This is a genomic window from Paracoccus everestensis (genome assembly GCF_021491915.1).
Lineage (GTDB): Bacteria > Pseudomonadota > Alphaproteobacteria > Rhodobacterales > Rhodobacteraceae > Paracoccus > Paracoccus everestensis.
On record NZ_CP090836.1, the window covers coordinates 1,132,037 to 1,357,112 of the forward strand.

Sequence of the window (225,076 nt, forward strand, 5' to 3'; positions counted from 1 at the left end):
ACCTGCATCTGCGCGAGGCGCCGACCGACCGGCTTGTCGATGAGCTGTGCCGGGGGCGGCTGGACGTGGCAGTCGTGGCGACCCCGCCCGACACGCCTGATCTGGTTGCCCTGCCGCTGTTCACCGATCCGTTCCTGCTGGCGGGAAGCCAGGACCGCATCGCCCGCATAGGTGCGCTGCGCCCGGAACCCCGTGACCTGGACCCGGGCCAGTTGCTGCTGCTGGACGAAGGCCATTGCCTGGGCGATCAGGCCTTGGAGGTGTGCGGCCTGAACCGCCGCAGCGCCCGGCTGGATCTGGGCGCGGCTTCCTTGGCAACCCTGTGCCGGTTGGCGGCGCAGGGGATGGGACTGACATTCCTGCCCCAGCTTGCCGCCCGCCAGGAATGCGCTGCAGCCCCGGGCTTGGCCGTCGTATCCTTTCCCGATCCGCAACCGGCCCGCGACGTGCTGCTGTTGCGTCGCGCCACGACCTCGGCAGGGGGATGGTTCGACGACCTGGGCGACCTTCTGAGAACCGCGGGCCAGTCCGTCATGAAGGCCTGAACGAAAATGGCCGCCCCAAGGGAACGGCCAATGCGTCAATGCGGGGGGATCAGACCGCCTCGGCCAAGCGTGCAGTTTGCAGCCAGCCCAGAACCGATTCGGGCGCGGTGGCGCCATAGGGATCCTCGGCGCAGTTGTCGCAGCGGCCCGGTTCCTCGAACCAGGCCTCGACCACGCCGTCGGTGACGACGGCGGCGTAACGCCAGCTCCGCGCGCCAAAGCCCAGGTTGTCCTTGCGCACCAGCATCCCGACCTTTTCGGTAAATTCGCCTGACCCGTCGGGGATCTCCGTCACGTTCCGAAGGTCTTGCGCCTTGGCCCACTGGTTCATGACAAAGCTGTCATTGACCGACAGGCAATAGATCGCGTCGATCCCTAGGTCGCGCATCCGCCCGAAGGCCTTTTCGAAGCCCGGCAACTGATAGGTCGAACAGGTCGGCGTAAACGCCCCCGGCAGCGAAAACAGCACGACGCGCTTGCCGGCAAAGTAATCCGCCGTGGTCACGTCCTGCCAGCGAAAGGGGTTGGGCCCGCCCAGGGATTCGTCACGCACACGGGTTCGGAAGGTCACGAAGGGCAGCTTGTCTCCGGCTTTCATCTTGATTCCTGTGATCTAGGCACAAGGATCGATCCCGTGCCCTTTTGTTGTCCCCCCATGCCTTGACAGCTATCGCTGCAACGCGGCAAAGGCAACGCTGCAAGGCAGCAATCGTGGAACTAGAACAGCTTTTGCGACTTTGCTAACCATCTCCCTCACATCAGGAATTTCCCATGCAGGACATCATCGCCCTTATGCAGCAGCCCGAGGCTTGGATTGCGCTTGCCACCCTTATGGTGATGGAAATCGTGCTGGGCATCGACAACCTGCTGTTCATCTCGATCCTGTCGAACAAGCTGCCCGAAGGTCAGCGCGAACGCGCCCGCAAGATCGGCATCGGCCTAGCACTGATCATGCGCCTTGGCCTGCTTGCGACGATCGCATGGATCGTGCAGCTGACGCAGCCGGTGGTCACGATCCTGGGGAACGAGTTTTCCTGGAAGGACATCATCCTCGTCGTGGGCGGGTTGTTCCTGGTCTGGAAGGCCACAAAGGAAATCCATCACCACGTGGATCCTGTCGATCACGAGGATACGATGATCGGAACGGCAGCCATCGGCTTCGGCAGCGCCATCGTGCAGATCCTGATTCTGGACCTGGTGTTTTCCATCGACAGCATCATCACCGCCGTGGGCATGACGCCCCATGTGGAAATCATGGTCGTCGCCGTTGTCACCGCTGTGACCGTGATGCTGCTGGCGGCCAATCCGCTGGCGAACTTCATCGGCAAGAACCCGACCATCGTGATGCTGGCCCTGTCCTTCCTTCTGCTGATCGGCACCACGCTGATCGCAGAAGGGTTTGGGGTCCATGTTCCGAAGGGCTATGTCTACGCCGCCATGGCCTTTTCCGCGACAGTCGAGGGCCTGAACATGTGGGCCAGGAACGCCCGACTGCGCAACAAAGGCGCAACGCGCTGACTGAACAGCGGGCCGCGTCAAGCGGCCCTTTTCATGTCAGGCAATAGGGAAAGGCTGGTACCCGAGGTCGGACTCGAACCGACATGCCTTGCGGCGGCGGATTTTGAATCCGCTACGTCTACCATTCCGTCACTCGGGCCTTCCGCGTTCCGAGTAAATCGGGATGCGCGCTTTTGCAAGAGGGGTCAGGCGCGGCCCAGCTTTTGCAGACGCGCCTGCCGCAGCCGGGCGAAATCGTCGCCCGCGTGATAGGACGACCGGGTCAAGGGTGTCGCCGACACCATCAGGAACCCCTTGCCGAAGGCGGCCTTTTCATAGCCCGCGAATTCTTCGGGCGTGACGAAGCGATCGACGCGGTGATGCTTGGGCGTCGGTTGCAGGTATTGGCCGATGGTCATGAAGTCGATATCGGCGGCGCGCATATCGTCCATGACTTGCAGGACGCTGCCCCGATCCTCGCCCAGGCCGACCATGATTCCCGATTTGGTGAACATCGCCGGATCCAGTTCCTTGACCTTCTGCAGCAGCCTCAGCGAATGGAAATAACGCGCGCCGGGTCGGACGGTCGGATACAGGGCGGGGACCGTTTCAAGGTTGTGGTTGAAGACATCGGGCCGCGCCTCGACCATGGTTTCCACCGATCCGGGCCTGGATTTCAGGAAATCGGGGACCAGAACCTCGATGGTGGAATCAGGGCTGCGGTGGCGGATGGCACGGATCGTCTGGGCGAAATGATCCGCCCCGCCGTCGTCCAGATCGTCGCGGTCCACGCTGGTGATCACGACGTGCTTCAGCCCCAGCTTGTGAACAGCATGGGCCACGCGGCCGGGTTCGAACACGTCAAGCGCGTTGGGCTTGCCGGTGGCGACGTTGCAAAAGGTGCAGCCGCGGGTGCAGATTTCCCCCATGATCATCATGGTGGCGTGACCCTGGGACCAGCATTCCCCCACGTTGGGGCAACCCGCTTCCTCGCAGACGGTGGACAGGCGGTTGTCCTTCATGATGTCGCGGGTGCGCTTGTAGCCGTCCGAGGTCGGAGCCTTGACGCGGATCCAGGCGGGTTTCTTGGGCTGCGCCTGATCGGGCCGGTGGGCCTTTTCCGGGTGTCGCTGGTCGGGAATCCGAAGATCGCGCAAGGCCATGTCCTTTCCGGTCGCGGTTCCCCAAGAAATAGCGGCTTCGCGTGGCAAGCGCAACGCATAGAGGCCATGAACCTTCAGACCCGCAAGGGCAGCCCGTTCCATGACCGACATTCTTGTGTTCGCGCGTCATGGAACAAGCGGGCGATCCGCGTGTTGGTTCGGGAATTCAATGCCTAAACACATCAGATGGAGGATTGCGATGAAGATCAAGACCCTTACTGCCCCGATCGCCCTGGCTGCCGTTCTTGGCTTTGGCCCTGCCGCCTTTGCCCAGAACATGGTCGGCACGCAACAGGTGACCGAGGCGGACATGGCTGCCGTGGCCGAACACTGCCGGACCCTGGCGATGGGGTCGGATGACCAGGCTGCAGGCGCGACCGTCGCCGGCGGCGATGCGGGCAACTCGGGCAATGCCGACAACGACTCGGTGTCGGGCACGGGGGGGCCTGACGCGGACGCTGGAACCATGGATGGCGCGCAGCCGACCACCGGCAACGAAGGCAACCAGGACGACGACGCGCCCAACCCGAACGCCATTGCATCCACCGCCGGTCCCGCCAGCGGCACGACTGGCGTGGAAGGCAATCAGGATGCGGACCAGTTCTCTGGTACCATCAACATGGAGGTCATCACCCTGGCCGACTGCCAGGCTGCCGGGATGTGAAGCAGACCTGCATCTGACGGTGAAAGGCAGCCTTTGGGGGCTGCCTTTTTCTTTGCCGTGATCGGTGTCTGCGTCAGCCTGTCGCAGGGATGGAATGCCTTGAATTGCGCAAGGCGGGTTGGCATATGATGCCTGTGACAGCCAAGGCTCGTGGCCCTTGCAAGGGGATGCGTCATTTTCTTTGGCCGTTGCACTTGCAACAACGGTTCTGGATCCGCCTAATCCGACACGGCGGGAACCGCGCGCCCGTTGACCCCGCTGGCCCGCGGGTCTAAACGGGCGCACAGCTAACCCGTCGCGGGCAGCCAACGCCTTTCCGCGGCCGACAAGGGAACTTGCCCGTGGAAACCCTGCTTCAGGATTACCTGCCGATCCTCGTCTTCGCCGCAATGGCCTCGGCCTTGGCCCTGATCCTGATCCTGGCCGCGGTGGTCGTCGCCGTGCGCAATCCCGATCCCGAAAAGGTCAGCGCCTATGAATGCGGCTTCAACGCCTTTGACGACGCGCGGATGAAATTCGACGTGCGATTCTATCTTGTGTCGATCCTGTTCATCATCTTCGACCTCGAAGTGGCCTTTCTGTTTCCCTGGGCGGTCAGCTTTGCGGGCCTGTCAGAGGTGGCCTTCTGGTCGATGATGGTGTTCCTGGGCGTTCTGACCGTGGGCTTTGCCTATGAATGGAAGAAAGGTGCGCTTGAATGGGCGTGATGACCGGAGCGAATACGGCTGGTCCCGACCGGGAGGTTGCGACCGCTACCCTTAATCGCGAATTGCAGGACAAGGGCTTCCTGCTGACCACGACCGAGGACATCATCAACTGGGCGCGCAACGGCTCGCTGCACTGGATGACATTCGGCCTGGCCTGTTGTGCGGTGGAAATGATGCAGGCGTCCATGCCGCGTTACGACATCGAACGCTTTGGCACGGCGCCCCGGGCATCGCCTCGCCAGTCCGACCTGATGATCGTCGCGGGCACCGTGACGAACAAGATGGCCCCGGCGGTGCGCAAGGTTTATGACCAGATGCCCGAGCCGCGCTATGTCATCAGCATGGGAAGCTGCGCCAACGGCGGCGGATATTACCATTACAGCTATTCGGTGCTTCGGGGCGTGGACCGGATCCTGCCTGTGGACATCTATGTCCCCGGCTGCCCCCCCACTGCCGAGGCGCTGCTGTACGGCATCCTGCAACTTCAGCGCCGCATCCGGCGCACCGGCACGCTGGTGAGGTGATACGATGCCCGTTTACCCTGATATCGATGCGTTGGACCAGCTTGCGGAACACATCAAGCTGCGGCGCGGGGACGAGATCCTTGAAACCCACGTTGCCTTTGGTGAACTGACGGTCACTGCAAGCCTGTCCGGCCTTGTGGATCTGATCGAGTTTCTGCGCAGCGACAACAGCTGCCGCTTTTCCACCCTGGTGGACATGACCGCTGTTGATTACCCCGAACGCGCGCAGCGGTTCGACGTGGTCTGGCATCTGCTGTCGATGTACCAGAACCACCGCATCCGGGTGAAGGTGGCGATCCGGGAAGACGAGATCGTGCCGTCCCTGGTGCGGATCTACCCTTGCGCCAACTGGTTCGAGCGCGAGGTCTTCGATATGTTCGGGATCCTGTTCTCGGGGCACCCGGACCTGCGCCGCATCCTGACCGATTACGGCTTCAGCGGCTTTCCCCTGCGCAAGGATTTCCCGACCACCGGCTATGTCGAGCTTCGCTATGACGAATCCGAAAAGCGGGTGATCTATGAACCCGTGCGGCTGACGCAGGAATATCGGCAGTTCGACTTCCTCTCGCCCTGGGAGGGCACGCAGTATGTGCTGCCGGGCGACGAAAAGACCAAGGGGCAAAGCTAATGGACGGCGATATCCGCACCAACAGCTATGACGACGGCTCGTCCGACATGCTGGTCGGCGAACAGAAGATCCGCAACTTCAACATCAACTTCGGTCCCCAGCACCCGGCGGCGCATGGCGTGCTGCGGATGGTGCTGGAACTGGATGGCGAGGTTGTCGAGCGCGCCGACCCCCATATCGGCCTGCTGCATCGCGGCACCGAAAAGCTGATGGAAAGCAGGACTTACCTGCAAAACCTGCCGTATTTCGACCGGCTGGACTATGTGTCCCCCATGAACCAGGAACACGCCTGGTGCCTGGCGATCGAACGGCTGACGGGCACCGTCGTGCCGCGTCGCGCCAGCCTGATCCGGGTGCTGTATTGCGAGATCGGCCGCATCCTCAACCACCTGCTGGGCCTGACCACCGGGGCCATGGACGTGGGCGCGCTCACTCCGCCCTTGTGGGGCTTCGAGGCGCGCGAGCAGTTGATGATCTTCTATGAGCGCGCGAGCGGATCGCGGCTGCACGCCAACTATTTCCGCCCCGGCGGGGTGCATCAGGATCTGCCGCCCAGCCTGCTAGACGATATCGAGGCCTGGTGCGAGACCTTCCCCAAGGTCGTGGACGATCTGGACACGCTGCTGACCGAAAACCGCATCTTCAAGCAGCGTCTGGTGGGCATCGGCATCGCCACTGAACAGGATGCGCTGGACTGGGGCTTTACCGGGGTGATGGCGCGCGGCTCGGGCCTGGCCTGGGATTTGCGGCGCTCGCAGCCCTATGAATGCTATGACGAATTCGACTTCAAGATTCCGATCGGACGCAACGGCGACAGCTATGACCGCTTCCTGCTAAGAATGCAGGAAATGCGCGAATCGACCCATATCATGAAACAGGCCGTCCAGAAGCTGCGGGCCGAACCTGCGGGCGACGTGCTGGCACGCGGCAAGCTGACCCCGCCGCGGCGGGGCGAGATGAAGCGCGACATGGAAAGCCTGATCCACCACTTCAAGCTGTATACCGAAGGCTTCCGCGTCCCGGCGGGCGAGGTTTATGCCGCGGTCGAGGCGCCCAAGGGCGAATTCGGCGTCTATCTGGTCAGTGACGGGACCAACAAACCCTATCGCGCCAAGCTGAAGGCCCCCGGCTTTCAGCATCTGCAGGCCATCGACTATCTGGCCAGGGGACATTTGCTGGCCGACGTGCCTGCCCTGATCGCTACCATTGACGTCGTCTTCGGAGAGGTTGACCGCTGATGCTTCGCCGTCTTTCGCCCGTCCAGCCGGACAGCTTCGCATTCACGCCCGGCAACCTGGAATGGGCCTATGCCCAAATCACCAAATACCCCGAAGGCCGCCAGCAATCCGCGATCATTCCGCTGCTGTGGCGTGCCCAGGAACAGGAAGGCTGGCTGTCGCGCCCGGCTATCGAATATTGCGCCAAGCTTCTGGACATGGCCTATATCCGTGCGCTCGAAGTCGCGACATTCTACTTTATGTTCCAGCTGCAACCTGTTGGTTCTGTTGCGAACATCCAGATTTGCGGCACCACCACCTGCATGATCTGCGGGGCCGAGGATCTGATTGCGGTCTGCAAGCGCAAGATCGCGCCCACCCCGCACACCTTGTCTGCCGATGGCAAGTTCAGCTGGGAAGAAGTTGAATGCCTGGGGGCTTGCTCCAACGCTCCCATGGCCCAGATCGGCAAGGATTATTACGAGGATCTGACCCCTGAGCGGCTGGAGGCCCTGATCGACGCCTTTTCCGCAGGCGAGGTGCCGCTGCCGGGTCCGCAGAATGGCCGGTTCTCCTCCGAGCCTCTGAGCGGGCCGGTCGCCCTGGCTAATCTGATGGGGCAGGGCGACGATCTCAACGCAAGCGCGGCGCTTGCGCGCGATATCGGAGAAACGGTCAAGCGCATCGACGGGACCGAGGTGCCGATCCTGGCCAAGTGGTTGCGCAATCCGCCAGCTGCATCGGACGACCGGACCGGCGTCGATACAGCGCCCGAAAACGAACCGCGACCTTCGGAAGGGGTGCCCGCAGATGCAACCGGGGTGACCGAGCAGGAAGCGCAGGCGGCATCGGCCGCGCGCCCCGTTTCGGATCGCAACCCCGCCGGCATCCGCACCATCGAGCAAGCGGAGCAAAAGGACGAGACGACGAACCGATAGGCAAAGGGCCAGGCAGATGCGCGGCGCCGGACAGGATCGCGATGCGCGCCAGATGCGTCTGGCGGCCCTGGTGATCGCAGGGGCCATGTGCCTGTGGCTGCTGGTTCAGGCGCTTGGCAGTTATTATGGCTGGGCCGGGGAATGGGCGTTTCTGGCGGATCTGGCCGCCATTGGTGCTTTTGTCTGGTCGCTGATCGTGACCTGGCGTATCTGGCGGCGCAGGAATGCCTGACGCCCGGATGAGAGGATTGAGAGCAGGATGCTGAAAGATCAGGATCGCATTTTCACCAACATCTATGGGATGGGTGACCGCAGCCTTGCGGGCGCGAAAAAGCGCGGCCATTGGGACGGCACGGCCGAGATCCTCGGACGCGGCCGCGACAAGATCGTGGAGCAGGTCAAGGCATCCGGGCTGCGCGGGCGCGGCGGCGCGGGCTTTCCGACGGGCCTGAAATGGTCCTTCATGCCCAAGGAATCCGACGGGCGCCCGTCCTATCTGGTGATCAACGCCGACGAATCCGAACCCGCGACCTGCAAGGACCGCGAGATCATGCGCCACGATCCGCACACGCTGATCGAAGGGGCGCTGATCGCCAGCTTCGCCATGGGCGCGCATTCGGCATACATCTATATCCGGGGCGAGTTCATCCGCGAGAAAGAGTCGCTGCAGGCGGCCATCGACGAATGCTATGACGCAGGCTTGCTGGGCGCCAATGCCGCCGGGTCCGGCTGGGATTTCGACCTGTATCTGCATCACGGCGCCGGCGCCTATATCTGCGGCGAGGAAACAGCGCTGCTGGAAAGCCTGGAAGGCAAGAAGGGGATGCCCCGGATGAAGCCGCCCTTCCCGGCGGGCGCGGGACTGTATGGCTGCCCGACCACGGTGAACAACGTCGAATCCATCGCGGTGGTCCCGACGGTGCTGCGGCGGGGGCCGGAATGGTTCGCGGGCTTTGGTCGCCCGAACAACGCGGGCGTCAAGCTGTTCGGACTGACCGGCCACCTCAACACGCCCTGCGTGGTCGAGGAAGCGATGTCGATCCCCATGAAGGAACTGATCGAAAAGCATGGCGGCGGCGTGCGCGGCGGCTGGAAGAACCTCAAGGCGGTGATCCCGGGCGGCGCCTCCTGTCCGGTGTTGACGGCGGAACAGTGCGAAAATGCCATTATGGACTATGACGGGATGCGCGAGTTGCGGTCGTCCTTCGGCACCGCCTGCATGATCGTGATGGACCAGCAGACCGACATCATCAAGGCGATCTGGCGGCTGTCCAAGTTCTTCAAGCATGAAAGCTGCGGGCAATGCACGCCCTGCCGCGAAGGCACCGGCTGGATGATGCGGGTCATGGAACGCCTTGTGCGCGGCGATGCCGAGGTCGAGGAAATCGATATGCTGCTGGACGTGACCAAGCAGGTCGAGGGCCACACCATCTGCGCGCTTGGCGATGCCGCCGCCTGGCCGATCCAGGGCCTGATCCGCAATTTCCGCGAGGAGATCGAGGACCGGATCAAGGCCAAGCGCACCGGCCGCATGGGGGCAATGGCTGCGGAATGATGCGTCTGACGGCACATAGGGCTGTTCTGGGCAGGGCGTTTGCGGTGCTTTTGGGCGCCGCGATGCTGGCTGCGCCTGCCTCTGCCTTGCCGCCGCTGTCGCAGAACACCCATATCAACAACAGCCTCGTGCAAGCGCGCGTGGCTGACCTGCTGCGCCGGGGTTGCCCCGATCTGGATGCGCGAATCATCAAGGCCTTTGGCGAGGCGCGCAAGCTGAAACGCTATGCGAAGGACCAGGGCTATAGCGACGCCCAGATCGACGCCTTTCTTGACAGCCGCGACGAACGCCGCCGCATCTACGCACAGGCTGACCGTTACATGGTCGCCAATGGGGTGGTGAATGGCCAACCCGAGACATTCTGCCGTCTGGGGCAGCAAGAGATAGCCCAAAAGACGATCGCCGGATCGCTTCTGGTTGCCAGGTAAGGAAAAAAGCCGATGGCCGACTTGCGCACGATCAAGATCGACGGGACCGAGATCGCGGTCGATCCCAACCTGACCCTGATCCAGGCCTGCGAACTGGCCGGGATCGAGATCCCGCGTTTCTGTTACCACGAACGGCTGTCCATCGCAGGAAACTGCCGGATGTGTCTGGTCGAGGTCGTGGGCGGGCCGCCCAAGCCCGCCGCATCCTGCGCCATGCAGGTCAAGGATCTGCGGCCCGGCCCCGATGGCGCGCCTTCGGAAATCCGAACCAACAGCCCGATGGTCAAGAAGGCCCGCGAGGGCGTCATGGAATTCCTGCTGATCAACCACCCGCTGGACTGCCCCATCTGCGACCAGGGCGGCGAATGCGATTTGCAAGACCAGGCAATGGCTTACGGCGTGGACTTCAGCCGCTATCGAGAGCCGAAGCGCGCCGCCGAGGAACTGAACCTGGGGCCGCTGGTCGAAACCCACATGACGCGCTGCATCAGTTGCACCCGCTGCGTGCGCTTCACGAGCGAGGTCGCGGGCATCAGCCAGATGGGCCAGACCGGCCGCGGCGAGGACAGCGAGATCACCAGCTATCTGAACGAGACGCTGGCCTCGAACCTGCAGGGCAACATCATCGATCTGTGCCCGGTGGGCGCGCTGGTCAGCCGGCCCTATGCCTTCAAGGCGCGCCCCTGGGAACTGCGCAAGACCGAGACCATCGACGTGATGGACGCGCTTGGCAGCAACATCCGCGTGGACGTGAAGGGGCGCGAAGTCATGCGCATCCTGCCGCGCAACCATGACGGCGTGAACGAGGAATGGATCAGCGACAAGACCCGCTTCGTATGGGACGGGCTGCGCCGCCAGCGGCTGGACAAGCCCTATATCCGCGAACACGGCAAGCTGCGCGTGGCGACATGGGCCGAGGCACTGGCCGCAACCGCCGCAGCCATGAAGGGCCGTAAGGTCGCCGGTCTGGTGGGCGATCTGGCCCCGGTCGAAGCTGCATTCAGCCTCAAGCACCTGATCGAGGGACTGGGCGGCAACGTGGAATGCCGCACCGATGGCGCACGCCTGCCGGCGGGTAACCGCTCGGCCTATGTGGGCAATGCGACGATTGCCGATATCGACTCGGCCAAGCGGATTCTTCTGATCGGCACCAACCCGCGCGACGAGGCTCCGGTGTTGAACGCGCGCATCCGCAAGGCCTGGATACATGGCGCACAGGTGGCCGTGGTGGGCGAGGCGGCGGATCTGACCTATGATTATCACCACCATGGCGCCGACCGCGCGGCGCTGTCCGAACTGGTCAAAGGCGATTTCCAGTCGAGCCAAGGCACGCCCGGCATCGTGATCGTGGGCCAGGGCGCGCTTCGCGAGGCGGATGGCGAGGCGGTTCTGGCCAATGCCATGCGCATCTGCGAACTGGACGACTGCAAGCTGCTGGTCCTGCACAGCGCGGCGTCCCGCGTTGGTGCGATGGATGTGGGCGCGGTAACCGAAGGCGGCATGAACGCTGCCATCGAGGGGGCCGAGGTGATCTTCAACCTTGGCGCGGACGAGGTGGACATCGCCCCGGGCGCCACGGTGATCTATCAGGGCAGCCACGGCGACCGTGGTGCGCACCGGGCCGACATCATCCTGCCCGCCGCCTGCTATACCGAGGAAACGGCCCTGTTCGTGAATACCGAAGGGCGTCCGCAACTGGCCCTGCGCGCGAACTTCGCGCCGGGCGAGGCCAAGGAGAACTGGGCGATCCTGCGGGCGCTGTCCGCCGAACTGGGTGCGACGCTGCCTTGGGACAGCCTGGCGCAACTGCGCCGTGCCCTGGTCGGTGCCGTGCCGCATCTGGCGCAGATCGACCAGGTGCCCGAGAACGAATGGCAAGCCTTGCAGCGGCTGGACATGGGCACCGCAAGCTTCCGCAACGGGATCAAGGATTTCTATCTGACGAATCCGATTGCGCGCTGTTCGCCCCTGATGGGGGAATTGTCGCGCATGGCAGCAGCGCGCGGCGCCGCCCCGGCCCTGGCGGCCGAGTGACAGCCATGCGGCAAGCCACCTGCCAGCCCCGGTTCATGATCGCAGCCCTTGCCGGTGCTGCGATCCTGTCGGGCTGCGCGGGGGATGCAGACGAGGCCCGGCCCAAGCCCAAGCCCGAGACGATGACCGCCAGGGTCGCCACGCCCGGCGCCGCCGACGGCAAGGCCCCCCTGACGCTGGCCCGGATTTCGACCAAATCGGGCGAGATCCTGATCCTGGAACCCGATGGCAGCGTCACGACCATGGCGCTTGACAGTCCCGAAGGGCAGGACGCATTCGCCGTGTCCGAGGCCGATCTGATGGCGCTGAACGCCAACCTGGATCTGAACCTGGGCGGGATGGTCGCGGCCGATCTGCCGCCTCGCCAGACCGCGCAGGACAAGGCGCTCGAGGAATTTGCCGCCCGCACCCAGCCCGCGCTGCCTGCCTGGGCCGAGGGAACCGAGATCGTCCCGGAGGATTTTCTAGGCACCAGGGTGGCGTCGCTGGATCCCAAGGGATCGTCCGATCTGGTGGAAGTCACGGCGAAGTTGCGCGAAGGGGTAGACGCCGATATCGCCTTCTCGTATGCCACCTGCGCATTGGCCGGCTGGGCCATGCAGAATGGCGAGGCATATGGCCGCCATGTGCGCACGCTGCAAGACACACGCGACGGCAAGCTGACGATCGGGGCCGCGTTCACGCTGTCGGATCAAAAGCCGATGGGCCTGCGGGTGATGGAAACGGAAGACACCTTGCGCGAATGCAAGGCACGCGGCATTCCCGCAGCGTGAAAAGGATAGGGACGGGCGCATGGCCGAATTCTGGGCTTCCTCTCTGGGCATAACCGTTATCCTGCTGGCGCAGGGTCTGGCGGTCATTGCCTTTGTCATGCTGTCGCTGATCTTTCTGGTCTATGGCGACCGCAAGATCTGGGCAGCCGTGCAGATGCGGCGCGGGCCGAACGTGGTCGGTCCCTGGGGCCTGCTGCAGACCTTTGCCGACGCGCTGAAATACGTCCTGAAGGAAATCGTCATTCCTGCCGGGGCGGACAAGTTCGTCTTCTTCCTGGCGCCGTTCCTGTCCATGACCCTGGCCCTGCTGGCCTTCGTGGCGATCCCCTTCGCGCCTGGCTGGGTGATGGCCGACATCAACGTGGGCATCCTGTTCATCTTCGCCGTCTCCTCGCTCGAGGTGTATGGCGTGATCATGGGCGGCTGGGCCTCGAACTCGAAATACCCGTTCCTGTCGTCCCTGCGCGCGGCCGCGCAGATGATCAGCTATGAAGTCAGCCTGGGCCTGATCATCATCGGCGTCATCATCTCGACGGGGTCGATGAACATCAGCGCCATTGTCGAGGCGCAATCGGGCGCGGGCCTGCTGTCCTGGTACTGGCTGCCGCATTTCCCGATGCTGGTGCTGTTCTTCATCAGCGCCCTGGCCGAAACGAACCGTCCGCCCTTCGACCTGGCCGAGGCTGAATCCGAACTGGTCGCGGGTTTCATGGTCGAATATTCCTCCACGCCCTATCTGCTGTTCATGGCGGGCGAATACATCGCCATCTGGCTGATGTGCGCGCTGATCAGCCTGCTGTTCTTCGGCGGCTGGCTGTCGCCCATCCCTGGCATTCCCGACGGCGCGATCTGGATGTTCCTGAAGATGGTCTTCTGGTTCTGGATGTTCGCCATGGTGAAGGCCATTGTCCCGCGGTATCGCTATGACCAGTTGATGCGCATCGGCTGGAAGGTGTTCCTGCCGCTGTCGCTGGGTTGGGTCGTGCTGATCGCCTTCCTGGCGCGCTATGAAGTGTTCGGTTCGTTCTGGGCACGCTGGGCGGGGGCATAAGGCATGGCTTATTCGAACAGGATCGCCGAAATGCTGGCAAATGCGTCGGAAACCGACAAGGTCGAGTTTGCGCATTTCCTGGCCAACAATCTGGATAGTGCCGAACAGTCCCGTGACGGCGCCAGGGTCCGCGAATACGTGGCGGCTTTCAACCGCTTCGCCGCGCCCAAGCAAGGGGAAGAATTCTGATGGCATTCGACATCGCCCGCGCCACCAAGTATTTTCTGATGGTGGATTTCCTGAAAGGCTTCGGCCTTGGGGTGAAGTATTTCTTCGCGCCCAAGCCGACCATCAACTATCCGCACGAAAAAGGCCCGCTGTCGCCACGCTTCCGTGGTGAACACGCCTTGCGCCGTTATCCCAATGGCGAGGAACGCTGCATCGCCTGCAAGCTGTGCGAGGCGATCTGCCCGGCCCAGGCCATCACCATCGACGCCGAACCGCGCGAGGACGGCAGCCGCCGCACGACGCGATACGACATCGACATGACCAAGTGCATCTACTGCGGCTTCTGCCAGGAAGCCTGTCCAGTCGATGCCATTGTCGAAGGACCGAACTTCGAATTCGCGACCGAAACGCGCGAGGAACTGTTCTACGACAAGCAGAAATTGCTGGACAACGGCGCCCGCTGGGAAGCCGAGATCGCCCGCAACCTGTCCATCGACGCGCCCTACAGATGAGCGACGCCTTCACCAAGCTGTTTCAGCAGATGATGCAGTCGGGCCAGGAAATGGCCCGTGCGTTCAATCCTGGCATCGAGAATTTCGATCCTCGCACCTTCGAGAAGATGATCCCGACCATGCCGGCAGATATGCTAGAGATGTGGTTTGGCCGCACCTTCAACCGCGACGGGCTGGATGCCAAGACGCGCTTGCTGGTGACGATCGCCGCGCTGACCGTTCAGGGCGCGCACGCCGAGCCGCAGCTGCGTCTGACCATCCGCCACGCCATCGAGGCAGGGGCGACCGTGCGCGAAGTGGCCGAGGTGATCTATCAGATGGGTATGTTCGGCGGCATCCCGGCGATGCAGAAGGCCTTGGAGATCGCCCAGGGCGTCTTCACCGAACATGAAGGGAAACAGACGGAATGATCACCTTCGCCTTTTATCTGTTTGCCATCTCGGTCTGCACGGCGGGCTTCATGGTGGTTCTGTCCCGCAACCCCGTTCACTCGGTCCTGTGGCTGATCCTGGCGTTCATCTCGGCCGCCGGTCTGTTCGTGCTGCAAGGCGCGGAATTCGTGGCCATGCTGCTGGTCATCGTCTATGTCGGCGCGGTGGCGGTGCTGTTCCTGTTCGTCGTGATGATGCTGGACGTGGATTTTGCGCAGTTGAAGGGCGAGTTCGCCCGATACCTGCCGCTTGCCGGACTGATCGCGCTTGTGCTGCTGGCCCTGCTGACCATTGCCTTTGGCGGCTGGCAGATTTCGGATCAGGCCACGACGCTGCGGGCCGCGCCCATCCTCAACGAGGCGCAGAACACCAACGCCCTGGGCTCGATCCTGTATGACCGCTATCTGCTGCCGTTCCAGGTTGCGGGGCTGATCCTGCTGGTCGCCATGATCGGCGCGATCACCCTGACCATGCGCCACCGCCGCGACGTGAAGCGCCAGAACGTGCTGGAACAGATGTATCGCGATCCCGCCACGGCCATGGAACTGCGCGACGTGAAGCCGGGGCAGGGGCTGTAAAGGTCCGCCCGGACTGCGAACGAAGATATCAACGGGTAAACGGCCCGGAGGGACGAAAGACGATGATCGGATTGACACATTACCTTGTCGTGGGGGCGATATTGTTCGTCGCCGGGATCTTCGGCATCTTTGTGAACCGCAAGAACGTCATCGTCATCCTGATGTCGATCGAACTGATCCTGCTGTCGGTCAACATCAACTTCGTGGCCTTTTCGGCCCATCTGGGCGATCTGGCAGGGCAGGTCTTCACCATGTTCATCCTGACCGTCGCCGCGGCCGAGGCCGCGATTGGCCTGGCGATCCTGGTGGTGTTCTTCCGCAACCGCGGCTCGATCGCGGTTGAAGATGTCAACGTGATGAAGGGGTAAGCGATCATGGTGCAATTCATCCTGTTCGCGCCCCTGGTCGCCGCCCTGATCGCAGGCTTTGGCTGGCGCATCATCGGCGAAAAGGCCGCGCAGCTGCTGACCACGGGCGTGCTGTTCGTCGCCGCGCTGTTTTCATGGATCGTGTTCCTGGGCTTCGACGGCCAGACGCAGCATATCCCCGTCATGGACTGGATCGTGTCCGGCGATTTTAGCGCCGAATGGGCGATCCGCCTGGACCGGCTGACCGCGATCATGCTGATCGTGGTGACCACCGTCTCGGCGCTCGTCCATTTGTATTCGATGGGCTACATGGCCCATGACGACAACTGGACCCATGACGAACACTACAAGGCGCGGTTCTTCGCCTATCTGTCCTTCTTCACCTTTGCCATGCTGATGCTGGTGACGGCGGACAACCTGTTGCAGATGTTCTTCGGCTGGGAGGGGGTCGGCGTCGCCTCGTATCTGCTGATCGGCTTCTATTACCGCAAGCCGTCGGCCAATGCCGCCGCGATCAAGGCATTCGTCGTCAACCGGGTCGGTGACTTCGGCTTCCTGATGGGCATCTTCGGGCTGTGGTGGATGACGGGGTCGATCCAGTTCGACGCGATCTTTGCCCAGGTGGCCGACCTGTCCCAGGCCCAGATCCGATTCCTGTGGACCGACTGGAACGCGGCGAACCTGCTGGCCTTCCTGTTGTTCGTCGGCGCCATGGGCAAGTCGGCGCAACTGTTCCTCCACACCTGGCTGCCTGACGCGATGGAAGGCCCGACCCCTGTGTCCGCGCTGATCCATGCCGCAACCATGGTGACGGCGGGCGTGTTCCTGGTCTGCCGGATGTCGCCACTGTTCGAATTCGCGCCCGAAACCAAGATGTTCGTGGTCATCATCGGCGCCTCGACCGCCTTCTTTGCGGCGACGGTGGGCCTGGTCCAGAACGACATCAAGCGCGTGATCGCCTATTCGACCTGTTCGCAGCTTGGCTATATGTTCGTGGCAGCGGGCGTCGGCGTTTATTCGGTGGCGATGTTCCACCTGTTCACGCACGCTTTCTTCAAGGCCATGCTGTTCCTGGGCGCGGGGTCGGTGATCCACGCGATGCACCACGAGCAGGATATGCGGAACTATGGCGGGCTGAGGAAAAAGGTCCCCCTGACCTTTGCCGCGATGCTGATCGGCACGCTGGCCATTACCGGCGTCGGCATTCCGCTGACCCATATCGGCTTCGCGGGCTTCCTGTCCAAGGACGCCGTGATCGAAAGCGCCTATGCGTCCGGCGTGGGTTATGCCTTCTGGCTGCTGGTGATTGCCGCGCTGATGACCAGCTTCTATTCCTGGCGGCTGATGTTCCTGACCTTCTGGGGCGCGCCGCGTCCGCAAAAGGTTTGGGACGCCGAAATCAAGACCGAGGAAGAAGTGCAGCCCATTCCGGGCCATGGCCACGGGCATGACGACCACGACCCCCTGCACGCCCATCACCACGCCCATGAAAGCCCGCCGGTCATGACCGTGCCGCTGGGCGTGCTGGCCCTGGGCGCGATCTTCGCGGGCATGATCTGGTATGGCGCGTTCTTCGGCGACAACGTGCAGCGGTTCTTCGGCCTGCCCGAAGCGGTCCATGAGCAGGCCGAGGGCGGCCATGGCGAGGCGCTTGTCGGCGCCGTGGCTGAAGCGCCGCACGGAGAACCCGAGGGTGCCGCGACGCATGCCGCCGCCGGTGCTGCCAGCGATCCGTCCGAGGAAACGGCCGCCGACGGTCACGCCGCCCTTGCCGGCTACGAACAGGGTGCGATCTTCATGCGGTCGGACAACCACGTCATGCACGACGCGCATTCGGTCCCGACCTGGGTCAAGCTGTCGCCCTTCGTGGCGATGCTGATCGGGCTGGCCCTGGCCTGGCTGATGTATATCCGCTATCCCGCCGCGCCTGCGAAACTGGCGGCGCAGCAACCGGCGCTGTATCGGTTCCTGCTGAACAAGTGGTATTTCGACGAGATTTATCACTTTGTGTTCGTCCGCCCGGCGCTGTGGATCGGCCGCACCTTGTGGACGCGCGGCGATACAGCCGTTATCGACGGCGCCATCAACGGGATGGCCATGGGAATCATCCCGCGCCTGACCCGTTTTGCCGGGCGGGTGCAGTCCGGCTATCTGTTCCATTATGCCTTTGCGATGGTCCTGGGCATCGTGGGCTTGCTGATCTGGGTGATGATGCGGGGCGCCTACTGACATGACGAACCTTCTTTCGATCATCACCTTCCTGCCCATCGTGGCGGCAGGGATCCTGGCCCTGTTCCTGCGCGGCGACGACGAAGCCGCGCAGCGCAACGCCAAGTGGCTGGCGCTGATCGCCACCTCGGCGACCTTCCTGATTTCGTTGTTCGTGCTGTCGGGGTTTGATCCGTCGGACACCGGCTTCCAGTTCGTCGAGGATCACCCCTGGATCATGGGCCTGCGCTACCGGATGGGCGTGGACGGCATCTCGGTCCTGTTCGTGATGCTGACGACCTTCCTGATGCCGCTGACGATCCTGTCCACCTGGGATGTTAAGATCCGGGTCAAGGAATACATGATCGCCTTCTTGGTGCTGGAAGGGCTGATGATCGGCGTGTTTACCGCGCTTGACCTGATCCTGTTCTATCTGTTCTTCGAGGCCGGCCTGATCCCGATGTTCCTGATCATCGGCATCTGGGGCGGCGCGAACCGCATCTATGCGACGTTCAAGTTCTTCCTTTATACGTTCCTGGGATCCGTGCTGATGCTGGTCGCGATGATCGCGATGGCGCGCATGGCGGGCACCACGGACATTGCGGAACTGCTGGCCTTCGACTTCTCGTCGGAAACCATGCAGGTGCTGGGCATCACCGTGGTGGGCGGGGTGCAGACGCTGTTGTTTCTGGCATTCTTTGCCAGCTTCGCGGTGAAAATGCCGATGTGGCCGGTCCATACCTGGCTGCCAGATGCGCACGTCCAGGCGCCGACCGCCGGGTCGGTGGTGCTGGCCGCCGTGCTGCTGAAGATGGGCGGATACGGCTTCCTGCGCTTCAGCCTGCCGATGTTCCCGGTCGCCAGCGACCTGTTGCAGCCGTTGGTTTTCTGGATGTCGGCGATCGCCATCGTCTATACCTCGCTTGTGGCCTTGGCGCAGACAGACATGAAGAAGCTGATCGCCTATTCGTCGGTGGCGCATATGGGCTATGTCACGATGGGGGTCTTTGCGGCGAACCAGCAGGGCTTGGACGGGGCGATCTTCCAGATGCTGTCGCACGGCTTCATCTCGGGCGCGCTGTTCCTGTGCGTCGGCGTCATCTATGACCGTATGCACACGCGCGACATCGACGCCTATGGCGGGCTGGTCAACCGGATGCCGGTCTATGCCCTGGTGTTCCTGTTCTTCACGATGGCGAATGTCGGCTTGCCGGGAACCTCGGGCTTTGTGGGGGAATTCCTGACCCTGATAGGCACCTTCAAGGCAAATACCTGGGTGGCCTTCGTGGCCGCGACAGGGGTGATCCTGTCGGCAGGCTATGCGCTGTGGCTGTATCGCCGGGTAACGCTGGGTTCGCTGATCAAGGAAAGCCTGCGCACCATCACCGACATGACCCCGCGCGAGAAATGGATCTTCGCGCCCTTGGTCGCCATGACCCTGCTGCTGGGCGTTTACCCGCGCCTTGTCACCGACATCACCGGCCCTGCCGTTCAGGCGCTGCTGGTCAACTATCACGAGGCCCTGCCGCACGAGGCGCGCGACGGGCTGGCCGTGACCGCCCAGGCGGACACGGCTGACGCCAGCCATTGAGGTAAGCACGATGACCGCGCTCGATTTCTCGACCATCCTGCCGGAGCTTGTGCTGGCGATCTTTGCCCTGGGCGCGCTGATGGCGGGGGCGTATTTTGGCAAGGATGCCCTTGCCCGTCCGATCCTGTGGGCCACGGTCGCCGCCCTGCTGCTGGTCGGGCTGTATGTCGGCTTTGCCGACCGGCCATCCCAACTGGCATTCTTCGGGATGTTCGCCGACGATGCCTTTGCCCGATTTGCCAAGGTCACGATCCTGATTTCCGCGGCCGCCGTCCTGGCGATGAGCGCGGAATACATGGTCCGCAACCAGCTGATGCGGTTCGAATTCCCGATCCTGATCGCCCTGGCCTCCATCGGGATGATGTTGATGGTTTCGGCCAGCGACCTTCTGATGCTGTACATGGGCCTGGAATTGCAGTCCCTTGCCCTTTACGTCGCCGCCGCCATGCGCCGCGACAGCGTGAAATCGTCCGAGGCCGGGTTGAAGTATTTCGTCCTCGGCTCGCTGTCCTCGGGGATGCTGCTTTACGGCGCATCGCTGGTTTATGGTTTTTCCGGTACGACCAGCTTTGCGGGGATCGTGCAGACGGTGGTGGGCGGGCAATTGTCCATCGGCCTGCTGTTCGGTCTTGTGTTCCTGCTGGTCGGGTTGGCCTTCAAGGTCTCGGCCGTGCCCTTCCATATGTGGACGCCGGACGTTTACGAAGGCGCGCCCACGCCTGTGACGGCCTTTTTCGCCACCGCGCCCAAGGTGGCCGCCATGGCGATGATCGCGCGGCTGATGTTCGATGCCTTCGGCAACGTGCCGGGCGACTGGGGCCAGATCATTGCGGCGCTTGCGGTCATGTCGATGTTTCTGGGATCCATCGCCGGGATCGGTCAGCGCAACATCAAGCGGCTGATGGCCTATTCCTCCATCGCGCATATGGGCTTTGCCCTTGTGGGCTTGGCCGCCGGGACCGCCTATGGCGTTCAGACGATGCTGATTTACATGGCGATCTATGTCGTGATGAACGTGGGTAGCTTTGCCTTTATCCTGTCGATGGAACGCGACGGCCGCCCGATCACCGACCTGCAAAGCCTGAACCGCTTTGCCCAGGCCGAGCCGGTAAAGGCCTTTGCCGTCCTGTTTCTGATGTTCAGCCTGGCCGGCGTGCCGCCCTTCCTGGGGTTCTTTGCCAAATACGGCGTGCTGGGCGCGGCGGTGCAGGCGGACATGGCCTGGCTGGCGATCTTGGGGGTTATCGCATCCGTCATCGGCGCCTTCTATTACCTGCGCATCGTTTACTATATGTTCTTCGGCGCCGAAACCGAGGGCGTGGAAAGCCGCATGGGCGGGGTGCAGTATCTGGCCTTGGTGGTTCCGGCGGCAATGCTGCTGATCGGGGCGGTGTCGATGTGGGGCGTGGACACTGCCGCCGCGCGCGCGGCGGAATCGCTGGTCGGCACGCCGCTGATCGATGCGGGCCTTCTTTCCGATACCAGTGCCGTGGCCCCGGCCGTTGAGTAACATGGCCGCAGTCCGCTGGCCCCCTGGCGTGGCGCGCCATGTCCTGGACCGCGTGGACAGCACCAATGCCGAGGCCATGCGCATGGCCCCCGGCCTGACCGGCCCAACCTGGGTCATGGCGCGCCAGCAAACGGCGGGACGCGGACGCCGGGGCAGGGCCTGGACGGATCCTCCGGGCAACTTCGCGGCGTCGCTGGTTATGCGGCCCCAGGGCGGTCCGGCAGATGCGGCGCGCCTGTCCTTTGTCGCGGCATTGGCCGTCCATGACGCCCTGCGCCAGCTTTGCGGCCCGCACCTGAACCTGTCGCTGAAATGGCCCAACGACGTGCTGCTGAACGGCGGCAAGCTGTCGGGCATCCTGCTGGAAAGCGTCGGATCGGGCGGAGCTATCCACGCCCTTGTGATCGGCATTGGCGTGAACCTGGCGGCGGCGCCCGACATGGACCAGGTGGAACCCGGTGCCACTCGTCCTGTCAGTGTGCAAGGCGAAACTGGACTGACTGTCCTGCCCGACGATTTCCTGACCGCCCTTGCATTGGCCTTTGAGGACTGGCACCGGCAGATGCGCGATTACGGCTTTGCCCCCATCCGCAGCGCCTGGATGGCCCGTGCCGCGAAGATGGGCGAGACGATCACCGCCCGCACCGGCACGACCGAGGCCATCGGCCGCTTTGACGGCATCGACGAGACCGGCGCCTTGATCCTGACCGGATCGCACGGGCGGCAGGCAATCCCTGCCGCCGACATCTATTTCACAGGGGCCTGACGTGCTTCTGTGCATTGATACCGGAAACACGAACACGGTCTTTTCGATCTGGGATGGCACGAGATTTCTGGCCCATTGGCGCATCGCCACCGACCATCGGCGCACGGCTGACGAATATTTCGTGTGGCTGTCCACCTTGATCGCGGGGCAGAAGTTCGTCCTGGACATCGACGCCTGCATCATCAGCTCGACCGCGCCGCGCGTGGTGTTCAACCTGCGTGTGCTGTGCAACCGGTATTTCGATACGCGTCCGCTGGTGGTGGGCAAGCCCGATTGCCTGCTGCCCATGGTCCCGCGCGTGGACAGCGGCACCGTGGTCGGCCCGGACCGGCTGGTCAACACGGTTGCCGCCTTTGACCAGCACGGACCCGATCTGATCGTGGTGGATTTCGGCACGGCCACGACCTTCGACGTGGTGGATGTGGACGGCGCCTATATCGGCGGGGTGATCGCGCCGGGGGTGAACCTGTCGCTGGAAGCCCTGCACATGGGCGCGGCCAGCCTGCCTCATGTCGATGTGACCATGCCCGCCCGCGTGATCGGCACCAATACGGTCGCCTGCATCCAGTCGGGGATCTTCTGGGGCTATATCGGGTTGGTTGACGGGGTCGTGCGCCAGATCCGGGCGGAACGCGATCGCCCGATGAAGGTCATTGCCACCGGGGGCCTTGCGCCGCTGTTCGATCAGGGATTTGACCTGTTCGACGCTATCGAAGACGATCTGACGATGCACGGGCTGCGGCTCATTCACGATTACAACAAGGAGATGGGCAATGGCTGACCGCTTGATCTATCTGCCGCTGGGCGGCGCGGGCGAAATCGGCATGAATGCCTATGTCTATGGCTATGGGCATCCGGGCCGCGAAAGGTTGATCCTGGTCGACCTTGGCGTCAGCTTCGGCGACATGGACAGCAGCCCCGGCATCGACCTGATCATGCCGGACCTGACCTGGCTGGAAAAGAACCGCGACCGGCTTGAAGCGATCTTTGTCACTCATGGGCACGAGGATCACCTTGGCGCCCTGGGGCATCTCTATGGCCGCCTGAACGTGCCGATCTATGCCCGCCAGTTCACCGGCACCCTGATCCGCATGAAGCTGGAGGAACAGGGCCATTCGCCCTCGGTCGTCAACATCACCGGCGCCCGCCCCGAGGTCACGCAAGTCGGCCCGTTCACCGTGCAGTTCGTGCCGGTCAGCCACTCGATCCCCGAAAGCGCGGCGCTGATCATCGACACGCCTGCGGGCCGGATCGTGCATACGGGCGACTTCAAGCTGGACGGCACCCCGGTCGTGGGCGATGCCTTCGACCCGATCCTGTGGCACGACATCGCAGCCGAAGGGCGGGGCATCAAGGTTCTGGCCTGCGACAGCACCAACATCTTTTCGACCCATCCCGGCCGGTCCGAGGCAGTGCTGGCCAATCCCATCCTTGAATGGGTGATGGCGCAAAAGAACATGGTGGTGGCCACGACCTTTGCCAGCAACATTGCCCGCCTGAAAACCCTGTCGGATGCCGCCATCGCCGGGGGGCGCAAGGTCTGCCTGCTGGGCCGCGCCATGCGCAAGATGGTCGCAGTGGGCCTGGAAACCGGCATCCTGACCGATTTCCCCGACACGATCGGCCCCGAGGAAGCGGCCAGCCTGCCGCGCAACCAGGTCATGCTGCTGGCAACCGGGTCGCAGGGCGAACGCCGCGCCGCCAGCGCGCAACTGTCGCGGGGACGCTATCTGGGCCTGATGCTGAAGGACGGCGACAGCTTCCTGTTCAGTTCCAAGACCATCCCGGGCAACGAAAAATCCGTCGGGCGCATCATGAACGCGCTGAGCGAACTGGGCGTCAACGTCTTCGACGCCGATGACGGGCTTTATCATGTGTCGGGCCATGCCAACCGCCCGGATATCGAGGCACTGCACGAGTTGCTGAAGCCCGAGATCGTGATTCCCATGCATGGCGAACATATCCATTTGCGCGAACACGTCTTGCTGGCGCGAAGCCGGGGCATTGCCGCCGAAATCTGCACAAATGGCACGATGATGGACCTGACGGGCGACGCCCCGCGCATCGTGGACCAGGTTGAAACCGGGCGGCTGTATCTGGACGGCACCGTGCTGATCGGCGCCATGGACGGCGTCGTGCGCGACCGCATCCGCATGGCGTTGAACGGCCATGCCCTTGTCAGCGTGATCGTGGACGAGGATGACAACGTCCTGCCCGACGCCTGGGTTGAACTAATGGGCCTGCCTGGCCGCACCCGGGGCGGCAACGACCTGAGCAGCCATATCGAGGGAGAGTTGTCCGAGTTTCTGGAGGGCGCAGATGCCCGCGTGGTCCGCGACGATGCCAAGATGGACGAGGCGATCCGCAAGATCACCCGCCAGGTCGCCATGGAGGAAATCGGCAAGAAGCCCGAGGTGACGGTCATCATCAGTCGCCTGATGGGGGAATAAGGCAAGGCCGGGGCCTTGACCCGGCCAGCCGGTCGGTGCAATCCCCCGGCCATGTCAGAAACGCCCAAACCCGCCTTCGATCCAAACCCGCCGCGCCGCAATTTTTATGGCAGGCGGCACGGCAAGACCCTGCGGCAAAGCCAGAAGGGCTATCTGTCCGAGGATCTGGGCGATCTGCGTCCGCGCAACATCACGGTGCAGGACAATCCCGAACGACGACAGATCGATCCGACGGCGATCTTTGGCGACGGCCGCCCCCTGTGGCTCGAAGTGGGTTTCGGAGGTGGCGAACACATGGTCCACATGGCCGCCCGCCATCCCGGTATCGGCATCATCGGGTGCGAGCCGTTCATCAACGGCGTCGCCATGCTGCTGGGCAAGATCCGCGCCGCCGGGGTGACGAATGTCAGTGTCCATCCGGGCGATGCGCGCGACCTCATGGACGTGCTGCCCGACGCCTCGATCAGCCGGGCTTTCCTGAACTATCCCGATCCTTGGCCCAAGGCCCGCCATCACCGCCGTCGCTTCGTCACGCCGGAACACCTGATCCCCTTGGCCCGCGTGATGAAACCCGGCGCCGAGTTCCGGGTGGCGACCGACATCCCCGACTATATGCGCCAAACGCTGGAGGAGGCGCCGCAGGCTGGCTTTGATCTTGTGGCCGATACACCTGTGGCCTGGGACGACTGGCTTAGTACGCGCTATGAACAAAAGGCGCTGCGTGAGGGGCGTGCGCCCCACTATGCCACCTTCCGCCGCAAGGGCTGAATGGACGCGAAAAAGCCCCTTGTCACGCCTCCTGCCCGCCCCTATACCGACCGGCGGAGTGGTGGCCGAGTGGTCGAAGGCACACCCCTGCTAAGGGTGCAGACGGCAACGTCTCGAGGGTTCGAATCCCTTCCACTCCGCCATCCTGTCAGACATGAGCGCGACCTGCGGTTTCCGGGGCTGCGCCAAAATTTGTTTAAATCTTGTTAAAATGCAACACCGGCGGGAACCCTTCTTTTGGTGAATGGTTATGCCCTGCCGCGTGGCTTGCGTCATTTGCCGGAAAAAACATACACGACCTTTTCAACACATTTTAGGCAACAACCTCGCCTGCTCATACTCAGAATTATTGCCAAACTCTTAATCGGGGTTTCTAATCTGTGAACCAGTTCCGGGAGGAGTGCGCTCATGCCCTACGATTTTGCCTATAGCCAGTTATTGACGCTGATCGCCGCGCGCAGCCAGCAATGGCTGCGCAATCAGATTGACCTGATGCCCCAGGACGCGATCTCCGATGCGCAGATCGACGATGTGGCCGAGATTGCGGTTGCCGCACATATCTGCACCGGCCTGCGGGGGACCGAGGCGCCATTACAGGCTTTTATCCGAAGCCGATCCACACCGGAATTTACTGATCTGTTTATGGCGAGGTTTCAATCCGGTAAGGCAATCCGCGCCTATTTGGGCACGGCTGTGTTACGATGTCTTTCGCCTGACCGCCTGGATTGGGTCGAGGCATCCGACGCGCTTGACGTTGCCGATCGGCTGGCGCTAACGGATATGCCGGACGCGGCCCTGCTTGCTGCGGCCGAGGCGGTCTTGCGCCGTCCGATCCCCGAGGAACGGCTGGATGACCAAACTGTCGAATCCTATGCCAGCCTTCTTGCCCTGTGTTATCGCTTTGGGGCCGAGCGGCCTCGTTTCTCTGACCCGCGCGCCTATGGCGACGCCTTTGCCAACTGCCTGCGGTTCGCCGACTGGGCAGAGCGCAACGGCAGGCTGGTTCCTCTGGTACAGACGATCTTCTGCCTGTGCCTAATCGACCCGGATCACGATGTGATGCCCCTGTTGGCCGATGTGATCGCAAGCCAGAGGCCGGACGGCTCGTTCCCGGCCCGCATCGGTTTCGGGACCGCCGACCAGGACGGCACGGCACTGCGATCGACGCTGGCCACTGTTGTCGCGTTGCACATGGTGATCCATCGGCGCTGGCGCACACCGCAGCCCAGCGTGCCCATGGCGGCCTAGAACAGTCCTTCGATTTGTCCCATGTCGTTGAGGCCGATGGTTTCGGCTGCGGGATGGCGTGGCAGGCCGGGCATGGTCATGATCTGGCCGCAGATGGCCACCACGAAGCCTGCGCCGGCGTTCAGCCGCACTTCCCGGACCGGGATGACGTGGCCTTCGGGGGCGCCGCGCAGGTCGGGATCGGTCGAGAAGGAATACTGGGTCTTGGCGATGCAGACGGGTAGGTGGCCGTGTCCCTCGGCCTCCCATGTCTCCAGCTGGGCGCGGATGCCGGGCAGGGCCTCGACATGGGCGGCGCGGTGGATGCGGGTGCAGATCGTCTCGATCTTCTGCCACAAGGGCATCGAGTCGGGATAAAGCGTGTGGAAGTCGGCCTCGCCGCCCTCCACCAGATCGACGACCTGGCGGGCCAGTTCCTCGGCCCCGGCCCCGCCCTGGGCCCAATGCCGGCACAGGATCGCCCTTGTGCCGTGGCGGCTGCAATAGTCCTGCAGGGCGGCGATCTCGGCCGGGGTGTCGCCCGCGAAGTGGTTGACGGCGACCACCAGCGGCAGTCCGAAGCCGCGCAGGTTCTCGATATGGCGGCCCAGGTTGGCGCAGCCCCGCACCACGGCGCCCACGTCCTCGGTCCCCAGACGGTCCTTGGCCACGCCGCCGTTCATCTTCAGCGCGCGGATCGTGGCCACCAGCACCACGGCGGCCGGGGACAGGCCCGCCAGGCGGCACTTGATGTCCAGGAACTTCTCGGCCCCCAGATCGGCGCCGAAGCCCGCCTCGGTCACGACATAGTCGGACAGGCGCAGGGCGGTGTCGGTGGCGATCACGCTGTTGCAGCCATGGGCGATGTTGGCGAAGGGTCCGCCATGGACCAGGGCCGGGTTGTTTTCCAGCGTCTGCACCAGGTTCGGCTGCAAGGCGTCGCGCAAGAGCACGGTCATGGCGCCGTCAGCCTTCAGGTCGCGGGCGGTCACGGGGCGCCGGTCGCGGGCATAGGCCACGACGATCCGGCCCAGGCGGGCGTGCAGGTCGTCCAGGTCGCGGGCCAGGCACAGGATCGCCATCACCTCGGAGGCGACGGTGATGTCAAAGCCGGTCTGGCGCGAGAACCCGTTCGACACGCCCCCCAGGCCCACCACGATGTCGCGTAGCGCGCGGTCGTTCATGTCCATCACGCGCCGCCAGGTGATGCGGCGGGTGTCGATGTCGAGGGCGTTGCCCCAGTAGATGTGGTTGTCGATCATCGCGGCCAGCAGGTTGTGGGCGGCCGTGATCGCGTGGAAGTCGCCGGTGAAATGGAGGTTCATCTCCTCCATGGGCACGATCTGGGCATGACCGCCGCCTGCCGCGCCGCCCTTCATGCCGAAGTTCGGGCCCAGGCTGGCCTCGCGGATGCAGACCGTGGTGCGCTTGCCGATGCGGTTCAGCGCGTCCCCCAGGCCCACGGTGGTGGTGGTCTTGCCCTCGCCCGCGGGGGTGGGGTTGATCGCGGTGACCAGCACCAGATGGCCGCGCGGGTTGGATGTCAGACCGTCCAGCGTCTGGTGGGATATCTTGGCCTTGTCGGGGCCGTATCGCAGGATGGCGTCATCGCCCAGGCCCAGCCGGGCGGCAATGTCGGCAATGGGCCGCTTGCGCGCGGCGCGGGCAATCTCAATGTCGGTCGGCATCGGACAGGGATGAAGGGGCTTGCCTGATCTGTCAACAGGCGCGCCACGTTCCCCGACCAAAGGCCGAGGTCAATCGTTGCGCGTCAGTTCCGCCCAGACGGCGGCGCGCAGGTCAGGCAGCAGATCGGTTTCAAACCAAGGGTTGCGGCGCAGCCAGCCGGTGTTGCGCCAGGACGGATGGGGCAGGGGAAAGACGCCGGGCGCATGATCCCGCCAGGACGCCACGGCCCCCGTCACATCGCGCAATCCCAGATGCCAGCGGATTGCATGGCCGCCCACCAGCAGCGTCAGCCGGGGCCGCAATTCCGCCAGGACACTTGCGCGCCAGGTCCGCGCACAAACCGGCGGCGGCGGCAGGTCCGATCCGCGCGCATCATAGCCGGGAAAGCAGAAAGCCATCGGCACGATGGCGACCCGGTCGCGGTCATAAAAGACGGATTCCCCGACCCCCATCCAGTCGCGCAGACGGTCGCCCGACCGGTCGGTAAAGGGACGCCCGCTGAGATGAACCCGCATTCCGGGTGCTTGTCCAACCACCAGAAGGCGCGCGTCAGACCGGAACCAGGTCACGGGCCGCGGTTCATGGGCCGTGGCAGTTGCGGCAAAACGCCCGGCACAAAGGCGGCAGTTCGAAATGGATTGTTCCAAGGGCGACATATCGAACAGATAGTGAAAATGCCGCGCGAATGAAGGGTGACAAACAAATATGGACCATGCATCAAAAAGGCGAAAACTGGACAGCGCACTCGCCTGGCCCTAGGGTCGCGGCGCCGGGTGATCCGGGGATGGGGCCGTGCGGCGGCGGGAATGGCAGATGCTGGAATTCGACAATGTCTCGAAGTCCTATTGGACGGGAACGCGGCGCAAGGTGATCCTCGACCGCGCCTCGTTCCGGGTCGAGCTTGGCAATTCGCTGGGCATCCTGGCCCCGAACGGCACCGGCAAGACGACGCTGATCAACATGATGTGCGGGCTGGAAAAACCCGATGAAGGAACGATCCGGCGCGGCTGCCGCATCTCGTTCCCCTTGGGCTTCATGGGGGGCGTGGTCACAAAGCATTCGGCCAACGAAAACGCCCGCTATATCGCCCGCATCTATGGCCTGGATCCCGATTATGTGTCCGCCTTCACGCGGTGGCTGACGGATATCGACGAATATTTCGATATGCCGGTCGGCACCTACTCCGCCGGGATGCGTCAACGGTTCACCTTTTCCCTGTTGCTGGCCCTGGAGTTCGACATCTATCTGATCGACGAGGGGATGCCGCAGACCACCGATGTGGAGTTCAATCGCAAGGCGGGCGCGGTGCTGTATGACCGCCTGAAAACCGCGACCGTGGTGATCGTGTCGCACCAGCCCGCCACGATCGAGAAATTCTGTCGATCCGCCGCCATCCTTCGGGACGGGCGGCTGTATCATTTCGAATCCCTTGCTGAGGCTAAACAGTATTATGACTACACCGCCTAAGGTCCGCCGCTATCACGCCTCGGTTTCGGAATCGGTGCGCCCCGCCGAAGGCGAGGGGCAGCCGTCAGCTGCCGACATCCGCATCACCGTCCGCAAGCGGGCAGCAGAGCCTAATCCCTTGCCGCCGGACAGCGAACGCGAGCGCTTCATGCGGACCGATCCGGTGGATGACGGGCTGTCCCATATTGGACCGGGCCAAGCGAAGGCGCCTGCATCGGGCGAACTGGACGCGCAGCTTGACCTGATCCGCAAGGAAAACCTGTCCGAACGCCAGTTGCGCATTGCCCGCCGCATCGCCACCCTGCATCAGATCACCGTCGCATCCGACGAGGAAGCTGTCCTGCGCCTGCGCCAGCGCGGCATCGACCCGTCGCATCGCGCGGCCCTGGGCCAGATCCTGTCCAGCGAGGGAAGTCGCGCGCAGGCAAGACCCGCGGCGAACATACCCGCGATCATGCCGCGCAACCAGACCGCCCCGGTTTCCCCGCCCGGCACCCAGGTCGCCGCGCCGCGTCCCGATCTTCCCGCCCGAGAGGTTCTGACCGAGGAAAAGCGCGCGGTCGAGATTTTCCGCATCCAGCAGGACATCGCCCGTCGCAGACGTCGGCGGATGGTCATGCTGGCCCTGCGCCTGCTGGCCTTTGTCATTCTTCCGACCGCCTTGGCGGGATGGTATTATTTCGGGGTCGCGACACCGCTTTATGCCACTGATTCCCAGTTCCGCATCCAGTCCGCGGAAGGTCAGGGCGGATCGGCGGCGGGGGGTCTGGGGGGCTGCTGGGCGGATCGCAACTGGCCACGAACACCGATTCCGTCGCCGTTCAAAGCTATCTGACCTCGCGTGATGCGATGCTGCGGCTGGACGGGGACAAGGGCTTCAAGGCTGCTTTCCAGGATCCCGCCATCGACCCCATCAAGCGCCTTGCCCCCGATGCCACGAACGAGGCGGCCTTCGATCTGTATCAGAAATCCGTGAAGATCGGCTATGATCCCACCGAAGGCATGATCGACATGGAGGTGATCGCCCCCGATCCGCAACAAAGCCAGGAATTTTCCCTGGCGCTGATCGCCTATGCCGAGGAACAGGTGGACCAGATGACCTCGCGGCTGCGCGACGACCAGATGGAAGGCGCCATTGCCATCTATCAGGATGCCGAGGCCAAGGTGTTGGCCGCCCAGCGTCGCGTCCAGGAATTGCAGCAAACCTTGGGCGTGCTGGATCCGGTGGCGGAAGGCACGGTTGTGATGAACCAGGTTTCCGCCCTGGAAACGCAACTGGCGACCAAGCGGCTGGAACTGGGACAGCTTCTGTCGAACCCCCAGCCCCTGCAAAGCCGCGTCGGCGCGGTCCGCGGCGACATCGCCCGCTTGCAGGAAATGATCGCCCAGACCCGGCAGCAACTGACCCAAGGGGGCGAGGATCGCAATTCCCTGGCGCTGATCTCGGGCGAGTTGCGCATCGCCGAAAGCGATCTGCTGACCCGGCAGGAACTGCTGGCAACTGCGGCCGCGCAGATGGAGGCTGCCCGCATCGAGGCCAACAAGCAGGTTCGTTACCTGTCGCTGTCCGTGGCCCCCGTCGCCCCGGACGAAGCGACCTATCCCAAGGCCTTTCAGAATACGCTGGTGGCCTTTCTGATCTTTTCGGGTATCTATCTGATGCTGTCGCTGACGGCATCCATCCTTCGCGAACAGGTATCCACATGACCTTGCCCAAGCATATCCGCATCCGCGACCTGTCCTGCGGCAACGATCTGCCGCTGGTGGTGATCGCCGGGCCTTGCCAGCTGGAAACGCTGGATCATGCCTTGATGATCGGGGAACGGATGGCAGAGGCCTGCAGGCGTGCCGGGGCGGGCTTTGTCTTCAAGGCCAGCTATGACAAGGCCAACCGCACTTCGCTGTCGGGACGGCGCGGCGTCGGGATAGACGAAGGGCTGGAGATTCTGGCCACCTTGCGCGACCGGCTGGGCTGCCCGGTGCTGACCGATGTGCATGATGCCGAACAGGCGATCCGGGCGGCGCAAGTCGTGGACGTGATCCAGATTCCGGCCTTTCTGTCGCGCCAGACCGACCTGCTGCTGACGGCCGGCAAGACCGGCGCGGTCGTCAACATCAAGAAAGGGCAGTTCCTGGCCCCTTGGGACATGGCGAACGTCGCCGACAAGGTCGCCTCGACCGGGAACGACAACATCCTGCTGACCGAGCGCGGGGTCAGCTTCGGCTATAACACCCTGGTCGCGGATATGCGGTCGCTGCCGATCATGGCCCGGACCGGCTATCCGGTGATCATGGATGCGACCCATTCCGTGCAGCAGCCGGGCGGGCAGGGTGGATCGTCGGGCGGTCAACGGGAATTTGCCCCGGTCATGGCGCGGGCAGCGGTGGCATTGGGCGTGGCGGGCGTGTTCATCGAAACGCACGAGGATCCCGATTGCGCGCCATCCGACGGGCCGAACATGATCCCGCTGGACCGGATGCCTGCGCTGATCGGATCGCTGATGTCCTTCGACCGGCTGGCAAAGGCCGATCCGGTGACGGGCTAATCCGTGCGGCCTGCGGCATCCGCCGATGCCCAGGCCCATTGAAAGTTGTATCCCCCCAGCCAGCCCGTCACATCGACGCATTCCCCGATGAAGAACAGCCCCGGCACCTTGCGGGCCTGCATCGTGCGGGCGTCCAGATCGCGCGTATCGACGCCGCCCAGCGTCACCTCGGCCGTGCGATAGCCCTCGGTTCCGACGGGGCGGACCTGCCAGCGGTTCACCCGCGCGCCGATCGCATCCAGCCGGGTGTTCGGCTGATCGGCCAACCGCGCCTGCGCCACCCCCATCTCGTCGCAGATCGCAGCCGCAAGCCGGGCAGGCAGCATACGCCCCAGGACCGAGGCCACGGAAACCCGGCCCCCTTCGGACCGCGCGGCCCTCAAAGCCGACGCAATGTCTTGCCCGGGGGACAGGTCGATCTGCAAACTTTCCCCCGCCCGCCAGAAGCTGGAGATTTGCAGGATCACCGGCCCGCTGAGGCCGCGATGCGTGAACAGCAGCGCGTCGCGGAACCGGCCGCCGTTATGGCGGATCTCGGCCTCGACCGAGACACCGGCAAGCGGACGGCACAGGGCCAGTTCCTGTTCGGCGAACGTCAGCGGCACCAGCCCCGCCCTGCTCTCCACCAAGCGCAACCCAAACTGCGCCGCGATGTCATAGGCGATGCCCGTCGCGCCCATCTTGGGGATCGACTTGCCCCCCGTCGCCACCACCAGCCTTGCTGTATGGATCGCCCCGCCCGCCGTATCCACGACAAACCCGGTGCCGTCATGGCGAACCGACAGCGGGGCGCACCGCATCCGCAGATCGGCGCCCGCCATCCGGTCCAGCAGCATCCGGGTGATCTGCGTGGCCTTGCCGTCGCAGAACAATTGCCCTTGGGTCTTTTCATGCCAGGCGATCCCCGCCCGATCCACCAGCCGGACGAAGTCGGGGGCAGTAAAGCGCGCCAAGGCACTGGCCGCGAATCGCGGGTTCTGCGACAGGAACCGGTCCGGCGCAGTCGCCATGTTGGTGAAATTGCAGCGACCGCCGCCCGAAATGCGAATCTTCTCTCCAGGATCGGGGGCATGATCCAGTACCATCACGCGCCGTCCCGGCCGCAGGGCGGACCCCGCGCAGAACAACCCTGCCGCCCCCGCGCCTAATATCAGAAGATCCACCTGTTCCATTCCGGGCGGCATAAAGCGCGTTTACCGGACAGGCAAGTTTCGCGAATTTTCGACTTGCACCCCCGCGCGGGCTTGGCTATTCACCCGCTCACAGTTGGGGCGTGGCCAAGTGGTAAGGCATCGGTTTTTGGTACCGTGTACCGTAGGTTCGAATCCTACCGCCCCAGCCAACATCATCCAAGGTATTGTTACCCTGCGATAATCTCGAACCGGGTCACGTCGATCATTCCCCGGTCGGTGATCTTTAGCGCGGGAATGACGGGCAGGGCCAGGAAGGCCAGTTGCAGGAAGGGTTCTTCCAGCACGACGCCCAGGATCTTGGCCGCGTCGCGCAGCACCATCAGCCGGTCGCGCACGGACTCGAATGGTTCAAGGCTCATCAACCCTGCGACAGGCAAGGGCAGTTCGGCCAGGATACGGCCCGCCTCCGCCACGACAAAGCCGCCTTCGATCTGCGACAGGCGGTTCACGGCCAAGGCCATGTCATCGTAATCGGCGCCGACGGCGGCGATGTTGTGATGGTCGTGGCACACGGTCGATGCGATGGCACCGCGCCGGATGCCAAAGCCCTGGACAAAGCCCGTGGCGATGTTTCCGTTCCTGCCATGCCGTTCGATCACGGCGATGCGGGCCAGGTCGCGGGCAAGGTCGGGGCGCTTGTCGCCATCCTGGGGCGTGATGTCATGGGTCAGGTGGGCGGTGATGATCTTGCCTTCGATGATGCCGATCACCGGGGTCTCGCTGCGGGTTCCGGCGCAGCGGAAATCCTGCGCCCGGACCGGCGGCGCCTTGACCAAGGCGCGGCCTACCGGAGCCAGCGGCCTTCGCCCGGCAAAGGCCGCATCATCCACGACCCGCCCGCCGCACAGCACCATCCGCGCCCGGCAGCTTTCCAGATTGTCCACAGCCACGATATCGGCGCGCAGTCCGGGGGCGATCAGTCCGCGATCCTTCAGCCCAAAGGCCTCGGCCGCCGACAGGGAGGCCGCGCGATAGACCGCCAGCACCGGGCTGCCAAGCCGGATCAATTCGCGGATCATGTGGTCCAGATGGCCCTGTTCGGCGATGTCCAGCGGGTTCCGGTCATCCGTGCAAAGGCACATATAGGGCGCCGTCACGTCCGCCAGGACTGGCTGGAGTGCCACCAGATCCTTGCTGACGGATCCTTCGCGGATCAGGACGCGCATTCCCTTGCGCAGCTTTTCCAGCGCCTCCTCGGCCGTCGTTGCCTCGTGTTCCGTGCGGATGCCTGCCGCGACATAAGCCGACAGGTCGTGGCCCGTCAGTTGCGGGCAATGACCGTCGATATGGCCGCCCGCGAACAGCCGCAGCTTGGCCAGGGCGGCGGGGTCGCGATGGATCACGCCGGGATAGTTCATGAATTCCGCCAGCCCGATGGCCGACGTATGGCCCATGACGGTACGCAGATCGGCGGCCTCGATCCGGGCCCCCGATGTTTCCATGTCGGTCGAGGGCACGCAGGACGACAACTGCACGCGCAGGTCCATCAACAGGCATTCGCTCGCCTGCTGAAACCAGCGGATGCCGTCCAGGCCGATGACATTGGCGATCTCGTGCGGGTCGCAAATGGCGGTGGTGATCCCGCGCGGGGTCACGCAGCGGTCGAATTCATGGGGCGTGACCAGACTGCTTTCGACGTGAAGATGCGTATCGATGAACCCTGGCACCAGGGTCAGCCCCGCCACGTCGATCACCCGGCGGCCGTCATAGCCGCCGATCCCCGCGATCCGGTCGCCGCAGATTGCCACATCGCCCGATATCATCGTGCCGGTGATCAGATCGAAGACCTGTCCGCCCCGCAGCACCAGATCGGCGGGTTCATCGCCACGCGCCTGCGCAATGCGCCGTTCCAGATCGTCCATGATGCCTCCGTTCGTTCGGGCCAAAAGACCTGACGGAACAAGCAACGTCCAGAGGCGAAGGTAAAATGGTGCACCCGAAGGGATTCGAACCCCTGGCCTCTGCCTTCGGAGGGCAGCGCTCTATCCAGCTGAGCTACGGGTGCCTTGGGGTGTGAATAACCGCAGCAGGGGCGGGGCGCAACGGCGAAAACGATGCGTCGGGCGTCAGCCTGCGCAGATCTGTTGCAGCGCCAGCCATTGTTCGTCGGTCAGCAAGGGGCGGGCAGGGGCTGCGGTGCGAAACGGATCGCCCTCGACCAGGGGCAGGACCGATTGCCCCGTCGGGTCAATGGTGCGGGCATAGGGTTCGGCCGGAATGCCGTGGTCGGCCAAGGCTGCCAGCAAGTCGGCGTCATCGGGGCGCGGCACGGGGTTCAGCAGCAGCGCCGCACCGAAACCGCGCATCGCGTCTTGCGGAAGGTGGCCAAGCGTCATCAGCCGCAAGGAGGCCAGAAACCCCGCATGACGGGCAGCGGCGTCGCGCAGGCCTTCGTCCGCCGTGGCAAGACGTGCGGCAATCAGATGGGCAGCCGCAGCCTCTGGCCCGGGGGCGGTGCGCAGCAGGTCGCTGCCGATCACATATATGTCCCCCGGAAGACGGCGCGCGCCACCCAGGGGGCCGGGAACGACCCGAATGGCCGCGTCCGGACCAAGCAGCTGCGGGGCAAGCCAGTTCAGCACGGCCTGGCCCGATTCCCGCTGGCACACCGCGCCCGAGCCTTGTTCCAGATCGGCCAGGATCGCCCATCCCATGTCCCGGGCCTGGGCAGGGGGTGCGATGCGGGCGGCATGGACGACCAGTGCGCCCGGCAGCCAGAAGACCAGCCAGCCCAGCACGGCCAGAATCGCCAGCACCAGCAATCCGCTGCGCAGCCGCCCGGTATGGGCGCGGTGGCTGGCGACGGCGCCTTGGACGCGGGCAATCGCCGCGATCATCAGGGGATCGTCGATGGCGACCGTTTCATCGGTCCCGGCCGCACCGGGCGCATAGACCGCAGGCAGAGCGCCGGGGTTCAACTGGAACACGGCGGGCAGGGACCAATGCGACAAGGGCCGGTCGGTGCTGGGATCGGACAGGATCAGCGTTGCATCGCCCAGGGATACGATCACTTCGCGCAATGGCGCATCGGGCGCTGAGCGCCACGAGCCTTGGGCTTCGAGCCGTTGAAAATCCGTAAGCGCGGTCATGTTGTCTGATCTGCCAGCCTGCCCCCGAACCATAGCGGGCGCGCCCGGCGGGTTCAATCGTGCCCGCCGGTCAAGGCGCGGCCAGGATCACATCGCCGTGTCGGGCACCTTCATGCCCTTGTCGCGGGCCAGAACGCGCATCCGGTCCTGCAGCTTTTCAAAGGCGCGAACCTCGATCTGCCGGATGCGTTCGCGCGACACCTCGTATCGCGCCGACAGATCCTCCAGCGTCAGGGGATCGTCGCGCAACCGGCGTTCCATCAGGATGTCCTTTTCCCGGTCGTTCAGCACATCCATGGCCTGCACCAGCATCTGGCGGCGGGTGTCCAGTTCCTCGGACTCCGCGAAGGCCTCGGCCTGGTTGGCGTCCTCGTCTTCCAGCCAGTCCTGCCATTGGGATGCGGAATCCCCCTCTCCGCTGCCTACCGTGGCGTTCAGCGACGCGTCCCCGCCAGACAGGCGGCGGTTCATGTCGATGACTTCCTTTTCCGTCACGTTCAGGTCGCTGGCGATCTGGGCCACGTTTTCAGGCCGCAAATCGCCTTCCTCAAGCGCGCCGATCTTGGACTTGGCCTTGCGCAGGTTGAAGAACAGCTTTTTCTGCGCGCTTGTCGTGCCCATCTTTACCAGTGACCAGGACCGCAGGATATACTCCTGAATCGAGGCCCGGATCCACCACATGGCATAGGTCGCCAGCCGGAAGCCCCGTTCGGGATCGAATCGCTTGACTGCCTGCATCAGGCCGACATTCGCCTCGGATATGACTTCGGCCTGCGGCAGGCCATAGCCGCGATAGCCCATGGCGATCTTGGCGGCCAGCCGCAGGTGAGACGTGACCATCCGGTGCGCGGCCTCGCTGTCCTGATGGTCGGCCCAAGCCTTGGCAAGCATGTATTCTTCTTCCGGCTGCAACAGCGGAAATTTGCGGATTTCCTGCAAATATCGGTTCAGCCCTTGTTCAGGGCTAGGGGCGGGAAGGTTTCCGTAATTCGCCATGGTTCTAGCCTTTCGCAACTATTCGGGGAACGCCGCCTGCAAGTGCAGGGTTCCGGGTGGTGGGATCAACCCCGGAAGGCGCTTTCGGTATCATTCTGATTCAAAATCCTGAACGGGACAGCAACAGCGCTTTCACGTTTCTGTCAGGGTATGGCGCGCAAGCGGTCCAGCAACGCCTGGATATCGGGCGGCAGGGGACTGTCGAACGCCAGGGGATCGCCCGTGACCGGATGATCAAAGCCCAGATGCGCCGCGTGCAGCGCCTGCCGCCGGAAATCCGATATTGCCTGGGCAGCAGCCCCCAGCGACTTGACCGAGGCGCGCCGCGCGCCGCCATAGACCGGATCGCCGATCAGCCCCAGGCCTGCATGGGCCATGTGGACGCGGATTTGATGGGTCCGCCCCGTTTCCAACCGGCATTCCACCAGCATCGCGGATGGGGGGGTGCCAAAGGCCTCGATCATCCGCGCCCGCGTCACCGCATGGCGCCCCTTGTCGAAATAGACCGCCTGCCGCTGACGGTCCGTCGCATGGCGGGTCAGTCGCGAGGTGATCTTCAACACCGCGCCGTCTTCGAAGCTTACGCCCGGCGTGCCGCGCAGACGGGCATCGGCACCGTCGATGACGCCATGGGCAAGCGCCAGGTATCGGCGCTGGGCGGTATGCGCCTCGAACTGGGCGGCAAGGCCGTGATGGGCACGATCCGATTTCGCAACGACCAGCAGGCCCGACGTGTCCTTGTCTATCCGGTGGACGATTCCGGGGCGCTTCTCTCCTCCGATACCCGACAGCGTGTCGCCGCAATGGGCCAGCAGGGCGTTGACCAATGTGCCATTGGGCGATCCGGGCGCGGGATGGACAACCATGCCCGCAGGCTTGTCGATGACGATCAGGTCTTCGTCCTCATAGGCGATAACAAGGAGAATCGCCTCGGGACGTGTCTCGACAGGTTCGGGATCGGGAACGGTGATCAGGTAATCCTGCCCCTCGGCCACGCGGGCCTTGCCGTCGCGCACGATGCCGCCCGGGCCGCTGACCGCGCCCTCGGCGATCAGGCGGGACAGGCGGGACCGCGACAGGGCCGCTGCCTCTGGCACCGCCAGTGCAAGCGCCTTATCAAGCCGGTCGGGCGGATTGGCCGGAATGGTTACCACAAGGTTCGACATGGATCACGATGATAGCGACTGGAAACGGGCGGTGAAAGCGGTGCCGGAACTGCGGCTGCTTCGGGGGTTGGTGACGGGGCTGGCCCTGGTGATGGGCCTGGGCATGATCGCAATCGTTGCGCTGTTGTGGCTGCGCCTGGGGCAGCCGACGCTGCCTGACCTGCCCGAAGGCATGGTGCTGCCCGACGGCGCGCAGGCCCAGGCCGTAACCTTTGCCCGCGACTGGATCGTGGTCGTGACCGACGCGGGCGAGGTCTTGCTGTATGACCGCAGCGGCGCGCTGCGCGACCGCGTTCAGCCCTGACGGCCTGCCTGCATTGCGTCCAACCGTGCCTTGAGTTCGGCATTCTCGGTCCGCGCCTTGATGGCCATTTCGCGCACGGCCTCGAACTCCTCTCGGGTCACGAAGTCGCGATCTGCCAGCCAACGGTCAATCCAGCCTTTCATGGCTGTCTCCGCCTCGGACTTGGCGCCGTGGGCCACGCCCATGGCGTTGGTCATCAGCTTCGAGATGTCGTCAAAGAACTTGTTTTGCGTGGTCATTTGGCCTTGGCCCCTGATGCGTGCTTGGCGTCCTATATGGGCCGGGTGGCGTCGGGGTTCAATGCGGTGGCCGTGGCAATCGGGAAATGTCGTGCGACGGGGCGCAGGTTGACACCGGGCCCCCGCGGACTAGCGTGCGCCCGTCAACGCGCCGAGGCCCCATGATCCCTTTCCCCGACATCTCGCCCGAGATTTTCACCATCCACCTGGGCGGGCTGACATTGTCGCTGCGGTGGTATGCCCTGGCCTATCTGGCAGGGCTTCTGATCGGCTGGCGGATCATCATCGCCATGATGCGCCGCGATGGGCTGTGGGGCGACCGCGCGCCGATGCGGGCCGACCGGGTGGACGATCTGCTGACCTGGGTGATTTTGGGGGTTGTTCTGGGCGGGCGGCTGGGCTTCGTGCTGTTCTATGAACCCGGATACTACCTGTCCAACCCCACCGAGATCCTGAAGGTCTGGCAAGGCGGGATGAGCTTCCATGGCGGTTTCGCGGGGGTAATCCTGGCAACCTGGGCGTTCTGCCGCGCGAACGGCATCCCGCCTTTGCGGCTGGCGGATGCGATGGCAGTCGTCGCCCCCATCGGCATCTTTTTCGGCCGCATCGCCAATTTCATCAATGCCGAATTGTGGGGCCGTCCCACCGGCCTGCCCTGGGGCGTGATCTTCCCGGGCGAGGCGGCGCAGGCTTGCGCCGGCGTGGCCGGTCCCTGCGCCCGCCACCCCAGCCAGCTTTACGAGGCGGGGCTTGAAGGGTTGCTTCTGGGCCTGATCCTGTTCGCCCTGGTCCGGACAGGGGGCTTGCGCCGTCCGGGCCTGGCCTTCGGGGTCTTTCTGGCCGGATACGGGCTGGCGCGGATGTTCGTTGAACTGTTCCGCCTGGCCGACCCGCAATTCATCACGCCGGACAATCCGCTGGGCCATGTGATCGGCGGGCCGGTGGTCGGCCTGACCATGGGCCAGGTTCTGTCGCTGCCGATGGTGCTGATCGGACTGGTCCTGATCCTGCGCGCCGTGCGCCGTCCGAGGGTGGCCGTCCCAGGATGACGCCGCTGGCTGAAATTATAGCGGGACGCATCCGGGCGACGGGGCCGATCACTCTGGCCGATTACATGGAAATCTGCCTGCTGCACCCGCGATACGGTTACTATGCCACCCGCGATCCCTTTGGCGTCCAGGGCGATTTCACCACAGCGCCGGAAATCCACCAGATGTTCGGGGAACTGTGCGGCCTTGCGCTGGCGCAAGCCTGGATGGATCAGGGCTGTCCGGCGCCCATTGCCCTTGCCGAACCGGGACCGGGGCGAGGAACCCTCATGGCCGATATGCTGCGCGCGATCCGCAAGGCCCTCGGCATGACCGAGGCCGCCGAAGTCATGCTGATAGAGGCATCGCCGCATCTGCGGCAGATCCAGCGGGACAGGCTGGGAACAGTAACGCATCTCGACAGCGTCGAGGAGCTTCCCGATAAGCCGCTGTTCCTGATGGCGAACGAGTTCTTCGATGCCCTGCCGATCCGGCAGTATCAGCGCGTATCCGGCGGCTGGGCTGAACGCATGGTCGGCCTGTCGGACGATGGCCTGCGCCTGGGCCTGGGCCCCGTGGTGGACCTGCCGCGCGAGGGCAAGCTTGGCGACGTGGTCGAGGAATGCCCTGCCGCCCCCGCCATGGTCGAGGCTATCGCCCGCCGCATCGCCGCCCATGGCGGGGCGGCGATCCTGGTCGATTATGGCGGCTGTAACGGATACGGCGACACCTTCCAGGCCTTGCGCAACCACGCGCCCGTGGATCCGATGGAGTGTCCGGGCAAGGCCGATCTGACAGCCCATGTCGATTTCGCCCCCTTGGCGGCGGCGGCGATCCGGGCGGGGGCCGTGGCGTCCCGTCCGGTTCGACAAGGCGACTGGCTGTTGTCGCTGGGCGCGGCGCAACGGGCGGAACGGCTGGCGGCGGCGGGGGACGCCGGCGCGATGACTGCGCTTCGGCGCTTGACCCACCCGGATGAAATGGGCCACTTGTTCAAGGCGATGGCCATCTGGCCGAAAGGGGCGCCCCCGGTGCCCGGATTTGACGCGCTGAGGCTTCATGCAGACAATGCTTGAGATCCTGACACATCCCCTGCTGCGCGGCGTGAAGCATGGGTTCTTCACCCGCAAGGGCGGGGCATCCTCGGGCCTGTTCTCGGGGCTGAACTGCGGCCGCCGGTCCACCGACCAGACCGAGATGGTGACCCTGAACCGCGCCCGCGTCGCCACCGCGATGGGCGTTCCTGCGGACGCGTTGGCGACCGTGAAACAGGTCCATTCGGCAGACGTGATCACGCTGGCCGAAGGGCACGACATCCCCACGGTGGCCAATACCGAGGCCGATGGGATTGTCACCACCCGGCGTGGCGTCGCGCTTGCCGTCCTGACCGCCGATTGCCAGCCGATCCTGCTGGCCGATGCGCAGGCGGGCGTGATCGGTGCCTGCCACGCAGGCTGGCGCGGTTCATTGGACGGCATCATCGAGGCGACGGTTGATGCGATGCGCGCCCTGGGGGCCACCCGGATCCGTGCCGTTATCGGTCCGACGATCAGCCAGCGCGCCTATGAGGTCGGTCCCGACTTCATGGACAGTTTTTTGGCCGAAGGCCCGGAACACGCGCGGTTTTTCAGCGGTGGCCCCAATGGGCGGCCGATGTTCGACCTGCCGTCCTTTGGCCTGATGCGTTTGCGGGATGCTGGGGTCGATGCGGAATGGTCCGGCCACTGCACCTATTCCAACCCGGACCGGTTCTTCAGCTATCGTCGCGCCACGCATGAAGGGCAGGTCGATTACGGACGGCTGATCTCGGCCATCACGCTTTGATCCGGGCGGGGCTTCCCCTGGCCCTGCGGGGGATGCGGGTCGGCCTGCTGGGGGGGTCGTTCGATCCCGCGCATCAAGGCCATGTCGCCATCACCCATGCCGCAATGCGGGCTTTTCGGCTGGACCGGGTCTGGTGGCTGGTGTCGCCCGGCAATCCCTTGAAGGCGCGCGGGCCTGCCGACATGACCCAACGCATTGCGCGGGCCAGGGGGATGCTGACCGATCCGCGTGTGATCGTGACCGGTATCGAACGGCACCTTGGCACGCGAAAGACGGCCGATACCATCGCGGCGCTGAAGCGGATCTATCCAGGCGTGCGCTTCGTCTGGTTGATGGGGTCCGACAATCTGGAACAGTTCCATCGCTGGGATCGTTGGCAAGTGATTGCAAAGGCCGTGCCCATCGGCGTCCTTGCCAGGCCAGGGACGCGGCTGTCCGCGCGCCATTCCATCGCAGCCCAGGTGATGCGCCCTTGGCGGCTGCCGCTGGCGCAGGCGGGATCCTTGGCTGCGCGCAGGCCGCCGGCCTGGGTGCAGGTGAACCTGCCGATGTCGGACCAGTCCTCGACCGCATTGCGGTTGGCGGAAGGAAAGCGTGCATGATGTTGTCGCGGCGCAGCCTTCTTGCGGGCCTCGCGGCCATGCCGCCCGCCTTGGCCCTGGCGCAGGGGCGTCCCCCCGCCAAGCCCGCCGTCCCGGCCCGCCGCGTTCTTGGCGCCGCCGGGTTGCCGGGAACCGTTGCCTTTGCCCTGCTGGATCCGAATGGCACGTTGGCCGATGCCGCCCTGGCAGGCGCGCCGATGATGCCCGCCAGCACGCTGAAGGCGGTGACTGCGCTTTATGCCCTGTCCCGGTTGGGCGCGGGGCACCGGTTCCGCACACGGATCATCAGGTCGGGCGATACCCTTGTCTTGGCCGGGGGCGGGGATCCGGTGCTGAGCACCGACGATCTGGCGCGCCTTGCAGGCGATCTTTCCGCCACCGGACAACCCGCGCCCGCGCGTTTCGCCGTCTGGGGCGGGGCATTGCCGCAGGTGGCCGAAATCGCACCGGATCAGGCCGACCACCTGGCCTATAACCCGGCACTGTCGGGAATGATCCTGAATTTCAACCGCGTGCATCTGGGGTGGCGGCAGGCGGGCGGCGCGGTGCAGATGTCGCTGGAAGCGCGGGGGGCGGCGCATTCCCCCCGCGCCTATACCATCACGGCGGCCCCCGGAAATCAGGACGATCTGTTTTCCTATCGCTCGGACATGGACCGCGAAAGCTGGACCATCGCCCGTTCGGCCCTTGCCCGACCAGGCAGCCGCTGGCTGCCGGTGCGCAAGCCGGAACTGTATGCGGGCGACGTGTTCCAGACGCTGTGCCGCGCCAAGGGCCTGGTCCTGCCCACGCCCGAGGTCATTGCAGACCTGCCCCAGGGACAGGTGGTGGCCAGCCATTCCAGCCCGCCGCTGGACGACATCCTGCGCGGGATGCTGCGTTTCTCGACCAACCTGACGGCCGAGGTGGTGGGCCTGCACGCCAGTGGGGCGCGTGATCCCGCAGGCTCGGCCCAGGCAATGCGGGCCTGGCTGGGCACGCAAGGGCAGGGGACGGACTTCATCCTGGCCGATCATTCCGGCCTGTCGTCCGACAGCCGGGTCACGGCGCAGGGCATGGCGCGGCTGCTGGCCGGACCGGGCCTTGCGGCGGGCCTGCCGGATCTGCTGAAACCCGATCCGCTGGACGATGATCTGGGCAAGGGCGCGACCGAACCGGGGGCTGTCCGGGCCAAGACCGGAACGCTGAACTTTGTGTCGAACCTGGCGGGATATGTCCGGGGGGCGGACGGCGTGCCCCGCGCCTTTTCGATCCTGTGCGCCGATGCGCCCCGGCAAACCGCGACGGCGGGGCAGGAATTGCCGCCCGGCGTGCTGACCTGGACCCGCGATGCGAAACGGCTGCAAGGCGACATCCTGAACGGCTGGACCTGACTATAGCACCCGGTGGCGCACCTGCGCCGACAGCTCGATGGCGGCGGCGTGCAGGCGGGGGATGTTCAGTTGGTGGCGGATCTCGGCCAGCATGGCGACCTCGCCTTCATACAGCTGCCCATCCGCCGCGCCCACGTCGCACGCCAGGGCATAGGCGGTTTCATACAGCTTTTCCGGCAACGCGGCCCGGACAAGACCGAAAAGGGCGTCGATGCCTTCCTCGTCCTCGAACAGGGTCATGACCGTCTGGCTGATTGCCCGGATGCGGTCGGCGTCGTATTCTGCAAAGACAGGCGCGTGATCGACACTGCGCTGGATGGCCACCAGTTCCGAGGTGCGATAGGTCTGGTCAGATGCCAGCATGGCCACCATCACCGCCACCAAGGCATCGCAGGGCGAGAACGAGGGCAGTTCGGTAATCATGGCGCATCCTTTGGGGTCGGGGTTTGGCGCAAATTATTGACGATTCAACCTGCTTTCAATAAGGCGTCATATCTTGCCAAAGGAGAAGACGCGATGACCACCCTGCGCGACGCCGCAATGCAATCGAAGGCCTGGCCGTTCGAGGAGGCGCGCCGGGTGCTGAAACGTTATGAAAAGAAGGATCCCGCCAAGGGCTATGTCCTGTTCGAGACGGGCTATGGACCGTCCGGCCTGCCGCATATCGGCACCTTTGGCGAAGTCGCGCGCACGACGATGATCCGCCGCGCGTTCCAGATGATCAGCGACATCCCCACGCGTCTGTTCTGCTTTTCCGACGACATGGACGGGATGCGCAAGGTGCCCGAAAATGTCCCGAACCAGGATATGCTGCGCCAGCATTTGCAGGAACCGCTGACCACCGTGCCCGATCCCTTCGGCGAATACGACAGCTTCGGCGCCCACAACAACGCCATGCTGCGCCGCTTCCTGGACACCTTTGGCTTCGAATACGAATTCATCAGCGCGACCGAATTCTATAAATCCGGCCAGTTCGACGACACGCTGCTGCTGGCGGCCGAACGCTATGACGCGATCATGGGGGTGATGCTGGCCAGCCTGCGCGAGGAACGCCAGCAGACCTATAGCTGCTTCCTGCCGATCAGCCCGAAGACCGGCAAGGTGCTGTACGTGCCGATCAAGCACGTGGACGCCAAAAACGGCACCATCACCTTTGACGACGAGGACGGGCATGAACTGACCCTGCCGGTCACGGGCGGGCAGGTGAAGCTGCAATGGAAGCCCGATTTCGGCGCCCGTTGGGCCGCGCTGGATGTCGATTTCGAGATGTATGGCAAGGACCATTCGACCAACACGCCGATCTATGACGGCATCTGCGAGATCCTGGGCGGCCGCAAGCCGGAACACTTCACCTATGAACTGTTCCTGGACCAGGACGGCCAGAAGATCAGCAAGTCCAAGGGCAACGGGCTGTCCATCGACGAATGGCTGACCTATGCGGCAACCGAAAGCCTGTCCTATTTCATGTATCAGAAGCCGAAGACGGCCAAGCGGATGTATTTCGACGTCATCCCCAAGGCTGTGGACGAATACCACCAGCAGCTGCGCGCCTATCCTGACCAGAACCCGGACCAGCAGCTTGCGAACCCGGTCTGGCACATCCATGGCGGCGAGGTGCCTGCATCCGACATGGTTGTTCCGTTTCAGATGCTGTTGAACCTTGCCTCGGTCGCGGGGGCCAAGGACAAGGACGGCTTGTGGGGCTTCATCCGCCGCTATGCGCCTGACGCTTCGCCCGAAACGCATCCGGGGCTGGACCAGGCGGCAGGTTTTGCGGTGCGCTATTTCACGGATTTCGTGGCGCCGACCCGTCAGTTCCGCGCGCCCAGCGACATCGAACGCCGCGCCATGGAGGATCTGGCCGGTCGTCTGGCCGCCTGGAACCAGCCGGCGGATGCCGAGGCCTTGCAATCCATGGTCTTCGCCATCGGCAAGGACCACGGATTCGAGCCGCTGAAGGATTGGTTCAGTGCGTTGTACCAGGTGCTCCTGGGGGCCGACCAGGGACCGCGTTTCGGCGGGTTCATCGCGCTCTATGGCATCGACGAGACACGTGCGCTGATCGAAAAGGCCCTGGCGGGGGAACTGGTGGCGGCTTAAAGCCGCCGCCGGGCGCGCAGCGCCGCGCTGATCGTCCCGTCGTCGAGATAGTCCAGTTCCCCGCCGATGGGCACGCCTTGCGCCAGAACGGTGACGGCTGCGCCGGAATCGCCCAAGGCATCGGCGATGTAATGCGCGGTCGTCTGGCCATCCACGGTGGCGTTCAGAGCCAGGATCACCTCGCGGATCTTCTCGCGATCCACGCGGTCGATCAGGGCGGGGATGCCCAGGTCGTCGGGGCCGACTTCATCAAGGGCCGACAAGGTGCCGCCCAGGACGTGATAGCGTCCGCCAAAGGCCCGGCCGCGTTCCATCGCCCACAGGTCTGCGACATCCTGCACCACGCAAATCTCTCCGGTCGCGCGGGCAGGGTCGGCGCAGATCGCGCATTCGTCGCGGTCGGTGATGTTGCCGCAGGTGACGCATTCGCGGGAATTGATCGCCACCCGGTCCAGAAGCCCCGCCAGTTGCGACATCTGCCCGCTGCGCTTGCGGATCAGGTGCAGAACGATGCGGCGGGCGGACCGGGGGCCAAGCCCCGGCAGCCGCGCCATCAACCCGACAAGCGCCTGAATGTCGTCGCTGCCTTCAGCCATGATTCAGAACGGCAGCTTCATGTCGGCGGGCAGGCCCATATCCTGGGTGATGCGGGCCATTTCCGCCTGCATCCTGTCCTGCGCCTTGCGCTGCGCGTCCTTGATGGCGGCCAGGATCAAATCCTCGACCACCTCTTTCTCGGATGGGACGAAGATCGACGGGTCGATCTCCAACGCCGTCAGATCGCCTTTGGCAGTGGCCGTCGCGCGGACCAGGCCCGCGCCGGATTCGCCCGTCACGGTGATGGTGTCCAGGCTGGCCTGCATCTGCTGCATCCGGTCCTGCATATCCTTTGCGGCCTTCATCATCTTGGCCATGTCGCCAAAGCCGCCCAAGCCCTTGATCATCGCTTATTCCTCATCCTCGAAGGGATCCCATTCCTCGACCTCGGCCACCGGGCCTTGGGTCAGTTCGTGCGGGTTCACCGCATCCTCGGCAAGATCGGCAGATTCGACCGCGACGGGCGCATGGCGCACCTGCTTCAGCGTCGCGCCCGGAAAGGCGGCAAGCACCTGCTGCACGATGGGCAGTTGCAGAGCGCGGACCTCGCGCTCCCGCTGCTCTGCCGCTTGTTGTTCGGCAATCGTCGGCGCGCCGCCTTCGTTCGTGACGGTGACGGCCCAGCGTTGCCCGCCCGTCCAGCCGCGCAGGCGTTCGGCCAGTTTCTGCGCCAGATCGCGCGGGGCATCGCCGCGCGGCTCGAATTCGATCCGTCCGGGGCTGTAGCGGACCAGGCCCACATGACGTTCCACCTGAACCAGCAGCAGCATATCGCCCATCCGGCGGATCAACTCCATCACGGACGCAAAGTCGGGCCAGGCCGCGAAGGCATCGGGGCTGATCGCAAGCGCCGTTGCCGCGCCCGACCGCTGCGCGATGACCGGCGCGGGACGCGCGGCCCGAGGCGCCTGCGATGGTGCCGCAGGGGCGGCAGACCGCGTGAAATCGCCCGCAGCCTGCGCCTGCTGGACGCGCCGGATCAGCGCCTCGGGGTCGGGCAGGTCGGCCACATGGGTCAGGCGGATGATCGCCATTTCAGCTGCCATCATCGCATTCGGGGCGGCGGACACCTCCTCCAGCGCTTTCAGCAACATCTGCCACAGCCGTGTCAGCACCCGCATCGCCAGCTTGTCGGCCAGTTCCTTGCCGCGTACCCGTTCGTCGGGGGCGATGGTCGGATCCTCGCCTGCGTCCGGCGTGATCTTTACCACCGAAATCCAGTGGGTGATTTCCGCCAGGTCACGCAGCACGGCCATGGGGTCGGCACCATCGGAATATTGCGACTGCAGTTCCGTCAGGGCGGATGCCGCGTCGCCGCGCAGGATCATCTCGAACAGGTCGATGACGCGGCCCCGGTCGGCAAGGCCCAGCATCGCGCGGACCTGTTCGGCGGTGGTTTCGCCCGCGCCGTGGCTGATCGCCTGGTCCAGCAGGCTGGTCGCGTCGCGGGCGCTGCCTTCGGCGGCACGGGTAATCAGCGCAAGGGCATCGTCGGTGATCTGCGCGCCCTCGGCACCGGCGATGCGGCGCAGAAGGGCGATCATCACCTCGGGCTCGATCCGGCGCAGGTCGAAACGCTGGCAGCGCGACAGGACGGTGACCGGAACCTTGCGTATTTCCGTTGTCGCAAAGATGAATTTCACATGGGGTGGCGGTTCTTCCAGCGTCTTCAACAGCGCGTTGAAGGCATTGGTGGACAGCATGTGAACTTCGTCGATGATATAGATTTTGTACCGTGCAGAAGCCGCGCGGTAATGCACGCTTTCGATGATCTCGCGGATATCGCCAACACCGGTGCGCGATGCCGCGTCCATTTCCAGCACGTCGACATGGCGGCCTTCGCTGATCGCCACGCAATGTTCGCAAACCCCGCAGGGTTCGGTCGTGGGACCACCTTGGCCGTCGGGACCGACGCAGTTCATACCCTTGGCGATGATTCGCGCCGTGGTGGTCTTGCCGGTGCCCCGGATGCCCGTCATCACAAAGGCCTGCGCGATCCGGTCGGCGGCAAAGGCGTTCTTCAGCGTGCGCACCATCGCATCCTGGCCGACCAGGTCGGCAAAGGTTTCGGGCCGGTACTTGCGGGCCAGAACCTGATAGGCAGGCGCTGCGTCTTGGGGCATCTTGGGGTCCGTCAGAGGGTCAGGGCGAACCTAGTCGCTGGCTCCTTGCGCGGCAAGGGCTACGGGTCACTCGGCGGGATGGGGAACCGAGCCGCGGCGCATCTGGCGGAACTTTTCCCAGGCCTCGTTAAGGCGGCGGGTGCGGGCTTCGGCCAGGCGCACGGCCTCGGGCGGCAAGCCGCGCGCGATGGCCCGGTCGGGATGGGCTTCCAGGATCAGCGACCGGAATCGCTTGCGCGCCTCGGGCAGAGGGGTGTCCAGGGGGATGCCCAGCACGTCGCAGGGCGGGCAATCCGACTGGCGGTCATGGCGCAGGCGAATGGCGGCCACGCGTTCGGCAGGCAGGCCGAAGATCCGGCCGACCTCGTCTATGAACAGGATCTCGTTTTCATGCATCCCGCCATCGGCGACCGCGATGATGCACAGCCCTTCGATCACGTCGGCCAGGACTGGATCGCCCGGCGGGAACATGGCGGCAATGCGCCGCGCCCAGGCGTCAAAGCCCGCCACGTCCTGCCGTGCCAGATCAAAGACGCGGGCGGCGTTCTTTTCCTCGGACCGGGGGATGATGAAGACGCGGCGAAAGGCCGCGACCTCGGCCCGGCCCACGGTGCCGTCGGATTTCGCCAGCTTGGCGCCAAGCGCGATCACGGCGATGGTAAAGGCCACGGACCGCTCGGGCGGGATCGCGGCCCTTCGGCTGCCCCGCATGGCTGCCAGCCGGTCGCCGATGCGCTGCCAGAAGCTGCGAGGCTTTGGCAAGCAGGGGCAGGGAGTGTTGGTCGTGCGCGTGTCCATGGTGGCAGGCTATCCGCTAACGGGCGGCAAGGGTAGAGGCAGGGTGTCGCGCCCGCTTATCAGCCCGCCAGATCCTTGCCCATCAGCACAAGGTCGTGGAAGGCGCCGAATTTCCAGCCGGCACAAGGGATGCGACCCCATTCGGCATAGCCCGCGCGGAGGTGGAAGCGCAGCGATCCTGCGTTGGATGCCGTAATGCCGCCGATCAAAAGGCGGTGTCCAGCGGCGCGGGCATCGTCTTCCAGGGCTTTCAGCAGCAGATGCCCGGTGCCGCGGCCCCGCGCGTCAGGCGCCAGATGGATCGTATGTTCCATGCTGCGCGCATAGCCGCCGCCAGTGCGGAACTGGCCATAGGTGTCACATCCCGCGAGATTGTAGACGCGTTTCCTGAACAGCTCGGGTCTGTGACGTTGCCAGTCCTTGAGAGCGCCGATGGGTGTTCGGGCGTTCAGGGCTGATTGCGGGAGCTGCGTGTTGTAGAGGTGGACATATCGCAGGATGGTCTGCTCCAGGTCCTCGCCGCTGTGGAAGCGATGGCTCTGCAGGACATCCTCTATCCGGCCGTTGAAGCGCTCGACCATTCCGTTGGTCTGCGGGTGCATCGGGGGCGCGAGGCGGTGCTCGATGCCAAGTTCGGCGCAGAGCAGGTCGAACTCGTGCTGGCCGGTGGCAGCGCGCTTGCGCAGGCCGAACAGGCGGTCGGTGAAAGCCTTGCCGTTGTCCGTCAGCACGCGGGTGATCTTCATCGGTGCGGCACGCTCAAGGTCGCGCAGGAAACGACGCGCGTTGGCCGCGGTCTGCGCCGGGTAGATGCGCACAAAGACCCATCGGGTCGCCCGGTCGATGGCCACGAAGAGATAGCGGCGGCGATCCTCGTCGGCCATCTGCGGCAGATACTTGATGTCGATGTGCAGGTAACCGGGCTCATAGGCCTTGAAGCTGCCGTGCGCGGGCTTCGGCTCCCGGGGCTTCAACGCCTGCAGGTTTCCCACCCCATGGCGACGCAGGCAGCGGTCGAGGCCCGAACGCGAGACGTGCGGATTGAGGAACTCGCGCACGACCGCGAGCAGGTCGTCGAGCGGTAAGAGAAGCGCCCTTCGCAGCGCCACCGCGACGGCCTCCTGGGCAGGCGTCAATGTCGTCTGAAGCCGGTGCGGCGTGTGGCTGCGGTCGTGGACGTCATCGCGGCTGCGCCACTTCCACACCGTCTGCTCGGAGATCCCGTAGCGCTCTGCCACCAGCCATGCCGGTTCGCTGCTCGCCTGGATCGCGGCCCGGATCTTTGGCGTCGTGGTCGCCTGCTTGTGCAGAGAAATCAGCATCCTCCCACCCCCTCCCGAACCTCGCGCAGGATCCACCTTGCCATGAAAAAGGAAGACCGGCGAGGGTCTATGTGATCATCCGGGATGGAACACATAGGTCGCAAAGCCCAGGACTTGGCCCGCATCCTCGGCCACCGTGAAGGGGTGGCCCAAGGCCTGCCGGTCGCGGATCAGCGCGGCGATTTCCGCATCCGTGCGTTCGGTCGGCCAGAAGGTGATGACCGTATCGCGGATGATCGGGTTCCAGATCCGCGCGATGGCTGGCACGTCGTCGGGCATGGCATCGCGAAGACGGATCATCAGCCTCGATGCGCCCCTGCGGCAAGGTCGCGCACGAAATCCAGGATTTCTGGCACCGGGCGGCCTTCGCCGATCTTCTTGACAATGGCGCTGCCCACCACGCAGCCATCCGCGACGCTTGCAATCTGTTCCGCCGCATCGGGGGTCGAGATCCCAAAGCCCACCACAACGGGCAGGTTTGCGGCGGCCCGGATGCGTGCGACCTCGGGGGCGACCTCGGCGGCGTTGGCGGCGGGGCCGCCGGTGATGCCGGTGACGCTGACATAGTACACAAAGCCCGAGGTGTTCTTCACCACCGCAGGCAGGCGCCGGTCGTCGGTGGTGGGGGTAGCCAGGCGGATGAAGTTCAGGCCGGCGCGGGTGGCGGGGATGCACAGTTCGGCATCTTCCTCGGGCGGCAGGTCGACGACGATCAAGCCGTCCACGCCCGCGGCCTTCGCCTCGGACAAAAAGGTTTCGACGCCGCCGGGGCGGGCATAGATCGGATTGTAGTATCCCATCAGCACCACCGGCGTGCTGTTGTCGGTTTTGCGGAACTCGCGCAGGATTTCGAGCGTGCGCGTCACGCTGCCCCCTGCGGCAAGCGCCCGCTGCCCCGCCGCCTGGATGGTCGGTCCATCCGCCATCGGATCGGTGAAGGGCATCCCCAGTTCGATGATGTCCACGCCCGCGTCGGGCAGGCCGCGCATGATGTCCAGCATGGTGGCGTCGTCGGGATCGGACGCCATGATATAGGTCACGAAGGCCTTGCGCCCCTGCGCCTGAAGGCGCTGAAAGGTATCGTCGATCCGGGTCATGGTCATCCTCTTGCGAACGCGATCTGTGTGTCCCAGTTCGGCAGCGGGATCAAGTGGCCTGCCAAGGCGTTTGAAGCCTCAATTCCGGGTAGAGCGACAGCCTGATCCGGCACCTAGAAATTGATAGTCGCTTTAGACAAAAGAATAAATTTTCCGTTATCGAAAAAGCTGCTATTTGTTCATAGGCAACGGATGTTGCGATGATCCTTTCAATATACCGCTTCTACTGCAAAACCCGAAAGTTCTCGTGGGTTATGACGCGGAAGTTGTCGGAGACCTTGTCGCGGAATTTTGTCCATTCCTGCGGGATGGTTTCACGCATGAATGCAAGGATGGCGTCGGCGAACTGCTTCTGACTTGGGTAGTAGCGGTTGTGGGTAACGTATTGATGCAAGACAGCCCAAAGCCGCTCAATCGGATTGAGATGAGGGCAATAGGGTGGCAGCTGGATCAGATGGATACGGCAAGCTGTCTTGGCGAGGAAGGCTCTGACATCGGGTCCTTTGTGGTAGGCAGCGTTGTCCCAGATGACATGAATGATGCGCTTGTCAGGGTTGCGCTCCTCGATCTTGGTGAGAAGCTGCACGGCACTGACCCCGTCGACGGTTGTGGGCTCGACAAAGGGTGCATCGAAAGTTTCGAGGTTTACAGCCCCATGAATGTTCACACGACCGCGCCCTGCTGTGCTGAGAACCGCTGGATTTGATCCCACCTTCACCCAGCCGAATGCAGGCTTGGTCTGGTATTCCGGATGCACCGCATCGGCGAAGTAGACGGCTTCATCTGCTGGTAACTCACGCATCAGGCGTTCGTAGAATGCGATGAAAGCTGTCTGCTTTTCCGCAGATGCCACGCGCGGCAGAGGCTTGGGCTTGCGGTATTCAAAGCCCAGTCGGGCGAGAAGTTTGATGCAGCCAGAATGGGAGTAGTTCAGACCGCACTCAGCCGCGAGGTGAGCCCTGATCTCGACCGTCGAGCGACAGAAGCGCACTTGCAGCCATGCGCACAGCGCAGTCTCCTGTGCCTGCGTCATACGGGACTGGCCGCCTTTCCAGCCGTCGTAGGCAAGCGCATCCCAACCATCTTGCAGGTAGGTTTTATGCCAGCCCCGAATGGTATCGTCGTCCAGATAGAGAAATTTTGCGATCCGGGCACAGCTTTCCCCGTCGTCGAGCAGCAGGATCGCATTTGCCCGGCGGGCAATGCCGTGGTCCTCGCGCTGACGACGCACGCACGCCTCAAGCTCGAGGCGGTCTGCTGAGGAAAGAAAGCCGGGGCGGATCATAGGCGTAGCTGAATCGTTCCAAACCCAGCCGTCAAGTCACCAAATTCGGCTGCCGCAGGACTCCGAGTATAGTGGAGTTTTTTGATGATCAGCAGAACCCTTCTTGCATCGGCGGCCATGACCGCCATGCTGGCCTTCGGGGCGCAGGCTGCCACGCTTCCGTCCGGCTGGACGGCCGTGGGCAACGCAGGCACCGGCGACCCGAACGGCGTTGTAACCGCGCCTTCAGCCACCGAATCCGGTTATTATTATGTCAGCACCAATGGTGGAACTTCGGGCGGCGGATCGCTTGCAGGTATTGGCGGTACCAACGGCAGCACGGTGACAACAGGGGTCTTTACTGCCGCCGCTGGCGAGACGCTTGAATTTCTATTTAATTATGTGACCAGCGATGGCGCAGGCTTTGCCGATTACGGTTGGGCACGGCTGATCGACGCTGTGACCAGCAACGAAGTCGCGCTATTGTTCACCGCCCGCACAACGCAGGGCGGCAACACCGTTCCAGGGTTTGGGATGCCGCCGTTGAATGCGACTCTTGTTCCCGCTGATACGCCGATTGTCCCTGGCGCCCCGATATGGAACGTCCTGGGCAGTGACAGCGGCACCTGCTATGCTGGCGGCTGCGGCTATACCGGCTGGATCCAGTCGACTTTCGATATCGCCGCTGCCGGCAACTATAAACTTCAGTTCGGTGTCACCAACTGGAGTGATACCCTTTTTGACAGCGGCATGGCTTTTGCCGGCGCCAAGATCGGCGACGTGATCATCACCCCGCCGGTCGATCCCGCCGCTGTTCCGCTGCCTGCCAGTGCGCTGCTGCTGGGCGCGGGGGTCGGGGGCCTGGGTGTCCTGCGCCGCCGCCAGAAGGCCAAGGCCTAAGCAAAGCCGGCTGATCCGCGCCATGCGGGTCAGCCATGTTCATGCTGCCATGGCGGCCACTTCGCAGACAGCCCGTCGAAGATAGCCCGCGAACTCGGTCGCCTCGCGCCGTGCCGGGCCGTCGGCAACATAGACGTTCAGCCAGGTCGGCGGCAAGGGAGGCAGGGCGCCGCCGTGCTCCACAGGCTCCAGCCCTGCCTGGGCGATGCCGCGCGGCAAGATTGTGATGCCCAGGTCGGCTGCGGCGCTGACCCGCCAAGTATCGCTGCCTCCATCGGCCACCGCCTGCACCCATTCGATGCCCGCCCGGTCCAGGGATGACAGCCCGACGGGATAATATGCGCAATGCGGCGAATTGGCCAATGGCAAGGGACGCTGTTCCCAGGCAGTGCCGCCGACGGCCCCGAACCAGGCAAGGTCCACCTTGGACAGATGGATCGCGCCGGGCGGCGTTTCGAATTCCGTGGTCAGGATCACGTCATGTTCGCCGCGCTTCATCTGATGGCGCAGATCCTTGCTGCGACCGTCGTTGATGACAAGCTCGACACGCGGATTGGCCTGGCGAAAGGCCCGCACGGCCTGGGCGACCTTGGTGAACAGCCAGTCGCTGGTCAGGCCTACGCGCAGCCGTGCCTCGGGGCGTTGACCGGTGAAGCGGGACAGGATGGCGTCGTTCAGGGCCACCAGCTTGCGCGCCTCTATCAGCAGTTCGGTCGCGAAATCGGTCAGCACCACGCCGCGGCCCTGCTTTTGCAGCATCGATTCCCCGAACAGGTCGTCCAGACGCTTGATCTGCATGGACAGGGCGCTTTGCGTCATGTTCAGCGCCTCGGCCGCGCGGGTGACGGCGCCGTATTCAGCCACTGCCTGAAGCGACCGCAGGGTGGCGATATCAAGATTGCGCATCGTTCGATTTTCCTGATGAAAGTGATCAAAAACATTCGTTTCAAAGATACGACAAGGCGCGCTATTTATCAATCACGGAAATTCGAAAGCAACCGAGCATCACACAGATTGATGCATTTCATCACCGGAGACGAACGATGTCCTTCAAGACAGCCGCTTCGCTTCCCATAGTTGCCGGGCTCGGCCTTTCTGCGCGCCCGTCATTGGGCAAGCGTATCCTGACCCTGCTGAGCCTGCGCCGTTCGCGCACCGATCTTGCGCATCTGAGCGATGATCAACTGCGCGACATCGGCCTGACCCGCGACCAAGTCGCGGAAGAGATCGCGCGCCCCATCTGGGACGTGCCTGCCAACTGGCGTCGCTGATATTACCCCGTCAGGATTGCCACACTGCCGCGCCGCCCGCTTGCGGGATCGGCGCGGCTTTTTCATGGGTCAGGACGCCGCGTCCCCATCATCGGGCAGGGTGGGCGGACCGAACCGGTCGGTCATGCGTGCCTGGATCTGGTCGCGGGTCTGGCGATAGGCGGCGAGCTTGGCCTCGCGCCCTTCAGCCAGGCCGGTGGGATCCATGATCGGCCAGTATTCCACGTCCAGGTGAAACACACGCGTCAGTTCCAAGGCCTGCCGCTGGCTGGCAGGGGACAGGGCCACGATCAGGTCGAACCCGCCCAGGTCATCGCCCCAGTCCTTCATCTCGTCAAAGCTGCGGCTGCGGTGGTTTTCGATCTTTACGCCGATCTCGTCGCATACGGCGATGGCAAACCCGTCCACCTCCATGTCGTTCTTGACCCCCGCCGACTGAACATAGGCGGCGCGGCCATAGAATTTCTTCATCATGCCTTCGGCAATAGGCGAGCGAATGGAATTATGGTCGCAGCAGAACAAAACCGAGGCGGGAATCCTGTTCTGCGTCATCGTCAGCCCTGGGGTACCAGGGCGCAGATCAAGGTGAACAGGCGCCGGGCGGTGTCGATGTCCAGTTCAGCCTTGCCTTCCAGCCGTTCCTGCAAGGTCCGCGCCCCTTCGTTATGGATGCCGCGCCGCGCCATGTCGATCGCCTCGATCTGGGCAGGCGGCAGGCGCTTGACCGCATCGAAATAGCTTTGGCAGATCTGGAAGTAATCCTTTGTGACCTGCCGGAAAGGGCCAAGCGACAGGTGGAACTCGGCCACCTTGTCGCCCCCTTCGGCGGCCACGTCGAACACCAGGCGGCGTTCGCGGATGCACAGTTCCAGACGGAACGGACCTTGCGGCGCCGCCAGGCCGTCACGGCCTGGAACGGCGAAGCTGTTATCCTCGATCAGGTCGAAGATCGCGACGCGGCGTTCCTGTTCCATTTCAGGCGTGGCGGGCGGGGCCTCGGAGTCGTTGATCTGGATATGGATGATCCGGCTCATTCCGGCGCCCTTTCGTTCAAAAGGTCCAGCCGCGCGCGGATGGATTCGCCATGGGCCTGCAACCCTTCCGAGGCCGCCAGCCGCATTGCCGCATGGCCCACGGCGTTCAGGGCGCCGGGCGTCAGCCGTGCCATCGTCGTGCGCTTGAGGAAATCCATCACCGACAAGCCCGAGGAAAACCGCGCCGAACGCGCCGTGGGCAGGACATGGTTCGGGCCGCTGACGTAATCGCCCACCGCCTCGGGCGTGTGGGCGCCCAGGAAGATGGCGCCGGCATGGATGCATTTCGCAGCCAGGGCTTCGGGGTCATCCACGCACAGTTCCAGATGCTCGGGGGCGATGCGGTTCGACAGGGCGGCGGCCTCGTCCAGGTCGCGGACAACGATGATGGTGCCATAGTCGCGCCAGCTTGCCCCTGCAATGGCTGCGCGGGGCAGGGTGGGCAGGATGCGGTCCACCGCGCCTGCGACCGCATGACCCAGGGCCGGATCGGTGGTGATCAGGATCGACTGCGCATCCGCGTCGTGTTCGGCCTGCGCAAGCAGGTCCAGCGCCAGCCAATCGGGATGCTGGTCGCCTTGGGCAATCACCAGCACTTCGGACGGCCCGGCGATCATGTCGATGCCGACGCGGCCAAAGACCTGGCGCTTGGCGGCGGCGACATAGGCATTGCCTGGCCCGGTGATCTTGTCCACGGGCGCAATGGTATCGGTCCCATAGGCCATGGCGGCAATCGCCTGCGCCCCCCCGATGCGATAGATTTCGGTGACGCCCGACAGTTGCGCGGCCAGCAGCACCAGCGGATTGATGTGCCCCCCCGGCGTCGGCACGCAGATCACCAGCCGTTCGACCCCCGCCACCCGCGCGGGGACCGCGTTCATCAGGACCGACGACGGATAGGCCGCCTGACCCCCCGGCACATACAGTCCCGCCGCCGACACGGGCGTCCACCGCCAACCCAGGGTTGCCCCCTCGGGGTCGGTCCAGCTTGCATCCTCGGGCATCTGGCGGGCGTGATAGGCGCGGATGCGTTCGGCGGCCAGCGTCAGAGCGGCGCGATCCTGGGGCGTGACATGAGCCACCTGGGCTTCAATCTCGGACGCCGAAAAGCGCAGGCGGTCGGGCGTCAGGTCCAGCCGGTCAAAGCGGCTTGTCAGTTCGCACAGCGCCGTATCGCCGCGCTGCCGCACATCCTTGATGATTGCGGCGACGACATCGTTCACATCGGTCGAATCCTCGCGCTTGGCGGACAGCAGGTCGCCAAAGCGCGCTTCGAAGTCGGCATTCGATGTGTTCAACGTGACCGGCATGATCTATCCCCTGCAATCACGTCTTGTTAGCGGCAAGACCAGCCCGGCTCAAGCGGGCGACGGTTGCCCGTTCAGTCAGGATGAACCGGCGCCTTGCCCGAGACTGCGCGATAAGGCCGCGTCACGTCGCGCAGTTCGACATTGATGCATTCAACCTCGGTCGCCAGGGTGCCGTCGCCCGCGAACTCCAGCAGCAGCCGTCCGGTCCCGTCCGTTCCGGGTTGCCAGGCCATCGTCAGCAGTTCCAGAACCGTATCGGCATCCCGGCTGATCCCGTCGGACAGCACGCGCTGCACGTCGCGGATCAGCAGGACCGACCGGACGCGTTCGTAATCGCGCCCCTCGGCTGCGGCCTGTTCCGCATCTTCCCAGCGGAAACGGTTCAGCAGCAAGGCAAGCGAACGCCCCCGGTGGTCATAGGACATTTCCGAGGCGGGCAGGATGGCGTCCTGCAACAGCGCGGACAGGATGCGCAGATCCTGTTCATCCTCGGCCATCAGGGCCAAGGGGGCTGGATCGGCATCGGCGAAACGGGCGTCGGCGGTCCGGGTTTCGGGGGCCATGGCTTACTCCTCTTTCACGCGTTCGATCTGGGCGCCAACGCCGCGCAACTTGCGCACGACGTGTTCATAGCCCCGATCCAGATGATAAACCCGGCTGACGGTGGTCTGGCCTTCGGCGGCAAGCCCCGCAAGGATCAGGCTGACGGATGCACGCAGGTCGGTTGCCATCACGGGCGCGCCGCGCAGGCTGTCTACGCCGCTCACGGTGGCGTGCCCGCCATGAACCTCGATCCGCGCACCCATGCGGGTCAATTCGGGGGCGTGCATGAAACGGTTCTCGAAGATCGTCTCCTCCAGCACGCTGGTGCCCTCGGCCACGCACATCAGGGCCATGAACTGGGCTTGTAGATCGGTGGGGAAGCCGGGAAAGGGTTCGGTCGTGACGTTGACAGCGCGGATGCCGTTCCTGCGGCTGACTTTGAGTCCGCGGGCGGTCTCCGTGACGCTGATCCCCGCCTCGTCCAGCTTTTCGCAAAAGGCAGAAAGCAGTTCGATCCGGCCACCCAGGCATTCGACCTCGCCCCCGCAGATGGCTGGCGCCAGCATATAGGTCCCAAGCTCGATCCGGTCGGTGACGACGGGATGGGTCGCGCCGTGCAGGGCATCGACGCCCTGGATGGTGATGGTGCTGGTGCCCTCGCCCTCGATCTGGGCGCCCATGGCGCGCAGGCAGCGGGCCAGATCGACAATCTCGGGTTCGCGGGCGGCGTTCTTCAGGACCGTGGTGCCGCGTGCCAGTGTCGCCGCCATCAGGGCATTTTCCGTGGCCCCGACCGAAACGATGGGGAAATCCACCACGGCCCCCCGCAACCCGCCCGCAGGCGCCTTGGCATGGACATAACCGTCGCGCAGGTCCAGTTCCGCGCCCATAACCTCGAACGCCTTCAGATGCAGATCCACCGGTCGCGCGCCAATGGCGCAGCCGCCCGGCAACGACACCTCGGCCCGGCCGTCGCGGGCCAGCATCGGTCCCAGCACCAGGATGGAGGCGCGCATCTTGCGCACGATGTCGTAATCCGCCCGATGGCTGGTCAGGGCATGGCTGGACAGCGCCAGAACCTGACCATCCTGCAGGCTGGCAACTTCGGCCCCCAGGGATTGCAGCAGCGCGGTCATGGTGCGGATGTCGGAAAGGCGCGGCGCATTGGTCAGCGTCAAAGGCTGATCGGTCAGCAGCGTCGCGGGCATCAGGGTCAGGCAAGCGTTCTTGGCCCCGGCAATGGGAATTTCCCCCTGAAGCGGGCCGTTCCCGCGAACAATGATCTGGTCCATTTATTCGTCGTCCTTGCCTGTGTCACTGTCCTGTTGCCCGTCGCCGTCCTGCGTGGCACGGGCGCGCGCTTGCGCCTTGCGCCGTTGCAGGTTGGCCCGCAAGGCGGCGCGCAGCCTTTCCTCGCGGTTGTCTTGCTTCTTTTTGTCGTCCGGGCGGTCGCTCATCCGAAACCTGTTATCGCCGGAAGCAGCAACAGTCCAGCAAAGCCCATGCGGGCGACAACGCAGGCGGGCGCGGATTTTTCGTCGATCCCCCTTGCGCGGGGCGGCGGCATTGTCTAAACGCCCCTCCACGATGCTGTGGTAGCTCAGTGGTAGAGCACACCCTTGGTAAGGGTGAGGTCGAGAGTTCAATCCTCTCTCACAGCACCATTTTCCAGAATGCCCGCAACCATGTCGCAAAGCCCTTGGCGATTGCGCATTTCGGTTTCGCAGGCTACAGGCCGCCCATGACAAACCGCCCCGATCTTCCCCCCGAAATCGCCCGCCGCCGCACCTTTGCGATCATCGCGCACCCGGATGCCGGCAAGACCACGCTGACCGAAAAGTTTCTGCTGTTCGGCGGGGCGATCCAGATGGCCGGGCAGGTGCGCGCCAAGGGCGAGGCGCGGCGCACGCGGTCGGACTTCATGAAGATGGAGCAGGACCGGGGCATCTCGGTCAGCGCGTCCGCGATGTCCTTCGATTTCGACCGCTATCGCTTCAACCTGGTCGACACGCCGGGCCACAGCGACTTTTCCGAGGATACCTATCGCACCCTGACCGCCGTGGACGCGGCGATCATGGTCATCGACGGGGCCAAGGGCGTCGAATCGCAGACCCGCAAGCTGTTCGAGGTCTGCCGAATGCGCGACCTGCCGATCCTGACCTTCTGCAACAAGATGGACCGCGAAAGCCGCGACACCTTCGAGATCATCGACGAGATCCAGGAAAACCTGGCCATCGACGTGGCGCCTGCAAGCTGGCCCATCGGGTCGGGCCGCGATTTCCTGGGTTGCTATGACCTGCTGCATGACCGGCTGGAGCTGATGGATCGCGCCGACCGCAACCGCGTCGCCGACTCGATCAAGATCAGCGGGTTGGACGATCCAAAGCTGGCCGAGCATATCCCTGCGGATCAGCTTGCGAAGCTTCGCGAGGAAGTCGAGATGGCGCGCGAGCTGCTGCCCGCCTTCGACCGCAAGTCCTTCCTGGAAGGGCACATGACGCCGATCTGGTTCGGCAGCGCGATCAACAGCTTCGGCGTGAAGGAGTTGATGGTCGGCATCGGGGAATTCGGCCCTCAGCCGCAGCCCCAGAACAGCGCCGACCGCAAGATCTCGCCCGAGGAAAAGTCGGTCACCGGCTTTGTCTTCAAGGTGCAGGCCAACATGGATCCCAAGCACCGGGACCGGGTGGCCTTCGTGCGCCTGGCATCGGGTCATTTCGAACGCGGCATGAAGCTGACCCATGTGCGGTCGAAAAAACCGATGGCGGTGACCAACCCGGTGCTGTTCCTGGCCGCCGACCGCGAACTGGCCGAGGAAGCCTGGGCGGGCGACATCATCGGCATCCCGAACCACGGCCAGCTTCGTATCGGCGACGCGCTGACGGAAGGCGAGGGGCTGCGCTTTACCGGCATCCCGTCCTTCGCGCCCGAACTGCTGCAATCGGTGCGCGCCACCGATCCGATGAAGGCCAAGCACCTGGAAAAGGCGCTGATGCAATTCGCCGAGGAAGGCGCGGCCAAGGTCTTCAAGCCGATGATCGGCTCGGGCTTTATCGTCGGCGTCGTGGGCGCCCTGCAGTTCGAGGTTCTGGCCAGCCGGATCGAGATCGAATACGGCATCCCGGTCCGCTTCGAAGGGTCGCAGTTCACATCCGCCCGGTGGGTCGCAGGCCCGCGCGACAAGGTCGAGGCTTTCGTGAACAACAACAAGGGCCATATCGCCCAGGACCACGACGGCGACATGGTTTATCTGACCCGGCTGCAATGGGACATCGACCGCGTGGCGCGCGATCACCCGGAACTGCGGTTGACGGCAACGAAGGAGATGATGGTGTAAGGCAGGAGCGGCGCTTTCAACGCTTGTATTGCTGCATCCGATTTGACGGATGCGGCGCGAAAGTGCCGCACTTACACCCTTAAGCGCATAGAAGACATTGAGGGTGTAGCTCTCTATTCAGAGTTCGCACGCGGTGGATTTTCGAACGGTAGAAATATTCCGTTAACTTCCAGTTCGAAACGCCTTGGTTCCTGACAATGACAACGCGCTGGATCATTCCAGCCGGGAAGCGGCGGCCCCTACTTCCGCCACCGGTCCAGCTGCACGACCTCGCCACCGCCATTGGGCGCACCGTCAGGGTTGTCGTCGCCGTCCTCATTGCTGTCTTCGTCTTCATCCTCGTCTTCGGACTCCTGCGTCTCGAAACGCAGGCCGAATTCCACGGAAGGGTCCACGAAGGTGCGCAATGCGTCAAAGGGGATGCGCATCGGTTCGGGCGAATTGCCGAAGTTCAGGGTGACGGTAAAGCCTTCGTCATCGACGGTCAGGTTGTCGAACCAGTGCTGGATGACGATGGTCATTTCCTCGGGGTAACGCTCTCGCAGCCAGTCGGCCATTTCGACCCCCTCGTCGCGCGTGTCGAAGGTGATGAAAAAATGATGCTCGCCGGGCAGACCGTGTTCCGCCACGCGTTCCAGCACATCCGCGATCAGCCCCTGCATCGCGCGATGCATCATCCCGCCATAGTCGATTCCCGATCGCGCCATGCCCGTCCCCTTCGAATTTCGGCCAGCATAGGCATATGACCGACGATGAAAAGGGGGGCGGCGGACGCTTGGGCAAGAAACCGGCCCAGCCCGATCCGGGGCATACAACGCGCCGGAAAGCCGAAAGCATAAGGGGATGAAAGTGCAGGATTCTGTTGCCAGGCTCCTGCGGGCCCCGCCTTACGCTGCTAGGCGCAAGGGCTTAGGTTTCGATCACTCGAACTGCTTACGCAGCCAGAGCAACCGGAGCACGGTTGTCGTTGGCAACTGTACATTTCGCACCGATAACGGTGGTAGCTCACCGAGACAAAGCAAACATCTTTAGACGTTCGTCGATCCTGTTTCGACCCCCTTGTCCCCCAACGAGGGTGATCTGGTGGAGTCGCCGGGTACCGCCCCCGGGTCCGATCCGCTTATTACATGCGCGTTTATGTCCATAGCCCGGCTTGCACCGGACAAGGACAATATAGGGGCGCGCCATCCCGCCCGCAAGCCCTTGGAACCTCCCGCGTCGCGGGCCGTTCGTCCGGTCCAAACCAAGGAGATGACCCATGACGATTCGCATGATTGCCCTGGCGGGACTGATCGCGGCCCCTTCGGCTCTGATGGCGCAGCAAACCCCTCCTGCAGGGTCGATGCCCTTGTCGCAGGTCGTAGCCAAGCTGGAAACAGACCTGAGCGATCTGGGCCATATTTCCGAAATTTCCTGGGAAGACGATGGCTATTGGGAGGTGGAATATCAAACCACCGACAATCGCGAGGTCGATATCCGCGTGGATCCCGCGACGGGCGAAACTCGCGAACGCTAATTGCCAGAAAGGGGGAGGGCATCCGGTCCTCCCCACCCTTTTTCTCTTATGACTGACGGTTCCAAGGGCCATGTGGGTCGTCCAGCCCGTCGATCCGCTGAAACCCGTGCGCGCCAAAGAAATCGCGTTGCGCCTGGATCAGGTTGGCGGTGCCGCGCCCCGTGCGCATCAGGTCGAACCACATCAAGCCGGACGCCAGCGCGGGCAGGGCATGGCCCGATGCGGCGGCTTGGGACACGACCTGGCGCAGGGCGGGCATGGCGGTGTCGATCAACCCCGCAAAGAAGGGCGCCATGATCAGGTTGCGTGCGGGATCCTGGGCCAAGGCGGCGGCCATGTCGTTCAGCATGGCCGACCTGATGATGCAGCCCGCCCGCCAGACCCGTGCGAGTTCGGGCAGATCGAGCATCCAGCCAAATCGGCCGGAGGCGGCCGAGATCATTGCGAAGCCTTGGGCATAGCACAGGATCTTGCCCGCAATCAGCGCCTGTTCCAGGCCATCGGGCGGCAGGTCGCAGTGCTGGGGCGCAGGTCCGAACAGCGCCTGACCCGCCAGCCGTTCCTCAAGCCGAGCGGACAGGTTGCGCGCCATCACGGCAGCCTCGATCACGGGAATGGGGGCAGAAAGGTGCTGCGCCTCGATCGCGGTCCACCGGCCGGTGCCCTTTTGACCTGCGCGGTCCAGGATCATGTCCACCATCGGGCGACCGGTATGGGGATCGGCGGCAGCCGTGACCTTGGCCGAGATTTCGATCAGATAGGATTTAAGCAGCCCATTGTTCCAATTGGCAAAGGCCCCGCTGATCGCGGCGGCGTCCATGTTCATGCCATCGCGCATCAGGCCGTAAACCTCGGCGATCATCTGCATATCGGCATATTCGATGCCGTTATGGACCATCTTCACGAAATGCCCCGCGCCTGCATCGCCCATGCGCGCGGCGCAGGGGGTGCCGTCCTCGGCCCGTGCGGCGATGGCGGTCATCACATCGGCCACGCGCGCCCAGTCGGCGGCATCGCCCCCGCCCATGATGGCGGGACCATGGCGCGCGCCGTCCTCTCCGCCCGAGACGCCCATGCCAAGGAAGCGGAAGGGCAGGCCGGCGGCATTGCGGCGGTTGGTGTCGTGGAAATCGGCATTGCCCGCGTCGATGACCAGATCATCCACATCCAGCAGGGGCGCAAGCGCCCCAAGCTGCTCGTCCACGGGCTGACCGGCGGGCACCATCAGGATGATGGCGCGGGGCGGGGTGATTGCCGCCACCAGATCGGCCAGCGATTCGGCGGGCAGGATCCGGCTGATCAGATCGCCGGCATCGGCGGCAAAGCTGCGCGCCACACCGGCCGTGCGGTTCCAGACGGCGATGGGGAACCCCTTCTCGGCGATGTTGAGCGCCAATGCCGCGCCCATCGTCCCCAAGCCGATCAGTCCGATCCGAGCCTGCGCCATGCCGCATCCTTTCGCAAATCCGCATATCGCAGGTGTTTACGCAAACAGGCCGCGATTGTCACGGCAGGGTCAGGCGGGCCTGCCCTGCACGCAGATCAGTGTCTGAAGTCCGGTCGCGACATGGATTTTCCGTTCCGGGGTGATTCCCCAGACATCAAGCTGGCAGATCGTCAGCGTCCGGCCCGGCTTGACGACGCGGCCTACCGCTTCAAGGTATTCGCCCCGCGCGGGGTTGATCAGGTTCAGCTTGAACTCCACCGTCAGGACGGAACTGTCGTCGGGAAACAGCGTGAAACCCGCATATCCACCCGCCGAATCCGCGATGGACGCCGTGCCGCCCGCGTGGAAATAGCCGTGCTGCTGGGTCAACTCAGGGCGGAAGGGCAGGCGGATCGTCACCACGCCCGCCTTCACCTCCTCCAATTTCGCGCCCAGCAGGGACATCAGTCCTTGCCGGGCAAAGCTGTCGCGGATGCGGTCCACGGTTGCGTCGGGCAGGTCGCTGCCAATCTCCATCATCTTCTCCGGGTCACAGGGTCAGCAGGGCGGCACGAAAATCGGGATCGGACAAGACCACCTCGCTTGCGCCGATGAGGCCTGCACGGGCAAGCGCAACCGAGGTCAGGTCTTGCGCCACATCGACGGCCTGGGACAGGCTGCGGCCCTTGCCCAGGCCCGCAACGATCAGCCCCGCAAACAGGTCGCCGGTGCCGGGAAGGGCCACGGCCAGCCGGCGGGTCGGATGGCGCGTCATGCCGCCGGATCCAAGGATCACGCTTTCCAGATGATCGGCGGGACTGTCGTCCAGCATGCAGCCGGTGGCGATCAGCGTGGCCCCCGGCGCCAAGTGCAGACCGGCGGCAGCGGCTTGCAGATCCGCCATTCCGCTGATCGCGCGCCCGGCCAAGTGGCCCAGTTCAAAGGAATTGGGCGTCGTCAGATCGGCCAGCGGCAGCAAGCCGTCGCGGATGACCTGTGCCAGTTCGGCAGGCACATACAGCCCTGGCCCGTGATCGCCCATCACCGGGTCGCACAGGTAGCGCAGATCGGGATTGGCCGCCTTGGCGCGCGCCACGAAATCCGCGACCAGATGCCCGACCTCGACCGAGCCGATATAGCCCGTCATCAGCCATGCCGCGCGCTGCGGCAACCCGCGTTCCCATGCCCCCCGCAGCAGGTCGGCGAACAGGTCGGGCGGCAGGGGCGCGCCGCGCAGGGTGGGATAGGCCGGTTGGTTGGAAAACAGCACGGTCGGGATCGCCGCGACCTCCAGCCCCGCGGCCTGCATGGGGAACACGGCGGCGGAATTTCCAACATGGCCGAAGACCACCTGGCTTTGGATGGAAATGACCAATGGCGGCATCATGCCTTGCCCTCCAGCCGGGGACGCCAGTCCTCGACCCGGCCGCTGTCCAGGCGACGCTGGGCATAGCGCCGCCACCCCTCGGCCAAGACATCCAGGGCAGCAATGGTTTCCAGTTCCGTGCGGTTCAGACGGTCCACATACATGGCCCGCCACAGCCTGTGCAGGGTCCATTCCGGGGCAAGGCGGTCGATCAGCACCAGATCATCGCCCGGCGCGACCATGCCGGGATCCAGCACGCGATAATACCAGCCCGTCCGCCCCGTATCCTGAACCCGGCGCGCCATGTCCGGGACGCCGAAACGGTGGTTCAGCTTCCAGCAGGGCTGGCGTCCCTGGGACACCTGCATCAAGGTGCCGCCCAGCCGAAAGACATCGCCCACGGCCACCATGTCCTCGGTCATGCCGGTGATCGAGATATTCTCGCCGAACGCCCCCGGCGCGTCCAGCAAGGGCAGCGCCCCCAGATCGGCACGCCACGCCGCGTAATGGTCGAAAGGATAGTGATGCACGGCTTTTTCCCGCCCGCCATGGACGCGCCGGTCGGCCTGCGCGTCGCCCTCAAACCCTCCGGCCCCCAGCCACAGACGACCCGCCACCGGAACCTTGGCGATGGCGCTTGTCGCGGATGTCCCCGCCAGGGGGGCTATGGGTCCGGTCAGCAGGGTGGGGGTCATGGCATTCCGCGTGCAAACTTGCGGCCTTTATCAACCGATTGACCCAGCCGGAGCAATCGTCCTTTCGCCGCCCCTTGATCGTGCGGGGGGCGCGCGTTACGTTTTATCCAACTTGATATCGGAGGGCGTGTTGTCATGACGCCCAAGCGTCCTGCGGGTGCGGACGCGTTCCCGAAAACTGCGGTAGAGCCGTCTGGCACCCGACACCCCGAGGAGGGGGCGCTTTATGCTGCCCTCGACCTCGGTACAAACTCGTGCCGGATGCTGATTGCCCGACCGAAGGGCAGTCAGTTTCAGGTCATCGACAGCTTCTCCAAGCCGGTGCAGCTTGGGCAGGGGCTGGAAGCTTCGGGACGCCTGTCCCGCAGCTCGATGGCGCGCACGGTTCACGCATTGCAGGTGTGCCGGCGAAAGCTGGAACAGCATCGCGTGCGCAATATGCGCCTGGTCGCGACCGAGGCTTGCCGGCGTGCGCGAAACAGCCGCGATCTTTTGCGCACGATCCGGCGCGAAACCGGGCTGCAGATCGAAACCATCGGGGCCGAGGAAGAAGCGCGGCTGGCGGTGATTTCCTGCGCGCCGCTGGTCAGCCACAAGACCGAGACGCTGATGGTCGTCGATATCGGCGGCGGATCGACGGAACTGGTCTGGATCGACTTGGAGGACGTGGAACCCAAGGAACGCCCCCGCGCGATCATGCGGCTGTCGGACGGCTTCGGCAATCCGCAGCCCGGCGGTGCGCGCGTGGTGGACTGGATCAGCGTGCCTTTGGGCGTGGCGACCCTGCGCGACCAGTTTGCCGATGTCGAGGACGACCAGGGCCGGTTCGCCCTGATGAGCTGGTATTTCGAGGAGATGCTGTCCGGTTTCACCCCCTATGCCGACGGATCCCCGGACGAAGGCTTTCAGATCATCGGCACGTCCGGCACGGTCACGACCGTTGCGGCCAGTTTCCTGGGGTTGCGCCGCTACGACCGGACCAAGGTGGATGGGCTGGAAATGACCAGCGGCCAGATCGACCGGGTGATCCATTCCTATCTTCAGCTTGGTCCCGACGGGCGCCGCGCCGATCCCCGCATCGGGCGCGAACGCCATGCGCTGATCATGTCAGGGGCGGCAATCCTGCAAACCCTGATGCGGATCTGGCCCACCAGCAAGCTGTCGGTGGCGGACCGTGGACTGCGCGAGGGGTTGCTTTACGCCCAGATGGTGCGCGATGGGGTGCTGGCAGCCGATGGATTGAACGGAGTGGCATGATGACAAAGGCACCAGGCAGCCGCGAGGGGAAATCCAGCGGTCGCGGCGCGCGTGATTTGCGGGTGCGGGTCAAGACCGCCAAGGGGCGCAAGCTGTCCAGCAAGCTGTGGCTGGAACGGCAGTTGAACGACCCCTATGTGGTCCGGGCCAAGCGCGAAGGATATCGGGGCCGTGCGGCCTACAAGATCCTCGAATTGGACGACAAGTATCGTTTCCTGGTCCCGGGCGCACGGGTCGTCGATCTGGGCTGCGCGCCCGGCGGCTGGTGCCAGGTGGCGGTCAGCCGCGTCAATGCGCTTGGCGAAAAATCCGGCAAGGCGGTCGGAAAGGTTCTGGGCGTCGATCTGCAAGAGGTCGATCCGATCGCCGGGGCCGAAATTTACCAGTTGGATTTCCTGGAAGATGGCGCGGATGCAAAGGTCAAGGACTGGCTGGGCGGTCCCGCGGATGTGGTGATGTCGGACATGGCGGCATCGTCATCGGGGCACAAGGGCACCGACCACCTGCGCATCGTGGCCTTGGTCGAGGCGGCGGCGGCCCTGGCATTCGACATCCTTGAACCTGGTGGAACTTTCGTGGCCAAGGTCTTGGCAGGCGGGGCGGAAACCGAAATGCAGGCCTTGCTCAAGCGCAACTTCGACAAGGTCGCGAACGTCAAACCGCCCGCCAGCCGCAGCGATTCATCAGAGAAGTTCGTGATCGCCACCGGCTTTCGCGGCAGGGGGCAACAGGACGACGGGCAGGACGTTCAGCAGGACTGAGCGCGGAACCTGTCCGGCGTTCGTCCCGTCGCCGCGACAAAGGCGCGGATGAAATGTCCGTGGCTGGAATAGCCCAGATCGGCGGCAATGTGCAGCGTGGGCCGGTTGGTGCCCCGCAGCAAAGCCGCCGCGCGTTCCAGTTTCAGATCGTGGATCACCTCCACCGCCCGCTTGCCCCGTGCCACCATGCAAGCCTGGTCTAGAGCGTATTGCGGCTTTCCCGATTCAGGATACCCCTGTGGCTTGATCTGTGATTCCCTGCCTGCATGACAGGTGGAGGGATGATATGGGCAGACCGCATCCTATGGCGCTCCGAGAGCGCGTTGTGGCGTTTGTGGAGGAAGGGAACTCGCACCGTTCAGCCGCTGCGCGGTTCCGGGTTTCGGTGAAGTTCGTCAACGACATGGTGATCCTGAAGCGCGAGACGGGCGGGTTAGCTCCGCGTGCCCAAGGCCATGGTGGTGGTCATGGCAAATTGGTTGGTGTGGGGGACTGGATCACCGCGCGCATGAAGGCGAAGCCCGATCTGACGCTGAACGACCTGGTCGGCGAACTTGCGGATCATCACGGCATCGCCATTCACCGTGTCTCGGTTTGGCGGTTTTTGCGCGGTCTCGGGCTGACACACAAAAAAAGACCTGCAAGCCCTCGAGCAGAAGCGGCCTGAGATCCGGCAGGCACGCCATATCTGGATCACACGACGCCAACCGTTCATGCGCAGCGCGTTGACGCGCCTTGGTTTCATCGACGAGACGTCGCTGAAGACGAACATGGCCAAGACCACCGGATGGTCTCCAAAAGGCGCGCGCCTTGTCGACCATGCGCCCTTCGGCCACTGGAACACCCAGACCTTCATCGCCGCCCTGCGCCATGACCGGCTGGATGCGCCCTGGGTGATCGACGGTGCCATGAACCGCGAACTGTTCGAGCTCTATGTCGAAACCCAACTGGCCCCGACACTGCGACCCGGCGATGTGATCATTCTGGATAACCTGTCATCGCACAAGAGTCCCAAGGCAGCGGCGACTATGAGCGCCGTTGGCGCGTGGTTCTTGTTCTTGCCTCCCTACAGTCCGGATCTGAACCCGATCGAGATGGCCTTCGCAAAGCTCAAGGCCCTGATCCGGAGAGCCGCCGCGCGAACCTACGAGGCTCTCTGGCACGCCGTTGGGCAGGTCTGCGATCTTTTCACCGATGAGGAATGCTACAATTTCTTCAAAGCCGCCGGATATGAAACCGATTAGACGCAACGCGCTCTAGCGCGCCTGTGGTGCTGTGCAGTTCGGCAGCCAGTTCGGCCACCGTCCGGTCCGATCCAAGCCGCTGCCCCGCAAGCGCCAGGAACTGGTCGATCAGCGTGGGATCGAGACAGGTACGCGGCTGGGGCGGCATGGCATCGTGGTCCCAGGTGAAGTCGTGCAGGGGCAAAAGGCGCAGCGCCTGGTGGCCCCTGACGGGACGGTCTTGGCACAGGGCGGGGTGCATGGAAGCCGGGGTCTGGGCGGGCAAGACAGGCTCTGACCCAGGATCATTGGCAACAGGAACCAGGGCCTCAGGGATGAAGGGGGCGTTTGCGCCGCGGTCCGGCCCCTTCTGTCCAGCACGAATCTGGCTGGGAGAAAAGGGAAAGCCATCCCACCGGGAATGTTCGAACGCCGACATGAAACCCGCCTGACACAATAACAGATAAGCGGATTATTGCCGAAAACTAAGCGGCACTCAACCATAAGATGTGAAATCACTCTATGCGCGTGTGTCTGGACCTGCTGCAAATGCCTGCCAGTCCTTCATCCGCCCCCGAAACCAGATGCGCTGCGCTTTGGCATATTGCCGGGTGGCGATGATGGCGCGTTCCGCCGCAGACGGCAGGTCGATCTCTCCTCTCAGATACGCGACCAGATCCGGCGCCCCGATGGCCCGCGCCCATTGTTGTGCCGGATCCCAACGGGGCAGCATGGCCCGAACCTCATCCATCGCGCCCTGCTGCATCATCAGGTGAAAGCGATGTGCGATCCTGTCGGCCAGCCAGTCCCGGTCCGCCGTAACCAGGACGCGTTGCGCAGCAGCAGGCGCGATGAGGGGCGGCGGAGTGTCGGCCTGCCAGTCGGCAAGGCCCCGCCCGGTCGCGGTCAGAACCTCCCACGCACGCTGGACGCGGGCGGGGTTCAGCGTGTCAATGCGTGCGCGGGTCGCCGGGTCAAGGTCGGCCACCATCCGGTCAAGTCCGCCTTCCGCCGCCAACCGCGCGTCGCCCTCGGCCCGGATCGCGGCGGGAGTTGGCGGGACAGGGGCAAGACCCTGCGTCAGTGCCGTCAGATACAGCCCCGTGCCGCCCACGACGATCAGCCGGCGGTCCAGCAGGTCCGCGATGTCGCGCAGCCAGTCGCCCACGGAATAGGGTGTGCCCGGTTCGACATGGCCATACAGCGCATGGGGGGCAGCCGCCTCCTCATCGGCCGAGGGGCGTGCGGTCAGCACCCTCCAGCAGGACCAGACCTGCAATGCGTCGGCATTCACGATCAGCCCGCCCTGCGCTTGCGCGACCGCCAAGGCCAATGCGGACTTGCCGCTGGCCGTCGGGCCTGCGATCAGCAGATGGCGCATGGGGTCGATCTGGTCCGGGCGGATCACGGCTGTTCGGCTTTCGGGCGGTTGAACAAGCCCGCCTTTTGCGACATTTTGCGCCGCGATGAAAGCTACCGGCGCTGACACGAAGGAATCGACATGAACGATCATGGGGGCGGCGCGCCCGCGCAATACGGCAGGGTAATGCTGAAAATCTCGGGCGAGGCGCTGATGGGCGATCAGGGCTATGGCCTGCACCCCCCGACCGTCGCGCGCATCGCCAACGAGGTCGAATCGGTCCAGGCGATGGGGGTCGAGGTCTGCATGGTGATCGGCGGCGGCAATATCTTCCGCGGGTTGCAAGGCAGCGCCCAGGGGATGGAACGCACGACCGCCGACTATATGGGAATGCTGGCAACTGTGATGAACGCGCTTGCGATGCAATCCGCGCTGGAAGCCAAGGGCCTGCACTGCCGCGTGATCAGCGCCATCCGAATGGACGAGGTGTGCGAGCCCTACATCCGCCGCCGCGCCATCAGGCACCTGGAGAAAAAGCGCATCGTGATCTTTGCGGCAGGAACCGGAAACCCGTATTTCACCACCGATACGGCCGCCACCCTGCGCGCGAACGAGATGAACTGCGAGGCGATCTTCAAGGGCACGAAGGTCGATGGCGTTTACGACAAGGATCCGGCAAAGCACGGCGACGCAAAGCGTTACGACCATGTCAGCTATGACGAGGTGCTGCAAAAGCATTTGGGCGTGATGGACGCATCCGCCATCGCGCTTGCCCGGGACAACCGTTTGCCCATCATCGTCTTTTCGCTGGACGAACCGGGCGGCTTCCGCGGTATTCTGGAAGGGCGGGGCACCTATACGCGGGTGCACAACTAGAACCGTTCCAGGTCGATGCCGACCGGCAAGGGCTTGCCCGAACACGGGGCAAAGTCTTTGCCAAGGTTTGCATCTGTGGTTACAAGCAATCGAAATTCAATACAAAGGCGGTTCCCATGGCAGAGGATATCGAAATCGACATCGACGATCTGGAACGGCGGATGAAAGGCGCGATGGAAAGCCTGCGCCAGGAATTTTCCAGCCTGCGCACGGGCCGGGCCTCTGCATCCATGGTGGAACCCGTGCAGGTTGACGCCTATGGCCAGATGACGCCGATCAACCAGCTGGGCACCGTCAACGTCCCCGAACCGCGCATGGTCACAATCAACGTCTGGGACAAGGGCATGGTCGGCAAGGTCGAAAAGGCCATCCGTGAATCCGGCCTGGGGATCAACCCACAGTTGAATGGCACCATCATCATGCTGCCGATCCCCGAACTGAACGAGGAACGCCGCCGCGAACTGACCAAGGTCGCCGCCCAATATGCCGAAAGCGCCCGCGTCGCGATCCGCAACGTGCGGCGCGACGGCATGGACCAGATCAAGAAGGGCAAGGCCAACGGTATGCCCGAGGACGACCAGAAGTTCTGGGAAACCGCCGTGCAAGAGCTGACCGACAAGATGATCGCGAATGTCGATCAGGCGCTTGAAGGCAAGCAAGCCGAAATCATGCAGGTCTGAGGAACGACCATGGCCGCTGAAACCGCACCGCTGCTGATATCGGGCGGGGTCGATCAGCGGCCCCGGCACGTCGCCATCATCATGGACGGCAATGGCCGTTGGGCCACCGACCGGGGCTGGCCCCGCCTTGTCGGCCACAGGCGGGGGGCCGAGCGCGTCAAGCAGATCGTCCGCGCCTGTCCCGACCTGGGGGTGAACTGGTTGACGATCTATGCCTTCTCGACCGAAAACTGGAAGCGGACGACCGAGGAAGTCCTCGGCCTGATGAAGATCTTCCGCCGGTATATCCAGTATGAGGCCGAGGGCATGGCCGCTGAAGGCGTTCGGCTGCGTTTCATCGGCGGGCGGGACCTGCTGGACGACAAGTTGCAGGCCCTGATGTCGTCGATCGAGGCGCGGACGGCAGGCAACAGCCGCCTGAACCTGACGGTGGCGATCAATTACGGCGGGCGGGACGAATTGACCCGCGCCACGGCCCGGCTGGCGCAGAAGATCGCCCGGGGCGAGATCGCCGATCCGGTCGAGGCCGACCTGGCCGCCTGCCTGGATACGGCGGGCCATCCCGATCCCGACCTTGTGATCCGTACCTCGGGCGAGACGCGGACCTCGAACTTCCTGCCCTGGCAGGCGGCTTATGCCGAATATGAGTTCACCCCCACGCTGTGGCCCGATTTCACGCCCGACCACCTTGCGCAGATCCTGGACCGCTTCGGGATGCGCGACCGGCGTTTTGGCGGCGTATGAAGGCGCGGCGCATCAGCGCGCTGAAGCCCCCGCCGGGCAAATGGGCAGACCTGTCGCGCCGCGTCGCCTCGACGCTGGTGCTGCTGGGCATCGGCATCATGCTGGCGGTGGCAACGGGGATCTGGCTGCGGTTGGCGATGGCGTTGATTTCCGCGGTGACCTTTTGGGAACTGGCGGCCATGACGGGATGGCGGCATCCGCGCCTGCACCCCGGTATCTTCGGCGCCTGGCGGCCTTTCGCCCTGGCCGTCATTGCCTTCATGTCGCAGTTCGTGGCGCAGATGTTCGACCATCCCGCCGCCATCCTGGCGCTGCTGTTTCCGTTGGTCGCGGGCCTGCCAGGTGCCGCGACGCGGGACCGCTGGACCTATGCGATCTTCGGACTGGCGATCATGCTGGTGGCATACGGGCTGGTGGGGTTCCGCGAAACCTATGGGCTGAACTTCGTGCTGTGGCTGATGGGGATCGTGATCATCTCGGACACGGCGGGGTATTTCTTTGGCCGGATGATCGGCGGGCCGAAGTTCTGGCCGTCGCTCAGCCCCAAGAAGACATGGTCGGGCACCATAGCGGGGTGGATCGGCGCACTTTTGCTGGGCGTGCTGCTGTGGCGGCTGGGGCGCGGCGATGTCTCATTGATCTGGTGTTCGCCCATCGTCTGCCTTGCGGGGCAAATGGGCGACATCGCCGAAAGCTGGCTCAAGCGGCGGGCCGGGGTCAAGGACAGTTCCAACCTGATCCCCGGCCATGGTGGCTTCATGGACCGCTTCGATGCGGTGACGGGGGCGGTGCTGGCCACGATGCTGATCGGGTTGTTGACGGCGCTGCCGGCGGTGAACTGACGGATGCGGCGGATTTCGATCTTCGGGGCCACCGGGTCCGTGGGCGCGAACGGCGTGGACCTGATCCGTCGCGCGGGCGGTCCAGAGGCCTATCACACGGTCGCGCTGACCGGCGGGCGCAACATCCCCTGCCTGGCGCAGATGGCGCGGGATTTGCGGGCCGAGGTAGCCGTGACCGCACATCCGGAACTGCTGGACGACCTGCGCGATGCCCTGGCGGGCAGCGCGGTCCAGGCAGCAGCCGGGCCGCAGGCCATGGTCGAGGCAGCAGCGCGCCCGGCTGATTGGGTGCTGTCGGCAATCGTTGGCGCGGCGGGGCTGGCGCCGGGGCTGACCGCACTTGCGCAAGGGCGCATTCTGGCGCTTGCCAACAAGGAATCCTTGGTCTGTGCCGGGCCGTTGCTGCGTGGTGCTGCCAAGGTCAGCGGCGCCCGCATCCTGCCGGTCGATTCGGAACATTCCGCCATTTTTCAGGCGCTTGGGGCAGATAACCTGGAATCCGTCAAGGATGTGACCATTACCGCATCGGGCGGTGCCTTTCGCGACTGGCCGCTGGAACGGCTGGCGGCGGCCACCGTGGCCGAGGCGTCGACCCACCCCAACTGGGCCATGGGACAGCGGATCACCATCGACAGCGCATCCATGTTCAACAAGGCGATGGAAGTCATCGAGGCAAAGGAATTCTTCGGCCTGCGACCCGACCAGATCACCGTTCTGGTCCACCCTGAATCCATCATCCATGCCATGGTCAGCCACGTGGACGGGGGCACGATCGCGCATCTAGGCGCCCCCGATATGCGCCACGCCATCGGCTATGCGCTGCACTGGCCCCATCGCGCGCCCTTGCCGGTTGCCGCCTTGGATCTGGCGGCACTTGGAAGCCTGACCTTCCGCCCCCCCGATGAGGCCCGCTGGCCCGCCCTTCGCCTCGCGCGCGAGGTGATGGCGGCAGGCGGCATGGCGGGCGCGGTCTTCAACGCGGCCAAGGAACAGGCGCTTGACGATTTCATCGCCGGGCGGATCGGGTTCACGGCCATGGCACCTCGCGTGGAAATGACCTTGCAGGGGCTGTCCGGCCGGGATGGCTTCGGCGATGATCCCGGCGATTTGGAAACCGTCCTTCATTGGGACTGCGAAGCACGCAAGGAAGCCGCCGCATGAGTGACCTGATTCCGCAATTCGGCGGCACGCTGTGGACGCTGGCGGCGTTCTTCGTGGCCCTTGCGGTGATCGTCACCGTGCATGAATTCGGCCATTACTATATCGGCAGGCTGTCCGGCATCCGGGCCGAGGTCTTCTCGGTCGGGTTCGGCCCGCGGCTTCTTTCGCGCCGCGACCGGCGGGGAACGCTGTGGCAGTTGGCCGCGATCCCGCTGGGGGGCTATGTCCGTTTTCTGGGCGATGCCAATGCGGCTAGCGCGGGGACGGGCCGGCCCGTCGATCCGGCGCTGCGCCGGCAGACGCTGACCGGCGCGCCGCTGTGGGCGCGGTTTGCCACCCTGCTGGCCGGGCCGGTGTTCAACTTTGTCCTGTCGATCCTGATCTTTGGCGGCTTTGCCATGTTCCAGGGTCTGCCGACCGAGGAGCCGCAGGTCGGCACGATTGCCGAGGCACCGCCCGGCACCGTCAACGACCTGCAGCCGGGCGACCGGATCCTTGCCCTGGGCGGCCAGCCCGTCGAGACGTGGCGCGACATCGGCCGCGTCGCGGAAACGCTGCCCGTCGCCAGCCATCAGGATTGGCACGTCCTGCGCGACGGAGCCGAGGTCACGGTACGCGGCCCCGACCCGATGCCGGCCCGGATCAGCGGGGTCGCCCCCCGCAGCGCGGCGGCTGATGCCGGATTGCAAGCGGGGGACGTGGTCCTGGCCATAGACAGCCAGCCCGTCAGCCGATTTACCCAGATGCGCCAGGCAGTCGAGGCGGCCGAGGGGCAGCCCCTGGTCCTGCAAGTCTGGCGTCCGGGCACGGGCATCGCCGACTATACCCTGGTCCCGAAGATGCAGGATCTGCCCGCCGAGGCGGGCGGCTATGAACGTCGCTGGCTGATCGGCGTGACGGGGGGCGAAAGCTTCTTTTCCCCTGCGACCCGCAGCGCCGGGCCGCTGGAATCGCTGTGGCTGGGCACGCTTCAGACCTGGGGGATCATCACATCATCCTTGTCGGGGATGTGGGCGATGATCTCGGGGCAGATCGACAGTTGCAACCTCGGCGGCGCGATCAGCATTGCGGAAAGCACCGGGCAGGCGGCAAGCGCCGGGGGCGGCAATTTCCTGTGGTGGATCGCGGTGCTGTCGGCGGCCATCGGTTTCCTGAACCTGCTGCCGATCCCCGTCCTGGATGGCGGGCATCTGATGTTTTATGCCTGGGAAGCCGTCACAGGCCGCCCGCCCTCGGACAAGGCGCTGAATCTGCTGACCGCCATCGGCATGGCGGCGGTGCTGTCGCTGATGATTTTCGGCCTCAGCAACGATCTTTTCTGTCCCTAGGGCGCGATGCGCTTTTGACAGGGCAGGTGGTTTGATGCACAAGCTTGACGCAAAAGAAGGCGCCGCAAGCAGCGCCAATGCAGGCTGACGACAAGAGGGGCAGCAATGACACGGAAACTGGGCAGGGGCGCGGTCGCCCTGGTGACGGCCTTGACGATTGCGACCCCGGCGGCGCTGATCCCCGGCGCAGCGGCGGCCTATGTCTTCAACGACGTGCGGATCGAAGGGTCGTCGCGGGTCGAACCGGCCACCGTGCTGTCCTATGCCAATATTGCGCGCGGCCAGGACGTTTCGGCAGGGGAGTTGAACGACGCCCTGCAGCGATTGCAAAATTCCGGCCTGTTCGAAACGGTCGAGATCGTGCCGCAGGGCAATGTCCTGGTGATCCGGGTCAGCGAATACCCGACGATCAACCAGATCAGCTTCGAGGGCAACCGCCGCATCAAGGACGAGCAACTGGCCGAGATCGTGCAAAGCGCGTCCCGCCGGGTTTATCAGCCCAGCCAGGCCATCCAGGACGCCAACAACATCGCCCAGGCCTATGCCGCGCAGGGCCGTCTGGCCGCCCGCGTCGATCCGCGCATCATCCGCCGCAGCGACAACCGTGTCGATCTGGTCTTCGAGGTCCGCGAAGGCAACGTCACTGAAATCGAGCGCATCGGCTTTACCGGCAACCGCGCCTTCAGCGACCGCCGTCTGCGCAACGTGCTGGACACCAAGCAGGCGGGCATCCTGCGCACCTTTATCCGCCGCGACACGTTCGCGCCGGAACGGCTGCAGCTGGATGAACAACTGCTGACCGATTTCTATCGTTCGCGCGGTTATGCCGACTTCCGGGTTCAGGCGGTTGCGCCTGAACTGGCGCGCGAACGCGACGCCTTCTACATCACCTTCAACATTCAGGAAGGCCCGCGTTACCGCTTTGCCCAGGTCAACACCGTGTCCGAGATACCGGGCGTCGATGCAGGGGCCTTTGCCGCGCAGAATCGGGTGGGTCGGGGCGATGTGTACAACCCCGCCGCCATCGACAACACCATCCGGCGGATGGAGACCATCGCGATCCAGCAAGGTCTGAACTTCGTCAACATCGAACCCAGGGTAACGCGCAATCCGCAGAACCAGACGCTGGATCTGACATTCGCCATCACCCGTGGCCCGCGCGTCTTCGTCGAACGCATCGACATCGAGGGCAACACGACCACGCTGGACCAAGTGATCCGCCGCCAGTTCAACACGGTCGAGGGCGACCCCTTCAGCCCGCGCGAAATCCGCAATGCCGCCGAACGCATTCGCGCGCTTGGCTATTTCAGCGACGCGCAGGTCGAAAGCCGCCCCGGCAGCAGTGATGAACAGGTGATCGTCGATGTGAACGTCGAGGAACAACCGACCGGGTCGCTGTCCTTTGGCGCGTCCTATGGCGTGGCCTCGGGCGTAGGCCTGAACGCGTCCTTGCAGGAAAACAATTTCCTGGGACGGGGCCAGACGGTCGGCCTGTCGATCTCGACCGCCGATGGCGACCAATCTTCGTCCCTGACCTTTATCGAGCCGTATTTTCTGGGCCGTGACCTGCGGTTTGGCTTCAACACCTATTACAATGTCACCGAAAGCCTGAATTCGGACTATAATACCCGGTCGGTAGGGGTTCGCCCGTCCATCGAGTTTCCGGTCTCGGAGAATGGGCGTCTGGAACTGCGCTATCGCCTGTCCAAGGAAACCTTGGGCGGGGTCGAGGAAGACAGTTCCGAACTGCTCCAGGCCGAGGAAGGGCAGCGCGTCACCTCGGCGCTTGGCTACAGCTATCTGTGGGACACGCGCATCACCGGGCTGGATCCGCTGACCAGCTACAAGCTGCGTTTTTCGCAGGATTTTGCGGGTCTTGGCGGGGACACGAAAAGCGTGACGACCTCGGCGCTTGCCGGGGTGGAAAGCAACGCCTGGCGCGAAGAAGTGACCCTGCGCGCCGAGTTCGAGGTTGGCGCGATCTATTCCTATAGCGACTATTCCACCTGGATTCTGGACCGTTATCGCAACGGCACCCGAATCCGAGGCTTTGAACCCAACGGCCTTGGCCCCCGCGATCTTGCAGCCGAGAACGAGGACGGCCTGGGCGGCAACTATTTCTGGGCGGTCCGCACCGAAGCACAATTCCCTGTGGGACTTCCGGAAGAATACGGCATTTCCGGCGGCCTGTTTGCCGATGTAGGCTCGATCTGGGGGCTGGATAACACCAGCTATGAAATTGACGGAAAGCCGCCTGTCACAATCGACGATTCGATGAACATCCGCGCATCAATCGGCGCGTCGCTGTTCTGGACCACGCCCATCGGCCCGTTGCGGTTCAACTTCTCGAAAGCGATCAAGCAGGAAGACTATGACGAGGAGCAGAACTTCGACCTGACCATCTCGACGCGGTTCTGATGGTGCTGTTGCGGCGGCTTGCGGTCTGCGCGCTGGTCCTGCCGGGGCAGGTCCAAGCGCAGCAGGCCCCGGGCGATGTTGTTCCGGTTCCGCCGGAACTGCCATCTCGCACGATCCAGACGCCCGACGACGCCGCACCCGTGGCAGGCTCGCCGATCCTGACGGTGGATCAGGATCTGCTGTTTACCTTGTCCGAGTGGGGCAAGCGCACGCAGCGTGTTCTGGACGAGGAAGGGGGCAAGATCGAGGCCGAAAACGAGCGTCTGGCAGCCCAGCTTTCCGCCGAGGAAGCGACCTTGACCGAACAGCGCGGCACCCTGGATCCGGCCGAGTTCCGCAGGCTGGCCGAAGCTTTCGATACCCGTGCGACCGAGGTCCGCCGCCAGCGTGCGCAGGTTGTCCAGGATCTGAACGCCTGGGCCGAGGCTGATCGTGCCGCCTTTTATCGCGCCGCGCTGCCCCAAATGGGCGAAATGATGCAGGAACGTGGCGCCGTGGCGGTTCTGGACCGGCGCACGGTCTTTGTGTCCATGGACGCCATCGACATGACGCAGGCCCTGGTGATGCGCCTGAACGAAAATCCGGGCGACGGGTCGGGGACCGTCCCGATGCCGGAGCTGGACGGGAAATAGGTCAGGGCAGGCGGGCCAGGCGGTCGGCCAGCATCGTGAACAGGGCGTCCCGGTCCACGTGGCGGATGAAGTTCGCATTTGCCGGGCGGTCGCTCACGCGCCACCAGTCGGCAACCGTCATGCCGGTGGTGAACTGGCCCGCCGTCTCGATTTCCACATTGATATGGCGTCCGGTGAACAGATCCGGGCGCAGCAGCCAGGCGATGGTGCAGGGATCGTGCAGCGGCGCACCTTCGCTGCCGTATTTTTCCTTGTCGAAGCGTTCGAAGAAATCGGTCCAGCTGGCAATGGCGGGACCGCAGCGGCCGGGCAGGGCGCGCATCCGTTCGATCCAGTCGCGCGATGTCACCGCCTCGTGCGTGGCATCCAGGGGCATCACCACCAGGGGCGCACCCGCGGCAAACACCTCGGCCGCGGCTTCTGGATCCACGAAGATGTTGAATTCGGCGGCCGGGGTGATGTTGCCCACCTCGAAATAGGCGCCACCCATCAGCACGATTTCCTGGACCCGGCCAATGATGTCGGGCGCGCGGCGGAATGCCTGGGCGATATTGGTCAGCGGCCCGATGGGCACCAGCGTTACCGTGCCTGCCGCTTCGCGTCGCAGTGTTTCGATGATGAAATCGACGCCGTGCTGCGATTGCAGGGCAACCGAGGGCGTGGGCAGTTCGATCCCGTCCAGACCGGATTTTCCATGGACGTGTTCCGCCGTGATCAGCGGACGCACCAGGGGGCGATCGCAACCCGCGAAGACCGGAATGTCGGGCCGACCCGCCAGTTCGACGATCTTGCGCGCGTTCAGTTCGGTCAGCGCCAGCGGCACATTGCCCGCAACGGCGGTCAGGCCCAGGATCTCAAGCTCGGGACTGGCAAGCGCCAGCAGGATCGCCACGGCATCGTCCTGGCCGGGATCCGTGTCGATGATGATCTTGCGCGTCATGCGAACCTCTTGAACTGTCGCGTTGTTGTGAAAGGGAAGTTCCGGCGGCGCAAGCCCCCTTGGTTCGGGGATCCATTGACCCCCCGCGCTGCCCGCGCTAGGGGCGCAGCATGGCACGCGCACCCCTTTTACAACTGACCGACATTTCGCTGACCTTTGGCGGGGATCCCGTATTCGAGGGGCTGTCCCTGAACATCCAGCCGGGCGACCGGGTGGCCCTTGTGGGGCGCAACGGATCGGGCAAATCGACGCTGATGAAGGTCATGGCGGGCCTGGTCGAGGTCGACCGGGGCGAGATCGTTGTCAGCGCGGGCGTATCGACCGGATATATGGAACAGGATCCCGACCTGTCGGGATTTGCGACCCTGGGCGATTTTGCCGCTGCTGGCCTGCCTGAATCCGAATCCTACCGCGTCGAGATGGCGGCCGAGGGTCTGAAGTTCGATCCCATGCGCCCTGTCGATACCGCATCCGGTGGGGAACGCCGCCGGGCGGCCCTTGCCCGGCTTCTGGCGCAGGCGCCCGAACTGATGCTGCTGGACGAACCCACCAACCATCTGGACATCCAGGCAATCGGCTGGCTGGAGGATCACCTGTCCCAGACCCGCGCCGCCTATGTCCTGATCAGCCACGACCGCGCCTTTCTGCGCCGCCTGACCCGCGCGACCTTGTGGATCGACCGGGGCGAGGTCCGCCGCCAGGAACGCGGCTTCGAGGGATTCGAGGACTGGCGCGAAGCCGTCTGGTCTGCCGAGGATGACGCCCGCCACAAGCTGGACCGCAAGATCAAGGCCGAGGCCCGCTGGGCCGTCGAGGGCATCAGCGCACGTCGCAAGCGCAACCAGGGCCGGGTCCGTGCCTTGGCCGCGTTGCGCGCCGAACGCAGTGGCCAGATCAGGCGCCAGGGCACGGCGGCAATGGCGTTTGATTCGGGTCCGCAGTCGGGAAAGAAGGTGATCGAGGCCAAGGGCATCGCCAAGGCCTTTGGCGATCGCACCATTCTGCGGCCTTTCGACCTGCGGGTGAACCGGGGCGATCGGGTGGCATTCGTCGGCCCGAACGGCGCGGGCAAGACCACTTTGATCAAGATGCTGACCGGCGAAATCGCCCCCGACGAGGGGACGGTCAGCCTTGGCACCAATCTGGAACTGGCCGTCTTTGACCAGACCCGCTCGGCGCTGAACCCTGACCAGACCCTTTGGGAATCGCTGACGGGCGATCCCGATATGCGCGTGTCGGGCCGGGCCGACCAGGTCATGGTGCGCGGCCAGCCGCGTCACGTAGTGGCCTATCTCAAGGATTTCCTGTTCGACGACGCCCAGGCCCGTGCGCCGGTGCGCAGCCTGTCGGGCGGCGAAAAGGCCCGCCTGTTGCTGGCGCGGCTGATGGCGCGCCCGTCCAACCTGCTGGTGCTGGACGAACCCACCAACGACCTGGACGTGGAAACGCTGGATCTGTTGCAGGATCTGCTGGGCGATTACGACGGCACCGTTCTGCTGGTCAGCCACGACCGTGACTTCATTGACCGCGTGGCCGATACCACCATCGCGATGGAAGGCGATGGACAGGCGACCGTTTATGCCGGCGGGTGGTCCGATTACCGCGCCCAGCGGGGCGAGGATGGACCGGTCGCGGTCGAGGTTCCGAAAAAGGCTGACGCGCCGACTGAACGACAGAAAGTCGCCAAGTCCGGCCTGTCCTTTACCGAACGCCACCGCCTGGACGCGCTGCCCGCCGTGATCGAGCGTCTGGAAGCCGAAATCGCCAAGCTGACCGATTTTCTGGCCCAGCCCGGCCTGTTCCAGACCGCCCCCGCCAAGTTCAAGAAGGCGACCGAAGCCCTGACCGAACGTCAGGAAGCCCTGGCTGCCGCCGAGGAAGAATGGCTGCTGCTTGAGGAAAAGGCCGACCCCTAGGCCCCGCGCGCGGCGTGATCGCTGATCCAGCCATGGGCGAACTTGATCTTTTCGCGGATCCTCGGCGTGAGGATAAAGGGATACAGGTCGGAATTGTCCAAGGCGCGGTTGATGTCGTTGATGGCGATGGCGACCGAGGCCGCGATGTTCAGCAGGTTGTCTCCGTTCTCGTCGGCATAGGGCTGATACCCGTCCGGCACCCCCTTCATCGACAGGCCCGCGCTGACGAAGCTGTCGGTGAAATCCACCATGTGCAGCAGATGGGCCACGGTTTCGGCCCAGTCCTCGTGCGGATGGGAGGTGGCATAGGCGGTGATGAAATCCTCTCCCGGGGCCTTGGGATTGGCGTAGTGATCTTGCAGGGCGGCGTTGTAATCGGCGGTCTCGTCCCCGAACAGCGCGCGGAATTCGTCAAGGAAGCCAGGCGCGATGGTCAGCCGGTCGAACAGGAAATGCGCCAGTTCGTGGCGGAAATGGCCGACCATCGACCGGTATTGCTCGCCCATTTCCCGCTGGCGTTGGACACGGATCAGCTCGTCCGCCTCGGTCACGTTGATGACGATCTCTCCGTTGTCATGGCCCATCATGATCTGCACTGCGCGTCCGCCGCCGGTATTTTCCGACAGCATCTGGAAACGGGGCCGCATCCCGCCATCGGCGTCGGTGAACCAGTTCCAGTTCGACAGGTTGGCCAGCACCCAGCGTTTCGCCCGCTCGGCCCGTTCCAGGAGCTGCCGGTTATCGCCGACATTCAGGGCGGGCACGACATCGGACATGGCGCAGGACCGGCACAGCGTCTCGCCGGGGACCGCGACCCAGTTGCACTGGATGGCCTCGCGGTTGGCGCAAGGCTCTGCCTCGTTCCACATCGCACGGGCTTCGGGCTCATAGAATAGCGGTTCTCCGCAGGCGCAAAACATATTGTCGAAGTAAACACGAGCATTGCAAGCGGGGCAGGTGAAGCTTTGCATGATGGATGTCCTTGGAGGCTGCTGACCAAGCCGCGTCCGGTGCCAAGGTTCCATGGCGCAACGAAATTTCGCATGGGCAAGGCTGCTTGACTTGGGCCGGGGAATCCGCCATATGCAGGCGGACCGGCCGGGCGAACGCCTTGGGCCGGTGTGTTATTTTCAATGACATCCCCATGCGCGGGATGCGCTGTCCGAAGGCGGGAAAACCCCTGACGCCGGAGCGATCCGGGGCCAAAGGACGCGGAAACGAAGGAAACGAAGCGATGTTCGCGGTTCTGAAGACAGGCGGCAAGCAATACAAGGTGCAGGCGGGCGACGTTCTGCGCGTTGAAAAGCTGAATGCCGCGGCTGGCGACAAGGTCCAGTTCAACGAAATCCTGATGGTCGGATCGACCCTGGGTGCGCCCATGGTCGAGGGCGCCTGTGTCCAGGCCGAGGTGATCGACCAGATCAAGGCCGACAAGGTCATCACCTTTGTCAAGCGCCGCCGCAAGCACAGCTCTCAGCGCACGCGCGGGCATCGCCAGCAGCTGACCCTGCTGCGCGTGACGGATGTTTTGGCCGAAGGCGCTGCCTCGACGGGCGTGAAGATCGCCGTCGGCGCGCGCACCAAAGAAAACGCGTAAGGAGACTGAGCCATGGCACATAAGAAAGCAGGCGGTTCGTCCCGCAACGGTCGCGACTCGGCTGGCCGCCGTCTGGGCGTCAAGCTGTTCGGCGGGCAGGAAGCCATTGCCGGCAACATCATCGTACGTCAGCGCGGCACCAAATGGTGGGCCGGCGTCAATGTCGGCATGGGCAAGGATCACACCCTGTTCGCCCTGACCGATGGACAGGTGACCTTCAAGAAAGGTCTGAAGGGCCGCACCTTCATTTCGGTGGTTCCCGCGACCCTCGAAGCAGCCGAGTAACCCGAGCTTAACATTTCAGTGTTACAGGGGGATCGGCGAAAGCCGGTCCCTCGCCTGTTTTCCGGGAGGGAAAATGGTCATGTCAGCACCGATGAGGGAGGGGACGCGTTTGGACGACCTGAATATTTCGGACGCCACGCTGAACCAGCCCGTCATCGCCACCGAACGGTTTGTCCTTCGCCCGCTGCGTCCGTCGGATGCGGGGATGATCGCGCATTATACCGGCGACAAGCGCGTAGCCGAAGGGACGCGCGCCATTCCACATCCCTTGCCGCCCGGCGCATCGGAAGCCTTTGTCGCGCGCGCCTTGTCCGCTGATCGGACCGAGGACGTGTGGGCCATCGACGGGTCCGCCAACAAGCTGGCCGAACTGCTGGGCGTCGTGTCCCTGACCCGGATGGAGGGGGATCAGTCCGAACTAGGCTTCTGGATCGGCGCGGGTTTCTGGAACACCGGCTTCGCGACCGAGGCGGTCGATGCCCTGGTCAAGGCCAACCCCCACAAGGCGCGGACCCTGTTCGCCGAGGTGTTCCAGGACAATGCCGGATCGGCCCGGGTTCTGACGAACTGCGGCTTCGTTTACCTGGGCGATGCCGAAAGCTGGTCAGTGGCACGCAATGCGCGGGTGCCGACCTGGACCTATCTGCGCAAGATGTAAGGCAGGGGGCGCTTGCGCCCCCTCTGGCGCGCGGGCGCGCCATTCACCCCCCGAGGATATTTTTGTGAAGAAGAAAGCGGGTTGGCGTTTCTGTCCCTCGCGGGATTGCAATCCGTGCCAAGCGCCATACCTCGGGTGGCATGAGCATTCCGTTTTCCCTTCTCGATCTATCGCCGGTGCCCGAGGGCTTCGAGGCCGCCGACGCGATCCGCAATACCCTTGATCTGGCGCGCCATGCCGAAAACTGGGGCTATCACCGGTTCTGGCTGGCCGAACATCACAATATGCCCGGCATTGCCAGTGCCGCCACGGCGGTGCTGATCGGGCTGGTGGCCCAGGTGACAACCCGGATGCGGGTTGGCGCGGGCGGGATCATGCTGCCCAATCACGCGCCGCTGACCGTGGCCGAGGCGTTCGGCACGCTGGCCACCGCCTTTCCGGGCCGCATCGACCTGGGGCTGGGCCGTGCGCCGGGCGGCGACGGCGCGGTGATCCGGGCGCTGCGACGCGATCCGATGGCGGACAGCTTTCCGCAGGATGTGGTCGAACTGCTGGACTATCTTGGGCCGGAACGTCCGGGTGCTGCGGTCCGCGCCTTGCCGGGCGAAGGGACGAACGTGCCCGTCTGGATCCTGGGCAGCAGCCTGTTCGGGGCGCAGTTGGCCGCGCATCTGGGCCTGCCTTATGCCTTTGCCAGCCACTTCGCGCCGTCCGACATGGAACGGGCCATCGCCATCTATCGCGAACGGTTCCGGCCTGGGCCGTGGAACGACCGGCCGCAGGTAGTGATCGCCATCAACGTCTTTGCTGCCGATGATGCGGATCAGGCGCGCTATCTGCGGACTTCGATGCAACTGGCCTTTGCCCAGTTGCGCACCGGGGTGCCGGGCAAGCTGCCCCGGCCGGTGCATGACCTAGATGCCGCCATCGGCCCGCAGATGCGGCGCATGGTCGATGAGGCGTTGAAGATCAGCGCGGTAGGGGATGCGGCGGCCATAGGGGAGCAGATGCGCGCTTTGATCGCAGCCTATCGCCCGGACGAAGTGATCCTGACCGGGCAGATCCACGATCATCAGGCACGCCTGCGCAGCTTCCAGATCGCGGCTGACGTGATGGCGTCCATGTAAGGACAGGGCTGACAGGATGGCACGCGCTGTCCTGCCGAGGGGCTTCGGAACACGGGTCGGCAGGATGCGTGCTGGAAGCCCGAGCTGTTGAAGCAGTACGATATTCGCACCAGCCATGAAAACGCTGCCGATGCATCCACATCGGCGGCTTATCAATGACCCGGAAATCAGGAACGGGTGCGCAGCAGGCCCATGATCTCTTTGGTGCGTTCCAAAATCGGGGTTGCGATCTCGTCCGCCCGGATCGCGCCCTTTCCCAGGATGCGGTCGATTTCGGCAGGGTCGGCCAGGTAATCGTTCATCCGTTGCGTGATCGGTTCCAGCGAGGCCACGGCCAGTTCCGCAAGCGCGGGCTTGAAGGCGCCGAATCCCTGGCCTTCGAACTGCGACAGAACCTGGTCGGGCGTCTGGTCCGCCAGGGCGGCATAGATGTTGATCAGATTCTTCGCCTCGGGCCGGTCTTTCAGGCCGTCCATGCTGCCGGGCAGGGGGTCGGCATCGGTACGGGCCTTGCGGATTTTCTGGGCGATGGCATCGGCATCGTCGGTCAGGTTGATGCGGCTGGCGTCCGAGGGATCGGATTTCGACATCTTCTTGCTGCCATCGCGCAGCGACATCACGCGGGTTGCTACGCCCTCGATCAGCGGTTCGGTGATCGGGAACTGCTCGACCCCGTAGTCGTGGTTGAACTTGGCCGCGATGTCGCGGGTCAGTTCCAGATGCTGCTTCTGATCCTCGCCCACGGGAACGGCGGTCGCCTGATAGGTCAGGATGTCGGCCGCCATCAGCGCCGGATAGGCCAGCAGACCCAGGCTGACGTTTTCGGTGTTCTTGCCCGCCTTGTCCTTGAACTGGGTCATCCGGTACATCCAGCCGACGCGCGCCACGGTATTGAAAAGCCAAGCCATTTCGGCATGGGCAGAAACCTGGCTTTGGTTGAACAGGATGGATTGCTGCGGGTCCACTCCAGATGCCATGAAGGCCGCCGCAGCCTCTCGGATATTGCGGCGCAGCTTCTCGGGTTCCTGCCAGACGGTGATCGCGTGCAGGTCCACCAGGCAATAGATCGTCTCGGCCTCGCCCCCCTGCAGGGCCGCGAAACGCTTCAACGCCCCAAGGTAATTGCCCAGGGTCAGCCCGCCAGAGGGTTGGATCCCCGAAAAGATACGCGGCGTGAAACGGGTTTTCGTCGTCTCGGTCATATGCGGGCCTGCTTGGAATTTGCCTGCGCTTGGCTTAGCCCTTGGCCGCAACGACCGCAACCGCGAAGGAAATCCGATGCGTCAGGCCATGCCCGTCTCGCCCCTCAACCCGCTGCCGGCGGTTCTTTGGGCCTTGGCTCTGCCGGCCATCGCAGGAGAGGTCGTGTTCCTGCTGGGCCAGACGGGGCTGATCGGCGGCGCGCAAGGTATCGGCCTGCGGCTGAGCGCGCTGCAGATGACTGCCTTCGCGCCCGAGATGGTGCAACGGATGTGGCAGGTCGGCACCCTAGATTGGGACCAGGCCTATCGCATCCTGTCATACAGCTTCGTCAATTCGTCCTTTACCCATGCGCTGTTCGTGGTGGTCTTCACGCTGGCGCTTGGCAACATGATCGCGCGGGAATTCCGTCCCTGGGCGGTTGTCGCGCTGTTTTTGGGGTCGGCCATCGGCGGGGCGTTGGTTTACACCGCAGCGATCTCGGTCCTGCCGGGACGGCCCGGCCCGCTGATCGGCGGCTATCCGGCGGTCTATGGGCTGGTCGGTGCCTTCACCTTTCTGCTGTGGTCGCGGCTGGGGGCGGTCCATGCCAACCGGATGCGGGCCTTCACGCTGATCGGAATGCTGCTGGCGTTCCAACTGGTCTTCGGCATCGTCTTCGGCGGCGCCGGCTATGGCTGGATTGCCGAGCTTGCGGGGTTCGGGGCAGGCTTCCTGCTCAGCTTTGTGCTGGTCGATGGCGGCGTGCAGCGGGTCTTGCGCCAGATCCGAGCGCGTTAACGGCGCCTGACGGCTGCCTTTAGTTCCGACAGCCGATAAGCGCGGGTCAGGAAGCTGAGCGTGAAATAGACCGCCGCGCCCCCGAAGACCAGGATCACCAGGCCCGGGACGCGGCCGATTCCAGCATCGTCAAGCCAACCCATCATTGCCCAAAGGGCCCCCGCCATCAGGGCCGATGACAGCACGATCAGCGGCGTCTTGCGGCGCAGGCGGTCGTCGGCGCGCGCGGCATCGCCCATGGCCCGGGTGCCCCACCACAACTGCACGACCATGATCCACGCGGCGATGGTGGTGCCAAGGGCGGCGGCCAGAAAGCCCAGCCAGGGCATTAATCCGAACGCCACCAGCGCATTCACGACCATCGACCACAAGGCATAGCGGAACGGAGTCCTTGTATCCTCGCGCGCGAAATACAGCGGTTGCAGGATTTTTTGCAGCACGAAGGCGGGCAAGCCGAAGGCATAGACGATCAGTGCGCGGGCGGTCTGGGTGGTGTCATAGGCAGTGAACTGTCCGCGTTCGAACAAGGTACGCACCATCGGCTCGGCGATGACGGCGATGGCGAAGGCGGCGGGCAGGGTCAGGAACAGGCCGAATTCGGTCGCGCGGGAATAGGCGGACTGGCCGCCCGCGTGATCGCCCGCCCGCAACCGGCGGGCCAGTTCGGGCAGCAGGACCACGGCCACCGCTGCACCCACCACGCCTAAAGGCAACTGATACAGGCGGTCGGAATAGGACAGCCAGGAAATCGCACCCTCGAAATGGCTGGCGACCTGGCGGCCCACCAGCAGGTTGATCTGCACCACGCCGCCCGCGAAGGCGGCAGGCAGGGCCACGGCCAGCAGGCGGCGCATATCCGGCGTCAGGCGCGGACGCTGCGGGCGGAAGGACCAGCCGGTGCGACGGGCATCCCACCAGACAAGCGCAAGCTGGGCGACCCCCGTCAGCGGCGTGGCCCATGCCAGCGTCAGGCCCACGTCCCATCCCTGCCACCAGGCCACCGCCATGGCCGCGATGAACAAAAGGTTCAGCAACACCGGCGCGGCGGCCGCGGCGGTAAAGCGGCCATTCGCGTTCAGCACGCCCGAGATCATCGAGGCCAGCGAGATCAGCAGGATATAGGGAAACATGATCCGGCCATACTGCACGGCCAGCGGAAAGCGTTCGTCGCCCGAAAATCCCGAGGCCATTAGCCAGACCAACCCCGGCATGAAGACCATGGCCATGGCGGACAGGATCAGGACGGCCATCAGCAGGCCCGAAAAAGCCTCGGAGGCAAAGCGTTGCGCATCCGCGCGGTCGTCCAGCTTCTTGGAAAACATCGGCACGAAAGCCGTGTTGAACGCCCCTTCCGCGAAAAAGCGGCGGAACATATTGGGCAGGGACAGGCCCACGAAGAATGCATCCGCCACCGCGCCGCTGCCCAGCCAGGCGGCCATCAGGATGTCGCGGACAAAGCCCGACACACGCGACACGAAGGTCCAGATCCCTACGGAAAGGAACCCGCGCACCAATCCCGATTTCATGTATTCAAGCCTCTGCCCGTTTTGCCCCGTCGGCGATCGCCGCACGCAATTTCTTTTCCAACGCGTCGCGTTTTGCTTCGCTGTGCAATTTGAGGCCGAACATATCCTTGACGTAGAAACTGTCCACCACCTGCGCGCCGAAAGTGGCAATCACCGCGCTGACGATCTGGATATGGTTCGCGGCCATGGTGCGCGTCAGGTCGTACAGCAGGCCGGGGCGGTCGCGGGTGTCCACTTCGATGATGGTATAGATGTCGCTGCCTTCGTTGTCGAAGGTGACATGGGTCGGAAACCTGAATTCCCGCGTGCGTTTCTTGGGCTTGTCGCGGCTGGCAAAGGCTTCCCGGGCGACGATTTCCCCCATCAGGATGCTCAGGATTTTCTGGCGCAGCCTAGGCATCCGGTCCTCGGCAAAGGGGCTGCCATCGGGATCCTGGACCCAGAAGACGGCGGTGGCAAAGCCGTCGCGGGTCGTATAGGTGCGCGCGTCCACCACATTCGCGCCCATCAGCGTCAGCGCCCCGCACAGGCGCGAAAAGATGCCCGGATGATCGGCCAGCACAAAGGCCGCGCGCGTCGCGTCGCGATGAGGATCGGCGCGCAGGTCGATGCGAATCTCGTCCACGCCGATGTCGCGCAGCAATTCGGCAAAGCTGGCCTGCGTTTCGGTCGGAAGACCCGACCAATAGCTGTCGTAATGACGCCCCAGTTCCGCGCGCAAGGCCCGGGGATCCCAGCCCTTGGCGGTCAGCAGGTGGCGCAGGCTGCGCTTGGCCTCGTTCTGGCGGCGGTCGCGGTTCAACTCCTCCAGCCCGTTTTCCAGGACGGCGGCGGTTTCCTCGTGCAGCTTGCGCAACAGCGCCGCCTTCCAGTTGTTCCACGTTCCCGGCCCGACGCCGCGGATGTCGCAAACGGTCAGCACCAGCAGCATGTCCAGCCGACGCCGGGTCTTCACCGCCTTGGCGAAATCGCGCAGGGTGCGGGGGTCGGCGATGTCGCGTTTCTGCGCCACATCCGACATCAGCAGGTGATTGCGGACCAGCCATTCCACCGTGTCGACATCATCCTGCGGAAAGCCGAAGCGCGCCGCGATCCGCCGCGCCAGCCTTGCCCCCAGGATCGAGTGGTCCTCGCGCCGCCCCTTGCCGATGTCGTGCAACAGGGTCGCCAGATACAAAACGCGGCGGTTGATGCCGGTTTCCATGATCTCGCTGGACAGGGGCAGGTCGTCGGGATGCTCGCCCCGCTCGATCTCGGCCAGGGCGGCGACGCATTGGATGGAATGTTCGTCCACCGTGTAGTGATGATACATATTGAACTGCATCATTGCCACGACGGGTTCGAATTCCGGGATAAAGGCCGCCAGCACGCCCAACTCGTTCATCCGCCGCAGGCCCCGTTCCGGGTTTCCGTGCTTCAGCAGCATATCCATGAAGATCCGCGTGCCTTCGGGATCGGCACGCATCTTGTCGTCGATCAGGTCCAGGTTGGCCGCGACAAGGCGCATCGCGTCGGGATGGATCAGGATGCCCGTGCGCAGCGCTTCCTCGAACAGGCGCAGGATATTCAGGGGATCCTTGAGGAATTCGGTGTCGCTGGTAATACTCAGGCGGCCATGATTGTCGGTAAACCCGTCCCGCATCTTGCGGCGGCGGCGGAACAGGCGGCCCAGGAAAGGGGCGCTGCGGACATGGCGGGCCTCGAGTTCGGTCAGGAACACGCGGGTCAGTTCGCCCACATGGGTAGCGTGGCGGAAATAGTCCTGCATGAAGTATTCAACGCCACGCCGTGCCGAGGTATCGCGATAACCCATGCGGCGTGCCACCTCGACCTGCATATCGAAGGACAGGACATCGACCGGACGGCCCGCGATCAGGTGCAGGTGGCAGCGCACGGCCCACAGGAAATCCTCGGCCTGCCAGAAGGCCAGATGTTCCTCGCGCGTGAAGACGCCCAGATCGACCAGTTCGACGGCGCGGTCCACGCGGTGGATATACTTTGCGATCCAGTAAAGCGTCTGCAGATCGCGCAGGCCGCCCTTGCCCTCCTTGACATTGGGCTCAAGGACGTATCGCTGACCGCCCTGCCGCTGGTGGCGGGCAGCGCGTTCTTCCAGCTTGGCCTCGATGAATTCCGGGACGGTCCGGGAAAACAGGTCAACCCACAGGCGCTCGCGCAAGTCCTCGGCCAGGGGGGCGTGGCCCGTCACCAGGCGGTGTTCCACCAGCGATGTGCGGATAGTCATGTCTGAAGTGCCAAGACGGATGCAGTCGTCAACGCTGCGGATCGAATGGCCGATCTTCAGCTTCAGATCCCACAGCATGTACAGCATGGATTCGACCACACTTTCCGCCCAGGCTGTGATTTTCCACGGTGTCAGGAACAGCAGATCGACATCGGATGCAGGCGCCATCTCGGCCCGGCCATAGCCCCCCACGGCCAGCACGGCCAGCCTTTCGGCCTCGGACCGGGATCGCTGGGGATGCAGCCAGGCCGTTGCGACGTGATGGGTGGCGATGACGATGCCGTCGGTCAGACCGGCGATGGCACGCACGGTTTCGCGGGCGGCGCGAGGGTGGCCGGACAGGCTGGCCTCGATCGCCTGCATGGCCTTGGTGCGGGCCTCGGACAGGATCGCCACAGTGCGCGCCCGGATCTCTCGCCCCTCGGTCAGGCCGGAAAGCGCATGTTCCAGGATCGGCAGGAAACTGGTGGGCTCAAAGATCGGATGCGCCCCGGACAGGGCCGGGGCGCTTTGCAGGATCGTCTTGTCGGACAGGTCGGCCAAGATCAGAACCCGGCGCGACCAAATTCGCTTTGTGCCGGATCAAGGATCACCACCCGGTTGCCGCGCAGGGTAGCGACTGCCAGGGCTCGTTCCGAGGTTCCGTCCGGCCGCAAGCGAAATACTCCGCCCACGCCCGCAAAGCCTGCTCGCTGTGTCAGCCCGGTGGTGGTCAGGGCATTGCGCTGTCCGCCCCGCACCAGCGACGCGATGGCCGCCACGCCGTCATAGGCCAGGCTTGCCAGTTCATGGGGCTGTTCGCCATAGGCGCTGCGATACCGCGCATCGAACTGTGCCCGCAGGCCTTGATCGGGAATGGCAAACCATCCTTCCTGCAACTGCGCCATCCTTATGCGCGCGGGCGGCTGGTCCCAGCGGGTCAGGCCCATCATCTGCGTAACCGGCGAACGCACCCCGGCGGCGGCCAGCTTCTCGGTCAGATAGGGAAGGACGGCTTGGTTGTTGGCGGTCATGAACACCGCATCGACCTGGCCCGACTGGGCGGCCGCCGCGATCTGGGGGGCGACGGCATCGATGCCGGTCACGGATACCGGGTGGTTGATGCGTCCTGCCAACCGCGCGCCGTTGCGCGCGATGGCTGTCTCGATGGCCCGCCCGCCCAGCTGGCCCGCGATGTCATCCTCGGCCACGACATAGATGTTGCGCTTGCCCTGCCGGACGCCATAGCCGACCAGCCGGTCGGCGATATTGGCAAAGCTGTTGCCCAGGATGAAGACGTTGCCGCCTGCGACCTCGGCATTGTTGGAAAAAGACAGGACGTTCACGTTGCGCGGGCGCATGGCGTTGCCCACGGCATTCGCGCCTTCGGCGAACAGGGGACCGACGATGATCTGCGCGCCTGCGTCCACGGCCGCATTGGCCTGGGCCACGGCCTGTCCCGTGCTGGTCCCGGTGTCATAGACACGAAGGTCGATATTGGCGCCCTGTGCATCGGCCGCGGCCATGCGCGCCGCGTTCTTCAGGCTGCGCGACAGCCATTCCAGATCGGCCGATCCGCTGCCGCCCGGCGCCAGAAGGGCAACCCGAACCGGTTCTCCCGGGTTGATCAGGGGACCGATGGCGGGACCGCTGGCCTGTTGCGATCCCCCGACGGGGTCACAAGCCGCAAGAACAAAGGCTGACACAATGGCGGCGGCCTTGGTGACGACGCGGCGCAATCCGGTGGCGGGCCGGGCTGTAGCGGAAACGACCATATGAAACTTCCCTGCTGTAGGATATCGGCGAGGTGCGGGCAGCCTAGGACCAACGGCCCGCCTTGGCAATCAGTCGGAGGAAAAGGCAATGACCGGCAAACACGAAGACCCCCAGCCTGCCCATCGCCTGACTGCCCATGTCGAGGCGCCCCGGCTGGACACTGGCCTTTATCTGGTTGCGACCCCCATCGGCACTGCGCGCGACATCACGCTGCACGCGCTTGATGTGCTGAACGCCGCCGATGTGTTGGCAGCCGAAGATACGCGCGTCCTGCGTCACCTGCTGGACATTCACGGCATTCCGCTGCGGGGCAGGCGGATCGTTCCCTATCACGACCATAACGGGGAACGCGCCCGGCCCGGGCTGATGGCGGCCTTGGCCAATGGCGCCAACATCGCCTATGCCTCGGATGCGGGAACGCCGCTGGTGGCCGACCCTGGATACCGTCTTGCGCGCGAAGTGGCTGAGGCGGGCCACCGGGTCCACGCGATCCCCGGCCCCTCGGCCCCCCTGGTCGCGCTCAGCCTGTCGGGGCTGCCAACCGACCGTTTCCTGTTCCTGGGCTTTCCGCCCTCCACCAAGGGCGCACGGATGACATGGCTGCGTGACTGGATGGCGGTCGATGCGACGCTGATCCTGTTCGAAAGCCCCCGGCGCGTTAATCAAACATTGAAAGAGATGTGCGAGGTTGATCCGAATCGACTTACAGTGGTGGCACGGGAACTGACCAAGAAGTTCGAGGAGGTGATCCGGGGAACCGCCGCAGACTTGGCCCAGGATCCGCGCATGGCTTCGCTGAAGGGAGAGGTCGTGATGCTGGTCGATCGACCCGGCTCGGTCGTGGCCGACGACCAGACCATTCGTCAGGCGCTGCGAACGCGTCTGGGTTCGATGACGGTGAAGGATGCCGCGAGGGACGTGGCAACTGAATTGGGAATGGCGCGGCGCGATGTTTACCAGATCGCGCTTGGGCTGGGTGAAGAAAAGGACTGAACATGGGTCATGCCGTCAGATCGCCGGACTTGCCATGGACGATAACGGCACAGCCCACGCAGGTCTCGTCGGCCCGGCGAACACGGGGCCGCATGGCGCATCTTTCGGGCGCCCTGGCCGAAGACAGCGTGGCTCGCCTGCTGGAACGAAAGGGCATGACGATCCTGGCCCGGCGCTGGCGCGGCAAGGCGGGGGAAATCGACCTGATCGCCCGCGACGGCCCCTGCCTGATCTTTGTCGAGGTCAAGCAATCCGCTACCCATGAGGATGCTGCCCATAGGCTGGTCGCCGCGCAGCAGGGCCGCATCATGCGCGCGGCCCTGGAGTATTGCGACGCTGAGGGACTGGCGGCCCTGCCGGACATACGCTTCGACGCCGCGCTGGTGGACAGTCAGGGCCGGGTCGAGATCCTGGAACGCGCCTTTGAGGAAGCCTTTGCCTGACCGACCGCTGGACGGATTGAGGAAGTCCGGTGCAATCAGCCTTTATGCCGCTGGGAAGGTTCCAGCGTTTGCGCCTTTTCAAGGGAGAGGTTGGCAAAGAAAAGGTTTCGGCTATCACGCAGAGGGCATCTGCCAGGGATCGGCCGGGGTTTCTTCAGCGTTTGAGGATCAGGGTCTGATGCGGTCGGGCGTGAGGCTGAGCGTGGTTCGCCGGCCAAGCCAATCAACGGGCCGATGTCCGCAGTGAAGGCATCACGAGAAGGGTTTTCGCGTCGTTTTCTAGATTCCGGTAAATACCAGAATCTTGCAGATAGGCGCGCCATCGGCACACCATCATGGACAACGACAACTCCGCGATCTAGCATTACAGTTGCATTCTCCTCTTCTGCCTGAGTCCATGCGCTTTCATGATTGATGGAGGCTCGTGGATGGCGGGCTTGTCGGTCGAGGAGACGCTGTAGCTTTGGGCCTCGTCGCTTCGTGCTGCGAAGGCTCGCATGCGCCAGCTGTTCACGCAGCACGGGTTGCGGTATCGGCCGAACGGTTTCTCGACAGTTTATTGGGCGAGGAACGGCGCAAGACGGGCTGGATGCGAGAGGAGGCGGCTAGAGATCCGGGTCCTTGGCGGCAGCAGGCCATTCTGGGACGCGCCCCTTGGGATGCCGATGCCCTGCGCGATATTGTTCGGGACTACGCCCTGGACACTCTTGCTGATCCCGAGGCGGTGCTGGTGATCGATGAAACCGGCTTTCTGAAGCAGGGCCACGCATCCTGTGGAGTAGCGCGCCAATTCACCGGATCCGCAGGCAAGATCACCAATTGCCAGATCGGTGTTTTCGCCAGTTATGTTTCGCGCCATGGACATACCTTTATCGATCGGGCGCTTTATCTGCCAAAAGCCTGGACTGATGATCTGGAGCGGCGAACCAGGACCCATGTCCTCGAGGCTGTGCAATTCGCCACAAAACCTGCTCTTGCCCGCGCCATGATCGAGCGTGCGCTGTTGGCTGATGTCCCCTTCTCCTGGGTGGCTGCCGACAGCGTTTATGGCGTCGGTGCCATCGAAATGGCGTTGCGCCGTGCCGGCAAGGGCTATGTGCTGGGCGTCAGCGCCAGTCATTCCTTCACGTCCTGGGGCAAACCCCATGCCTTCAGCGGAACGGCAAGGGGCATCGCGGGAGCCTTGCCGCCAAAGGCTTGGCAGCGCCTTTCGGCAGGTTCGGGCACAAAGGGCGAGCGCCTCCACGACTGGGCTTACCTTGATCTGGCTGATCTCGACGCAGGCGACTTCAATGCCGATTTGCATGGGGTCTGGACCCGAGGCCTGCTGATCCGCCGCAATATCTCTGACAGCGAGTTGGCGTTCTTCACCACCTGGTGCCCGGAGGGCACGGGCATGGATACACTGGTGCGCGTCGAAGGACATCGATGGGCAATCGAGGACAGCTTCGAGACCGCAAAGAACGAACTCGGCCTTGATCACAACGAGACCCGCTCCTGGCACGGGTGGCACCGCCATGTGTCGTTGGTCATGCTGGCCTTTGCCATGATGGCGACCATTCGCCATCACGCCAATGTCGAACCGCCCAAAAAAACCATGCGCAGGATGCCAGGACACCCAAGCTGATCCGCTGGTCAATCCAGGAGATCCGACGCATCGCCAATCGCTTGGCCCAACGTCAGATCGAACCGGCTCATATCATCGCATGGTCGATGTGGCGAAGGGCCCATCAAGCCGCAGCAAGCCAGGCACACCTACGAAGAAAGGTGCAACTGTTCTTTCCACAGCGTATCGCGGGCATTAGATTCAGGATTCCCCGTTTCTTGGGATGTGCTTCCCTTTTGCTGAGGCAGGTATGGGTTAGTTGATGGGCAAGCCACATCCAATGGAGCTTCGGACGCGGGGTGTCGCGTATGTGGATGAAGGCCACAGGCATCGCGAGGTGGCGCGGCACTTTCGAGTGTCGCCCAAATTCGTCAACGATCTGGTGAAGCTGCGGCGCGAGACCGGGTTGCTGAGGCCGAGGCGGCAAGGCAATGGTGGGGGACATGGCAAGCTCGCCGGCGTGACCAGTTGGCTCAAGGCGCGTGTTACGGCCAAAGGTGAGATAACGCTTGATGAGTTGGTGGTCGAACTGGCAAAAACCCACGGCATCGCCGTCCACCGTGCCACCGTCTGGCGGGTGTTGCGCGGGCTCGGACTGACACACAAAAAAGCCCTGCAGGCGCTTGAACAGAAGCGCCAGGGCGTCGCTGGCCTGCGTCATGTCTGGATCGCGAGGCGCCAGCCTTTCATGGCCAATCACCTAGAGCGGCTGGCTTTCCTTGATGGTGAGGCGTGAGCCCGCCACCGGTCCGAGGGCCACGCCGAACGGAATCAAGACGAACATGACCAAGACCACCGGCTGGGCGCCTTGTGGGCAGCGCCTCGTCGATCATGCGCCGTTCGGACATTGGCGGAGCCAGACCTTCATTGCAGCTCTGCGCCATGACCGGTTGGACGCGCCTTGGGTGATCGATGGGGCAATGAACGCCGAGATGTTCAACCTTTATCCCAAAACCCAGTTGGTCCCGACACTCCATCCCGGCGACGTTGTCATTCTGGACAACCTTTCCAGCCATAAAAGTCCTGCCGCAGCGGCAGCGCTGCGCGATGTCGGCGCGTGGTTCCTGCGCCGGACGCCATACAGTCCTGACCTCAACCCGATCGAAATGGCCTTCTCCAAACTCAAGGCGCTGATCAGAAAAGCCGCCGCCCGAACCTACGATCAGCTTTGGGCGGCGGTTGGCAAGGTCTGCGACCTCTTCTCCGACGAGGAATGCTACAACTACTTCAAAGCCGCAGGGCATGAGGTCGATTGAATGCAACGGGATCTAGTACTACAGTTGCATTTCATGTAGGTTTGTGGTTCCCTTGCCATGGTGTCGCTTAGCGCGCATTGGCCCTGTCCCGTATTTGTGCTGCTCTGGTGCTCGTTCAGGCTGCTTGGCGCTCAAGGGCCAAGGGGGTTTTTCCTCCCGATGCTGAATGCCGACGGCGCGAGTTATAAAAGCCGTTGATGTATTGGAAGATGGCTGTCTCAGCCTGGCGACGCGTTTCCCACGACCTGCGCCCGATCAGTTCGGCCTTGATGGTTTTGAAGAAAGGTTCGACGGCGGCATTGTCGTAACAGTTGCCTTTGCCGCTCAGCGACGCTTGCAGGCCATGTTCGCGCGGGACCTTCCGGTAGTCATGCGAACAGTGTTGCGAGCCGCGTCAGCTCGTGGAAGACGCGGCCCCGCGGCGGTGATCGCAGGGCGATGGCCATTCTCAATGCCCGGATCGCCAGATCGCGTTTCCTGCGGTTGGCTCGCGGCCCAGCCGATCACGCGCCGGCAGTGCAGGTCCAGGAGCGAGGCCATGTCCGCCACCGGTCCGAGGACCATGGTCGAGCGCCAGATGCAGCCAACCCTCGCGGGTCCAGATGTAGCTGATGTCGCCCGCCCATGTCGCTGCGCGGTCTTTCGGTTCTGGTCGGGCCGATCTGCCATGAAGTCACGATCCAAGCCGGGTTCGGCGCGCTGTTGAAGGCGTGATTGCTGTCCGTGGTCGCCTTGAATTTGCGCGTTCTTTCAACGACGATCCCGTTCTCCCGCATCAGTCGCCCGCCCCGGCGATGGCCTACATCGATGCCAACTTCCTTCAGTTCCTCAGTCATCCGGGGACGGCCATGGCTGCCCAGGCTCAGACGCGACTGTTCCTTGACAGGGGCCAAGAACAACCCTGTCCATGCGCTGCCAGCGACTGGCCGGGCGGCTGCAAAAGGCCCGCAGCCCGCGGGGGCTGACATTCCTCACCTGGCACAGCCGGTCGATCGGGAAGGCCCCACGCTGCTCTTCGACGAACCTGAACCGCACGGCTTTTGGCTCGCGAAGAACTGGGTGGCTTTTTTCCAGGATCTCCCCCTTTCGCCGGGGAAACAATCCCCCAGACTGTTTCGCGGATCCGGCTCAAATCCTTGAGGATGCGGATCTCGCGCCCAAGCCGTTATTCTCCGGGCAAGCTCGCGGTCCTCTGCTGAGACCACATCCGTGTCGCGATGGGCGTTCCCCCATGGGTTCAAGGTCGACACGCCGACCCCCAGATCATCCGCAATCTGACGTCGCGAAAGCCCGCTCGTCCGTGCAATGCGCACCGCATCCTTGCGAAACTCATCCGTCCTGCCTGTGCCCAGGGTTCATCTCCTTTGCCGCACATTGTGCTATCAAAGGAGCGCCACCAAGCCGCGACAGGTCCATCATGTCAGCATCCTCGAAATGAACGGCGAGAGCTATCGGCTCGCCAACAGCACTGCCCGAAAGCGGAAACCGAAGTCCTGAAAGGACATTGCATCGTTTTGGCCCCAAGGGCCAAAGCGCCATAACACGCGCCAGCTATATGTTAAGCGCACCATGGCGCCGGTCACCGCCACCTAGCCGGGCTTTCCGCCGCCGCGTGGCCGGATATTGCACCGCCGTTGGCAACGTTCCGGGGCCAGAAAGACCACGCTGTCCTTGGCTTTTCGAAGAGAGAAATGGTCGTCTGCTCGTTCGCGGCCAGATCGCCGCAGCGAAGGACGACTCTGGCTCCCTTCGGGACTTGGCATCGCCTCCTCCAGCAAAGGAACGCCGCGCCAGACCAGGATCACCAAAGTGGCCGCGAGTTAACAAGCACAAGCCAGCGCGCGAAGCCGTCTTTCGGCACGTCGTTTCCTGCGTGCGAATGCGAAAGACGCTGTCTTTTATTATCGGTTCTGCAGCCATTGCCGAACAAACCATTAGTCCGCCCATGGGATCGCACAGCGCATTGGTAATGCACTCACACCAAAAAATACCTATACCCAAGATGTGTTCCAACCGGACGCTATACGGGCAAATCTGCGGGGCCGTGCGGCAGCGCCTAACCGCCAACCAAGCTTCTTCACGAAACGTGTCACTCCTACCCGCTGAATTGACTTTTTCGTGAGTCGGGCGCAGGCTTTGTCTCTACACCAGAATAGCCTTCCTTGCGACTTTTCCACGGATCAGTTCGAGAGGCATTGCCATGCCCGGCCCGGCCCTGCATCACATGATTGTCGATCGGCTGAAGGCGAACATCCAGGCCAACAAGGGCCTCGGCGATCTCGATCCCGCTGATTATGCGGGCATTCAGGCGCTGCTCGCCGATCCCAGGAACCTGCCTTATCTGTTCATCGGTTGCCACGGACCCGATCCATTCTTCTTCAACACCAAGGATCTGAACCCGACGCTGGGAAAATTCGTGGAGATCCACAACGACCTGGCCGACTTCTTGCGCGATTTCGAGAAAACGCTGCTCTCGGCGGTGCCGCAGCCGGTTCTTGACGCGCTTGAGGGCTTTGAGGAACTGGCCAACGAGGTGATCGAGGATTCCGCGCTGCTCAGCGAGATCAAGCAGACCTTCGATGACCTGAACCAGCTGCTGACCGGCTTTGGCGCCTTGCTGACCGAGGCGCTCAAGAAATACGTGTCCGACTTCAACTTGTTCGACATCATCTCGCATCCTTACCGCGATGGGGCGGCCGAAGGAGAGTGGTGGTGGTTCGATGCCATGCACTATCGCAAGACCGGCAAGTTCGCCGAGGCCATGCTGGAGGCCACGCGCGACATGTCCTCACCCCATCATCTTTATGCGCTCGGCTATCTGACGCATGTGGCTGCGGACACGGTCGGGCACGCTTATGTCAATCTTTATTGCGGTGGCCCCTATCGCAGCCAGGCGCAACGCCACAAGACGGGCGAGAACTTCCAGGATGTGTTCAACCTCCTGAATGTCACCGGAGCCGACTTCAACTTCTCGAAGCTGCATCACCTCTACAACTTCAACTTTGACGGCGGTCCCGAGCCGGCAGAGGATCCTACGGCACCATCTGCATTCGCGACCTTCCTTGCCGACACGCTGAACAAGATCTACCAGGAGGATCCCGACGCCGATCCGGATTATGCAAAGACCATTTCCGCCAGCGATGTCGATGACACCTATCGGCTGTGGTATCGCTTCATGAAGGGCTTCACCGAGTCCGGCACGCTGCCGCCGCCAGTTGCCTATTCTCTGACTGCGGAACTGCGCGAGGTTTGGGAAAAGACCGTCGATAATCTGGGTGACGTCGGCGACTTTCTTGAGGATGCCGTCGATGAGGCGGGCGATTTCGGGATCCTGTCGATCTTCATCATTCTGGCCGCCCTTATTGCAGCGGCAGTGATGGCGGCAGCGGCAATCGCGGACGGGATAGCGGGGGCGATTGCCACGCTGGGCACGGCCACGATTCGCTATGCCGCCTGCCTGATCTATGAACAGCTTTACAACGCGTTCCAGATGTTCCGGCTGGCCATCGCCCTGAACGGCCTGGCTTTCCCGATGCGCGAACATCTGGCAGATCCGCGCTTTCGCCAGTTCATGACGCCGGCATTCCCCGACTCCACCGGTGTAAACGCCGCCGCCGTTGCCCCGTTCGAGCCGCTGTTGCGCTTCACGCCTGACTTCCTCAGCGATCCGGCGTCCACCATCTTCAATCAGGAGCGGCACCTGATCTATCCGCTGACCGATGGCGAGAAGCGGAACGTCGTTCCGGCGCCCGGCAGCTATTTCAACCAGCCCTTCACCCATCCGGCCTTTGGGCAAATCCCGCTGGACCGCGAGCTGATCGACGAACTAGTTTCCCTGGCCCAAAGCCCGAACCGAGAAGAAGCCCAGTTGGTATCGATCCTGGGCGAGCGCACCTTGGGCAATGCCCTGGAGCTTAGCGGGGTGCTTTATGAACGCTGGTTCCGCGGCGGCACCTTGCCCGATTTCAACCTCGACTCCGATCGCGGCTATGGCTTCCTGTGCTGGTCCCAGCCCGGCGAAGCCCCGAACAGTCCAAAGCCGCTGCAAACCAATACCTCGGCGGCCGACCCGACCGAGGTGAAAGTCGAGTTCCTGCCCTGAGGAGAGACGCGATGCCAAGCGACATCTCAGCCGAATTCATTGCCGATCTGCGCAAGCGTCGCGAGGCCTACAATCAGGATGCGTTGGGGCAACTGGCAGAAGCGTTTCGCCGCAAGGAACGCAAGCCGCCTGATGTGTTCCATGACAGTTCGTTCCTGTATATCCGTTCCTTTGACGGAGACATCGGCAACCGGCCCTTCTCGAATGTCGTGTTCTGGCATTCGCCCGACCTGCTGCTCAGCCCCGTCAGCAGCGTCGGCGCCTATACCACGACTCTGCAAGCGGGCGAGAGTTACGTGATCCGGACCGTGCTGCGGAACCGGGGCGATCTTGCGGTGCCGAGTGCCAAGGTCGAACTCTATCTGACCGATCCGACGCTTGGCTTCGACACCCGCTTTTCCACGCGCCTGACCACGCTGGGTCATGTCCCTTCCGACTGGGTGCCCGCCGGAGGCAGTGCCGCCGCCGATTTCATCTATACCGTTCCGCCGACCGAATCCGGGCACAAGTGCCTGTTTGCCCGGACCTTCTCCTTCTCGCCGCTGGAGATGCCGGTGGACGACTTCGCGCTGTCGCCACCAATCGACAGGCACGTGGCGCAGCAGAACCTCAACATTGTCGGCCAGGCGCAGGCTTTTGGGTTCAACCTGATTCACCAACCGAACGCCCTAATCCGCATTGGCATCCGCCCGCTGCTGCCGGAAGAACTGTCGGCCATTCGCCATCCGGTCATGGCCGACGTGCGTCCCGCAGCCGAGTTTCCGCGACGCGGCTGGGGGCGGCTGACGGCGATGAAGCTGACTGAGCCGGGCGTCGAGGCCATCCGCATCGAGGACGATCCCGAGGGCCTGAACCTCGCCGCTGAAGATCCCACGGGCTTCGACCTCGGCACCCAGCGAGAGCTTGGGCTTGCGGTTCGCAACGTGCTTGCCGAGGTGGATGCAGGCAAGACAAAGATGTCGCAGCATCGCGACCTGTTGGCCAAGCACCGCGAGATGACGGCACAAGCCCGGCGCAGCCGCTTCGAGATGACGGTCCCGGACATAGGGTTGCGCGAAGGCGAGGCGATTGGGCTGGAACTCACCGCCACCGACCAGAACCTCGATCCGGAACAGCCTTTTGGCGGGGTGCTGATCATTGTGGTGGGTGGCTAGCCGGTGCCCGTCCTGCTGCCTCATGGAAGGGGTACGAAGGCCCGTCGGCATCGCGCGGTCCCGCTGCTCGGCTTGGGCAAGTCCGTGCCGGAGGGCTGCGACTGCGCCGGGCAGACGCTTCATAGCCGTGCGAAACTCGGGGCAAGGGCAGTGCGCAATCCGCTCTTGCCGACGATCTGGCGCAGATCCTTCGGTACTACCAGACGCGCAAAGAATCTGCCGTTGCGGTTCAGTAGGTATCGGATTGCGCCAGCCATGCCGGGGTTCCGGCTGCAACGCCAAACCAAAGCCCCTGCGTCGCAATGGCCTTTTTCCACATCAACAGCTTAGCGGATAAAAGGGTGAGAGGCTGGACAACGACCCAAGCGGGGCTCGTTACGGCTGCTACCTTCCGGTCCTGACCGGGTTGGCGAGGTGCCTGCCCGCGCCAACCTCTCGAGAGGATAGATAATGCGGCGGCGCGCGCGATGCAACCGTCAAAGATGCAGGCGCACCAGGGCGAAATCCCCTTCGGTCTGGCCCAGATAGTCCATGGGCCTGCCGCAGGTCCGGGCGATCTCGGCCAGCAGGGGAAGGCCCTGGGGCCCGGTCTCGAACAGGGCCGAGGTTCCGGGCATCGGCAGGAACTGCCAGGCCGGGGCTGCGTCTATGGACAGCCGGCGGCGTTGGCGCAGGTAATCGCGGATCACGTCGCGGGTCTGGGGCCCGGGCCGCAGGATCACCGGCGTGCCCGCCGTCAGCGGCGCGAACAGCCCGCAGGCGGCCAGGCGATAGGAATTCGTGGCCAGCACGAAGCGATCGTTGTCCTCCACCGGGCGGCCCCGCCAGGTCAGGTCGCGAACCCGTCCCCCGCCGGTCGGGCGTCCGTCGGGCAGAAAGCCTGCGGGACGCGACAGGTCTATCTGCCAGCGGACATCCTGGACGACATCGAACTGATAGGCCGGAAAGCCCGGATCGGTCAGCGGCTGGTCGAGGCGTCCGGGCTGGATCTGCCGGAACAGGCTGGCCGACCGCTCCAGCCAGCCGCGCAGGTCGGCCCCGGTGATCAGCAGGGCGCAGATGCGATTCGGAAAGGAATAGATATCCGTCAGGTTGCCCAACCGCAGCCGGCCGGACGCGACATCGGTGTAATGGCCCGGCCCCCCCCGCCCGCCCGCGCGAAAGGGGGCGGCGGCGGACAGGACCGGAATGCCGTCCAACCTTGTGCCGTCCAGGCTTTTGCGCACGAACCAGCGTTGGGCCATGTTGACCAAGCTTAGCGCCGGATCGACGCCCACAAGGGCGAAATAGCTGCTGATGCGCCGGTCGCTATGGCCGATGCGGCGGCGCAGGTGGGACAGGGTCAGCCGATGCGTGGCGGCCACCGCGTGCAGGACGGCGGGTGCGGCAGGCTGGTCGGGTGCGACCCCTTCGCATCGCGCGGCGGCATCCGACAGATGCCATCCCGCCCCTGGGTCATGCGCCAGCGAAAGGTCGATCACCCCAAGATGCGAACCCCCAAAGCCCGGCATGACGGCAGGCTTGCCCGACAGCGTGCCGCCCGCCGCGCCAATGCCTGCGAGCGGAAAGACCTCGTGCGTATGGCCCGCCACGACCACGTCGATCCCGTCCATGGCGGCCAGTTCCGTTGCGACGTTCTCTGCCCCGGGGCGAGCAGGGCGGTCCGAGATGCCGCTGTGGGCCAGGGCCACGACCAGGTCGGCGCCCGCCGCACGGATCCGGGGCAGGATGCGCCGTGCGGTGTCCAGGATGTCGTCGCAGGCCATCTGCCGCGACAGGTCGCGGTCCCAGGCGGTGGTCTGGGGCGGCAGAAAGCCCACCACGCCGATGCGAAGCACGACCCGGCGCCCTGTTGAGGTCAGGACGGGCTTGTCCAAGACCACAAAGCCCGGAAAATCCGCCCGGCCCCGCAGCCGCAGATTGGCGGCCAGCAGGGGAAACCGCGCCTGCCGGGCCGCCGATTGCAGCACCTCCAGCCCAAAGGCAAAATCGTGATTGCCGATGGCGGCGGCGTCATAGCCCATCAGGTTCATCGCCGCGATGGCAGGATGGCCCCTGGCGCCACGCCGCGCCGCCAGGTCGCCCAGAGGCGTTCCCTGCAGAAAATCGCCGTTGTCCAGAAGCAAGGTGTTCCGCGCCGCCGCCCGGTGGCTGTCCACCAGCGACGCAATCTGGGCCAGGCTTCCCCGGGCGCACGGCCTGTCGGCCAGATAGTCATGGGGCACCAGCTTCATGTGCATGTCGGTCGTGGCCAAGATTCTGAGGGCCACGGTTTCGGCCATGTCGGCTGGGCAATCGCGTTCGCAGATCTGGTCCGTTGCGTCCCGCATTGAATAACCCCGACCACAGGCCGGCGCGATGTCTGAGCCAGGCCGTCTTACCCTATCTAACGGGATCGCAGCGACTCAACCAAAGATTGTCAAGCCTAGAAGATTAATTGCCTTATGCGGGCATATTGATCACAATGGGGCCGGGCGGCACGGACGTGTCGGACCGGGACGACAGATCGGCGGGGCAAGGACGAATGCTTTCCACTTGGTTGAACACATTGCCTGCCGTGCCTTATGAAGCCGAAAGGTCGCGGCAGACGGGCCGGGGCCGCGCCTGGAATGGTCAGACACGCATGAAATTCTCGACCCGCATCGATACGGACAAATCGGCGACCGAACTTTTCGATCTCATCAGCGACTTTTCCCGCAGCGAACGCGCCCTCGTTGCCCGGGGCGCCCAGATCCGCCGGATTGACCCGTCCCAGGATCCCGGCACCGGCCTTGGGTGGACCATCGACTTCAACTGGCGGGGGCAGCGGCGCACCGTGCGGCTGGATGTCACGCGCTTTGACCGCCCATCCCATATTACGCTGGACGGCCATTCTGACCAGTTCGACCTGTCGATCAGCATGACCGTTGTTGCCCTGAGCCGGATGAAATCGCGCCTGCTGTTCGAAACCGAGGTACGCGCCCGCAATATGCGCGCCCGCCTGCTGCTGCAAACCGCCAAGCTGGGCAAGACGCAGCTGGACCGGAAATACGACCAGCGGATCGCCGATTTCGTGGCCCACCTGCGCGCGGCCTAGGCTGCCTGCCGCTGCGCTTCCCGCAGCGGATCGGCGGGATAAACGCCCAGCACATCCAGTGACGAGGTGAAGTAGCGCAATTCGTCCAGCGCACGCTGCAACGCCGGATCCTCGGGGTGGCCTTCGACATCGGCATAGAACTGCGTCGCAGTGAAGACGCCGTCCACCATATAGCTTTCCAGCTTGGTCATGTTGACGCCGTTCGTGGCGAACCCGCCCATGGCCTTGTACAGCGCGGCGGGGATGTTGCGGACCCGGAACACGAAACTGGTCAGCATCCGGTCAGAGCGTCGGCTGTAATCTGGCTGGCGCGACATGATCAGGAATCGCGTGGTGTTGTTCTGCCGATCCTCGATTCCGTCGGCCAGGCGTTCCAGGCCATAAATCTCGCCTGCCAAGGGTGCGGCAAGGGCCGCTAGCGACGGATTGCCGCGGGTCGCGACCTCTTTCGCGGAACCGGCGGTGTCGGCGCCCGTCAGCGCCAGGATACCGTGGCGGCGCATGAAGCCCCGGCACTGGCCCAGCAGCACGGTATGGCTCATCGCCTCTCGGACCTCGGACAAGGGCGTGCCAGGGATCGCCAGCAGGCTGATATGGACCCGGACAAAGGCTTCCTCGATGATGTGCAGGCCGGATTCGGGCAGCAGATGGTGGATGTCGGCCACCCGGCCATAGGTCGAGTTTTCCACCGGCAGCATCGCAAGGTCGGCCTGGTCGCTTCGCACGGCCTCGATCACGTCCTCGAAGGTGCGGCAGGGCAGGGCTTCCATGGCGGGCCGTGCCTTGCGGCAGGCTTCGTGGCTGTAGGCGCCGGGTTCGCCCTGAAAGGCGATGCGGTTCGTGAAGGTGGTCATGGGCCGCTGTCCGAATTTTGAAGGATCGTGGGGTAACTATACCTTGATCCTTCAAAGCGAAAGCGGATAGATACCCGTCGAATTGACGAGCTTACCAATGCGGGGATCGCACGCGATGTTCAACACCATGACCCTGACCAAGGCCGCAGGCGCGCTGATCGGCGCGCTGCTGTTTCTGATGCTGGCCAACTGGGCGGCGGGATCCCTGTATCATGTCGGCGCCGCCCATCATGGCGAGGGTGAGAAAGTCGCGCAGGCCTATACCATCCCGGTCGAGGAAGCCGCCGGCGGCGAGGAAGCGGTCGAGGAGGAAATCGACTTTGCAGCCCTTCTGGCATCCGCCGATGCCGCCGCGGGCGAAAAGGATTTCGGCAAGTGCAAGGCCTGCCACAAGCTGGATGGAACCGACGGCGTCGGTCCCCACCTGAACGGCGTCGTGGGCCGCGAGGTCGCGTCCGTCGCGGGGTTCAGCTATTCGCCCGCCATGGTCGAACACAAGGCCGAGGCGCCCCAGTGGACGCCCGAGGCGTTGCAGGAATTTCTGGCCAATCCCAAGGGCGTCGTGCCGGGCACCAAGATGTCCTTTGCCGGCCTGAAGGATCCGCAGGACCGCGCCGACATCATCGCTTATCTGCAAGGCCAGCAATAGGCACCGGACCTGCTGCGGAACCGGGGGCGCATCTTCGGATGCGCCTTTTTTCGTTGCCTGTCCTCGCGCCGTTCTCACGAAATCGCGGCTTGATCCCGTCCCCGGCACTGGCCTAGCGTGCGTCACAGATCCCCGACCCGGAGTTTGCCGATGCGCCGCCTTGCCCTGATCGCCACGCTGGTTCTTGCCCCGGCATCCGCCGCCCTGTCGCAAGAAGCTGCGGCGACCGCAGACGGCGAGAAGGTCATCAAGACCCATGCCATCGCGCTGTTCGGCGAACCCGCGCTGCCTGCCGATTTCCCCCATTACCCTTATGTGAACCCCGATGCGCCTAAAGGGGGCGAGATTTCCTTCGGCGCGGTCGGTGGCTTCGACAGCTACAACCCGTTTACCCACCGGGGCCGCGCCATTGCCCTGGCCGTGATCCAGTTGGAACGGTTGATGGACAGCCCGGCGGACGAATTGGGCGTGGATTACTGCCTGCTGTGCGAAACGCTGGAATATCCCGAAAGCAAGGACTGGGTGATCTTCAATCTCCGCCCCGAGGCGACCTTCAGCGACGGCACCCCCCTGACCGCCCATGACGTGCTGTTCAGCTTTGAAACCCTGCGCGACAAGGGCTTGTCGTCGTTCCGCATGGCGATGCAGCAGATGATCGCCAAGGCCGAGGTTCTGGACGATCACCGCATCAAGTTCACCTTTGCCGAAGGCTATCCCCGCCGCGACGTGATTTCCCAAATGGGCAACCAGATCGTGTTCTCGAAAAAGGACTTCGAGGATAACGCCCGGGATCTGGAGCAGAGCAGCGACACACCCTTTATCGGCTCCGGACCCTATATGTTCGACCGCGCGGACATCGGCCGTACACTGGTCGTCAAGCGCAATCCCGATTACTGGGGCAAGGATCTTCCCATCAATCGGGGCCGCTTCAACTTCGACCGCATCCGCTATGAAATGTTTGGAGATTTCGACAGCGCGTTCGAATCCTTCAAGGCGGGGGAATATACCTATCGCAATGAAACCTCGTCGATGCACTGGGCCACGCGCTATGACTTTCCGGCGCTGGCCTCGGGCGCGGTGGTGCGTGAAACGCTGCCCGACGGGCAGATCGCCAGCGGCGATGGCTGGGTCTTCAACCTGCGCCGCGACAAGTTCAAGGACATCCGCGTGCGCGAGGCGGTCGGGCTGATGTTCAATTTCGAATGGACGAACCAGACGCTGCTGTACGGCTTGGAAACGCGTGTCAATTCCTTCTGGGACAACAGCCAGTTCCGCGCCGACGGTCCCCCCGCCGATGCGGAAAGGGAACTGCTGGAACCCGTCGCCGGTGATCTGCCCGAAGGCATCCTGACCGATCCCGCCGTGGTCCAGCCGGTATCGGGTGAACGCCAGCTTGACCGCCAGAACATGCGACGCGCGGTGGCCCTGCTGGATCAGGCGGGCTGGACGGTGGGCGACGACGGAATGCGCCGCAATGCCGCAGGCCAGCCCCTGATGATCGAGATCCTGAACGACGACGTGGGCAACGACCGGATCATCAACCCCTTCATCCAGAACCTGCGCGCCATCGGCATCGACGCCACCAATCGCCGCGTGGACAACGCGGAAATGCAGTTGCGCACCCGGTCCAAGGATTTCGACATGGTCGAGGATTCTCTTGGCCAGTCCTATGCGGTCGGCGGCTATGCGGGCCAGGTCTTCGGATCCGAGGACGCGGACGACGTGTTCAACCCGATGGGCTTGGCAAACCCTGCCATCGATAAGCTGCTGGAACTGGGCCAGCAGGCCGAAACCGAGGGCGACAACATCGTGGCGATCAGCGCCCTGGACCGCGCGCTGCGCAGCCTGCGGTTCTGGGTGCCGAAATGGTTCAAGGCCGAATATACGCTGGCCTATTACGACATCTATCGCCACCCCGAAACCATGCCGCCCTATGCGCTGGGCACGCTGGATTTCTGGTGGGCCGATACCGCGCGCGAGGCGGAATTGAAGGCCAGCGGCGCGATCCGCTGATGGCAGGGTTGATTTCCCGGCGGTCCCGTCTGACAAGAGCGGGATAAAGGAAACGGGGCCGCCAAGGCCCGAAAGGGACGGGGTCTTTCCGATGGGCGCCTATATCTTGCGGCGGTTGCTGCTGATCATCCCGACGCTGATCGGGATCATGGTGGTAAACTTTACCCTGACGCAGTTCGTCCCGGGTGGTCCCATCGAACAGATCGCCGCGCAGGTGCAGGGGTCGGGCGACGCGTTCAGCAACATCTCGGGCGCGGGGGCGGGGGCCGATACCGGCGCGGTCGAGGGATACGAGGGCGCGCGGGGCCTGCCGCCCGAGTTCATCGCCCAGCTTGAAAAGGAATTCGGCTTCGACAAGCCGCCGTTGCAGCGGTTCCTGTCGATGATGGGAAACTACCTGACCTTTGATTTCGGGACCAGCTGGTTCCGGTCGATCAGCGTGATCGACCTGGTGGTCGAAAAGATGCCCGTGTCCATCACGCTGGGCCTGTGGTCGACGCTGCTGGCCTATCTGATCTCGATCCCGCTGGGGATCCGCAAGGCCACGCGGGACGGGACGCGGTTCGATACCTGGACATCCGCCGTGATCATCATGGCCTATGCGATCCCGGCCTTTCTGTTCGCGGTGCTGCTGATGGTGCTGTTCGCGGGCGGAAGCTATTGGCAGATCTTTCCGCTGCGGGGCTTGACCAGCGACAATTTCGCGGATCTGACGCTGTGGGGCAAGATCAAGGACTATGCCTGGCACGCCACGCTGCCGGTCGTGGCCTCGACCATTTCAAGCTTTGCCACGCTAACCCTTCTGACAAAGAACAGTTTTCTGGACGAGATCAACAAGCAATATGTGATGACCGCCCGCGCCAAGGGCCTGACCGAGGGCCGGGTGCTTTATGGCCATGTCTTCCGCAACGCGATGCTGATCGTGATCGCGGGTTTTCCGGCGATGTTCCTGGGTGTGTTCTTTGGGGCAAGCATCCTGATCGAGACGATCTTTTCGCTGGACGGCCTGGGCCGCCTGGGGTTCGAGGCGGCGGTGCAGCGCGACTATCCGGTGATCTTCGGCACGCTCTATGTCTTTGGCCTGATGAGCCTGGTGGTGGGGATCCTGTCGGACATGATGTATGTCTTTGTGGATCCACGCATCGACTTTGAATCGAGGGCCGGCTGATGGCCTTGTCGGAACTCAACCGCCGCCGCTGGCGCAGTTTTCGGCGCAACGGCAGGGCCTTCTGGTCGCTGGTGATCTTCAGCGTGTTATTCGTTCTGGCCATGTGCGCGGAAATCGTGGCCAATGACAAACCCATCGTCGCCAGCTACCGGGGCGATCTGTATTTCCCGGCCTACAACTTTTATCCCGAAACGGCCTTTGGCGGCGATTTCGGGACCGAGGCGATCTATAACGATCCCGCCGTCAAATGCCTGATCGTCACCGGCGGGCGGCAGGAATGCTGGGACACGCCGGAGGACCTGATCGCCGCCGTCGATGCAGGCACCAGCGACATCCCAAAGGACGAGCAGGGCTGGATGATCTGGCCGCCGATCCCGTTCCATTTCTCCACCATCAACAACGTGGGCAGCGCCCCAAGCGCCCCGGACGGCACGCATTGGCTGGGCACAGACGACACGGCGCGCGACGTGCTGGCCCGCGTGATCTATGGATTTCGCATTTCGATCCTGTTCACGCTGATCGTGACGGTGGTTGCATCCGTTGTGGGCATCGCGGCAGGCGCCATCCAGGGCTATTTCGGCGGACGCACGGACCTGGTGTTCCAGCGCGTGCTAGAGATCTGGGCATCGACCCCGTCGCTTTACGTCATCATCATCCTCTTCGCGATCCTGGGACGCAGCTTCTGGCTTTTGGTCTTCGTCACCATCCTGTTCGGCTGGCCGGCGCTTGTGGGCGTTGTCCGGGCGGAATTCCTGCGGGCGCGGAACTTCGAATATGTCCGCGCCGCCCGCGCATTGGGTGTGTCCGACCGCACCATCATGTTCCGCCACATCCTGCCCAATGCCATGGTCGCCACGCTGACCATGCTGCCTTTCGTCGTGACCGGCACGATCAGCGGTCTGGCGGCCCTGGATTACCTGGGCTACGGCCTGCCTGCATCCGCGCCGTCGCTGGGTGAACTTGCCTTGCAGGCCAAGCAGAATCTGCAGGCGCCTTGGCTGGCCTTCACGGCCTTCTTCACCTTTGCCATCATGCTGTCGCTTCTGGTCTTCATCTTCGAAGGCGTGCGCGATGCCTTTGATCCCCGAAAGACCTTCAAATGACCGAAGCCGTCCTGTCGGTCCAAGACCTGCGCATCAGCTTTCGCCAGGAAGGCCGCATCGTGCCCGCCGTCAAGGGTGTCAGCTTTCACATCGGCAAGGGCGAGACGGTGGCCCTGGTGGGCGAATCCGGGTCGGGGAAATCGGTGACTGCGCTGTCCACGGTGCGCCTGCTGGGCGACTCTTCCGTGGTCGAGGGATCGGTGAAATACGCGGGCCGCGAAATGGTCGATGCCCCGGAAAAGGTGCTGCGCGACATTCGCGGCGACGACATCAGCTTCATCTTTCAAGAACCGATGACCTCGCTGAACCCGCTGCATACGCTTGAAAAGCAGCTTGGCGAAAGCCTTGCGCTGCACCAGGGGCTGACCGGCGCGCGGGCGCGGGCGCGCATCGTGGAACTGCTGACCCGCGTGGGCATCCGAGATCCCGAAAGCCGCTTGGCGGACTATCCCCACCAGCTTTCCGGCGGGCAGCGGCAGCGGGTGATGATCGCCATGGCGCTGGCCAACGGCCCCGAACTGCTGATCGCGGACGAACCGACGACCGCGCTTGACGTGACGATCCAGGCCCAGATCCTGGATCTGCTGGCGGAACTGAAGGCGGACGAGGGGCTGTCGATGCTGTTCATCAGCCATGACCTTGGCATCGTGCGCCGCATCGCCGACCGCGTCTACGTGATGAAGGACGGAGAGATCGTCGAGCAAGGCCCGGTCGAGGCGATCTTTGCCAACCCACAGCACGACTATACCCGCAAGCTGCTGGCCGCAGAACCCACCGGCACCGCCGACCCGGTTCCCGACAGCGCGGAAACGATGGTCGAGACGCGCGATCTCAAGGTCTGGTTTCCGATCCAGCGGGGGCTGCTGCGCAAGACGGTCGGCCATGTGAAGGCCGTGAACGGCGCCACCCTGACCGTGCGCGCGGGCGAGACGCTGGGCATCGTCGGCGAATCCGGGTCCGGCAAGACCACGCTGGCCCTGGCGATCATGCGGCTGATCGCCAGCAACGGGCCGATCCTGTTCATAGGCCAGGATATCGCCCGCTGGCAGTCGCGCCAGTTGCGCCGCTTGCGCCGGGATATGCAGATCGTGTTCCAGGATCCCTTTGGCAGCCTGTCCCCCCGCATGACCGTCGAACAGATCATTGCCGAGGGCCTGAGCGTCCACGGCGTCGAAAAGGGCCGCGACCGCCGCCAGATGGTTGCCGAGATCATGGCCGAGGTCGGGCTGAACCCCGACACCATGCACCGCTATCCCCACGAATTTTCAGGCGGGCAGCGCCAGCGCATCGCCATCGCCCGCGCGATGATCCTGCGCCCCAAGGTGGTGGTGCTGGACGAACCGACATCGGCCCTGGACATGACGGTGCAGGTGCAGATCGTCGGGCTTTTGCGCGGCTTGCAGCAGAAATACGGGCTGGCCTTCCTGTTCATCAGCCACGATCTGCGCGTCGTCCGCGCCATGTCGCACAAGATCATGGTCATGCGCGCGGGCGAGGTGGTGGAACAGGGGGCCTCTGCCGACATCTTCGACGCTCCGCAGCACGATTACACCCGCGCCTTGCTGGCTGCGGCGTTCCGCGACCATCACCGATGAAGATCCTGTTCATCCACCAGAATTTCCCCGGCCAGTTCCCGCATCTGGCCCTGGCCCTGGCAGGGCGCGGCCATCAGGTGCTGGCCCTGACGGATGAGAAGAACCAGCGGCCCAGTCCGGTCACGACCCTACGTTACAAGACGCCCGACCCGGTGGCGGTGAATGGGCTGGGACGCAGCTATGCCGGTCACGCCGAACGCGGCTATCTGGCCGCACGGGGCGCGCGGGCGCTGCGCGACCGGCACGGCTTTACCCCAGACGTGATTATCGGCCACTCCGGCTGGGGCGAGACGCTGTTCCTGCGCGAAATCTGGCCCGACGCAAAGCTGCTGGCCTATGCCGAGCTTCTGTATCGCACGCGCGGCCACGACGTGGGCTTCGATCCCGAACTGCAACAAGACAGCGACGAGGCGCGGATCCTGGCCATTGCCCGCTCTGCCCATCTGATCCAGGGGATCGTGCAAGCCGACGCGGCCATCGCGCCCACCCGGTATCAGGCCGACAGCTTTCCCCCGGAATTGCGCGCCAAGATCACCGTGATCCATGACGGCATCGACACGGTCCGCGTCTGCCCGGATCCGCAGGCCAGCCTGGCCCTGCCGGGCGGCCAGGCGCTGCACGCAGGGGACGAGGTTCTGTCCTATGTCAGCCGGTCGCTGGAGCCTTATCGCGGGTTCCACATCTTCCTGCGCGCGCTGCCCGATGTCCTGGCCGCCCGACCGCAGGCGCAGGTCGTGATCGTCGGGGCCGAGGGGGTCAGCTATGGCAACGCCCCCAAGGACGGCGGCACCTGGAAGGCGCGGATGCTGGCGGAACTGGGCGACCGGCTGGATTTGTCGCGCATCCATTTCCTGGGGCGCGTGGCCTATGACGACTATCTGTCGCTGATCCAGGTGGCGCGTGTGCATTGCTATCTGACCTATCCCTTCGTCCTGTCCTGGTCCTTGACCGAGGCAATGGCTGCAGGCGGCTATGTCGTCGCGTCCGATACCGAACCCGTCCGCGAATTGATCCGTGACGGTGAAAACGGGCGGTTGGTGCCCTTCTTCGATGTGCCCGCCCTGTCCGCCGCGCTGATCGCGGGGCTTGCTGGCGATCCTGACGCGGACCGGCTGCGCCAAGCGGCGCGGCAGACCATCACCGAAGGCTATGACCTGCACCGTCACAGCCTGCCGCGCCAGATCGAATGGGTGGAAAGCTTTGCCCCGATGGTCTAAGCCTCGCCCATCAACACGAGGCGCATCATGGTCGACATCCGGCTGACGAACACCCGCACCCGCAGGAAAGAGGCGTTCACGCCGATCGATCCGCAGAACGTGCGCCTGTATCTGTGCGGGCCGACCGTCTATGACCGGGCGCATCTGGGCAATGCCCGTCCCGTGCTGGTCTTCGACGTCCTGGTGCGTCTGCTGCGTCATGTTTATGGTGCAGACAGCGTGACTTATGTGCGGAACTTCACGGATGTTGACGACAAGATCAACGCCCGCGCCGCAGCCACCGGCCGCGACATCCGCGAGATCACCGAGGAAACGGTAGGCTGGTATCACGACGACATGGATGCCCTGGGCACCGCCCGTCCTGACCACGAACCGCGCGCGACCGAATACATCGTGCAGATGATCGCGATGATCGAAACGCTGATCGCGCGCGGCAACGCCTACGAGGCCGAGGGCCATGTCCTGTTCGACGTGCGATCCTTCCCCGATTACGGCCGCCTGTCGGGCCGGTCGGTCGATGATATGATCGCCGGTGCCCGGGTCGAGGTCGCGCCCTTCAAGCGCGATCCCATGGATTTCGTGCTGTGGAAGCCCTCCGGGGCCGACCAGCCCGGCTGGGACAGCCCCTGGGGCCGTGGCCGCCCCGGCTGGCACATCGAATGTTCAGCCATGTCGGCGGCATTGCTGGGACCATCCTTCGACATCCACGGGGGAGGCATAGACCTGCAGTTCCCGCATCACGAAAACGAGGTCGCCCAAAGCTGCTGCGCCCATCCAGGCACGGGTTTCGCCAATGTCTGGCTGCATAACGAGATGCTGCAGGTCGAGGGCAAGAAGATGTCCAAGTCCCTGGGCAACTTCTTCACTGTGCGGGACTTGCTGGAAAAGGGCGTGCCCGGCGAGGTGATCCGCTTCGTGATGCTGTCCACCCATTATCGCAAGCCGATGGATTGGACCGAGGCGAAAGAGCGCAATGCGCGCCAAGTTCTATCGACCTGGTACTATCAAATTGATGGCATCAAAGCAGGTGCGTTGCCAGACGGGTTGGTGGATGCCTTGGCGAATGATCTGAATACCAGTGCTGCCCATACAGTCCTCAAAGATGCTGCCAAATCGGGGCGTGCCGCTGAACTTCGTGCAGGCTTGATGTTAATGGGTTACTTGCGCCCCGACGGAGGCCTCTCGAGGTGGGCTGCTGCCGAGGTCGACAAGCAAAAGCACTTTGCGGAGGAGGTCTACCCTCTTTTTGATCTTAAGCGACTGGCTTGGAACCTACAGACTGCCAGAGAAAAAGCCGCGATCTCAAAAGACTATTCTGAAGTAGATCGTCTCAAGAATGCGTTGGCTGCCGCGGGAGTCGAGGTGCGTATGTCGAAGACCAAGGTCGATCTTGTTCCTGGTCGTGACTTTGACCCGCAGAGGCTAGGCCAACTCGCATGACCCTTGAAGCCTGCACCGAACTGGTCCGGACCCAGGATCCCGACCGCTTCGGTGCAACCTTGGTCGCCTGGCCGGAAGATCGTCCTGCACTGATAACGCTCTACGCCCTGAACCTCGAAATAGCCCGCGCGCCCTTTCAGTCCGCTGAACCCCTGCTGGCCGAGATGCGGCTGCAATGGTGGATCGACCGTCTGGCCGAGATGGGGACCGGAAAGACGGCGCCTCTGCATGACATCCTGACGCCGCTATGGGACGCTTGGGGGGATAGGGCCGGTCTGCTGGCCCCTTTGGGGGAAGCCCGCCGCCGGGACTGTTTTCGCGAACCGTTCGGTGGACCCGACGACGTGGTGGAATATGTCGCGGAAACCAGCGGGCGGCTGATGGTTCAGGCTGCGGCGCGGTTGGGCGCGGATGACCAAGGCCAGGCGGTCGCAGCCGATCAGGGCCTGGGAGCGGGGCTGGCGGCATGGCTGCGGGCCTTGCCGCATCTTCAGCCGATGGGCCTTGGCCTGGCACGCGGCGACCTAGGCGACACCGTTCATCTGGCAAAACTTGCCGGCGATGCCCTGGACCGCGCGGCACGGTCTCGCAGGCTGCTGCCGAAACAAGCGGCAGCGGCGCTTTACCCCGGGCCGGGCGTGCGCGGTCTGTTGAAGGATATCCGTGCAGGACGTGTCAACGTTGTCGAGCAAGCTGTTGAAGTAACGCCTTTTCAGCGCAGGGCATCCTTGGCGCATCTGGCGTTGACGGGACGGTGGTGGCGGTAAGGCGGTGACCTTGTCGCGTCCATAAACCCTCTTTTCATGCTTTGGCTGATATGAAAGGAATTGGGCGAACAGGCGGGGCGAAAAACGGATGGCCAAGGGCGGACTGGATGCACAGGCAAGGCAGGGCTATGCCCTGATCGCGCCGCCATTCCTGTATGCCTTGCTGGTGTTGGCCGCGCCCTTGCTGACCATCCTGACCTACAGCTTCCTGACCGACGGATATCTGGAGGTCGTGCGCGACTTCACGATGGCCAACTATGTCCAGGTCTGGACCGATCCCATCGTGCGCACGATCATGATGCGGTCGCTGATGGTGTCGGCCTTGGTGACGCTGGTCACGGTTCTGCTGGCCTTTCCGGTGGCCTATTACGTCAGCTTCATGGTGCGTCCGGAAAAGAAATCCCTGTGGCTGTTCCTGATCACCATCCCGTTCTGGACCAGCTATCTGATCCGGGTGTTCCTGTGGAAGGTGATCCTGGGATATAACGGCGTCATAAACTCCAGCCTGACGGGGCTTGGCATCATCGACGAGCCGCTAACCTTCATCCTGTACAACGTGAATTCCATCGTCATCACGCTGGCCCATGCCTATGCGCCCTTTGCCATCCTGCCGATCTTCGTGGCCCTGGAAAAGATCGACCGGTCCTTGCTGGAATCCGGGCGCGACCTGGGCGAAAGCCGGGCGATGACCTTCTGGCGTGTCACATTGCCGCTGGCGATGCCGGGGGTGCTGGCGGCGGTGCTGATCGTCTTCATCCCGACCATCGGCGACTACGTCACGCCCGAACTGATCGGCGGCGGCAAGATCCCGATGATCGCCAACCTGATCCAGGTGCAGATGCTGGCGCTGGACAACCGCCCGCTGGGATCTGCTCTGGCGGTGACCGCCATGGCCATTGTTGCGCTTGTCAGCATCGTCTTTCTGCTGATCAACCGCCGCTTCCTCAAGGTGCGCTCGTGAAGGGGCAGGGGCGCGGCTTGCAGGTCTATGCGGTGTTCTATCTGCTGTTCCTTTATGCGCCGATCATCCTGCTGCCGTTGTTCGCCTTCAACTCCGGCACGATCATCGCCTTTCCCCTGCAAGGCTTCACGACCGACTGGTTTTCGCAGATGTGGGCCAACGCCACGCTGCGCACCGCGCTGACCAATTCGCTGATCATCGCGGTCAGCGCGGCGATCCTGGCGACCTGCCTTGGCATCTTTGCCGCCCGCGCCTCCACCCTGTTCGAGTTTCCGGGCAAGGGCGGGATGATGGGCTTCATCCTGCTGCCGATGGTTCTGCCGGAAATCATCGTGGCCATGTCGCTGCTGGTCGTGCTGCTGGGCGCAGGGGTGCAGCTGTCGATCCTGACGGTGATCGTCGGCCACGTCCTGATCTGCATGCCCTATGCCATTGCCATCCTGTCCACGGCATTCTCCAGCCTCGACAAATCGCTGGAGGAAGCGGCCTATGACCTGGGCGAGACGCGGTGGAGCGCGTTCCGCCTGGTCACCTTGCCGCTGGTCATGCCGGGGATCATCAGTTCTCTGCTGATTTCCTTTACCATCAGCCTGGACGAATTCATCATCGCCTTCTTCCTGGCGGGCAACCAGCCGACGCTGCCCACCTATATCTTCAGCCAGCTTCGCTTTCCCAAGCAGATCCCGATGATCATGGCGCTTGGAACGGTGCTGGTGGCGCTGTCCATCGTGCTGCTGGCGCTTGGCGAATACTTCCGCCGCCGCGGCAATGCCCGCATGGGCGGCAATCCGACCGGAGGGTTCCTGTGACCGACGACCGCAAGCCGATGATCGAATGTCGCGGCGTCCACAAGCATTACGGCGATTACCACGCGCTGCGGGGCATCGACCTGACCATCCGTGCCGGAGAGTTCTTTTCGCTACTGGGACCGTCCGGCTGTGGCAAGACCACGCTGCTGCGCACCATCGCGGGGTTCGAGGACATCTCGGAAGGCGCCATCCTGATCGACGAAAAGCATATGGAGGAGGTGCCCGCGAACAAGCGGCCCACCAACATGGTCTTCCAGTCCTATGCGATTTTCCCGCATCTGACAGTGGCGCAGAACGTGGCCTTTGGCCTGCGCCGCGATCCGCGCGGCAAGGCGGAAAAGGCGGCCCTGGTCGAGGAAGCCTTGGCGATGGTCGGCCTGCGCGGCTTTGGCAACCGCGCAGCGCACGCGCTGTCGGGCGGTCAGCGCCAGCGGGTGGCCCTTGCCCGCGCGCTGATCCTCAAGCCCAAGGTGCTGCTGCTGGATGAACCGCTGTCCGCGCTGGATCGCAAGATGCGCGAACAGATGCAGGTGGAACTGATCAAGCTGCAGCGCCAGGTGGGCATTACCTTCGTGCTGGTGACGCATGACCAGGAGGAAGCCTTGGTCATGTCCGACCGCATCGCCGTCATGTTCGAGGGCGAGATTGCCCAGCTTGACGGCCCCGAGGCGCTGTATGCCCGCCCCGCCACCCGCCGGGTCGCCGATTTCATCGGCGTGATGAACTTTCTGCCCGCGCGGATCCTGGGCGAACAGGCGGGCGTCGCCACGGTCGAGGTTCCGGGCCTTGGCACCGTGGACCTGCCCGAACGCCAGATCAGCCGCGCCAATCCCGACGACGATGGCCCGACCATCGGTTTCCGGCCGGAAACCATGACGCTTGTCGGCCCGACCCAAACCCATACGCAGCCGCGCGAAACGAGCGCCTCCATCGACGAGGTCGTCTATTACGGCGACATGACCTATTACGACCTGCGGCTGGACGGCGCGGCAGGGATGGACGGAAAGGCGCGGCCCGTGCGGATCTCCATGCGCAACGTCTTTGGCCGCGACGTGCAGGAGGTCGGGACACGGACGCGCCTGGCTTGGTCGCCGGGATCCCTGGTCCTGTTCCGCTGATGCTTGCAGAAGTGCGGCCGCTTGCCTAGAACGCGCCCTGACTTGGCTGAAAGGGGCGCGTCATGGGTTTTCGCATGGGTATTGTCGGCTTGCCGAACGTGGGCAAATCGACCTTGTTCAACGCGCTGACGAAAACTGCTGCCGCGCAGGCCGCAAACTTTCCCTTTTGCACCATCGAACCGAACGTCGGCGATGTGGCCGTTCCCGATCCCCGGCTTGACACGCTGGCCGGGATCGCGGGCAGCAAGCAGATCATCCCGACCCGCATCACCTTTGTGGACATCGCGGGTCTGGTAAAGGGCGCCAGCAAGGGCGAGGGGTTGGGCAACCAGTTCCTTGCCAATATCCGCGAGGTCGATGCCATCGCCCATGTCCTGCGCTGCTTCGAGGATGGGGATGTCACCCATGTCGAAGGCCGCGTCGATCCGATCGCCGATGCGGAAACCATCGAGACCGAGCTGATGATCGCCGATCTGGAATCGGTTGAACGCCGGCTGGCCAACATCGCCCGCAAGCTGAAAGGCGGCGACAAGGACGCCGTGGCCCAGGAAAAGCTGCTGAAGGCTGCGCAGGCCGCGCTTGGATCCGGCAAGCCCGCCCGCACCGTCCAAGTGGCCGAGGATGAGCGGAAGGCCTGGGATATGCTGCAACTGCTGACCGCCAAGCCCGTCTTGTTCGTCTGCAATGTCGAGGAGGACAAGGCCGCCACTGGCAACGCCCAGTCCGACCGCGTCGCCAAGATGGCCGCCGAACAGGGCGCGGGCCATGTCGTGATTTCCGCCCGGATCGAGGAGGAGATCAGCCAGCTTCCTGCCGAGGAGGCGACGATGTTCCTTGAAGAAATGGGCCTGCACGAGGCGGGCTTGGACCGCCTGATCCGCGAAGGCTACAAGCTGCTGGGCCTGGACACCTATTTCACTGTCGGTCCCAAGGAAGCCCGCGCCTGGACCATCCACAAGGGAACGCTGGCCCCGCAGGCCGCGGGCGTGATCCACGGCGATTTCGAACGCGGCTTCATCCGCGCCGAAACCATCGCCTATGACGATTACGTCGCCTACAAGGGCGAGGCTGGCGCGCGAGAGGCGGGCAAGTTCCGGGTGGAAGGCAAGACCTATCCCGTCAAGGACGGCGACGTGCTGCATTTCTTGTTCAACGCCTGACGCCTTTCAGCGCGCCCAGAAATACCACGCCGCCGCTGCCGCCAGCAGAACCACGACGATCCCCAAGGGGCCGCGCCACCACGGCCTGCGCTCCAGCGGATCGACCGACAGCGGTGCCGCCCCATGGCCCAGGTTTTCGCGGATCCGCTGCCGCGCGCGGGCCGGGGCCATCACCGGCGTCAGGTCGTCGGCAAAGCGCGCCAGCCGTTCCTGCCATTCCGCGACCTGCGCCCGGTCCGGAGATGCAGGCTGGGTGACCTGGATCCCAAGCGCCCGTTCGGCGGCGGCAAGGCTGTCCCCGTCATCCGCGGCATGGCCGGCCAGCCGTTCCAACCCTTCGTGCAGAGCATGGCGGGCTTCGTCGACGGGAATGCCCTGGCGGGCCGCAAGCCGGGGATAATCCAGCCCTTCCAGGTAAGCGATGCGCACCAGCCCCTGGGCCGTGCCGTCCCCACGGTTCCCCGCAGCGACCGAGGAGGGCAGGGGGCGTTCGCGCCGGTGGTCCATGGCCCGGTCGCGCGCCTGCGTCGAAAGCCATGCCTTCGGCGACAAGCCGCTGTCGCCGAACTGCTTTGCGTCATGCCAGATGCGGACATAGACCTGTTCCAGTGCCTCCTCGGCCTCGCGCCTGTCCTTGAGGATCGATAGGCACAATGCGTTCAAGCCTGCCGATGTGATTTCGTAAAGCATATCAAAGGCGCGGCGGTCGCCCTTGGCGACACGGGTGACCAGATCCTCCAGCATCGTTTGATTAGTATTCTGCAAGGGGCGGCGATCCTCTTGTGGTTGCGGGCCAACTTAGCAGGCCGGGGCGCCCCGTCAACGCAACCCCGTCTTGCACGCGGCGGACTTATGCGCGATCAAGGCCTGCGATACGAGGAAAGGGCCATGCGATGCTGGACATGAATGCCAAACCGACTGAGGAAATCGACCTGCGCGAGGTGTTCGGTCTGGACAGCGACATGAAGGTCAAGGGCTTTGCCGAACGGTCGGACCGCGTGCCGGAAATCGACAGCACCTACAAGTTCGACCCCGACACCACGATGGCGATTCTGGCGGGATTCGCTTATAACCGCCGGGTGATGATCCAGGGTTATCACGGCACCGGGAAATCGACGCATATCGAACAGGTGGCGGCCCGGCTGAACTGGCCCTGCGTGCGGGTCAACCTGGACAGCCATGTCAGCCGCATCGACCTGATCGGCAAGGACGCGATCAAGCTGGTCGAGGGCAAGCAGGTCACGGTGTTCCACGAAGGCATCCTGCCCTGGGCGCTGCGCAACCCGACCGCCATCGTCTTCGACGAATATGACGCGGGCCGGGCGGATGTGATGTTCGTGATCCAGCGGGTTCTGGAAACGGACGGCAAGCTGACCCTTCTGGACCAGAACGAGGTGATCACGCCCAACCCTTATTTCCGGCTGTTCGCCACCGCCAACACGGTGGGCCTGGGCGACACGACGGGCCTTTATCACGGCACGCAGCAGATCAACCAGGGCCAGATGGACCGCTGGTCGCTGGTCTCCACCCTGAACTATCTGTCCCATGACGCCGAGGCCGCGATCGTGCTGGCCAAGAACCCAACCTACAACACCGAAAAGGGCCGCAAGTGCATCGGCCAGATGGTGACGCTGGCGGACCTGACGCGCACGGCCTTCATGCAGGGCGACCTGTCCACCGTCATGTCGCCGCGCACGGTCATCACTTGGGCGCAGAACGCGCGCATCTTCGGCAACAACGTGGGCTATGCCTTCCGGCTGACCTTCCTGAACAAGTGCGACGAGCTGGAACGCCAGACGGTGGCCGAATTCTATCAGCGCCTGTTTGACGAGGAATTGCCGGAAAGTGCGGCCGCAAAGGCCAAGTGACGGGGCGGGCCGTTCTGGCCCGCCGCCGGTTGATCAGACTTCTTCCGCCACCGGATAGTCGACATAGCCTTTGGGTCCGCTGCCATAGAAGGTGGCGGGATCCTGCTGGTTCAGGCCCAGATCCTTGCGGAAGCGGCGGGGCAGGTCCGGGGTGGCGATGAAATCCTTGCCAAAGGCCACCGCGTCGGCGCGTCCCGTGGCGATCAGGTCGGCTGCGCTGTCGCGGGTCAGGTTTTCATTGGCAATGACCACGCCGCCGAAAGCCGCCTTGATGTCGTCCAGCAGGCTGTCGGGGCCGAGGTATTCGCGCAGGCACAGGAAGGCCAGGCCGCGGTCGCGCATCCGGCGCGCCACATGGGTGAACAGCGCGCGGGCATCGCTGTCGCCCATGTCGTGACCATCGCCGCGCGGCGCCAGGTGCAGGCCCACGCGATCCGCGCCCCAGACGCCGGTCACGGCATCGGTGATCTCCTCCAGGAAACGCACGCGGTTCTCGATCGGTCCGCCATACCGGTCGGTGCGTCGGTTGCTGCGGTCTTGCAGGAACTGGTCGATCAGATAACCGTTGGCGCCGTGGATTTCGACCCCGTTAAAACCCGCGCGCTTGGCGTTTTCGGCCCCTTGTCGATAGGCTTCGACAATGCCCGCGATCTCGTCGGTTTCAAGGGCGCGGGGCGTTTCGTATTCCTTTTTCGGCCGGACAAGGCTGACAGTGCCCGCAGGCTTGATGGCGCTTGGGGCGACCGGCAGTTCTCCATCCAGGAACAGCGGGTCGGAAATGCGCCCGACGTGCCACAGTTGCAGAAAGATCAGCCCGCCTGCGTCGTGGACGGCCTTGGTGACCAGTTTCCAGCCTTCGACCTGCGCGTCGTTCCAGATGCCCGGCGTGTCGGCATAGCCCACGCCCATCGGGGTCACGCTGGTGGCTTCGGACAAGATCAGCCCGGCACTGGCACGCTGCGCGTAATATTCCGCCATCATGGCGTTCGGAATTCGGTCGGCACCGGCGCGGGCACGGGTCAGCGGCGCCATGACGATGCGGTTTCCAAGGGTCAGGGATCCAATGGAAAGGGGGTCGAAAAGGGTGGGCATGAAAACGTCCTTTCAATTCTTGCGTTCTGTGCAACTGTGTATCGGCCGGATTGGTGTCAACCTGCCGCCGGCGCATGACAGCCTTGGCCTGCGCGCTCTGGACGGTTAGAACCACCTTCCGTTTCCGGAGGATCCCATGGACACAGCCGCCCGCATCGCCCGCCTTATCGCGACCGAGATCAATGCCACCCCCGCCCAGGTCACGGCCGCCGCCGACCTGCTGGACGGCGGGGCGACGGTGCCCTTTGTCGCGCGATACCGGAAAGAAGCGACAGGGGGCCTAGACGACACGCAGCTTCGCACGTTGTCGGACCGCCTGGCCTATCTGCGGGACATGGAGGCGCGGCGGGCGGCGATCCTCAAGTCCATCAAGGATCAGGGCAAGCTGACCGACGACCTGGCCCGTGCCGTCGCGGGGGCGGAAACGAAATCCGCCCTGGAGGATATCTATCTGCCCTTCAAGCCCAAGCGGCGCACCAAGGCCATGATCGCGCGGGAAAACGGGCTGGAGCCGCTGCTGCGCGCGATCCAGGACAACCGGGCCGCCGATCCCGCGACATTGGCCACGGGCTATGTCACCGATGCCGTCGCCGATGCAAAGGCCGCTTTGGACGGCGCGCGCGACATCCTGGTCGAGGAACTGTCGGAAAACGCCACGTTGCTGGGCCGCTTGCGCGACTTCATGCGGGCCGAGGCTTTCATGGCCGCCAAGGTGATTGCAGGCAAGGAACAGGCGGGTGCCAAGTTCAGCGACTATTTCGACCATCGGGAAAAATGGTCGGCCATCCCGTCGCATCGCGCGCTTGCGATCCTGCGCGCCGCGAAAGAGGAAATCGTGACCATCGACATCTCGCCCGATCCCGATACCGGCGCCGCGCGGGCCGAGGGGATCGTGGCGCAGGCGCTTGGCCCCTTGGGCGGCGGCCCCGGCGATCTGTGGCTGCGGCAGGTGGCAGGCTGGACCTGGCGGGTGCGGTTGTCGAACACGATGTATATCGACCTGATGTCCGATCTGCGCAAACGCGCCCATGACGAGGCGATCCGCGTCTTCGGCCGCAACCTGAAAGACCTGCTGCTGGCCGCCCCCGCAGGCGCGCGCGTGACGCTGGGCATCGACCCCGGCATCCGCACCGGCTGCAAGATCGCCGTGGTGGACGCCACCGGCAAGCTGCTGGACACGGCGACGATCTATCCCTTTCAGCCCAAGAACGACCTGCGCGGGTCCGAGGCCGCGTTGCTGGCATTGATCGCGAAACATGGTGCCGACCTGATCGCCATCGGCAACGGCACCGCCAGCCGGGAAACCGAACGGCTGGTGGCAGAGGTGCTGAAGCGCCTGCCCAAGGGCGCCAAGGTGCCGACCAAGGTCGTGGTCAGCGAGGCCGGCGCATCCGTCTATTCGGCCTCCGAATTGGCTGCGAGGGAGTTTCCGGGCCTTGACGTGTCCCTGCGCGGTGCGGTGTCCATCGCCCGGCGTTTGCAGGATCCGCTGGCCGAACTGGTCAAGGTGCCGCCCGAATCCATCGGCGTGGGGCAATACCAGCACGACGTGGACCAGCGGCAGCTTGCGAAAACACTGGAAGCCGTAGTCGAGGATGCGGTGAACGCCGTGGGCGTGGACCTGAACATGGCATCCGCGCCGCTGCTGGCCCATGTCGCGGGGCTGGGACCGTCGCTGGCGCAGAACATCGTGGCCTGGCGTGATGAAAACGGCCCCTTTCCCTCGCGTGCGGCGCTGAAGAAAGTCGCGGGCCTTGGTCCGCGCGCCTTCGAACAATGCGCGGGATTCCTGCGCATCCCCGGCGGCAAGGAACCCCTGGACGCATCCGCCGTCCACCCCGAGGCTTACGGCGTCGCGCGCAAGATCGTCGCCGCCTGCGGGCGGGACATCCGCGCGATCATGGGCGACGGGGCGGCGTTGAAGAGCCTGCGGGCCGAACAGTTCGTGGATGACCATTTCGGCCTGCCCACGGTCCGCGACATCCTGGCCGAACTGGAAAAGCCCGGCCGCGACCCGCGCCCCGGTTTCGTCACCGCCAGCTTTGCCGAAGGGGTCGAGGATATCACCGACCTGAAGCCGGGCATGACCCTGGAAGGAACGGTGACCAACGTCGCGGCCTTTGGCGCATTCGTCGATATCGGCGTGCATCAGGACGGGTTGGTCCATGTCAGCCAGCCTGCCGACCGCTTCGTCAAGGATCCGACCGAGGTGGTCAAGGTGGGCGACGTGGTGCGCGTCCGCGTGACCGAGGTGGACGTGCCCCGCAAGCGCATCGGCTTGACCATGCGGTCCGATGCCGAAGCTGCAAGGCCAGTGGCGAAACCGCAGCACAAGGCCGGGCCGCGATCTGCAAGCACTGCCCCGAAATCGGGCGGACAGGGCGGTTTCGGAGCAGCCCTGGCCGAGGCGATGCGGCGCAAATAGGGAACTTCTGGCCGCAATGGATCAGAACTGATACGGACGCCGTTTGGTGAGATGGCAAACGGGGCAGAGAAGATGCGGATCAAGGTCGAGGTCGAGCTTCACTACAAGTTCAGGGCGCCGGGACCGGCGATCCTGGCGATCGAGGCCGCCGGGGCCTTTGGCCAGGAAATCAGCAAGGCAACCGTCGATTTTGGCCCGGTCGAACATCTGGCCCGCGTCCCGGGCGAGGAGGGGATCGGCGAAAAGATCATCATCCGCGCGGTCGACGACCTGCGCTGCACCTATTGCGCCGATGTGGTCGTGACGCGTCCTCGCCCGGTCTTCGAACGGATGAATGCCGCGGAAGTCGACGCGATGTCGGGCGACGCGCTGCGTTATCTGCTGCCGTCGCGGTATTGCCAGGCGGAACGCTTTGTTTCCTTCGCCCAGCAGCGGTTCGGCGACAAGACGGGCGGGGCCAAGGTTCTGGCAATCCGGGAATGGATCGAACAACGGCTGGATTATGTCTCGGGCGTCAGCGACCCGAACACGACGGCGGCCGACACCTTTCTGGAACGGCGCGGGGTTTGCCGCGACTATGCCCATCTGATGATCGCACTGTGCCGGGCCGCCCAGATCCCCGCCCGCATCGCCAGTGTCTTTGCCCCCCGTGTCGATCCCCCCGATTTCCATGCCGTGGCCGAGGTTTACCTGGACGGCACATGGCACCTGATCGACCCGACCGGCATGGCCGGTGCCGATGAGATGGCCTTGATCGCGGTCGGTCGTGACGCGGTAGATGTGGCATTCCTCACGACTTTCACCGGGGCAGAACTGCTGACGCAGACCGTCAGGGTGACTGAAACCGGATAAGGGCCGGTGTTGACCGATCATGCGTTCCAGCGCAGGCTTTGCCTTGACGAAAAGGGGCCGGCCGCGTTATGCCAGAAATGAACGGCCGTTCAATAAATCTGGGATGGGGGCTTCGGGGATGTTCACGCGAGGGATGGAATTCGATCTGGGCGAGGATGTGAACGCCCTGCGCGACATGGTGCATCGCTGGTCGCAGGACCGCATCAAGCCCATCGCGGCCCAAGTCGACCAGACCAACGCCTTTCCGAACGACCTTTGGACCGAGATGGGTGACCTGGGGCTGCTGGGCATCACCGTCCCCGAGGAATTTGGCGGCGCGGGCATGGGCTATCTGGCCCATGTCATCGCGGTCGAGGAAATCGCGCGGGCCAGCGCATCCGTCAGCCTGTCCTATGGCGCGCATTCGAACCTCTGCGTGAACCAGATCAAGCTGAACGGCACGGACGAACAACGCCGCAGGTATTTGCCCGACCTGTGTTCGGGCAAGGCCGTGGGCGCGCTTGCCATGTCCGAGGAAGGCGCGGGCAGCGATGTGGTCGGCATGAAGCTGCGGGCGGAAAAGAAGAACGACCGCTATGTCCTGAACGGCAGCAAGTACTGGATCACCAACGCGCCGGATGCCCATACGCTTGTGGTCTATGCCAAGACCGACCCGGATGCGGGATCCAAGGGCATCACCGCCTTTATCGTCGAACGCGGCATGGCCGGATTTTCGACAAGCCCCCATTTCGACAAGCTGGGGATGCGCGGGTCGAACACCGGCGAGTTGATCTTCGAGAATTGCGAAATCCCGTTTGAAAACGTCCTGGGCGAGGAAGGCCGGGGCGTGCGCGTGCTGATGTCGGGCCTTGATTACGAACGGCTGGTGTTGTCGGGCATCGGCACCGGCATCATGGCCGCCTGCCTGGACGAGGTGATGCCCTATGTCCGCGACCGCAAGCAGTTCGGCCAGCCCATCGGTTCGTTCCAGCTGATGCAGGCCAAGATCGCCGATATGTATGTCGCGCTGAATACCGCCCGCGCTTATGTCTATGAGGTTGCCAAGGCCTGTGACGCGGGCAAGGTGACCCGTCAGGACGCGGCCGGCGCGGTGCTTTATGCCAGCGAACAGGCGATGGTTCAGGCCCATCAGGCCGTGCAGGCGCTTGGCGGCGCGGGCTTCCTGAATGACAGCACGGTCAGCCGCCTGTTCCGCGATGCCAAGCTGATGGAGATCGGCGCAGGCACCAGCGAAATCCGCCGGATGCTGATCGGGCGGGAACTGATGGGCCTGGCGTGATGCGCGTCCTTCTGGCCTGGGCGCTGCTTGCGGCCCCGGCCGTGGCGCAGGATCCCGCATCGTTCAGGGTTGATCCGTCGCTGGTCGAGGCCTGCGTGGCCGATACGCCACGGGGCGACCTGACGCCCGCCTGCATCGGGGCCGCCGCAAAGCAGTGCCAGCAGGCGCCTGGAGGTGACACCACCCTTGGCATCGCGCAATGCGTGATGGGTGAGCATGACGCTTGGGACGCCGCCCTGAACCGCGAATACAAGGCCGCGCGGGCGATCTACAAGGACGATAAAACCGCTGCCGACAGCCTGCGCGACGCACAACGGGCCTGGCTTGCCTGGCGCGATGCGGAATGTGCGTTTCAATACAACAGCTACGGCGGCGGCTCGATGCGCACCATTGCATCCGCCAATTGCCAGATGAGCATGACGGCCATGCGCACGCTTGAATTGAAGGCTTTGGGGGGATGGTAGGGGGATGCCCCGTCCGGGGATCGGAACCTCATAACCTCGCTCATGCCCGTGACAGGCGGATGGATCGCGCCTTTCCCCATCTCGGCGCCCTTCAGGATAACGTCGGCACCGACGTCGCCGATGCTGACCGGAACCGTGCCCCCGCAGGCGGCGACCTGGTGCCTGCACGGGGCCGGAAACGTGATCTGGACCAAAGGTCTGCAAAGACAAGCCCAGCCGCGACCCTGCGCCGCGCCCCGTTCGGGAATACCTGCCCATGAAGCTGACATCATCCGCCCTGACGACATCCGACGGCTTTCGTGCCAACCGTGCGGCCCATCTGGCACTGATCGAGGTCGCGCGCGCCGCCGCCTTGGCTGCTGCTGCCGGGGGCGGGGCCAAGGCGATGGAACGCCACACCAGCCGGGGCAAGATGCCGCCGCGCGAACGGGTCGCGAACCTGCTGGATCCGGGCAGCCCGTTTCTGGAGATCGGCGCCACCGCGGCGCATGGCCTGTATGACGGCGCGGCGCCCGGCGCAGGGGTGATCGCGGGCATCGGGCGCGTCCATGGCCAGGACGTGATGGTCGTGGCCAACGACGCGACGGTCAAGGGCGGCACCTATTACCCCCTGTCCGTCAAGAAGCACCTGCGCGCCCAGGAAATCGCCCAGGAATGCCGTCTGCCCTGCGTCTATCTGGTCGATTCGGGCGGCGCCAACCTGCCCAACCAGGACGAGGTCTTTCCCGACCGCGATCATTTCGGGCGCATCTTCTACAACCAGGCCCAGATGAGCGCCAAGGGCATCCCGCAGGTCGCCGTGGTGATGGGCAGTTGCACCGCAGGCGGTGCCTATGTCCCGGCCATGTCGGACGTGACGATCATCGTGCGCAACCAGGGCACGATCTTCCTGGCAGGTCCCCCCCTGGTCCGCGCCGCCACCGGAGAGGTCGTGACCGCCGAGGATCTGGGCGGTGGCGATGTCCACACCCGCCTGTCGGGCGTTGCCGATTACCTGGCCGAGGATGACGCCCATGCCCTTGCCATGGCCCGCCGCGCCATCGGCAACCTGAACCGCCGGATGCCCGACAGCGTGGCCTGGCAATCGCCCGAACCCCCCGCCTTCGATCCCGAGGAGATCCTGGGCGTCGTTCCCGCCGACTTGCGCACGCCCTACGACATTCGAGAGGTGATCGCGCGGGTCGTGGACGGCTCGCGCTTCGACGAATTCAAGGCCCGTTTCGGCGAAACCCTGGTCACGGGCTTTGCCCATGTCGAGGGCTGCCCGGTTGGCATTGTCGCCAACAACGGCGTCCTGTTTTCCGAAGCCGCGCAAAAGGGCGCGCATTTCATCGAACTCTGCAGCCAGCGGTCCACCCCTCTGGTCTTCCTGCAGAACATCACCGGCTTCATGGTCGGCCGCAAATACGAAAACGAAGGCATCGCCCGCCACGGCGCCAAGATGGTGACAGCGGTCGCCACGACCAATGTCCCCAAGATCACCATGCTGGTCGGCGGCAGCTTCGGCGCGGGCAACTATGGCATGGCGGGACGCGCCTATTCCCCGCGCTTCCTCTGGACCTGGCCCAACTCGCGCATCAGCGTGATGGGCGGCGAACAGGCGGCAGGGGTGCTGGCCACCGTCCGCCGCGAGGGGATCGAGCGTCAGGGCGGCACCTGGACCCCCGAGGAGGAGGCCGAGTTCAAGCGCCCCACCATCGAGATGTTCGACCGCCAGTCCCACCCGCTCTATGCCTCGGCCCGGCTCTGGGACGACGGTATCATCGACCCGCGCAAAACCCGCGACGTGCTCGCCCTGTCGCTGCGCGCAAGCCTCAACGCGCCCATCGAGCCGACGCGCTTTGGCCTGTTCAGGATGTGAGGGGGGACATGACCCTTTTGCCTTGGTCCAAATATCCCGCGGGGGTCCGGGGGCGCGAAGCCCCCGGCCTTTCCCGCCACACGCAGGTGCCGCCATGTTCCAGAAAATCCTGATCGCCAACCGGGGCGAGATCGCCTGCCGCGTCATCGACACTGCCCGCAAGCTGGGCGTCCGCACGGTCGCCGTGTTTTCCGACGCCGACCGCGCCGCCCGCCATGTCGCGATGGCTGACGAGGCCGTCCATATCGGCGGCCCCGCGCCCAAGGACAGCTATCTGCGCGGCGACGCGATCATCCGGGCGGCGCTTGATACCGGGGCGCAGGCGATCCATCCGGGCTATGGCTTTCTGTCGGAAAACCCCGATTTCGTCGATGCCGTCGCGGCGGCAGGGCTGGTCTTCATCGGCCCCTCGGCCGCCGCGATCCGCGCGATGGGCCTGAAGGACGCCGCCAAGGCACTGATGGCCGATGCCGGCGTACCGGTCGTCCCCGGCTATCACGGCCCGAACCAGGATCCCGCGTATTTGGAAGAACAGGCGGGACAGATCGGCTATCCGGTCCTCATCAAGGCCGTGGCAGGCGGCGGCGGCAAGGGGATGCGCCTTGTCGAACGCCCGCAGGATTTCGCCCCCGCCCTGCAATCGGCGCAGGGCGAGGCCGCGACCGCCTTTGGCAACCCGGCCGTCCTGATCGAGAAATACATCCAGCGGCCTCGCCATATCGAGGTCCAGGTCTTCGGCGACGGCACCAACGCCGTCCACCTGTTCGAACGCGACTGTTCCCTGCAACGCCGCCACCAAAAGGTGATCGAGGAAGCGCCGGCCCCCGGCATGACGGCCGAAGTTCGCGCCGCCATGGGCGATGCCGCCGTCCGTGCCGCCGAAGCGATCGGCTATGCCGGTGCGGGCACAATCGAATTCATCGTGGACGGCTCGAACGGCCTGCGCCCCGACGGCTTCTGGTTCATGGAGATGAACACCCGCCTTCAGGTCGAACACCCGGTGACCGAGGCGATCACCGGCATCGATCTGGTCGAATGGCAATTGCGCGTGGCCTCGGGCGAGCCGCTCCCCGCACGGCAGGATGACCTGACCATCAACGGCCATGCATTCGAGGCGCGCCTTTACGCCGAGGACGTGCCCGCAGGCTTCCTGCCCGCCACCGGGCGGCTGGCGCATCTGCGCTTTGCGGACGACGCCCGCAATGAAACGGGGGTGCGGCAGGGCGACACGATCAGCCCCTGGTATGACCCGATGATCGCCAAGGTCATCACCTGGGCCAAGACCCGCGCCATCGCGCTGAGCAAGCTGGAAGCAGCCCTTGTCGATACCGAGGTCGCGGGCACCGTCACCAACATCGACTTCCTCATCGCTCTGACGCGGCACCAGAGTTTCCGCGTGGGCGAGGTCGATACCGGGCTGATCGCCCGCGACCTGGACGCGCTTGTGGCTGCATCCGAACCCCAACACGCCGCCCGCGCCCTTGCGGTTATCGGGCTGGCGGGGCTGGCCGACCCGCAGGTCAAGGGCGGCATCACCCTGTGGCAGCCCCTGCGGCGCACGATCCACTGGCAGGGCGGACAGGCCGTGCTGGAAGTCCTCGGCCCCGGCGCGGCCCGTGTGACGCTGGACGGCCAGCCGCTTGATGTCCGCTGGCAGGGCGACCGCTGGTGGGTGGACGGCAGCCTGTGCCGCCACCGCATCACCGCCCATGACAGCGGTGTCAGCGTCTTTGGCGCCGGCAGCCTGCATCTGGCGTTGCTGGATCCGCTGGACCGGCAGGCGGATGCCGGGGCAGGGGCGGCGCTGACGCTCTCGCCCATGCCAGGGCTGGTCAAGGCGGTCGATGTCAGCGCAGGGCAGGCCGTGAAGGCGGGCGACCGCCTCTGCGTGCTGGAAGCGATGAAGATGGAACACAGCCTGACCGCCGCCCGCGACGGCGTGGTGGCCGAGGTTCTGGCAAGCGCTGGCGATCAGGTCGAGGCAGGCGCCCCCCTGATCCGGCTGGAGGAAGAGGATGCCTGACACGCCCCCCGAACCAACATCCCCCGAACCCACGCCCACGGATGCGATGCCCCCGGCCTCGGGCGGCCCGGTCAAGGATGACAATGGCGACATCATCCTGTGGCACGTGCCGCTGTCGCGGTCGATGCGCATTCTGTGGCTGCTCAATGAACTGGAATTGCCCTTTGCCCTGCGGGTGATGGACCTGCGCAGCAAGGATATGCGCGGCGCGGAATACGAGGCGATCCATCCCGTCGGCCGCGCCCCCGCCCTGCAGATCGACGGCAGCGTGATCCATGAATCCGGCGCCATGGTCGAATACCTGTGCGAAACGCGCGGCCCGCACTTGGCGCGAGCGCCGGGCGAGGAGGGACGGCTGGGGTGGCTCGACTGGTTGCACTTTGCCGAAACCATCGGCCAGCACATCGCCAACCTGACGCAAAGCCATCTGATGCTGCGCGATCCCTCGATGCGTTCGCATACGGTAATGAAGCTGGAAACGGCACGTCTGGCCCGCGCGCTGCGGCTGGTCGAGCAAACGGTCGAAAAACAGGACTGGCTGATGGCCAGCGGCTTTTCGGGCGTTGATTGCGCGGTGGGCTGGTCGGTCTGGACTGCGGGCCGCTTCGTGCGCCTGACGCCCGCGTTGCAAGCCTATGCCGACCGCTGCACCGCGCGCCCCACTTTCCAACGCGCCCTGCCGCAGGAAGGCGAACCGCAGCTTTACGAACGCGATTTCTATGAGCTTCCCGATGCCTGAATTCGTCGAGATCTTCGAGATGGGGCCGCGCGACGGCTTGCAGAACGAAAAGCGGCTGATCCCCGCCGCCGACAAGATCGCCTTGGTGGACCTGCTGTCGCAGGCGGGTTTCCGGCGGATCGAGGTGACCAGCTTCGTCAGCCCGAAATGGGTGCCGCAGATGGGCGACGCCGCGCAGGTCATGGCGGGTATCACCCGCACGCCGGGCGTCAGCTATGCGGTTCTGACGCCCAACATGAAAGGCTATGAAGGCGCAAAAGCCGCGAAGGCCACCGAGGTCGCGATCTTCGCAAGCGCCTCCGAGGGCTTCAGCCGCGCAAACCTGAACGCGACCATCGCCGAAAGCCTGGAACGGCTGGCACCCGTCGCGCAGGCAGCACAAGCCGACGGGATCCCCGTGCGCGGCTATGTCAGCGTCGTCACCGACTGCCCCTTCGACGGCCCCACGCCCCCCGCCAATGTGGCCCGCGTGACCGCCGCGCTTCGTGATCTGGGTTGTTACGAGATCAGCCTGGGCGACACGATCGGGCACGGACGGCCCGAAACCGTCGACGCCATGCTCGCCGCCGTGCTGGACGAAATGCCCGCGCGGCAACTGGCCGGGCATTTCCACGACACCGCCGGCCGCGCGCTTGAGAATATCGACGCAAGCCTTGCGCGCGGGCTGCGGGTCTTCGACGCCGCCGTGGGGGGCTTGGGCGGCTGCCCCTATGCCCCCGGCGCTGCGGGCAATGTCGCGACGGAAAAGGTCGCGGCCCATCTGGCGGCGCAGGGCCATGCGCATGGCCTCGACATGACCATCATCGAAAACGCCGCAGCCTTTGCGCGGGGATTGCGGGGAATGACCCATGCCTGAGACGATCCGCATCGACACCGACGCCTGTGGCGTGGCGACCCTGTGGCTGGCGCGGCCTGACAAGCACAACGCCCTGTCCCAGCGGATGATGGAGGAACTGACCGAAGCCGCCGTCCAGCTTGGCGCGGATCCCGCCGTGCGGGTGGTGGTGCTGGCGGGCGAGGGCGCAAGCTTCTGCGCGGGCGGCGATCTGGGCTGGATGCGGGCGCAGATGGATGCGGACGCGGAAACGCGCCGCGCAGGCGCGCGAACTCTCGCTGGGATGCTGTCGGCGCTGAACCTGTTGCCCAAGCCGCTGATCGCCCGCGTCCACGGCAATGCTTTCGGCGGGGGCGTCGGCATGATGGCCGTGGCCGACATCGCCATCGCCGCCAGCACCGCGAAATTCGGGTTGACCGAGGTGAAGCTGGGCCTGATCCCCGCCACCATCGGCCCCTATGTCCTGGCCCGCATGGGCGAGGACAAGGCCCGGCGTGTCTTCTTCTCGGCCCGGCTGTTTGGCGCGGACGAGGCGGTGACGCTGAACCTTGCCGCCCGCGCCGTCGCGCCGGACGATCTGGATGCGGCGGTCGAGGCCGAGATCGTGCCCTTCCTGCTGGCGGCCCCCGGCGCCGTCGCCGCCGCCAAGGCGCAATGCCGCGCCCTCGGCCCGCGCATTGACCAGGCCGTGATCGAGGACAGCATCGACCGCCTTGTCGCCGTCTGGGAAGGGGCCGAGGCGCCCGAGGGGATTGCCGCCTTCTTCGACAAGCGCAAGCCCCGCTGGCAGGTCTGATCCGCATCCGCTATTGCAAGCCAAGGCAGCAAGGGCGGCAGGCATGGAAGTCAGGATACTGGACCCGCGCATTCGCGACTGGGGGATCCCCGATTATCAGACACCGGGATCGGCGGCGGTGGATCTGTTCGCCTGTCTGGACGCGCCCTTGGATATCGCTCCCCAGGCCCCGGCGGTGCTGATCAGCGCAGGCATCGCGTTGTCCTTTGACGATTTCTCGTGCGCGGCCCTGATCCTGCCCCGGTCCGGGCAGGGGCACAAGCGGGGGCTTGTGCTGGGCAATTCCACCGGGCTGATCGACCCCGACTATACGGGCGAGATCCTGATCAGCACGTGGAACCGCAATCCCCCCGGATCGCCCCCGATCGCCATCCAGCCGGGCGAACGGATTGCGCAGATGATCTTTGTTCCGGTCCTGCGCCCCGCCTTTTCCGTGGTTGACCGTTTCAGCCGGGAAACGGCGCGGGCGGCGGGCGGCTTTGGCTCGACCGGAGCCTGAGAGGCGATGCTGGGATTTTGGCTGCTGGTCGGGATCGCGGTTGCCGGATGGGTCTTTGGCCTTCCGCGCCGGTGGCTGCTGGGCGCGCTTGTGCTGGCCTGGGCGGTGATCGAGCTGGCCCATCTGGCCGGCATGGGCGCGGTGTTCGGCGGATCGGCGCGCGGCTGGCTGGTTGCAGGCGGGCTTGCGGGGCTGGTCATGGCCTATCGCGCCGGGCTTGCACGGCTGCGGGCGGGGGCGGTGGCCGCCGATCCGCCCGCGCCCCCGCCGCCCGGGCTCAGCGATGCCGAACTGGACCGCTATGCCCGCCATCTGGTGCTGCGAGAGATCGGCGGGCCGGGCCAGATGCGGCTGCGCGACGCAAGTGTGCTGGTGGTGGGCGCGGGGGGGCTGGGCGCCCCGGTCTGCCTGTATCTGGCGGCAGCGGGCGTGGGGCGGATCACAGTCGCCGATGACGACACGATCAGCCTGTCGAACCTGCAACGCCAGGTGATCTTTCGCAGCGACCAGCAGGGGCGGGGCAAGGCGCAGGTGGCTGCTGGGGCCATGCAGGCGCTGAACCCAAGCGTCAATGTGACCGCCCTGCCGCGCCGCATCACGGAGGCCGATGCCGACCTGATCGCGCAGCACGATCTGGTCCTGGACGGCACCGACAGCTTTGCCGTGCGGGACATGATCAACCGCGCCTGCATCAAGGCGGGCGTGCCGCTGATCGCCGGGTCTATCGCGCAATGGGAAGGGCAGGTCACGATGTATGACCCCACGCGCGGCGGACCCTGCCTGGCCTGCCTGTTCCCCACCGCCCCCGCGCCGGGCCTGGCCCCCCCCTGCGCCGAGGCCGGGGTGGTCGGTCCCTTGCCCGGCGTTGTCGGCAGCCTGATGGCGCTTGAGGCGATCAAGCATCTGACCGGGGCGGGGCAGGGCCTGCGCGGGCGAATGCTGATCTTTGATGGGCTTTACGGCGAAAGCCGGATGATCGGCACGGCGCGGCGCCCGGATTGCCCGGTCTGCGGATCCGGTCTGGAAGGCGGTCCGCAGGCATCCTAGGATCGTGCCAACCAAGGAGGCGACGATGAACCCTGAACTGATCCGCTGGACCGGCCCCGAGGGACTGCCGCGCTTTGACCAGATCGCGGACGACGATTTCGCCCCTGCCTTTGACCGTGAACTCGCCGCAGCCGAAGCCGCGATGGAGGCGATTTCCGCCAATCCCGACGCCCCCAGTTTTGCCAACACGATTGCCGCCCTGGAAATGGCCGAGGACGGCCTGAACCGGATGCTGTCGATCTTCTACACCTTGGCGAATGTCGATTCGAACCCGGCAAGAGAGGCCCTGCAACGCGATTTTGCACCGCGTCTTGCGGCCTATAACAGCAAGACCGGGATGGACCCGCGCCTTTATGCCCGCGTCAAGGCACTCGCGGCCACGGCGGACAGCCTGCCGCCCGAGGATCGGCGCATCACCGATCTGGCGCTGCGCGGTCTGACCCGATCGGGGGCGGGGCTGGATGACGCGGCGCGCGACCGCATGGCCGAAATCCGCGCCCGCATGGCCGTGCTGACCACGCAGTTTTCCCAGAACGTGCTGGCGGACGAACGCGATTATGTCTTGGCGATCCCGGACGACCGGCTGGAGGGATTGCCCGACTGGCTGCTGCGGTCCATGCGTGCGGCAGCAAAGGCGCGGGGGATGGACGGTCAGGTCGTCACCCTGTCACGGTCGCTGATCGTTCCGTTCCTGGAGTCTGCCAGCGACCGAACCCTGCGCGAAGTGGCCTTTCGCGCCTGGACCGCGCGGGGCACGGGGCAGGGGGCCGGGGGCGCGGCGACGGACAACCTGCCGTTGGTGAGAGAGATCCTGGCGCTGCGCAACGAACGCGCCCGCCTGCTGGGTTATGCCGATTTTGCGGCCTTCAAGCTGGAACCGGAAATGGCAGGAACCGCCGACCGCGTGGCCGATCTGCTGGGCCGGGTATGGGAATCGGCCCGCGCCCGCGCAGCCAGCGATGCGGCGAAACTGACCGCGATGCTGCACGAGGATGGGGTGAACGGCGCGCTGGAACCTTGGGACTGGCGGCTTTATGCGGAACGGCTGCGGCGGCGGGAACATGATTTCGATGCCGATCAGGTGAAACCCTATCTGACGCTGGACGCGATGCTGGGCGCCATGATGGATGTCGCGCACCGCCTGTTCCGGCTGGAGTTCCAGCCCTTTGACGCCCCCCTGTGGTCGCCCGATGCCCGCGCATGGCGGATCACGCGGGACGGGCAGTTGATGGCGATCTTCGTGGGGGATTATTTCGCACGGCCCTCGAAGCGGTCGGGGGCGTGGTGTTCGTCGCTTCAGGTCCAGCACAAGATCGGCGCAGGCCAGCGGCCCATCGTGGTGAACGTCTGCAACTTCACCCCGCCCGAAGGTCCGGGCGCGCCCGCCTTCCTGTCCTGGGACGATGCCCGCACCTTGTTCCACGAATTCGGCCATGCGACGCATCACATCCTGTCGGACGTGACCTGGCCGTCGATCTCGGGGACAGCGGTGGCGCAGGATTTCGTGGAACTGCCCAGCCAGCTTTACGAACACTGGCTGGAACAGCCCGCCGTACTGAACGCCCATGCGCGCCACCACCAGACGGGCGAGCCGCTGCCCGCCGATCTGCGCGACCGGCTGCTGGCGGCAGGCAAGGCCGATGCGGGCTTTTCCACGACCGAATACCTGGAAAGCGCGCTTGTCGATCTGGCCTTCCACAGGGGCGATCCGCCTGCCGATCCTATGGCCGCACAGGCGCGCGTGCTGACAGGCTTGGATGCGCCCACGGCAATCCCGATGCGCCACGCCACGCCCCATTTCAGCCACGTCTTCAGCGGCGACAGCTATGCCAGCGGCTATTACAGCTATATGTGGTCCGAGGTGATGGACGCCGATGTCTTTGCCGCCTTCACCGAAACCGGCGACATCTTTGACCCGGCAACCGCGCAGCGGCTGGAGAAGACGATCCTGTCGCGCGGCGGATCGGCCCCGGCGGACCAGTTGTGGCTGGCCTTTCGCGACCGGATGCCGGGTGTCGAGGCGCTGCTGCGAGGGCGGGGACTGGCCTAGTCCCGCACCTCGTTCGCGTCCACGCCCCAGATCGAGGATTTCGGCACCCAGCCGCGTTGACCGCCACCGGAAATGCGGCACCAGTCCGGTTCGCATTCGCCAAGCCGCACGATGGCGCCCATTTCGGCCCGCGCCACGATGTTCGCATCAGGGTGGGGGCGGCTGCGCAGTTCCACCATGTCCTGCGTCACAAGCGCTGTGCGCACGCCAGACAGAAGCGCGTAATGGATCCAGCCGCCAGCGCCGTCCTTGTCCTCGACCCGGCGCCAATGGCCGAATTCCGCGACCACCCGCAACGGCATCCCGGCATGGCGGAACACCCAGTCGATGCGGTGCGACAGGCTGGGGCCACGCCGGGCATTGCCCTCGGACCCCTTGAGGCTGACATAGCGGGGGACGGGCAGGTTCGTGACCGGACCCCGCACCTCTCCTCCGCCCTGGTCCTGAACACGGACGATCTGCGCATCGGCCGATCGCGGCACGCCGTCGGCCCCAGCCAGCGCCAGCGTCACCGATGCAGCCACGATCGCGGCCCCGCCACCCAAAAGCGTCTTTATCCTCATGTCCTGCCCGTTCCTGCCGACCGCCATTCCAGCGGCCCTTGTCTGCCCCTTGCCGGGACGCCGGGGCGTCCCGATGGGGTCTTGTGCGCGCCCCATATCGCGGGCAGTTTGCCAAAAGCGGCGGCGCTTTGAAAGGCCGCCACGACATGACATCGAGAAAGTGAGGCCATCATGCACAGCCCTCAGCCCTCGCGCCAGAAACTGCGCGTCGTCGTGACGCGCCGCCTGCCCGAGGCAGTCGAGACGCGCATGAAGGAACTGTTCGACGTCGTGCTGCGCGACGACGACGCCAAGATGTCGCGCGACGATCTGGCGGCGGCGATGCGCGGGGCGGATGTGCTGGTGCCGACCGTGACCGACCATATCGACGCCAACCTGCTGGCCCAGGCGGGTGAGCGGTTGAAGCTGATCGCGAATTTCGGCGCGGGCGTGGATCACATCGACGTGCATTCCGCCCGGCAGCGCGGGATTCTGGTGACGAACACGCCCGGCGTCGTGACCGAGGATACGGCCGACATGGTCATGGCGCTGATCCTGGGCGTCACGCGCCGCATCCCCGAAGGTATGGCGGAAATGCAGGCGGGCCGCTGGGGCGGCTGGGCGCCCACGGCGCATCTGGGCGGGCGCGTCGGCGGGCGGCGGCTGGGGATCTTGGGCATGGGCCGGATCGGGCAGGCCGTGGCGCGGCGGGCCAATGTGTTCGGGATGCAGGTCCATTACCACAACCGCAAGCGCCTGCGCCCCGAGGTCGAGGAAGAACTGCAGGCAACCTATTGGGAAAGCCTGGACCAGATGCTGGCGCGCATGGATATCGTCAGCGTGAACGCGCCGCATACGCCGTCCACCTTTCACCTGCTGAACGCGCGGAGGCTGAAGTTGCTGAAGCCCACGGCGGTGGTGGTCAACACCTCGCGCGGCGAGGTGATCGACGAAAATGCCCTGACGCGGATGCTGCGGGCCAAGGAAATCGCGGGCGCTGGCCTGGACGTGTTCGAGCATGGGCACGAGATCAACCCCCGTCTGCGCGAACTGCCGAACGTGGTCCTGCTGCCCCACATGGGTTCGGCCACGGTCGAGGGCCGGGCGGAGATGGGCGAAAAGGTGATCATCAACATCAAGACCTTTGCCGACGGCCATCGCCCGCCGGATCTTGTCGTGCCGTCGATGTTGTAAGGCAGGGGGCGCTGCCCCCGTCCCCGTTCCGGGGACTCCCCCGGGATATTTCCGTGAAGAAGATGAGACCGTGATGACGAATGGTGTCGGGATCGGGGCACGCTGGGCCGTGTCGGCGCTGTTTTTCGCGAACGGCCTGGTGGTCGGCAGCTGGGCGCCCAAGCTGCCCGCGATGATGGCGCGGCTGGGCATCGGCGAATCCGTGGCGGGGCTTTTGGTGCTGGCGCTTGGGGTGGGGTCGATCTGCCTGATGCCGGTCTTTGGCGCCTTGGTGGCGCGGCGCGGGTCGGCCCATGCGGTCAGGCTGGCGGCGGTGTTGTTCACGCCCAGCCTGATCTGGATATCGCTGGCCCCGACGACATGGGCGGTCGCCGCCGCCGTTCTGGTCTTTGGCGGGCTGATCGGCGGCATGGATGTGGCAATGAACGCCAATGCCGTGGCGGTCGAACGCGCGCGGCGACGGGCGATCATGTCGTCCTGCCACGGATTCTGGTCGTTGGGCGGCCTTGCGGGCGCGGGCGGGGGCGGTCTGGCCATTCAGGCATTGGGCGAGATGACCCATGCGTTGATCGTGACCGGCATCGTGGCCGGGATCCTTGCGATGGCTTTTCCCCGGCTGCTGCGCGACAGCCCGGCGAAGGAACAGAAACATCAGCCCTTGCGTCTGCCGCGCACGCCCCTGCCTTACCTGATCGGGGTGATGGCGCTGGCCTCGATGATCCCCGAAGGAGCGATCCTGGACTGGGCTGCGGTTTACCTGCAACGGGAAATGGGCGCGTCCCTGGCGTTGGCGGGATGGGGCTTTGCGGCCTGCGCGGGAACAATGGCGGTGATGCGGTTTCTGGGCGACGGACTTCGGCGGCGCCACGGCGCGGTCAGGACGCTGCAGGTCAGCGCGGGGATTGCCATGGCAGGGCTGGCCCTGGCAGGGCTGGCGGGGTCGCCCCTTGTGGCGCTTATGGGCTTTGGCCTGGCGGGGATCGGCATTGCGAACATGGTCCCCATCGCTTTTTCGGCGTCGGGCAATGTGCCGGGTCTGGCACAGGGGGTGGGCCTGTCGGTTGTCACGACCATGGGTTATTCCGGCATCCTGCTGGCGCCTGGCAGCATCGGGTTCCTGGCCGAGCGGACAGGCTTTTCAGTCATCTACCTAGGCTTGTCGCTGTTGCTTCTGGTGCCATTGCTGATGTCGCCCCTGGCGCGGACCGCCGATTTCGAGGGTTAGGCCCGCACCACGCCCGCAACCAGCATCACCGACACAATCGCCAGCCAGACCGAAGCCGCGCGTTGGATCACCCCCATCCGCCCCATGCCGCCCTGTCCTCGTTGGGCGAGGCATCCGGCCCCGCCCCAGATCATGGCCACGCTGGCGGCCGTCATGCAGAACAGCGCCAACCGGCCTGCAAATTCCGGCGCATCGGGGCTTGGCAGCAGGACAAGGGCAATGATCAGCGCCTTGGGGTTCAGGACCGTCGTCGCATAAACCCGCCGCGCCGTGATGTCGCCGCCCGGCTGGGCCAGCGATCCGTGTCCCCACAGCTTGACGGACAGGAGCATCACCCAGGCCGCCGCAGCCAGCTTGGTCGCCTGCGCGACCACCGGAAAGTCCGCCAGCAGGCTGTGGCCCAGGAACGCCAAGGGCAGGATCGTGGTCAGATAGCCCAGGATTTCCGCCGGAAGCAGCCGAGCCACACGGCGCAGACCTGCCGAGGCCCCGGCAAGGCCCATCAGGGTATTGGTGGGGCCGGGCGTCAGCAGCAGCCCCAGAACGGTGGTAAGAAAGGCGGCAAGGGTCATGATCATCCGCTGCGTTGGTCAATGCGGCAGATACCGACTTGCCTGCCGTGCGGCCTTGATCTGGGTCAGTCAGCGATAGACGTTGTCATCCCCCGGAAAGCTTCGGTCCCGCACCGCTGCGGCATAATCCGCGATGGCGCGGTCGGCCGCCGCCCCCAGTTCCGCGAAGCTGCACACGAAGCGCGGCACCCGTGCGGTCAGGCCCAGCATGTCGTCCAGCACCAGGATCTGGCCGTCGCATCGGGCCGAGGCACCGATGCCGATGGTGGGCAGGGCGACAGCCTCGGTGATGCGGTCGGCCAGGGCCTCGACCACGCCTTCCACCACGATGGAAAAGGCCCCGGCCTCGGCCACATCCACGGCGTCCTGCAGATGGCCCGCCCAGCTGTCGGTGTCCCGCCCCTGGGTCTTGAAGCCGCCCAGGGTATGGGTGGCCTGCGGGGTCAGTCCGACATGGCCCATCACGGGAATGCCGCGTTCGGTCAGGAACCGGATGGTGGGCGCCATGCGGCTACCCCCTTCCAGCTTGACGGCCCCGCAGCCGGTCTCGCCCATGATCCGGGCGGCGTTGCGGAAGGCCTGCCCGGGGCTTTCCTCGTAGCTGCCGAAGGGCATGTCGATCACCACCATCGCGCGGCTGCTACCCCGCATCACCGCCTGGCCGTGCAGGATCATCATCTCGGTCGTGACGCCGATGGTCGAGGGCAGGCCATGGACCACCATGCCCAGGCTGTCGCCCACCAGGATGATCTCGGCATGGGGATCGATCAGTGCCGCCATCGGCGCGCTATAGGCAGTCAGCGCGACAATGGGCGTCCCACCCTTTCGGGCGGCGATCTGGGGGGCGGTGATGCGCCGGACAGGGGCTTGGGCGGACATGGGTATCAGCCTTTCGGATGGGCGACACGTTGGTCGATCAGCAGCACGTCGCCAAAGCGGACAGCCAGCAGGATCACCACGGGGGCCTGGATGGAAGCGATGCGCGACAGGTCGGCCGCGTCGCGGATGTCGATGGAGCGGACATGAGCCAAGGGTTCGGTCCCGATGATGCGGCGCATCTCGGCGCGGATGGCGGACAGGGGCGCACCATCCGTGACCATCTGCGTGGCCTGGTCCAATCCGCGGTTCAGCACCGGGGCGGCTGCGCGTTCGGCAGGCGACAGGCGCCTGTTGCGCGAGGACATGGCCAGCCCGTCCGCCTCGCGCACCGTGGGCACGGACAGGATCTGCACCGGCACGTCCAGGTCGGCCACCATCTGCCGGATCACGGCGAGCTGCTGGTAGTCCTTTTCGCCAAAGGCCGCCGCGTCGGGCTGCACGATGTTGAAGAGCTTCGTCACCACCGTCGCCACGCCGCGGAAATGGCCGGGTCGCAGGCGGCCCATCAGCATCCGCGACAGGCCGGTGACCTCGACCACGGTCTGTGCGCCGGTACGATAGATGTCGGCGACGCTTGGAAGGAACACCGCGTCGCAGCCGGCCTGTTCCAGCAGGGCGAGGTCGTTTTCCTCGTCGCGCGGATAACTCGCCAGATCCTCGTTCGGGCCGAACTGCGTGGGGTTCACGAAGATCGACACGACCACCTGCCCGCCGCCTTGCGCATCAAGCCAATCACGGGCATGGGCCAGCAGCGACAGGTGCCCCTCATGCAGCGCGCCCATGGTCGGCACCAGGGCCACAAGCCCCGCGCCTCTTCGCCAATCGCGCATCGCCCGCCTGTCGCAGCAAATCTGCATTCCGGCCCCCGTTCCTGGTGGCGCGCACCCTAAGGGACCACGACAGATTCGCGCAAGTGCTGCACTGCAGCATGTCGTTTTTCGCCATTATAGGTCGGGCCTATCGAACCGCCTGGCGCAAGCCGTGGCACTAACGGACACAACAACAGGCCCAAGGAGTCGCGTGGATGAAGTCGCATGTAAAGGTTCTTGTCGTCGGGGGCGGCGCGGTCGGCTGCGGCGTCGCGCTGCATCTGGCCCGTGTGGGATGGGACACGATGCTGGTCGAACGCGACGAACTGACGGCCGGGTCCACCTGGCACGCGGCGGGCCTGCTGCCGCTGTTCAACATGAATTACGCGACGACCCATATTCACGACTATTCGGTCAAGCTTTATGCGGACCTTGAATCGCAGACCGGGCTGAATGCGGGCTTTACCCGTTGCGGCAACCTGCGCATGGCGCAGACCGACGCGCGGATCGACGAATACATGCTGTATTCCGCCACCGCCGAGACCGTGGGGATTGAGCATCAGTTCCTGACCCCGCAGCAGATCAAGGACCGCTGGCCGCTGGTCCGCACCGAGGATCTGAAGGGCGCGCTGTTCCACCCGACAGACGGCTATATCAACCCCGCGGACGTGACCCAGGCCATGGCAAAGGGCGCGCGCATGGCAGGGGCCACCATCGAGCGTAAGATCCAGGTCAACGGGTATCACTGGACCGGGTCCGAATGGATCGTGACCTGCGAGAAGCTGGTGGAAAAGGGCGGCAACCTGGTCGGTTCGGGCGAGGCGTTCGAGATCCGGGCCGAGCACGTGGTGACCGCCACCGGCAACCACGCGCAGCGCACCGCGCGCCTGCTGGGCATCAAGATCCCCGCGATCCCGGTCGAGCACCAGTATATCGTCACCGAACCTGACCCGGCCTTGGTGAAATGGCGCGCCGAGGGCAACCCGGAACATCCGGTCCTGCGCGATGCCGACGCCAAGTGGTATGTGCGCGAGGAGCGCGGCGGCTGGATCCTGGGACCATACGAAAGGAACGCCCCCGCGCGGTTCCTGTATGACGTGCCCGAATCCTTCCGCGCCGACCTGTTCCCGCTGGATCTGGAACGGATCGAGGAGGAATACATGTCCATGATCCACCGGCTTCCGACATCCGAAACGGTGGGGCTGAAGGACGACTATAACGGCCCGATCTGCTATACCCCCGACGGCAACCCGCTGGTCGGACCGGCCCCGGGCCTGCGCAACATGTGGCTGGCCGAGGGCTTCAGCTTTGGCATCACCGCAGCGGGCGGCGTCGGCCATTACCTGACGCAGATGATGGTGGAAGGAGAGGCCGAGATCGACATGGCCTCGCTGGACCCGCGCCGTTTTGGCGGCTGGATGACGACCGAATATGCCGCCCGCAAGAACGAGGAGGCGTATGAGAATGTGTTCGTCCTGCACCACCCGGATGAGGAACGCGAAGCCTGCCGGCCCTTGCGGACCTCGCCCGCCTTTGACCGGCAAAAGACGCGGGGCGCGCAGTTCGGGCAGGTGAACGGCTGGGAACGCCCGAATTACTACGCGCCCGAAGGCTTCAACGACCACGACAGCCGCAGCTTCCGTCGCGGCGGCTGGTGGCAATATGCGAAGGCCGAGGCAGAGGCTGTCCGCAACGCGGCAGGCCTGATCGACGCGACCGCCTTTGCCAAGCACACCGTCACGGGACCGGGCGCGACGGCTTTCCTGGACTGGCTGACCACCAACAAGCTGCCCAAGGTCGGTCGCATCAACCTGACCTATGCGCTGACCGACGCGGGCACCACGCGGACCGAATACACCATCGTCCGGCTGGCCGAGGACAGCTATTACCTTGTGTCAGCCGGTGCCTGGGCGGCCTATGACGGGGATCATCTGGTCAAGTCTGCCGAGGATTTCATGGCGGCGGGCGGCGGATACGTCGGCATCCAGGACGTGACGACCCAGTGGGGCGTCTTTGCCATCGCCGGACCCGCGTCGCGCGACATCATGGCGAACCTTATCCGCGATGCGCAGCCGGAAACCGCCCTGTCGAACAAGCGGTTTCCCTGGCTGTCGGCCAAGCGGATCGAACTGGGCATGGTGCCGGTCAACGCCATCCGCGTGGCCTATACCGGCGAGCTTGGCTGGGAACTGCACCACCCGATCGAGATGCAGAACCACCTGTTCGACCGGCTGATGGAGGCGGGCGAGCCATTGGGCATGAAGCTGGTCGGCGCGCGGGCGCAGAACTGGCTGCGGCAGGAAAAATCCTATCGCGCCTTCGGCACCGAACTGGGCCGCGACGCGACCCCGCTGGAGGCCGGGCTGGACCGTTTCGTGGACCTGTCCAAGGAGTTCCGGGGCAAGGCCGCGATGGAGGCAAAGGGCATCCGGTCCCTTTGCGTCACCCTGCTGATCGACGGGCCGCAGGACGCCGATCCTTGGGGCCGCGAGGGGATCTTCCTCGACGGACAAAAGGTCGGGCGCCTGACCTCGGGCGGATATTCGGCGGCATTCGGCAAGCAGATTGGCATGGGCTATGTCCGGCCCGACCTGGCTGCGCCCGGAACCAAGGTCAAGGTCCGTATGTTCCGCGAATTGTGGGATGCCGAGGTGACCGAGGACAGCCCTTATGACCCGCAGAACGCCCGGATCCGCTTGGACGGCTGAACGACAGTCTGCGCCTGCCGGTCAGCCGACCAGCAGGCGCAGGGCATCCTCGTAGGATGACAGGTTGACCGGGGTGTCGGACGGATAGGGCTGATCCATGTTCAGCGCCGCAAAGCCATGGGTCAGCGCCCAGACCGCCGTTTCAAAGGGCGCGGCAGGGCGGTCGCGGGCAAAGGGCGTGCAGCCTTCCTGAATTACCCTATAGGTGGCGCGCGACACCCGGCGCAAGCAGTCATCCTGTGCCGGCAACTGGTCGAACATCAGCAGGAACAGTGCCCGCCTGCGCCGCGCAAAGCAGATATAGGCCAGGTTGACGGCCAGCAGGCGCTGGAACGGATCGGCGTGCGGAAGCATGGCGTCGCGCGCGCCGGTCAGTTCGTGCCGGAAACTGCGGAAACCTTTCGTGGCAATGGCGATCCGCAGGCCAGGAAGTCCGCTGAAATGATGGGCCGGTGCCGCATGGGACACACCCGCCCGTGCAGCAATGCGCCGCAGGGTCAAAGCTTCGGAGCCTTCCTCGTCCAGAAGCGCCAGGCCGGCGTCGATCAGCGATTGGGGCAGGTCACCGCGCGGAGGCATCCCTATCTCCATTACTCAACTTGACAGTGTAAAGATAATTGCCGATGGTGCCGTGTCCCGATTGGTTAACGGCACGCTGGCGAGCGAGACGGCCGTGTCTTGTTGTGTTTTGATGAGGGGTTTCTGGACGGCCCGCTTAAGCTCTGGTCTGTAATTTTTTGTCTTATGTTTCAATGGTGGTCAGGCCAGAGCTCTTTCGGGCTGTCGGGCATATCCGTTTGCACCATCATAAGCGTCGCTGCAGATTCTGCAACCATAAGGCGAGAAATTTTGCGCTCCAAAACAAAAAAGCCGAACCCGAAGGTTCGGCTTTTTTGTTTTGGAGCGGGCGATGAGATTCGAACTCACGACCCTAACCTTGGCAAGGTTATGCTCTACCCCTGAGCTACGCCCGCATCCGTACCGTCGACCTCGGCCTTCGGTAGGCGGTGATTTATGGGACTGCGGCGGGGGGTGCAAGAGGAAAAATCACCAACCATCGCGAAATTTTCAGCGGCGTTGACAGGGCGGGCAAAGCACGTGACCTTGCCGGAAAGAAAGGCGGGCAGGGTGGCGGCAGCCGATCAGCTTTCGGATTTCGTACGTCATGCGATGGCGGGCGGCCATGACGCAGCCAGCATCCGGGCCGCGCTTGGCCAGGCAGGCTGGACAGAGTCCGAAATCGACCAGGCCCTGACGGCTTGGCACCCGGGCGGCAGCCTGCCTCCGGTGCCGCGCCCGCGCGCCTATGTTTCCGCGCGCGAGGCGATGCTCTATGCGCTGCTGATGATCGCCCTGGTGCTGGTCTGCTTTCATGTCCTGCGGCTGGGATTTCAGGTGATCGACGGGGCGATTCCCGATCTGGCGCAATCCGGGGCACCTGACAGCTGGTCCATGCGCTTTTCCATCGCTGCCGTTATTGCCTTTCTGCCGCTGTTCGTGCTGCTAGATGGACGGATGGCCCGCCGCGGCCCCGGCGGGCAGCCGCAGCGCCGGTCTCAGGCGCGGCGGATTTTTGCCTCGGTCACGGTGCTGGTTGCCGCTCTGGTCCTGCTGGGGGATGTGGTGGCAGCGGTTTATGCGTTCCTGTCGGGCGACCTGACGCTGCGACTGGCGGCCAAGCTGGCCCTGGTCGCCTTGACCGGCCTTTTGGTTGCGGCCTGTTATCGCGAGGATCTGGATGGTTAGGCGGTGGCCGGTCTGGGCGCTGACGGCCCTTTCCCTGGCGGTGCTGGCCGCCGGGCTGGCCGCAACGGGCGGTCCCGCCCAAGGCCGCGCGGAACGGCGGGATCAGACCCGTTCGATGGACTTGTCCGGGATCCAGGGCCTGCTGATCTGCAAGGCCCATCAGGATCGGCGCCTGGGCACCGATCCGACCCCGACCGAGGCCTGTCCCATGACTCCGCGCCTGGCCGATCCCTTTACCGCCGCGCCATACCGGATCGAACTGATCGCGCCCGACACGATCCGCCTGTGCGCCGCCTTCGAACTCCCGCCCCGAGGCGATGGCGGATTCGATGAATCGGGCTGCATCATCCAGCAGGTGACATTGCCCTGAGGGGGCTATTCCGCCGCGCGCACCCGTGCAGGTTTCAGCATCGGCGCCAGGTAACGGCCCGTGTGGCTTTCATGGACCTTCGCCACATTCTCGGGCGTGCCGGTGGCCACGATGCGCCCGCCCCCGTCGCCGCCTTCGGGACCGATGTCGATGATCCAGTCGGCGGTCTTGATGACATCCAGGTTATGTTCGATCACCACGACCGTGTTGCCCTGATCCACCAGCCGGTGCAGCACCTCCAGCAGCTTGCGCACATCCTCGAAATGCAGGCCGGTAGTGGGTTCATCCAGGATGTACAGCGTCTTGCCGGTGGACTGGCGCGACAATTCCTTGGCCAGCTTGACCCGCTGCGCCTCTCCGCCTGACAGGGTGGTGGCCTGCTGGCCGACCTTGACGTAGCCTAGGCCCACCTCCATCAGCGCGTCCATCTTGTTGCGGATTGCGGGCACGGCGGAAAAGAAGCCCTGCGCATCCTCGACCGTCATGTCCAACACGTCGGCGATGGACTTGCCCTTGAACAGCACCTCCAGCGTCTCGCGGTTGTAGCGCTTGCCCTTGCAGGTTTCGCAGGTGACATAAACGTCGGGCAGGAAGTGCATCTCGATCTTGATGACGCCGTCGCCCTGGCAAGCCTCGCAGCGGCCCCCCTTGACGTTGAAGCTGAACCGCCCGGGCTTGTAGCCCCGCGCCTTGGATTCGGGCAGGCCCGCATACCAGTCGCGGATAGGCGTATAGGCACCGGTATAGGTGGCCGGGTTCGACCGGGGCGTCCGGCCGATGGGCCGCTGGTCGATGTCGATGACCTTGTCCAGATGCTCCAGCCCCGTGATGGTCTCGCAGGGGGCAGGGGTCTGGCGGGCGCCGTTCAGGCGCAGACTGGCGGTCTTGAACAGGGTTTCGATGGTCAGCGTGGACTTTCCGCCGCCCGACACGCCGGTGACGCAGACGAACTTGCCCAGCGGAAATTCCGCCGTCACGTCCTTGAGGTTGTTGCCGGTGGCCTTGACGACCTTGACCGCCTTGCCGTTGCCTTTGCGGCGTTCGTCGCTGACCGCAATTTCGCGGGCGCCGGACAGGTATTGCCCCGTCAGGCTGGCCGGGTCGGCGGCGATCTGGTCAGGGGTGCCCTGGCTGACAATCATGCCGCCATGCACGCCCGCGCCCGGTCCCATGTCGAACACGTAATCGGCATGGCGGATCGCATCCTCGTCATGTTCGACCACGATGACCGAGTTGCCCTGGTCGCGCAGCCCTTTGAGCGTTTCCAGCAGCCTGTCGTTGTCGCGCTGATGTAGCCCGATCGACGGCTCGTCCAGCACATACAGCACGCCCGTCAAGCCGGACCCGATCTGCGAGGCAAGCCGGATCCGCTGGCTTTCCCCGCCCGACAGCGTTCCCGCCGCGCGCGAGAGCGTCAGATAATCCAACCCCACGTTTACCAGGAACCCCAGCCTTTCGCGGATTTCCTTGAAGATCGCATGGGCGATCTCGTTCTTTTGCCGGGTCAGATGCTGCGGCGCGGCCTGGATCCAGGCCAGGGCTTCCCGGATCGACAGCTTGACGACATCGCCGATATGGTTGCCAGCGATCTTGACGGCCAAGGCCTCGGGCTTCAGGCGATAGCCGTGGCAGGTGCCGCACGGGCGGTTGTTCTGGTAACGCTCGAACTCCTCTCGCACCCAGGCGCTGTCGGATTCGCGAAGGCGGCGTTCCATGTTGGGGATCACGCCTTCGAACACCCGGCGGACATTGTAAACGCGGCCCGCGTCGTCGAAACGGAACTCGATCTCCTCGCTGCCCGATCCGCGCAGGAACATATGCTGCACGTCCGGCGGCAGGTTCTTCCACTGGGTCTTCTTGTCGAAACCGTAATGCTTGGCCAGGGCATTGACCGTCTGGGTCAGATAGGCGGATTTCGACTTGGCCCAGGGGGCAATGGCGCCCTTTTCGACGGACAGGGCAGCATCGGGAACGACCAGCCGTTCGTCGAAGAACAGTTCCGCCCCCAGGCCGTCGCAGGCCGGACAGGCCCCCAGAGGGGCGTTGAAGCTGAACAACCGCGGCTCGATGTCGGGGATGGTAAAGCCGCTGACGGGGCATGCGAAATTTTCGCTGAACGTGGTGCGTTCGGGTTCGTCCGCCGCCGTTTCCACGATGGCAATGCCGTCGGCCAGGTCAAGCGCCGTTCGCAGCGAATCGGCCAGGCGCGTTTCCAGCCCTTCGCGCACGACGATGCGGTCCACCACCACATCGATGTCATGGCGGAACTTCTTGTCCAGGGTCGGCGGCTCGTCCAGTTCATAGAACTCGCCGTTCACCTTGACCCGCTGGAAGCCCTGCTTGCGAAGCTCCAGGAATTCCTTACGGTATTCGCCCTTGCGGTCGCGCACGATGGGCGCCAGCAGATAGGCGCGCGTGCCTTCGGGCATTTCCATGATCCGGTCGACCATGTCCTGAACCTGCTGCGCCTCGATCGGCAGGCCGGTGGCGGGGCTGTAGGGTGTGCCCGCGCGGGCGAACAGCAGCCGCAGGTAATCATAGATTTCCGTGACAGTCCCGACGGTTGACCGAGGGTTCTTCGAGGTGGTCTTCTGCTCGATGCTGATGGCGGGCGACAGGCCGGTGATGTGATCCACATCGGGCTTGCCCATCATGTCAAGAAACTGGCGCGCATAGGCCGAGAGGCTTTCGACGTAACGCCGCTGCCCTTCGGCATAGATCGTGTCAAAGGCCAGCGAGGATTTGCCCGAACCCGACAAGCCGGTGATCACCACCAGCTGGTCGCGCGGGATGTCCATGTCCACGCCCTTCAGGTTATGCTCGCGCGCGCCGCGCACCTCGATGAACTTCTGTTCCATGCTGTGTCCCTGGCCGACCAAGCGCATCACATAGGGACAACGCGCCGAAAAGCAACCGCAGAATGGGAACATCCCGCGAACACGACCTTGCGTAAACCTTTTGTTGCAGGCGTGGTATGGTGCCGCTTGCGCTGCGCTGCGGCGTCGCTAGTCTCTCGCGCAACTGCGAAGGGGGACCGCGCGATGTTTCAGAAAATCCTGATTGCCAACCGTGGCGAGATTGCGATCCGCGTGATGCGGGCGGCCAATGAGTTGGGCAAGAAGACGGTCGCGGTTTATGCCGAGGAGGACAAGCTGGGCTTGCACCGCTTCAAGGCGGACGAGGCGTACCGGATCGGCGAGGGGCTGGGGCCGGTGGCGGCCTATCTGTCGATCCCCGAGATCATCCGGGTCGCCAAGGAAAGCGGCGCGGACGCGATCCATCCCGGCTATGGCCTTCTGTCGGAAAACCCCGACTTCGTGGACGCCTGCGTGGCAGCGGGCATCACTTTCATCGGACCGCGCGCGGACACGATGCGCGCGCTTGGCGACAAGGCGTCGGCGCGGCGCGTGGCGATTGCGGCAGGCGTCCCGGTGATCCCCGCGACCGAGGTTCTGGGCGAGGATTTCGAGGCGATCAAGGCCGAGGCCAATGCGGTCGGCTATCCCCTGATGCTCAAGGCGTCCTGGGGCGGCGGCGGGCGCGGGATGCGTCCCATCAACGGACCCGACGAACTGGTGGACAAGGTCCGCGAGGGCCGGCGCGAGGCCGAGGCCGCCTTCGGCAATGGCGAGGGTTATCTGGAAAAGATGATCGGGCGCGCCCGCCATGTCGAGGTGCAGTTGCTGGGCGACACCCATGGCGGGTTGTATCACCTGTATGAGCGCGACTGCACCGTGCAGCGCCGCAACCAGAAGGTCGTGGAACGCGCGCCCGCGCCCTATCTGACGGAAGAACAGCGCGCCGAGGTCTGCGAACTGGCGCTGAAGATCGGCCGCGCCGTGGGATACCAGAACGCTGGCACGGTCGAGTTCCTGATGGATATGGACAGCCAGCAGTTCTACTTCATCGAGGTGAACCCGCGCGTCCAGGTCGAACACACCGTGACCGAGGAGGTCACCGGCATCGACATCGTCCAGTCGCAGATCCGCATCGCCGAGGGCGCGACCCTGGCCGAGGCGACGGGCGTGCCCCGCCAGGACCAGATCACGCTGTCGGGCCACGCGCTGCAATGCCGGGTCACGACCGAGGATCCGCTGAACAACTTCATCCCCGATTATGGCCGGATCACCGCCTATCGCAGCGCCACCGGCAACGGCATCCGCCTGGACGGCGGCACGGCCTATTCCGGGGGTGTGATCACCCGCTATTACGACTCGCTTCTGGTCAAGGTCACGGCCTGGGCGCAGACGCCCGATGGGGCGATCCGGCGGATGGACCGCGCGCTGCGCGAGTTCCGAGTGCGCGGCGTTTCGACGAATATCGACTTCGTCATCAACCTGCTGAAACACCCGACCTTCCTGGACGACACCTATACGACCAAGTTCATCGACACCACGGCCGAGCTGTTCCAGTTCGACAAGCGTCAGGACCGGGCCACGCGGATCCTGACCTATCTGGCCGATATCAGCGTGAACGGGCATCCGGAAACAGCAGGCCGCCCCATGCCGCCCGCGCAGGCCCGCCCCCCGGTGCCGCCCGCGCCCAAGGCCGATCCCGCGCCGGGCACGCGGCAGATGCTGGAAAGCCAGGGCGCGCAGGCCGTGGCCGACTGGATGGCTGCGCAAACGCGCCTGCTGATGACCGACACCACCATGCGCGACGGCCACCAATCGCTGCTGGCGACCCGGATGCGGTCCATCGACATGATCCGCGTGGCGCCCTCCTATGCCGCAAACCTGCCACAACTGTTCAGCGTGGAATGCTGGGGCGGCGCGACCTTCGACGTGGCCTATCGCTTTTTGCAGGAATGCCCCTGGCAGCGGCTGCGCGACATCCGCGAGCGGATGCCCAACCTGATGACGCAGATGCTGCTGCGGGCATCGAACGGCGTGGGCTATACCAACTATCCCGACAACGTGGTCCAGTCCTTCGTGCGCCAGGCGGCGGACAGCGGCGTGGACGTGTTCCGCGTCTTCGACAGCCTGAACTGGGTCGAGAACATGCGCGTCGCCATGGACGCGGTGATCGAAACCGGCAAGATCTGCGAAGGCACCGTCTGCTATACAGGCGATATGCTGGACCCCGACCGGTCCAAGTACGACCTGGCCTATTATGTCCGCACCGCGCAGGACCTGAAGGCCGCGGGCGCCCATGTGCTGGGGCTGAAGGACATGGCGGGCCTGCTGAAGCCCGCCGCAGCGCGCATCCTGATCAAGGCGCTGAAGGAAGAAGTCGGCCTGCCGGTACACTTCCACACGCACGACACTTCGGGGCTTGCCGCCGCCACGATCCTGGCTGCGGCGGATGCGGGGGTGGATGCGGTGGACGCGGCCATGGACGCCTTCTCGGGCGGCACCTCTCAGCCCTGCCTGGGGTCCATCGTCGAGGCGCTGGAAGGGACCGAGCGCGACACCGGCCTGGACATCGCGGCGATCCGGCAGATCAGCAACTACTGGGAACGCGTGCGCGAGACCTATGCCGCCTTCGAATCCGGCCTGCAATCGCCCGCCTCCGAGGTTTACCTGCACGAGATGCCGGGCGGGCAGTTCACCAACCTCAAGGCGCAGGCCCGTTCCATGGGGCTGGAGGATCGCTGGCACGAGGTGGCCCAGGCCTATGCCGACGTGAACCGGATGTTCGGCGACATCGTCAAGGTCACGCCGTCGTCCAAGGTCGTGGGCGACATGGCGCTGATGATGGTGGCCCAGCACCTGACGCCCCGGCAGGTGATGGACCCAGGCGTCGAGGTCAGCTTCCCCGACAGCGTGATCGACATGATGAAGGGCAACCTCGGCCAACCCCCCGGCGGCTGGCCCGAGGCGCTGCAGCGCAAGGTCCTGAAGGGCGAGGCGCCCATCACCGACCGCCCCGGCGCGCATCTGCCCCCCGTGGACATCGAGGCCATCCGCCGGAAGCTGTCCGAGGATCTGGGCACCCCGATCGACGACGAGGATCTGAACGGCTACCTGATGTATCCCAAGGTCTTCACCGACTATATGTCGCGGCACGAAATCTATGGCCCGGTCCGCGCGCTGCCCACCCGCAACTTCTTCTATGGGATGGAGCAGGGTGACGAGATCAGCGTCGAGATCGACCCCGGCAAGACTCTGGAAATCCGCTTCCTGACCCTGGGCGAGACGGACGAGAAGGGCCAGGTCAAGGTCTTCTTCGAACTGAACGGCCAGCCCCGCCAGGTCCGCGTGCCGAACCGCAAGGCCACGAACGCCGCCGCCGCCCGTCCCAAGGCCGATCCTGCGAACGCGGGCCATGTCGGCGCGCCGATGCCGGGCGTCGTGGCCTCGGTCGCGGCCACGGCAGGGGCCAAGGTCCACCAGGGCGACCTGCTGCTGACCATCGAGGCGATGAAGATGGAAACCGGCCTGCACGCCGACCGCGACGGCACCGTGAAAGCCATCCACGTCCGCCCCGGCGAACAGATCGACGCCAAGGATCTGCTGGTCGAGGTGGAATGAGCGCTTACAGGATGGTTGCGGCGACCAGCACCCACAGGGTCAGCGCCGCGGCCGCCGTCACTGCGTAAAGCCCGTTCCAGACGGTCCCGGCATGGCGCGCCTCGACCCCGCCCAGCTTGCCGACCAGCAGAACCGAGGCCGTGAAAGGCGAGGTGTTTCCGCTGATCGCCCAACCGCCGGTGATGGCCACGACCATGGCAGTGGGATGGATGCCAAGTGCCATGGGCGCGGGCAGCATGGGTACCAGCAGCGACACGGCCAGGATCGGGTTCATGCCGATCTGGCCGGTCAGCGGGATCGTCCAGACCAAGGCCGCCAGGATCAGCAGGGGCGGAGCCGCCGACAGGTCGGGGCCATGCGCCTGCATGATCGGCACCAGCAGCCAGGAACCCAGGCTGCCGATAAAGCCTGCCATGAACAGCAGGATGATTTCCCCGCGATAGCCCGCCAGATCCCGCGTGGCGAACTGCCCGATCCGGGCGGCCAGGGTGGCCGCTCGCCCCCCCGGCAGGGGCGGCAGGATCAGGATCCAGGCCATTGCGACCAGTGGCACGACCGTCATGACCGCGCCGGTTACGGCAACACCCGTCCCCTTATGCAGCGCCATGACGCCCGCCACCACGATGCCCAGCAGCACCAGCAGCGGGCGCAGGCGGGACAGCCAGCCGTCGGTCTCAACCGCACGGGGCGGGGGCGGGGCGGACAGTTGCGGCTTCAGGACCGAATCCAACAGCCAGCCTATGCTGATCATCAACGCGGAACTGACCAGGCACAGCCCCACCGCGCCGGGCCAGGATGCGCCGGGCACCACCGACAGGGTGACGGCCATAGACAGCGCCATCGGCGACCAGCACAGCGTCGAGGCAAAGCCCCGCTGGATCGCCACCAGCATCCGCCGCAACCGGTGGCGGCGCAGTTCCGGATCCGTTTCTCGCGCGGTGCTTTCGGCGGCCAGCGAACCCAGAAGCGAGATCGACCCGTAAAGCAGGATCAGCCCGAACAGGTGCCCCCCCACTGTCAGCGCAAGATAGCGTCGTCCCGGCGGCTGGCGGGCCAGGAAGCGCCCGCAATCCAGGATCGCCTGCGATCCGATGGCCGCGCTGCGCAGCGCCGAAAGCGCGGTGAACAGGGCGATGATGAAGCCGCCTCGCGTCAGCGCCGTCAGCGTGGCCTCGGCCCAGCCTTGGCGTGTGGCGGCGGCCCAGGCGATCAGCGCAACGCCCACGGCGACAAAGGTCAGCCGCGACAGGCGCGCGGTCAGCGAAAACATCAGCAGCGCCGCGACCAGCAAGCCGGCAGCCACAACCGCAAAGCCCTGGCCGCCCCCATATTCATGCGGGACCGTCGCCAACAGGGCGAGGGCGGTCAGGATGCCGCCGATCCGGGCGCTGATGGGGTGCATGGCGGGATCCGTGGTCAGGGTCGCCCCGCCATAGCCCTGCCTTGCAGGATGCGCAATTCGTCAGCCCCCGGCGACAAAGGGCAGGCGATAGCTGATCGCCTCGGCCAGATGGGGCGCGCGCACCGATGGCGAGCCTGCAAGGTCGGCAATGGTGCGCGCCGTGCGCAGGATGCGGTGATAGCCCCGCGCGGTCAGGCCCAAGCGTTCGGAAGCCTTCAGGATCAGCGCCCGGCCTTCGTCGTCCGGTGCGGCGATCTGGTCCAGAAGCGCGCCCGAGGCTTCGGCATTCACCCGTGCCTGGGGATGGTCGCGGAACCGCGCCGCCTGCACCTCGCGCGCCGCCGCCACCCGGGTTGCGACCTGTGCGGACGTATCCCCGCCCGAGGGCAGTTCCAGATCCATGAAGCTGACCGCCGGAACCTCAAGCCGCAAGTCGAAACGGTCCATCAGCGGACCCGAAATCTTGCCCATGTAGTCCCCGCCGCAGACGGGCGCCCGCGAGCAGGCCCGCGCGGCATCCGCCAGATAGCCGCAGCGGCAAGGGTTGGCCGCCGCGATCAGCAGGAAGCGACAGGGATAGCGGATATGGGCGTTGGCGCGGGCCACCACGACCTCGCCTGTTTCGATGGGTTGGCGCAGGGTTTCCAGCACTTGGCGGGGAAATTCCGGGAATTCGTCCATGAACAGCACGCCATTATGGGCCAGGCTGATCTCTCCCGGCTTGGCGCCGCGCCCGCCCCCGACGATGGCCGCCATGGAGGCGGTGTGATGGGGTTCGCGAAAGGGTGCGCGGCGCGAGATGCCGCCATCGTCCAGGGTGCCCGCAAGCGAGTGGATCATCGAGGTTTCCAACGCTTCGACCGCACCCAGCGGCGGCATCAGGCCGGGCAGGCGGGCGGCCAGCATGGACTTGCCCGCGCCGGGCGGGCCGACCATCAGCAGGTGATGCCGTCCGGCGGCTGCGATTTCCAGGGCGCGCTTGGCGCGTTCCTGGCCCTTCACCTCGGACAGGCAGCCGCCGGTGATCGCGCCGTCGATCATGCCGGGCTGCGCGCGGGCGATGGGCGCACGGTCGGTTAGGTGGTCGATGACCTCGCGCAGCGTTGCCGGGGCCAGCACGGGAACGGCATCGACCCAGGCGGCCTCGGGCCCGCAGGCGCGGGGGCAGATGAGCGCCCGGTCATCCTCGGCCGCGGCCATGGCGGCGGGCAGGGCCCCTGTCACCGCGACAAGCCGTCCGTCGAGTGCCAGTTCGCCAAGCGCCACACAGCGCGACAGTTCTTCGCCCGGGATGATCTCCAGCGCGGCCAAAATCGCAAGGGCAATCGGCAGGTCGAAATGCGAGCCCTCCTTGGGCAGGTCGGCGGGCGACAGGTTCACGGTCAGGCGCCGGTTCGGCATGGCGATGGACAGCGCCCCGAAGGCCGCCTTGACGCGTTCGCGCGCCTCGCTGACGGCCTTGTCGGGCAGGCCCACGATGGCAAAGCCCGGCAGGCCCGCCGCCACGGAACACTGAACCTCGACCAGCCGCGCCTCGATCCCCTCGAAGGCGACGGAATAGGCGATTGCGACCATGGGTTCCTCATTTTGTTCCGCGATGGTTAACGGCAGGGCGCTTAAGGAAAGGTTAACGGACCTGCGATTGCTTGCGACGGGTGGACCGGGCGGCTATGTCTTCGACGGGCATCGCCAAGGGGACAAGATGAAGGGCAAGCGTATCCTGCTGATCGTGGGCGGGGGCATAGCGGCCATGAAGGTGCCGCAGCTGATCCGCCTGATCCGGGCGGAAGGCGCCGCCGTCACGCCCGTGCTGACCCGCGCGGGGGAGCAGTTCACAACCGCGATGACAGTCTCCGTGCTGGCAGGCGAGGCCGCGCATGACAGCCTGTGGGACATCGCGTCCGAGGCCGAGATCGGCCATATCCAGTTGTCGCGCAACGCCGATCTGGTCGTCGTCGCGCCTGCCACGGCGGATCTGCTGGCCAAGATGGCGCATGGGCTGGCGGACGACCTTGCGTCCACCTTGCTGCTGGCGACCGACAAGCGCGTTCTGGTCGCGCCGGCAATGAATGTGCGGATGTGGCACCACCCGGCCACGCAACGGAACCTGCGGACCCTGCGCGAGGACGGCATCCTGTTCGTCGGCCCGGCGGACGGCGACATGGCCTGCGGCGAATACGGCACGGGCCGGATGTCCGAACCCGAAGCGATCCTGGCCGCCATCCGCGCGGAAATGGCCCCGGCGCCCCTGAAGCTGCTGCCCGAAACGCAAGTCCGGTCCGGCCTGCTGGCAGGGCGGCACGTGATCGTCACCTCTGGCCCGACGCATGAACCCATCGACCCGGTGCGATATATCGCCAACCGGTCGTCCGGCGCGCAAGGAACGGCAATTGCCGCTGCGCTGCGCGACATGGGCGCAAGGGTCAGCTTTGTCACTGGCCCCGCCGAGATTGCCCCGCCAGATGGCGTCGAGGTGATCCGGGTCCAGACCGCCCAGCAGATGCGCGACGCGGTCGAGGCCGCCCTGCCTGCGGATGCCGCCGTGATGGCTGCGGCGGTGGCGGACTGGCGGATCAGGAATTCGTCCGCCAGGAAGATGAAGAAGGATGGATCGGGCAAGGCCCCGTTGCTGGAGATGACCGAGAACCCCGATATCCTGGCCTGGCTGGGTCAGGCCGGTGCCCAGCGTCCCCGCCTGGTGGTGGGATTTGCGGCGGAAACCAATGACGTGGTGGCCCATGCCACCGATAAGCGGTTGCGCAAGGGCTGCGACTGGATCGTAGCCAACGATGTCAGCGAAGGCACCGGCATCATGGGCGGCACGGAAAACGCCGTGACCGTGATCACCGCCGAAGGCCCCGAGGAATGGCCCCGCATGGCCAAGGACGCCGTGGCCCGCAGGCTGGCCCAGAAGATCGCGGGGGTGATCGGATGAGAACCTATCTGGACTGGAACGCCACCACCCCCCTGCGCGAGGAAGCCAAGGCCGCGATGCGCGAGGGGATGGAGATCGTGGGCAACCCTTCCTCCGTGCATACCGAGGGCCGCGCGGCCAAGATGGCCATGGAACGCGCGCGCGAGGAACTGGCAGCAGCCTTGGGAGCGGAAGGCGCGGATGTGGTCTTCACATCCGGCACGACCGAGGCTGCGGCCATGGTGCTGGCGGGACGGGGCGTCCATTGCGCCCCGGTCGAACACAGCGCGATCAAGGTCTGGTGCGAACAAGATTTGGCGGTGGACGCGGACGGCATCGTCACCGTTCCCGACCCCGCGCAGGCCTGCCTGCAGATCGCCAACAACGAGACCGGCGTGATCCAGGACTTGCCCCAGGGGCTGGGGTCCAGTGACCTGACGCAGGCCTTTGGCAAGGTGCCCTTTGCCTTCAACTGGCTGGGCGTCACTGCGGGCTTTGTCAGCGCGCACAAGCTGGGCGGGCCAAAGGGGATCGGCGCGCTGATCGTGAAGCGCGGCACCGATGTCCCGGCGCTGATCCGGGGCGGGGGGCAGGAAGGGGGCCGTCGCGGCGGGACCGAGAACCTAATCGGCATCCTGGGATTCGCCGCTGCGGCCACTGCCGCGCAAAAGGAACTGGACGCGGGGCTGTGGGATCAGGTCGCCGCGCGCCGGGATGCCTTGGAGGAACGGTTGCTGTCAGCCGCGCCCGGCGCAATCATTGCTGGAAAAGCCACCAAGCGCTTGCCGAACACCACCTGTCTTCTTACATCGGACTGGAAGGGTGAAACCCAGGTGATGCAGATGGATTTGGCGGGCTTTGCGATATCGGCAGGGTCGGCCTGTTCGTCGGGCAAGGTCCGCGCCAGCGGGGTCTTGCAGGCCATGGGTTTCGACGACAAGGCCGCGCAATCGGCAATTCGGATCTCGATAAGCCCGGCTTTGGGCGACGATCAGGTGAACCGATTTGCGGATGCGTGGGAAAGCGCGTATCGACGTTGGCGCGAACGGAACGGCTAGGCGACCGGCCCGGCCCGAGGAAGGACAAGGGATGACTGCAACCACCGATCTTGATGTGCGCGAGGGCGTCGACCGCGAAACGGTCGAGACCGTGCAAAGCATTGGCAGCTATAAATACGGCTGGGATACCGAGATCGAGATGGACTATGCCCCCAAGGGGGTGAACGAGGATATCGTCCGCCTGATCTCGGAAAAGAACGAAGAACCCGAATGGATGACCGAATGGCGGCTGGAGGCGTATCGCCGCTGGGTCACCATGACGGAACCCAAGTGGGCGATGCTGAACTATCCTGAAATCGACTATCAGGACCAGTATTACTATGCGCGCCCAAAAAGCATGGCGGTCAAGCCCAAGTCGCTGGACGAGGTCGATCCCAAGCTGCTGGCGACCTATGAAAAGCTGGGCATCCCGCTGAAGGAACAGATGATCCTGGCGGGGATCGAGGGCGCTGAGAATGCGCCCGCCGATGGTCGCCGCGTGGCGGTCGATGCGGTGTTCGACAGCGTGTCCGTGGGCACGACCTTCAAGGACGAGCTGGCCAAGGCCGGCGTGATCTTCTGTTCCATCAGCGAAGCGATCCGCGAACATCCCGACTTGGTCAAGAAATACCTGGGCTCCGTGGTGCCGCAGTCCGACAACTATTTCGCGACGCTGAACAGCGCCGTGTTCTCGGACGGCTCGTTCGTCTATATTCCGCCGGGCGTTCGCTGCCCGATGGAGCTGTCCACCTATTTCCGCATCAACGCGGAAAATACCGGCCAGTTCGAGCGCACGCTGATCATTGCCGACAAGGGCAGCCACGTCAGCTATCTTGAAGGCTGCACCGCGCCCAAGCGCGACATTGCCCAGCTTCACGCGGCGGTGGTGGAAATCGTCGTGCTGGAAGATGCCGAGGTGAAATACTCGACCGTCCAGAACTGGTATCCGGGCGACGAGGAAGGCAAGGGCGGCATCTACAACTTCGTCACCAAGCGCGCCGACTGCCGCGAGGCCCGCGCCAAGGTGATGTGGACGCAGGTGGAAACCGGTTCGGCGATCACCTGGAAATACCCGTCCTGCATCCTGCGCGGCGACGAATCCCAAGGCGAGTTCTATTCCATCGCCATCGCCAACAACATGCAGCAGGCCGATACCGGCACCAAGATGATCCATCTGGGCCGCAACACCCGGTCGCGCATCGTGTCCAAGGGGATCTCGGCGGGCAAGGCGCAGAACACCTATCGCGGTCTGGTGACGATGCATCCGCGCGCCACCAACAGCCGCAACTATACCCAGTGCGACAGTTTGCTGATCGGCGATCAGTGCGGGGCGCATACGGTGCCTTACATCGAGGTCAAGAATACCAGCAGCCGCGTGGAACACGAGGCGACGACCAGCAAGGTGGACGACGACCAGTTGTTCTATTGCCGGTCGCGCGGCATGGACGAGGAAGAGGCCGTAGCCCTGGTCGTGAACGGTTTCTGCCGCGAGGTCTTGCAGGCCCTGCCGATGGAATTCGCCATGGAGGCGCAGTCCTTGGTCGCCATTTCGCTGGAAGGCTCGGTCGGCTAAGGCTGGGACAGGATTTGATGATGGTGCCGGACCGCTGGCACCGCCACCACCATCTGATGAGGAAAAGATGCTGAAAATCGATAACTTGCACGTCAAGCTTGAGGAAGAAGACAAGCAGATCCTGAAGGGTCTGTCGCTGGAGGTTCCGGCCGGTCAGGTCCATGCGATCATGGGCCCGAACGGGTCGGGCAAGTCCACGCTGTCCTATGTCCTGTCGGGCCGCGACGGATATGAGGTGACCGAAGGATCCGCCACGCTGGACGGGCAAAGCCTTCTGGACATGGAACCGGAACAGCGCGCCAGCGCCGGCCTGTTCCTGGCGTTCCAGTATCCGGTGGAAATCCCCGGCGTGGGAAACATGACCTTCCTGCGCACTGCCGTGAACGCGCAGCGCAAGGCGCGGGGCGAGGAAGAACTGTCCTCGGGCGATTTCCTGAAGATTGTGCGCGCCAAGGCCGCCGAATTGCAGATTAGCCCCGATATGCTGAAGCGGCCGGTCAACGTGGGCTTTTCGGGCGGCGAGAAGAAGCGCAACGAGATCCTGCAGATGGCCATGCTGGAACCGCGCATGTGCATCATGGACGAGACGGATTCGGGTCTGGATGTGGACGCGATGCGGCTGGTGTCGGATGGCGTGAACGCGCTGCGTTCGCCTGACCGCAGCTTCCTGGTCATCACCCATTACCAGCGACTGCTGAACCATATCCAGCCGGACGTGGTGCATATCATGGCGGATGGCCGGATCGTGAAATCGGGCGGGCCGGAACTGGCCCTGCAAGTCGAGGAAGAAGGTTATGGCGATCTTCTGGCGGAGGCTGGCTGATGGCTGACACCGCAGTCCAGGCCAAGGACCAGACCCCTTCCATCCAGGGCGCCCCCAAGGCGCCGGATGCGCTTGAAACGCGATTGGCGGCGATCAGCCCGCCGCAGGGGCTTATGGCAGCGGCGCGGGCCGATGCCCTGGCGCGTCTGCGCGGGATGGGGCTGCCCGGCCCGCGCGACGAATATTGGCGCTATACCGATCCCCGCCCCTTCAACGCCCCCCGCCCCCAGGCCTTGCCCGTTCCCCAAGGGGATGCGACGCCCTTGTTCGATGGCTTGGACAAGCTGACCCTGGTCTTCGTCGATGGTATCTTCGACGAGGCGGCCTCGGACGACCTGGCGCTTGAAGGCATAGAGATCGCCACCCTGGCCCAGGCCGACAAGGGCGCGGCATCCTGGGCCTGCGACATCTATGGCAAGCTGGAGGCAGCGGGCCAGGTGCCGGTGCGCCGTCCCTTTGCCGTGCTGAACACCGCCACCGCGCAGGACGGGCTGCTGATCCGCGTGACGGCAAGTCCCGCCAAGCCGGTCCATGTGGTCCACCGCCGCGCCGGGGATAGCGCGGATTCGGTCTGGCACCATGTCATCCGGGTCGAGGAGGGGGCAGAGTTCACCCTGCTGGAAACCGGAATGTCCGGTGCGCGGTCGAACAGCGTGATCGAGGTCGATCTGGCCCCCGGCGCGCGGTTCCATCATGTCGCATCGAAACGCGCAGCCGATGCCAAGGTCGGCATTGGCCATATCTTTGCCCGCGTGGCCGCCCGTGCGCACTTCAAGTCCTTCACCTTGTCGGTGAACGGCACCACCATGCGAAACGAGGCCGTGATCGACATCGCGGGCGACGATGCCGTGGCCCATATCGCCGCGGCCGTGCTGGGTGATGGCGGGCAGGCGCCCTTCCACCAGGATGATACGGTTTTCATCACCCACGGGGCGGAACGCGGCGAAAGCCGCCAAGTCTTCAAGAAGGTGCTGAAGAACGGGGCCGAGGGCGTGTTCCAGGGCAAGATCCTGGTCAAGCCCGGCGCGCAGAAGACCGACGGCTATCAGATCAGCCAGGCGCTGTTGCTGGACGAACGCAGCCAGTTCCTGGCCAAGCCGGAACTGGAAATCTATGCCGACGACGTGAAATGTTCGCACGGATCGACCACGGGCGCCATTGATGACGAGGCGCTGTTCTATCTGCGCTCGCGCGGCGTGCCGCGTGAACGGGCCATCGTGTTTCTGGTCCTGTCCTTCCTGGCCGACGCCCTGGCCGAGGTCGAGGACGAGGCGATCCGCGATTGCATCTATGAACGGCTAGACCTGTGGCTGACCCAGAACGCAGTGCAGTAAGGGCCGCGCCGGGGGGCATGGTCCCCCGCGTGCTGCAAAGCTGGGTGGCCCCGCGCCGGGTGGTGCGGGGTCTTTCCGCCATGCCCGAAGGCACCAAGCTGGCCGTGCTGATGGCGGCGATGCTGGTTTTCCTGATCGCCCAAGCCCCCGCCAATGCCAGGCTGGCCCAGATTGACCCGGCCGTGCCCTTTCAGGCGCGCATGGGCGGGGCGATGCTGGCGGTGATGTTCATGATGCCGGTCCTGGCCTATGCGATGGCGGCTGTGGCGGCTGGCCTGTCGCGGCTGACCCCCTGGCGGCTGACGCCCGAGGATTCGCGTCTTGCGCTGTTCTGGGCGCTTTTGGCGGTGGCGCCGGCCATGCTGCTGGCGGGACTGGTCGCGGGCCTTGTGGGGCAGGGTCCGGGCCTGACCGTGGCCCGGGCGGTCTGTGGACTGGGCTTTGTGATGATATGGGGTGCCGGGATTTCGGCGCTGGCGAGGCGAGTATGAGTTTCGACGACTTCAAGGCCCTGGTCGGCCTGTCGTTCCGCGATCCGCAGGCGGCGGCGCATCTGCTGATGGCGCAGGACTGGCCCGTTTCGGCCCGGTGGATGGCGCTGTTCGCGGCGGTTTCGGTGTCGGCGCTGCTGGCGTCATTCGCGGCGGTGCTGTTCAGCACCCCCGGCCCGGACGGAACCCAGATCGTGACGCTCAGCCGCCAGCCAATGATGCTGGCCGCCATGCAACTGGCCGCCATCGTCCTGGCCGCGGGGCTGATGTCGGGCGTGGGCCGTATGTTCGGCGGCGGAGGCCGGTTCGAGGATGCGCTGCTGCTGACCGTCTGGATCGAGGTTCTGCTGCTGCTGGTCCAAGTGGCCCAGTTGGCGCTGTCTCTCATCCTGCCCGGCGTGGCGGGCCTGCTGGGGCTGGCCGCGGTTGTCCTGTTCCTGTGGCTGACCGTGCAGTTCACCAAGGCGCTGCACGGGTTCCGCAATAGCGTGAAGGTCGCGCTTGGCCTTCTCGGAACCGCCTTTGTGGCGGGCTTCGTGCTGTCGCTGATCGCCGCCGCCCTTGGGATCCTCCCGGAGATGCCGCAATGAGCTTTGATGTCGATGCCGTCCGCGCCGATTTTCCGATCCTGTCGCGGCAGGTGAACAACCGCCCCTTGGTGTACCTGGACAGCGGCGCAAGCGCGCAAAAGCCCCGGCAGGTGATCGAGGCGATCACCCGCGCCTATGAGGGCGAATATGCCAATGTCCACCGGGGCCTGCATTTTCTGTCTAACCTGGCCACCGACAACTATGAACGCGTTCGTGCGATCACCGCCCGCTTCCTGAACGCCCCGCACGAGGACGAGGTGATCTTCACCAGCGGGTCCACCGAAGGCATCAACCTGGTCAGCTACGGCTGGGCCGCGCCCCGGATGCAGGCGGGGGACGAGATCGTGCTGTCGGTGCTGGAACACCACGCCAATATCGTGCCTTGGCATTTCTTGCGCGAACGGCAGGGCGTAGTGCTAAAATGGGTGGAACCCGAACCCGACGGGTCGCTGCCGCCCGAAAAGGTGCTGGCTGCCGTGGGGCCAAGGACGAAGCTGATCGCGGTCACGCATATGTCAAACGTGACCGGCACCATCGTGGATGTGGGCGCCATCGCGCGCGGCACGGACGTGCCGGTGCTTGTCGATGGCAGCCAGGCGGCGGTGCATATGCCCGTCGATCTGGCCGCGCTTGGCGTCGATTTCTACTGCATCACCGGCCACAAGCTTTACGGCCCCTCAGGCTCGGGCGCGATGTGGATCCGCCGTGACCGGCAGGCAGAAATGCGCCCCTTTCTGGGCGGCGGCGACATGATCCGCACGGTGACAAGGGATGCGATCGACTATGCCGACCCGCCCCTGCGGTTCGAGGCGGGCACCCCCGGCATCGTCAACCAGATCGGCTTGGGCGCCGCGCTGGAATACATGATGGACCTGGGGATGGACAACATCGCCGCCCATGAACGGTCCTTGCGCGATTACGCCCGCGAGCGCCTGCGCAGCCTCAACTGGTTGCAGATCCAGGGTGACGCACCGGACAAGGGCGCGATCTTTTCCATGACCATGCAGGGCGCCCATGCCCACGATCTGTCCACCATCCTGGACAAGCGCGGCATTGCGGTGCGCGCGGGCAGCCACTGCGCCATGCCGCTGATGGAGTTCTTCGGAGTCACCGCAAGCGCCCGGGCGTCATTCGCCATGTATAACACCACGCAGGAAGTGGATGCCCTGGTCGAAGGTTTGACCTTCTGCCGCGAACTTTTCGCCTGAATCTTGCAAAGTTTTGTAAAGGCACCGAAGATCGTGCGATAATTCTTGCCCGGTTTCAAAACTCTATGCATCCCTGACCCGACAACGGTCAGGGGAAGGTCATGGCAGAGGTTCTGGTTCTGGGTGCGGGCATGGTCGGCGTCACGACCGGACTGGCTTTGCAGGCGCGCGGGCATCAGGTCACCATCGTCGAACGCGGCGTCCCAGGGCGCGAAACCAGCTATGGCAACGCGGGCCTGATCCAGACCGAGGCGGTGGAACCCTATGCCATGCCGCTGGCCCCCGGCGCGCTGATCCAGATCGCGCTTGGGCGGGGCTATGACGTGAAATGGAACGTCGGGGGCTTATTGTCGCAACTGAACGCGGTCTGGACCTATGCGGTGAATTCGCTGCCCGCAGGCCACCGCCGTGCGACCCTGACTTGGGGCAAGCTGATCCGCCAATCGACTGACCGCCATGCGCCGCTGATCGAAGCCGCCGGGGCCGACAACATCATCCGCCGCGACGGTTATATCGAGGTGCATCGCACCCCCGCCCGCATGGGAAAGGCCCGCATCACCGCTAAGCGGTTCCTGGACGAGTTTGGGGTCGAGGCACGCTTGATGGACGGCAAGGCGCTGCGCACGCTGGAGCCCGCGATCAAGATTGAGGTGGAGGGCGCGACCCACTGGGCCGATGCCTGGACTTGTTCCGATCCGGGCGGGTTGGTCGCATCCTATGCCAGCCTGTTCGAAAAGCACGGCGGGCGGATCGTCAACGGCGACGCGGGCGACCTGCACCGCGCGGGCAAGGGCTGGCGCGTGGCCGAGGCAGAGGGCGAACACGCCGTCGTGGCCCTGGGGCCGTGGACACCGATGCTGTTGCAGCGGTTCGGCCTGACCGTGCCGATGGTCTTCAAGCGCGGCTATCACCGTCACTACCGGATGAAGACGCCGCCGAACCACCCCATCGCCGACTTCGGCAATTCCGTCGTGCTGTCGCCCATGCGCCGGGGTCTGCGGATCGCCACCGCCGCCGAACTGACCAGTCACCCCCGCCTGACTCCGCCGCAGTTGAAGCATGGCGAAAAGGCTGCGCGCGAACTGTTCGACATCGGCCAGCCGGTCGAGGCCGAACCCTGGACCGGCCGCCGCCCCTGCATTCCCGATATGCTGCCGGTCATTGGCCGCGTTCCCGACCAGCCGAACCTGTGGGCGCATTTCGGCCACGGCCACCAGGGCTTTACGCTGGGCCCGGTCACGGCGGAAATCCTGGCCGAGGAAATGGACGGCGGGCAGGGTTGGGCGGAACTGCAGCCGGGGCGGTTCAAGCGCTGACCGGCGGGCGCATTCCATGGGTTGCCCCTGTTGACTTTCGCGCGCGGGGACACACCTTACAGGCTCTGCCGGATGAAGGATGCCCATGGGCCATAACAACACGAACGCACCAGTCGCGCGTCCTGTCGAAGTCACCCGCCCCAAGCTGGAAGGCGGTCGGCGTTTTGTCCTGAAGACCGAATTCGAACCGGCAGGCGACCAGCCATCGGCGATTGTCGAGCTGACCCAGGGCGTTCAGGCGGGCGAACACGACCAGGTGCTGTTGGGCGCGACCGGCACGGGCAAGACCTTTACCATGGCCAAGGTGATCGAGGCGACGCAGCGCCCCGCCATCATCCTTGCGCCCAACAAGACCCTGGCAGCCCAGCTCTATGGCGAATTCAAGGGCTTCTTCCCCGATAATGCGGTCGAGTACTTTGTCAGCTACTACGATTACTATCAGCCCGAGGCCTATGTCGCCCGGTCGGATACCTATATCGAGAAGGAATCCCAGATCAACGAGGCCATCGACCGGATGCGCCATTCGGCCACGCGGGCGCTGCTGGAACGCGACGACGTGATCATCGTGGCCTCGGTGTCGTGCATCTATGGCATCGGCTCGGTCGAGACCTATTCGGCGATGACCCAGGACATGGTCGTGGGTGACAGTTATGACCAGCGGGAATTCCTGTCCCAGCTTGTCGCCCAGCAATACCGCCGCCTGGACGCGGCCTTCCAGCGGGGTGGTTTCCGCGTGCGCGGCGACGTGGTCGAGGTCTGGCCCGCCCACCTGGACGACCGCGCCTGGCGGTTCGATTTCTTCGGCAACGAGCTTGAGGCGATCACCGAATTTGATCCTCTGACCGGGCAAAAGACTGACAACTTCCGCCAGATCCGCATCTATGCCAACAGCCACTATGTGACGCCGCGCCCGACGCTGCAGCAGGCGATCAAGGGCATCAAGGCAGAATTGCAGATGCGGTTGAAGCAGCTGGTCGATGAAGGCAAGCTGCTGGAAGCGCAGCGGCTGGAGCAGCGCACGAATTTCGACCTGGAAATGCTGGAAGCCACCGGCGTCTGCAACGGCATCGAGAACTATAGCCGCTATCTGACCGGCCGCGCGCCGGGCGAGCCGCCCCCCACGCTGTTCGAATTCATCCCGGACAATGCCATCGTCTTTGCCGATGAATCCCATGTCAGCGTGCCGCAGATCGGCGGAATGTACCGGGGCGACTTCCGGCGCAAGTTCACGCTGGCCGAACACGGCTTCCGCCTGCCAAGCTGCATGGACAACCGCCCCCTGAAGTTCGAGGAATGGGACGCCATGCGCCCGCAGTCGGTCTTTGTCAGCGCCACCCCTGCGCAATGGGAGATGGACCAGACCGGCGGCGTCTTTACCGAACAGATCATCCGCCCCACCGGCCTTCTGGATCCGCAGATCGAGGTCCGCCCGGTCGAGATGCAGGTGGATGACCTGCTGGACGAGATCCGCAAGGTTTCGGCGGCTGGCCTGCGCACGCTGGTCACGACGCTCACCAAGCGCATGGCCGAGGATCTGACCGAGTATTTTCACGAACAGGGCATCCGCATCCGCTATATGCACAGCGACATCGACACGATTGAGCGGATCGAGATCCTGCGCGACCTGCGACTGGGCGCCTTTGACGTGCTGGTGGGCATCAACCTGCTGCGGGAAGGGTTGGATATTCCCGAATGCGGTCTGGTGGCGATCCTGGACGCCGACAAGGAAGGCTTCCTGAGGTCGGAAACTTCCCTGATCCAGACCATCGGGCGCGCGGCGCGGAACGTCGATGGGCGGGTGATCCTGTATGGCGACCGCATCACCGGCAGCATGGAACGGGCCATGGCGGAAACCGAGCGCCGTCGGCAAAAGCAGATGGCCTATAACATCGAACACGGCATCACGCCCACCACCGTGCGCAAGAACGTCGAAGATGTGCTGGCTGGCCTGTGGCAGGGCGATACCGATCAGTCCCGCATCACCGCCCGGGTCGACCGACCAATGGTTGGCGCGAACCTGCAGGCCCATCTGGACGCCCTGCGTGCCCAGATGCGCAAGGCCGCCGAGAACCTGGAATTCGAGGAAGCCGCCCGCGTCCGAGACGAGGTCAAGCGGCTGGAGGCCGTGGAACTGGCAGTTGCCGAAGACCCCCTGGCGCGCCAGTCGGTGATCGAGGAAGCGGCGGAAGAAGCGATGAAGGCATCCGGCCGGTCCACGGCGGGCAAGGCAGGGCAGCGGGGCGGCAACAAGCGGTCGAAACGCCATCGATAAAGGCGCGTCAGGCCAGGGCTGCCCCGATCTTGCGCGCCAACTGGTCAAAGCTGAAGGGCTTTGCCAGGAAATTGCCCTCCGCCTTGACGCTCTTGTCGATATCAGAGGAATTGCCCGTATAGCCGCTGGCGTAAACGACCCTCAGGTCGCCTCGGATCGCGCGCGCCTGTTCGACCAGTTGCGGCCCGGTCATCTGCGGCATGACAACATCCGTGAACAGCAGCGCAATGTCAGGGCGCTGTTCCAGGATCTTCAGGCCCAAAGACCCTGACGCGGCTTCCAGCACCGTATAGCCAAGATCGCGCAGCGATGCGACGGTAAAGGCGCGCACCCGATCCTCGTCCTCGACCACCAGGATTACCTGGTCCGATCGGCCCACCGGCACCTCTGCGGCCGGATCGCCCGAAGTCTGTTCCGCATGGCCGGGGCTGCGCGGCAGATACAGGTCGACCACCGTGCCTTGGCCGATCTGCGACTTGATCGCGACATGGCCGCCCGATTGTCGGATGAAGCCGTAAACCTGGCTCAGCCCCAGGCCGGTGCCTCGTCCCGTGGGCTTGGTGGTAAAGAACGGATCAAAGGCCTTGGCCAGAACCTCGGGCGTCATGCCGGTGCCGGTGTCCAGCACCCGGATCCGCACGAAGTCCCCCGGTTCCATCCCCAGGCCGCGTGCCGCCTGGGCATCCAGACCGGCATTTTCGGTTTCCAGCGTGACCCGCCCGCCATCAAGCATCGCGTCGCGGGCGTTCACGGCCAGGTTGATGATGGCATTTTCCAGCTGGTTGGGATCGGCCTTGGTCGGCCAAAGGCCGGGGTGCAGCAGCGTTTCCAGAACAATGGTTTCACCCAGCGACCGCGACAGCATATCCGACAAACCCGACAGCAAGGCGTTGGCATCGACCACCACGGGTTCCAGCGGTTGCTGGCGTGAAAATGCCAGCAACCGCTGGGTCAGGGCGGCGGCGCGGCCCGCACCATCCAGGGCGCCTTCGATAAAGGCGCCGACATCGGTGTTGCCGCGCGCGAGCTGACGCTGCGTCAGGTTTAGCCCGCTGATGACAATGGCCAGCATATTGTTGAAGTCATGGGCGATTCCCCCGGTCAACTGGCCCACTGCCTCCATCTTCTGCAACTGGCGCAATTGACGCTCGGCGGCCTCGCGGCGTTCGAATTCTTCGCGCAGGACGATTTCGCGATGGGCAAGCGCCGCCTCTTGTTCCTCGACCCGGCGGTTCAGGCTTTGCAGCGCCTCGGCCCGTTCGATGGCCAGCCAGGTCTGTTGGACAATTTCCTTGGCCAGGATGATTTCCGGTTCCGTCCAGGCCCGCACCGTTGCCTGGTGAAGATAGATCCCGGCCGCCCATTTGCCATCCGTCAGCAGCGGCACGCAGATCCCCGCCAGAACGCCCTCCTGTGCATAGGGCATCAGCCCGCCATCCGCATCAAGGCGGCTATCCCCGAAGACAAGGGCGCGGCCCGCCCGGCGTTCCGTGTCGGCATGGATGCCATAATGATCCGTTGGCTGATTGCCCATCAGCGGGTCCAGGGTGCCGTCCGACCAGGACGCCTCGTGGCAGATAAGCTGCGGTCCGGTCAGCCGGTAAAAGCCCACGCGGTTGACGCCCAGCCGCTTGCCCAGGGTTTCGGATGAAACGCGCAGGATTTCCTGGGGGTCGGTCTGCATCCGTTGACGGGCGATCTGTTCAAGGACGAACTCGCGCTCTTCCTTGGCGGCGCGCAGTTGAAGCTCGGCTTCCTTTAACCGGGTGATGTCATAGCTGACGCCCGGCAGGCGCGCGCAGCGCCCGTCAGGTCCGGGAATGCACCGTCCCTGGGCGGATACCCAGGACACCGACCCGTCTTCCCGCACCAGTCGGTATTCCGATGTGAACGGGCCGACGGTGCGGATCGCCTCGGCAATCTCGGCTTCGACGCGGGCGCGGTCGTCGGGGTGGATGCCGAAAAAGAACTGCTCGACCCCCGCGCCTTGGGCCGCAAGGGCAGGGTCAACCCCATAGAGGTTTGCGAAATGCCCATCGGTGGTGACGCGATCCGCGGCCACGTCCCAGTCCCAGATGCCCACGCTGTTGCCCGCCGACATGGCAAGATCCAGGCGGTTCGCCGCCTCGGCCCTTGCGCGTTCGGCCAGGATCCGATCCGTTGTCTCGCCCGTGACGCACAAAAGCCCGACGATACGCCCGTCGGCATCAAAGGTAGGGGAATAGGTAAAGATCCAATAGCTTTCCTCGGGCAGTCCGGTGCGGCTCAGATCCAGCCGCATATCCACGACCTTCTGGCTTTCGCCGCGCAGGCATCCCTCGACCAGGGGCAGGATGTCGTTCCAGATGCTTTCCCAGACCTTGCCGAACGGCCTGCCAAGCGCGTCGCCTGCCCGATAACCCAGGATCGGAACATAGGCATCGTTATAGAACGAGATGAGGTCCGGTCCCCAAGCCAGATACATGGGCGTCGGGCAAGCCAGCATCGTGGTCAGGATCGCGCGCAGGTCGGTGGGCCATGACGCCCGCGGACCCATCGGTGTGGACGACCAGTCCCTCGCCGCGATTTCGCGCGCCACACGGCTGTCGAAAGCCGCCAGCCAGTCACCCGAGGGCCGTTCGATCTTCATTCATTTTCCGTTCGCGCGCGTTCAGGCAGAATCAGCATCCCGATAAGGTGCTTCAGCAGCCTTTGCACGCGATATTCGCGCCGATGGCGGGTCACTGCAAGTCCCTGAAAACACGACGTTGCAGCACTTGTCGAAAGGGGAACCCGAAGGTCCGGGTTCCCCGGCGTCATTCCGTTACTGCCAGCTTTTCACCAGTTCGTCATAGCTGATGGTCTCCGGCTGGGGGTCTTCGTTTTCCAGCTTGAGCTGGGGGGCAATGCCGCCGTTTTCCTTGGCGAAGTTGTTCCACCATTCCAGGTCATGCTCCTCGGCCAGCTTCGGACCGATGTCGCCCTGCACGCCCGCGCGTTCCAGCCGTTCCATCACCTTTTCCTGTTCCGCGCACAGGCTGTCCATGGCTTCCTGCGCGGTCTTGGCACCGGATGCCGCGTCGCCGATCGCCTGCCACCAAAGCTGCGCCAGCTTCGGATAGTCAGGGACGTTGGTGCCGGTGGGCGACCATTGCAGCCGGGCGGGCGAGCGATAGAACTCGATCAGGCCGCCCAGCTTGGGCGCGCGTTCGGTGAAGGATTCGTGGTCCAGCGTGGATTGGCGGATGAAGGTCAGGCCGACATGGCTTTTCTTCACGTCCACCGTCTTCGAAGTCACAAACTGCGCATAAAGCCAGGCAGCCTTGGCGCGGTCGTCGGGCGTCGATTTCAGCAGCGTCCAGGAACCTGCGTCCTGATAGCCCAGTTTCATACCGTCCTGCCAATAGGCGCCATGGGGCGAGGGGGCAAAGCGCCATTTCGGCGTGCCGTCCTCGTTCACGACGGGCAGGCCTTCCTTGACGAAATCGGCCGTGAAGGCGGTATAGGTGAACATCTGCTGGGCGACCTCGCCCTGGCTGGGCACTGGGCCGCTTTCGCTGAAGGTCATGCCCTGGGCGGCAGGGGGCGCGAACTTGGTCATCCAGTCCAGGTATTTCTGGATCGCGTAAACCGAGGCCGGGCCGTTGGTATCGCCGCCGCGGGCCACGCAACTGCCCACGGGGCGGCTGTTTTCATCGACGCGGATGCCCCATTCGTCCACCGGCAATCCGTTCGGAATGCCCTTGTCGCCGTTCCCGGCCATCGACAGCCAGGCATCGGTGAAGCGCCAGCCAAGGCTGGGATCCTTCTTGCCATAGTCCATGTGGCCGAAGACCGTCTTGCCGTCGATCTCGCGGCCGGTGAAGAATTCGGCGATGTCCTCGTAAGCCGACCATGTGACCGGGACACCCAGGTCATAGCCGTATTTTTCCTTGAACTCGGCCTTGTTGGTTTCGTCGTCGAACCAGTCCTTGCGGAACCAGTAGAGGTTGGCGAACTGCTGGTCGGGCAGTTGATACAGGTTGCCGTCGGGCGCGGTGGTGAAGGACTTGCCGATAAAGTCGTCGATGTCCAGGTTCGGGTTGGTGGCGTCCTTGCCCGCGTTGGCCATCCAGTCGGTCAGGTTGCGCGCCTGCTGGTAACGCCAGTGGGTGCCGATCAGGTCGCTGTCGTTGACATAGGCGTCATAGATGTTCTCGCCCGACTGCATCTGCGTTTGCAGCTTTTCCACCACGTCGCCTTCGCCGATCAGGTCATGCGTGATCTTGATGCCGGTGATGGCGGTGAAGGCGGGGGCAAGGGTCTTGGCCTCGTATTCATGGGTGGTGATGGTTTCGGATACCACCTTGATGTCCATCCCCGCGAAGGGCTGGGCGGCGTCGATGAACCATTGCATCTCGGCCTCTTGCGCGGCGCGATCCAGGCTGGACATATCGCCGATTTCCGCGTCGAGGAAGGCCTTGGCCTCCTCGATCCCGGCATTTGCGCCGGTGACCATCAGCGCAAGGCTCATGGCCGTCGTCAGATAGAACTTCATGTCTTCTCCTCCCCAGGATGGGCCTTGGCGGCCCGGTTTTCACACCCAGCGGAACACCGCCGCGGCGTAGATCAGTGACACGATCAATCCTCCCCAGGCGGGCTGTCCTCCCAGGCCCAGCCAGGCGAGGTTGATGAAGGCCGAGCCGAGCAGGCTGATGAACAGCCGGTCGCCCCGGGTGGTCCATATCCCCAGAAGCCCCTTGCGCGGCGTTTCCGGCGAACGGATGGCAAGCCAGGTGAAGAACAGCAGCAGTGCGGCGATCACCCAGAAGAAAAAGGCGGTCGGAAAGGTCCAGGCCATCCAGCCCCCGGGATTGAGGGCGCCGGTCCATTCCCGGACGCCGTCCTCGGCCGGGACCAGCAAGACCAGCCATGCCAGCACGGCCAGCATCAGCAACGCGGCGGCGACAAAGCCGGTGTTCAGGGACGATCTGCGCATCACACCCTCCCCAATGCAAAGCCCTTGGCGATGTAATTGCGCACGAACCAGATCACAAGCGCGCCGGGAACGATGGTCAGCACCCCCGCCGCCGCAAGCACGCCCCAATCAAGGCCCGAGGCGCTGACCGTGCGCGTCATCGTGGCCGCGATGGGCTTGGCGTTCACGGATGTCAGCGTGCGCGACAGCAGCAGTTCGACCCAGGAAAACATGAAGCAGAAGAAGGCCGCGACGCCGATGCCGCTGGCGATCAGGGGCATGAAGATGCGCGTGAAGAACCGCGGGAAGCTGTAGCCGTCGATATAGGCGGTCTCGTCGATCTCTCGCGGGACGCCGGACATGAAGCCTTCCAGGATCCAGACGGCCAGCGGCACGTTGAACAGGCAATGCGCCAGGGCCACGGCGATATGCGTGTCGAACAGGCCGACGGCCGAATAAAGCTGGAAGAAGGGCAGGGCGAAGACGGCGGGCGGGGCCATGCGGTTCGTCAGCAGCCAGAAGAACAGGTGCTTGTCCCCCAGGAAGCGATAGCGGCTGAAGGCATAGGCGGCGGGCAGGGCCACCGCCAGCGACAGCGCGGTGTTCAGAACGACATAGATCAGGCTGTTGACATAGCCCATGTACCAGCTTGGATCCGTCAGGATCACGCGATAGTTGTCCAGCGTCGGGTTCAGCGGATACAGGCTGAAGGCGCCGGTGATTTCGGCATTGGTCTTCAGGCTCATGTTCACCAGCCAGTAGATGGGAACCAGCAGGAACGACAGGTACAGGGTCATCACGACCGCAGACCCGAGCGATGCGTGACGGGCGTTCATGCCGTTTCCCGCTGCGCGGTCATTACGGTATAGAAGACCCAACTGATCAGCAGGATCACAAGGAAGTAGATCAGACTGAATGCCGCCGCCGGGCCAAGATCGAACTGCCCAATCGCCATCTTCACCAGGTCGATGGAAAGGAATGTGGTGGCGTTGCCGGGACCGCCGCCGGTGACGACAAAGGGTTCGGTATAGATCATGAAGCTGTCCATGAAGCGCAGCAGCACCGCGATCAGCAGCACGCCCGACATCTTCGGCAGTTCGATAAAGCGGAACACCCCCCAGCGGCTTGCCTGGTCGATCCGCGCGGCCTGGTAATAGGCGTCGGGAATGGATTGCAGGCCCGCATAGCACAGCAGCGCGACAAGGCTGGTCCAGTGCCATACGTCCATGACGATGATCGTGGCCCAGGCGTCGATGGGATCGTTCACATAGTTGTAGTCAAAGCCCATCGCCGCAAGCGTGTGCCCCAGCAACCCGATATCCACGCGGCCGAAAACCTGCCAGATGGTGCCGACCACGTTCCACGGGATCAGCAGGGGCAGGGCCATCAGCACCAGCACAAGGCTGGCCCAAAAGCCGCGCTTGGGCATATTGAGGGCGATGAAGATGCCCAGAGGGATCTCGATGGCCAGGATGATGGCGGAAAACAGAAGCTGCCGGCCAAGGGCTGCGTGGATGCGGTCGGACTCCAGCACCTCCTGGAACCAGCCCAGGCCGTTCCAGAAGAACTGGTTGTTGCCGAAGGTGTCCTGGACGGAATAGTTGACGACCGTCATCAGCGGGATCACGGCGGAAAAGGCGACCAGCACAAGCACCGGCAGGACCAGGAACCAGGCACGGTTGTTGACGGGCTTGTCCATCACGCGGCCCTTTCTGTGGGTTCGATGCGCCAGTCATCGACAAAGACGCCGATGCGGGCGGGGTCCAGGGCGACGCGGTCGAATGCGGCGGGGATCGGCTGATCCTCGGGGACGACGACGTTGAAGGGGGCGCCCGCGACGGTGCCGCGCAGGATGCGGTGGTGGCCCACGTCCTCGACCCGGGTCAGGCGGAAAGGCAGGCCTTCGCCTGTTGTGGGACGGGCGGCGTCAGGGCGGATGCCGATCTGCACCCGACCCGTTTGCGGCGCATAGGGCGCGGTCAGGGGGATCGTGGTCCCGGCGACAAGGGCGGCGGCGCCCTGAACCTGCGCGTCCAGCAGATTCATGCCGGGCGAGCCGATGAAATAGCCGACGAAGGTATGCGCCGGGGTATCGAACAGCGATTGCGGCGTGCCCGCCTGCACGACGCGGCCCTCGGACATGACCACCACCTCGTCGGCGAAGGTCAAAGCCTCGGTCTGGTCATGGGTGACATAGATCATCGTGTGGCCGAATTCGCGGTGCAAGGCCTTCAACTGCGTGCGCAATTCCCATTTCATCTGAGGGTCTATCACGGTCAGCGGCTCGTCGAACAGGATGGCGTTCACGTCCTGGCGGACCATGCCGCGGCCCAGGCTGATCTTCTGCTTGGCATCCGCCGTCAGGCCACGGGCGCGACGATCCAGCGTGTCGGTCATCCCGATCATGCGCGCCACCGCATCGACCCGCGCGGCGATCTGGCCTGCGGGCAGGCCACGGTTCTTCAAGGGAAAGGCAAGGTTCTGGCGGACCGTCATGGTGTCATAGACGACCGGGAACTGGAAAACCTGCGCGATGTTGCGATCCGCCGTGGGCAGGGTCGTCACGTCGCGGTCGCCGAACAGCACCCGGCCCCGCGACGGATGCAGCAGGCCCGAGATGATGTTCAGCAACGTGGTTTTGCCGCATCCCGACGATCCCAGAAGCGCATAGGCCCCGCCGTCGCGCCAGGTCAGCGACATGGGCTTCAATGCCCAGTCGGCATCGGCCTTGGGGGCTTTGCCATAGCTGTGGGAAAGATTGTCCAGGGTGATCTGCGCCATCACGCCGCCCGCGCATAGGGGGCAGCGCGGGCAAGCCTGCCGCCCTGGTCGAACAGATAGATATGCGCCGGATCCAGCCACAGGGTCAGCGGTCCTTGCGCCAGCCTGCGCACGCCCGGCACCAGTCCGACCCAGCGGTCATGCCCGTGCAGCAGGTGCAGATAAGTCTCGGCCCCGGTGATCTCGGTCGCGTCAAGCCGCGCGGCCAGGGGTATGGCGCGCAAGGACTGGTCCAGCGACAGATGGGGCGCGCGGAACCCTGCGGTATAGGTGCCGTCGGGGACATCCACAGGCCAGCGGGCATCGTCCAACGCCGCTTTGCCCTCTGTCACTTCGATGCGCTTGAAATTCATCGGCGGGTCGCTGAAGACGCGCGCGGTCACGGCGTCCTGGGGGGCGCGGTAAACCTGCGGAGTCGGCCCGAATTGCGTCACCCGGCCTTCCCACAGGGTCGCGGTATGGCCGCCCAGCAACAACGCCTCCTCGGGTTCGGTGGTGGCATAGACGAAAATCGCGCCCGACGCCTCGAAGATGCGGGGGATCTCGGCGCGCAACTCCTCTCGCAGCTTGTAGTCCAGGTTCGCCAAAGGCTCGTCCAGCAGGACCAGCCCGGCGCCCTTGACCAGGGCGCGTGCCAGCGCCGTGCGCTGCTGTTGGCCGCCCGACAGTTCCAGGGGGCGGCGGCCCAGAAGGGAGGTCAGGCGCATCATCTCGGCCGTCTCACGCACGCGGCGGTCGATCTCGGCCCGCGCCACACGCTGCAGGCGCAGGGGCGAGGCGATGTTGTCGTAAACGCTCATCGAGGGATAGTTGATGAACTGCTGGTACACCATCGCCACGCCCCGGTCCTGCACCCGTTGGCCTGTCACGTCCCCGCCCTGCCACAGGATCCGTCCGGTGGTCGGCTGGTCCAGTCCCGCCATCAGCCGCATCAGCGTGGTCTTGCCGGACAGGGTCGGTCCCAGCAGGACGTTCATGCTGCCCGGCGCAAGCTCCAGATCGGTGGGGTGGATCCAGCGCTGGCCCGCGACCTCCTTGGAAACGCCTTGCAGTTCCAGCGTCATGCAGCTGCCCTTTCACTGGAAACGTAATCCTCGACGGCTGCCACCTGTTCGGGGGTCAGCCGCAGCCCCAGCTTGGACCGCCGCCACAGCACCCCTTCGGCGTCGCGCGCCCATTCCCGGGCGATCATCCACCGCAGTTCGGATTCGGTCAATGTGGCGCCAAAGTCGCGGCCCAGGTCGGCGGCGGTGCGGGCGCCGTCCAGAACCTTCGCGGCTTCGGTCCCATAGGCGCGCACCAGGCGGTTGGCCCAGGCTGTAGTCAGAAAGGGATGATCCCGCATCAGGGCCAGGGCCAGGGCCGGCGCTCCGTCCACCGGAAAGTCGCCGCCGGGCAGGGGGACGCCGGCGGTCCAGGCCGCGCCCATGCCGTGCAGATGAGGGGCAAGCTTTGCCATCGCAGCCTCGGCCAGGCGGCGATAGGTGGTGATCTTGCCGCCAAAGACGTGCAGGCAAGGCGGGCCGCCCGCATCCAGCGACAGCACATAATCGCGTGTCGCCGCCGTGGCCGATGACGCGCCATCGTCGTAAAGCGGCCGGACGCCCGAATAGGTCCAGACCACATCCGCAGCCGTCACCGGCTGCCGGAAATAGCTGGACACGAAGCGGCACAGATAATCGACTTCGTCCGGTGTGCAGACGGCCTGGCCGGGCGGGCCGTCATGGTCCACATCCGTGGTGCCGATCAGGGTGAAGTCGCCCTCGTAAGGGATGGCAAAGACGATCCGCCCGTCCTGGCCTTGCAGGAAATAGGCCTTGCCATGATCGAACAGCTGCCGCGTGACGATATGGCTGCCCCGCACCAGCCGCACCCCCTCGGTCGAGGGCAGATGGGCCACGTCGCGGATGACCTGCCCGGCCCAAGGGCCGGACGCGTTCACCAGCACCCGCGCCCTGAAGGCGCGACCGTCCGCCAGCCGAACGGACCAGCCGTCGCCGTCGCGCCGTGCATCCGTGACCTTGGCGCCGACGATGATGTCAGCCCCGCGCGCTGCCGCATCCCGCGCGTTCAGCACGACCAGACGCGCGTCATCCACCCAGGCGTCGGAATATTCATAGGCCCGCGTCAGCCGATCCTGCAGCAGTTTGCCTTCCGGCGCCTGGCGGAGATCCAGCGTCGAGGTGCCGGGCAGGATTTCCCGCGCGCCCAAGGTGTCATAAAGGAACAGCCCCGCGCGGATCACCAGATTAGGCCGGTGACCACGCGCCCAAGGCATCAGCACCGACAGGAGGCGCGACACCGGCGTCTTTCCCGCAAAGCGCATCCTGGGATCCAGCGGCAGGACAAAGCGCATCGGCCAGGAGATATGGGGCATCGCGCGCAACAGCACCTCGCGCTCGCGCAGCGATTCCCGCACCAGGCGCAGTTCCATGAATTCCAGGTAACGCAGCCCGCCGTGAAACAGCTTGGTCGATGCGCTGCTGGTCGCCCCGGCAAGGTCGCTCTGTTCCGCCAGCCGGACGGAAAGCCCGCGTCCGGCGGCATCCCGGGCGATCCCCGTGCCGTTGATCCCGCCGCCTATGACGAACAGATCCGTCGCCGACATCGACCGCTCCCTCTCTTCGCAGGCAAGTCGAACATCCGCGCACGGATTCTGTCAACACGGATGTTCGATTTCGCTCACTTTCTTTCGCTTGACAGGCGAACGCAGCGGGGTCTTCTGGAGGCACGGCGCAGAAGAGGCGGGCATATGAACATCAGGCAGATGCAGATCCTGGAACTCGTGCGGGCATCGGGCCGGGCCAGCGTCGAGGACTTGTCAGCGCGCCTTGAGGTGACGCCCCAGACGATCCGCCGCGACCTGGGGGAACTGGCGGACCAGGGCGTCCTGGACCGTGTCCATGGCGGTGCGATCCTGCGCAGCGGTGCCAGCAACATCGCCTATGAAGAACGCCGCCGAATGAATGAGGACGCCAAGGCGGCCATCGGCCGCGCCTGCGCCGCCCAGATCCCCGACAACAGTTCGGTGATCCTCAACATCGGCACCACGACCGAGGCGGTGGCACGCGCCCTGCTGCGGCATCGCAACCTGACGGTCGTGACCAACAACATGAACGTGGCCAATATCCTGGCCGCCAACGAAAGCTGCGAGGTGCTGGTCGCGGGCGGATTGCTGCGCCGGTCCGACGGGGGGCTGGTGGGCGATCTGACCCGCGAGTTCATGGCGAACTTCAAGACTGACTATGCCATCATCGGCTGCTCCGCCCTGGACGAGGACGGCGACATCCTGGACTTTGACCTGGCCGAGGTTCGCGTCAGCCGCGCCATCCTGCGCCAGGCGCGCGAACGCTGGCTGGTGACGGATTCGGCCAAGCTGGCGCAAAAGGCCCCCATCCGGGTTGTGTCATTGGCCGAGCTTGACACGATCTTCATCGACAGCCCGATCCCGGAACCATTGCGTCGAGTCTGCGACCAGGGCGGAACGCGCGTGGTGGTGGCCTCCGAGGAGGCTTGAGCCGGCGCCGTCGATCGTCGGTAACCACCCGGTTTGCACCGCGGCCATTTTTCATTGACAAGTGTTGATGATGTTGTGTCTCGCGCTACGGCTCTCCGTGGTAGGCTCAGTCCATGGAGATTGATCGGGACAAGATCGACGAGGCTGTTCTGGCGCTGCTGTGGTTGACGCTGCATGACGAGCGGCGCGCGTGGAAAGGCTTTGACTGGGACGTCCTGGAGCGGTTGCATGCCAGGGGCCTGATCGCCGATCCGGTCAACAAGGCAAAGTCGGTTGTCCTGACCGATGAGGGCCTGCGGCAGTCCGAAGAACTCTTCCGGGCGCTGTTTACGCGGCCTCGGTCTTGACTGTGCCCATTGGCGTCCAGTTCCAGGGCAGCAATTCGCCGAGACGGGTGTTCATGTGATCGTGGATGCGGTCCAGGACATCGGCAAGATAGGCCTGCGGATCGAGCCCGTTCATCTTTGCCGTTTCAATAACGGTCAGGGCGCGAGCAAGCGTTTCGCCGCCCGCGTCCGAGCCCGCGAATAGCCAGTTCCGTCTGCCGACACCAATTGGCCTCAGGGCACGCTCGGCCGCATTGTTGTCGATGGCCACGCGCCCGTCCTCGAGGAACAGCGTGAGGGCAGACCAGCGGCTCAGCCCATAGCGGAAGGCCTTGGCCAGATCGCTTTTTCCGGGGATGCGCGTCAGCTGCTTTTCGGCCCAGTCCCGGAAGGCGTCGACCTTCGGCCTGGTATCCTTCTGTCGCAGGGCCAGCCGCAACTCGGCGGGCTTGCCGCTGGTGGCGCGCTCGATGTCGTAGAACTTGCCGATCCGGTCGAGTGCCTCACACGCGATTTCGGATTTTGTCGCAGCCCAGACATCATGGAAGTCACGGCGCAGATGTGCCCAGCAGGCGGCCTCGCGGAACTGGCTCTTGCCCTCCAGATCGGTGGCATAAAGCTTGGCATAGCCCTTGTAGCCATCGGCTTGAAGAATGCCGCCGGCCTGGCCCAGATGGCCGAGGACATGGTTTTCCTTCCAGTCCGGGGCGAACTGATAGACCGCGCCGGGCGGGGCCTTGCCTGCCCAAGGGCGCTGATCGCGAACATAAGCCCAGATCCGGCCCTTCCTGACGCCCTTGCCGAGCCCTTTGTCGCTCTTGCTGCGATCAAGCACGCGGATGGGCGTGTCATCGGCATGGAGCAGATCGCTGGCCATGATCTCGGCCTCGATCTTTTCGATCAGCGGCGCCAGAGCTTTCATCGCCCCGCCGCACCAGTCCACAAGCGTCGTATCGGAGATATCGGCGCCCATCCGGGCAAAGATCTCGTTCTGCCTGTAGAGCGGCACATGATCGTCGAACTTCGAGACCAGGACATAGGCGAGCAGGTTCGGTCCCGCCATGCTCCGCGGGATCGGCCGGCTGGGTGCCGGGGCCTGGACGATCTTCTCACAGCGTCGGCAGGACTTCTTGATGCGCGCGATCTCGATAACCTTCAACTGCGCGGCGATCATGTCGATCAATTCGCTGACATCCTCACCGATCACCCGCAGATCGCCGCCGCAATCGGGGCAATTCTTGCCAGGGTCATATTCGCGACGTTCGCGCGGCGTGTCCTTCGAGACTTTCGGGCGGCGGCGGTTGGTTTCCTGAGGTTCAGCCGGCTCCGGAGCCTGTGCTTCCGTGTCGGGCCCCTTCTCGGCAGCGGGCGACGGGTCATTCGCCTCGGCCAGGGCCAGCTGCAGGTCTTCCAGCGCCAGCTCCAGTTGCTCGATCTCGCGTTCGATCTTTTCCGAACTGGCTCCGAACTTCTGCTTCTGCAATTTGGCAATCCGAACGCGCAGCGCCTGAACCAGCAGATCATGCGCGCGCAAGCTGGCCGACATCTTCTGATTTTCTGCCTGCAACGCAGCAATGATCGCCTTCAAGGCGGCAGGATCATTGGGCAGTGGCGTGGTCGTTCCGGACATGGCGATGGATACCATATCCTCCTGTCGAACGCTACAAAAAGACGCAATTACAAAAGGATAAATCAGCCGACCCGGGCCGGTGGCGCCCCCCAATCCGGCCGCCTCCAGTCAATTCCCTCCCACAACATGGCCAGCTGCGCCGATGTCAGACGCGCAGTCCCGTCCTTGCCGCTTGGCCAGGGAAAGCGCCCGCGTTCCAGCACCTTGTAGTAAAGGCAGAAGCCTTGGCCGTCCCAATACAAGAGCTTCAATCTGTCGCCACGCCGACCGCGGAACGCAAACACCGCCCCGCCTGCCGGCTTCTGGCGCAACTGATCCTGCGCCAGGGCCGCCAAACCCTCAATGCCCTTGCGCATGTCGGTCACCCCGCAGGCCAGATAAACCCGGACACCGGTGCCGGGCCCGATCATGCCGCCTCCAGCACCCGGATCAACCGCGTCAGCGTGGTCGTGTCCAGCATCGTGTCGAAGCGCAGGCACCGGCCATTGGCCAGCTGAAGCTCAATCAGGGCGGGGCGCTGCGGCGCTTGATCTTCAGCCGATGGATGCGCCGCCAACGCCGCCGGCGCGCTCAATTCCACCGGCAGGAACAGGGCCTCCGGAAGCGGGGAAAGCAGCCCCTTCTTCTTCAGCTCATGCCGCCAGGCATAAAGCTGCTGTCGGGTCACCTCGTGGCGCTGCGCCACTTGCGTCACCGTCGCGCCCGCCACCCCGATTGACAGCACGATCCCGAGCTTCTCCTCGTCGCTCCAGCGACGCCGCCGTTCCAGACCCAGAATGTCACCACGCATCGAAAGCCCCGCATAAGACACGTCGTTAACGACGTCGCTATGCACGTGTCTTAGCCGATCACCCCACGCTCAGGCAGGCGGTGGAAATCGGGTGGTTACTGTTTCTCAAAGTGCTTGACCGGATTTTCCTCAATCCAACCGTCGTTCCTCATCGCCGTCATCAGCTGGCCGAATGCCGTCAGGTCGCGGTTGATCGTGGAAATCGTCACACCGTCGGAGCGACGCCGGGACACAAATTCCGAGACGGTTGCGACCTTAATTTCGGCTGCCATAACGGTTCTGACATCATGGCCGAGATCTTCGCAGATTTCTTCAATCACTCGGAGGATTTGACGCAGGCTGGTCCGATAGCGCTTCCGGGTTTGTGCGCCCCAGCCGGAACTCTCTTGGTCTAAGACCTCGTAAAACTTTAACAGGCCGGTAGAGAAGGTCCAATCCAACTCCCCGGCCTCCGCGAGCCCCCTGAGCTCCGTTATGCGGCCTTTGGCCTTTTTCGCCGCGACGCTTTGAGAAGTCGTTCGAAGCGACTCTCGGTGCAAGACGCCGTTGATCTTAATACGGAGCCAGTAAAACTTGCTGTTGGTCGGTTTGAAGATGTTCTTGAGGTTTCTTGCGTTGGTTGACATTTGCTGCCCCCATCTATCCATAGAAGGGCCAAGTCGTGATCGAACGTCCAAAGACCGCCGTGTTTGGCAGCACCTGGGATACGGTCCTTCGCAGCGTGCTGTGTGATTGTCCGGTGTGACAAACCACTCAGCTTTGCGACGGTCGACGCCTTGAGCCTTGGTTTCATCGTTTTGAGGAGATTGGCCATTTCTTCAGAAGCGGAAGTTTGGGTTTGATTAGATTTTTGGATCATCTGCATTTTTTCCAACACTTGTTGTTCGCGTCGAAAAAATGAGTTCTTGTTGATTTCCACCCAGAACTGAGCCGGATAGGCGGGTAATTTCCACTGAGAATTGAGCCATGTGAACCTTCCCCCAGAGCGGTGAGCAGCGGGGGCAACGGGAGTGATCCACATGGGACTTTTGAACATCATTCGACGGATGCATGTGCGGCAGAAGCTGTCGATACGCGAGATTGCGCGGCGCACCGGACTGTCGCGCAACACGATTGCCAAGCATCTGGCGGAGGGCACGATTGAGCCGAAGTTTGCCACGCCGGATCGGCCGAGCAAGCTTGACCCTTTTTCCGAGAAGCTGGCTGGCTGGTTGAAGACGGAAGCCGGCAAGTCGCGCAAGCAGCGGCGGACGCTGAAGCAGATGCATGCCGATCTCGTCACGCTCGGCTTCACCGGCTCCTACAACCGGGTTGCGGCCTTTGCGCGGGACTGGCGGACAGATCGCCAGCGGGAACAGCAGACCACAGGACGCGGCACCTTCGTTCCGCTGTCTTTCCGACCGGGAGAGGCCTTCCAGTTCGACTGGAGCGAAGACTACGGGCTTCTGGGTGACGAGCGCACCAAGCTTCAGATGGCGCATATCAAGCTGTCCCACAGCCGGGCCTTCCTGTTGCGCGCCTACCCACTGCAGACCCACGAGATGCTCTTCGATGCCCACTGGCATGGCTTCCGTGTCTTTGGTGGCGTGCCCGAACGGGGCATCTACGATAACATGAAGACAGCGGTGGACCGTGTCGGTCGCGGCAAGGAGCGGCAGGTCAACATCCGCTTCCTCGCGATGGCCAACCACTATGTCTTCGAGCCGGAGTTCTGCAATCCGGCGGCAGGATGGGAGAAGGGTCAGGTCGAGAAGAACGTTCAGGACTCCCGCCATCAGGTCCTGCAGGGGATGCCGGGCTTTCCCGACCTTGCCACGATGAACGCCTGGCTGGAGCAGCGTTGCCTGGAGCTGTGGCATGAGACCCCGCATGGCACGCTGCCCGGCACGATCGCCGATGTCTGGGCTGAGGAGCGGGCCGCGCTGATGCCGTTGCCGCCGGCTTTTGACGGCTTTATCGAGTTGAGCAAGCGCGTCTCGCCCACCTGCCTGATCAGCTTCGAGCGCAATCGCTACAGCGTTCCCGCGTCCTTTGCGAACCGGCCTGTCAGTCTACGGATTTACCCGGATCGACTGGTCGTGGCGGCCGAGGGCAACCTCCTGTGCGAGCATGGCCGCGTGTTCCAGCGCAACCACCAGGTGCCGCCACGGACGATCTACGATTGGCGGCATTACCTGGCTGTTCTCCAGCGCAAGCCCGGGGCTCTCAGGAACGGAGCACCATTCGCGGAACTGCCGCCTGCCTTCCGGCAACTGCAGGACCAGATGCTGCGCAAGCCTGGTGGTGATCGCGAGATGGTCGATATCCTTGCCCTGGTTCTTCAGCACGACGAGCAGGCCGTCCTCGCCGCCGTGGAACTGGCCCTGGCCGAGGGCGTGGCAACCAAGACCCATGTGCTGAACCTGTTGCACCGGCTGGTCGACGGCAAGGTCATCGGCGGGCCGCCCCTCGATACCCCGCAGGCTCTGGTTCTCCATCGCGAACCCAAGGCCAATGTCGAGCGCTATGACGGCCTGCGCACCCCCGTTGCAGGGGGCCATCATGCGTCATGATCCCGCCAGCGGTGCCATCGTCATCATGCTCCGCAGCCTCAAGATGCATGGCATGGCGCAGGCCGTGACGGACCTGATCGAGCAAGGGGCACCGGCCTTTGAAGCGGCTGTGCCAATCCTGTCCCAACTGCTGAAGGCCGAGATAGCCGAGCGTGAGGTCCGATCCATCGCCTATCACATGAAGGCGGCGCGCTTCCCAGCCTACAAGGATCTCTCAGGCTTCGACTTCGCCGCCAGCGAGATCAACGAAGCCACAGTGCGCCAGCTGCACCGCTGCGAGTTCATGGACGGGGCCCAGAACGTAGTTCTGATCGGCGGTCCTGGCACAGGGAAGACTCAGGTATCCATAGCGGGCCGGGTCTGATGCCACGGGGAAGACAGTGCTGATCTTGCTTCGACGAGGTGATCGCGGATCAGATCCGGTTCCCGATATTCTGGAACCGGGTCAATGTGTCGACGCGAACCGGGCCGGTTCGGGTCGAAGACCCTGAGAGATCCGAAGATCGTCTCGTGACCGTGAAATCATAATCCCGATCCGGCCGCGTCGACGAGGCAAGTGTAACACGATTGTGGTGTCGCTTCCCGCCGGAAGCATAGGCCACGAATGACATACCTGACTGTGCTGGCGACGCGTGGTTCTTCACCAACAAGGATCCTAGCAATGATCAACAGAACGATTGGAATAGACCTCGCCATCCGAGGTGATCATGTCGCCCAGATCTACGACAATGGCCAGCCTGTCGGCCGGCCCATACGGTTCCGTCACAACCCTTGCTCCCTAGACGCTTTCGTTGCGCGCGCAATCTCCGATATAGGCCCGGATGACTGCGTGCAGGCGATCATGGAACCCACCGGCATGAGCTGGTTTCCGGTTGCCCACCGGCTCGCCGATGTCGGCGTCGCAGTCGCGCGCGTCAAAGGCAAGCGGGTGAAGGCCCTGCGCCGCTACCTGTCTGAACACGCCAAGACCGATCTGGCGGATGCGCATGTCTTGGCTGCCATTCCGAGCTTCGGAGGGCCGAGGCTCGATCCGGTTCATATCCCAGCCCCGAAGAGCCATGCCTTGCAGCGTCTTACCAAGCAGCGCAGCCGCTTCCAGGATGCCGTTGCCTCAGCCAAGCGTCGGCTTCTCGATCTCGTTCGATGGGCATCCCCGCTTCTCGAGCGCGTGCTGCCAGACTTCGGCACCCGGCTCGCCATGGCGCTTCTGCAGCATTGGGTCGATCCGGAGGTAGTCCTCAAGGCGCGAAGGTCTACGATCGCACGCTTCATTGCCCTGCATGCCAGCGGAAATCATCCTCATAGCGGTGCCTTTGTTGATGCGCTTATCGAAGGGCTCCGCCAGGCCGCCCGGGAAGCCCTTGCCCTTCATCGCGATCATCTCGACTTTACTGAACTGCAGGCCGAGATCTGCATCGAGATTGATGTCATGAAGGTCAACATGCTCGCTCGGGACCAGTTGACGCTCAAGATCGAGGCAATTTACTGCGAATTGCAGCCCGAAGATGTCCTGCGCACCATCCCCGGCATCGGTCGCCATCTGGCACCCGTGCTGCTGGGGGTGCTCCATTGTGCCGACCGCTTCCAATCTGAGCGACACATTCGCGGCTTCTGCGGTCTGTTTCCGCGCCGTTCGGACAGCGGCGGCACCGAAAGGCCAGGCCAGAAGATCACCCAAGGCGGCAATGATCGGATCAAGCGTGCTCTTATGCTGGCAGCCGACGCCGCCCGAAAGATCGATCCTGATCTTGCCGAGGTCTACTGCAAGATGATGACCCACCGGAGCCACCACCACAAGCAAGCCCTCTGCGCCGTCGCCAATCGGCTCGTCAGCCGCATCTTCCACGTTTTGCGAACTGGGAAGCCATATATCTTGCGTGACCGAGACGGGCGCGAGATCTCTCTTGCCGAGGCAAAGGCCCTGATCACCGAGCGCTACACCGTATCCGAAAGCATCCGTGCCACACGGCGCGTCAATCGAGTTTCCATTGCGGCATAGCCGAAAAAAGCCTTGCGCTATCGGTACAAGATCACGCCGCAACCGCCCTCGGCGTCCAGGCCATTGAGCATCACCGCCGCAAGGTCCGCTTCTTCTCCACCATCGAACTGGTCAATACCCTTGAACAGGAGAAGGCCAAGGGAAAGGCCGGACAGCTTGCCGAAACCCTGACCCGCCTCGATCTCGTGATCCTCGATGAGTTGGGATACCTGCCGTTCAGCGCCTCGGGCGGGGCGCTGCTCTTCCATCTGCTGAGCAAGCTCTATGAGCGCACCAGCGTCATCATCACCACCAACCTCAGCTTCAGCGAATGGGCCACGGTCTTTGGCGATGCCAAGATGACCACTGCATTGCTCGACCGTCTCACCCATCGTTGCCACATCCTGGAAACCGGAAACGACAGCTTCCGCTTCAAGGCCAGTTCAGCCGCAGTTGCCGCGAAAAAAAAGGAGACCACACATGCCTTGACCACTGCATGACCGGAAATCCATAGTCAGGGGTGGCTCACTTCTCGATGGAAATGCCGGCTCAGTTCTGCGTGGAAATTAACATGCCGGGTGTTCCCGGCGCGGGGATCGGGAACATCTTCGAAGGCGGTCAGGAACAGATGCATGGCGGCGGGAGGCTCCGAGGGATGAGTCCACTCCCAGAATCCATCAAGCCCTCAGCCGCAAGGGGCGCCGCTCAGACCACCAAGATCATATGCGATTCCTCTGGCCTTCATGGATTGCTGTTGATGCTAATAGTCAATCCCGTTGGCAATATTGCAAAACATAGAAAGGCGGCATATTCTGATGTGGTTTGCTGCCGCCAATTTTTCCCGTGGGCTGATTTGGCCTATCCCTATCTCCGAATTCATTTCCCTTATCATCAGTATGCTTAGGCGAGTCATCTCCGCTTGAATACATGTATGTATGGGAGTGTGATGGGATTTCATTCACAGTCAAAGTGTGATTCTCTACACCGCCTTCCTCGCGAAGGACGCGTGTGATGAGAACCTGATCCGTTTGATCGCGGTTGCCTTCGCCGGCGCCGAGGGCGAAACGGCCCGACAGCGGTTGGAACGGCGACCATTCTCTCGGGCATTCCTCAAGATTAAAGGCCATAACAGCACCTTTCGGCACAGCAACCTCCAACGTCTGACGAGCGCTTTCAGCAGCATCTGCAGCACGTTGAGCTGCCTCCGTCACACTATCAGGCTGAGGAGCGACTTGCGCGAAAGCAGCCGGCGGCAAATACGATAGTAAGATTGCCGTCACGGCGACAGGCAGGTACTTTTGCGCGGAAAACGCTTTCATGGAAAACCTCTTCAGATGAAAGGAGTCCAATTCTTGGACCTACGGATTGCCTCAAGTTGGATGCGCCGTACACGGGTCGCGGTCGCGCTATCGGCCTTATAGAAGCAGCGAATCTGATCTGCTTGGCGCTCAAGCTCGTCATAGAGGTTCGTAATCTTAGTAATAGGGTCGTGCGGCTCGACATCTGCCAGAACGATTTCGGTAGCGGCTGCAACACGATCGAAACCTTGGATCGGGCTTGGGATGTCTTCGGCCTGTAGTTCGACATCCACACGAAACCAGCTAAATAGGCTCACAGAGGGATCACGGGCTGCTAAGTCATTAAGAATCTGTGCAGAGGTGCTGCGCAGCTCATAGGCGGTCTCAATCGCAGCGCATTCGAGCAAGTTTTGAGTGTCTGAGATAAAAGTGCGTTCGAGTTCCATCACCTGATCGAGGACCTCATCTATTTCTTGAAAGGTAAATTCTCGTTCTGACCTCAAGAATTCTTGAAATTCGTCAACCTCACGCCCAATTTGATCAATCCTATTCTTTGCCGCTTCATCCGCACTGTCCAGAATATCCTGTGCGTGAAGCTTAATCCGGTCAATGGAGCTGTCAACGCGGTCGAACGCTTGGTTGATATTTAACGGATCGCTCAAAATCTCACTGGGCAATCTTGCGTCCGAAGAGAGCGGAAGACCGGACATTCCGATGACCAGAGAACCAAACAGAAATATTTTTGTAGGATCTGTGCACATCAGTACCTGCCTTCCACATGATTCAGAAAATTCACTGGAGATTAGTCAAGGATCGGTCGAGGTCCTTACAAAATCTCGATCATCCTCCGCGCCGAACTACGGATTCCTATACCAATCATATTATTTTCTCTAAGTTCCTGATGTTGGTAGGCAGATTGCCTCAAGGATAATCGTCAGGTGATCCACATCGAGCATGCAGCATTTTATAAATGCGTAGCGACTGAAGCTTTTTCCTTCACAGACTCAGTTCTGTGAGAGTCCCGACGACAATCCGCCCGCCAAATTGGTGAGATCTTCTACGATATGCTTTGCGTCTTCGACGGCGGCCTCCCAGTCACGCCGCCAATTATCACGGTCCTTGATGACAACGTCGATCTTTGGATCTCCAAGAAGTGCAAGCACGTCCTCTGGGATGTAGTCAACTTCGGTATCCGATTTCGGTTTCCCGCCGACCAGCCGCGCATTCGCCCAAACGAACAAGGGGTCTGAAGTGAAAACATGCTTGCCATCAGCGTTGTAGATATCAACCCAGACGGTTGCTTTAGTGCCCAAGAGGTCATTTCGAGCTTCTGTCTCGGTTTTGACTCTGACGCGCCCGTCGGTAGAAATTATGACGCTTCCAATGACCGAGGTGTTTCCTGATCTTTCAGAAAAATACTTTTCTATCAGGGACATGCTGAATCTCCACTCATAAATCCACGGGGTTTAGAAGGTAATCCTCCCCATGGTTAATGGGATGCGGAAGTAGAATTTTCTCGGCAAGTTGGACGAGGAGATTCAGATGAAGAAAACCCGTTTCACCGAGGCCCAGATCATGGGCGTGCTGCGTCAGGCCGAGGGTGGTTTGCCTGTGCCTGAACTGTGTCGCGAGCATGGGATCAGCAGCGCGACGTTTTACAAATGGCGTGCCAGGTATGGCGGCATGGATGCATCCATGATGGGCCAGATGAAGTTACTGGAGGACGAAAACCGGCGGCTGAAGCGCATGTTTGCCGATCTGAGCATGCAAGCCGATCTGCTCCGGGAGGCGCTTGGAAAAAAGTGACGCGGCCAGCTCAGCGTCGCGAGCTGGCCGCAAAGGCTGTGGCGACGAAGGGGATCAGCATTGCGCTGGCTTGCCGGGCATTCGGCGTCAGCGAGACCTGTTTCCGCTACAGCCCGAAGCGCGACAACGAGAACGAGCAGATCGCCGACCTGCTCATTGGGCTAACCAAGACCAGGAAGACTTGGGGCTTTGGCTTGTGTTTCCTGTATCTGCGCAACGTCCAGGGCCATGGTTGGAACCACAAACGCGTCTACCGGATCTATCGTGAGCTGGAACTGAACCTGAGGAGTGAGCCATGGAACGCCACTGGTCCGAGTGACCATGGCGAACGCCTCGCAAGCGGCTGAAGCGGGAGAAGTCCGAGGAACTGGCTGTGCCGGAAGCTCCCAACGCGGTCTGGTCCATGGACTTCATGGCAGATCGCCTTGGGGACGGGCGAGCCTTCCGTCTTCTGAACGTCCTGGACGACTTCAACCGCGAGGGCCTGGGCATCGAGGTGGACTTCTCGCTGCCGGCCGAGCGCGTCGTCCGGACCCTGAACCAAATCATCGAATGGCGGGGAGCACCAAAGGCGATCAGGGTTGATAACGGCCCGGAATATATCAGTGGCCGTCTGATGGAATGGGCCGAGGACAAGGGCATTACCCTGACCTATATCCAGCCCGGAAAGCCGCAGCAGAACGCTTACGTCGAGCGCTACAACCGGACAGTCCGGCACGAATGGCTGGACCTATACATCTTTGAAACCATCGAGGAGGTGCAGAACATCGCCACCGAGTGGCTCTGGACCTACAACAACGAACGCCCCAATATGGGCATCGGCGGGATCACCCCTGCCATGAAGCTGAGAATGGCCGCGTGAATTCTACGTCTGCGCCCCGTTAAAATGGGGAGGATTACCCGGGGCTTTTGATGCGTGGTGACATTCTGGGTCTGGAACGGCGGCGTCGCTGGAGCGACGAGGAGAAGCTCGGGATCGTGCTGTCAATCGGGGTGGCGGGCGCGACGGTGACGCAAGTGGCGCAGCGCCACGAGGTGACCCGACAGCAGCTTTATGCCTGGCGGCATGAGCTGAAGAAGAAGGGGCTGCTTTCCCCGCTTCCGGAGGCCCTGTTCCTGCCGGTGGAATTGAGCGCGCCGGCGGCGTTGGCGGCGCATCCATCGGCTGAAGATCAAGCGCCGCAGCGCCCCGCCCTGATTGAGCTTCAGCTGGCCAATGGCCGGTGCCTGCGCTTCGACACGATGCTGGACACGACCACGCTGACGCGGTTGATCCGGGTGCTGGAGGCGGCATGATCGGGCCCGGCACCGGTGTCCGGGTTTATCTGGCCTGCGGGGTGACCGACATGCGCAAGGGCATTGAGGGTTTGGCGGCCCTGGCGCAGGATCAGTTGCGCCAGAAGCCGGCAGGCGGGGCGGTGTTTGCGTTCCGCGGTCGGCGTGGCGACAGATTGAAGCTCTTGTATTGGGACGGCCCCCCTGTGTCAGCGTAGTTGTCCGCCCCTCTTCTTTTCCTCTATTTTTCGGGTGGGCGGGATAGGACAGTGACTTGGGATATTCACCGGAACGTAAGGCGGCTGTGCTGAAACGGATGCTGCCGCCGCACAGCATGGCCATTCGGCAGCTGTCGCGGGAGGAAGGGATTTCCGAGGCGACGCTGCACAAGTGGCGGTCCGAGGCGCGGGGCAAGGGTCGGCTTTTGCCTGACGCCGATGCTGGTCCCGAAGGCTGGTCTTCGCGCGACAAGTTCGCGGCGGTGCTGGAAACAGCGGCGCTGAACGAGGCCGATCTGAGCGAATACTGCCGGACGCGCGGGCTTTATCCGGCGCAGATCACCGCGTGGCGGGCGGCATGCGAACAGGCGAATGACTGGGAGCGCGCCAGCACCGCGCGTCTGGCTCAGGCCACGAAGGAAGAGAAGAAGCGGGTCAGGGATCTGGAGCGGGACCTGGCGCGCAAGGACAAGGCTCTGGCCGAAACCGCAGCGCTTCTGGTTCTCCGAAAAAAGGCTGCGGCGATCTGGGGGGGCGACGAGGACGCATGATCAGCACCCCGGATCGCCAAACTGCAGTTGCTCTGATCGACGCGGCCGTCACCGCTGGCGCGCGGCGCGCCAACGCCTGTGCTGAGCTGAACATCAGCGATCGCACCCTGCGGCGCTGGACGAAAGACGGTCAGGTCCACGCCGATCAGCGCCCCCTCACGCCGCGCCCCGCGCCGGACAACAAGCTGAGCGCCCAGGAACGCGCGGCCGTTCTGGATATCTGCAACTCAGCAGAATACGCCAGCCTGCCGCCTAGCCAGATCGTGCCAAAGCTGGCCGATCGAGGGCAGTATCTGGCCTCGGAGTCCAGCTTTTACCGCATCCTGCGAGCGGAGGGGCAACAGCATCACCGGGGCCGGTCCAAGCCTCCGGTCCGGCGCAAACCACCCGCCAGCCACAAGGCCAGCGCACCCTGCCAGGTCTGGACCTGGGACATCACCTGGATGCCCGGGCCGGTCGCCGGAATGTTCTTCTATCTCTACCTGATCGTGGACATCTTCAGCCGGAAGATCGTTGCCTGGGAAGTTCATGAGCGCGAGAGCGCGGAGCTGGCGGCTGCCCTGATCCGGCAGGCGGTTCTGGCGGAAGGCTGCATCACGCGCCCGCTGGTCCTTCACGCCGACAATGGCAGCCCCATGAAGGGCGCGACGATGAAGGTGACGATGGAGAAACTCGGCATCACGGCCTCCTACAGTCGGCCGCGCGTCAGCAACGACAACCCCTTTTCCGAGGCCCTGTTTCGAACCTGCAAATACCGCCCGAACTGGCCGGCCAAGGGCTTTGCCAGCAAGGCCGATGCCCAGGCTTGGGTGAAATCCTTCGCCAACTGGTATAACGGCGAACACCTTCACAGTGCGATCCGCTTCGTCACGCCAAATGCGCGCCACACCGGACGTGACCGTGCAGCGCTCGCCAGCCGCACCATTCTCTATGCACATGCACGGGCGCAACACCCCGAACGCTGGTCAGGCCAAACCCGAAACTGGCAACCCGCCGGACCCGTCTGGCTCAATCCTGAACGCGAAATCAGCGCCTCTGAAATCAGAGACGTCGCATGAAATCGGCGGACAACTACCTTGATAAACACCGCGGCCAAGGCTTCTGCCTTTACTACAAGGTGCTGGAACGCGGGCGCTTTCCCTGGCCAAGCGGCAAGGACGGGACTGCGCGTCTGACATCGGCGCAGCTGGCCATGTTGTGGGAGGGAATTGACTGGAGGCGGCCGGATTGGGGGGCGCCACCGGCCCGGGTCGGCTGATTTATCCTTTTGTAATTGCGTCTTTTTGTAGCGTTCGACAGGAGGATATGGTATCCATCGCCATGTCCGGAACGACCACGCCACTGCCCAATGATCCTGCCGCCTTGAAGGCGATCATTGCTGCGTTGCAGGCAGAAAATCAGAAGATGTCGGCCAGCTTGCGCGCGCATGATCTGCTGGTTCAGGCGCTGCGCGTTCGGATTGCCAAATTGCAGAAGCAGAAGTTCGGAGCCAGTTCGGAAAAGATCGAACGCGAGATCGAGCAACTGGAGCTGGCGCTGGAAGACCTGCAGCTGGCCCTGGCCGAGGCGAATGACCCGTCGCCCGCTGCCGAGAAGGGGCCCGACACGGAAGCACAGGCTCCGGAGCCGGCTGAACCTCAGGAAACCAACCGCCGCCGCCCGAAAGTCTCGAAGGACACGCCGCGCGAACGTCGCGAATATGACCCTGGCAAGAATTGCCCCGATTGCGGCGGCGATCTGCGGGTGATCGGTGAGGATGTCAGCGAATTGATCGACATGATCGCCGCGCAGTTGAAGGTTATCGAGATCGCGCGCATCAAGAAGTCCTGCCGACGCTGTGAGAAGATCGTCCAGGCCCCGGCACCCAGCCGGCCGATCCCGCGGAGCATGGCGGGACCGAACCTGCTCGCCTATGTCCTGGTCTCGAAGTTCGACGATCATGTGCCGCTCTACAGGCAGAACGAGATCTTTGCCCGGATGGGCGCCGATATCTCCGATACGACGCTTGTGGACTGGTGCGGCGGGGCGATGAAAGCTCTGGCGCCGCTGATCGAAAAGATCGAGGCCGAGATCATGGCCAGCGATCTGCTCCATGCCGATGACACGCCCATCCGCGTGCTTGATCGCAGCAAGAGCGACAAAGGGCTCGGCAAGGGCGTCAGGAAGGGCCGGATCTGGGCTTATGTTCGCGATCAGCGCCCTTGGGCAGGCAAGGCCCCGCCCGGCGCGGTCTATCAGTTCGCCCCGGACTGGAAGGAAAACCATGTCCTCGGCCATCTGGGCCAGGCCGGCGGCATTCTTCAAGCCGATGGCTACAAGGGCTATGCCAAGCTTTATGCCACCGATCTGGAGGGCAAGAGCCAGTTCCGCGAGGCCGCCTGCTGGGCACATCTGCGCCGTGACTTCCATGATGTCTGGGCTGCGACAAAATCCGAAATCGCGTGTGAGGCACTCGACCGGATCGGCAAGTTCTACGACATCGAGCGCGCCACCAGCGGCAAGCCCGCCGAGTTGCGGCTGGCCCTGCGACAGAAGGATACCAGGCCGAAGGTCGACGCCTTCCGGGACTGGGCCGAAAAGCAGCTGACGCGCATCCCCGGAAAAAGCGATCTGGCCAAGGCCTTCCGCTATGGGCTGAGCCGCTGGTCTGCCCTCACGCTGTTCCTCGAGGACGGGCGCGTGGCCATCGACAACAATGCGGCCGAGCGTGCCCTGAGGCCAATTGGTGTCGGCAGACGGAACTGGCTATTCGCGGGCTCGGACGCGGGCGGCGAAACGCTTGCTCGCGCCCTGACGGTCATCGAAACGGCAAAGATGAACGGGCTCGATCCGCAGGCCTATCTTGCCGATGTCCTGGACCGCATCCACGATCACATGAACACCCGTCTCGGCGAATTGCTGCCCTGGAACTGGACGCCAATGGGCACAGTCAAGACCGAGGCCGCGTAAACAGCGCCCGGAAGAGTTCTTCGGACTGCCGCAGGCCCTCATCGGTCAGGACAACCGACTTTGCCTTGTTGACCGGATCGGCGATCAGGCCCCTGGCATGCAACCGCTCCAGGACGTCCCAGTCAAAGCCTTTCCACGCGCGCCGCACGTCATGCAGCGTCAACCACAGCAGCGCCAGAACAGCCTCGTCGATCTTGTCCCGATCAATCTCCATGGACTGAGCCTACCACGGAGAGCCGTAGCGCGAGACACAACATCATCAACACTTGTCAATGAAAAATGGCCGCGGTGCAAACCGGGTGGTTACGAGAAACAAGGTATGAAAGAAGTTCTACCTGACATCGTTATGCCGACCGAGGCTGCAATCGCCAGACTGTCAGCCCGAGCCCCCGGCACGCTGACCTACTTTCCGGGGTTTCTCGATGCTACGGGCGGACGGGTCACGGAAATGGCTCGTCTGAAAAGGACGGACATCTCCGGAATGGAGAATCCCACTCAGGGAAATGTCTTCGCCACATTAAGAAACACCAAGGGCGGAAAGGTTAGGACAATCGAACTCACCCAAAAGGCGATCGACATCCTGCTGCAAATTCCACTGTCGAATGCCTCGGAATATATTTTCTGGAACGTGAGCGATCATGGTTACTACAAAGATCCATCAAGCCTGTTCTGGGAGTACGGTCAGGAAACCGGGTTCGGCGCGCGCATGCACGATCTGCGTCACAAGTTTGCACTCGAACGGCTGCGCGACGGTTGGTCCGTTTACAAAGTTCAGAGATACATTGGGCACGGATCTGTCCTCACCACGGAACGTTATTACTTCCGATACCTGTCTCAACAGCAGCAAGAGCGCGCGCGCTCTGATGGAGATAATGGCTTCAGGTAAGATTTGAACCGAGCCACATCGCCGAGGGGATCCTGCGTCAGCAGGGTCCCCTTTTTGCTATGTGTCGATCAGGACCGGAACGGGCAATTGGGGCATAGATGACGCTCAGAGAGCATAACCAGCACGTCCCGAAGGCTCGAAAGGTGTCATAGTATGACACTTTATAGGTCAGAGCGCATAATCTTTCATCATACGTAGCGCGCTCGAAAATCGTAATTTTACAAGTTTTTCAAATATTTAATGGCGGAGCAGGTGGGATTCGAACCCACGGGACCATCACTGGCCCGGCGGTTTTCAAGACCGCTGCCTTAGACCACTCGGCCACTGCTCCGTGGGCTTCGGTAAACCCTGGCAAAGAGATTGCCAAGGTCCAACTGTCAGACCACCACGCCCGCGCCCTCGGTGGCGGGACCAGCGACGGCGCGGAAGGCTGCGAACAGTTCCCGGCCCATGCCCTGACTGCTGGGGACGGGATCATGAACGGCCGCAAGGCGGGATTCGAAATCCGGGGCCAGGCAGTCGATGGTGCCGCCGACCGCATCAAGGCGGATCATGTCTCCGTCCTGGACGCGGGAAAGAGGGCCGCCCACCGACGCTTCGGGAGAGATGTGGATGGCGGCGGGCACCTTGCCCGAGGCGCCCGACATCCGGCCATCGGTCAGCAGCGCGATCTTGAACCCGCGATCCTGAAGGACGGCCAGGATCGGGGTCAGCGAATGCAGTTCGGGCATTCCGTTGGCACGCGGACCCTGGAAGCGGACGACCACCACGGTGTCTTCCGTGAACTCGCCTGCCTTGAAGGCGGCCTTTACCTGTTCCTGGTCGCTGAAGACACGGGCCCGGGCCTCGATGACGTGGCGTTCGGGGGCCACGGCACTGATCTTGATTACGCCCCGGCCCAGGTTGCCCCCCAACTGCTTCAACCCGCCGGTCTTAGCAAACGGGTCGTGGGCAGGGCGCAGGATCTTGTCGTTCAACGTATCGCGCGCGCCTGCCTCCCACCGGATTGCGTCCCCGTCCAGGCGGGGTTCGGTCGTATAGCCGTCCAGGCCGGTGCCGTGGATCGTCTTGACATCTTCGTGCAGCAGGCCCGCGTCCAGCAACTGCCCGATCATGTAGCCGATGCCCCCTGCCGCGTGGAAATGGTTCACGTCGGCCAGGCCGTTGGGGTAAACGCGCGCCATCAGCGGCACGGTTTCGGAAATGTCGTTGAAATCCCCGATGTCGATCAGGATGCCGGCGGCCTTGGCCATGGCGGGGATGTGCATGACAAGGTTGGTCGATCCGCCCGTCGCCATCAGGCCCACGATGCCGTTCACGAAGGCCTTTTCGTCCAGCACCTCGCCCGCGGGAAGGAAGTCGTTGCCCAGCCGCGTGATTGCGGCGGCACGCTGGACGCCCGCCACTGTCAGGGCGTCGCGCAGGGGTGTGTTGGGATTCACGAAGCTGGATCCGGGCAGGTGCAGGCCCATGAATTCCATCAGCATCTGATTGCTGTTCGCCGTGCCGTAAAAGGTGCAGGTGCCGGGGGAATGATAGGACGCCATTTCCGCCGCCATCAGGGCGTCACGGCCGACCTCGCCCGCTGCGAATTGCTGGCGGACGCGGGATTTCTCGTCGTTGGGCAGGCCCGAGGGCATGGGACCGGCAGGCAGGAACACCGCCGGGATGTGCCCAAAGGTTGCGGCGGCCATGACCAGGCCCGGCACGATCTTGTCGCAAACGCCCAGGTACAGTGCCGCGTCAAAGCAATCGTGCGACAGCGCCACGCCTGCCGACAAGGCGATCACGTCGCGAGAGAACAGCGACAGTTCCATCCCCGCACGGCCTTGCGTCACGCCGTCGCACATGGCGGGCACGCCGCCCGCGACCTGCACGGTCGCGCCCGCCGCATTGCCCGCGCGGCGGATCAGGTCCGGGTAACGCTCGTAAGGCTGATGGGCCGACAGCATATCATTATAGGCGGTGACAATGCCGATATTCGGCTTGCGCGTCAGGGCCAGGTCGTCCTTGTCAGGCATTGCGGCATAGGCGTGGGCCTGGTTGCCGCAGGACAGATGGGCGCGGCGCGGGCCTTCCTCGGCCGCCCGGGCGATCTTTGTCAGGTATGCGTCGCGCGTGTTCCGGGACCGGGCGCGGATCCTGTCGGTGACGCGGTCGATTGTGGCGTGCAGGGTCATGGCTGGCTCCTTCTTGCGCGGCAATATACGTTGTTAGCGATAACGGATCAACGGGGCTTGTCGCAGGCATGGCATTGACCCAGCGACGGCCTTGTGCCGGGCGGGTCGCCATGCCAGATCCGGGGCACGAAAAGGATGAACCCGATGACCGATCTGCCCGTGCTGCGCCTGCGCCCGAAATCCAAGCCCCAGGCGATCCGCCACGGATTTCCCTGGGTCTTCGCCGACGAATCCGTGCTGGACCGCCGCAGCCGCGCGATCCCGCCGGGCGGTTTTGCGGTGCTGGAAGATGCCGAGCGCAAGCCCTTGGGACTGGTGACGGTCAACCCCAACAGCAAGATCGTGGGCCGGGTGATGGACCCCGACCCCGAGGCCGTGATCGACACCGAATGGTTGGCCGCGAAGTTGACGCGCGCCTTGCAGTTGCGGGAACGGCTGTATGACGCACCCTTCTATCGCCTCGTCCATGCCGAGGCCGACGGGCTGCCCGGCCTGGTAATCGACCGGTTCGGCGATGCGGCGGTGATCCAGCCGAACGCAGCCTGGGCGGACCGGATGGCGGATGACCTGGCGGATGCGCTGATCCGGGTGACGGGCGTGTCCACCGTGATCCTGAACGGGCAGGGCCGCGCGCGTGGGCTGGAAGGCCTGGACGAACGGATGGAGGTTCTGCGCGGGCAGGCGCCCACGGAACCCGTGGCCGTTCCGATGAACGGTGCCACCTATCTGGCCGATCTGATGGGTGGGCAGAAGACCGGGCTGTTCTTCGACCAGCGGCCGAACCAGGCTTTTGCGCAGCGGCTGTCCAAGGATGCGGCGGTGCTGGACGTGTTCAGCCATGTGGGCGGCTTCGGCCTTGCCGCCCTGGCGGCGGGCGCGGCCCATGCGACCTGCGTCGATGGCAGTGCCGCGGCCCTTGATCTGGCAAAAGGCGGGGCAGGGCGCATGGGCGCGGCGGACCGTCTGGAAACCGTCCAGTCCGATGCCTTCAAGGCCATGGAGAAGATGGCCGAGGAAGGCCGCCGGTTCGACCTGGTGGTTTGCGACCCGCCTGCCTTTGCGCCTGCCAAGCCTGCATTGGACGCAGGCCTGCGTGCCTATGAACGGGTGGCAAAGCTGGCCGCGCCCCTGGTCGCGCCTGGGGGCTATCTGGTTTTGTGCAGTTGCTCGCACGCGGCCGACCTGACGGCGTTCCGCAATGTCAGCGCGCGGGGCATCGGGCGCGGCGGGCGGCGTGGGGTGCTGATCCATACGGGCCAGGCTGGGCCCGATCATCCGACGCTGCCTCAGCTTGCAGAAACCGGCTATCTCAAGGCGCTGTTCTTTCGGCTGGATTGATGCGCGCGGTTCTTGACGCCAATGTCCTGTTCCCGACGATCCTGCGGGAAATCCTGACCGATCTGGCGGGGGCGGGGCTTTACGCTCCCCTGTGGTCGGCCCGGATCCTGGCCGAATGGCGTCATGCGGCGGCCCGGCTGGGCGCCGATCAGGACGCCGTCGCAGGGGCGGAGATTGCATTGCTGCGCATCAGGTTTCCGCAGGCAGAACTGCCGGACGACGGTTGCCAGGCCATCGACCGTGATTTCCCCGATCCGGCCGACCGCCATGTGGCGGAAACAGCCCTGGCAGGGGACGCGTCGCTGATCGTCACGGCCAACCTGCGCGATTTTCCCCAACACCTGATGACGGGGCTGGGGCTGCGTGCGATTCATCCCGACGCCTTTCTGCTGGATTTGTTCGCCGCCGATCCTGCGGCAGTCGCGGCGGCTGTTCAGGCAGCGCGCGACAAGGCTGCGGCCATGGGCGGCAACATGACGGTAGGGGATATGCTGAAACGCAGCCGCTTGCCGCGCTTGGCCAAAGCCGTGAAAGGTTGAACCGAGTTGCTGTTAACGCTAACAAGAGATATGGCGATCCCTGCCCGCAAGGAGGAAAGCATGGTCTCTCGTGTCATTCCGGTCGATGACTTCGATCTGGTGATCTTTGGTGCCACAGGCGATCTGGCGCAACGCAAGATCCTGCCTGGATTGTTCCGGCGCTTTGTCGCAGGGCAGATACCGGAAACCTCGCGCATCATCGGGGCGGCACGGACGGACCAGGACGACGACGCCTTCCGGGCCGAGGCCGCCAAAGCCATCGTGGAATTCGGCCGCATTCGTCAGGATGATCCACGCCTTGCGCAATTCCTGAACCTGCTGGGCTATACCTCCATCGACGCCAGGGGCGATGGGGGCTGGGTCGATCTGAAATCGCGGATGCGGCCCGGCGCGGTTCATGCCTTTTACTTCTCGGTCGCGCCGTCGCTGTTTGGCGATATCGCCAGCCGCCTTGCCAGCCATGGCATCGCGGACCAGGATAGCCGCATCGTGGTTGAAAAGCCCTTTGGCCGTGATCTGGAAACCGCCCGCGCGCTGAACGCCACGCTGGCCTGCCATTTCCGGGAAGAACAAATCTATCGCATCGACCATTACCTGGGCAAGGAAACCGTCCAGAACCTGATGGCGGTGCGGTTCGCCAATATCCTGTTCGAGCCGTTGTGGAACTCGCAATACGTCGATCACGTGCAGATCACCGTGGCCGAAACGGTGGGCGTGGCCGGGCGCGGCAGCTATTACGACAAGTCCGGGGCGATCCGGGACATGGTTCAGAACCACATGATGCAGCTTCTGTGCCTCATCGCGATGGAGCCACCCTATCACTTCGACCCCAACGCCGTGCGCGATGAAAAGCTCAAGGTGATCCGCGCCCTGCAACCCGTCGAACTGGCTGACATCGTGCGCGGGCAGTACCAGGCGGACAGCAAGTCCACCGGCTATCTGGAGGATTCGGAAAACCCGGATTCCCGGACCGAAAGCTATGTGGCGATGAAGGTCTGCATCTCGAACTGGCGGTGGCAGGGCACGCCCTTCTATCTGCGCACCGGCAAGAAGCTGCGCGCCCGCACCAGCGAGATCGCCATCGTCTTCCGCGAGCCGCCCCATTCGATCTTTGACGACAGCGGCGCCCCCAAGGCCAACGAGCTTGTCATTCGCCTGCAACCGAACGAGGGTATGAACCTCAAGGTGATGATCAAGGAACCGGGGCCGGGCGGGATGCGGCTGGTGCAGGTGCCGCTGGATATGTCTTTCGCGGATGCGCTTGGCACGGATGGCAGCGATATGCCCGATGCTTACGAACGGCTGATCATGGACGTGATCCGGGGCAATCAGACCCTGTTCATGCGCGGGGACGAGGTCGAGGCCGCCTGGTCCTGGACCGATCCCATCATCGCCGCCTGGGAAGACGGCAAGCGGCGGCCCGAACCCTATGACGCGGGGTCGTCCGGTCCCGAAGAAGCGTTGCGCCTCATGCATCGCGACAATCGCCGATGGAGGGAGATTCGCGGATGAGCATGGACTTCAAGGAATATCCTGACCGCGAGATGCTAGCCTTGTCGCTGGCAGACCAGATCGCCTCGCAACTGGCGCAGCAGCTGCGCACCGGGGATGTCGCCAGCCTGTGCGTGCCGGGCGGCACCTCTCCGACCCTGGTGTTCGAGACGCTGAGCGGGGCGGATATCGACTGGAGCCGGGTGACGGTTTTCCCTGGCGACGAACGTTGGGTCGATGGGGACCACAAGCGTTCGAACGGCCGCCTGCTTCGTCGCCACCTGCTGCGCGACCGCGCAGCCGTCGCGAAATACATCGACCTTTACACCGGCGACGCTACCCCGGACGAGGCTGCCGAGAGCTTGGCCGAGGCGATTCGGCCGCATCTGCCGATCACCGTGGTTCTTCTGGGAATGGGCAATGACATGCACACGGCCAGCCTGTTCCCCGGCGCGGACCGCCTGGCAGAAGGACTGGCTGCCAATTCCCCGCTGGTCCTGCCGATCCGCGCCGAGGGCGCCGAGGAACCGCGCATCACCCTGACCCGGCCGGCCCTTGCCGATGCAATGAATGTCCATGTCCTGATCATGGGACCGGAAAAGCGCGAAGCCCTGGACCGCGCGCAAAAGCTGGACCCGCTCGAGGCGCCGATCCGGGCATTCCTGGACAACGCGACCGTTCACTGGGCCGAATAGGCCGCCCGAAGGAGCCTTTCCGAATGACCGACATCTGGACCCGCCTGAAATCCCATCGCCAGGCGCAAGGTGACCGCCGCATCAGCGACCTGTTCGCCGCCGATCCTGCCCGCGCGCGCGCCTTTGCGACCCAGGCCGACGGGCTGGTCTTCGACTGGTCCAAGACCATGATCGACGCCGATGCCCGCGATCTGCTGCTGGAACTAGCCAAGGGCGCCGATGTGGCGACCCGCCGCGAGGCGATGTTCACCGGCGAGAAGATCAACGAAACCGAGGGCCGGGCCGTGCTGCACACCGCCCTGCGCAACCTGCGCGGCAACGTCACGGTGGACGGCCAGGACGTGATGCCCGCCGTGCGCGAAACCCACGACCGCATGGCCGATTTCGCCCGCGACGTGCGGTCAGGCGCCTTTACGGGACAGGGCGGCAAGATCACAGATGTGGTCAATATCGGCATCGGCGGGTCGGATCTTGGCCCCTACATGGCGGTGCTGGCGATGGCGCCCTATCACGACGGGCCGCGCACGCATTTCGTCAGCAACGTGGACGGTGCGGACATTGCCGACACGTTGAAGGGGCTGGATCCGGCGACGACGCTGGTGATCGTGGCGTCAAAGACATTCACCACCATCGAGACGATGACCAATGCCCAGACCGCCCGCGACTGGATGGGAAAGGTTGTCACCGACCCCGCGTCGCAATTTGTGGCGCTGTCCTCGGCCACCGGCAAGACGGCGGAATTCGGCATCGACCCTGCGCGCGTGTTCGGGTTCGAGGACTGGGTGGGCGGGCGTTACTCTGTCTGGGGACCGATCGGCCTGTCGCTGATGCTGGCGATCGGCGACGAGCGATTCGATGAATTCCTGGGCGGTGCCGCCACGATGGACACGCATTTCCGAGCTGCGCCGATGTCCGAAAACCTGCCGGTGCTGCTGGCCCTTGTGGGCATCTGGCACCACCAGGTCTGTGGCTATCCGACCCGCGCGGTGCTGCCCTATGACAACCGCCTGCTGCGGCTTCCTGCCTATTTGCAGCAGCTGGAAATGGAATCGAACGGCAAGCGCGTGGCCATGGACGGCAGCGACCTTGGCGTGATGTCGGGCCCGGTGGTCTGGGGCGAGCCCGGAACAAACGGCCAGCACGCCTTTTACCAGTTGATCCACCAGGGCACCACGCCCGTCCCCTGCGAATTCATCCTGGCCGCCAAGAGTCACGAGGACGACCTGGCGCATCATCACATCCTGCTGGCTGCGAACTGCCTGGCCCAGTCCGAGGCACTGATGCGCGGCCGCACCCTGGACGAGGCGCGCGCCCTGATGCAGGCCAAGGGGCTAGAAGGCGCCGAACTGGACCGCCAGGCACGGCACCGGGTGTTTCCCGGAAACCGGCCCTCGACCACCCTGCTGATCGAGAAGCTGACGCCTTTTACCCTGGGCCAGATCGTCGCTCTGTATGAACACCGGGTGTTCGTGGAAGGCGTGATCTTGGGGATCAACAGCTTTGACCAGTGGGGAGTCGAACTGGGCAAGGAACTGGCGCTGAAGGTTGAACCGCTGCTGAAGGGCGATGATGCGCCGGGGCACGATCCCTCGACCGAGCATCTGGCGGGGTTGTTCCGGCAGATGCGCGGATAGGCCCAAAGGCTGGGGGGCCGTCTGCCCCCCAGGCCCCCCGAGGATATTTTCGTGAAGAAGAAGCCTACCAGTGCGGTGGGCGCTGATCGGCCAGCGGAATCTGGCCTTCGGTGCCCGCCTGCTGTTCGGCGGCAAAGCGCAGCAGCATCTCGACCCGGCGGGTCAGCAGGGCGATCTCGGTATCCTGGCGGGCGATGACCTCGTTCAGATCGTCCACCGTCCTGGCCAGGTGGGCCAAGGCTTCCTCGGCCTGCTGGATTCGCGCGTGGGTATCCTTGTCCATATCGGCCCCTTCGGTTAAGGCAGCCACGGATTTGGCCGGAAAGGCAGGACCATGGCGAAAGATCAGAAAAAACAGCCCCGTCCCAAGGCGGAAACGCCCAAGGGCTTTCGCGACTATTTCGGCGCGGACGTGACGGAACGCAAGGCGATGCTGGATGCCATCGGTAAAGTTTACGAACTGCATGGCTTCGATCCGCTGGAAACAAGCGCGGTCGAGACGGTCGAGGCCCTGGGCAAGTTCCTGCCCGACGTGGACCGCCCGAATGCGGGTGTCTTTGCCTGGCAGGAAGAAGCGGTGCCCGGCGGCGGTTCCGGCGAGTGGCTGGCGCTGCGTTATGACCTGACGGCCCCCTTGGCGCGGGTGGCCGCGCAGTTTCGCAATGACCTGCCGATCCCCTATCGCCGCTATGCCATGGGTCCGGTCTGGCGGAACGAGAAGCCGGGGCCGGGGCGGTTCCGGCAGTTCTATCAATGCGACGCGGACACGGTTGGGTCTGCGTCGGTGGCGGCAGATGCCGAGATTTGCGCGATGCTTGCCGATGCGTTGGAGGCCGTGGGGATCGCGCGCGGCGACTATCTGGTGCGGATCAACAATCGCAAGGTCCTGAACGGCGTGCTGGAGGCTGCCGAGGTGCGCGCTGACCAGGCCGAGAACGTGCTGCGCCAGATCGACAAGTTCGACAAGGTGGGCCGCGACGGCGTGCTGGCGCTGCTGACCACGGGCCGCAAGGACGCCAGCGGCGCAATGATCGAAGGCGTGGGTTTGAGTGAGGCGCAGGCCCAGCCGGTCTTGGCCTTCCTGACCTCGAAAGGATCGGACAACACGGCCACGCTGGAGAACCTGCGCGCGGCGGTCGGCGCTTCGGCCATCGGCGCTGAAGGCGTGGACGAGTTGGCCGAGATCGCCGGAATGCTGGGCGCCATAGGCATGGACAAGGACCGCGCGGTCATCGACCCCTCGGTCGTGCGCGGCCTGGGCTATTACACCGGACCCGTCTTCGAGGCCGAGCTGACTTTCGAGATCCTGGATGAAAAGGGCCGCAAGCGGCAGTTCGGATCGGTCGCGGGGGGCGGGCGCTATGACGGGCTGGTGGAACGATTCACGGGCCAGAAGGTGCCAGCAACCGGTGTCAGCATCGGTGTGGACCGGCTTATCGCCGCGTTGCGGGCCAAGGGGCTGACGGGGACGCAGGCGCAGGGGCCGGTTGTCGTCACGGTCATGGACCGCGACCGGATGGCTGACTATCAGGCCATGGCGGTTGAACTGCGCGCGGCGGGCATCCGGGCCGAGGTCTATTTGGGCAATCCGAAGAACTTCGGCAACCAGTTGAAATATGCCGACAAGCGTGGCGCACCCGTGGCGATCATCCAAGGGGGTGACGAGGCAGCGCGGGGCGTCGTGCAGGTCAAGGATCTGGTCCTGGGGGCGCGCATTGCCGCCGAGGCCAGCCTGGACGAATGGAAGGCCCAGCCCGCCCAGACCGAGGTTCCCCGCGCTGATCTGGTCGCGGAAGTCCGTCGGATCCTTTCATGATCCCCAAGCGCGACAAGCAGGCCATCGGCCAGCGGTTCCTGTCCGCCTTCCGCGAGGCGGGGGCGGTCGAAGTCGCGCCCGACATCCTGCTGCCCGCCGATACCCTGCTGGATCTGTATGGCGAGGATATTCGCGCCCGGGCCTATACCTCGACCGATCCGCTGCGGGGCGAGGTGATGCTGCGGCCGGATTTTACCGTCCCGGTGGTGCAGATGCACATGGCCGGTGGGGCCGAACCTGCGCGCTATTGCTATCTGGGCGAGGTGTTCCGCAAGCAGGATCCGGGCGAGGAGCGGCCTGCCAATCCACGCGACAACGAATACCTGCAAGCGGGGTTCGAACTGTTCGCCCACGATCCCCAGGCCGATGCCGAGGTCTTTGCATTGTTCCACCGGCAGCTGGCGCCTTACGGGCTGCGGGCCGTGACGGGCGACATGGGGCTGGTGATGGATGCGGTCCGCGCGCTGCCGCTGTCGGATGCCCGACGGGATGCGCTTTTGCATCATGTCTGGAGGCCGGGACGCTTCGGGCGGCTTTTGGACCGTTTTTCGCGCCCTGCGGCCCCGCGCGCTTTTGCCGACAGCGCCGCCCCCTGGGCTGGGCTGCGGACAAGGGCCGAGATGGACCGGCGCATCGCCCGGCTGATCGCGGATGGGGACGCCGCGCCCTTGGACCGCGTCTGGATTGCTCGGCTGGACCGGCTGTTCACGATCAGCGCCTCCATGCCGGATGCCACGAAGGAACTGGCGAACCTGGCACGGGACTGGCCCGCCCTGGTTCCGGCCATTCGCCGCATCGAGAAGCGGGCAGGGATGCTGGCGGACCTGGGCATCTCGCCTGAAACCGTGCTGTTCGACGCAAGCCACGGTCACCGCACGATGGAATATTACGACGGCTTCACCTTCAGCTTCGTGGCCGAAAGCCGCCCTGACTGGCCCCCGGTCGCGACGGGCGGACGCTATGACGCGCTGACCGCCGTGCTGGGGCGGGGCGGGCGGGCGATCCCTGCCGTGGGCGGCATCATCCGGCCGGGCCTTGTTGCCGAATTGGAGGCCGCATGATCCGGCTGGGCGTACCGTCCAAGGGACGGCTGATGGAACAAACCTTTGGCTGGTTCGCCGCGCGCGGGGTCACGCTGTCGCGCAGCGGGTCGGACCGCGAATATGCGGGCAGGGTGCAGGGGGTGGACGGCGTATCCCTGGTTCTGCTGTCGGCGGGGGAAATCCCACGCGAACTGGCGGCGGGCCGGATTGAACTGGGCGTGACGGGCACCGATCTGGTGCGCGAAAAGCTGGCGGGTTGGCGGTCTGATGTGGCCGAGGTTGCGCCGATGGGATTCGGTCATGCCGATCTGATCCTGGCCGTGCCGGACTGCTGGCACGATTGCGAGGATCTGGACGATCTAGCATCCATCGCCCGCGACTTTCGGGCCGCCCATGGTTTCAGGCTGCGGATCGCGACCAAGTATCACCGGCTGGTCCGGGCCTGGCTGGCGGCGCATGAGGTCGCGGATTATCAACTGGTTGATTCCCAAGGGGCAACCGAGGGCACCATCGCCAATCAGACGGCCGAAGCTATTGCCGACATCACCTCGTCGGGCGAGACCCTGCGGGCGAACAACCTGAAGATTCTGGCTGCGGATCCCATCCTGCGGTCGCAGGCGACGTTGTTTGCCAATCGTGCGGCCTTGGCGGATGTCCGGCCGTTACTGGCACAGCTTGGGTTGGAGGCGTAGCCGGGGGCTGTCTGCCCCCGTCTCCTGCGGAGACTCCCCCGAGGATATTTGGGTGAAGAAGAGGCCTTAAAGGCCTACCAGGGCGCGGGCGAAATCGTTTGCGTCAAAAGCGTCCAGGTCGTCGATCTGCTCGCCCACGCCGATGGCATGGATGGGCAGGCCGAAGCGGTCGGCCAGGGCCACCAGCACGCCGCCGCGCGCGGTGCCGTCCAGCTTGGTCATCACCAGGCCCGAGACATCGGCAAGCTGGCGAAAGGTTTCCACCTGGTTCAGCGCGTTCTGGCCCGTGGTTGCGTCCAGGACCAGCAGGGTGTTGTGAGGCGCGGTCGGATCCTTCTTGCGGATCACGCGGACGATCTTGGCCAGTTCCTCCATCAGATCCTGGCGGTTCTGCAAGCGGCCCGCCGTGTCGATCATCAGAAGATCGGCGCCCTCGGATTCAGCCCGGGTCATGGCGTCGAAGGCGAGGCTGGCAGGATCGCTGCCCTGGGCTGCAACCATCACCGGCACGCCGGCCCGCTGGCCCCAGATCTGCAACTGTTCGACGGCAGCGGCACGGAAGGTATCGCCCGCCGCGATCATCACCGACTTGCCCGCCGCACGGAATTGGCTGGCCAGCTTGCCGATGGTGGTGGTCTTGCCCGCGCCATTGACGCCCACGACCAGCACGACTTGGGGCTTTTTCGGATAAAGGGGCAGGGGACGGGCGACCGGGGTCATGATCCGCGTGATCTCGTCCGCCAGCAGTTCCTTGAGTTCGGTCGAGGACATCCGGCGGCCCATCCGCCCTTCGGCGATATTGGCGGTCACGCGCAGCGCGGTATCGACGCCTAGGTCGGCCTGGACCAGCATGTCCTCCAACTCCTCCAGCATCTCGTCGTCAAGGGCGCGGCGGGGTTCCTCGGGCCGTGCGGGTGTTGTGCCGAACAGGCGGCCGACCAGTCCGGTGGGCTGGGCGGGTTCGGGCATGGCCTGGGGCGCCGTGTCCACGATACCGTCCAGCCCTTCGCCGATCTTCGTTGAGGATCGCGTCAGCCTTTCGCGCAGTTTCGACAAAAACGACATGGTCCGCACCTTTCAAGTCCGCGGGCGACCCTAATCGCTGCGGGGCGAAAGGAAAAGGGCGGCAAATCCCGGCTTTCCCCCGGACTGGGCTTGCGCTAGACCCGGCGGCGGACTTTTTCGAGGAATGGAAGGACCGTTCATGGCCAATGTGGTGGTTGTCGGCGCGCAATGGGGCGACGAAGGCAAGGGCAAGATCGTCGATTGGCTTTCCGAACGGGCCGATGTGATCGCCCGTTTCCAGGGCGGCCATAATGCCGGGCATACGCTGGTCATCGGCAACACGGTCTTCAAGCTGTCGCTGCTGCCGTCGGGCATCGTGCGGACAGGCAAGCTGGCCGTGATCGGCAACGGCGTCGTGCTGGACCCCTGGGCGCTGTTTTCGGAAATCGAGAAGCTGTCGGCCCAAGGCGTGGCCATCAGCACCGACAACCTGATGATCGCGGAAAACACGCCCCTGATCCTGCCGCTGCACCAGGATCTGGACAAGCTGCGCGAGGAAGCCGCCGGCGCCTCGAAGATCGGCACCACGGGACGTGGCATCGGGCCGGCATACGAGGACAAGGTGGGCCGCCGCACCATCCGCGTGGCGGACCTGGGTGACGAGGAAACGCTGGACGCGCGGCTGGACCGGCTGTTGGCCCATCACGACGCGCTGCGGCAGGGCCTTGGGGCCGAACCCATCGACCGCGCCGCGTTGAAGGCCAAGCTGATGGAAGTCGCGCCGAGGTTGCTGCCCTATGCCCAGCCGGTGTGGAAAGTCATGGCCGACGCCCGCAAGGCCGGAAAGCGCATCCTGTTCGAAGGGGCGCAGGGGTCGCTGCTGGATATCGACTTTGGCACCTATCCTTATGTCACCAGCTCGACCACGATGTCGGGGATGGCGGCTTCGGGGACCGGCATGGGACCGTCTGCCATCGGCTTTGTGCTGGGGATCGTGAAGGCCTATACCACGCGGGTGGGCGAAGGGCCTTTCCCGACCGAACTGCACGATGCGGACGGGCAGCGCCTGGGCGAGCGGGGCCATGAATTCGGCACCGTCACGGGACGCAAGCGGCGCTGTGGCTGGTTCGACGCGGTGCTTGTGCGCCAGACCTGCGCGATCAGCGGGGTCAATGGTATCGCCCTGACGAAACTGGACGTGCTGGACGGGTTCGACAAGCTGAAGATCTGCGTAGGCTATGAGATCGACGGCGTGAAATACGATTACCTGCCCACGGCGGCTGCGTTGCAGGCCAAGGTCACGCCAATCTATGAGGAAATGGACGGCTGGCACGGATCCACCCAAGGAGCGCGCAGTTGGGCCGACCTGCCTGCTGCGGCGATCAAGTACGTGCGACGCGTCGAGGAACTAATCCAGTGCCCGGTCGCGCTGCTCTCGACCAGCCCCGAGCGGGACGATACGATCCTGGTGACGGATCCCTTCGAGGACTGACGCAATCCGGGGGTTTCACACCCCCGGACCCCCGTGGGATATTTGACACCAAGCTGAAAGGGGAGGGGCGGGCATGAATCTGAAGACGCGCAAGAGGCTGTCGCTGCTAATCCTGGTTGTCGGGATGCCCCTTTATGTCGTGGCGGCGGTGACGTTGGTGAACTGGATGGATGTTCGTTTCGGACGCCAGCCGATCCTGATCGAGGTCGGGATCTATGTCCTGCTGGGATTTCTGTGGATCCTGCCGTTCAAACGGGTGTTTTCCGGCATCGGACGCGGTGAATGATCGCGCCCCTGGTCATTTCCGACCGGGGTGTGACCGTGATCGGCGGGGGCGCGACGTCCCCCTATGATCTGCAAACAGCGCTTGCGGTGGCGCCGACCCTTGTGGCGGCGGATGGCGGGGCGGACCGGGCGCTTGCCCTGGGGCAGCCGCCCCACTGGGTGATCGGCGACCTGGACAGCATCACCTCTGGGGCGCGCAGGCTGATTCCCGCGGGGCGCATCCATCACGTCGCCGAACAGGACAGCACCGACTTTACCAAATGCCTGACCCGCATCGCCGCCCCCTTTGTCATGGCGGTGGGCTTTGCCGGGTTTCGGCTGGACCATACGCTGTCGGCACTGACCACCATGGCCAGCACGGCCCGGCCCCTTGTGATCATGCTGGCGTCCGATGACGTGGTTTTCGTGGCGCCCCCCCGGCTGACCCTGCCGCTGATGCCGGGAACGCGGGTGTCGCTGTATCCCATGGGTCCGGCGCGCGGGATCAGCACGGGCCTTGAATGGCCTATCGAAGGGATCGAGTTTGCGCCGGGCGGGCGGGTCGGGACATCCAACATGGCCAACGGCGTCGTGACCCTGCGGATCGAGGGCAAGATGCTGCTGATGTTGCCGCGCAGCACGCTGGCCAGCGTCATGACGGCGTTGCGTTTGCCGGCCTGATGGCATCACAGCCCCGTGCAGCGGTTGCCGCCTTGGCTGGGATGGCTTATCTGGAAGGCGAACCCCGGAGGCATCCATGTCGCTGAACCCCATCCGTCCATGGCGCAACATCGAGCGTCGCAAGTCGCGCCAGATCATGGTGGGCAACGTCCCCGTGGGCGGCGACGCGCCGATCAGCGTGCAAACCATGACCAATACCAACGGCCATGACGTGCGTGCAACCCTGGACCAGGTGATCCGGGCAGCCGACGCCGGGGCCGACATCGTGCGAATTTCCGCGCCGGACCAGGAAACCACGCGCGCGCTGCGCGAGATTTGCCGCGAAAGCCCGGTGCCGATCGTGGCCGACATCCATTTCCACTACAAGCGCGCGATCGAGGCGGCCGGGGCGGGCGCGGCCTGCCTGCGCATCAATCCCGGCAATATCGGCGATGCGGCGCGGGTGCGCGAGGTCATCAAGGCGGCCAAGGACCACGGCTGTTCGATCCGCATCGGTGTCAATGCCGGATCGCTGGAACGGCATCTTCTGGAGAAATACGGCGAGCCTTGCCCGGATGCGATGGTGGAATCGGGCCTGGATCACATCAAGATCCTGCAGGACAACGATTTCCACGAATTCAAGATCAGCGTGAAGGCCAGCGACGTGTTCCTGTCCGCCGCTGCCTATCAGCAATTGGCGGATGCGACGGACGCGCCGATCCACCTGGGGATCACCGAAGCAGGCGGCTTTGTCGGCGGCACGGTCAAGTCGGCCATCGGGCTTGGCAACCTGCTGTGGATGGGCATCGGCGACACGATCCGCGTCAGCCTGTCCGCCGATCCGGTCGAAGAGGTCAAGGTCGGGTTCGAGATCCTCAAGTCGCTGGGCCTGCGGACGCGGGGGGTGCAGATCATTTCCTGCCCGTCATGCGCGCGGCAGGGCTTTGATGTGATCCGGACGGTTGAATCCCTTGAAAAGCGGCTGGAACATATCAAGACGCCGATGTCCTTGTCGATCATCGGCTGCGTGGTCAACGGCCCGGGCGAGGCCTTGATGACCGATATCGGCTTTACCGGCGGCGGCGCGGGCAGCGGCATGGTCTATCTGGCCGGACGGCAAAGCCACAAGATGACCAACGACCAGATGATCGACCACATCGTGCAACTGGTCGAGGAACGCGCCGAAAAGATCGAGGCCGAGGCAAGCGCGCAGACTGCGGCGGAGTAGAGTGCGGGCTTGCACGCACCACCGGCCGACCAGGGGTGCGTGCAAGCACGCATCCTACCCCCCGGTGTGGCTCATGTGGCGGGACATCTGACCTGCGACGGTCTGGCGGGAATAATCGAAGTCGTGGCCCTTGGGCTTGCGGCTGATAGCGGCGCGGATCGCGTCCTTTACCGCCTCGTCTTCAGAAGACGCCCGCAGGGGCGCGCGCAGGTCGGCGCGGTCTTCCTGGCCCAGGCACATGAACAATTCGCCCGTGCAGGTCAGGCGGACACGGTTGCAGCTTTCGCAGAAATTATGGGTCAAGGGCGTGATGAAGCCGATCTTCTGCCCGGTTTCCTGCAAGCGGACATAGCGGGCCGGACCGCCGGTCCGTTCAGCCAGATCCAGCAGCGTGAACCGTTCCGACAGGCGCGCGCGCAGGTCGGACAGGGACCAGTATTGGTCCAGCCGATCCTCGTTCCCCAGATCGCCCATCGGCATGACCTCGATGAAGGTCAGGTCGTGGCCCTCGTCGCCGCACCAGCGGACCAGATCGAACAATTCGCTGTCGTTCACGCCTTTCAGCGCGACGGCGTTGATCTTGACCCGAAGGCCTGCGGCGGTGGCGGCCCGGATGCCGTCCAGCACCTGCGGCAACCGGCCCCAGCGGGTGATGGCGGCGAACTTGTCAGGATCCAGCGTATCCAGCGACACATTCACCCGCCGGATGCCGCAATCGACCAGTTCGGCAGCGTATCGGCCAAGCTGGCTGCCGTTGGTGGTCAGGGTCAGTTCGTCCAGGCCTGCGCCCAGATGCCGCGACATGGCCCGGAAAAAGGTCATGATGTTGCGACGGACCAGCGGCTCGCCCCCGGTGATGCGCAGCTTCTGGACCCCCAGGCCCACGAAGGCGCTGCACAGGCGGTCCAGTTCCTCCAGCGTCAGAAGATCTGCCTTGGGCAGGAACTGCATATGTTCGGCCATGCAGTACACGCAGCGGAAATCGCAGCGGTCCGTGACCGACACCCGCAGATAGGTGATTGGTCGCGCGAAGGGGTCGATGAGGGGGGCTGCCTGTTGCATCCCCTCAATCTAGGCGCGCGGACCGGCGCAGACAAGCGGCGACCGGCTGGACGCGGTTGCGCCAGGCGGGCTAGGGTCGGCCCGGAGACGGGACAGAAGGGACAACCCATGCATATCACCACCGCCTTGCCGACGCTGATCCTGACCGCAGGGTTGCTGGCGGGCTGCACCCAAGGAGCCATGCCGACCGGCCGCACCGTTGCCGCGGCACCGACGACCCGGATGACCACCGAACAGGTCGCTGCCGCAACTGCCGTCACCCGTGCGCCGGCCCCCCGTCCGGCGGCCCGCGCGACGCCCGCGCAACTGGATACCACCACGCCCGAACAGCGCGCTGCGGCGGCGCAGCCGGCCCAGGCGGCCGAGGTGCGGCTGGGGACCACCATCGCATCGCTGGGCAATCCGTCCGAGGGGGGGTTCTGGATCAAGACGCCCTTGGTCAAGGAACGGGGGCTGGGCCGGATCGTGGATCCCGCGACCGGCAAATCGGCCAAGGTTGACCTGATCCCGCTGGACGGCCCGGCCAGCGGCGGATCGCAGGTATCGCTGCCTGCGCTGCAATTGCTGGGCGTGTCGCTGACCGATCTGCCCACGATCGAGGTTTATCGGTCCTGAACCAGCCGCTCGGCTTCCTTGCGCGCAAAGGGTTTCATGCGCGGCCCGTGATCGGCCAGGAAGGCCCTGACGCGGGGCGCGTCACGTTTGGACAGGTCGCGCAACCACCAGGCGATGGCTTTCTGGATGAACGTGTCCCGGTCGTCCGCCAGGCGCGCGACCCAGTCCAGAATGCGTTCGCGCGCCGCAAGGTCGCCGGGCTTGGGGTTGTTCATCTTGGCCCAGGGCAGGGTGCCGACCAGGGCCGCGCGCCGCGTCCATGTGTTGGGGTGATCCAGCCAGGTTTCCACCTGATCCAGCCGGGCGGGCTCGGCCACCAGCCGCTTTTGCCCCGCGATCATCGCATGATCGGCAATGGCCCAGCCGTCGAAATCGGGAACCCATGACGCGATCAGCGCCCAGACCGCGTCGTCGGGCCGGATGCGGGCCTGTGTCAGCAGCTTTGCCGCGGCGATCCGTGCCTCGTGGATATCGCTGGCCCACAGGTTGGAGGCCAGCCTGATGCGGCCCTCCAGATCGCAGCCCCCACGCCATTCGGCCACCAATTCGTCGATCTGCGGGTTCGATACCCCCAGATAGGGTCTGGGCGCCTTGTGATAGGCCGCCATCTGTTCGGCCTTGTCGGCATCCGCAAGCGCCCGCAGCGCGTCCAGTTCGGTCATGGGATCCTCCGTTCCACCGGTTCTAGGAAGGCAGGCCGCCGGGCGCAAGAACGGGGTGGCCCAAGGGGGGTGGTGGCGCTAAAAGAACCGCGCAATCAACAGGTGTGCCCATGTCCCATTCCGAACCCCTCCCGATGACCGCCCGCCGCAGCGGACCCTTGCGGGGCGTGGCCACTGTGCCGGGCGACAAGTCGATCAGCCATCGCGCGCTGATCCTGGGTGCGCTGTCGGTGGGTGAAACCCGGATCACCGGGCTGCTGGAAGGCGAGGACGTTCTGGATACCGCCAAGGCAATGGCGGCATTCGGCGCGCAGGTGGAACGGCTGGGGACCGGCGAATGGTCCGTGCATGGCGTGGGCGTCGGCGGCTTCGGGGAACCTGAAGGCGTGATCGACTGCGGCAATTCCGGGACCGGGGTGCGGCTGATCATGGGCGCCATGGCCACGACCCCCATCACCGCGACATTCACCGGTGATGCCAGCCTGTTGCGCCGTCCCATGGGGCGCGTGACCGATCCGTTGGCCCTGTTCGGTGCGCAGATCACCGCGCGCGAAGGGGGGCTGCTGCCGATCACCGTCCAGGGCGCGGCCGATCCGCTGCCCGTGCGGTACCGCACCCCGGTTGCAAGTGCGCAGATCAAGTCCGCGATCCTTCTGGCTGGCCTGAACGTGCCGGGCGAAACGGTGGTGATCGAGTCGGAACCGACCCGCGATCATTCCGAAAGGATGCTGGCTGGGTTCGGTGCCGACATCCGCACCGAGACCACGCAGGACGGTCATGTGATCACCCTGCAGGGCCGTCCCGAACTGCGGGCGCAGCCGGTCGCGGTGCCACGCGATCCCTCGAGCGCGGCCTTTCCGGTCGCCGCCGCCCTGATCGTTCCGGGATCCGAGATTCGCGTGCCGGGCGTTAGCCGCAATCCGACGCGCGACGGTCTGTATGTCACGCTGCTGGAGATGGGTGCGGATATCGTCTTTGAAAACGAGCGCGAGGAAGGGGGAGAGCCGGTGGCCGACCTGGTCGTCCGCCATGGCCCGCTGAAAGGGATCACGGTTCCCGCCGAACGCGCGGCCAGCATGATCGACGAATTCCCGATCCTGTCGGTGATCGCCTCCTTTGCCGAAGGGACCACGGTCATGAACGGCGTGGCCGAGCTGCGCGTCAAGGAAAGCGACCGGATAGACGGCATGGCGCGGGGCTTGGAGGCGAACGGCGTCCGAGTCGAGGAAACAAAGGACAGCATGACCGTTCATGGCATGGACAAGGTGCCGGGCGGCGGAACGGCGGCGACGCATCTGGACCACCGCATCGCCATGTCCTTCCTGATCCTGGGCTTGGCGGCAGAGGCCCCGGTGTCCGTTGATGACGGATCGCCCATCGCAACATCTTTTCCCGACTTCCTGCCGCTGATGCAGGGACTGGGCGGCGATCTGGGCTAAGCTGCGCGTTCGTCGAACTTGGCCTCGATGTTGTTGCCGTCGGGGTCCAGCAGAAAGGCGGCGTAATAGCCAGGGTGGTAATCGCGCAGCCCTGGCGCGCCGTTGTCCTTGCCCCCGGCTTTCAGCCCCGCGGCATGAAAAGCCTCGACCTCGTTCCGCGAATGGGCGACGAAGGCCAGATGGATATGGGTTGGCGGAGCATGGGGTTCGGCCTGTCCCAGATAGAACCCGTCCAGCTCCATCCAGTCGCGCCCGCTGCGGACATCATTTTTCCACCCAAGCGCCTCGAACAACGCATGATAAAACGCGGCGGCCGTGTCGAAATCGGCAGCATTCAGGTGGATATGATCGATAACCTTTAATTTCTTTTCAGTCATGGGCGCCTCCGTGATCGCAACGCGGAAGCGCCATGATGGTTTCGGTAAATTACACTGTGTGCTGAGGATATCCGACCGCGCGCAAGGCGGTGGCGATCTCGTCCAGAACGGCCGGATCGTCGATGGTGGCAGGGGTCTTGTAAGATTCCCCGTCGGCGATCTTGACCATCGTGGCGCGCAGGATCTTGCCCGATCGGGTCTTGGGCAAGCGATCCACGACACAGGCGGTCTTGAAGGCCGCCACGGGGCCGATCTGGTCGCGGACCATGCCGACGACCTCCTTCACGACCTGAATATCCGGGGTATTCGTGCCCTTTTTAAGGCAAAGGAATCCCACCGGCATCTGCCCCTTTAAACTGTCGGCCACGCCGATCACCGCACATTCGGCAACGGCGGGATGGGCGGAAAGAACCTCCTCCATCGCGCCGGTGGACAGGCGGTGGCCCGCGACGTTGATCACGTCGTCGGTGCGCGCCATGATATACAGGTATCCGTCCTCGTCGATATACCCGGCATCGCCCGTTTCGTAATAGCCGGGGAAATGCGACAGGTATGACTTGGCGAACCGGTCCTCGGCGTTCCACAGAGTCGGCAGCGTCCCGGGCGGCAGCGGCAGCTTGATTGCCACAGCGCCCAAGGTGCCCGCTGCCACGGGGTGCCCGGCCTCGTCCAGCACCTGCACGTCATAGCCCGGCAAGGGAACCGAGGGGCTGCCGCGCTTCACCGGCAGCAGTTCTATGCCCACGGGGTTGGACACGATGGGCCAGCCCGTTTCGGTCTGCCACCAGTGGTCAATCACGGGCACGCCCAGCTTTTCCTCGGCCCACTGGATCGTGTCAGGATCCGCGCGTTCGCCTGCCAGATACAGGGTCTTGAAATGGCGCAGGTTGTATTCTCCGATCAGCTTGCCTTCCGGGTCTTCGCGGCGGATGGCGCGGATCGCGGTGGGCGCGCTGAAGACGCTTTTGACCCGGTGGTTCTGGATCACCCGCCAATAGGCGGCGGCGTCGGGGGTGCCGACCGGCTTGCCCTCGAAGACAATGGTCGTGGCACCGACCGACAGCGGGCCATAGCAGATATAGCTGTGGCCCACGACCCAGCCCACATCCGACCCCGCCCAGAACACGTCGCCTGGGTCGATGTCATAGACGTTCTTCATCGACCAGGCGAGGGCGACCAGATGCCCGCCGGTATGGCGCACTACGCCCTTGGGCTGGCCCGTGGTGCCAGAGGTATAAAGGACATAAGCTGGATGATTACCCTCGACCGGGACGCATTCGGCGGGTTCGACGCCGTACTGAAAGCTGTGCCAAGCCACGTCCCGTCCTTCGACAAGATGGGCAACCTCTTGTTCGCGCTGGAAGATCACGCAGAAGTCGGGCTTATGGACAGCCTCGTCGATCGCGCGGTCCAAAAGCGGCTTGTAAGGGACGATGCGCCCCGGTTCCAATCCGCAGGACGCGGCGATGATCGCCTTCGGGGTGGCGTCGTTGATGCGGACGGCCAGTTCATGCGGCGCAAAGCCGCCAAAGACGACCGAGTGGATCGCGCCCAGGCGTGCGCAGGCCAGCATTGCCTCCAACGCCTCGGGGACCATCGGCATATAGATGATGACCCGGTCGCCCTTCTGGATGCCCTTGGCACGCAGCGCGCCCGCAAGGTTGGCCACCCGGTCGCGCAATTCGGCATAGGTGATGCCGCGCATGGTGCGGCTGATCGGGCTGTCGTGGATGATGGCAAGCTGGTCGCCGCGCCCCGCCTCGACATGGCGGTCAACGCAATTCCAGCAAGCGTTCAGCATTCCGTCCGCGAACCATTCGCCTGCCGGACCTTGATCGAAGAAAGCCCGGCTTGGCGGGCGGTCCCAGTCGATCTTGCGGGCGGCTTCCATCCAGAAGGCTTCGGGATCCGCCTGCCAGGCGGCATAGGTGTCGCGATACGACATGGTGTTGTCTCCTCACTCCTGTTCCATGTGTTACGCAGCGACACGGGCTTCGCGCAACGATGTTAGCGGAACAGGTAAGGCAGGCGCGGCAAAATATAGCAGATACACGCCGGATCAGTTTGCAAATAGGAAATGTGTATAAACCACGCCATGCGAGGACAACGATTTTGCAAATGCAGCAATGCAGTTGCAGCAATCCGGGCGACCGGCGGACCGAATCGCCCGGGTGCGGGGTTCAGCTGTAATGGGCCACCGGGGTTCCGGCCAAGACGCTCATGTTCAGCAAGCCGCGCGTGGTGATGGAGGGCGTGACGATATGGGCGCGGTTGCCCATGCCCATCAGGATAGGCCCGACCTCCAGCCCGTTGGCACGCATCTTTAGCGCGTTGCGCACCCCCGATGCGGCATCCGTGCCGGCGAAGACCAGCACATTTGCCACGCCTTCCAGCCGCGATCCGGGAAAGATGCGTTCGCGCAGGGCCGGATCAAGCGCCGCATCGACGTGCATTTCGCCGTCAAACATGAAGTCGGGCTTTTTCGCGTCCAGCAAGGCCAGCGCCTCGCGCATCTTGCGGCCGGTATAGGTGTCCAGGTTCCCGAACTGCGAATGGCAGCACAGCGCGATCTTGGGCGTCAGGCCAAAGCGGCGGACATGGCGCGCGGCGCCCAGCACCGTTTCCATCACCTGATGGGGCGTCGGGTCGTCGTGGCATTGCGTATCCGCAACGAACAGCGGCCCGTCTTCCAGGATGATCATCGAAAGTGCCCCTACGGGGGACAAGCCATCGCGCGCCAGAATTTCCCGGATATAGCGCAGGTGCCAGGAATATTGCCCAAAGGTGCCGCAGATCAGGCTGTCGGCCTCGCCCCGGTGGACCATGACGGCGGCAATGGCGGTGGTGTTGGTGCGCATGATCGCGCGGGCAATGTCTGGGCTGACGCCGCGCCGCGCCATGACCTGGTGATAGGTTTCCCAGTAATCGCGATAGCGCGGGTCGTTTTCCGGGTTCACGATCTCGAAATCGCGTTCGGGGCGGATCGGCAGGCCCGCGCGTTCGGCGCGCATGGCAATGACCTCGGGGCGGCCGATCAGGATCGGTACGTCGGTCGTTTCCTCCAGCATGGCATTGGCCGCGCGCAGCACGCGTTCGTCCTCGCCTTCGGCAAAGGCGATGCGGCGGGTGGCGGTGGCCGCAGCCTCGAAGACCGGACGCATGATCAAAGCCGAGCGGAAGACGGAACTGTCCAGCTTGCGCTTGTAGGCTTCAAGGTCGGCGATGGGACGCGTGGCGACGCCGGTTTCCATCGCGGCGCGGGCCACTGCGGAACTGACCACCCCTACAAGGCGCGGGTCGAAGGGTTTGGGGATCAGGTATTCGGGACCAAAGGTCAGCGTCTCGCCCCGATAGGCTGCCGCAGCTTCTGCCGCCGTGGTGGCGCGTGCCAGGGCTGCGATGCCTTCGATGCAGGCCAACTCCATTTCCGCGTTGATCGTGGTTGCGCCCGCATCAAGCGCGCCGCGGAAGATGAAGGGGAAGCACAGGACGTTGTTCACCTGGTTCGGAAAATCGCTGCGCCCCGTGGCGATGATTGCGTCGGGGGCAACCGCGCGCGCATCGTCCGGCAGGATTTCCGGCGAGGGGTTCGCAAGCGCGAAGATGATCGGGCGGCGGGCCATTTTCGCCACCATGTCCGGCTTCAGGACGCCGGGACCGGACAGACCCAGGAACAGATCCGCGTCGTCGATGACCTGGGTCAGGGTGCGGGCGTCGGTTTCCTGCGCAAAGGCGGCTTTCTGGACTGTCATATCCTCGACCCGGCCCTTGTAGACCAGGCCGTGGATGTCGCAGAGCCAGACGTTTTCCCGTTTGACACCCAGCTTCAGCAGCATGTTCAGACAGGCGATCCCCGCCGCCCCGCCGCCGGTGGACACGACCTTGATGTCCTCGAACCGCTTGCCGGCAACGTGCAGCGCGTTGGTCGCCGCGGCGCCCACGACGATGGCGGTGCCGTGCTGGTCGTCATGAAACACCGGGATGTTCATCCGTTCGCGGCACAGCTTTTCGACGATGAAGCAGTCGGGGGCCTTGATGTCTTCCAGGTTGATCGCGCCAAAGGTGGGTTCCAGCGCACAGACGATGTCGGCCAGCCTTTCGGGGTCGGATTCGTTCACCTCGATATCGAAGCAGTCGATATTGGCGAATTTCTTGAACAGGACGGCCTTGCCTTCCATCACCGGCTTGGACGCGGCCGCGCCGATATTGCCCAGGCCCAGGACCGCCGTGCCGTTGGAAACCACCGCGACCAGGTTCCCGCGCGACGTATAGCGGCTGGCATTGGTGGGATCGGCTTGGATTTCCAGGCAAGCCTCGGCCACGCCCGGGGAATAGGCACGGGCCAGGTCGCGCCCGTTGGCCAAGGGCTTGGTCGCGCGGATTTCCAGCTTACCCGGGCGCGGGAATTCGTGATAATCCAGCGCCTCTTGCCGGGCATTGTCCTGCCTGCGATCGTCCATCTTGGCCCCCTTGGTCGAAACTGGTTCACCGTTAAACCATTCCAGCGGCGGGGAACAGAAGGGTTCACCTTGCGTTAGCGGCAACGCTGCGCGAAACTGTCGCAACCATTACAGGAGAACCGGATGTCGCTGCTGGATGCCGCCCGCGCCGTGCGAGAAATGGCCTATGTTCCCTATTCCCAGTTCAAGGTGGGCGCGGCCATCCGGGGGGCATCGGGCGCCGTCTATCGCGGCTGCAACGTGGAAAACGTAGCCTATCCCGAAGGAACCTGCGCCGAGGCGGGGGCAATTGCCGCCATGGTCGCCGCGGGCGAAACCGAAATGATCGAGGTTGCGGTAATCGCCGACAGCCCTTCGCCCGTGCCGCCCTGCGGCGGGTGCCGTCAGAAGCTGGCGGAATTCGGGCGCGGCGATACGCCGGTCCTGCTGGCCACGACCGAGGGTGCGACGCTTGCGACAACGGTCGGTGAACTGCTGCCGGGACGCTTTGACGCCGGTCACATGGCCAGGGCTGAATGACCGATCCGCGTCCCGTTATCACGGCCATCCGAGACGGTCGCGGTCTGGATGGGCCGGGCGCGGCGCTGATTGCGCAGGGCCTGGCGAACGGGTCGATCAGCGATGCCCAGGCAGGGGCCTTTGCCATGGCGGTGCTGGTCAAGGGGATCGGCGTGCCGGGGCGCGTGGCGCTGACCCGGGCCATGCGCGATTCGGGACATGTCCTGCATTGGGATCTGCCGGGGCCTGTCGTGGACAAGCACTCGACCGGCGGTATCGGCGATGCGACAAGCCTGGTTCTGGCGCCGCTGCTGGCCGCGCGGGGAATGTTCGTGCCGATGATCTCGGGTCGGGGTCTGGGACATACCGGCGGCACGCTGGACAAGCTGGAGGCGATCCCCGGATACCGCTGCGACCAGTCCGAGGATGATTTCCGCCGCATCGTCCGCACCACGGGCTGCGCCATCGTGGCGGCCAGCGCCGATTTCGCGCCTGCCGACCGCAGGCTGTATGCGATCCGCGACGAATCGGCCACGGTGGAATCCATCGACCTGATCACCGCGTCCATTCTGTCCAAGAAGCTGGCGGCAGGCTTGCAGGCGCTTGTGCTGGACGTGAAGGCTGGGTCGGGCGCGTTCCTGCGCCAGGCCGAATCCTCGGGGCGGTTGGCACAGGCCCTGGTGGAAACCGCCAATGGCGCTGGGTGCGCTACGTCGGCGCTGATTACGGACATGGATCAGCCCCTAGCCCGCAGCGCCGGGAATGCCCTGGAAATCGCCGAGTCGATCCGCGTCCTGAAAGGCGAGGCAGGTGCCTTGCGCGACCTGACGCTGGCGCTTGGCTCTGAAGTGCTGCGACTGGTGGGGCAGGGGGATGCGGGCCTGTCCGACCTGCTGGATTCCGGTGCCGCGGCTGAGGTTTTTGGGCGCATGGTTGCCGCCCAGGGCGGGCCGTCTGACCTGCTGGACCGCCCCGAGGCGCATCTGATCCCCGCGCCTGTGATCCGTCCCGTTCCCGCCCCCGAAAGCCGGGTGGCACAGATTGACGTGACCGCGCTTGGTCATGCCGTTGTCGCCCTGGGCGGGGGCCGCGTCCGCGCGGGCGAGGCGATTGACCCGCGGGTGGGACTGTCGATGCTGGCCAAGCTGGACGAACAGGTCGGCCCAGGCCGCCCCCTGGCCCTGGTTCACGCCGCCGACGACACCGCAGCCGAGGTCGCCATTGCCGCCGTCACCGCCGCATATCGGCTGGGCGATGGCGCGGCACCCGGCCCCCTGGTCCGCGACAGGATCGCGCCGTGACGGACAAGCGCGCCTTTCTGATCGTCATGGACAGCGTGGGCATCGGCGGCGCACCCGATGCGGACCAGTTCTTCAACGGCGACCTGCCCGATACCGGCGCCAATACCGTGGCCCATATTGCACAGGCGCAGCCGCTGCATATGCCGAACCTGGCGCGGCTTGGCCTTGGCGCGGCCGTTCGGCTTGCGTCAGGGCAGGATGCCCCAGGGCTGATGGTCACGCCGCAGGGTCTTTGGGGGGCAGCGACCGAAATCTCGCGCGGCAAGGACACGCCCTCGGGGCATTGGGAAATCGCGGGCGTGCCGGTGCCCTGGGATTGGCACTATTTCCCCAACTCGACACCCGCCTTTCCGCTCGAGGTGACGGCACGGATCTGCGCCCTGGCAGGAACCGAAGGGATCCTGGCCAACTGTCATGCCCCAGGGACGCAGGTGATCGAGGATTTCGGGGCCGACCATATCCGCACCGGCTGG

The 225,076-nt window shown here is 64.4% G+C and carries 210 protein-coding genes, 7 tRNA genes, 2 other RNA genes and 5 pseudogenes (2 of these 224 cut by a window edge); 141 read left to right on the plus strand and 83 right to left on the minus strand.

Going from position 1 to position 225,076, the window contains the following annotated elements:
- Positions 1–545, plus strand: partial view of a hydrogen peroxide-inducible genes activator gene (locus LZ585_RS05565; RefSeq protein WP_234855424.1) — the 3' portion only. 361 nt of this gene lie to the left of the window's left edge; only the last 545 of its 906 coding nucleotides appear in the window; the start codon falls outside the window, past its left edge; its stop codon occupies positions 543–545.
- A gap of 49 nt (positions 546–594) precedes the next feature.
- Here the strand turns inward: LZ585_RS05565 and LZ585_RS05570 are convergent, their stop codons facing one another.
- A complete protein-coding gene (locus LZ585_RS05570; RefSeq protein ID WP_234855425.1) occupies positions 595–1,143 on the minus strand; it encodes a peroxiredoxin in 549 nt (182 codons plus the stop codon).
- Between the two features lie 173 nt (positions 1,144–1,316).
- On the opposite strand from LZ585_RS05570, the gene LZ585_RS05575 reads away from it, so the two are divergent.
- Positions 1,317–2,063, plus strand: a complete 747-nt coding sequence (locus LZ585_RS05575) for a TerC family protein (protein WP_234855426.1) — start codon at positions 1,317–1,319, stop codon at positions 2,061–2,063.
- A 55-nt stretch (positions 2,064–2,118) separates the two neighbouring features.
- Here LZ585_RS05575 and LZ585_RS05580 read toward each other — a convergent pair.
- Together LZ585_RS05580 and lipA are read right to left on the minus strand one after the other, a co-directional pair.
- Positions 2,119–2,202: transfer RNA gene (locus LZ585_RS05580), tRNA-Leu, on the minus strand.
- 46 nt (positions 2,203–2,248) lie between these two features.
- Entirely contained in the window at positions 2,249–3,199 is a 951-nt protein-coding gene (gene lipA / locus LZ585_RS05585; RefSeq protein ID WP_234855427.1) for a lipoyl synthase, read from the minus strand.
- A gap of 205 nt (positions 3,200–3,404) precedes the next feature.
- Between lipA and LZ585_RS05590 the strand changes: the two genes are divergently transcribed.
- From LZ585_RS05590 to LZ585_RS05715, 26 genes are all read left to right on the plus strand, one after another.
- The gene (locus tag LZ585_RS05590; protein WP_234855428.1) at positions 3,405–3,869 is read left to right on the plus strand and encodes a hypothetical protein; all 465 of its coding nucleotides are present in this window, start codon (positions 3,405–3,407) and stop codon (positions 3,867–3,869) included.
- Between the two features lie 341 nt (positions 3,870–4,210).
- Positions 4,211–4,576 (plus strand): NADH-quinone oxidoreductase subunit A, encoded by a 366-nt coding sequence (locus LZ585_RS05595; protein ID WP_234855429.1) that lies wholly within the window; start codon positions 4,211–4,213, stop codon positions 4,574–4,576.
- Positions 4,567–5,100 (plus strand): NuoB/complex I 20 kDa subunit family protein, encoded by a 534-nt coding sequence (locus LZ585_RS05600; protein ID WP_234855430.1) that lies wholly within the window; start codon positions 4,567–4,569, stop codon positions 5,098–5,100. The genes LZ585_RS05595 and LZ585_RS05600 overlap by 10 nt, the downstream gene beginning before the upstream one ends.
- 4 nt (positions 5,101–5,104) lie before the next feature.
- A complete protein-coding gene (locus LZ585_RS05605; protein WP_234855431.1) occupies positions 5,105–5,728 on the plus strand; it encodes an NADH-quinone oxidoreductase subunit C in 624 nt (207 codons plus the stop codon).
- Positions 5,728–6,966 carry an NADH-quinone oxidoreductase subunit D gene (locus tag LZ585_RS05610; protein ID WP_234855432.1) on the plus strand — a complete coding sequence of 413 codons (1,239 nt, stop codon included), beginning with the start codon at positions 5,728–5,730 and terminating at the stop codon, positions 6,964–6,966. Before LZ585_RS05605 ends, LZ585_RS05610 begins: the two co-directional genes overlap by 1 nt.
- Positions 6,966–7,883, plus strand: a complete 918-nt coding sequence (nuoE, locus tag LZ585_RS05615; RefSeq protein WP_234855433.1) for an NADH-quinone oxidoreductase subunit NuoE — start codon at positions 6,966–6,968, stop codon at positions 7,881–7,883. Before LZ585_RS05610 ends, nuoE begins: the two co-directional genes overlap by 1 nt.
- Positions 7,884–7,899: 16 nt before the next feature.
- Positions 7,900–8,115 (plus strand): DUF5337 domain-containing protein, encoded by a 216-nt coding sequence (locus LZ585_RS05620; RefSeq protein WP_234855434.1) that lies wholly within the window; start codon positions 7,900–7,902, stop codon positions 8,113–8,115.
- A 27-nt stretch (positions 8,116–8,142) separates the two neighbouring features.
- Positions 8,143–9,438 (plus strand): NADH-quinone oxidoreductase subunit NuoF, encoded by a 1,296-nt coding sequence (nuoF, locus tag LZ585_RS05625; RefSeq protein WP_234855435.1) that lies wholly within the window; start codon positions 8,143–8,145, stop codon positions 9,436–9,438.
- Positions 9,435–9,866 (plus strand): DUF5333 domain-containing protein, encoded by a 432-nt coding sequence (locus LZ585_RS05630; protein WP_234855436.1) that lies wholly within the window; start codon positions 9,435–9,437, stop codon positions 9,864–9,866. Before nuoF ends, LZ585_RS05630 begins: the two co-directional genes overlap by 4 nt.
- Before the next feature lie 12 nt (positions 9,867–9,878).
- Complete coding sequence (gene nuoG / locus LZ585_RS05635) at positions 9,879–11,900, plus strand: NADH-quinone oxidoreductase subunit NuoG (RefSeq protein ID WP_234855437.1); 2,022 nt, start codon at positions 9,879–9,881, stop codon at positions 11,898–11,900.
- Between the two features lie 35 nt (positions 11,901–11,935).
- On the plus strand, positions 11,936–12,673 hold the full coding sequence (locus tag LZ585_RS05640) for a hypothetical protein (RefSeq protein WP_234855438.1): 738 nt from the start codon (positions 11,936–11,938) through the stop codon (positions 12,671–12,673).
- A 19-nt stretch (positions 12,674–12,692) separates the two neighbouring features.
- Positions 12,693–13,724, plus strand: coding sequence for an NADH-quinone oxidoreductase subunit NuoH (nuoH, locus tag LZ585_RS05645; protein ID WP_234855439.1), 1,032 nt, complete (start codon positions 12,693–12,695; stop codon positions 13,722–13,724).
- 3 nt (positions 13,725–13,727) lie between these two features.
- On the plus strand, positions 13,728–13,913 hold the full coding sequence (locus tag LZ585_RS05650; RefSeq protein ID WP_234855440.1) for a hypothetical protein: 186 nt from the start codon (positions 13,728–13,730) through the stop codon (positions 13,911–13,913).
- A complete protein-coding gene (gene nuoI, locus LZ585_RS05655) occupies positions 13,913–14,404 on the plus strand; it encodes an NADH-quinone oxidoreductase subunit NuoI (protein ID WP_234855441.1) in 492 nt (163 codons plus the stop codon). The genes LZ585_RS05650 and nuoI overlap by 1 nt, the downstream gene beginning before the upstream one ends.
- Positions 14,401–14,814: a carboxymuconolactone decarboxylase family protein gene (locus tag LZ585_RS05660; RefSeq protein WP_234855442.1), complete on the plus strand. Its 414-nt coding sequence runs from the start codon at positions 14,401–14,403 to the stop codon at positions 14,812–14,814. Before nuoI ends, LZ585_RS05660 begins: the two co-directional genes overlap by 4 nt.
- Complete coding sequence (locus tag LZ585_RS05665; protein ID WP_234855443.1) at positions 14,811–15,413, plus strand: NADH-quinone oxidoreductase subunit J; 603 nt, start codon at positions 14,811–14,813, stop codon at positions 15,411–15,413. Before LZ585_RS05660 ends, LZ585_RS05665 begins: the two co-directional genes overlap by 4 nt.
- 62 nt (positions 15,414–15,475) lie before the next feature.
- Positions 15,476–15,781 (plus strand): NADH-quinone oxidoreductase subunit NuoK, encoded by a 306-nt coding sequence (nuoK, locus tag LZ585_RS05670; RefSeq protein WP_234855444.1) that lies wholly within the window; start codon positions 15,476–15,478, stop codon positions 15,779–15,781.
- Positions 15,782–15,787: 6 nt separating this feature from the next.
- On the plus strand, positions 15,788–18,010 hold the full coding sequence (gene nuoL / locus LZ585_RS05675; protein WP_234855445.1) for an NADH-quinone oxidoreductase subunit L: 2,223 nt from the start codon (positions 15,788–15,790) through the stop codon (positions 18,008–18,010).
- Between the two features lies 1 nt (position 18,011).
- Positions 18,012–19,580: an NADH-quinone oxidoreductase subunit M gene (locus LZ585_RS05680; RefSeq protein WP_234855446.1), complete on the plus strand. Its 1,569-nt coding sequence runs from the start codon at positions 18,012–18,014 to the stop codon at positions 19,578–19,580.
- 10 nt (positions 19,581–19,590) lie between these two features.
- Entirely contained in the window at positions 19,591–21,090 is a 1,500-nt protein-coding gene (gene nuoN, locus LZ585_RS05685) for an NADH-quinone oxidoreductase subunit NuoN (protein WP_234855447.1), read from the plus strand.
- Position 21,091: 1 nt separating this feature from the next.
- Complete coding sequence (locus tag LZ585_RS05690) at positions 21,092–21,856, plus strand: biotin--[acetyl-CoA-carboxylase] ligase (protein ID WP_234855448.1); 765 nt, start codon at positions 21,092–21,094, stop codon at positions 21,854–21,856.
- A gap of 1 nt (position 21,857) precedes the next feature.
- Positions 21,858–22,637, plus strand: coding sequence for a type III pantothenate kinase (locus LZ585_RS05695; RefSeq protein ID WP_234855449.1), 780 nt, complete (start codon positions 21,858–21,860; stop codon positions 22,635–22,637).
- A complete protein-coding gene (locus tag LZ585_RS05700; RefSeq protein WP_234855450.1) occupies positions 22,630–24,306 on the plus strand; it encodes a ribonuclease J in 1,677 nt (558 codons plus the stop codon). Before LZ585_RS05695 ends, LZ585_RS05700 begins: the two co-directional genes overlap by 8 nt.
- Before the next feature lie 51 nt (positions 24,307–24,357).
- On the plus strand, positions 24,358–25,074 hold the full coding sequence (gene trmB, locus LZ585_RS05705) for a tRNA (guanine(46)-N(7))-methyltransferase TrmB (RefSeq protein ID WP_234855451.1): 717 nt from the start codon (positions 24,358–24,360) through the stop codon (positions 25,072–25,074).
- Positions 25,075–25,129: 55 nt separating this feature from the next.
- Positions 25,130–25,217: transfer RNA gene (locus tag LZ585_RS05710), tRNA-Ser, on the plus strand.
- A 265-nt stretch (positions 25,218–25,482) separates the two neighbouring features.
- Positions 25,483–26,322 carry a hypothetical protein gene (locus LZ585_RS05715; protein WP_234855452.1) on the plus strand — a complete coding sequence of 280 codons (840 nt, stop codon included), beginning with the start codon at positions 25,483–25,485 and terminating at the stop codon, positions 26,320–26,322.
- Here LZ585_RS05715 and LZ585_RS05720 read toward each other — a convergent pair.
- Together LZ585_RS05720 and LZ585_RS05725 are read right to left on the minus strand one after the other, a co-directional pair.
- On the minus strand, positions 26,319–27,989 hold the full coding sequence (locus LZ585_RS05720) for a formate--tetrahydrofolate ligase (protein WP_234855453.1): 1,671 nt from the start codon (positions 27,987–27,989) through the stop codon (positions 26,319–26,321). The two genes, LZ585_RS05715 and LZ585_RS05720, sit on opposite strands and share 4 nt — an antisense overlap.
- 69 nt (positions 27,990–28,058) lie before the next feature.
- On the minus strand, positions 28,059–28,646 hold the full coding sequence (locus tag LZ585_RS05725; protein ID WP_234855454.1) for a uracil-DNA glycosylase family protein: 588 nt from the start codon (positions 28,644–28,646) through the stop codon (positions 28,059–28,061).
- Between the two features lie 157 nt (positions 28,647–28,803).
- Between LZ585_RS05725 and LZ585_RS05730 the strand changes: the two genes are divergently transcribed.
- Genes LZ585_RS05730 through kdsA form a run of 4 tightly spaced genes read left to right on the plus strand, consistent with a single transcriptional unit; the run spans position 28,804 to position 32,003 of the window.
- A complete protein-coding gene (locus tag LZ585_RS05730) occupies positions 28,804–29,457 on the plus strand; it encodes an ABC transporter ATP-binding protein (RefSeq protein ID WP_234855455.1) in 654 nt (217 codons plus the stop codon).
- Complete coding sequence (locus tag LZ585_RS05735) at positions 29,441–30,292, plus strand: hypothetical protein (RefSeq protein WP_234855456.1); 852 nt, start codon at positions 29,441–29,443, stop codon at positions 30,290–30,292. Before LZ585_RS05730 ends, LZ585_RS05735 begins: the two co-directional genes overlap by 17 nt.
- A 14-nt stretch (positions 30,293–30,306) precedes the next feature.
- Complete coding sequence (locus LZ585_RS05740) at positions 30,307–31,164, plus strand: hypothetical protein (RefSeq protein WP_234855457.1); 858 nt, start codon at positions 30,307–30,309, stop codon at positions 31,162–31,164.
- Entirely contained in the window at positions 31,161–32,003 is an 843-nt protein-coding gene (gene kdsA, locus LZ585_RS05745; protein ID WP_234855458.1) for a 3-deoxy-8-phosphooctulonate synthase, read from the plus strand. Before LZ585_RS05740 ends, kdsA begins: the two co-directional genes overlap by 4 nt.
- Here kdsA and LZ585_RS05750 read toward each other — a convergent pair.
- The gene (locus LZ585_RS05750; RefSeq protein ID WP_234855459.1) at positions 32,000–33,175 is read right to left on the minus strand and encodes a BaiN/RdsA family NAD(P)/FAD-dependent oxidoreductase; all 1,176 of its coding nucleotides are present in this window, start codon (positions 33,173–33,175) and stop codon (positions 32,000–32,002) included. The two genes, kdsA and LZ585_RS05750, sit on opposite strands and share 4 nt — an antisense overlap.
- 95 nt (positions 33,176–33,270) lie before the next feature.
- Between LZ585_RS05750 and LZ585_RS05755 the strand changes: the two genes are divergently transcribed.
- Positions 33,271–33,345: transfer RNA gene (locus LZ585_RS05755), tRNA-Gln, on the plus strand.
- A gap of 18 nt (positions 33,346–33,363) precedes the next feature.
- On the opposite strand, the gene ade is transcribed toward LZ585_RS05755, so the two are convergent.
- The 5 genes from ade to LZ585_RS05780 all read right to left on the minus strand — a co-directional run bounded on the left by ade (position 33,364) and on the right by LZ585_RS05780 (position 38,447).
- Positions 33,364–35,058, minus strand: a complete 1,695-nt coding sequence (ade, locus tag LZ585_RS05760; protein ID WP_234855460.1) for an adenine deaminase — start codon at positions 35,056–35,058, stop codon at positions 33,364–33,366.
- A 66-nt stretch (positions 35,059–35,124) separates the two neighbouring features.
- Positions 35,125–35,201, minus strand: a tRNA-Arg gene (locus LZ585_RS05765).
- 61 nt (positions 35,202–35,262) lie between these two features.
- Complete coding sequence (locus tag LZ585_RS05770; protein WP_234855461.1) at positions 35,263–36,285, minus strand: hypothetical protein; 1,023 nt, start codon at positions 36,283–36,285, stop codon at positions 35,263–35,265.
- 87 nt (positions 36,286–36,372) lie between these two features.
- Entirely contained in the window at positions 36,373–37,281 is a 909-nt protein-coding gene (gene rpoH, locus LZ585_RS05775; protein ID WP_234855462.1) for an RNA polymerase sigma factor RpoH, read from the minus strand.
- Positions 37,282–37,424: 143 nt separating this feature from the next.
- A complete protein-coding gene (locus LZ585_RS05780) occupies positions 37,425–38,447 on the minus strand; it encodes an RluA family pseudouridine synthase (RefSeq protein ID WP_234855463.1) in 1,023 nt (340 codons plus the stop codon).
- Here LZ585_RS05780 and LZ585_RS05785 point away from each other — a divergent pair.
- A complete protein-coding gene (locus tag LZ585_RS05785) occupies positions 38,446–38,751 on the plus strand; it encodes a DUF6476 family protein (RefSeq protein ID WP_234855464.1) in 306 nt (101 codons plus the stop codon). The genes LZ585_RS05780 and LZ585_RS05785 overlap by 2 nt on opposite strands.
- Here the strand turns inward: LZ585_RS05785 and LZ585_RS05790 are convergent.
- Complete coding sequence (locus tag LZ585_RS05790) at positions 38,742–38,990, minus strand: accessory factor UbiK family protein (RefSeq protein WP_234855465.1); 249 nt, start codon at positions 38,988–38,990, stop codon at positions 38,742–38,744. The two genes, LZ585_RS05785 and LZ585_RS05790, sit on opposite strands and share 10 nt — an antisense overlap.
- A gap of 161 nt (positions 38,991–39,151) precedes the next feature.
- Between LZ585_RS05790 and lgt the strand changes: the two genes are divergently transcribed.
- The 5 genes from lgt to dacB are packed head-to-tail and all read left to right on the plus strand — an operon-like array spanning position 39,152 to position 43,817.
- The gene (gene lgt, locus LZ585_RS05795) at positions 39,152–40,039 is read left to right on the plus strand and encodes a prolipoprotein diacylglyceryl transferase (RefSeq protein WP_234855466.1); all 888 of its coding nucleotides are present in this window, start codon (positions 39,152–39,154) and stop codon (positions 40,037–40,039) included.
- Positions 40,036–41,094 (plus strand): class I SAM-dependent methyltransferase, encoded by a 1,059-nt coding sequence (locus tag LZ585_RS05800; RefSeq protein WP_234855467.1) that lies wholly within the window; start codon positions 40,036–40,038, stop codon positions 41,092–41,094. Before lgt ends, LZ585_RS05800 begins: the two co-directional genes overlap by 4 nt.
- Positions 41,078–41,842 (plus strand): peptidoglycan editing factor PgeF, encoded by a 765-nt coding sequence (gene pgeF, locus LZ585_RS05805; protein WP_234855468.1) that lies wholly within the window; start codon positions 41,078–41,080, stop codon positions 41,840–41,842. The genes LZ585_RS05800 and pgeF overlap by 17 nt, the downstream gene beginning before the upstream one ends.
- A complete protein-coding gene (locus LZ585_RS05810) occupies positions 41,842–42,444 on the plus strand; it encodes a nicotinate-nucleotide adenylyltransferase (protein ID WP_256445662.1) in 603 nt (200 codons plus the stop codon). The genes pgeF and LZ585_RS05810 overlap by 1 nt, the downstream gene beginning before the upstream one ends.
- A complete protein-coding gene (gene dacB / locus LZ585_RS05815; RefSeq protein ID WP_234855470.1) occupies positions 42,441–43,817 on the plus strand; it encodes a D-alanyl-D-alanine carboxypeptidase/D-alanyl-D-alanine endopeptidase in 1,377 nt (458 codons plus the stop codon). The genes LZ585_RS05810 and dacB overlap by 4 nt, the downstream gene beginning before the upstream one ends.
- Here the strand turns inward: dacB and LZ585_RS05820 are convergent, their stop codons facing one another.
- Complete coding sequence (locus LZ585_RS05820) at positions 43,818–44,240, minus strand: tellurite resistance TerB family protein (RefSeq protein ID WP_234855471.1); 423 nt, start codon at positions 44,238–44,240, stop codon at positions 43,818–43,820.
- A gap of 93 nt (positions 44,241–44,333) precedes the next feature.
- Here LZ585_RS05820 and LZ585_RS05825 point away from each other — a divergent pair, with 93 nt between their 5' ends.
- Positions 44,334–45,917, plus strand: a complete 1,584-nt coding sequence (locus LZ585_RS05825) for a lysine--tRNA ligase (protein WP_234855472.1) — start codon at positions 44,334–44,336, stop codon at positions 45,915–45,917.
- Here LZ585_RS05825 and recR read toward each other — a convergent pair.
- The 8 genes from recR to LZ585_RS05870 all read right to left on the minus strand — a co-directional run bounded on the left by recR (position 45,914) and on the right by LZ585_RS05870 (position 53,139).
- Complete coding sequence (recR, locus tag LZ585_RS05830; RefSeq protein ID WP_234855473.1) at positions 45,914–46,513, minus strand: recombination mediator RecR; 600 nt, start codon at positions 46,511–46,513, stop codon at positions 45,914–45,916. The genes LZ585_RS05825 and recR overlap by 4 nt on opposite strands.
- Positions 46,514–46,516: 3 nt before the next feature.
- Positions 46,517–46,861: a YbaB/EbfC family nucleoid-associated protein gene (locus tag LZ585_RS05835; protein WP_234855474.1), complete on the minus strand. Its 345-nt coding sequence runs from the start codon at positions 46,859–46,861 to the stop codon at positions 46,517–46,519.
- 3 nt (positions 46,862–46,864) lie between these two features.
- On the minus strand, positions 46,865–48,637 hold the full coding sequence (locus LZ585_RS05840) for a DNA polymerase III subunit gamma/tau (RefSeq protein WP_234855475.1): 1,773 nt from the start codon (positions 48,635–48,637) through the stop codon (positions 46,865–46,867).
- Positions 48,638–48,703: 66 nt separating this feature from the next.
- Complete coding sequence (locus tag LZ585_RS05845) at positions 48,704–49,435, minus strand: TerB family tellurite resistance protein (RefSeq protein WP_390625101.1); 732 nt, start codon at positions 49,433–49,435, stop codon at positions 48,704–48,706.
- Positions 49,436–49,494: 59 nt separating this feature from the next.
- A complete protein-coding gene (locus LZ585_RS05855; protein ID WP_390625102.1) occupies positions 49,495–50,757 on the minus strand; it encodes an IS481 family transposase in 1,263 nt (420 codons plus the stop codon).
- 75 nt (positions 50,758–50,832) lie between these two features.
- Positions 50,833–51,057 (minus strand): GNAT family N-acetyltransferase, encoded by a 225-nt coding sequence (locus LZ585_RS05860; protein ID WP_234855477.1) that lies wholly within the window; start codon positions 51,055–51,057, stop codon positions 50,833–50,835.
- Positions 51,057–51,854, minus strand: a complete 798-nt coding sequence (gene trpA / locus LZ585_RS05865; protein WP_234855478.1) for a tryptophan synthase subunit alpha — start codon at positions 51,852–51,854, stop codon at positions 51,057–51,059. The genes LZ585_RS05860 and trpA overlap by 1 nt, the downstream gene beginning before the upstream one ends.
- 223 nt (positions 51,855–52,077) lie before the next feature.
- Positions 52,078–53,139: an IS630 family transposase gene (locus LZ585_RS05870; RefSeq protein ID WP_234853247.1), complete on the minus strand. Its 1,062-nt coding sequence runs from the start codon at positions 53,137–53,139 to the stop codon at positions 52,078–52,080.
- Between the two features lie 117 nt (positions 53,140–53,256).
- On the opposite strand from LZ585_RS05870, the gene LZ585_RS05875 reads away from it, so the two are divergent.
- On the plus strand, positions 53,257–54,018 hold the full coding sequence (locus tag LZ585_RS05875) for an NF038132 family protein (RefSeq protein ID WP_234855479.1): 762 nt from the start codon (positions 53,257–53,259) through the stop codon (positions 54,016–54,018).
- 39 nt (positions 54,019–54,057) lie between these two features.
- Here LZ585_RS05875 and LZ585_RS05880 read toward each other — a convergent pair whose 3' ends face one another.
- Positions 54,058–54,924 carry a LysR family transcriptional regulator gene (locus LZ585_RS05880; protein WP_234855480.1) on the minus strand — a complete coding sequence of 289 codons (867 nt, stop codon included), beginning with the start codon at positions 54,922–54,924 and terminating at the stop codon, positions 54,058–54,060.
- A 137-nt stretch (positions 54,925–55,061) separates the two neighbouring features.
- On the opposite strand from LZ585_RS05880, the gene LZ585_RS05885 reads away from it, so the two are divergent.
- Positions 55,062–55,289, plus strand: a complete 228-nt coding sequence (locus LZ585_RS05885) for a DUF1127 domain-containing protein (protein WP_234855481.1) — start codon at positions 55,062–55,064, stop codon at positions 55,287–55,289.
- A 69-nt stretch (positions 55,290–55,358) separates the two neighbouring features.
- On the opposite strand, the gene LZ585_RS05890 is transcribed toward LZ585_RS05885, so the two are convergent.
- The 6 genes from LZ585_RS05890 to LZ585_RS05915 form a co-directional block, all read right to left on the minus strand.
- On the minus strand, positions 55,359–55,841 hold the full coding sequence (locus LZ585_RS05890; RefSeq protein ID WP_234855482.1) for an arsenate-mycothiol transferase ArsC: 483 nt from the start codon (positions 55,839–55,841) through the stop codon (positions 55,359–55,361).
- Between the two features lie 2 nt (positions 55,842–55,843).
- Positions 55,844–56,323 carry a UPF0262 family protein gene (locus LZ585_RS05895; RefSeq protein WP_234855483.1) on the minus strand — a complete coding sequence of 160 codons (480 nt, stop codon included), beginning with the start codon at positions 56,321–56,323 and terminating at the stop codon, positions 55,844–55,846.
- Positions 56,320–57,633: a histidinol dehydrogenase gene (gene hisD, locus LZ585_RS05900; RefSeq protein WP_234855484.1), complete on the minus strand. Its 1,314-nt coding sequence runs from the start codon at positions 57,631–57,633 to the stop codon at positions 56,320–56,322. Before hisD ends, LZ585_RS05895 begins: the two co-directional genes overlap by 4 nt.
- 71 nt (positions 57,634–57,704) lie before the next feature.
- Positions 57,705–58,196, minus strand: a complete 492-nt coding sequence (locus LZ585_RS05905) for a DUF2948 family protein (RefSeq protein WP_234855485.1) — start codon at positions 58,194–58,196, stop codon at positions 57,705–57,707.
- 3 nt (positions 58,197–58,199) lie between these two features.
- A complete protein-coding gene (gene murA / locus LZ585_RS05910; protein ID WP_234855486.1) occupies positions 58,200–59,468 on the minus strand; it encodes a UDP-N-acetylglucosamine 1-carboxyvinyltransferase in 1,269 nt (422 codons plus the stop codon).
- Entirely contained in the window at positions 59,469–59,633 is a 165-nt protein-coding gene (locus LZ585_RS05915; protein WP_234855487.1) for a hypothetical protein, read from the minus strand. It abuts the gene before it with no gap.
- 132 nt (positions 59,634–59,765) lie between these two features.
- Here LZ585_RS05915 and LZ585_RS05920 point away from each other — a divergent pair.
- Together LZ585_RS05920 and LZ585_RS05925 are read left to right on the plus strand one after the other, a co-directional pair.
- Positions 59,766–59,840: transfer RNA gene (locus LZ585_RS05920), tRNA-Thr, on the plus strand.
- Positions 59,841–59,917: 77 nt separating this feature from the next.
- Positions 59,918–61,513, plus strand: a complete 1,596-nt coding sequence (locus LZ585_RS05925; protein ID WP_234855488.1) for a peptide chain release factor 3 — start codon at positions 59,918–59,920, stop codon at positions 61,511–61,513.
- Positions 61,514–61,752: 239 nt separating this feature from the next.
- Here the strand turns inward: LZ585_RS05925 and LZ585_RS05930 are convergent, their stop codons facing one another.
- Entirely contained in the window at positions 61,753–62,220 is a 468-nt protein-coding gene (locus tag LZ585_RS05930; RefSeq protein ID WP_234855489.1) for an SspB family protein, read from the minus strand.
- A 141-nt stretch (positions 62,221–62,361) separates the two neighbouring features.
- Positions 62,362–62,716: a transfer-messenger RNA gene (gene ssrA / locus LZ585_RS05935) on the minus strand.
- 55 nt (positions 62,717–62,771) lie between these two features.
- Between ssrA and LZ585_RS05940 the strand changes: the two genes are divergently transcribed.
- Positions 62,772–63,029, plus strand: coding sequence for a PepSY domain-containing protein (locus LZ585_RS05940; RefSeq protein WP_234855490.1), 258 nt, complete (start codon positions 62,772–62,774; stop codon positions 63,027–63,029).
- Positions 63,030–63,075: 46 nt separating this feature from the next.
- Here the strand turns inward: LZ585_RS05940 and gndA are convergent, their stop codons facing one another.
- The 4 genes from gndA to LZ585_RS05960 form a co-directional block, all read right to left on the minus strand.
- Positions 63,076–64,476, minus strand: a complete 1,401-nt coding sequence (gndA, locus tag LZ585_RS05945) for an NADP-dependent phosphogluconate dehydrogenase (RefSeq protein WP_234855491.1) — start codon at positions 64,474–64,476, stop codon at positions 63,076–63,078.
- A 69-nt stretch (positions 64,477–64,545) separates the two neighbouring features.
- On the minus strand, positions 64,546–64,995 hold the full coding sequence (locus tag LZ585_RS05950; RefSeq protein ID WP_315857645.1) for a PaaI family thioesterase: 450 nt from the start codon (positions 64,993–64,995) through the stop codon (positions 64,546–64,548).
- 10 nt (positions 64,996–65,005) lie between these two features.
- Positions 65,006–65,842, minus strand: coding sequence for a pyridoxal kinase (gene pdxY, locus LZ585_RS05955; RefSeq protein ID WP_234855492.1), 837 nt, complete (start codon positions 65,840–65,842; stop codon positions 65,006–65,008).
- Entirely contained in the window at positions 65,839–66,516 is a 678-nt protein-coding gene (locus tag LZ585_RS05960; RefSeq protein WP_234855493.1) for an MOSC domain-containing protein, read from the minus strand. Before LZ585_RS05960 ends, pdxY begins: the two co-directional genes overlap by 4 nt.
- A gap of 135 nt (positions 66,517–66,651) precedes the next feature.
- On the opposite strand from LZ585_RS05960, the gene LZ585_RS05965 reads away from it, so the two are divergent.
- Both LZ585_RS05965 and LZ585_RS05970 read left to right on the plus strand, forming a co-directional pair.
- Positions 66,652–67,773: a Ppx/GppA phosphatase family protein gene (locus LZ585_RS05965; RefSeq protein WP_234855494.1), complete on the plus strand. Its 1,122-nt coding sequence runs from the start codon at positions 66,652–66,654 to the stop codon at positions 67,771–67,773.
- Positions 67,773–68,534, plus strand: a complete 762-nt coding sequence (locus LZ585_RS05970) for an RlmE family RNA methyltransferase (RefSeq protein WP_234855768.1) — start codon at positions 67,773–67,775, stop codon at positions 68,532–68,534. The genes LZ585_RS05965 and LZ585_RS05970 overlap by 1 nt, the downstream gene beginning before the upstream one ends.
- Here the strand turns inward: LZ585_RS05970 and LZ585_RS05975 are convergent.
- Complete coding sequence (locus LZ585_RS05975) at positions 68,522–68,782, minus strand: helix-turn-helix domain-containing protein (RefSeq protein ID WP_256445663.1); 261 nt, start codon at positions 68,780–68,782, stop codon at positions 68,522–68,524. The two genes, LZ585_RS05970 and LZ585_RS05975, sit on opposite strands and share 13 nt — an antisense overlap.
- A 38-nt stretch (positions 68,783–68,820) precedes the next feature.
- On the opposite strand from LZ585_RS05975, the gene LZ585_RS05980 reads away from it, so the two are divergent.
- A protein-coding gene (locus tag LZ585_RS05980) for an IS630 family transposase (RefSeq protein WP_139086627.1) occupies positions 68,821–69,778 on the plus strand; the annotation gives its coding sequence in 2 pieces (ribosomal slippage) (positions 68,821–69,162 and positions 69,164–69,778; 957 coding nt in all).
- Here the strand turns inward: LZ585_RS05980 and LZ585_RS05985 are convergent.
- Both LZ585_RS05985 and miaA read right to left on the minus strand, forming a co-directional pair.
- The gene (locus tag LZ585_RS05985) at positions 69,750–70,019 is read right to left on the minus strand and encodes a hypothetical protein (RefSeq protein WP_234855496.1); all 270 of its coding nucleotides are present in this window, start codon (positions 70,017–70,019) and stop codon (positions 69,750–69,752) included. The genes LZ585_RS05980 and LZ585_RS05985 overlap by 29 nt on opposite strands.
- A gap of 258 nt (positions 70,020–70,277) precedes the next feature.
- Positions 70,278–71,138, minus strand: a complete 861-nt coding sequence (gene miaA, locus LZ585_RS05990) for a tRNA (adenosine(37)-N6)-dimethylallyltransferase MiaA (protein ID WP_234855769.1) — start codon at positions 71,136–71,138, stop codon at positions 70,278–70,280.
- 120 nt (positions 71,139–71,258) lie between these two features.
- Between miaA and pyrH the strand changes: the two genes are divergently transcribed.
- The 8 genes from pyrH to LZ585_RS06030 all read left to right on the plus strand — a co-directional run bounded on the left by pyrH (position 71,259) and on the right by LZ585_RS06030 (position 79,798).
- On the plus strand, positions 71,259–71,993 hold the full coding sequence (pyrH, locus tag LZ585_RS05995; RefSeq protein ID WP_234855497.1) for a UMP kinase: 735 nt from the start codon (positions 71,259–71,261) through the stop codon (positions 71,991–71,993).
- Positions 71,994–72,109: 116 nt separating this feature from the next.
- Positions 72,110–72,673: a ribosome recycling factor gene (gene frr, locus LZ585_RS06000; RefSeq protein WP_234855498.1), complete on the plus strand. Its 564-nt coding sequence runs from the start codon at positions 72,110–72,112 to the stop codon at positions 72,671–72,673.
- 9 nt (positions 72,674–72,682) lie between these two features.
- Positions 72,683–73,417, plus strand: coding sequence for a polyprenyl diphosphate synthase (gene uppS, locus LZ585_RS06005; protein WP_234855499.1), 735 nt, complete (start codon positions 72,683–72,685; stop codon positions 73,415–73,417).
- Positions 73,414–74,259 carry a phosphatidate cytidylyltransferase gene (locus tag LZ585_RS06010; RefSeq protein ID WP_234855500.1) on the plus strand — a complete coding sequence of 282 codons (846 nt, stop codon included), beginning with the start codon at positions 73,414–73,416 and terminating at the stop codon, positions 74,257–74,259. Before uppS ends, LZ585_RS06010 begins: the two co-directional genes overlap by 4 nt.
- Before the next feature lie 3 nt (positions 74,260–74,262).
- Positions 74,263–75,420, plus strand: a complete 1,158-nt coding sequence (dxr, locus tag LZ585_RS06015; RefSeq protein WP_234855501.1) for a 1-deoxy-D-xylulose-5-phosphate reductoisomerase — start codon at positions 74,263–74,265, stop codon at positions 75,418–75,420.
- Positions 75,417–76,748 (plus strand): RIP metalloprotease RseP, encoded by a 1,332-nt coding sequence (gene rseP / locus LZ585_RS06020; protein ID WP_234855502.1) that lies wholly within the window; start codon positions 75,417–75,419, stop codon positions 76,746–76,748. Before dxr ends, rseP begins: the two co-directional genes overlap by 4 nt.
- A 105-nt stretch (positions 76,749–76,853) precedes the next feature.
- Positions 76,854–79,166 (plus strand): outer membrane protein assembly factor BamA, encoded by a 2,313-nt coding sequence (bamA, locus tag LZ585_RS06025; protein WP_234855503.1) that lies wholly within the window; start codon positions 76,854–76,856, stop codon positions 79,164–79,166.
- Positions 79,166–79,798 carry an OmpH family outer membrane protein gene (locus tag LZ585_RS06030; RefSeq protein WP_234855504.1) on the plus strand — a complete coding sequence of 211 codons (633 nt, stop codon included), beginning with the start codon at positions 79,166–79,168 and terminating at the stop codon, positions 79,796–79,798. Before bamA ends, LZ585_RS06030 begins: the two co-directional genes overlap by 1 nt.
- A gap of 1 nt (position 79,799) precedes the next feature.
- Here LZ585_RS06030 and LZ585_RS06035 read toward each other — a convergent pair whose 3' ends face one another.
- Positions 79,800–80,738, minus strand: coding sequence for a nucleoside hydrolase (locus LZ585_RS06035; protein ID WP_234855505.1), 939 nt, complete (start codon positions 80,736–80,738; stop codon positions 79,800–79,802).
- A gap of 110 nt (positions 80,739–80,848) precedes the next feature.
- Between LZ585_RS06035 and LZ585_RS06040 the strand changes: the two genes are divergently transcribed.
- Entirely contained in the window at positions 80,849–82,654 is a 1,806-nt protein-coding gene (locus tag LZ585_RS06040) for an ABC-F family ATP-binding cassette domain-containing protein (RefSeq protein ID WP_234855506.1), read from the plus strand.
- On the opposite strand, the gene LZ585_RS06045 is transcribed toward LZ585_RS06040, so the two are convergent.
- Entirely contained in the window at positions 82,651–83,625 is a 975-nt protein-coding gene (locus tag LZ585_RS06045; RefSeq protein ID WP_234855507.1) for a zinc-binding metallopeptidase family protein, read from the minus strand. The two genes, LZ585_RS06040 and LZ585_RS06045, sit on opposite strands and share 4 nt — an antisense overlap.
- 263 nt (positions 83,626–83,888) lie before the next feature.
- On the opposite strand from LZ585_RS06045, the gene rplU reads away from it, so the two are divergent.
- The 4 genes from rplU (at position 83,889) to LZ585_RS06065 (ending at position 86,321) form a co-directional block, all read left to right on the plus strand.
- Positions 83,889–84,251, plus strand: a complete 363-nt coding sequence (rplU, locus tag LZ585_RS06050; protein WP_234855508.1) for a 50S ribosomal protein L21 — start codon at positions 83,889–83,891, stop codon at positions 84,249–84,251.
- 12 nt (positions 84,252–84,263) lie between these two features.
- Positions 84,264–84,536 carry a 50S ribosomal protein L27 gene (gene rpmA / locus LZ585_RS06055; protein ID WP_234855509.1) on the plus strand — a complete coding sequence of 91 codons (273 nt, stop codon included), beginning with the start codon at positions 84,264–84,266 and terminating at the stop codon, positions 84,534–84,536.
- Positions 84,537–84,645: 109 nt separating this feature from the next.
- Complete coding sequence (locus tag LZ585_RS06060; RefSeq protein WP_234855510.1) at positions 84,646–85,194, plus strand: GNAT family N-acetyltransferase; 549 nt, start codon at positions 84,646–84,648, stop codon at positions 85,192–85,194.
- Positions 85,195–85,334: 140 nt separating this feature from the next.
- Positions 85,335–86,321: an LLM class flavin-dependent oxidoreductase gene (locus LZ585_RS06065; RefSeq protein WP_234855511.1), complete on the plus strand. Its 987-nt coding sequence runs from the start codon at positions 85,335–85,337 to the stop codon at positions 86,319–86,321.
- 167 nt (positions 86,322–86,488) lie between these two features.
- Here LZ585_RS06065 and trpS read toward each other — a convergent pair whose 3' ends face one another.
- Positions 86,489–87,523, minus strand: a complete 1,035-nt coding sequence (gene trpS / locus LZ585_RS06070) for a tryptophan--tRNA ligase (protein WP_234855512.1) — start codon at positions 87,521–87,523, stop codon at positions 86,489–86,491.
- A gap of 76 nt (positions 87,524–87,599) precedes the next feature.
- Between trpS and LZ585_RS06075 the strand changes: the two genes are divergently transcribed.
- Positions 87,600–88,301, plus strand: coding sequence for a rhomboid family intramembrane serine protease (locus LZ585_RS06075; RefSeq protein WP_234855513.1), 702 nt, complete (start codon positions 87,600–87,602; stop codon positions 88,299–88,301).
- Here LZ585_RS06075 and murJ read toward each other — a convergent pair.
- The 3 genes from murJ to LZ585_RS06090 form a co-directional block, all read right to left on the minus strand.
- Positions 88,298–89,827, minus strand: coding sequence for a murein biosynthesis integral membrane protein MurJ (gene murJ, locus LZ585_RS06080; RefSeq protein ID WP_234855514.1), 1,530 nt, complete (start codon positions 89,825–89,827; stop codon positions 88,298–88,300). The genes LZ585_RS06075 and murJ overlap by 4 nt on opposite strands.
- A 4-nt stretch (positions 89,828–89,831) precedes the next feature.
- Positions 89,832–92,552 (minus strand): [protein-PII] uridylyltransferase, encoded by a 2,721-nt coding sequence (locus tag LZ585_RS06085; protein WP_390625112.1) that lies wholly within the window; start codon positions 92,550–92,552, stop codon positions 89,832–89,834.
- A gap of 65 nt (positions 92,553–92,617) precedes the next feature.
- Complete coding sequence (locus tag LZ585_RS06090) at positions 92,618–93,826, minus strand: penicillin-binding protein activator (RefSeq protein WP_234855516.1); 1,209 nt, start codon at positions 93,824–93,826, stop codon at positions 92,618–92,620.
- Between the two features lie 88 nt (positions 93,827–93,914).
- On the opposite strand from LZ585_RS06090, the gene rsmI reads away from it, so the two are divergent.
- The 5 genes and pseudogenes from rsmI to LZ585_RS06115 all read left to right on the plus strand — a co-directional run bounded on the left by rsmI (position 93,915) and on the right by LZ585_RS06115 (position 98,125).
- On the plus strand, positions 93,915–94,820 hold the full coding sequence (rsmI, locus tag LZ585_RS06095) for a 16S rRNA (cytidine(1402)-2'-O)-methyltransferase (protein ID WP_234855517.1): 906 nt from the start codon (positions 93,915–93,917) through the stop codon (positions 94,818–94,820).
- 92 nt (positions 94,821–94,912) lie between these two features.
- Positions 94,913–95,263: a YraN family protein gene (locus LZ585_RS06100; RefSeq protein ID WP_234855518.1), complete on the plus strand. Its 351-nt coding sequence runs from the start codon at positions 94,913–94,915 to the stop codon at positions 95,261–95,263.
- Between the two features lie 497 nt (positions 95,264–95,760).
- A pseudogene (locus tag LZ585_RS06105) lies at positions 95,761–96,890 on the plus strand (IS701 family transposase).
- Positions 96,891–97,131: 241 nt separating this feature from the next.
- Positions 97,132–97,605: a winged helix-turn-helix domain-containing protein gene (locus LZ585_RS06110; protein ID WP_234853179.1), complete on the plus strand. Its 474-nt coding sequence runs from the start codon at positions 97,132–97,134 to the stop codon at positions 97,603–97,605.
- On the plus strand, positions 97,592–98,125 hold the full coding sequence (locus LZ585_RS06115; RefSeq protein WP_256445605.1) for an IS630 family transposase: 534 nt from the start codon (positions 97,592–97,594) through the stop codon (positions 98,123–98,125). The genes LZ585_RS06110 and LZ585_RS06115 overlap by 14 nt, the downstream gene beginning before the upstream one ends.
- A gap of 115 nt (positions 98,126–98,240) precedes the next feature.
- Here the strand turns inward: LZ585_RS06115 and LZ585_RS06120 are convergent.
- A pseudogene (locus tag LZ585_RS06120) lies at positions 98,241–99,477 on the minus strand (IS3 family transposase).
- An 848-nt stretch (positions 99,478–100,325) separates the two neighbouring features.
- On the opposite strand from LZ585_RS06120, the gene LZ585_RS06130 reads away from it, so the two are divergent.
- Both LZ585_RS06130 and LZ585_RS06135 read left to right on the plus strand, forming a co-directional pair.
- On the plus strand, positions 100,326–102,227 hold the full coding sequence (locus tag LZ585_RS06130; protein ID WP_234855519.1) for a zinc dependent phospholipase C family protein: 1,902 nt from the start codon (positions 100,326–100,328) through the stop codon (positions 102,225–102,227).
- An 11-nt stretch (positions 102,228–102,238) separates the two neighbouring features.
- On the plus strand, positions 102,239–103,381 hold the full coding sequence (locus LZ585_RS06135; RefSeq protein ID WP_234855520.1) for a hypothetical protein: 1,143 nt from the start codon (positions 102,239–102,241) through the stop codon (positions 103,379–103,381).
- 340 nt (positions 103,382–103,721) lie between these two features.
- On the opposite strand, the gene ffs is transcribed toward LZ585_RS06135, so the two are convergent.
- Together ffs and LZ585_RS06145 are read right to left on the minus strand one after the other, a co-directional pair.
- An RNA gene (ffs, locus tag LZ585_RS06140) (signal recognition particle sRNA small type) lies at positions 103,722–103,818 on the minus strand.
- 39 nt (positions 103,819–103,857) lie between these two features.
- Complete coding sequence (locus LZ585_RS06145) at positions 103,858–105,711, minus strand: bifunctional 2',3'-cyclic-nucleotide 2'-phosphodiesterase/3'-nucleotidase (RefSeq protein WP_234855521.1); 1,854 nt, start codon at positions 105,709–105,711, stop codon at positions 103,858–103,860.
- Positions 105,712–106,004: 293 nt separating this feature from the next.
- Here LZ585_RS06145 and LZ585_RS06150 point away from each other — a divergent pair, with 293 nt between their 5' ends.
- Complete coding sequence (locus LZ585_RS06150) at positions 106,005–106,457, plus strand: SRPBCC family protein (protein WP_234855522.1); 453 nt, start codon at positions 106,005–106,007, stop codon at positions 106,455–106,457.
- On the opposite strand, the gene LZ585_RS06155 is transcribed toward LZ585_RS06150, so the two are convergent.
- Positions 106,454–107,311, minus strand: a complete 858-nt coding sequence (locus LZ585_RS06155; RefSeq protein ID WP_234855523.1) for a prephenate dehydratase — start codon at positions 107,309–107,311, stop codon at positions 106,454–106,456. The genes LZ585_RS06150 and LZ585_RS06155 overlap by 4 nt on opposite strands.
- A 115-nt stretch (positions 107,312–107,426) precedes the next feature.
- Between LZ585_RS06155 and LZ585_RS06160 the strand changes: the two genes are divergently transcribed.
- The 12 genes from LZ585_RS06160 to ychF all read left to right on the plus strand — a co-directional run bounded on the left by LZ585_RS06160 (position 107,427) and on the right by ychF (position 121,311).
- The gene (locus tag LZ585_RS06160; protein ID WP_234855770.1) at positions 107,427–107,960 is read left to right on the plus strand and encodes a c-type cytochrome; all 534 of its coding nucleotides are present in this window, start codon (positions 107,427–107,429) and stop codon (positions 107,958–107,960) included.
- 150 nt (positions 107,961–108,110) lie between these two features.
- Positions 108,111–109,973 (plus strand): extracellular solute-binding protein, encoded by a 1,863-nt coding sequence (locus tag LZ585_RS06165; RefSeq protein WP_234855524.1) that lies wholly within the window; start codon positions 108,111–108,113, stop codon positions 109,971–109,973.
- Between the two features lie 91 nt (positions 109,974–110,064).
- The gene (locus tag LZ585_RS06170; RefSeq protein ID WP_234855525.1) at positions 110,065–111,141 is read left to right on the plus strand and encodes a microcin C ABC transporter permease YejB; all 1,077 of its coding nucleotides are present in this window, start codon (positions 110,065–110,067) and stop codon (positions 111,139–111,141) included.
- A complete protein-coding gene (locus LZ585_RS06175) occupies positions 111,141–112,244 on the plus strand; it encodes an ABC transporter permease (RefSeq protein ID WP_234855526.1) in 1,104 nt (367 codons plus the stop codon). The genes LZ585_RS06170 and LZ585_RS06175 overlap by 1 nt, the downstream gene beginning before the upstream one ends.
- Positions 112,241–113,839: an ABC transporter ATP-binding protein gene (locus LZ585_RS06180; protein ID WP_234855527.1), complete on the plus strand. Its 1,599-nt coding sequence runs from the start codon at positions 112,241–112,243 to the stop codon at positions 113,837–113,839. Before LZ585_RS06175 ends, LZ585_RS06180 begins: the two co-directional genes overlap by 4 nt.
- Entirely contained in the window at positions 113,836–115,056 is a 1,221-nt protein-coding gene (locus tag LZ585_RS06185) for a glycosyltransferase (protein WP_234855528.1), read from the plus strand. The genes LZ585_RS06180 and LZ585_RS06185 overlap by 4 nt, the downstream gene beginning before the upstream one ends.
- A 27-nt stretch (positions 115,057–115,083) precedes the next feature.
- The gene (cysS, locus tag LZ585_RS06190; protein ID WP_234855529.1) at positions 115,084–116,496 is read left to right on the plus strand and encodes a cysteine--tRNA ligase; all 1,413 of its coding nucleotides are present in this window, start codon (positions 115,084–115,086) and stop codon (positions 116,494–116,496) included.
- On the plus strand, positions 116,493–117,263 hold the full coding sequence (locus LZ585_RS06195; RefSeq protein ID WP_234855530.1) for a squalene/phytoene synthase family protein: 771 nt from the start codon (positions 116,493–116,495) through the stop codon (positions 117,261–117,263). Before cysS ends, LZ585_RS06195 begins: the two co-directional genes overlap by 4 nt.
- A gap of 88 nt (positions 117,264–117,351) precedes the next feature.
- Positions 117,352–118,224 carry an ABC transporter permease gene (locus LZ585_RS06200; RefSeq protein WP_234855531.1) on the plus strand — a complete coding sequence of 291 codons (873 nt, stop codon included), beginning with the start codon at positions 117,352–117,354 and terminating at the stop codon, positions 118,222–118,224.
- Positions 118,221–119,033: an ABC transporter permease gene (locus LZ585_RS06205; RefSeq protein WP_234855532.1), complete on the plus strand. Its 813-nt coding sequence runs from the start codon at positions 118,221–118,223 to the stop codon at positions 119,031–119,033. Before LZ585_RS06200 ends, LZ585_RS06205 begins: the two co-directional genes overlap by 4 nt.
- Positions 119,030–120,151 carry an ABC transporter ATP-binding protein gene (locus LZ585_RS06210; RefSeq protein ID WP_234855533.1) on the plus strand — a complete coding sequence of 374 codons (1,122 nt, stop codon included), beginning with the start codon at positions 119,030–119,032 and terminating at the stop codon, positions 120,149–120,151. The genes LZ585_RS06205 and LZ585_RS06210 overlap by 4 nt, the downstream gene beginning before the upstream one ends.
- A gap of 62 nt (positions 120,152–120,213) precedes the next feature.
- Entirely contained in the window at positions 120,214–121,311 is a 1,098-nt protein-coding gene (gene ychF, locus LZ585_RS06215; protein ID WP_234855534.1) for a redox-regulated ATPase YchF, read from the plus strand.
- Between the two features lie 6 nt (positions 121,312–121,317).
- On the opposite strand, the gene LZ585_RS06220 is transcribed toward ychF, so the two are convergent.
- On the minus strand, positions 121,318–122,055 hold the full coding sequence (locus LZ585_RS06220) for a sigma factor (protein WP_234855535.1): 738 nt from the start codon (positions 122,053–122,055) through the stop codon (positions 121,318–121,320).
- 149 nt (positions 122,056–122,204) lie between these two features.
- On the opposite strand from LZ585_RS06220, the gene cobS reads away from it, so the two are divergent.
- On the plus strand, positions 122,205–123,179 hold the full coding sequence (gene cobS, locus LZ585_RS06225; RefSeq protein ID WP_234855536.1) for a cobaltochelatase subunit CobS: 975 nt from the start codon (positions 122,205–122,207) through the stop codon (positions 123,177–123,179).
- 33 nt (positions 123,180–123,212) lie between these two features.
- On the opposite strand, the gene LZ585_RS06230 is transcribed toward cobS, so the two are convergent.
- Positions 123,213–124,271 carry an alkene reductase gene (locus tag LZ585_RS06230; protein WP_234855537.1) on the minus strand — a complete coding sequence of 353 codons (1,059 nt, stop codon included), beginning with the start codon at positions 124,269–124,271 and terminating at the stop codon, positions 123,213–123,215.
- A 136-nt stretch (positions 124,272–124,407) separates the two neighbouring features.
- Here LZ585_RS06230 and LZ585_RS06235 point away from each other — a divergent pair, with 136 nt between their 5' ends.
- The 12 genes from LZ585_RS06235 (at position 124,408) to LZ585_RS06290 (ending at position 139,141) form a co-directional block, all read left to right on the plus strand.
- Positions 124,408–126,696: a Tex family protein gene (locus tag LZ585_RS06235; RefSeq protein WP_234855538.1), complete on the plus strand. Its 2,289-nt coding sequence runs from the start codon at positions 124,408–124,410 to the stop codon at positions 126,694–126,696.
- Between the two features lie 51 nt (positions 126,697–126,747).
- Entirely contained in the window at positions 126,748–127,548 is an 801-nt protein-coding gene (locus tag LZ585_RS06240) for a transglutaminase-like domain-containing protein (RefSeq protein WP_234855539.1), read from the plus strand.
- Between the two features lie 118 nt (positions 127,549–127,666).
- The gene (locus LZ585_RS06245; protein WP_234855540.1) at positions 127,667–128,827 is read left to right on the plus strand and encodes an isovaleryl-CoA dehydrogenase; all 1,161 of its coding nucleotides are present in this window, start codon (positions 127,667–127,669) and stop codon (positions 128,825–128,827) included.
- A complete protein-coding gene (locus LZ585_RS06250; RefSeq protein WP_234855771.1) occupies positions 128,827–129,291 on the plus strand; it encodes a lysozyme inhibitor LprI family protein in 465 nt (154 codons plus the stop codon). The genes LZ585_RS06245 and LZ585_RS06250 overlap by 1 nt, the downstream gene beginning before the upstream one ends.
- 256 nt (positions 129,292–129,547) lie before the next feature.
- A complete protein-coding gene (locus LZ585_RS06255) occupies positions 129,548–131,152 on the plus strand; it encodes a carboxyl transferase domain-containing protein (protein WP_234855541.1) in 1,605 nt (534 codons plus the stop codon).
- A gap of 94 nt (positions 131,153–131,246) precedes the next feature.
- On the plus strand, positions 131,247–133,175 hold the full coding sequence (locus LZ585_RS06260) for an acetyl-CoA carboxylase biotin carboxylase subunit (RefSeq protein ID WP_234855542.1): 1,929 nt from the start codon (positions 131,247–131,249) through the stop codon (positions 133,173–133,175).
- On the plus strand, positions 133,168–133,914 hold the full coding sequence (locus LZ585_RS06265; protein ID WP_234855543.1) for a glutathione S-transferase family protein: 747 nt from the start codon (positions 133,168–133,170) through the stop codon (positions 133,912–133,914). The genes LZ585_RS06260 and LZ585_RS06265 overlap by 8 nt, the downstream gene beginning before the upstream one ends.
- Positions 133,907–134,770: a hydroxymethylglutaryl-CoA lyase gene (locus LZ585_RS06270; RefSeq protein ID WP_234855772.1), complete on the plus strand. Its 864-nt coding sequence runs from the start codon at positions 133,907–133,909 to the stop codon at positions 134,768–134,770. The genes LZ585_RS06265 and LZ585_RS06270 overlap by 8 nt, the downstream gene beginning before the upstream one ends.
- Positions 134,763–135,545, plus strand: a complete 783-nt coding sequence (locus LZ585_RS06275; RefSeq protein WP_234855544.1) for a crotonase/enoyl-CoA hydratase family protein — start codon at positions 134,763–134,765, stop codon at positions 135,543–135,545. The genes LZ585_RS06270 and LZ585_RS06275 overlap by 8 nt, the downstream gene beginning before the upstream one ends.
- Positions 135,546–135,588: 43 nt before the next feature.
- A complete protein-coding gene (dut, locus tag LZ585_RS06280; RefSeq protein ID WP_234855545.1) occupies positions 135,589–136,044 on the plus strand; it encodes a dUTP diphosphatase in 456 nt (151 codons plus the stop codon).
- Between the two features lie 6 nt (positions 136,045–136,050).
- Positions 136,051–137,091, plus strand: a complete 1,041-nt coding sequence (locus LZ585_RS06285; protein WP_234855546.1) for a HesA/MoeB/ThiF family protein — start codon at positions 136,051–136,053, stop codon at positions 137,089–137,091.
- Between the two features lie 25 nt (positions 137,092–137,116).
- The gene (locus LZ585_RS06290; RefSeq protein ID WP_234855547.1) at positions 137,117–139,141 is read left to right on the plus strand and encodes a M3 family metallopeptidase; all 2,025 of its coding nucleotides are present in this window, start codon (positions 137,117–137,119) and stop codon (positions 139,139–139,141) included.
- Here LZ585_RS06290 and LZ585_RS06295 read toward each other — a convergent pair.
- Entirely contained in the window at positions 139,138–139,704 is a 567-nt protein-coding gene (locus LZ585_RS06295) for an SH3 domain-containing protein (RefSeq protein WP_234855548.1), read from the minus strand. The genes LZ585_RS06290 and LZ585_RS06295 overlap by 4 nt on opposite strands.
- Positions 139,705–139,875: 171 nt before the next feature.
- On the opposite strand from LZ585_RS06295, the gene LZ585_RS06300 reads away from it, so the two are divergent.
- Together LZ585_RS06300 and LZ585_RS06305 are read left to right on the plus strand one after the other, a co-directional pair.
- The gene (locus LZ585_RS06300; RefSeq protein WP_234855549.1) at positions 139,876–140,877 is read left to right on the plus strand and encodes a 2-hydroxyacid dehydrogenase; all 1,002 of its coding nucleotides are present in this window, start codon (positions 139,876–139,878) and stop codon (positions 140,875–140,877) included.
- Between the two features lie 73 nt (positions 140,878–140,950).
- A complete protein-coding gene (locus LZ585_RS06305; RefSeq protein WP_234855550.1) occupies positions 140,951–142,102 on the plus strand; it encodes an MFS transporter in 1,152 nt (383 codons plus the stop codon).
- On the opposite strand, the gene LZ585_RS06310 is transcribed toward LZ585_RS06305, so the two are convergent.
- The 3 genes from LZ585_RS06310 to panC all read right to left on the minus strand — a co-directional run bounded on the left by LZ585_RS06310 (position 142,099) and on the right by panC (position 144,410).
- On the minus strand, positions 142,099–142,680 hold the full coding sequence (locus LZ585_RS06310; RefSeq protein WP_234855551.1) for a hypothetical protein: 582 nt from the start codon (positions 142,678–142,680) through the stop codon (positions 142,099–142,101). The two genes, LZ585_RS06305 and LZ585_RS06310, sit on opposite strands and share 4 nt — an antisense overlap.
- 63 nt (positions 142,681–142,743) lie before the next feature.
- The gene (gene panB, locus LZ585_RS06315; RefSeq protein ID WP_234855552.1) at positions 142,744–143,553 is read right to left on the minus strand and encodes a 3-methyl-2-oxobutanoate hydroxymethyltransferase; all 810 of its coding nucleotides are present in this window, start codon (positions 143,551–143,553) and stop codon (positions 142,744–142,746) included.
- A 5-nt stretch (positions 143,554–143,558) separates the two neighbouring features.
- Positions 143,559–144,410 carry a pantoate--beta-alanine ligase gene (gene panC / locus LZ585_RS06320; RefSeq protein WP_234855553.1) on the minus strand — a complete coding sequence of 284 codons (852 nt, stop codon included), beginning with the start codon at positions 144,408–144,410 and terminating at the stop codon, positions 143,559–143,561.
- Between the two features lie 167 nt (positions 144,411–144,577).
- Here panC and LZ585_RS06325 point away from each other — a divergent pair, with 167 nt between their 5' ends.
- Positions 144,578–147,070: a GcvT family protein gene (locus LZ585_RS06325; protein WP_234855554.1), complete on the plus strand. Its 2,493-nt coding sequence runs from the start codon at positions 144,578–144,580 to the stop codon at positions 147,068–147,070.
- A gap of 21 nt (positions 147,071–147,091) precedes the next feature.
- Here LZ585_RS06325 and LZ585_RS06330 read toward each other — a convergent pair whose 3' ends face one another.
- On the minus strand, positions 147,092–147,649 hold the full coding sequence (locus LZ585_RS06330; RefSeq protein WP_234855555.1) for a TetR/AcrR family transcriptional regulator: 558 nt from the start codon (positions 147,647–147,649) through the stop codon (positions 147,092–147,094).
- Positions 147,650–147,969: 320 nt separating this feature from the next.
- Positions 147,970–148,044: transfer RNA gene (locus tag LZ585_RS06335), tRNA-Gly, on the minus strand.
- Positions 148,045–148,198: 154 nt separating this feature from the next.
- Here LZ585_RS06335 and LZ585_RS06340 point away from each other — a divergent pair.
- Both LZ585_RS06340 and LZ585_RS06345 read left to right on the plus strand, forming a co-directional pair.
- Complete coding sequence (locus LZ585_RS06340; protein WP_234855556.1) at positions 148,199–148,816, plus strand: DUF5671 domain-containing protein; 618 nt, start codon at positions 148,199–148,201, stop codon at positions 148,814–148,816.
- Positions 148,809–149,186 (plus strand): hypothetical protein, encoded by a 378-nt coding sequence (locus tag LZ585_RS06345; protein WP_234855557.1) that lies wholly within the window; start codon positions 148,809–148,811, stop codon positions 149,184–149,186. The genes LZ585_RS06340 and LZ585_RS06345 overlap by 8 nt, the downstream gene beginning before the upstream one ends.
- A gap of 5 nt (positions 149,187–149,191) precedes the next feature.
- On the opposite strand, the gene uvrA is transcribed toward LZ585_RS06345, so the two are convergent.
- Positions 149,192–152,044 carry an excinuclease ABC subunit UvrA gene (gene uvrA / locus LZ585_RS06350; RefSeq protein ID WP_234855558.1) on the minus strand — a complete coding sequence of 951 codons (2,853 nt, stop codon included), beginning with the start codon at positions 152,042–152,044 and terminating at the stop codon, positions 149,192–149,194.
- A gap of 183 nt (positions 152,045–152,227) precedes the next feature.
- On the opposite strand from uvrA, the gene pyc reads away from it, so the two are divergent.
- Positions 152,228–155,659 (plus strand): pyruvate carboxylase, encoded by a 3,432-nt coding sequence (gene pyc / locus LZ585_RS06355; RefSeq protein WP_234855559.1) that lies wholly within the window; start codon positions 152,228–152,230, stop codon positions 155,657–155,659.
- 4 nt (positions 155,660–155,663) lie between these two features.
- Here pyc and LZ585_RS06360 read toward each other — a convergent pair whose 3' ends face one another.
- The gene (locus tag LZ585_RS06360; RefSeq protein ID WP_234855560.1) at positions 155,664–157,061 is read right to left on the minus strand and encodes a hypothetical protein; all 1,398 of its coding nucleotides are present in this window, start codon (positions 157,059–157,061) and stop codon (positions 155,664–155,666) included.
- A 60-nt stretch (positions 157,062–157,121) separates the two neighbouring features.
- Positions 157,122–158,636, minus strand: a complete 1,515-nt coding sequence (locus LZ585_RS06365) for a YifB family Mg chelatase-like AAA ATPase (protein WP_234855561.1) — start codon at positions 158,634–158,636, stop codon at positions 157,122–157,124.
- Positions 158,637–158,763: 127 nt separating this feature from the next.
- On the opposite strand from LZ585_RS06365, the gene coaBC reads away from it, so the two are divergent.
- The 10 genes from coaBC to uvrB all read left to right on the plus strand — a co-directional run bounded on the left by coaBC (position 158,764) and on the right by uvrB (position 170,619).
- On the plus strand, positions 158,764–159,996 hold the full coding sequence (gene coaBC / locus LZ585_RS06370; protein WP_234855773.1) for a bifunctional phosphopantothenoylcysteine decarboxylase/phosphopantothenate--cysteine ligase CoaBC: 1,233 nt from the start codon (positions 158,764–158,766) through the stop codon (positions 159,994–159,996).
- Positions 159,993–161,033 (plus strand): cysteine desulfurase family protein, encoded by a 1,041-nt coding sequence (locus tag LZ585_RS06375; RefSeq protein WP_234855562.1) that lies wholly within the window; start codon positions 159,993–159,995, stop codon positions 161,031–161,033. Before coaBC ends, LZ585_RS06375 begins: the two co-directional genes overlap by 4 nt.
- A 31-nt stretch (positions 161,034–161,064) precedes the next feature.
- Positions 161,065–162,585, plus strand: coding sequence for a Fe-S cluster assembly protein SufB (gene sufB, locus LZ585_RS06380; protein WP_234855563.1), 1,521 nt, complete (start codon positions 161,065–161,067; stop codon positions 162,583–162,585).
- 67 nt (positions 162,586–162,652) lie between these two features.
- On the plus strand, positions 162,653–163,408 hold the full coding sequence (gene sufC, locus LZ585_RS06385; RefSeq protein WP_234855564.1) for a Fe-S cluster assembly ATPase SufC: 756 nt from the start codon (positions 162,653–162,655) through the stop codon (positions 163,406–163,408).
- A complete protein-coding gene (locus tag LZ585_RS06390; RefSeq protein WP_234855565.1) occupies positions 163,408–164,742 on the plus strand; it encodes a SufB/SufD family protein in 1,335 nt (444 codons plus the stop codon). Before sufC ends, LZ585_RS06390 begins: the two co-directional genes overlap by 1 nt.
- A 17-nt stretch (positions 164,743–164,759) precedes the next feature.
- Positions 164,760–165,233, plus strand: a complete 474-nt coding sequence (locus tag LZ585_RS06395; protein WP_234855566.1) for a hypothetical protein — start codon at positions 164,760–164,762, stop codon at positions 165,231–165,233.
- Positions 165,230–165,823 carry a YIP1 family protein gene (locus LZ585_RS06400; protein WP_234855567.1) on the plus strand — a complete coding sequence of 198 codons (594 nt, stop codon included), beginning with the start codon at positions 165,230–165,232 and terminating at the stop codon, positions 165,821–165,823. Before LZ585_RS06395 ends, LZ585_RS06400 begins: the two co-directional genes overlap by 4 nt.
- Complete coding sequence (locus LZ585_RS06405; protein ID WP_234855568.1) at positions 165,820–167,031, plus strand: cysteine desulfurase; 1,212 nt, start codon at positions 165,820–165,822, stop codon at positions 167,029–167,031. Before LZ585_RS06400 ends, LZ585_RS06405 begins: the two co-directional genes overlap by 4 nt.
- A gap of 101 nt (positions 167,032–167,132) precedes the next feature.
- On the plus strand, positions 167,133–168,347 hold the full coding sequence (locus tag LZ585_RS06410) for an NAD(P)/FAD-dependent oxidoreductase (RefSeq protein ID WP_234855569.1): 1,215 nt from the start codon (positions 167,133–167,135) through the stop codon (positions 168,345–168,347).
- 85 nt (positions 168,348–168,432) lie between these two features.
- Positions 168,433–170,619 (plus strand): excinuclease ABC subunit UvrB, encoded by a 2,187-nt coding sequence (gene uvrB, locus LZ585_RS06415; protein ID WP_234855570.1) that lies wholly within the window; start codon positions 168,433–168,435, stop codon positions 170,617–170,619.
- A 7-nt stretch (positions 170,620–170,626) separates the two neighbouring features.
- On the opposite strand, the gene LZ585_RS06420 is transcribed toward uvrB, so the two are convergent.
- The 8 genes from LZ585_RS06420 to glpD form a co-directional block, all read right to left on the minus strand.
- Positions 170,627–173,248, minus strand: coding sequence for an ATP-binding protein (locus LZ585_RS06420; RefSeq protein ID WP_234855571.1), 2,622 nt, complete (start codon positions 173,246–173,248; stop codon positions 170,627–170,629).
- 174 nt (positions 173,249–173,422) lie between these two features.
- Positions 173,423–175,135: an ABC transporter substrate-binding protein gene (locus tag LZ585_RS06425; protein WP_234855572.1), complete on the minus strand. Its 1,713-nt coding sequence runs from the start codon at positions 175,133–175,135 to the stop codon at positions 173,423–173,425.
- A gap of 39 nt (positions 175,136–175,174) precedes the next feature.
- Positions 175,175–175,576, minus strand: a complete 402-nt coding sequence (locus LZ585_RS06430) for a DUF2160 domain-containing protein (protein WP_234855573.1) — start codon at positions 175,574–175,576, stop codon at positions 175,175–175,177.
- The gene (locus LZ585_RS06435; RefSeq protein ID WP_234855574.1) at positions 175,576–176,391 is read right to left on the minus strand and encodes a carbohydrate ABC transporter permease; all 816 of its coding nucleotides are present in this window, start codon (positions 176,389–176,391) and stop codon (positions 175,576–175,578) included. The genes LZ585_RS06430 and LZ585_RS06435 overlap by 1 nt, the downstream gene beginning before the upstream one ends.
- Complete coding sequence (locus LZ585_RS06440) at positions 176,388–177,254, minus strand: carbohydrate ABC transporter permease (protein ID WP_234855575.1); 867 nt, start codon at positions 177,252–177,254, stop codon at positions 176,388–176,390. The genes LZ585_RS06435 and LZ585_RS06440 overlap by 4 nt, the downstream gene beginning before the upstream one ends.
- Positions 177,254–178,336: an ABC transporter ATP-binding protein gene (locus tag LZ585_RS06445; RefSeq protein WP_234855576.1), complete on the minus strand. Its 1,083-nt coding sequence runs from the start codon at positions 178,334–178,336 to the stop codon at positions 177,254–177,256. The genes LZ585_RS06440 and LZ585_RS06445 overlap by 1 nt, the downstream gene beginning before the upstream one ends.
- Positions 178,336–179,400 carry an ABC transporter ATP-binding protein gene (locus tag LZ585_RS06450; protein ID WP_234855577.1) on the minus strand — a complete coding sequence of 355 codons (1,065 nt, stop codon included), beginning with the start codon at positions 179,398–179,400 and terminating at the stop codon, positions 178,336–178,338. The genes LZ585_RS06445 and LZ585_RS06450 overlap by 1 nt, the downstream gene beginning before the upstream one ends.
- Entirely contained in the window at positions 179,397–180,944 is a 1,548-nt protein-coding gene (gene glpD / locus LZ585_RS06455; protein WP_234855578.1) for a glycerol-3-phosphate dehydrogenase, read from the minus strand. The genes LZ585_RS06450 and glpD overlap by 4 nt, the downstream gene beginning before the upstream one ends.
- Positions 180,945–181,088: 144 nt before the next feature.
- Between glpD and LZ585_RS06460 the strand changes: the two genes are divergently transcribed.
- Positions 181,089–181,853: a DeoR/GlpR family DNA-binding transcription regulator gene (locus LZ585_RS06460; protein WP_234855579.1), complete on the plus strand. Its 765-nt coding sequence runs from the start codon at positions 181,089–181,091 to the stop codon at positions 181,851–181,853.
- A gap of 113 nt (positions 181,854–181,966) precedes the next feature.
- The gene (locus LZ585_RS06465) at positions 181,967–182,200 is read left to right on the plus strand and encodes a DUF6429 family protein (RefSeq protein WP_234855580.1); all 234 of its coding nucleotides are present in this window, start codon (positions 181,967–181,969) and stop codon (positions 182,198–182,200) included.
- Here LZ585_RS06465 and tnpC (LZ585_RS06470) read toward each other — a convergent pair.
- The 4 genes from tnpC (LZ585_RS06470) to LZ585_RS06485 all read right to left on the minus strand — a co-directional run bounded on the left by tnpC (LZ585_RS06470) (position 182,181) and on the right by LZ585_RS06485 (position 185,225).
- Positions 182,181–183,809, minus strand: coding sequence for an IS66 family transposase (gene tnpC / locus LZ585_RS06470; RefSeq protein ID WP_234854653.1), 1,629 nt, complete (start codon positions 183,807–183,809; stop codon positions 182,181–182,183). The two genes, LZ585_RS06465 and tnpC (LZ585_RS06470), sit on opposite strands and share 20 nt — an antisense overlap.
- A 62-nt stretch (positions 183,810–183,871) precedes the next feature.
- Positions 183,872–184,219: an IS66 family insertion sequence element accessory protein TnpB gene (tnpB, locus tag LZ585_RS06475; protein ID WP_234854655.1), complete on the minus strand. Its 348-nt coding sequence runs from the start codon at positions 184,217–184,219 to the stop codon at positions 183,872–183,874.
- On the minus strand, positions 184,216–184,644 hold the full coding sequence (gene tnpA, locus LZ585_RS06480) for an IS66-like element accessory protein TnpA (RefSeq protein WP_234855581.1): 429 nt from the start codon (positions 184,642–184,644) through the stop codon (positions 184,216–184,218). The genes tnpB (LZ585_RS06475) and tnpA (LZ585_RS06480) overlap by 4 nt, the downstream gene beginning before the upstream one ends.
- 50 nt (positions 184,645–184,694) lie before the next feature.
- The gene (locus LZ585_RS06485; RefSeq protein WP_234855582.1) at positions 184,695–185,225 is read right to left on the minus strand and encodes a hypothetical protein; all 531 of its coding nucleotides are present in this window, start codon (positions 185,223–185,225) and stop codon (positions 184,695–184,697) included.
- A 393-nt stretch (positions 185,226–185,618) separates the two neighbouring features.
- On the opposite strand from LZ585_RS06485, the gene istA reads away from it, so the two are divergent.
- From istA to LZ585_RS06505, 4 genes and pseudogenes are all read left to right on the plus strand, one after another.
- A complete protein-coding gene (istA, locus tag LZ585_RS06490) occupies positions 185,619–187,151 on the plus strand; it encodes an IS21 family transposase (RefSeq protein ID WP_234853234.1) in 1,533 nt (510 codons plus the stop codon).
- Positions 187,141–187,503, plus strand: a pseudogene (locus tag LZ585_RS06495) (ATP-binding protein); the annotation flags it as partial. The gene istA and the pseudogene LZ585_RS06495, both read left to right, overlap by 11 nt.
- Positions 187,504–187,812: 309 nt before the next feature.
- Entirely contained in the window at positions 187,813–189,150 is a 1,338-nt protein-coding gene (locus LZ585_RS06500) for an IS110 family RNA-guided transposase (protein ID WP_234853177.1), read from the plus strand.
- A 32-nt stretch (positions 189,151–189,182) separates the two neighbouring features.
- Positions 189,183–189,629 (plus strand): annotated as a pseudogene (locus tag LZ585_RS06505) (ATP-binding protein); the annotation flags it as partial.
- 267 nt (positions 189,630–189,896) lie between these two features.
- Here LZ585_RS06505 and LZ585_RS06510 read toward each other — a convergent pair.
- The 3 genes from LZ585_RS06510 to LZ585_RS06520 all read right to left on the minus strand — a co-directional run bounded on the left by LZ585_RS06510 (position 189,897) and on the right by LZ585_RS06520 (position 191,863).
- Positions 189,897–190,448 (minus strand): hypothetical protein, encoded by a 552-nt coding sequence (locus LZ585_RS06510; protein ID WP_234855583.1) that lies wholly within the window; start codon positions 190,446–190,448, stop codon positions 189,897–189,899.
- An 11-nt stretch (positions 190,449–190,459) separates the two neighbouring features.
- Positions 190,460–191,188, minus strand: a complete 729-nt coding sequence (locus tag LZ585_RS06515) for a hypothetical protein (RefSeq protein ID WP_234855584.1) — start codon at positions 191,186–191,188, stop codon at positions 190,460–190,462.
- A gap of 243 nt (positions 191,189–191,431) precedes the next feature.
- Positions 191,432–191,863 carry a hypothetical protein gene (locus LZ585_RS06520; protein ID WP_234855585.1) on the minus strand — a complete coding sequence of 144 codons (432 nt, stop codon included), beginning with the start codon at positions 191,861–191,863 and terminating at the stop codon, positions 191,432–191,434.
- Positions 191,864–191,969: 106 nt separating this feature from the next.
- Here LZ585_RS06520 and LZ585_RS06525 point away from each other — a divergent pair.
- The 6 genes and pseudogenes from LZ585_RS06525 to tnpC (LZ585_RS06550) all read left to right on the plus strand — a co-directional run bounded on the left by LZ585_RS06525 (position 191,970) and on the right by tnpC (LZ585_RS06550) (position 197,226).
- Positions 191,970–193,095: pseudogene (locus LZ585_RS06525) on the plus strand (IS3 family transposase).
- 50 nt (positions 193,096–193,145) lie between these two features.
- Entirely contained in the window at positions 193,146–193,529 is a 384-nt protein-coding gene (gene tnpA / locus LZ585_RS06530; RefSeq protein WP_234855586.1) for an IS66-like element accessory protein TnpA, read from the plus strand.
- Positions 193,526–193,726 carry an IS66 family insertion sequence element accessory protein TnpB gene (gene tnpB, locus LZ585_RS06535; protein WP_256445656.1) on the plus strand — a complete coding sequence of 67 codons (201 nt, stop codon included), beginning with the start codon at positions 193,526–193,528 and terminating at the stop codon, positions 193,724–193,726. Before tnpA (LZ585_RS06530) ends, tnpB (LZ585_RS06535) begins: the two co-directional genes overlap by 4 nt.
- A 98-nt stretch (positions 193,727–193,824) precedes the next feature.
- Positions 193,825–195,335 (plus strand): IS3 family transposase gene (locus LZ585_RS06540; protein WP_390625103.1). Its coding sequence is split into 2 segments (ribosomal slippage): positions 193,825–194,241 and positions 194,244–195,335, totalling 1,509 coding nucleotides; the frame shifts between segments, so codons are not numbered across the junction.
- Positions 195,332–195,535, plus strand: a complete 204-nt coding sequence (gene tnpB, locus LZ585_RS06545; protein WP_390625104.1) for an IS66 family insertion sequence element accessory protein TnpB — start codon at positions 195,332–195,334, stop codon at positions 195,533–195,535. Before LZ585_RS06540 ends, tnpB (LZ585_RS06545) begins: the two co-directional genes overlap by 4 nt.
- A 62-nt stretch (positions 195,536–195,597) precedes the next feature.
- On the plus strand, positions 195,598–197,226 hold the full coding sequence (gene tnpC / locus LZ585_RS06550) for an IS66 family transposase (protein WP_234854653.1): 1,629 nt from the start codon (positions 195,598–195,600) through the stop codon (positions 197,224–197,226).
- On the opposite strand, the gene LZ585_RS06555 is transcribed toward tnpC (LZ585_RS06550), so the two are convergent.
- Positions 197,207–197,440 carry a DUF6429 family protein gene (locus LZ585_RS06555; RefSeq protein ID WP_234855588.1) on the minus strand — a complete coding sequence of 78 codons (234 nt, stop codon included), beginning with the start codon at positions 197,438–197,440 and terminating at the stop codon, positions 197,207–197,209. The genes tnpC (LZ585_RS06550) and LZ585_RS06555 overlap by 20 nt on opposite strands.
- A gap of 105 nt (positions 197,441–197,545) precedes the next feature.
- On the opposite strand from LZ585_RS06555, the gene LZ585_RS06560 reads away from it, so the two are divergent.
- Positions 197,546–198,112, plus strand: a complete 567-nt coding sequence (locus tag LZ585_RS06560) for a tyrosine-type recombinase/integrase (RefSeq protein ID WP_234855589.1) — start codon at positions 197,546–197,548, stop codon at positions 198,110–198,112.
- Between the two features lie 241 nt (positions 198,113–198,353).
- Here LZ585_RS06560 and LZ585_RS06565 read toward each other — a convergent pair.
- Both LZ585_RS06565 and edd read right to left on the minus strand, forming a co-directional pair.
- Positions 198,354–198,443: transfer RNA gene (locus LZ585_RS06565), tRNA-Ser, on the minus strand.
- Between the two features lie 46 nt (positions 198,444–198,489).
- Positions 198,490–200,292 carry a phosphogluconate dehydratase gene (gene edd / locus LZ585_RS06570; RefSeq protein WP_234855590.1) on the minus strand — a complete coding sequence of 601 codons (1,803 nt, stop codon included), beginning with the start codon at positions 200,290–200,292 and terminating at the stop codon, positions 198,490–198,492.
- A 144-nt stretch (positions 200,293–200,436) separates the two neighbouring features.
- Between edd and LZ585_RS06575 the strand changes: the two genes are divergently transcribed.
- Genes LZ585_RS06575 through pgi form a run of 5 tightly spaced genes read left to right on the plus strand, consistent with a single transcriptional unit; the run spans position 200,437 to position 205,989 of the window.
- Positions 200,437–201,630 (plus strand): RSP_2647 family RNA methyltransferase, encoded by a 1,194-nt coding sequence (locus LZ585_RS06575; protein WP_234855591.1) that lies wholly within the window; start codon positions 200,437–200,439, stop codon positions 201,628–201,630.
- Entirely contained in the window at positions 201,630–202,169 is a 540-nt protein-coding gene (locus tag LZ585_RS06580; protein WP_234855592.1) for an RSP_2648 family PIN domain-containing protein, read from the plus strand. Before LZ585_RS06575 ends, LZ585_RS06580 begins: the two co-directional genes overlap by 1 nt.
- Before the next feature lie 60 nt (positions 202,170–202,229).
- Positions 202,230–203,681 (plus strand): glucose-6-phosphate dehydrogenase, encoded by a 1,452-nt coding sequence (gene zwf / locus LZ585_RS06585; protein WP_234855775.1) that lies wholly within the window; start codon positions 202,230–202,232, stop codon positions 203,679–203,681.
- A 2-nt stretch (positions 203,682–203,683) separates the two neighbouring features.
- Positions 203,684–204,355, plus strand: a complete 672-nt coding sequence (pgl, locus tag LZ585_RS06590) for a 6-phosphogluconolactonase (RefSeq protein ID WP_234855776.1) — start codon at positions 203,684–203,686, stop codon at positions 204,353–204,355.
- Between the two features lie 23 nt (positions 204,356–204,378).
- The gene (pgi, locus tag LZ585_RS06595; RefSeq protein ID WP_234855593.1) at positions 204,379–205,989 is read left to right on the plus strand and encodes a glucose-6-phosphate isomerase; all 1,611 of its coding nucleotides are present in this window, start codon (positions 204,379–204,381) and stop codon (positions 205,987–205,989) included.
- A gap of 64 nt (positions 205,990–206,053) precedes the next feature.
- Here pgi and LZ585_RS06600 read toward each other — a convergent pair whose 3' ends face one another.
- Positions 206,054–206,272, minus strand: a complete 219-nt coding sequence (locus LZ585_RS06600; RefSeq protein WP_234855594.1) for a SlyX family protein — start codon at positions 206,270–206,272, stop codon at positions 206,054–206,056.
- Between the two features lie 51 nt (positions 206,273–206,323).
- On the opposite strand from LZ585_RS06600, the gene hisS reads away from it, so the two are divergent.
- The 3 genes from hisS to hisG are packed head-to-tail and all read left to right on the plus strand — an operon-like array spanning position 206,324 to position 209,540.
- Positions 206,324–207,805: a histidine--tRNA ligase gene (hisS, locus tag LZ585_RS06605; RefSeq protein WP_234855595.1), complete on the plus strand. Its 1,482-nt coding sequence runs from the start codon at positions 206,324–206,326 to the stop codon at positions 207,803–207,805.
- Entirely contained in the window at positions 207,805–208,866 is a 1,062-nt protein-coding gene (locus tag LZ585_RS06610) for an ATP phosphoribosyltransferase regulatory subunit (protein ID WP_390625113.1), read from the plus strand. Before hisS ends, LZ585_RS06610 begins: the two co-directional genes overlap by 1 nt.
- Entirely contained in the window at positions 208,863–209,540 is a 678-nt protein-coding gene (gene hisG, locus LZ585_RS06615; protein WP_234855597.1) for an ATP phosphoribosyltransferase, read from the plus strand. The genes LZ585_RS06610 and hisG overlap by 4 nt, the downstream gene beginning before the upstream one ends.
- A 66-nt stretch (positions 209,541–209,606) precedes the next feature.
- Here hisG and ftsY read toward each other — a convergent pair whose 3' ends face one another.
- On the minus strand, positions 209,607–210,605 hold the full coding sequence (ftsY, locus tag LZ585_RS06620; RefSeq protein WP_234855598.1) for a signal recognition particle-docking protein FtsY: 999 nt from the start codon (positions 210,603–210,605) through the stop codon (positions 209,607–209,609).
- Between the two features lie 139 nt (positions 210,606–210,744).
- On the opposite strand from ftsY, the gene LZ585_RS06625 reads away from it, so the two are divergent.
- The 4 genes from LZ585_RS06625 to ispG all read left to right on the plus strand — a co-directional run bounded on the left by LZ585_RS06625 (position 210,745) and on the right by ispG (position 214,189).
- Positions 210,745–212,037, plus strand: coding sequence for an adenylosuccinate synthase (locus LZ585_RS06625; protein WP_234855599.1), 1,293 nt, complete (start codon positions 210,745–210,747; stop codon positions 212,035–212,037).
- Positions 212,038–212,110: 73 nt separating this feature from the next.
- Positions 212,111–212,323, plus strand: a complete 213-nt coding sequence (locus LZ585_RS06630; RefSeq protein WP_234855600.1) for a DUF2842 domain-containing protein — start codon at positions 212,111–212,113, stop codon at positions 212,321–212,323.
- Positions 212,320–212,982 carry a thiamine diphosphokinase gene (locus tag LZ585_RS06635; RefSeq protein ID WP_234855601.1) on the plus strand — a complete coding sequence of 221 codons (663 nt, stop codon included), beginning with the start codon at positions 212,320–212,322 and terminating at the stop codon, positions 212,980–212,982. Before LZ585_RS06630 ends, LZ585_RS06635 begins: the two co-directional genes overlap by 4 nt.
- Positions 212,983–213,058: 76 nt before the next feature.
- A complete protein-coding gene (ispG, locus tag LZ585_RS06640; protein WP_234855602.1) occupies positions 213,059–214,189 on the plus strand; it encodes a flavodoxin-dependent (E)-4-hydroxy-3-methylbut-2-enyl-diphosphate synthase in 1,131 nt (376 codons plus the stop codon).
- A gap of 54 nt (positions 214,190–214,243) precedes the next feature.
- On the opposite strand, the gene moaA is transcribed toward ispG, so the two are convergent.
- Entirely contained in the window at positions 214,244–215,251 is a 1,008-nt protein-coding gene (gene moaA / locus LZ585_RS06645) for a GTP 3',8-cyclase MoaA (RefSeq protein WP_234855603.1), read from the minus strand.
- A 108-nt stretch (positions 215,252–215,359) separates the two neighbouring features.
- On the opposite strand from moaA, the gene LZ585_RS06650 reads away from it, so the two are divergent.
- Positions 215,360–215,866, plus strand: a complete 507-nt coding sequence (locus LZ585_RS06650) for a hypothetical protein (protein ID WP_234855604.1) — start codon at positions 215,360–215,362, stop codon at positions 215,864–215,866.
- On the opposite strand, the gene LZ585_RS06655 is transcribed toward LZ585_RS06650, so the two are convergent.
- Entirely contained in the window at positions 215,854–216,528 is a 675-nt protein-coding gene (locus LZ585_RS06655; RefSeq protein WP_234855605.1) for a DNA alkylation repair protein, read from the minus strand. The genes LZ585_RS06650 and LZ585_RS06655 overlap by 13 nt on opposite strands.
- A 110-nt stretch (positions 216,529–216,638) precedes the next feature.
- Here LZ585_RS06655 and aroA point away from each other — a divergent pair, with 110 nt between their 5' ends.
- Positions 216,639–217,967: a 3-phosphoshikimate 1-carboxyvinyltransferase gene (gene aroA, locus LZ585_RS06660; protein ID WP_234855606.1), complete on the plus strand. Its 1,329-nt coding sequence runs from the start codon at positions 216,639–216,641 to the stop codon at positions 217,965–217,967.
- On the opposite strand, the gene LZ585_RS06665 is transcribed toward aroA, so the two are convergent.
- From LZ585_RS06665 to LZ585_RS06675, 3 genes are all read right to left on the minus strand, one after another.
- Positions 217,964–218,344, minus strand: a complete 381-nt coding sequence (locus LZ585_RS06665; protein ID WP_234855607.1) for a VOC family protein — start codon at positions 218,342–218,344, stop codon at positions 217,964–217,966. The two genes, aroA and LZ585_RS06665, sit on opposite strands and share 4 nt — an antisense overlap.
- A 49-nt stretch (positions 218,345–218,393) precedes the next feature.
- On the minus strand, positions 218,394–220,289 hold the full coding sequence (locus tag LZ585_RS06670) for a propionyl-CoA synthetase (RefSeq protein ID WP_234855608.1): 1,896 nt from the start codon (positions 220,287–220,289) through the stop codon (positions 218,394–218,396).
- Positions 220,290–220,524: 235 nt separating this feature from the next.
- Positions 220,525–222,804 carry an NADP-dependent malic enzyme gene (locus LZ585_RS06675; RefSeq protein ID WP_234855609.1) on the minus strand — a complete coding sequence of 760 codons (2,280 nt, stop codon included), beginning with the start codon at positions 222,802–222,804 and terminating at the stop codon, positions 220,525–220,527.
- Between the two features lie 123 nt (positions 222,805–222,927).
- Here LZ585_RS06675 and LZ585_RS06680 point away from each other — a divergent pair, with 123 nt between their 5' ends.
- The 3 genes in view from LZ585_RS06680 to LZ585_RS06690 are tightly spaced (each overlapping or abutting the next) and all read left to right on the plus strand, a layout consistent with a single transcriptional unit that may run on beyond the window.
- Positions 222,928–223,323 (plus strand): cytidine deaminase, encoded by a 396-nt coding sequence (locus LZ585_RS06680; protein ID WP_234855610.1) that lies wholly within the window; start codon positions 222,928–222,930, stop codon positions 223,321–223,323.
- Positions 223,320–224,603, plus strand: a complete 1,284-nt coding sequence (locus LZ585_RS06685) for a thymidine phosphorylase (protein WP_234855611.1) — start codon at positions 223,320–223,322, stop codon at positions 224,601–224,603. The genes LZ585_RS06680 and LZ585_RS06685 overlap by 4 nt, the downstream gene beginning before the upstream one ends.
- A protein-coding gene (locus LZ585_RS06690) for a phosphopentomutase (protein ID WP_256445657.1) crosses the window boundary here: on the plus strand, positions 224,600–225,076 show its 5' portion. It continues 711 nt past the right edge of the window; 477 of the gene's 1,188 nt are visible here — the first part of the coding sequence; its start codon is at positions 224,600–224,602; its stop codon lies beyond the right edge, outside the window. Before LZ585_RS06685 ends, LZ585_RS06690 begins: the two co-directional genes overlap by 4 nt.

What these genes read in the sequence shown, in the direction of transcription:
- LZ585_RS06510 (WP_234855583.1), bottom strand. Translation starts at nt 190,448, where the DNA reads ATGAAAGCGTTTTCCGCGCAAAAGTACCTGCCTGTCGCCGTGACGGCA.
- LZ585_RS05570 (WP_234855425.1), bottom strand. Translation starts at nt 1,143, where the DNA reads ATGAAAGCCGGAGACAAGCTGCCCTTCGTGACCTTCCGAACCCGTGTG.
- LZ585_RS05855 (WP_390625102.1), bottom strand. Translation starts at nt 50,757, where the DNA reads ATGCTGATTTCTCTGCACAAGCAGGCGACCACGACGCCAAAGATCCGG.
- LZ585_RS06430 (WP_234855573.1), bottom strand. Translation starts at nt 175,576, where the DNA reads ATGCGCAGATCGTCCCTGAACACCGGCTTTGTCGCCGCCGCGTTGCTG.
- uvrA (WP_234855558.1), bottom strand. Translation starts at nt 152,044, where the DNA reads ATGGAACAGAAGTTCATCGAGGTGCGCGGCGCGCGCGAGCATAACCTG.
- ftsY (WP_234855598.1), bottom strand. Translation starts at nt 210,605, where the DNA reads ATGTCGTTTTTGTCGAAACTGCGCGAAAGGCTGACGCGATCCTCAACG.
- istA (WP_234853234.1), top strand. Translation starts at nt 185,619, where the DNA reads ATGGGACTTTTGAACATCATTCGACGGATGCATGTGCGGCAGAAGCTG.
- LZ585_RS06400 (WP_234855567.1), top strand. Translation starts at nt 165,230, where the DNA reads ATGAGTTTCGACGACTTCAAGGCCCTGGTCGGCCTGTCGTTCCGCGAT.
- LZ585_RS06155 (WP_234855523.1), bottom strand. Translation starts at nt 107,311, where the DNA reads ATGACCACCTTCACGAACCGCATCGCCTTTCAGGGCGAACCCGGCGCC.
- LZ585_RS06255 (WP_234855541.1), top strand. Translation starts at nt 129,548, where the DNA reads ATGAAGCTGACATCATCCGCCCTGACGACATCCGACGGCTTTCGTGCC.
- edd (WP_234855590.1), bottom strand. Translation starts at nt 200,292, where the DNA reads ATGACCCTGCACGCCACAATCGACCGCGTCACCGACAGGATCCGCGCC.
- LZ585_RS06500 (WP_234853177.1), top strand. Translation starts at nt 187,813, where the DNA reads ATGATCAACAGAACGATTGGAATAGACCTCGCCATCCGAGGTGATCAT.
- cobS (WP_234855536.1), top strand. Translation starts at nt 122,205, where the DNA reads ATGCTGGACATGAATGCCAAACCGACTGAGGAAATCGACCTGCGCGAG.
- LZ585_RS06650 (WP_234855604.1), top strand. Translation starts at nt 215,360, where the DNA reads ATGCATATCACCACCGCCTTGCCGACGCTGATCCTGACCGCAGGGTTG.
- hisD (WP_234855484.1), bottom strand. Translation starts at nt 57,633, where the DNA reads ATGCCGGTCACGTTGAACACATCGAATGCCGACTTCGAAGCGCGCTTT.
- pyrH (WP_234855497.1), top strand. Translation starts at nt 71,259, where the DNA reads ATGAACGATCATGGGGGCGGCGCGCCCGCGCAATACGGCAGGGTAATG.
- LZ585_RS06160 (WP_234855770.1), top strand. Translation starts at nt 107,427, where the DNA reads ATGTTCAACACCATGACCCTGACCAAGGCCGCAGGCGCGCTGATCGGC.
- LZ585_RS05750 (WP_234855459.1), bottom strand. Translation starts at nt 33,175, where the DNA reads ATGGAACAGGTGGATCTTCTGATATTAGGCGCGGGGGCGGCAGGGTTG.
- LZ585_RS05875 (WP_234855479.1), top strand. Translation starts at nt 53,257, where the DNA reads ATGACCGCCATGCTGGCCTTCGGGGCGCAGGCTGCCACGCTTCCGTCC.
- LZ585_RS05725 (WP_234855454.1), bottom strand. Translation starts at nt 28,646, where the DNA reads ATGTCGCCCTTGGAACAATCCATTTCGAACTGCCGCCTTTGTGCCGGG.
- LZ585_RS06670 (WP_234855608.1), bottom strand. Translation starts at nt 220,289, where the DNA reads ATGTCGTATCGCGACACCTATGCCGCCTGGCAGGCGGATCCCGAAGCC.
- tnpB (WP_234854655.1), bottom strand. Translation starts at nt 184,219, where the DNA reads ATGATCGGGCCCGGCACCGGTGTCCGGGTTTATCTGGCCTGCGGGGTG.
- LZ585_RS05905 (WP_234855485.1), bottom strand. Translation starts at nt 58,196, where the DNA reads ATGGCCCCCGAAACCCGGACCGCCGACGCCCGTTTCGCCGATGCCGAT.
- LZ585_RS05950 (WP_315857645.1), bottom strand. Translation starts at nt 64,995, where the DNA reads ATGATGGAGATTGGCAGCGACCTGCCCGACGCAACCGTGGACCGCATC.
- LZ585_RS05985 (WP_234855496.1), bottom strand. Translation starts at nt 70,019, where the DNA reads ATGCACCCCGCCCTGTGCCAAGACCGTCCCGTCAGGGGCCACCAGGCG.
- LZ585_RS06100 (WP_234855518.1), top strand. Translation starts at nt 94,913, where the DNA reads ATGGCGCATCTTTCGGGCGCCCTGGCCGAAGACAGCGTGGCTCGCCTG.
- LZ585_RS06200 (WP_234855531.1), top strand. Translation starts at nt 117,352, where the DNA reads ATGGCCAAGGGCGGACTGGATGCACAGGCAAGGCAGGGCTATGCCCTG.
- rpmA (WP_234855509.1), top strand. Translation starts at nt 84,264, where the DNA reads ATGGCACATAAGAAAGCAGGCGGTTCGTCCCGCAACGGTCGCGACTCG.
- LZ585_RS05965 (WP_234855494.1), top strand. Translation starts at nt 66,652, where the DNA reads ATGACGCCCAAGCGTCCTGCGGGTGCGGACGCGTTCCCGAAAACTGCG.
- LZ585_RS06110 (WP_234853179.1), top strand. Translation starts at nt 97,132, where the DNA reads ATGGGCAAGCCACATCCAATGGAGCTTCGGACGCGGGGTGTCGCGTAT.
- LZ585_RS06295 (WP_234855548.1), bottom strand. Translation starts at nt 139,704, where the DNA reads ATGAGGATAAAGACGCTTTTGGGTGGCGGGGCCGCGATCGTGGCTGCA.
- LZ585_RS05930 (WP_234855489.1), bottom strand. Translation starts at nt 62,220, where the DNA reads ATGGCGCGATCGGGAATCGACTATGGCGGGATGATGCATCGCGCGATG.
- panB (WP_234855552.1), bottom strand. Translation starts at nt 143,553, where the DNA reads ATGTCCGCCCAAGCCCCTGTCCGGCGCATCACCGCCCCCCAGATCGCC.
- LZ585_RS05785 (WP_234855464.1), top strand. Translation starts at nt 38,446, where the DNA reads ATGGATCACGATGATAGCGACTGGAAACGGGCGGTGAAAGCGGTGCCG.
- LZ585_RS05895 (WP_234855483.1), bottom strand. Translation starts at nt 56,323, where the DNA reads ATGAGCCGGATCATCCATATCCAGATCAACGACTCCGAGGCCCCGCCC.
- rpoH (WP_234855462.1), bottom strand. Translation starts at nt 37,281, where the DNA reads ATGGCGAATTACGGAAACCTTCCCGCCCCTAGCCCTGAACAAGGGCTG.
- LZ585_RS06270 (WP_234855772.1), top strand. Translation starts at nt 133,907, where the DNA reads ATGCCTGAATTCGTCGAGATCTTCGAGATGGGGCCGCGCGACGGCTTG.
- trpA (WP_234855478.1), bottom strand. Translation starts at nt 51,854, where the DNA reads ATGACCCGGATCGACGATACCTTTCAGCGCCTTCAGGCGCAGGGGCGC.
- sufC (WP_234855564.1), top strand. Translation starts at nt 162,653, where the DNA reads ATGCTGAAAATCGATAACTTGCACGTCAAGCTTGAGGAAGAAGACAAG.
- nuoG (WP_234855437.1), top strand. Translation starts at nt 9,879, where the DNA reads ATGGCCGACTTGCGCACGATCAAGATCGACGGGACCGAGATCGCGGTC.
- tnpC (WP_234854653.1), bottom strand. Translation starts at nt 183,809, where the DNA reads ATGTCCGGAACGACCACGCCACTGCCCAATGATCCTGCCGCCTTGAAG.
- LZ585_RS06065 (WP_234855511.1), top strand. Translation starts at nt 85,335, where the DNA reads ATGAGCATTCCGTTTTCCCTTCTCGATCTATCGCCGGTGCCCGAGGGC.
- LZ585_RS06290 (WP_234855547.1), top strand. Translation starts at nt 137,117, where the DNA reads ATGAACCCTGAACTGATCCGCTGGACCGGCCCCGAGGGACTGCCGCGC.
- LZ585_RS06285 (WP_234855546.1), top strand. Translation starts at nt 136,051, where the DNA reads ATGCTGGGATTTTGGCTGCTGGTCGGGATCGCGGTTGCCGGATGGGTC.
- lgt (WP_234855466.1), top strand. Translation starts at nt 39,152, where the DNA reads ATGATCCCTTTCCCCGACATCTCGCCCGAGATTTTCACCATCCACCTG.
- LZ585_RS05630 (WP_234855436.1), top strand. Translation starts at nt 9,435, where the DNA reads ATGATGCGTCTGACGGCACATAGGGCTGTTCTGGGCAGGGCGTTTGCG.
- LZ585_RS05715 (WP_234855452.1), top strand. Translation starts at nt 25,483, where the DNA reads ATGCCCTACGATTTTGCCTATAGCCAGTTATTGACGCTGATCGCCGCG.
- ispG (WP_234855602.1), top strand. Translation starts at nt 213,059, where the DNA reads ATGTCGCTGAACCCCATCCGTCCATGGCGCAACATCGAGCGTCGCAAG.
- LZ585_RS06170 (WP_234855525.1), top strand. Translation starts at nt 110,065, where the DNA reads ATGGGCGCCTATATCTTGCGGCGGTTGCTGCTGATCATCCCGACGCTG.
- LZ585_RS05840 (WP_234855475.1), bottom strand. Translation starts at nt 48,637, where the DNA reads ATGCCCCAAGACGCAGCGCCTGCCTATCAGGTTCTGGCCCGCAAGTAC.
- LZ585_RS06040 (WP_234855506.1), top strand. Translation starts at nt 80,849, where the DNA reads ATGGCACGCGCACCCCTTTTACAACTGACCGACATTTCGCTGACCTTT.
- tnpB (WP_390625104.1), top strand. Translation starts at nt 195,332, where the DNA reads ATGAAATCGGCGGACAACTACCTTGATAAACACCGCGGCCAAGGCTTC.
- LZ585_RS05780 (WP_234855463.1), bottom strand. Translation starts at nt 38,447, where the DNA reads ATGTCGAACCTTGTGGTAACCATTCCGGCCAATCCGCCCGACCGGCTT.
- LZ585_RS06220 (WP_234855535.1), bottom strand. Translation starts at nt 122,055, where the DNA reads ATGCTGGAGGATCTGGTCACCCGTGTCGCCAAGGGCGACCGCCGCGCC.
- hisG (WP_234855597.1), top strand. Translation starts at nt 208,863, where the DNA reads ATGATCCGGCTGGGCGTACCGTCCAAGGGACGGCTGATGGAACAAACC.
- tnpA (WP_234855586.1), top strand. Translation starts at nt 193,146, where the DNA reads ATGCGTGGTGACATTCTGGGTCTGGAACGGCGGCGTCGCTGGAGCGAC.
- coaBC (WP_234855773.1), top strand. Translation starts at nt 158,764, where the DNA reads ATGAAGGGCAAGCGTATCCTGCTGATCGTGGGCGGGGGCATAGCGGCC.
- LZ585_RS06230 (WP_234855537.1), bottom strand. Translation starts at nt 124,271, where the DNA reads ATGCCCACCCTTTTCGACCCCCTTTCCATTGGATCCCTGACCCTTGGA.
- LZ585_RS06375 (WP_234855562.1), top strand. Translation starts at nt 159,993, where the DNA reads ATGAGAACCTATCTGGACTGGAACGCCACCACCCCCCTGCGCGAGGAA.
- nuoI (WP_234855441.1), top strand. Translation starts at nt 13,913, where the DNA reads ATGGCATTCGACATCGCCCGCGCCACCAAGTATTTTCTGATGGTGGAT.
- LZ585_RS05885 (WP_234855481.1), top strand. Translation starts at nt 55,062, where the DNA reads ATGTCCTTCAAGACAGCCGCTTCGCTTCCCATAGTTGCCGGGCTCGGC.
- LZ585_RS06440 (WP_234855575.1), bottom strand. Translation starts at nt 177,254, where the DNA reads ATGGACAAGCCCGTCAACAACCGTGCCTGGTTCCTGGTCCTGCCGGTG.
- hisS (WP_234855595.1), top strand. Translation starts at nt 206,324, where the DNA reads ATGGCGAAAGATCAGAAAAAACAGCCCCGTCCCAAGGCGGAAACGCCC.
- LZ585_RS06675 (WP_234855609.1), bottom strand. Translation starts at nt 222,804, where the DNA reads ATGGACGATCGCAGGCAGGACAATGCCCGGCAAGAGGCGCTGGATTAT.
- trmB (WP_234855451.1), top strand. Translation starts at nt 24,358, where the DNA reads ATGTCAGAAACGCCCAAACCCGCCTTCGATCCAAACCCGCCGCGCCGC.
- LZ585_RS05730 (WP_234855455.1), top strand. Translation starts at nt 28,804, where the DNA reads ATGCTGGAATTCGACAATGTCTCGAAGTCCTATTGGACGGGAACGCGG.
- sufB (WP_234855563.1), top strand. Translation starts at nt 161,065, where the DNA reads ATGACTGCAACCACCGATCTTGATGTGCGCGAGGGCGTCGACCGCGAA.
- glpD (WP_234855578.1), bottom strand. Translation starts at nt 180,944, where the DNA reads ATGTCGGCGACGGATCTGTTCGTCATAGGCGGCGGGATCAACGGCACG.
- LZ585_RS05720 (WP_234855453.1), bottom strand. Translation starts at nt 27,989, where the DNA reads ATGCCGACCGACATTGAGATTGCCCGCGCCGCGCGCAAGCGGCCCATT.
- LZ585_RS05825 (WP_234855472.1), top strand. Translation starts at nt 44,334, where the DNA reads ATGACCACCCTGCGCGACGCCGCAATGCAATCGAAGGCCTGGCCGTTC.
- LZ585_RS05870 (WP_234853247.1), bottom strand. Translation starts at nt 53,139, where the DNA reads ATGATCCGCCCCGGCTTTCTTTCCTCAGCAGACCGCCTCGAGCTTGAG.
- dacB (WP_234855470.1), top strand. Translation starts at nt 42,441, where the DNA reads ATGATGTTGTCGCGGCGCAGCCTTCTTGCGGGCCTCGCGGCCATGCCG.
- LZ585_RS06135 (WP_234855520.1), top strand. Translation starts at nt 102,239, where the DNA reads ATGCCAAGCGACATCTCAGCCGAATTCATTGCCGATCTGCGCAAGCGT.
- LZ585_RS05960 (WP_234855493.1), bottom strand. Translation starts at nt 66,516, where the DNA reads ATGACCCCCACCCTGCTGACCGGACCCATAGCCCCCCTGGCGGGGACA.
- LZ585_RS06520 (WP_234855585.1), bottom strand. Translation starts at nt 191,863, where the DNA reads ATGTCCCTGATAGAAAAGTATTTTTCTGAAAGATCAGGAAACACCTCG.
- aroA (WP_234855606.1), top strand. Translation starts at nt 216,639, where the DNA reads ATGTCCCATTCCGAACCCCTCCCGATGACCGCCCGCCGCAGCGGACCC.
- LZ585_RS05690 (WP_234855448.1), top strand. Translation starts at nt 21,092, where the DNA reads ATGGCCGCAGTCCGCTGGCCCCCTGGCGTGGCGCGCCATGTCCTGGAC.
- zwf (WP_234855775.1), top strand. Translation starts at nt 202,230, where the DNA reads ATGGTCTCTCGTGTCATTCCGGTCGATGACTTCGATCTGGTGATCTTT.
- pgi (WP_234855593.1), top strand. Translation starts at nt 204,379, where the DNA reads ATGACCGACATCTGGACCCGCCTGAAATCCCATCGCCAGGCGCAAGGT.
- bamA (WP_234855503.1), top strand. Translation starts at nt 76,854, where the DNA reads ATGACACGGAAACTGGGCAGGGGCGCGGTCGCCCTGGTGACGGCCTTG.
- LZ585_RS05680 (WP_234855446.1), top strand. Translation starts at nt 18,012, where the DNA reads ATGACGAACCTTCTTTCGATCATCACCTTCCTGCCCATCGTGGCGGCA.
- LZ585_RS05700 (WP_234855450.1), top strand. Translation starts at nt 22,630, where the DNA reads ATGGCTGACCGCTTGATCTATCTGCCGCTGGGCGGCGCGGGCGAAATC.
- LZ585_RS06175 (WP_234855526.1), top strand. Translation starts at nt 111,141, where the DNA reads ATGGCCTTGTCGGAACTCAACCGCCGCCGCTGGCGCAGTTTTCGGCGC.
- LZ585_RS06275 (WP_234855544.1), top strand. Translation starts at nt 134,763, where the DNA reads ATGCCTGAGACGATCCGCATCGACACCGACGCCTGTGGCGTGGCGACC.
- LZ585_RS05650 (WP_234855440.1), top strand. Translation starts at nt 13,728, where the DNA reads ATGGCTTATTCGAACAGGATCGCCGAAATGCTGGCAAATGCGTCGGAA.
- LZ585_RS06265 (WP_234855543.1), top strand. Translation starts at nt 133,168, where the DNA reads ATGCCTGACACGCCCCCCGAACCAACATCCCCCGAACCCACGCCCACG.
- LZ585_RS05915 (WP_234855487.1), bottom strand. Translation starts at nt 59,633, where the DNA reads ATGAGCGACCGCCCGGACGACAAAAAGAAGCAAGACAACCGCGAGGAA.
- LZ585_RS06310 (WP_234855551.1), bottom strand. Translation starts at nt 142,680, where the DNA reads ATGATCATGACCCTTGCCGCCTTTCTTACCACCGTTCTGGGGCTGCTG.
- LZ585_RS06035 (WP_234855505.1), bottom strand. Translation starts at nt 80,738, where the DNA reads ATGACGCGCAAGATCATCATCGACACGGATCCCGGCCAGGACGATGCC.
- LZ585_RS05640 (WP_234855438.1), top strand. Translation starts at nt 11,936, where the DNA reads ATGATCGCAGCCCTTGCCGGTGCTGCGATCCTGTCGGGCTGCGCGGGG.
- LZ585_RS06090 (WP_234855516.1), bottom strand. Translation starts at nt 93,826, where the DNA reads ATGGTCGTTTCCGCTACAGCCCGGCCCGCCACCGGATTGCGCCGCGTC.
- LZ585_RS06655 (WP_234855605.1), bottom strand. Translation starts at nt 216,528, where the DNA reads ATGACCGAACTGGACGCGCTGCGGGCGCTTGCGGATGCCGACAAGGCC.
- nuoK (WP_234855444.1), top strand. Translation starts at nt 15,476, where the DNA reads ATGATCGGATTGACACATTACCTTGTCGTGGGGGCGATATTGTTCGTC.
- nuoN (WP_234855447.1), top strand. Translation starts at nt 19,591, where the DNA reads ATGACCGCGCTCGATTTCTCGACCATCCTGCCGGAGCTTGTGCTGGCG.
- LZ585_RS05590 (WP_234855428.1), top strand. Translation starts at nt 3,405, where the DNA reads ATGAAGATCAAGACCCTTACTGCCCCGATCGCCCTGGCTGCCGTTCTT.
- LZ585_RS06365 (WP_234855561.1), bottom strand. Translation starts at nt 158,636, where the DNA reads ATGGTCGCAATCGCCTATTCCGTCGCCTTCGAGGGGATCGAGGCGCGG.
- LZ585_RS05890 (WP_234855482.1), bottom strand. Translation starts at nt 55,841, where the DNA reads ATGACGCAGAACAGGATTCCCGCCTCGGTTTTGTTCTGCTGCGACCAT.
- murJ (WP_234855514.1), bottom strand. Translation starts at nt 89,827, where the DNA reads ATGAAATCGGGATTGGTGCGCGGGTTCCTTTCCGTAGGGATCTGGACC.
- LZ585_RS06485 (WP_234855582.1), bottom strand. Translation starts at nt 185,225, where the DNA reads ATGTCAACCAACGCAAGAAACCTCAAGAACATCTTCAAACCGACCAAC.
- LZ585_RS05940 (WP_234855490.1), top strand. Translation starts at nt 62,772, where the DNA reads ATGACGATTCGCATGATTGCCCTGGCGGGACTGATCGCGGCCCCTTCG.
- kdsA (WP_234855458.1), top strand. Translation starts at nt 31,161, where the DNA reads ATGACCTTGCCCAAGCATATCCGCATCCGCGACCTGTCCTGCGGCAAC.
- LZ585_RS06575 (WP_234855591.1), top strand. Translation starts at nt 200,437, where the DNA reads ATGACCGATCTGCCCGTGCTGCGCCTGCGCCCGAAATCCAAGCCCCAG.
- LZ585_RS05600 (WP_234855430.1), top strand. Translation starts at nt 4,567, where the DNA reads ATGGGCGTGATGACCGGAGCGAATACGGCTGGTCCCGACCGGGAGGTT.
- LZ585_RS06260 (WP_234855542.1), top strand. Translation starts at nt 131,247, where the DNA reads ATGTTCCAGAAAATCCTGATCGCCAACCGGGGCGAGATCGCCTGCCGC.
- trpS (WP_234855512.1), bottom strand. Translation starts at nt 87,523, where the DNA reads ATGACCGAGACGACGAAAACCCGTTTCACGCCGCGTATCTTTTCGGGG.
- LZ585_RS06360 (WP_234855560.1), bottom strand. Translation starts at nt 157,061, where the DNA reads ATGCACCCCATCAGCGCCCGGATCGGCGGCATCCTGACCGCCCTCGCC.
- LZ585_RS06330 (WP_234855555.1), bottom strand. Translation starts at nt 147,649, where the DNA reads ATGCCTCCGCGCGGTGACCTGCCCCAATCGCTGATCGACGCCGGCCTG.
- LZ585_RS05610 (WP_234855432.1), top strand. Translation starts at nt 5,728, where the DNA reads ATGGACGGCGATATCCGCACCAACAGCTATGACGACGGCTCGTCCGAC.
- pdxY (WP_234855492.1), bottom strand. Translation starts at nt 65,842, where the DNA reads ATGATGCCGCCATTGGTCATTTCCATCCAAAGCCAGGTGGTCTTCGGC.
- gndA (WP_234855491.1), bottom strand. Translation starts at nt 64,476, where the DNA reads ATGGCGCAGGCTCGGATCGGACTGATCGGCTTGGGGACGATGGGCGCG.
- murA (WP_234855486.1), bottom strand. Translation starts at nt 59,468, where the DNA reads ATGGACCAGATCATTGTTCGCGGGAACGGCCCGCTTCAGGGGGAAATT.
- tnpC (WP_234854653.1), top strand. Translation starts at nt 195,598, where the DNA reads ATGTCCGGAACGACCACGCCACTGCCCAATGATCCTGCCGCCTTGAAG.
- LZ585_RS06165 (WP_234855524.1), top strand. Translation starts at nt 108,111, where the DNA reads ATGCGCCGCCTTGCCCTGATCGCCACGCTGGTTCTTGCCCCGGCATCC.
- LZ585_RS05735 (WP_234855456.1), top strand. Translation starts at nt 29,441, where the DNA reads ATGACTACACCGCCTAAGGTCCGCCGCTATCACGCCTCGGTTTCGGAA.
- LZ585_RS06010 (WP_234855500.1), top strand. Translation starts at nt 73,414, where the DNA reads ATGAAGGCGCGGCGCATCAGCGCGCTGAAGCCCCCGCCGGGCAAATGG.
- LZ585_RS06600 (WP_234855594.1), bottom strand. Translation starts at nt 206,272, where the DNA reads ATGGACAAGGATACCCACGCGCGAATCCAGCAGGCCGAGGAAGCCTTG.
- LZ585_RS06250 (WP_234855771.1), top strand. Translation starts at nt 128,827, where the DNA reads ATGCGCGTCCTTCTGGCCTGGGCGCTGCTTGCGGCCCCGGCCGTGGCG.
- LZ585_RS06420 (WP_234855571.1), bottom strand. Translation starts at nt 173,248, where the DNA reads ATGAAGATCGAACGGCCCTCGGGTGACTGGCTGGCGGCTTTCGACAGC.
- rplU (WP_234855508.1), top strand. Translation starts at nt 83,889, where the DNA reads ATGTTCGCGGTTCTGAAGACAGGCGGCAAGCAATACAAGGTGCAGGCG.
- recR (WP_234855473.1), bottom strand. Translation starts at nt 46,513, where the DNA reads ATGGCTGAAGGCAGCGACGACATTCAGGCGCTTGTCGGGTTGATGGCG.
- LZ585_RS05620 (WP_234855434.1), top strand. Translation starts at nt 7,900, where the DNA reads ATGCGCGGCGCCGGACAGGATCGCGATGCGCGCCAGATGCGTCTGGCG.
- tnpB (WP_256445656.1), top strand. Translation starts at nt 193,526, where the DNA reads ATGATCGGGCCCGGCACCGGTGTCCGGGTTTATCTGGCCTGCGGGGTG.
- LZ585_RS05800 (WP_234855467.1), top strand. Translation starts at nt 40,036, where the DNA reads ATGACGCCGCTGGCTGAAATTATAGCGGGACGCATCCGGGCGACGGGG.
- LZ585_RS06515 (WP_234855584.1), bottom strand. Translation starts at nt 191,188, where the DNA reads ATGTGCACAGATCCTACAAAAATATTTCTGTTTGGTTCTCTGGTCATC.
- LZ585_RS05665 (WP_234855443.1), top strand. Translation starts at nt 14,811, where the DNA reads ATGATCACCTTCGCCTTTTATCTGTTTGCCATCTCGGTCTGCACGGCG.
- LZ585_RS06435 (WP_234855574.1), bottom strand. Translation starts at nt 176,391, where the DNA reads ATGAACGCCCGTCACGCATCGCTCGGGTCTGCGGTCGTGATGACCCTG.
- LZ585_RS05845 (WP_390625101.1), bottom strand. Translation starts at nt 49,435, where the DNA reads ATGGACACGCGCACGACCAACACTCCCTGCCCCTGCTTGCCAAAGCCT.
- LZ585_RS06450 (WP_234855577.1), bottom strand. Translation starts at nt 179,400, where the DNA reads ATGACGCTGGAACTGCAAGGCGTTTCCAAGGAGGTCGCGGGCCAGCGC.
- LZ585_RS06560 (WP_234855589.1), top strand. Translation starts at nt 197,546, where the DNA reads ATGAAAGAAGTTCTACCTGACATCGTTATGCCGACCGAGGCTGCAATC.
- LZ585_RS05575 (WP_234855426.1), top strand. Translation starts at nt 1,317, where the DNA reads ATGCAGGACATCATCGCCCTTATGCAGCAGCCCGAGGCTTGGATTGCG.
- nuoH (WP_234855439.1), top strand. Translation starts at nt 12,693, where the DNA reads ATGGCCGAATTCTGGGCTTCCTCTCTGGGCATAACCGTTATCCTGCTG.
- LZ585_RS06240 (WP_234855539.1), top strand. Translation starts at nt 126,748, where the DNA reads ATGGCAAACGGGGCAGAGAAGATGCGGATCAAGGTCGAGGTCGAGCTT.
- dut (WP_234855545.1), top strand. Translation starts at nt 135,589, where the DNA reads ATGGAAGTCAGGATACTGGACCCGCGCATTCGCGACTGGGGGATCCCC.
- LZ585_RS06180 (WP_234855527.1), top strand. Translation starts at nt 112,241, where the DNA reads ATGACCGAAGCCGTCCTGTCGGTCCAAGACCTGCGCATCAGCTTTCGC.
- panC (WP_234855553.1), bottom strand. Translation starts at nt 144,410, where the DNA reads ATGCAGATTTGCTGCGACAGGCGGGCGATGCGCGATTGGCGAAGAGGC.
- nuoE (WP_234855433.1), top strand. Translation starts at nt 6,966, where the DNA reads ATGCTTCGCCGTCTTTCGCCCGTCCAGCCGGACAGCTTCGCATTCACG.
- pgl (WP_234855776.1), top strand. Translation starts at nt 203,684, where the DNA reads ATGGACTTCAAGGAATATCCTGACCGCGAGATGCTAGCCTTGTCGCTG.
- LZ585_RS05860 (WP_234855477.1), bottom strand. Translation starts at nt 51,057, where the DNA reads ATGATCCGTCTTCGCGATGCCATGCCCGACGACGTGCCAGCCATCGCG.
- LZ585_RS06300 (WP_234855549.1), top strand. Translation starts at nt 139,876, where the DNA reads ATGCACAGCCCTCAGCCCTCGCGCCAGAAACTGCGCGTCGTCGTGACG.
- LZ585_RS06685 (WP_234855611.1), top strand. Translation starts at nt 223,320, where the DNA reads ATGACCGATCCGCGTCCCGTTATCACGGCCATCCGAGACGGTCGCGGT.
- LZ585_RS05605 (WP_234855431.1), top strand. Translation starts at nt 5,105, where the DNA reads ATGCCCGTTTACCCTGATATCGATGCGTTGGACCAGCTTGCGGAACAC.
- LZ585_RS06145 (WP_234855521.1), bottom strand. Translation starts at nt 105,711, where the DNA reads ATGCGGGACGCAACGGACCAGATCTGCGAACGCGATTGCCCAGCCGAC.
- LZ585_RS06465 (WP_234855580.1), top strand. Translation starts at nt 181,967, where the DNA reads ATGGAGATTGATCGGGACAAGATCGACGAGGCTGTTCTGGCGCTGCTG.
- LZ585_RS06325 (WP_234855554.1), top strand. Translation starts at nt 144,578, where the DNA reads ATGAAGTCGCATGTAAAGGTTCTTGTCGTCGGGGGCGGCGCGGTCGGC.
- LZ585_RS06245 (WP_234855540.1), top strand. Translation starts at nt 127,667, where the DNA reads ATGTTCACGCGAGGGATGGAATTCGATCTGGGCGAGGATGTGAACGCC.
- dxr (WP_234855501.1), top strand. Translation starts at nt 74,263, where the DNA reads ATGCGGCGGATTTCGATCTTCGGGGCCACCGGGTCCGTGGGCGCGAAC.
- LZ585_RS06410 (WP_234855569.1), top strand. Translation starts at nt 167,133, where the DNA reads ATGGCAGAGGTTCTGGTTCTGGGTGCGGGCATGGTCGGCGTCACGACC.
- LZ585_RS06345 (WP_234855557.1), top strand. Translation starts at nt 148,809, where the DNA reads ATGGTTAGGCGGTGGCCGGTCTGGGCGCTGACGGCCCTTTCCCTGGCG.
- ade (WP_234855460.1), bottom strand. Translation starts at nt 35,058, where the DNA reads ATGGACGATCTGGAACGGCGCATTGCGCAGGCGCGTGGCGATGAACCC.
- LZ585_RS06460 (WP_234855579.1), top strand. Translation starts at nt 181,089, where the DNA reads ATGAACATCAGGCAGATGCAGATCCTGGAACTCGTGCGGGCATCGGGC.
- rsmI (WP_234855517.1), top strand. Translation starts at nt 93,915, where the DNA reads ATGACCGGCAAACACGAAGACCCCCAGCCTGCCCATCGCCTGACTGCC.
- uvrB (WP_234855570.1), top strand. Translation starts at nt 168,433, where the DNA reads ATGGGCCATAACAACACGAACGCACCAGTCGCGCGTCCTGTCGAAGTC.
- LZ585_RS05820 (WP_234855471.1), bottom strand. Translation starts at nt 44,240, where the DNA reads ATGATTACCGAACTGCCCTCGTTCTCGCCCTGCGATGCCTTGGTGGCG.
- LZ585_RS06185 (WP_234855528.1), top strand. Translation starts at nt 113,836, where the DNA reads ATGAAGATCCTGTTCATCCACCAGAATTTCCCCGGCCAGTTCCCGCAT.
- LZ585_RS06115 (WP_256445605.1), top strand. Translation starts at nt 97,592, where the DNA reads ATGGTGAGGCGTGAGCCCGCCACCGGTCCGAGGGCCACGCCGAACGGA.
- LZ585_RS06395 (WP_234855566.1), top strand. Translation starts at nt 164,760, where the DNA reads ATGGTCCCCCGCGTGCTGCAAAGCTGGGTGGCCCCGCGCCGGGTGGTG.
- LZ585_RS06405 (WP_234855568.1), top strand. Translation starts at nt 165,820, where the DNA reads ATGAGCTTTGATGTCGATGCCGTCCGCGCCGATTTTCCGATCCTGTCG.
- LZ585_RS06075 (WP_234855513.1), top strand. Translation starts at nt 87,600, where the DNA reads ATGCGTCAGGCCATGCCCGTCTCGCCCCTCAACCCGCTGCCGGCGGTT.
- LZ585_RS06030 (WP_234855504.1), top strand. Translation starts at nt 79,166, where the DNA reads ATGGTGCTGTTGCGGCGGCTTGCGGTCTGCGCGCTGGTCCTGCCGGGG.
- LZ585_RS06630 (WP_234855600.1), top strand. Translation starts at nt 212,111, where the DNA reads ATGAATCTGAAGACGCGCAAGAGGCTGTCGCTGCTAATCCTGGTTGTC.
- LZ585_RS05770 (WP_234855461.1), bottom strand. Translation starts at nt 36,285, where the DNA reads ATGACCGCGCTTACGGATTTTCAACGGCTCGAAGCCCAAGGCTCGTGG.
- frr (WP_234855498.1), top strand. Translation starts at nt 72,110, where the DNA reads ATGGCAGAGGATATCGAAATCGACATCGACGATCTGGAACGGCGGATG.
- LZ585_RS05790 (WP_234855465.1), bottom strand. Translation starts at nt 38,990, where the DNA reads ATGACCACGCAAAACAAGTTCTTTGACGACATCTCGAAGCTGATGACC.
- LZ585_RS06045 (WP_234855507.1), bottom strand. Translation starts at nt 83,625, where the DNA reads ATGCAAAGCTTCACCTGCCCCGCTTGCAATGCTCGTGTTTACTTCGAC.
- LZ585_RS06130 (WP_234855519.1), top strand. Translation starts at nt 100,326, where the DNA reads ATGCCCGGCCCGGCCCTGCATCACATGATTGTCGATCGGCTGAAGGCG.
- LZ585_RS06625 (WP_234855599.1), top strand. Translation starts at nt 210,745, where the DNA reads ATGGCCAATGTGGTGGTTGTCGGCGCGCAATGGGGCGACGAAGGCAAG.
- LZ585_RS06580 (WP_234855592.1), top strand. Translation starts at nt 201,630, where the DNA reads ATGCGCGCGGTTCTTGACGCCAATGTCCTGTTCCCGACGATCCTGCGG.
- LZ585_RS05880 (WP_234855480.1), bottom strand. Translation starts at nt 54,924, where the DNA reads ATGCGCAATCTTGATATCGCCACCCTGCGGTCGCTTCAGGCAGTGGCT.
- LZ585_RS06195 (WP_234855530.1), top strand. Translation starts at nt 116,493, where the DNA reads ATGACCCTTGAAGCCTGCACCGAACTGGTCCGGACCCAGGATCCCGAC.
- LZ585_RS06635 (WP_234855601.1), top strand. Translation starts at nt 212,320, where the DNA reads ATGATCGCGCCCCTGGTCATTTCCGACCGGGGTGTGACCGTGATCGGC.
- LZ585_RS05835 (WP_234855474.1), bottom strand. Translation starts at nt 46,861, where the DNA reads ATGATCAAGGGCTTGGGCGGCTTTGGCGACATGGCCAAGATGATGAAG.
- pgeF (WP_234855468.1), top strand. Translation starts at nt 41,078, where the DNA reads ATGCAGACAATGCTTGAGATCCTGACACATCCCCTGCTGCGCGGCGTG.
- LZ585_RS06680 (WP_234855610.1), top strand. Translation starts at nt 222,928, where the DNA reads ATGTCGCTGCTGGATGCCGCCCGCGCCGTGCGAGAAATGGCCTATGTT.
- LZ585_RS06150 (WP_234855522.1), top strand. Translation starts at nt 106,005, where the DNA reads ATGAAATTCTCGACCCGCATCGATACGGACAAATCGGCGACCGAACTT.
- moaA (WP_234855603.1), bottom strand. Translation starts at nt 215,251, where the DNA reads ATGCAACAGGCAGCCCCCCTCATCGACCCCTTCGCGCGACCAATCACC.
- LZ585_RS06425 (WP_234855572.1), bottom strand. Translation starts at nt 175,135, where the DNA reads ATGAAGTTCTATCTGACGACGGCCATGAGCCTTGCGCTGATGGTCACC.
- nuoL (WP_234855445.1), top strand. Translation starts at nt 15,788, where the DNA reads ATGGTGCAATTCATCCTGTTCGCGCCCCTGGTCGCCGCCCTGATCGCA.
- pyc (WP_234855559.1), top strand. Translation starts at nt 152,228, where the DNA reads ATGTTTCAGAAAATCCTGATTGCCAACCGTGGCGAGATTGCGATCCGC.
- LZ585_RS05925 (WP_234855488.1), top strand. Translation starts at nt 59,918, where the DNA reads ATGACAAACCGCCCCGATCTTCCCCCCGAAATCGCCCGCCGCCGCACC.
- LZ585_RS05970 (WP_234855768.1), top strand. Translation starts at nt 67,773, where the DNA reads ATGACAAAGGCACCAGGCAGCCGCGAGGGGAAATCCAGCGGTCGCGGC.
- LZ585_RS06445 (WP_234855576.1), bottom strand. Translation starts at nt 178,336, where the DNA reads ATGGCGCAGATCACCCTGGACAATCTTTCCCACAGCTATGGCAAAGCC.
- LZ585_RS05740 (WP_234855457.1), top strand. Translation starts at nt 30,307, where the DNA reads ATGCTGCGGCTGGACGGGGACAAGGGCTTCAAGGCTGCTTTCCAGGAT.
- ychF (WP_234855534.1), top strand. Translation starts at nt 120,214, where the DNA reads ATGGGTTTTCGCATGGGTATTGTCGGCTTGCCGAACGTGGGCAAATCG.
- LZ585_RS06555 (WP_234855588.1), bottom strand. Translation starts at nt 197,440, where the DNA reads ATGGAGATTGATCGGGACAAGATCGACGAGGCTGTTCTGGCGCTGCTG.
- rseP (WP_234855502.1), top strand. Translation starts at nt 75,417, where the DNA reads ATGAGTGACCTGATTCCGCAATTCGGCGGCACGCTGTGGACGCTGGCG.
- uppS (WP_234855499.1), top strand. Translation starts at nt 72,683, where the DNA reads ATGGCCGCTGAAACCGCACCGCTGCTGATATCGGGCGGGGTCGATCAG.
- LZ585_RS06665 (WP_234855607.1), bottom strand. Translation starts at nt 218,344, where the DNA reads ATGACTGAAAAGAAATTAAAGGTTATCGATCATATCCACCTGAATGCT.
- cysS (WP_234855529.1), top strand. Translation starts at nt 115,084, where the DNA reads ATGGTCGACATCCGGCTGACGAACACCCGCACCCGCAGGAAAGAGGCG.
- LZ585_RS05660 (WP_234855442.1), top strand. Translation starts at nt 14,401, where the DNA reads ATGAGCGACGCCTTCACCAAGCTGTTTCAGCAGATGATGCAGTCGGGC.
- LZ585_RS06305 (WP_234855550.1), top strand. Translation starts at nt 140,951, where the DNA reads ATGACGAATGGTGTCGGGATCGGGGCACGCTGGGCCGTGTCGGCGCTG.
- LZ585_RS06235 (WP_234855538.1), top strand. Translation starts at nt 124,408, where the DNA reads ATGGACACAGCCGCCCGCATCGCCCGCCTTATCGCGACCGAGATCAAT.
- LZ585_RS06390 (WP_234855565.1), top strand. Translation starts at nt 163,408, where the DNA reads ATGGCTGACACCGCAGTCCAGGCCAAGGACCAGACCCCTTCCATCCAG.
- miaA (WP_234855769.1), bottom strand. Translation starts at nt 71,138, where the DNA reads ATGCGCCATCTGCTGATCGCAGGCCCGACGGCCAGCGGCAAGTCCGCA.
- nuoF (WP_234855435.1), top strand. Translation starts at nt 8,143, where the DNA reads ATGCTGAAAGATCAGGATCGCATTTTCACCAACATCTATGGGATGGGT.